We start from the raw sequence: 230,686 nt of genomic DNA, 5'->3' as shown, positions 1-230,686 counted from the left end.
TCGTATTTCCGGCCTTGAACGATTCAGTGTCCAGCTCCAGCACCCGCTGCGCCTGACGCTGTTCCTCGCGCGCCTTGCCGACCCGGAGGTACGCCTGCTGAAGCTCGCTCACCGCGTCCTGAACCTGTGCGGTCACGTCGTCACGTGCGTACCGCTCGCGGGCCAGGAGCTGGGCCAGTTGCGCGCGGGCGGTTGCGCTCAGCCCGCGGGCGTTGCGGAACGGCAGCGGCACCTCGAACGTGGCGCCGACCTCGGCCGCCGTGCGGTCGGTGTCGAACGGCCCGCTCCCGGTGAACGTCTTTTTCGCGATGCCCACATCCTGAGCGACTTGTGCGTAGGCGTTCAGCGCCGGTTGTAACTGGTTGGTCGCCAGTTGCAGTTCGACCGCGCGGCGCTCCTTCTCCAACTGGAACTGGACCAGTTCCGGGCGCTGGGCGAGTGCCGCGGCGATGTCGGCCCCTAGTTGGGCCGGAGCGGGGCTTGCCGGGATTAGTTCCGGGAAATCTTGACGCAGCCATTCCGCTTGGGGGACCACCGGGTCCCCGGCCGGGTCGCGCAGGTACAGAGAGAGGCGGAGCGCCGCCTGCTGCAAGGTGCGCTCGGCGGCGAGGAGCGTTTCCTCGCGGCCGGCGGCCAGCCGGCGGTTGAGCGTCGGCACCGCCTCACCGATGTTTTTGGCTTTGAAACTCTCGTCGAGCAGGGCTTGACGTTTCTGGGCCAGGGCGAGCAGGTCTTTGGCGATCCGATACTGCGCCCCGGCCGTCTGCCAGGCCCAGTACGCCTGCGCCCCGGCCCGGAACGCGTCCAGGCGGGCGCGGCGGATCGTCGGATCGGCCGCGCGCTCGGCGATTTGGGCGGCCCGCAAGCGGGCACGCCGCGCGTCGATGTCACGGTTCTGGAGCAGCGGCACGTTTACCCCGGCGCGGAACTCGCCGCCCTCGGCCGTCTTCCGCTCGCCGTAGTAGATGGGGAAGTTGCCCAAACCCTGGCGCCAGCCGGCGAACGTGGTCACCCCGCCGAACGGGGTGGCTTGCTGAACGCCGGCGTCGAGCCGGGTGCTGGAAAAGGTGCCCGACTGATCGACCGCGCCGGCACGAACGGTCGGGTCGAACTGGCCCTCCGCCGCCAGCCGTTGACCGGCCGCGATCACCCGCTCCTGCTCGATGGCGTACAGCAGCGGGAACGCGGCGTCGATGCTCTTGAGCACCTCGGCCAGTTGGAGCGGCGAGTCGGCGCTCGGGGCGAGCGCCGGGGGGGCGGGAAGGGGCTGCGGTTTGGGCGCCGGCGGGAGCTGGGGGGCCGGGAGGGGATCGCGAACGAACGCACCGTCCGGCAGCGGCGAGCGCGTGGCGCACCCGGCCCCTGAGAATGTGAGCGCCAATGCAAGGGCCGTCCGTGGCCGCATCTCGTTTCCCCCAGACTGCTCGCGACCTATTTCGTTACCGGGCCGAACGGCCGGCGCGCCGGCTTGTCCTGTGTCTTGACCTCGCGCACCGGTGGGAAGCCGTTGAGCAGCCGCCACACCTCGTAGCCGAGACGGACCTCGTTCAGCACGATCCAGCCCTGCGCGCGAACCCCCTGGCGCAGGAACTGCTCGTCCGGCCATGCCGCCCCCGGCGCCGGTTCGACCAGCACGCGGAACCCGCCGCCAACTCCGTCCGCGGTCGGGTCCACGAGGTACACGCGACCCTCGAAGGTCCCCGCCGCTGCCTCCGGGTAGGCCGCGAACTGCACGGCGGCCCAACCCTCGAACTGAAGCAGCACGCGGTCGCCGACACGGACCAGCGGCAGATCATTTCCATCAATCGTGAGTTCGGCGACGATACCGGGGTGATAATCGCCCGTCAAGTCGGGAGTGACCGCTTTCACATCAGGCACCAGCACCGCCAGCCGCTCGCCGGCGCGCACGAGTTGCCCACCGGCTTCGGCGTTCGCCAGGACACGAAAGATCACGCCGTCGACCGCGGCGTGAATTCGCTGATTGGACTGCCGCTCCACCTGCGTGCGGATCATGTTGTACTGCTGGCGGACCGATGCCTGCTCGCTCTTGGCCGCCTTCACCGCTGCTTCCTCGGTCTGAATGAGTCCGGCGGTGCGCTTGTCGGTCGCCTCCCGCTGCGCCTTGGCGCCGTCGAGCGTCCGCTCGGCCAGCTTCAGCCGCGCCTCGACCAGGGGAACCTGTGCCTTGGCGAGGTCGCGCTTGCGCTCGGCCTCTTCGACCGCGTCCCCGGAGACTACCTCGCCCACCGAGCTCTTGCTGAGCTTCCTCAGCCGCTCGTAGGCCAGCTCTTCGCGCCGCAGGTTGAAGGCCGACTGCTGAAGCTCCTGCTTGACGACTAGCACCTGCGCCTCGGTCTGCTCGACGCGGTATCCGGCCTCCGCTACCAGCACCTCACGCTCCCCCTTCACGAACTCCAGCCGGTTCTGCTGATCGAGCACCCGGCCGTCGGCCAGGGCGAGCCGCTGGAGGGCGAGCGTTTCTTGCTCCCGCAGCCGCTCCAGAATCAGCGGGTCGTTGTCCACGAGTTCCACCAGCAACTGCCCGGCCTTGACCCGGTCCCCCTCGACCACGTGCCACTTCTTGACCCGCCCCTCGATGGGTGAAATGACGAACTGCGCCCGCTGCACCGGGTTGAACGCGATCGCCCGGCCGGTGCCGTGGACGGTCTGCGTCCACGGGCTGACGGCCAGCGCGGGGACCGCGAGCAGCAGCGCCGCGAGCAGGGCGAACGCCAGAACCCGCACGATGCGCGGCGTCTGCGCGGCCTCCAGGGAGGGCAGTGCGGGCGCGGGCGCATTAGGAGTTCCCATAAGGCACCTCCGGCGAACGGTCCAACCGAACGACGCGGTCGCACGACCGGGCGACTTCGTCGGAGTGGGTGATGACAAGGAGCGTCCACGCCGCTCCCGGGCCGAGGAGCGCGGGCAGGACGGTCGCCCGGATGTCGGCGTCCATGTGGTCGAGCGCCTCGTCCAGAACGATCAGCCGCGGTCGGCCGACGATGGCCCGGGCCACCATCAGCCGGCTCGCCTGGCCCAGCGAGAGCGGCGCGCCGCCGGACCACATGACGGTGTCGAGCCCCTTGGGCAGCGCCAGCACCGGCTCGAGGAGCCCGACGGTCTGGAGCGCGGCGCGGGCCTCCGCGTGGGTCACGTGGGCCCGGCCGACGCGGACGTTTTCCAGCACCGTGGCCTCGATCACCTCCACGCCCTTGACCAGCGCGACCTGCTCGCGGAGCGACTCCCGGCGGAGCGTTCGGAGGTCGGCGCCGTCGAACTCGATCCACCCGCGGTCGGGCGTGCGCAGCGCGTACAGGAGGTCCGCCAGCGTGCTCTTGCCGGCCCCGTTCGGCCCGACCAGCGCGACCCGCTCGCCGGGCGCCAGCTCGAGCGACAGCCCGGCAAGGGCGGCGCGGGGCTGCTGGTCGTAAGCGAACGATACGTCCCGCACCGCGACCGCGGCCCCGCCGCCGGCCGGCCGCCGTGCCTCCGCCCCGTCGGCCTCCAGGGGCAGGTCGAGCAGGTAGCCGAGCTTGTCCACCGCCGCCAGCAGGTCGTAGTACGCCTCCAACTGCTTGCCCAGCTTGGTGAACGTCGCGACCACCAGCGCCACCACGATCTCGGCCGCGACCAACTCGCCGAGGGTCAGTTCGCCGCGGATCACCAGCGCCCCACCGACTGCGAGCAGGGCGACGTTGGCGACCGCCTGGAGCAGCAGCGCGAACCCGATCTGCCGCATGAGGACCCGGAAGTGTGCGGCTCGCGCGTCCAGGTACTCGCGGGTGAGTTCGTCGGTGCGGGCGGCGGCCAGCGCGGGACCGCCCGCCGTCTTGAACGCGATCGGGTGCCGCGCGACCTCTTCCATCCACCCCGCGACCTGGTACTTCGCCACCGACTCGCGCACCGCCGACCGCACCGCCCCGCGGCCCAGGGCCAGGAACAAGAACGCGAGGGCGCCGATGAGGATCAGGTCGAAGCCGAGCAAGTAGCTGTGATAGAAGCCGAGGAGCAGCAGCCCGATGAACACTTGGAGTGCGAGCGTGATGCCGTCGAGTAGAAGCGTGGCCGACGCCTTCTGCACGGTCAGCACGTCGAAGAAGCGGTTGACCAGTTCCGGCCCGTTCTGGCGGTCAAACGCCCTGAGGTCGACCCGCGGCAGCCGGTATGAGAGGTCGGCCGCGACTCGCACGAACACGCGGCGCTGGATGAACTCCACCACGACCGTTTGGAGGATCAGCAGCCCGGCCGCGAGCGACAGCGCGACGAACAGCGCCACGCAGAGCACGACCAACTGCTGGATCAGTGTGCCGAGCGCCACCGTGTTGACCACCGCCATCGCGACGACCGGGGTGGCGAGCGTCAGCGCCCCGACGCACACGGCGAACAGCAGCACCAGCCACAGCTCGCCGCGCTCAGGCCGGAGCAGGCCCAGCAGCCGGCGGAACGGCGGCATGTGCGCCGCGTGGTGGTGGTCGGCATGTTCGGCATGCGCGGCGTGGTGGGGGGCCGCGTGCGAGAGCGGCAGAGCGGCCGTCGGTTCACTCACAGCCGGCCCTCCCACGCGCCGCCGCTGTAGGCACTGCGGGCGCGAGGCACCCGCTGTTTATGTTCACCATCGTGCCCCCGTCTAAATTCTTCACCTGATCGCACGCGTTATCACTTGGGTCGAAAGACCGCCGCATTGCGATCACCCCTCGGTATCGATTCAACCGCCCACACTGCGTTGCTTAAACTGGTAAATATCGAAACGGCGCCGACCGTTCCACTCCGAACAAAACGCCTCACCAAATGCCGGCGCCGAGCACCAGCCAAACTGCCGACGCGGCGACAATAGCCAGCGGCCGGAAGTGCCAAGCTCCCAACTCGTCGAGCCGTCCGTATTCGTTGTTCGATCGTGCCGCCCAAGTATTTTGAGAAGGCGCGGCGGAACGATCCCCGTCCGGCGCGGCGGGCACCAAACCTCGATCCGGGGCCGAGAAGAGTTTGACCGGCGGGCGGGGTTCGGTCAGGAGCGGCGGGCCAAAGGCACCACGCTCCGGGCGGCCGGTCCCTTGTAGAGCCCGCGCGGGCGGATGAGCCGGTTGTTGTCGAGTTGCTCGACGACGTGCGCCGCCCAACCGGTAATGCGGGCCATTGCGAAGATCGGTGTGTACAGCGAAATTTCGAGCTGCATCGCGTGGTACAGTCGTCCCGCCGGCCAGTCGAGGTTGGGGTACATGTTCTTCTCGGCGGCCATCACCCGCTCGATGATGTCGGCCGCCTCTTCCCACTTCTGGGTGCCGGCCGCGTCGGCCGCCGCGCGGGCGTACTTCTTGAGGATGCCCGCCCGGACGTCGCCGGCCTTATAAACCCGGTGGCCGAACCCCATGATCCGCTCTTTCCGGGCCAGCGCCGCCCGGACCCAGGCTTCCGCGTTCTCGGGGCCGCCAGCGGCGAGCAGGATGTCCATCACCTTTTCGTTGGCCCCGCCGTGCAGCGGGCCTTTCAACGCGCCGATCGCGCCGGTCACGCCGCTGTGCAGGTCGGACAGCGTGGACACGATCACCCGCGCCGCGAACGTGCTCGCGTTGTACTCGTGTTCGGCGTACAGGGTGAGGGACACGTCGAGCGCCTTCACATCCGCGGGCGTGGCCTCCGACCCGCGGAGCATGTAAAGGAAGTTGGCCGCGTGGCCGAGGTCCTGGCGCGCGGGAACGACCGGCAGGCCCTTCACAACTCGGTGGTGGGACGCGATGGCCACCGGAATCTGGGCGAGTAGCCGTTCGGCCTTCCGTAAGTTCGCGTTGTGCGAGGAGTCGGCGGCTTCCGGGTCGAAGTGGCCCATCACGCTGACGGCCGTGCGGAGCGCGTCGAGCGGGAGAGTGCCCTGGGGCAGTGAAGCAAACAGCCCCGTAAGGGGAGCGGGAAGTTGCCGCGCCGCGGCGACCCGCGCGTGAAATTGTTGGAGCTGAGTGTCGGTCGGTAGCTCGCCGTGCAGAAGGAGGTAAGCCACCTCGTCGAACGAGCAATGCTCGGTCAAGTCGCCGACACCGTACCCGCGGTAGCTCAAACCGCTTTCAACGGTCGAAACGGCCGTTTCGCCCGCGATCACACCTTCAAGGCCGGGAGAGTAGGCTGGGGTGGTCATGAGGGAGTTCCGGGGTCCAGTTTCCGAGTCCCAGGTTGTTCAGAACCGGTGACCAGAATGTAGCCAACTTGGAACCGCTCACATCACCTTCGCGGCGGCGGGCGGCCACAGGAGAGCGTAAGCCGAGTTCGCCAGCATCGCGAGCAGGAAATCGATAATGAGGATCGCGACGAACGCGATCACGAACGCTTCGGTGGCGGCCCGGCCGACGCCCGCCGCCCCGGCCTTGCTGTTGAACCCGCGGTGGCACGCGATCAGGGACAGCACCCCGCCGAAAACGAACGCCTTCATGAGCCCCACCGACACGTCCCACAGCTTCACGAACTCGCGCGTGTGGCGCCAATAGTGGTGGCTGTCGATGTGGTACACGTGCAGGCAGATGAGCGAGCTGCCGAACAGGCCCATCACGTCGGCAAGCACCGTGAGCAGGGGTAGTAGTAGGAAGCACGCGAGCAGCCGCGGGCCGACGAGGTACTTCACCGGGTCCACGCCGAGGCACGCGAGCGCGTCGAGTTGCTCGGTCACGCGCATGGTGGCGAGTTCCGCCGCCATCGCCGAGCCGACGCGGCCCGCCAGCATCACCGCGGCTAGCACCGGCCCGAGTTCGCGGACGACCGAGATGTGAATGACCGCGCCGAGCGACGTTTCCATTCCGATGGTGTGGAACTGCCCGTATGCCTGAACGGCCAGCACCATCCCGATAAAGGTCCCGGTGATGGCCACCACCCCAACACTGTTGGTGCCCACCTCGACAGCGACCCGGAGGAACTCGCGCGCCCGGAACGCCCGGCCGAAAATACCCGCAAGAGACCTGAACGCGAACAGCCACCAGTCGCCGAATGCGATCGAGGCTTCGGTGCCCGACTCGACCCAGGTTGCCAATTGCGCGCGTGATGGGAACAGCAACATGAACGCGACTGTAACGCGCCGGGGAGCGAAAGGGCAGGTCAAACGTGTTCACGCCTCAGTCGCACTCCTGAAGCGTGAACACGTTTACCGCGGCAGAGCACGCACGGGCACGCCGTTAACCCACTGAACCCAGACCCCGTAGGTCGTGTTCCATGCCAAACCGGTGAACCGCCGGTCGGCAAGGTCGTCATCGGCGCTCGCTTGTGCTGGCTCGCTGAAGAAGTCGCGCTCTTGGCGCTCGATGCGCCGCCGGCGCCCTTCCGCACGCACGTGCGCCAGTTCCGCCTGCCCGAGCATCCACACCACGACCGCGACTGCGAGTAGGCTCAGCTTCGGGAGCAATAGGCCCGCGACACCGAAGAGAACCGCCATCACCGTGCCCACGCCCACGGCCGTTTCGGTCGCCCGCACCCGCGGCATCTGGGTGCTGAGCAGCGCCCGCAGCACGCGGCCGCCGTCCATCGGGAACGCCGGCAGCAGGTTAAACGCGGTCAGGAACACGTTGGCGATCAGCAACCGGCCCAGGAACGCGCCGATCACGTCGCCGCCAGATACGGAGGACAGCTCGAACGCCGAATCGCCGACCACCAGTGCGATGAACAGCCCCAGCGCGATGATCACGTTCACGGCCGGCCCCGCCAGAGCGACGGCGATTTCGCGGCCCGGGCGTTCCGGCATCCGTTCGAGCGAGGCGACCCCGCCGACCGGGTACAGCGTGATGTCGCGGGTGCGGATGCCGTATGCCGCGGCCGCCAGCGCGTGACCGAGTTCGTGCAGGGCCACGCACCCGAAGACCGCGAACACAAACAGCAACTCGAAGACCAGTTCCCCGACGCTGCTGTCGAGACCGGAGAACAGCACGAGTAGCGGCAAGAGCCAGAACGTTCCGTGAACGTAAAGGTCGATGCCGAATACCTTTCCTAATTTTAAGGAGCTAAACATAGTGGTGATTTTCCTTCCCGAGCGCGGTTGCACACCGGCCCTGTGTACATATTCGATGCCGCGGCGCCGAAATTGGGTTCCGGGAAGTTTCAGCTCCTGACGCCGCGGCGTTCTCCGGCGGCACGACTGTGGTCGGTTGGCAACAGGCTGTTGCGCGGACCACATTACCGCCGCAATGTTCAGAGCAGGATGAGCCAGGCGGCCGAGAAGAAAATGAAAATGCCGCTCACGTCCACGAGGGTCGCCACGAGTGCGCCGGAGGCGACAGCGGGGTCGAGCCCGAACCGCTGCAAGACGAGCGGGATCAGACACCCCATCAGCGTGCCCCACAAGCAGATGCCGAGTACGGCGATGGAGACCGTCAGTCCCAACCGCCACCGGCTCACGGGCTCGGTGCGCACCTCGCACTCGGTCGGGAACCGGTACACCCATTCACCCCCGACCGGTTCGGGCGGCGTGAGTGTTTTAACCCCCTCGGGGAGCCGCACGCGAGCGTTCTTCTCGAGCGTGATGGTTTGCGGGGTGCCTTGTGCAAGCGACACGTCCCAACTCTTTCCGCCCCAAAGGGAGGCCACCTCTTGCGCCGGCAGTTCCGTGCCCGCCGGAACGTGAACGGTGAACTCCTCTTTCACCTTACGCGGCCCGCTCCGCGTGTCGCTCGGGGTGAGCGACCCGCGCACGAACGCAATGACCCCGAGCGTGAGGCCGAGCGCGAGCCCCATCAGCAGCTCGCGCCGCAGCACCCGCTTCCAGTCGCGCGGGCGGGCGAAGCCGAGCGCCATCGCCCGTGTCACCAGTGTGGCGGCCTGGGTGCCCGAGTTGCCGCCGGTTGAGATGCAGAGCGGAACGAACAGCGCGAGCACCACTACGGTCGCGATCAGTTCCTCGAAGAACTCCATCACCGTGAACGTTGCCAGTTCGGCCACGAAGAGCACCGCGAGCCACTGGACGCGGCTCCGCCACACCCGGTAGAAGCTGGCGTTCAGGTAGTCGCTTTCGATCGGCCCGACCGCCGCCTGACGCTGCAAGTCCTCGGTGGCCTCCTCGCGCACCACGTCGAGTACGTCGTCGTGGGTGACGATGCCAAGGAGCCCGAACTGCTCGTCCACCACCGGCGCGGCCAGAAAGTCGTACCGGGCGAACAGTTGCGCGACCTGTTCCTGGTCCTCGTCGTGCCGGAGCGTGACGAGGTCCGTTTCCATTAGCTCGCGGATCAGCGCGTGCCGGGGGGCGAGGATCAGGTCCCGCAGCGACACCACGCCCAGCAGCCGGCGCGGCGCGAGTGAGCCGTCGCCGCGCCGGTTCGGGTCGTCCAGGACGTAGATGTAGTAAATGGTTTCGCGGTCCGGGGCTTCCTGTCGGAGCTGGTCGATGGCCTCGGCGGCGGTGAGCGTGCCCGGCAGCCAGGCGTAGTCGGTCGTCATCAGCGCGCCGACCGTGTTCTCCCCGTACTGGAACAGCGTCGCGATGTCCTTGCGGTCGGCCTCGGCCACCAGCCGCATGACCGATTCCGTCACCCGCCCCGGGAGCCGGCGGAGCAGGTCCACGCGGTCGTCGTGCGACATCTTCGAGAGCAGCTCGCCCATCTGCGGGCGGGCCTTCTCGGCCATCAGGACCTGTTGGGCCGGGGTGAGGTACTCGAACACCGACGCCTGCGTCCGGATGTTCGCGTTGCTGATGACCTCCCAGATCTGCTCCGGGCTGAACTCGTCGTCGAGCGCCTCGGCCACCGTCGCGGGGTGCAGCTCCTCGCAGAACTCCCGCAACCCGGCGGCGTTCTTCTCCGCGAGCATCATCCGGATCTCGGGGCTGAACAGCGGGTGAACCATCGGGCACCAGTGCGGAGTTCGGAGTGCGAGGCTCGGAACGAAGGCCGGGTCGGGTGCGGTTCGTTACTCCGCGTCCCGCGTCCCGCGTTCCGCGAGCGAAAGGTTGTCGATGAGCCGCGTGGTGCCGAGGAACACCGCGACCGCCGCGACCGCGGGGCGGTCCAACCGCGCGAGGGGCTGGACCGTTTCGGCGTCCACGACGCGCGCGTAATCGACGCGCGCGCCCGGTATCGCGGACAGTTCGGCGTGAAGTGCCGATTCGAGCCGGGCGGCGTCGACCTCGCCGGCCCGCGCCCGCTCGCGCGCCGCCCGGAGGGCCTGCTGGATGCGCGGCGCGACGGCGCGCTCGGCGGGGCTCAGGTAGCGGTTGCGGGAACTGAGCGCGAGTCCGTCCGGCTCGCGCACGGTCGGCTCGACGCGGACCCGGACCGGCACGTCGAGGTCCCGGACCATCTGCACGATGATGCGGGCCTGCTGGTAGTCTTTTGAGCCGAAGAACGCCACGTCCGGCGCCACGATGTTGAACAGCTTCAGCACGACCGTGCACACGCCGCGGAAGTGCCCGGGGCGGGCGGCCCCGCACAGGTGGTCGCCGAGCTTGGCCACGTCCACGGACGTGACCGCCCCCGCGGGGTACATCTCCGCGACGCCCGGGGCGAAAATCAGGTCGGCGCCGGAGCCCGCGCACACCCGCTGATCGGCTTCGAGGGTGCGGGGGTATTTGGCGAAGTCTTCGTTCGGTCCGAACTGGGTCGGGTTCACGAAGATCGACACCACCACGAAGTCGGTCGCGGCGCGGGCCGCGCGAACCAGGGCCGCGTGCCCGTCGTGGAGCGCGCCCATCGTGGGGACGAATCCGACGGTCTTGCCGGCGGCGCGCGCCCGGGCGACGGCGTGCCGCACGTCGGCGATGGTCGGTGCGATGGGCGTTAGCATGGTTTGTGCCTCGTGGTCCGGGCCGTCCACCCGTGCGCGAATCGATCAGGCGAGCGGCGAGCCCTGCGCCTGGAGAACCATCGAGAGGTACGAGCGCGGCTCCTGCTCCGTCAGCCCGAGCTCGGCCGCCGCAGCCAGCAGAACGGTCTTGGCCGCGTCGTATTGCGCCTCGTCGGCGAGAATTTCGAGCTCCACAAACGCGCCCACCCCATCGACCGTATCGAAACAGGCTTCCAGGTCGAAGCCGTCGCGGGCGAACTGGTACACCCGGCGCTTCTTCTTCACTGTGGTTACGGGCGCGTAGCCGAGCGCCACCAGGAGGCGCTGCATGTCCGCGGCGGCGGTGTCGCCGTCGCCGAGCGGGACCTCGATCTCGGGCCGGGTTTTCGTCTCGGTGTCGCGCCGCGGCCCTTTGTACGTGAGGCAGTTCTTGGGGCCGATGCGGCGCAGCCGGAACGCCTCGTCGGACGCCTTCAGGTCGCGGTCGGGCGCCTGAAAGTACAGGTCCAGGTCGGTGCGATCCTGGGCGAGCGTGGCCCCCCATTCGAGGAGCGTGGCGACGGCCGCGGTGCGGTCGGCGTTCCGGTACTTCACTTCGACTTCGAGCATGTGACCCTTCAAGCCTCTGGGGGCGCTCCCGCTGGCTAACATATTAGTGGTACAGTAGGGGCGGACATCCGCGAACCGCAGGAGCGTGAGGCGTGCCACACAAGATCAGCGTCGCGAAAGTGGCGGACATCCCGGACGGCTCAAGCATCGTCGTGAACGTCCGCAAGACGGACATCGCGATTTTTAATGTGAAGGGCGCCTTCTTCGCGGTGGACGACCTGTGCCCGCACATGGGCGCGTCGCTGTCGGGCGGGTTCGTCGAGGACGGGTGCGTGACGTGCCCGTGGCACTACTGGCGGTTCAAACTCGCCGACGGTGCGTGGGCCGACAACCCGAAGGTGAGGCTCGGGGCGTACCCGGTTCACGTGGACGGCGACAGCGTGCAACTGGAACTGCCGGATTGACCAGCTTTTGTTCGTGACCGAGGGGGGACACATGGGACGCGCACGCTTCTGGTTCGCGGCGGTAGTGCTCGGACCGGCGTGCACGTTCGTGCCGGTCGCGCAGTCGCAGCCCGCACAGCCCGCACAGCCCGCACAAATCAAAAAGGCAGCACCGAAGCTCGAACCGGTCGCCGACACCAAGTTGCTCATGGAAGGTCTGGCGGACCCCAACGCCCGCGCGCTCGGCAAGCTGTTCGCGGCCAAGCCGAAGGACGCGGAAGCGTGGGCGTTCGCCCGCGGACAGTCGCTGCTGTTGGCGGAACTGGGCAACCTGTTACTGATGCGCCCGCCGCGGACGAAAGAGGGGCAGGAGCCGTGGCTCGCGCACGCCGCGGACCTGCGTGAACGGGCGGGTGCGCTCGCTCGAGCCAGCGCGGCGAAGGAGTACCTCCCGGCGCGGGCCGCTCTGGCGGGCGTCGCGAACGCGTGCAACCGGTGCCACCAGTCGTTCCGGGTGGGGGTGCGGGTGGACCCGTTTCCGGAGGACCGGTAGCGGTGGCTGCTTGACACGCGGTTGCCGGCATCCTAGTTTGATCGCGCTCCGAGGCCAAAATTCGGTCCCGTCGCGGGCGAAGTATCTGCAAGTCGCCGCACGGCCCCGCGCACCCCAGTCCCAAACCGAGAGCCGTCCCAAGATGTCCAGCTCCACGAACCCGGAATCCTCCCCGCCGGTCGGGTCGCTCCCCCGTCCGGTCCCCAAGAAGCGGGAGATCAAGCTCATCAGCCACTCGATGCTGTTCTACTGGTGGCCCATCTGGCTGCTCGGGTTCCTGTTCGCCGTCTGGACGTGGAACGAGGACCACCGGCTGGCGATCGTCCCGCCCGGCTCGAAGGTCACCATCGTCGAGGGCGGCCCGCAATCCGATACGACGGCGTATAAGATCTCGGTGAAGAACCCGACCACGCAGTCGCTGGAGAAGGCCCGCGATGCGACCGAGAAGGCCGGCGCCGAGCCGTCGTTCCGCACCCGCGTGTCGCGGCACGCGTGGATGGGGCCGCTGTTCTGTGTGGTGCTGCTGCTGACGGTGGTCATTACCAACGTGCAGTTGCGCGGCCTGTGGTCGTTCCTCGTGCTGCTCCTGATCCTGGTGGTGGCGCTGCTGATCACCCTGATCCCGGACGGCTGGGAGAAGCTGCTGAGCACGCTGAACGGGCTGCACATTTACATCAACATGGCCGGGTACCTGTTCATCGCCACAGTGGTGTTCATCCTGTGGGCCGTGTCGGTGTTCCTGTTCGACCAGCGCACCTACATCATCGTGACCCCGGGGCAGATCCGGGTGTGCGAGCACGTGGGCGCGTCGATCCGCACCTTCGACACCACCGGGCTGTCGTTCGAGAAGCAGCGGGACGACATGTTCCGCCACTGGCTGCTCGGGTTCTTCTCCGGCGACCTGATCGTGCGGACGTCGGGCGCGGAAAAGGAGACGATCCGGCTCCCTAACGTGCTCTGGATCGGCTGGCGGCTCGAAGAGGTGCAGCAGTTGCTCGCCGAGAAGGCCACGGTGGCGGCTTGAGGCCGGCCAGAAAGTCGAACACGGGCGGCGCGATCGTGGTCGCGCCGCCCGTGTCTGTTCACCGCTACCCGCTTCACTCGCTGCTTTCTACCTACTCCTTGATCTCTTCCTTCACCAAGTTGATGTAGAAGGTACCCTTCTTCTCCTCGACCTTCTTGGCCAGTAGGGCCTCGGCTTCGACCTTCTGGTTGTACGGGAACTTTTCGACCACCTTGCTGCCGTTGTCGAACACCACCCACACGGCCCGCGTGCGGACCTCCTTGGCGACCCGCGTGCGCTTGGTGGGAGCCTTCTTGGTGGCGGCCTTTTTGGCGACCTTCTTTTTCTTCTTCTTCGGCTTTTCGTCGTCATCGTCCCCGGCGTCGTCGTCCCCGCCGGCGTCGCTGTCGAGATCCGCGTCTATGTCAACGTCCGCGTCGGCATCGACTTCCGCTTCGGCGTCGACCTCCGCGTCTTCAGAGTCCTCGTCCTCGTCTTCCTCTTCCTCTTCGACTTCTGTGCCCTCGGTTTCTTCCTCCCGCTGCCGCGCCTCCAGCGCCTCGGCCTCGCGCCGCAGGTCTTTCCGGCTCCGACCCCTCGCCATGTGCGCCCCTCCGAACGAAATTCGTATTGCAACCGTTAAGCTAAGTGACGGTGAGGGAACTGACAAGGTTCGACCCCCTGCCGGGGCGGGTCAGATCCACCGCTTCCAGCGGAAGAACACGACCGACGCCAGCCCGGTGGCCAGCATCGCCGCCAGCGCGAGCGGGTACCCGTACTCCCACTCCAGCTCCGGCATGTGCTTGAAGTTCATGCCGTACACGCTGGAGATCAGTGTGAGGGGCAGTATGGTGGTCGAGATCATGGCCAGCACCTTCATGACCTCGTTGAGCCGGTTCGACACCGCCGCGAGGTGCGTTTCGCCCATGTCGCTCACCATTTCGCGGGCCGCCTCGATCAGCTCCGTGTACCGCACGAGGTGGTCGTACACGTTGCGGTAGTAGACGATCTCGCGGGCCTCCACCAGCTCGAACTCGCCGCGGATCAGCCGGGCCAGCACCTCCCGCTCGATGATGAGCGTTTTCCGCATCCCGGTGACCACTCGTTTGAGCCGCAGAATGCGGTGGATCAGCTTGGGCGACGGGTTGGTGAAGATGCGCGCCTCCAGGTGGTCGAGCTTGGTCGCCACCCACTCGACCACCGGGGCGTACTCGTCCACCATCGCGTCGAGCACGATGTGGAACACGTAGTCCGGGCCGCGCCGGGCGGAGTCGCCGTGCCGCGCCAGGTACCGGTGCGCCGTTTCGATGCAGGCGAGCCGCTCCAGCGAGTGCGTGATGAGGACGTTGCGCGACAGCACCGCGCTGAGCTGCGGGCGGTGCCGGTGCAGCAGCCGGGACGCCGACGGCAGCCGTTCCGCGCCGAGCGGGCGCCCGGCGCCGGCGGCCATCGCGACCAGCCCGGGCGGGAGCGGGTTGACGATCACGAACAGGTAGTCCGGGAACTCTTCGACTTTCGGAAAGTGCGCGCCGCGGTCGGGCTCGCGGCGGATGCGGGTGACGTCCTCGAGCGACAGTGGGTGAACCGGCAGAAACTTCTGGAAGACCGCGGCCTCTTCCTCGGGCGTGGGGGCGCTCAGGTCGACCCAAACGAACTCGTCCGCGGCGATGCCGGCGGCCGATTCGGGCAGCCCCTCGGGGCCGGTTTCCTTGCAGGACGAGCCGTTCCAACGGCGGACGGTGATCATGGGGTTCCGGATGCGAATAACTGAATCGGCACGGCCCGGGTTGCGTCTAGATTCCTATGGAGCGGCGCGGGGAACGGCGCGGGCGCGAGAAACGCCTTGTAAGTCGCCGCTCTGGTCCGGGTAGAATACGCGGCGTCCGGTCCGACCTTGCCCGCACGCGTACCCCCGACATGGCACCCGCCGCGCCCCACGCCCCCGCGATCGCACCGACCGACGACGCGCTGCTGGCGCGGTTCGCGGCCGGCGACCGTTCGGCGCTCGACGACCTGTTCCGTCGGTACCGGGGTGTGGCGCACCGGGTGGCGTATCGGCTGCTGGGGTGTGAGGCCGACGCGCTCGACGCGGTCCAAGACGGGTTCGTGAACGCGCTCACACACCTCGACCGCTTCGTGGGCCGCAGCTCGTTCAAGACGTGGCTGCTGCGGGTGGTGTGCAACGCCGCCCACGACATCGGCCGGCAGCGCAAGCGGAACGAGCGGGTGCCTCAAGCGCCGGCTCAGTTCTCGTTCGATGAGCTCCGGGCGGCCGACCTGCCCCCCGCCGACGGCGGACTGGTTCGGGCCGATTTGCGCCGGATCCTCGATGCGGCGCTCGCCCGGCTACCGGAGGTTCAAAGGCAGACGTTCGTCTTGCACGTCGAGGGCGAGTTGACCTATCGTGAAGTGGCCGACGCGCTGGGGATCTCGATCGGCACCGTGATGAGCCGCCTGTTTTACGCACGCCAGAAGTTGAAGGAACTGCTCGCGGGTTACCAACAGCCATGACCACCGTCCCGAACGACAACCCGAACCGCCCGGACCCGTTCGGCGGGTACCTTGCCGGCGCGCGCGAGGCGGTGGACGCCGTTCGCCCGGACGAACCCAGTGAGGACCAGTGGCGCGCCGTGCTGGGCGGTGTGCGCGTGGGGCTCGCCGCCGCTACCGAGCCGGCTCGTGTCGCGCCCCCGCGCTGGCACCGCACCGCGCTTGCGGCCGGTGCGGCGGCCCTCGCGGCGGTAGCCGCTGCGGTCGTGTGGGTCTCGTTCGCGCCTGTGGTGAACCCGGCCGGCGTCACCAAATCGGGATCCGTGGTTCCGGCCCGTCCGGAACCGCCGGCCGACCCGCTGGCAGGGTTCGACGTACTGCCGTTGGCGAGCGCCGAAGAGGTGGACCTGCACCGTGTGCCCGGTTCCGGTTGGCTCCCCGTCGGACATGACCCCCTCCCGGCGGCGATTGTTCTGGCAACCAACCAGGACATCGAACTGGACTATCCCGATTCGACGTGGTCCCAGGTGACGCCATCGCCCGGAGACGCGCCGGTGATTTTCGCATCAAAGCCCAGGTGACTCATGTCCGCCGTGCTGGCCGCGCTCCTGTTCATCACGTGCCAGGCCGAGCCGCCGGTGCGCGTCACGGTCGTGATCGTTCTGGCGACAAACCAGAACGCGGTCGTCGATGCGAAGCTGAAGGACCTTGCGAAGGAAGTGCAGAAGCGCGACCCGAAGCTGACCGGCTTCAAACTGGTCGCGACCGAATGCAAGTCGATCCCGGTCGGTGCGTCCGAGGTCATCACGCTGACCGACAAGCAGGAACTCAAGATCCAAGTGGACAAGGCGAAGGACGCGAACGGGCGTATCAGTATGACCCTCAACCCGCCCGCGATGGACTCGGTTACCTACGCATGCGCGTGCGACAAGTTCTTTCCGGTTGTAACGCCGCACCGCACCAAAGCGGGCGAACAACTCATCATTGCGGTGATGGCGAAGCCCTGCACGCTGAAGAAGTGAGGCGGCCCGGTCCTGAGTTGGTCTCCTCTCGTGGGGGACAGACGGGGCTGGAGCCCTGGAGGCCGAGTCCACTTCTGGCGGCGGTGGTGGCGTTCGGCTTGGTCGGGGTGCTATTCGGCGTGAGCGAACCGCTCGGGCGGCGGTGGTTCCGGGGCGCGCCCTACGGCTCTCTTGTGTTGGCGCAACTGGCGTCGTGGCTCGTGTTGCGCGTGCTGGCGCGGGTACTGGACCGGGCGCTGGATTTGTTTTTAGATCTGGTGCTCTTGTGCTGGCCGCGTCGGTGACGCCGGCAACCCGGGGAGCGAAGTTCACGCAATTCGCCCCCTCACACGGGCGTGAGCCAACTTCGGAGGACCCGAACTCTGGGCTCAGGTTTGTGGTTGTGGTTCGGTCGTCCACAGGGCAATTACTTCTGTTACTGTGGCGGCCACTCACGCTCCGGCTCCGGTCTATGCATCATCGCCGGCCGGATAATCGCGCTGGCTGGAAGGGGGCGCCGCCCGCAAACGGAAACGGTCTTTGCGTGGGGAATGTCATGTTGTCAGTCCAGTCATTCGATCATATTTTTATGTCATTTAGGTGATGTGAACCACGCTATTCCGGCAATCGATGGTAGCAAAAGTTGGTCACCCAACCACCGCCCTCAGAGGGGCGCTGTACTGCCTTAGCGGTCAATTGCCCAAGATGTCATTAGTGCGCATGTGCATTGAATAGCTGTGTAAACAAAAAAGCCCCGGCGGACCTCCCGCCGGGGCTTCACTCTGGGGAAGAGTGGTGCCTGTGAGCGGAAGTCGGAGCGGTCGCCCGCTCAGAGTCCCGTTCAGTCGATGGAATGCGCGAACAGAGAGAACTTGCGCAGGGTTGTAGGGTTTTTGGCGGAATGCACAGGATCGGCCGCGCTGAAGACACGCTTGTGCCGCCCTTTGATCCGTTCAACCCGCCAAAAATCTTCACCTTTCTGAACTTACGACAGTTTTACGCCGAGTTCTTTGAGCTGCCGGGCGTCAACCGCCGCCGGCGCCCCGGTCATGAGGTCGCGGGCCTTCTGGTTCTTCGGGAACGCGATCACGTCGCGGATGTTTGTCGTGCCGGCGATCACCATTGCCCAGCGGTCGAGGCCGAGCGCGATGCCGCCGTGTGGCGGGGCGCCGCTCTTCAGCGCGTCCAGCAAGAACCCGAAGCGACCTTGAGCGTCTTCGGGCGTCATGCCAAAAATCTCGAACACGCGGCTCTGGACATCCTGCCGGTGGATACGGATCGAGCCGCCGCCCACTTCGTACCCGTTCAGCACCATGTCGTACGCTTTTGCGCGGACCTTCCCAAGGCTCTCGTTCTGCCAGAAGTTCGGCAGGTCTTCGTCCATCGGTGCGGTGAACGGGTGGTGCATCGCGTCCCAGCGGTTCTCTTCCTCGTTCCAGGTGAACATCGGGAAGTCGAGCACCCAGGCGAAGTTAAAATGCTCGGCCCGTGGCTGGAACGGGACCGGGGCGTACACCTCTTTCTTTTTCTTGGCGGCGTCGGCTTTATCCTTCTCGGCCTTGTCGTGCTCGGCCTTCTCGTCCCACCAGTTCTTGTACAGTTTGAGCTTGGTCGCCAAGTGGATGCGGAGCGCGCCGAGGGCGTCGCACACCACCGCTTCCTTGTCCGCGACCAGCAGCAGGAGGTCGCCGTCGGCGGCGCCGAGGCGCTCCTTCAGTTTGGCCTTCAGCTCGTCGGAGAAAAACTTCTCGGTCGCGCCGGTGAACTTGCCGCCTTCGACCTTCATCCACGCGAGACCCTTTGCCTTGTAGGTCTCAACGACCTTCGGCAGCTCGCCGCCAGGCTTCAGCGCGGTGTTACTGAACGCCGCGGCACCGCCTGTAGCGTTGATCGCCCGCACCACCCCACCGGCCGCGACGGCATCTTTGAGGAACTGCGCCTCGCTGGCCCCGGCGATGTCGGTGATGTCCACGATTTCGAGGCCGAACCGCAGGTCGGGCTTGTCGGAGCCGTACTTCGCCATCGCCTCCGCGTAGCCCAGGCGAGGGAAGGGGAGTGGGAGTTTCACGCCCAAACACTTGTCGAAGATGTCAGCGGCGAGCTTCTCCATGACGGAAAGCACGTCCTCGCGCTCGACGAACGACATTTCGACATCGAGTTGCGTGAACTCGGGTTGCCGGTCGGCGCGCAGGTCCTCGTCGCGGAGGCAGCGGGCGATCTGGAAATAGCGGTCGTAGCCCGAAATCATCAGCAACTGCTTATACAACTGTGGCGATTGCGGCAGCGCGAAGAACTCGCCGTTGAACACGCGGCTGGGCACGAGGTAGTCGCGCGCCCCTTCCGGCGTACTCTTCCCGAGCAGCGGGGTTTCGACTTCAAGGAAGTGGTTCGCGTCCATGTAGTCGCGGATCACCTTGCACAGCCGGTGCCGCAGAACGAGCGTTTTCTGGAGCGTGCGGCGCCGCAGGTCGAGGTAGCGGTACTGGAGGCGCAGGTCCTCGTTGGCCAGTTCGGTGCCGAACTCGTCCACCTGGAACGGGAGCGGCGGGCACTCGTTGAGCACGCGGAGCGTTTTGGCTTCCAGTTCGACGGCCCCGGTGGCGATGTCGGCGCGGGCGGCGCCCTCGAGCCGCTTTTGCACGGTGCCGGTTACCGACAGCACCCATTCGGCCCTCAGCCGCTGCGCGGACGCGAACAGCTCGGCGTCGTCGGCCTTCCGGAACACCACCTGCGTCAGGCCGTAGCGGTCGCGCAGGTCGATGAACACCTGGTGCCCGTTGTCGCGCGCGGCCAGCACCCACCCGTTGAGGGTCGCGGTGCTCCCGACGTGTTCTTCGCGGAGCTGGTCGCAGGTGTGTGTCCGCTGCCACTCGGCCATGAGGTTCTCCCGGCAATGGTATCGACGTTGAGCGTCAGTATACGGACGCCGTCCGGACCCGGGGGTTCGGCTTCCACCGGCCGGCCAGATAGCGGTATCATCCGGTCGTTACAAACCTTCCGCGCGTGGGAACGGGGCGTCATGCCGCTGGACGAAAAGGTGCTGGTGATTCCGACCGAGCGGTTCCGGGCGGCCGGGTACTTCCACGGGTTCCGACCCGCGGACGACGCGTACCGGTCCGCGATCCTCGACCCCACTCGGTTCAGCTTCCCGGCTCGCGCCGAGGTGGAAAACGACCCCTCGTTCAAGCAGTTGATCCCGTACATCGTGCTTAGGTGCGGGGAGCACGTGTTCCACTACCGCCGCGGCGCCGCGGGAACCGAAAAGCGACTCGCGGCGTTGCGCTCGATCGGCATCGGCGGCCACATCAGCGAGGCCGACGCCGCTGGCGGGATCGACCCCTACCGAACGGGAATGCTGCGCGAGCTAACGGAAGAAGTCGAGTTGGGGTGCGCGTACCGCGAGCGGTGCGTCGGGTTCATCAACGACGACCGCACGCCCGTCGGGAGCGTTCATCTGGGGGTTGTACACGTTTTCGATTTGGAGGCGCCGGCGGCGCGGGCGCGCGAGGACGCGCTCGCCGAGAGCGGTTTCGCGCCCCTGGCCGACCTGCTCCGCGAGGCCGCGCAGTTCGAGACGTGGTCACAGTTCACACTGGAAGTGCTGTAATAAAGGATACGGTACCGTTGCTCGGAACCTCCCCCACACCGACCGCTCCCAAACGGAGCGGCGTTGTTCCTGTGCCCCGGCGTCGGTTCAGAATCTTAAGCCAAGGCGCTTACAGTGAGTTCATTTCGCGACGAGCAACTTTCGACCGTCGGGCATGATGAGCTGCCAGCCCTGCGGTGTGCGTTCCAGAGTCTTCGGCTTGTACTCGACCGCAACCGGGGCTGCTCGCGCCACCACTTCCGCGGGCCAAAGTTGGCCCGCGAGGGCGTTCGACGGCAGCGCCGGGGCGCCCAACAGTTCCGGGAGTCCGTCGGTTGGCGCGGTGAGCGGCAGCAAGAACCCCTTGGCATCGACGGCGCGCTTGCCTGCGGCCTGTGGCACGCGCAGCACCGGCTTACGGAAGGTCAGGGCGACCGCAACCACGTCGGGCGGTTCGATGGTGACGGAATCGACGCGCATCACCCACGGGTGAGCGGCGAACGCTGCCGTGAGGCGCGCCTTCAGTTGAGGGTCGAGCAGTTGGAACGCTGAGCCGGTGTCGGCGGTGTAACGCACTTCGGTGAGGAACGTTTCCCGGTCTGTGCCCGGCGGCGGGTCGCACCGGATGTCCGCAAACGGCACGGAATAGCGGTCGCGCGGGCCGATGCCGCGTTTCGCCTGATCGCCCAACAGCGACAAACCGAACAGCAGCGCCGCCGCGAAGCCGAGTGTCAGCAGGACGGTCAGGACCGGGCGCCCGCCGTGCGGCGATGGCGGGGCGGGCGGGGCCTTCTTGGCGCGTTTCACCAGACGTGCAGCTCCCGCTCCAGGGCCACGCCGGTGCGCTCCTTCACCTTCGCCTGGACGTGATCGGCGAGCTGGATGATGTCGCGCGCGGTGGTCCCCGGGTGGGCCACCGCGTAGTTCGAGTTCCGCTCGCTCAGCTCTGCGGCCCCCGTGCGCGCCTTGGTGAGCTGCGCGCGGTCGATCAGCGCCGCGGCGGTGTTGCCCGGCGGGTTGCGGAACAGGCGCACGTACTTCTGGAAGCTGAGCGGTTCCGAAGTCTTCCGCTGGATCCACGCCTTCCGCATCTTCTTGAGCACCTGCTCCGACGGTTCGGTCTCAAGTTCGAACTCGACCGACAGAATGACGGCCTCGTCGATGTCGCTGTCGTGCTCGCGGAACGTGAGCTCGTCGCGACCGCGAACCTGCACCTTGCCGGCGTCGGTGAGCACGGTGACGTTGCGGACCGCCTGGCTGATCTCGCCGCTGCGGTCCCCGACGTTGCACCGCACGCTACCGCCCACGGTGCCGCGGATGCCGACGAGGGTTTCCAACCCGCCCAACCCGTGCTTGACGGCGAACGCGATGAGGTCGAATAGCGCGGCACCGCCACCCGCGGTGACCTTCTTGCCGTCCCGTCGGAGGAACGTGAACGGCTCGGCGGTCAGCCGAATTACGGCGCCGGGAACCGGTTCGTCCCGGACGAGCAGGTTGAACCCGCCGCCGAGCATCCGGACGGGGACCTTCTCACGCTGGCAGGCGGCCAGCACGGCGTTCAGTTCGTCCACGGAACGCGGCTGCACGAGGAACTCGGCCGGGCCGCCGATCGTCAGGTGCGTGAACGGGGCGAGCGGTTCGTTCCGCTTCGTGATTTCCGGGAACTCATCGGCAAGGGACATGCACGGCCTCCTTGCCCCTTACTGTATCGCTGTAACAACGTGTTTTGTAGCAATCCGCGCGAAGTTCCCGACCGGTTCGGGGCTACCGACCCGTGTTGATGCGGCACAGGTGCTTCGTCCCGCGGACGGAGGTACCACCGGCGGAGAACGCCCGGGCGAACGAGCCCGAGAATCGCGGGTCCGATGAGCACTTCGGTTCTCCTGCCAGCGGGTCGGGGCGGCGGGAGGTTCGTTCAAGCACACGGGGCGCGTTCGAGGAACGAAAATCCACACGGATGCGTCGAAACGGTACGAGAATTCCGTTGTAGTGTTAGACATAACAGGGCGCCTCCGGTTCCGAGCGCGCCGCGAGTCCGGACCAACCCTTCGCGGAGTTGTGTATGGGAGCCACCAAGCTGGCGCGGGCGATGTGCGCGATCGCCCTGTTCAACGGCGCACTGTTTTTGTGCGTTAAGGATGAGGCTTTTGCGGGCGAGAGGGAGGAGCGGGTCAAGAAGCTGACCGCCGACCTACGCAAGAGCAAGGACGCGAAGGCCCGCATTACCGCGCTCCAGGAACTCGGCGAACTGGCGCAGATCAAGAAGTCGCTGGTGCAGGACTCGCTGCCGGACATTTATAAGGCCGTGGAAGACAAAGACCCTGGCGTGCGCGCTGCCGCCGCGGAGACACTCGGGAAGGCCGACGAACCTTACGATAAAGCCGGCGATATACTGGTGAAGATGCTCAAAGACGACAAAGAGACCGGGGTGAAGATCGGGGCGGCAAAGGGGCTCGCCGCGATGGGAATGACTGCCAAGGCCGCACTTCCCGCGCTCCAAGAAGTAGTGCAAGCCACCAAGGGTGAAAAAAAGGGTCCACTCAACCAACTCAACACCGCTGCGAAAAGTGCCGTTCAGTTGATTAGGGGCACCAAGAAGTAGTCGTGTGTGGCGCGATCGTTCCTGTTTGGAAGCCCGGGACATCCCGGGCTTTGCCTTTTCTGGTTCACGCGCCCGGCGCTGCGGGTACACTCACTCGGTCCCACCGCAGAGGTCCCAATATGCTGCCAGTCGATCGCCGCTCGTTTTTGACCGCGTCCGCCTTCGCCGCGAGCGCCTGGGGTGCCCGCTTGCCCCGCGGCGCAGGCACGGAGTCACCGCGCACGAAACCCCCAAAACGCGCGAAACCGGCGGCGAAGAAGCTGGCGGTGGTGTGTTCTACGTACCACTACCTGTCGCACGCGTATCACATCGCGGGCCGCTACCTCGACGGGTACATGAAGGGCGACGAGCACCACTTCCCCGACTTCGGTATCGCCAGCGTTTACGCCGAGCAGGTGAAGGGTAACGACCTCAGCCGCGAGCTGGCCAAGGAGCACAGCTTCCGGCTCTCGGAAGCCATAGACAACGCGCTCACTCTGGGAACCGGGAAACTCGCCGTCGATGGCGTGCTGCTGATCTGCGAGCATGGCGACTACAAGTACAACGATCGCGGCCAGAAGCTGTATCCGCGGTACGAGTACTTCAAACAGATCGCCGCAACGTTTGAGAAGAGCGGCAGGACCGTTCCGGTGTTCTGCGACAAGCACCTGAGCTACGACCGCACGAAGGCGGCCGAGATGGTCGCCACGGCGAAGAAGATGAGCTTCCCGCTCATGGCGGGTTCGTCGCTGCCGGTCACTTGGCGCCGGCCCGAACTCGAGTTCGCGCTCGGGACCAAGATCACCGAAGCGCTACTCGTGTCCCGCGGCGAACTCGAGATCTACGGCATCCACGCGCTCGAAGCCCTTCAGTGCATGGTCGAGAGGCGGTTCGCCGGGGCGGACCCGAAGCCCGCCAATCAGGGCGTGAAAGCCGTGACCTGCTTGCAAGGCGACGCCGTCTGGAAGGCCGGGGACGACGGGGTGTGGTCGTGGGAGCTGCTCGAACACGCCCTCGGGCGCAGCACCTCGCGCAACGCCGGCGACATTCGCGCGAACTGCCGCCGGTTCCCGCGCCCCGCCACCTGGGGCAACTTCGTGAAAGGGCCGATCGCGTTCGTGGTGGAGTACGCCGACGGGTTGAAGGCGACCGTGCTGCAACTCGACGGGCACGTCGCGGACGAAACGTTCGCGTGCCGGGTGGAGGGCGAGAAGAAGCCGTCGTCGTGCCTGTTCTGGCTCCCGCCGCCCCCGGGCGCGGCGTTCCTCGAGGCGCTGGCCTCGCACACCGAGACCTTCTTCGCAACGGGCAAGGCGCCGTACCCGGTCGAGCGCACGCAGCTCACCGGCGGCGTCCTCGATTACGCGCTCGAGGCGCGCGTGAAAGAGTCCAAGCGGCTCGAAACGCCGGACCTTGACATTCGATACAACCCGCCCGCGGACAGCGGGTTCATGCGCGGCGATTACGCGAAACCCGTGAAGTAGCAGGCACGCCTGCGACCCGCGCTCGGCCAATCGTTGTGAATTTCCCGTGAGCCGTTGACGCTCCAGAGCTTGCGGCATACGATGGATTTTTCGATTCCCTCAAGCCGTTGCTGGAATCTGGGGCCTCCGCGGATGTCCGAGCCGAGCCTGACTGCCGAGTCGTTTGCTGCCGCTGCGGGCCGTTTGGCCGCGTACCGCGACCGCACGGTGGTGGTCAAACTCGGCGGCAGCGCGATGGAGGAGCCGGCCGCCACCGACGCCTGCTTACGCTCGGTCGATGTGCTGGACCGGTTCGGCGTTCGCGTCGCGCTGGTGCACGGGGGCGGCAAGCCGATCGACCGCGCGATGACCGCTGCCGGGCTGACGCCGCGGAAAGTGGCCGGGCGTCGGTACACCGACGCCGACACCCTCGCGGTCGTGGTGCGGGTGCTGGGCGAGATCAACGCCGACCTCGTTCAGCGGGCCGAACGCATCGGTGCCCGGTTTCGTGGGTATTACGACGACGGTGCCGGTTCGGGCGACTTCGCGGGCTGGCCACTCACCGGCGCGCGCCTCTCGCTGACCGACCCGACTGGTGCGCCGGTCGATCTCGGTCACGTCGGGACCGTTACTGGCGTTGCCGTGAACGCACTCCGCGCAGCCTTTGAGCCGAGCGACGGGCGCGACCCGTCCGTGCCGATTCTTCCGTCGCTCGCGCGGGACGCCGCCGGCGGGTGGCTCAACATCAACGCCGACACCGCCGCGTCCGCTGTTGCCGGTGCGCTGAAGGCCGACATGGCCGTATTCCTCACTGACACGCCCGGCGTGCTGCGTGACCGCTCCGACCCGAAATCGCTCATCTCGAAGTTGACCGAAGCCGAGGCCCGCGGTCTGATCGCGTCGGGCGTTATTGACGGCGGAATGGTCCCGAAAGTGGAAGCGTGCTTCGAGGCGCTCGAGGCCGGTGCCAAATCGGCTCTCATACTCGACGGACGTGTTCCCTACTCACTTTTAGACGTGTTTTTAAAAGATACGTTCACCGGCACCGTCATCACGCGGTGACCCCTTTCCCGCGCGCGACTAACCCGTTTCCCTCACCCACGTTCCCTGCCGAAATGACGACATCCGACACGCTTTCGAGCGAGCAGGTCATCAGCCTGGCGAAGCAGCACCTCACGCAGAACTACACGCGGTACCCCGTCGCGCTGGTGCGCGGCAGCAACTCGTGGGTGTGGGACGCCGAAGGGAACCGGTACCTCGACTTCTTCCCGGGTTGGGGCTGCGGCATCCTCGGCCACTGCCCGCCGCGGGTCGTGCAGGCGGTTCAGGAACAGGTCGCGACGCTGATCCACGTTCCGAACACGTGGTACACCGAGCCGCAGGCGCTGCTCGGGCAGGCGCTCGGCGAGCGCACGGACTTCGGCGGCATCAGCTTCTTCTGCAACAGCGGTACGGAGGCCAACGAGGCCGCCATCAAGCTGGCCCGGCTCAACGGGAAGCCGAAGAACAAGTACAAGATCGTGACGCTCACGGGGAGCTTCCACGGCCGCACGATGGGCGCGCTGACCGCCACGGCGCAGCCCAAGTACCACGCCGGCGTCGAGCCGATGCTGCCGGGGTTCAACTACGCGCCGTGGGGCGACCTGGACGCGGTCGCGAAGGCGATCGACGGCGAGACCTGCGCGGTGATGTTCGAGCCGATCCAGGGCGAGGGCGGGGTGAACGTGCCGCCGGCGGGGTTCCTCGAAGGGGTCCGCGCCCTCTGCGACCAGCACGGCCTGCTGCTCATCCTCGACGAGGTGCAGACCGGGATGGGACGCACTGGGAAGTGGTTCGGCTACCAGAACTGGGACGTGAAGCCGGACATCATCACCCTGGCGAAGGCGCTGGCGGGCGGGGTCGCGATGGGCGCCCTCGTGGCCCGGCCCGAGGTGGCCGAGAAGCTGAAGCCCGGCACGCACGCGGCGACCTTCGGGGGCAACCCGCTGGCCGCCCGCGCGGCGCTGGCGACCATCGAGACCATCGAGCAAGAAGGCTTGCTCGAACGCGGCGTGCAACTCGGTGCGCGGTTCCTTCAGCGCTTCACAGAGCTGAAGGAGAAGTGCCCGCTCGTCACCGACGTGCGGGTGAAGGGCACCATGATCGGCGTGGAGCTGAACGTCGAAGGCGCGCCGGTGGTGCAGGCGTGCCTCGAAAAGGGGCTGCTCATCAACTGCACGCACCAGACGGTGCTGCGGCTGCTGCCGGCGCTGACACTGTCCGACGAGCAACTCGAGGACGGGTGCGACATCATCGCCGACGTGCTGCTGGGCCTGAAGCCGTAAATCGAAGTGGTCCCAAGTCTCAGGTCCACAAGTCAGAAGTCAGCCGGTGGGCACCGCGCTGATACTCGACTTGGGACCTGAGACTTGTTGACTTGGGACTCGAAAACATGAAACACCTCCTGAACCTCATCGACCTGACCGGCGACGAGCTGCGGCACCTCCTGAGCGAGGCTGCGCGGCTGAAGGACGCGCACGCGCGGCGCATCCCCGCCCACAGCCTGACCGGTCGCGTGGTGGGGCTCGTGTTCGAGAAGCCGTCGCTGCGGACCCGGGTCAGCTTCGAGAGCGGGGTGGCCCAGCTCGGCGGGACCGCCCTGTACCTGCCCGGGAACGAGGTCGGGCTGGGGTGGCGCGAGAGCCTGGCCGACTTCGCCCGCACCATCTCCAACTACGTCGATGCGCTGGTTCTGCGGGTCTACAAGCACTCGACGCTCGACGGGATCGCGGCGACCGGGAGCGTCCCGGTCATCAACGGGCTGTCGGACTGGTCGCACCCGTGCCAGGGGCTGGCCGACCTGCTGACGGTGCGCGAGCTGTTCGGCAGCGAGGCCGGGCGTACGGTGGCGTTCGTGGGGGATGGGAACAACGTGGCCCGGTCGTTGGCGGTCGGGTGCGGTAAACTGGGCGCCAACTTCGTGCTCGCCTGCCCCCCGGGGTACGGGTTCGACGAACCGTTCAAGGCCGACTATGCCGCGCGGGTGGGGGGCGAGCCGCCGAAGGAGTTCAATGACCCGTTCGCGGCGGTGAAGGGCGCGGACGTGATCTACACGGACGTGTGGACCAGCATGGGGCAGGAGGCGGAGCGCGAGGAGCGGCTGAAAAAGTTCGCCCCGTTCCAGGTGAACGCCCAGCTCCTGTCGAAGGCCGCACCGAACTGCAAGGTGCTGCACTGCTTGCCCGCGCACCGCGGCGAAGAGATCACCGACGAGGTGATGGACGGCCCGGCGTGCGCCGCGTTCCAGCAGGCCGGCAACCGCCTCCACGCGCAGAAGGCCGTGCTGGAATGGTTGTTGAAGTGAAAGTGTTCACCGCCGCGCAGGGTGCTGAGTTTCTCGCGGCCCATTGTGTTGATCTTTGTGTCTTCGTGGTGAACTCCTTCATGCCCCGTCCGAACGACCGCCTCCCGACCGCGCTCCGCGAACTCAGCTTTACGCGCGGGTATACCCGCCCGGCGCCGGGGTCGGTGCTGGTGAAGATGGGCCGCACTACTGTTCTCTGTACGTGTTGTGTGGAGCCGAAGGTGCCCGACTTCCTCGTCGGGAAGGGGAAGGGCTGGCTCACCGCCGAGTACGGCATGCTCCCCGGCTCGACGCACACGCGAAAGCCGCGCGATAAGGCCGGGAAGGTGGACGGGCGCAGCGTCGAGATTCAGCGGCTCATCGGGCGCAGCCTGCGGGCCGTCGTGAACCTCGACAAGCTCGGCGAGCGCACGCTCTGGATCGACTGCGACGTGCTCGAAGCCGACGGCGGTACCCGCACCGCGAGCATCACCGGCGCCTTCGTCGCGGCGGTCGATGCGATCAACTCCATCAAGTCGCTGCTCACGGTCCCCGTTACAGATGTGCTGACGGATAGCGTCGCGGCGGTCAGCGTGGGGCTATTGGACGGCGAGGAGCGTCTCGATCTGGAATACGTCGAAGACCGCGACGCGGACGTTGACATGAACCTGGTGATGACCGGGTCCGGGAAGATCATCGAGGTGCAGGGCAGCGGCGAAGAGGCCACGTTCACGCGCAAGCAACTCGACCGGTTGGTCGATCTGGGCGAGGCCGGTATTCAGGCGATCACACTCGCGCAGAAAGCGGCGCTGGGGAGTGCGTGGCCGTTCTGATCAAGGCAGTAAGGCAGATTGGCCACAAAAAAGCACAAAGGGCACAAAAGGAAACCAGAACGAAGACAGAAGAGTGTGTTTAAAAACTCTGCTCTCGTTTTGCTCTTTGGTTTCCTTTTGTGCCCTTTGTGCTTTTTTGTGGCCAAACTGCGTGTGGCCAAACTGCTTGCCTTACCTTCCCACGGCGTACATCAGTTTTCCTTCGACCACTACCGCATACTCGGGCTCTGGAATCGCGGCGGTCGGGATGAGTTTGATGGCCCGCACGTCGTGCAAGCGCTTCACGCCGTCGTGGAACTCGGCGAGCACCAACTGCGGGAACTTCACGCACACCGCGTGGAACAGCTCCGGGAGCGGGCAGGGGGGCGTGACCCCGGATTCGGCCCGCTTGTCGAGGTACTCGAGCGCGCTCAGCGCCCAGGGCACGAGCTGACCCACCGGCGCGGCGATCACCTGCCCGCTCGCCTCGGCGCGGCGGAGGGCCGCTTCGCACCGCTTCGCGAGCTCGTCGAGCCGTGCCAGCATCGTCGCCGCCTTCTCCTCGAAGTTCGCGGACAGCGCGGCGAGTTCGGCCCGCGCGTCCGCCATGAACTGCGGCACCCCCGTGCGGGTGGTCAGCAGCACGTCCTTCAGCTCGCGCAGGATCGAGCGCGGGGAGTCGTGATCGTGAACGAACCCGACCGCCTTCGGGGTCGCGCAGACCCACTCCGTAATGAGCTTGCCCTTCGCCTCGGTGCGGACCGTTTCGAGCAGCCCGTCGCGGAGCGCGAGCAGGGCCGTTTCGTTGGAGAGGCCCGCGCGCGACGGGAACAGCCCCGGCAGCTTGCCCGACTGGAAGAGCCGGTGTTCGCCGGGGGTGTGAATGGCGGTCTTGAGGGCTTCGAGCAGCAGTTCCGTGCGGCGCGGGTCGCTCGCGGCGGCGGCGGTCGGGTTGGGGCCGTCCATGCGTGGACCCGTGGTTTCGGAACGAACCGCGCGTAATGTAACCGTGTCTGTACCGAGAAGAAAAGCCCAAGGCGGACCAGGGATTCGCACCCCTGCCTGGGTTCCGAACACCGCGGCTTTAACCGCGACCTACGCGGCGACTTCCTGTGTTGGCGGTCGGTCGCTTTGAACCCTCTCAGGGCGATCGTTTCGTAGCCCGGCGTTCGCACCGCTGGCTCTTGTGACACCGGGCGTGAAACGTTGCGCCGATTGGAGTTTTGACGATGACCGTTTCCGTCCGCCCGCGCATCCTCAGTGGCGTCCAGCCGTCGGGCAAGTTGCACCTGGGGAATTATTTCGGCGCGATCAAGCAGCACATCGAGCGGCAGGACACGGGCGAGTGCTTCTACTTCATCGCCGACTACCACGCGCTCACGTCGCTGAAGGAGGCCGAGGAGAAGGAAGCCGGGGCGGCCGCAAAGAACAAGTCCATCAGTCCCCGGCCCGCACGGCAGATCCTGGCCGAAAACGTTCGCGATGTCGCCCTCGACTACCTCGCACTCGGTCTCGATCCCGCCAAAGCGAGCTTCTTCCGCCAGTCCGACGTGCCCGAGGTGTGCGAACTTGCGTGGTTTTTTTCGTCGGTGTTCGGAACGGCTCACCTCGAACGTGCCCACTCCTACAAGGACAAGGTCGCGCGTGGGATCACCCCGAGCGTCGGGCTGTTCACCTACCCGCTGCTGATGGCCGCCGACATCCTCATCTATCGTTCGCACCTTGTGCCGGTGGGCAAGGACCAGGAGCAGCACCTGGAGATGACCCGCGATGTCGCCGGCGCGTTCAACAACGCTTACGGGGAGGTTTTTCCGCTCCCGGACGGCGTGTACAACGAAGCCGCGGTCGTGCCGGGTACCGACGGCCAGAAGATGAGCAAGTCTTACGGCAACACCATCGAGATCTTCGCTGAAGGCAAGCCGCTCAAGAACGCTGTGATGGGCGTGGTGACCGATTCGACGCCCGTTGAGGAGCCGAAGAACCCCGACAAGTGCAACGCGTTCGCGCTGTACAAGCTGTTCTCGACGGCGGCCGAGCAGGCCGAGATGGCCGACCTGTACCGCAACCCGATGAAGGGCGCGGAGGGGCGCGGGGGCCGGCCGTTCGGTTACGGCGATGCCAAGACTTTGCTGCTCGCGAAGATCGATTCTTACTTCGCTGCGGCCCGCGAGCGCCGGAAGCAACTCGCACGCGATCCGGGGTACGTCGAGGAGGTCCTCACCGCCGGCGCCCGGAAGGCCCGTGCGGCGGCGCAGATCACGTTGCAACTGGTGCGGCAGTCCGTCGGGATGGGCACTCGTCCGGTGTAAGGTGACCTTCGTTCACGCCTGAAAACGGCCTGCTCGGCTCTGCATTTTTGCCGCCATTTCAGCCCGCGGCTGAACGCCGCGCGGCCTCCTGAATCGGTGCCACACATCCTACGATCGTGACCTACCGTTCACAGCGGGCTGTTCGCCGCAGGTTCCCGGACCTGCGGCGCCGCACCCGCACGCCCCGCCCGATTCGTCGCGAGGGTGCCCGCTGTGGCCATCGCCTGCCCGCACTGCCAGCACCGAATGACGCTCACCTCTATGAAGCCGGGGCGCTACCGGCCCCAGTGCCCGGGTTGCGCGAAGCCGTTTCTGCTGTGGGTGCCGGACGAACGCGCGGACGGGCCGGAGGTGCGGGACAACGCGACCGGCACGCCGGCGTCGGCGGTCGGGTTCGCGCTCGCGTGCCCGCCGGACGGCGAGCGGGTCGAGGGCGCTTTGCGAGTGCAGGGGGCACACGCGGTCGCGGACATGAGTCGGACACGAGCGCGCGGGGCGGACGATTCCCCCGGTCCGGGAGCGGGCGAACCCGAAGACACCCCTCTGCCGCCGCGGACGGAGGTGTGCGGGTACTCGATCGCGTGCGAACTCGGGCGCGGGGGCATGGGCACCGTGTACCTCGCGACGCAGCTCTCGCTCGACCGGCCCGTCGCGCTGAAGGTCATGAGCCGGCGGTGGGCGAACGACCCGGTGTTCGTGGCGCGGTTCACCCGCGAGGCGTTCGCCGCGGCGCAGTTGTCGCACCCGAACATCGTGCAGATTTACGACATCGGTGAGGTGGACGGCGCGCGCTTCTTCAGCATGGAGTACGTCCGCGGCCGGTCGCTGGCGGAGGTGGTCCGGGCTTCGGGGAAGCTCGACCCCGAGACCGCCGTGGGGTACGTGCTCCAGGCCGCGCGCGGTCTGAAACACGCCCACGACCGCGGGATGATCCACCGGGACGTGAAGCCCGACAACCTGCTGCTCGACGAGCAGGGCGTGATCAAGGTCGCGGACCTGGGGCTGGTGAAGACGCCGGCGCTGCCGCCGGCCGACGACCGGCCCAACGCGTCCAACTCGCAGAGTGGGCTCCACACGCTCCCGCCCGACGTGACCGGCGACCGGATCGCCCTCGGCACGCCGGCGTACATGTCCCCGGAGCAGTGCCGGGACGCGGCCAGCGTGGACCACCGCGCCGACATCTACTCGCTGGGCTGCACCCTGTACGTGCTGGTCACCGGCCAGCCCCCGTTCGACGCGACGACCGCGATCGGGCTGATGTCGAAGCACGCCTACGACCAACTGGTCCCGCCGGAGCAGATCGCCAGCCGGGTGCCGAAGGAGGTGTCGAGCGTCATCCAGCGGATGATGGCGAAAGCGCCGGAGGACCGGTACCAGGACATGAGCGAGGTGATCCGCACGCTCGAAGCGTGGCTCGGGGTCCACCGGGCGGGCACCTTTTCGCCCCAGGAAGAGCAGATCTCGCGTCTGGAATCCTCCGTGTTGCAGTTCAACACGTGCGGCGCGGTGCAGCTCCGGGGGCGGCTCATTTCGGGGTTCTTCGGCGCCGTGGCGCTCGTCGCGGTTCTGCTCGCGTTCTTTGGGAAGATCCCGTGGGCGTTCGGGACGTTCGCGCTGGCGCTGGAGGCGACGCTGGCGTACTTCGTGCTGGACGGGGTCACCCGGAAGGGGCACCTGTTCGCCTGCACGCAACGGTTCCTCACGGGGCTCGGGGTCGCGGACTGGGCCATCGGGCTGGCCGCGTTCGCGCTGTTCTGCGTGCTGCTCGCGCTGCTGAAGGTGCTGTGGATCTGGCTCGGTTTCGGGTTCCTCGGGGTCGGGCTTGCGCTCGTGCTCCGATACGGGGTCGATCGCACGCTGGCGGACGAGCGCAAGGCGGTGCTGGACGGGGTCGAGCGGCAGTTGCGTCGGATGCGGGCGCGCGGGCTGGACGAGGAGGAACTGCGGCAGTTCGTGGCGAAGTTCGCGGGCCGGCAGTGGGAGGAGTTCTTCGAGGCGCTGTTCGGGTACGAGGCGAAGCTGGCGGCGCGGGCGGTGCTCTTGCGTGGCGGTGTGGCGGGGGCGCGCGACAAGCACGCGGCCTGGCGGGAGCCGCTGATCGCGACGATGGAGCGGATCGAGAAGGGCCGCAAGGAGTCCCGCGCGCGGAACCTGCTGCTCGCCGTCGAGCGCGCCAACCTGCTCGCCGCCGGTGCGAGCGCCGAGAGTGCGGAGAACCACGCGAAGGCAGCGGCGGACGCGATGGTGCGTGCCGCGGCCGAGATTCGCAACGCGGAGACGGCGGTCGCGCGCCCGGGGTTCCGCGCTACGCCGTCCGCGCCCGCCCTGGCGGACGTGCGGACGTTGGTCCGGGCCGCCGAGCAACCGGGCGCATTCGCTCGCGGGGCAGGGCGGAGCCGCGACACGCTGGGGGTGCTGATCGGACTGTTCGTCGGGCCACACGTCCGCGCGACCACTGCGGCTGTGCTGTTGGCGGCGTGCGCGCTGTGGGCGAACCAGAACGGCCTGATATTTGGATCGCAAAGCGGTGCGGAGGGTGTGGCCCCTCCGGGAGCAATGCGGGTCACAGCGCCGCTGAGCCTTGCAGGGGTGCCCGGGCCGGCGCTGGCATGGGTCGAGAGCTTCAATGTGGGGCTAGCCGGGCTGCTGCTGGTCGCATCGCTGGGTTTCCGCGGGAACCTCATGAGTGCGTTCGCGCTGATCGGGGCCGCGGTCGCGATCGCGGGGCACCAGTTCGGAATTCGTACCGTCGAGCCGTTCCGCGACTACCACGTGTCGCTCATGCTCGGCGCGGTGCTGGCGCTGGTCGGGTTCCGGCTCGGAACGCGCTGAACCGTCACCCCTCCTCGCAACGAAAACACTGCAAACGGTATCACTGCCAAATCCGCATCATTCGGGTTTGAACGGACACAACTACCCAAACCGGCGAAGATGCAGAGCAGGGAGCATTTATACCGTTTAGCGACGGTGGTGGGATGGACAGTTGGGGTCTTGTCCCGCCCCACGCGGGCCTCGCGTTTACGAAAACACATTTTGACAGGATCGACAGGATTGACTGGATCAAAGACCGACCGGTTTAAAATCCTGTTCATCCTGTCGATCCTGTCAAAATTGTCTGGCCGCATCCATCGAGTGTTGGTGTGACCCCTCTCTCCCCGGGGCGCAGCGTTACTTTAAGCGGGGGGCATTCGGTCACCCGTTCTTCTTCACTCGTTTCCTTGAGGGGATGTGAGGGCGGTTCAGGTGACCGGTGCTAACGCCGAAGCCGCCGCACCGGCGAACGGTCCTGTCACCTGTTGATCGACGTAGTCCGATCGGAACGACCCCGCTCCAGGAGTTCGTGGTCTACTTGAGATCGAAGTTCTGCTCCGAATTCTGGCCTTCCCGGATCTCAACCACCAGCGGACTGACCTCGGTACCAAACGTATCGGGGACTCCTTTCCCCTCAATGCTCACACGACGGGTTCCGGTCGGCACCCGGTCGATCACGTATTTCCCGTCCTTGACTTTGCACCCGACGAACTGCTCGCCGTCCAAGTGGAAGATCACGCGTCCTGCTGCCAGTGGCTTCCCGTTTACCGTCACCGTTCCGGATACTTTGCCGTCCGCCGCCACGGCCGCCGGCGCGAAAAGAAGAAGTACCATCAGCGCTCGAAGCATGTCGCCTGTCCCCATGCGGCGGTTCGGGGTACGGAGGGCCGCTGCCGCATTCTGACCCTCGGGAGAAGTACGTCCCCTGCGACCCGCCGTTTCATTTTTCCACAGCAAGCATCACGGTCACGGCCAGTTACGCTCACGGGCATGAGGAACGGGGCCTTGTGGTCCGCCGCGGCGGCGACTCTCTGCCGCTAAGCTCCGAGCGGAGATCACCGATCCGGAGGCCAACACCCGCCACGATAGACCGTTACACACTCATCGGGTATCATGCCGCCGCATCACTCGTCGGGGAGGTCTCATGCTGCGCTGCGTCTTCACCGTCGCCGGTTTGCTCTTTGCCGGTCCCGTGTGCGCTGCGGACCTGCCCAAGGTCGCGGACCTTGTGCGGCAGTTGGAGTCGGGGGCGCCCGGGGAGCGGGTCATCGCGGCCGAGCAACTCGGCGATCTCGGGCCGGCCGCAGCCGAGGCGATCCCGGCGCTATCGCGCGCCGCACAGACCGCTCGGCGCTTGGCGAGCGAGGGCGACCCAGAAACGAGACGCGCCGGCGGTTGCCTGTACCAAGCCGCACTCGATGCGCTCGTGGGGATCGGGGCGAAGTCGGCGCCCGCGCTCATGGAATTGATGGTGGATCAGAAGGGCGAAATCCACGGAGAGGTGGTCTGGCTCATCGCCGAACTCGGTCAAGATGCGGCCCCGGTCGCTCCCGCTCTGGCAAAGTTACTTGCTCACGACAGCCAAGACATGCGGGTTTTTGCCGCAGGAATTCTGGCAAAACTCGGACCCGGCGCCGAGAAGGCCATTCCTGAACTGGTGGCGCTGTTCTTGAAGCCCACGAACAAGCACGACGAGAATCTGGTGGGGTCGAGTCGGTTCGCCCCGCCGCCGCGCGTGGCGGCCGTTCTGGCACTCGTGCGGATCGGTCCCAAGGCTGTTCCGGCGATCACCGACAAGATCCTCCCGGTCCTGGCCGAGGAATTGAAGACCGGCGAATCCGGTCCCGGCGGCTCGACCACTGACGTCCTGAGCGTTCTCGGGGAGGCGGGGGCGCCGCTCGTTCCGGCGTTGGCCGCGATCGTCCGCAAGGGTGAAGGCGGACTGTATCGGAAGGATGCTGGGCAGGCGCTGCTCGGTCTTGGGCCGACCGGGCGCAAGGCGTTCGCGGAACTGCTCGCGAAGGAGACGGACGCGCAGGGCGGATTGGTCTTGGCGCTGGAAGACTACGATTACCACTCAAAAGGGCGCTTCCCGCACTTCTACCGCCCGGACGCGCCGGCGCTGGACGTCATGCCGTTCGTGCCGGGGCTGGTCGCAACTCTCAAGAACCCGGAGCTGAAAGATCGACTGATCGCAGCTGACTTCTTGTGTGATCACCCGACCAAGGTTCCCGTCGCCGCCCGGGACGCGATAATCGAGTTGCTTCGCGATCCGGCCGTCAAAGAGCTGCTCACAAAGTATGAGGGGTATTGGCTTCTCCCCCGCATCGGGCGGTTCGGCGGGCCGGGCTTCCGCACGCTCACCGCGCTCCTCGACTCGGACTCGGTCTACATGCGCACGTTTGCTGTCGCGCAGCTCCGGGGGGCGAGACGGTGGTCGGCGGGTGCTCTTCCGAAGCTACGGACGTTGGCCGGTACACCGGACATGAAACTGGCGCTCGACGCGGCGTACACGGCCGCCTGGTTGAGCTTTGACCCGAAAGACGCCGCACCCCTCGCGGGGAGGCGGTTCCTCCGCAGCGCCGACCCTGAGATTCGCGCCGACGCCGCAACTCGTCTGGAATGGCTCGGGCCGGTCGGCGTGCCGCACCTCGACGCGCTTGTTCCCCTGCTCGACGATAAGGACGAGGAAATTGTTCGGGCCGCCGCCTGGGCGATTCGGGCGGGAGCGCCGAAAGGGTCCGCCGCGGCACGCGCTTTGGCCGAACGAAAACATGACCGCAACGGGGCGGGCGAGTTCATCCCGGAATTGGAACCGGAACACGAGCCGCGCCCTCCCGGCGTTCCGGAGTTGATCGACGTGCTGCGAGCGGTGGACGACGCGAAGCGGGTCGGGGCTGCGCTCGATCTGGGCGACCGCGGCGCGGCTGCAAAAGATGCCGTACCCGCGCTGAGGAAACTGTTACTCGACCCGGACGCCGACTTGCGGTTCGCGGCGGCTTACGCGCTAGCCCGGATCACCGGCGACACCCCCGCGCTGCGACGGCTGATGGCTGGCGAACTGGAGCGGCTCGCCAGCGGGCGTTCGGCCCCTTGGCTCGTTCTGTGTGGAGAGCCGGAGCCCGACACGGCGACCGGACCGTTTGTCGGCGGACGCCCGGGGGCGTGGATTGCGGCTGCCGCGTTCGGGCGCCTCCCGCCGGACTTCCCGGAACTGGTTCCGGTCGCTGCGCGGTGCCTCGAACGATATGGCGACCTAACGGTACTGATGGCCGGGTTGGAGAAATACGGGCCGAAAGCGAAGGCCGCCGTGCCCGCCCTGCGGAACGTGTTGCGCAGGGCGAAGGAACCGCTCGACGCGTTTCCGGGTTACGAGTTCAAATCGGCCTGCTCGGCGCTCGGGGCGATCGGCCCAGACGCTCGCGACGCGCTGCCCGAACTGCGTCAACTGTTCGACTCGGGCGAGGTCGAACTCGCCTTGGCCGCCCGCGACGCGATCCGAACGATCGCCGGCGAAAAGTAACTTCGAATGGAGACGGTTACGGAAACGACAGTGCTGGAGAAGCCCTAACGGATTCCTTGATGGCGGCTCTCCGTCAAGCCTTGTGGACCTCGGCCTGACCGTGCGGCGGTAGCAAATCACAGGGCACGCTGGCTCTTCCGCTTTTCGTAACTATCTCCTTTATGACGGCTATTCCAGCGGAGATAATCGCACGGGTCGGGTTCGTGCGTTTCCGTCAGTCCTGGGAGGGGTCGCGCCATGCGCAAGTTGCTCGCACTCGCACTGTTCGCGGCGTCCGTCACCGCCCTCGCAGCGTTCAGTCCGGTCATCGCCGACGACAAGAAGGATGACAAGGAGATCAAGCCGGAAATCGAGGTCGTGTACGTTCCGACACATGAGAAGGTCGTATCGGCGATGCTGAAACTGGCCAACGTGAAGGAAAATGACACCGTGTACGACCTCGGCTGCGGCGACGGTCGGATCACGATCGCAGCGGTCAAGGAGTTCAAGGCGAAACGGGGGCTGGGGCTCGACTTCAACCCGGAACGGCTCAAAGATTGCGCGAAGCGAGTGAAGGACGAGAAACTTACCGAGGAACAAGTCAAGAAGCTCGAGTTCAAGCGCGGCGATGTGCTGAAGATGACGCCCGAGGACTTCAAGGACGTGGACGTTGTGACGCTCTACCTGTACCCCCAAGTGAACCTGCGCCTGATGCCCGTCCTCAAGAAGGGGCTGAAAGTTGGGGCGAGAATCGTGTCGCACGATTTCGACATGGACGAGTGGAAGGAAGACAAGCAAGAGAAGGTTGAGGCTGACCGGACCCACACCATTTACCTGTGGACCATCAAGAAGGAAGATAAAGAAGATAAGGAAGAGAAGAAATAAAGCGATTCGAACGGCTGACCAGCCCCGTCACTCGCTCCGCGCGTCGGAGGTGCTGTGCCATCTGTTTAGTGTGTGGGGTGGGTCTGTTTCGTTCGTCATCGGGCCGCGCATTCTCCAGCGATTGAGCCCCGCATCCGGGATGCTGTGCGTAACCAGTACCGCGACGCCTGTTCCGGACTACCGGCGAGCGCTGCGAAGTGCTTCCCGGAGCACTACCCTCTCCCACAAAACGGCGACCGAACTTACTCGAGTAATTCGTCGCGTTTCCCGCGCGGTGTCGCACTGTTCTGGGCTCAGCCGATGGGCCTGTGACTGGACAAGTGCTGCCGTCTGACTGGTCGCGGACTGGCCGTTCGCTGGGTCGCGACTACCCACGAAATCTCACGCCGGAGCACCGAATGCGGCTTGCAGGCGAACAGAGATCGGTTCGGTCCTTGTGTCGCAAATGGTTGTAATGGAATATCTTGTGGCGAGCGAATTCTGGAGATCGCTCCTCGTACTCGAACAACGATCAGGGCCAAAAGCGATGGGCGAAACGGTTGGGACTTCCGGAAGTGCCCTGTGGTGGGAACGCGAAAGCCATCAGCGGGCGTTTTAACTCCACACGTGCTGGCGGTTCTGTGAATGAGCGACCTTGTTCTCTTGTGGTCAACGTTGATCGCTCCAACGCGGTGGGCGGCTCCGGAACCCGGCGCGTGATCGTTGCGGCTCGTTTCCGCGGGGCTCGGGGCTCGGTTCACCTAGAATAACTCCCACCACGAGCACACCTTGAGGCGGCAGAATGGCGAACAACACCCACGACGCGATCATCATCGGGGGGGGGCACAACGGGCTGGTGACGGCCGCGTACCTCGCCAAAGCTGGGTACAAGGTGTTGGTGCTCGAGCGCCGCGAGATTGTCGGCGGGTGCTGCATTACGGAAGAACTGTGGCCCGGGTTCAAGGTGTCCACCGCGGCCTACGTGAACAGCCTGTTGCGCCCTGAAATCATTAAGGACCTGGAACTCAAGAAGTGCGGGTTCGAGATGCTGCCGCGCAGCCCCTCGTCGTTCACCCCGTTCCCGGACGGGCGGTACCTGATGATGGGGCCGGACAAAGAGATGACGCACCGCGAGATCGCGAAGTTCTCGAAGAGGGACGCGGACGCGTATCCCAAGTACGAGGACATGCTTACGCGGGTGGCCGATTTCTTGGAGCCGATGCTGACACAAACCCCGCCCGACCCGTTCGGCGGGGTGGGATCGCTCTGGAAACTCGGGCAACTGGGAATGGGCTTCCGCCGCCTGGGCCGCACCACCGCGACCGAGGCGGTCGAGATCCTCACCGGCGCCGCCCGCCCCATTCTGGATCGGTGGTTCGAGTCGGAGGAACTGAAGGCGACCATCGCGACGGACGCCGTGATCGGGGCCTACGCGCCGCCGTCGCACCCGGGCACGGCTTACGTACTTTTCCACCACGTGATGGGCGAGTGCAACGGCGTGCGCGGTGTGTGGGGGTACGTCCGCGGCGGGATGGGGACCATCTCGAACAGCATCGCGTCGGCCGCGAAGAGTTACGGCGCCGAGATCCGCACGAACGCCGAGGTGGGCAAGATCCTGGTTAACAACGGGGTCGTTCAAGGGGTGGCGCTGAAAGACGGCACCGAGTTCCGCGCGCGCCGGGTGGCCTCCTGTGCGGACGCGAACGTAACGTTCCTGAAGCTGATGGACCCGAAGGACCTGCCCGGCGAGTTCACCGCGCAGGTGAAGAAGATCGACTACTCGTCGGCCACGGTAAAGATCAACGTGGCACTGGACCGGCCGCCGAACTGGAAGGCCCTTCCGTCCGACGGGAAGGTCGGGCCGCAGCACCACGGCACGATGCACATCTGCCCGGACCAGGACTACATCGAGCGCGCCTTCGACGACGCGAAGTACGGCCGCTGGTCCCAGAACCCGATGCTCGAATGCACGATGGCAACCGCCCTCGACAGCACGCTCGCGCCCGAAGGTAAGCACATCCTGAGTATGTTCGTGCAGTACGCGCCGTACCATTTGAAGGGCACGACTTGGGAGGTGGAAAAGGACAAGTTTGCGGACCGGTGCTTTGACATTTTGGAGGAGTATGCGCCGGGGTTCAAATCGAGCGTGCTGCACCGCATCGTCATCCCGCCACCGGACATGGAGCGGATGTGGGGCATCACCGGCGGGAACATCATGCAGGGGGCGATGAGCCTGTCGAGCATGTTCAGCTTCCGCCCGGCGGCCGGTTACGCCAACTACCGCACCCCGGTGAAGGGGCTGTACCTGTGCGGCGCGGCGGCGCACCCGGGCGGCGGGGTGATGGGCGCCTGCGGACTCAATGCCGCCCGCGAAATGTTGAAGGACCGGTGAAATGCTGAATAAGTTGAAAACACGTCGTTGCGCGATCTCACTCCTGCCGCGGGGCGTGAGACCACGCAAAAAGTTGTCCCAGCCTGCCAAGTAACTCTTGAAACCCGATTGCTCGCAGGTACCACATCAGCACCGCCGCTTGTCCCTGAGTTGCAACAGGATTCGGAGCCCGCATGAACGTCGCTGTCGTTGGCACTGGGTACGTCGGACTGGTTACTGGAACGTGCCTTGCCGAGACCGGCAATTCCGTCACCTGTGTGGACAACAACCCCGAAAAGCTCGCGCTGCTTCAGGGCGGCGGTATCCCGATCTACGAACCTGGGCTCGACGTTCTTGTGAAGCGCAACCGGGAGGCCGGGCGGCTCACCTTCACCGGCGATCTCGCCGCGGCCGTGCGCGGCGCGAAGTTCATTTTCGTTGCCGTCGGCACACCGGAACTGCCCAACGGCGACGTGGACCTGAAGTACGTGAACGCGGTCGTTGACGGCGTGTGTGCGGCCCTCAAGGAGTTGCCGAAAGGCGCGCCCGGTGACCGGATCATCGTTCTGAAGAGCACGGTGCCGCCCGGAACGAACCGGGCCGTCACGGAGCGGGTGATTGCCAACGGCTGCTCGCACGTGTCGGTCGCGAGCAACCCCGAGTTCCTCAAGGAAGGTGCCGCGCTCGAGGACTTCATGAACCCCGACCGGGTGGTCGTGGGCGTGCGCCACGAACTGGTCGGCGAGGCGCTCGGCGAGCTGTACGCGCCGTACTGCACCGTGGACCGGCCGTTCCTGGTGATGGCGCCCGAGTCCGCGGAGATGACCAAGTACGCCGCGAACGCGGTGCTCGCCACGAAGATCAGCTTTATCAACGAGGTCGCGAACCTGTGCGACGCCGCCGGCGCCGACATCAACGCGGTCCGGAAGGGCATCGGCCACGACCAGCGGATCGGGTTCCAGTTCTTCGCCCCTGGCCCGGGGTACGGCGGGTCGTGCTTCCCGAAGGACGTGCTGGGGCTCATCGCCGCCGCGCAGCGGATGGGCGTGAAGCTCCGCGTCTGCGAGGCGGTCGACGAGGCGAACGACGCGCAAAAGAAGGTGCTGTTCGGGAAGATTACGAAACACTTCGGCGGTCAACTCGCGGGCAAGACGTTTGCCGTGTGGGGGCTCGCGTTCAAGCCGAAGACCGACGACATCCGCGAGGCCCCGGCGCTGACCCTCATCGACGCGCTGCTGGCCGCCGGGGCGAAGGTAAAGACGTTCGACCCCGAGGCCGCAAAGAACGTGAAGGCCATTTACGGTGACAAGTTGCAGTACGCGGCCGACCCGCTGGGGGCACTCGACGGGGCCACGGCCCTGGTCCTGGTAACCGAGTGGCCGGAGTTCCGCGGCCCCGACTTCGTCGAGGTGAAGAAGCGGCTCGCGGCGCCGGTGATCTTCGACGGACGTAATCTCTACGCCGAGCAGGAGCATCACCTGCTCGAAGCCGGGTTCACGTACTACGGGATCGGTCGCGGGAAGAACTGATTTCTTCTTGATCCACAGCCTGTCCCGCTTCGAGATCACATAACCGAAGCGGGACGTGGACGGTGCGGCACTTAACAAACGGCGCGGCGTGTTACTGATTGAACAGGAACGCTTTCGAGTTCAGCAGCGCCCAGATGACGTTTTCGTAGGCGGTCTTCTTACTCTTCTCGTGCCGAGCGATGTGATCGAGTGCGAGCGCCAGCTTATCCTGACTCGGCTTCGCGCCGGTCGCGAGAAGGAACAGCTCCTCGACCTTCTCGGCGTCGGACCGTTTGTCTTTGGCGAGCCGGTCCGCGCGACCGCCGGGTCGCGCGATCTTGTCCTGTATTTCCTGGCTGTTCAGCAGGTGCAGCGTCATGGCGAGGCTGGCCTCGTTCACCCGCTCGCACTCACACGCGCTGATCCGCTGCGGGCGGCCGGTCACGTCCAGGAAGTACGACTGGAACGACTCGTCCGGCAGCATGATCGCCCGCGTCGGGGCGAACTTGTCGGTCGGCAGCCCGGCGAAACTCGTCGGGCTGTCGGTCAGCTTCATCACCGCATCGAACAGCACCTCGGCTTGGAGGCGCTTCGGGTAGTAGCGGGCGAACGACTGCTTGTCCCCGGTGTTGAACTCGTTCGGTTCGGGCGAGAGCTGGTAGGTTCGGCTCTTACAGATGGTTTTAACCAGGGTCTTCAGCGAGTACTTGTTGTCGATCAGCGTCTGCGCCAGTGCGTCGAGCAGTTCGGGGTTGGACGGCGGGTTGGTCACGCGCATGTCGTCGAGCGGATCGACAATGCCGCGGCCGAAGAAGTGCGCCCAGTATCGGTTCGCGACCGTCTTCGCGAAGAACGGGTTCTTGGGCGACACCATCCAGTCCGCGAACTTCTGCCGCGGGTCCTCGTCGCTCGCGGCGGTTGTGGGGTCGGCGTCGAGCGCCTTCATCGGCGCGGTTTGACCCGTGCGCTTGTTCTGAACGGCGCCGGCGCTGCGCACGAACAGAACCTGCTTCTGGTTCTGCTGGTTCTGGTTCGACGCGCCGGGCGTTTGCACGCTCTTGAACCCGACGCGTCCGAAGAACGCCGCCACGCCCCAATAATCGTCTTGCGACCACTTCTCGTAGGGGTGGTGGTGGCAGTTCGCGCACGCGAGGCGTTGCCCCAGGAACACTTGGCTCACGTCGTCCACGAACTGCTCGGGCGTCTTGACCTCCTTGTACCAGACCGTCGGCGGGGACTTGGTCTCGTCGCCGATCGCACACAGGATGTCGCGCACGAAGTCGTCGTAGGGCTTGTCCGCAGCGACCGCCTCGCGGATCCAGGTGTGGAACGCGAACGTGCCGTATGCGCGGTTCGGCTGGTTGCGGCGCTTGACGCGGAGGATGTCGGCCCACTTGTTTGCGAAGAAGTATGCGTACTCCGGCGTTTCGAGCAACCGGTCAACAAGGGCGTCTCGCTTATTGGCGCCTTTGTCGGCGACGAACGCTCGGACATCTTCCGCTTCCGGCAGGGTGCCGGTCAGGTCGAGATACAGTCGGCGGATGAACACCTCGTCGCTGCACAACCCCGACGGGACGATGTTCAGCTCCTTCCACTTCTGCGCGGTGTGACGGTCTACGACCGTTTGTTCCTTGAAGTCGAACGCCGCAGCCGCTCCCGCGCGTGGAACGGTCGCGCGGAACACGGTTACCTGCCCGTTGAACCGGGCCATTACCGCGGCCTGCCCGGTGATACTCAGTGTGTTCACCAGTCCCGTTTCGGACACGGTTGCGATGTCCGTGTCGTTGCTCTCGTACTGCGCGCGGCGAGTCACATCCTCCGCCGAGCCGTCGGAGTAGTGAGCGTACACCGCGAGTTGTTGCCGCCCTTTGCGGTCAAGCACGCGGCTCTCGGGGGAGACGCTGATCCTCGTGACAGCCGGGTCATTCTTGTCGCCGTAGGGCAGCCCGGACGCGATCCACCGGCGGACGATCTTGTACTCCTCGCTGTCCTTCTCCATCTTTTTGCCGCCGCCGTGCGGGACCGCGCCGATCGCCTTTGTGAGGAGCAGGCTGGCGTCCGGGGCGGCCGGGAACACGCGGCGCCCGCGACCCTCCTTCAACAAGTTCTCGTAGTCGAACGGCGGGTCAAATCCGAGCAGGGAGAGGCGGAACCCGTTTTGCCCAGCGATCTTTCCGTGACATCCGCCGGACGAGCAGTTCAACTTGGTGAAGATCGGCACGACGTGGTTGGCGAAGTTGATCGGCAGCGGCGTCTCCATCTTCCCCGCCACCACCGGCACATTGAGCGCCTTGCCTGCAACCCGAACGGTGATCTCTGTGGCGCCGTTGGAGAGTGGGAACACGCGGCCGTTCGGCTCGACGCGGGCAACTTTCGGGTCGCCGACAGCGTACTGGGCTGTACCGGTGAGGTCGATCGAGCGGCCGTCGGTGCGGATGCCGGTAACCAGGAGCTGGGGGGCGTCGTCCGCGCCCTTCAGGTTGAAGCCCGTCGGGTGTGTAACTATGGCGGTGATCGGGGCGTCGGCGGCTCGGGAGCTTGGAGCGGCGACGCAGAGGGCGAGAAGCGCGAGCGCGCGGCGGGTCATTGGGACGTCTCTGGCGTGGGGGCAGGCGGTGCGCACGCGGGTGCGGCGTCATGTGGGGTGTTCGGCTCACTTCACGCGGGTGAAGGTTTTGGAAGGTGTGCTCCGTCCACCGGCGAGGTTCATCGTGTCGCCGGCAATGCAGATCCTCTCGCGGGTCCGGCGGGCTCCTTTTAACGGCGGATCGAGATCGTTGAGGTACACCGTGTCGCCGGATCCGAGGCTGTATCGGCCCTGGATCGTTGCACCGCCGCTGGCGATGAACCGGCCGTCGGCGGTGAACTCGAACATCGCGCCGTCGGCGGCCTTCCATTGGCCGACGATCTTGCCCGTGTTGTGCGACTCGCACCCCGTCACGAGCAGCGCAAAGGTGATCAGGGTGAACGCGGCGTTACGTGAGAGGATGGGCATAAGGGCACACCTGCAAGAGGCCGTCGGTTGGTGGCCCGCGCGATGCGAACGGAGCAATACGATCCGTCCGTTATACCGTACCGCACCGATCCCTCGCCGTCATCAGCCGACCAACTCTTTCACCGGCTCGCGCTCATCAAGGACGTACATCGGACGGCCGGCGCCGTTGGCGAAGGTCATACCGGGGTCGATCCCGAGAACGCCGTAGATGGTACTGAGCAGACGAGGTACGCTCAGCGGGTTGTCTTTCGGCCGCTCGCCCTTGGCAGTGCTCGCGCCGATTGCTTGCCCCATCTTCAAGCCGCCGCCGGCGATCAGGGCGCTCATCACCGGGGACCAATGGTCGCGGCCGGCACTCGCGTTAACCTTCGGTGTGCGGCCGAACTCGCCCCACATCACGGTCACCACGTCGTCCTGCATCCCGCGGTCGTGCAGGTCCTGGATCAGGTTCGCGATGCCCTTATCGACGACCGGCAGTTGCCGCTTGAGAGTTTGGAAGTTCTGCCCGTGGGTGTCCCAGCCGCCGACCGAGAGCGTGACGCAACCGACACCCGCCTCGATCAGACGCCGGGCGGTCAGGAACGCCTCCACTCCCTTGTAGCGGTCGACGACCTTCGGGTCTTCCTTCCTGAGGTCGAGTGCGTCGCGGACGACCCCGGCCGTCACCATCTCAATGGCTCTCTCATTGTACGCGTCCATTCCGGTCATCGTGCCGGTGGCATCGATTTCACGGCGGGTGTCGTCGAACTTGTCGAGTAAGTTCTTGCGATCGCCGAGCCGGTCGGCGCTGACGCCGTTAGCGAGTCGGAGGTTCGCATTCCCTTGGCCGCCCGGTGTGAACGGTCGGTGCGCGATGCCGAGGTAACCCGGTTCGGTGCCCCGGCTCATCCCACGCAGACTCACGAACGGCGGGACTGCCCCTCCGGTTGAAGATCGCACTTTTGAGATCACCGATCCGAAACTGGGGTGGTCCGCAGTTCGGTTGACCCGTTCAGGGTAGCCGGTCATCACCAGCGAGTCCGAGTGCTCGTCGACGGACACGACCGAGCGGACGCACGCGAGCTTGTCCCACATCTTCGCTTGCAGCGGGAAGTGCTCGCAGATTTCGACCCCGGAGACGTTCGTCTTGATCGGTTTGAACTCGCCGCGGAACTCGGCCGGAGCGTCGGGTTTTAGGTCGTACATGTCCAGGTGGGACGGCCCACCCGGCAGGTAGATCATAATCGCGGATTTCTGCGCCGTACCTGTCTGCCTCTTGGCACCGGCCGCGCTCGCCGTGCGGTGCCGCATCACGTCGGCCACGGTCAGACCTGAACCGAAAGCGCCGATCTGGAGGAAATCGCGGCGGGTGTGCCCGTCGCAAAACCGACGGGCCGAGCCGAGAAATCGGAGCATGAGCGGAACCCTCGCGACCGCGGTCGGGTAAGAGGGGATTCAGATCCCATAGTGAGATGGGCGTGTGCGGTTCGGGTGGCACTCGGGAGGTTGTGCCGAGCATCGCGCCGCTCACTGAGTATTCACCCTCCCGCTGGGCGAAGTCAACTGAAATTGTCGTGCGATAGCGCGGAAGAGTTGAGAGGCGGGGTCAGCGTGGGGCGGGCAACTGGTGCGTTAGCCAGTCACCCGCTCGCAACCTATTGCGCTTCAAGTTCGGTTTGCAGCGCGAGCCATTTTTGCTCGGCCGCGTCGTGTTGCTCGGCGACCTCGGCCAACTCATCGCACATCCGCTGAAGCTCGTCGTCCTCTGCGGGTTCGCCGAGGCGCACCTCAAGGGCGCTCCGCTTCTCGTTGAGCGCTGTGAGCGTCTGTTCCAGCTTAACCATCTCCTGGCGGATGCTCTCTTCGCTCCGGGCGCCGCGGCCCCCCTTCGGGGCGTTACGCACTTGGTCAGGCAGCTTGGGGCGGTTCGCGGCCATCTCGCGCTCGCCGGCCTCGATCTCCTTGTTCACGCGATAGAGGTAGTCCTCGTACTTACCGCTGTACATCAGCACTTTGCCGTCGCGCACCTCGATCACGCCGTTCGCCACGCGCGAGGTGAAGTGCCGGTCGTGGCTCGTGAAGATCACCGTACCCTTGTACTCGTCCAGCGCGTCCATCAGGGCTTCGATGGTATCGACGTCGAGGTGGTTGCCCGGCTCGTCGAGAATGAGCACGTTGTAATCGCTGAGCAGCAGCCCCGCGAGGCAGAGCCGCGCCCGCTCGCCGCCCGACAGCACTTTGACGCTCTTCTGGAGGTGTGAGCCGCGGAACAGCATCGCGCCTGCGACTTCCAATACCTCCTGAATCTTCCGACCCTTACCCTTCTGTTGCAGGTACCCCTCGACCGTTTCGTTATCCGGCAGGGTGGTATAAACGTGCTGAGCGTAGACGCCCAATTTGCACCCGTGTCCCCACTTCACGTCTCCCTTGAGCGGTTTCAGCGAGTCGACGATTGTGCGCAGGAAGGTCGTTTTCCCCTGGCCGTTGTCGCCGACGATTGCGGTGCGCGTGCCGTGGTCGATTTCGATCTGTACATCCGACGCGATCTCGCGGTCGGGGTAGCCGATGGCGACATCGCGGCACCGCAGTGCGACCCCCTTGCGCGGTTCCACAATGGGCGCGCGGATGTGCGCAGTGGGCTCGTCGCCCAGCACCTCTTCGGTTTCGAGCTTTTCCAGCGCCTTGGCCTTCGACTGCGCGAGGCCGGCGGTCGCCGCCCGGGCCTTGTTCCGCGCGATAAAGTCTTCCAGGTGCTTGCGCTTCGCAATGACCGCGGCGTTGGCACGCTCGACCCGCTCGCGGTTCTCCTGCATGAAGTTCAGGTAGGCGTCTACTTTGCCGGGAAAATACGTCAGCTTCCCGCGCGATAATCCGAGTGTGTGCGTGCAGGTGGCGGCCAGGAACGCGCGGTCGTGCGAGACGATCAGGCACGCTGCCCGGAACTCCTTCAGGAAGTGTTCCAACAGGATCTGCGTTCGCAGGTCGAGGAAGTTGGTCGGCTCGTCGAGCACGAGCAGGTTCGGCTCGTGGAGGAGCAGCGCCGCCAGCTTGAGCCGCGTTTGCCACCCGCCCGAGAGCTTTGCAATCGGGCCGTTGAGGTATGCGCCCTTCAGCTCGAACTGCCCGGCCACCTCACCGCACTTCCAGTCCGGCTGCTCGCTGTCGCGCATCAGGAACTCGATCGCCGTCTCGCCCGGCAAGAACGGGTCGTGCTGGCGCAGGTAGCCCAGCCGCAAGTTGGTCCCGCGGGCGATCTCGCCGCTGTCGAGTTCCTCCTCACCCAGCAGGATGCGGAGCAGGGTGCTCTTGCCGGCACCATTTCGCCCGACGAACCCCACCTTCGTGTCGTCGCTGAGGGTGGCGGTGGCGCCGTCGAGCAGCACCTGATCGCCGTAACTCTTGTGCGCGTTGCTGATCTGGAACAGGATGCCCATCGTGCGGCTGCTTTCGGTTCCGGGTTCGAGTGCCGTTCGCGAGAATTCGTTCTGGTTGTGGAGCTTTAGCCTACAACGGGTGCCGGCTTTGCCGGCGCCAGGAGATCCCCAGTGGCTGCGGAAGGAGGAGCAGGCGTGGGCGCCGGTTGGTAGGGAATGACGTAGCGCACGACGAACAGAAAGAACACCATGTTTGCGGCGCTGTCACACAGGTGCAAAATCTCATGGAACCCGAACCCGGGCATCACTTTGGGCCACTCAGTAATTTCGCACACGGCCCCGGCCGTGTAAAGCAGTGCGCCCGCCCACATCCAGTTCATCGCCCGCCACCCGACCGCCCGGTAATACAGCGGCAGCGGCAGGATCCCGATCCATCCGAGGCTGAGGTAGATGACCACCACCCCCCAGTGCGGGACTTTCGGCAGCAGCCACAGACACGAGATGCCGGCCGCCGCAAGCGCCCACACCATTCGCAGAAACCACTTCCGCCACGCGCCGGTGAGCAGAATTGACAGAACCGGTGTGTACGTCCCCGCGATCAGTAGGTATACCGCAGTCTGATCGATTTTTTGGAGCAGGACCCAGGGCCAACTGCCCTTCTCGAAGGGCGGCGCGTGGAACGTGCCGCTCGCGAGGAACAGTGCGACCATCGACGCCCCGTAGACCAGCACGGGGAGCATCCGCCCGGGACGGTTGGTTGTCAGCCGGAACATCACGAGGGTGGCGAACACCGCCCAAATCGCAGTCAGCAAATGGGACGAGGAGCTTACCGGGTCGCGGAGTGCCAGCACGGGCCGTCCTTCCGTTGTGAGTGCGGCGAAAGATATTAAGATAGTGATCGCACTCGCACCCGCAAACACGACCTGCCACCACGTCCACCTGCTTCGCTCGTACCGCTCTCCCTGGCCCGGCGGTTGGAGCCGTTGTGCCGCCCGCTGCGGGCTGATACGATTGGCGTGAGGTGGAGCCGAGTCGATGCCGAACACGCCGAACATCAAGTACTTTAAGCGGCACCGGATGGAACTCGCCCTGCGGCACCCGCTGCCCCCTTGGGTGCTGCCTGCGGGGTTTTCGTGGGTCGCGTGGAGCGACGCGCTGCTCGCCACGCACGCCGAAGTGAAGTATCAGAGCTTCTACAACGAAACGGACGCACTCGTGTTCCCTTCGCTCGGCACCCGTACCGGTTGCCATGATCTGATGGCTGCGATCCGTTACCGTCCCGATTTCTGCCCCCCGGCGACGTGGCTACTGGCTGCTCCCAACGGTTACGCGGGCACCGTACAGGGGCTGTTCGATGAAAAACGGGAGGGCGGGATTCAGAACCTTGGGGTGGTGCCCGCGTACCGCGGGCTGGGGCTCGGCCGGGCACTGCTCCTGCGCGCGATCGAGGGCTTCCGCTCGGTCGGCGTGAGGCGGGCTTTTCTGGAGGTGACCGCGACCAACGCGCCTGCGGTCCACACCTACCGCGCCGTCGGGTTCCGCTCGGTGAAGACTTTGTACCGGGCGGTCGAACTGCCGAACCCGGACACGGTCGGCGTTGGGTTGTGAGGCATGGGTTCGTAGAATGCCGATGTCCTGCACTCGCTGTTCCCAAAGGGGTTTTATCCCGGGAACTTTGTGACGCCCGCATCGCCACCAAGAACAGCCGGCGGGTTCAAGCCCTGGGTTTTTCGCGAAACGGACAGAGGAAGGCTCGTCGTGGGACAACAGGTCTACCAACACACCCTCCCGAACGGCCTGGTGCTGTTAGCGGAGCGCATGGATCACGTGCGCTCGGTTGCGGTCAACTTCCTCATCCCCGCAGGCGCCGCCTTCGACCCCGCCGGACAGCACGGGCTTGCAAACGTGCTCGCCGAAATGCTGACCCGCGGCGCGGGCGCCCGCGACAGCCGCCAACTCTCGCTCGCGCTCGATAACTTGGGCGTCGACCACAGTGAGAGCGCCGGGGTGGTGAACCTGCGGCTCGGCGGTTCCGCGTTGGCACGCAACATCCTCCCGCTGCTCGACATCTACTCCGACGTGCTGCTCCGCCCGCGGCTTCCCGAGGAGGAACTGGAGCCGGTTCAGTCGCTGGCGATTCAGGAACTCGAAAGCCTCGAGGATTCGCCGCAGGGAAAGGTGATGGTGGAACTCCACCGCCGCTATTACCCGGCGCCGCTCAATAAGGACCGCCGCGGCCGTATCGAGGACCTCGAATCGCTGACGATCGAGGCGGTGCGAGAGCAGTACGAGAAGTTCGTCCGTCCGAACCGCGCGATTTTGTCGGTCGCGGGCAACGTCGAGTGGGGACCGCTGAAGGCGCGCGTGGAACATCTGTTCGGGAGTTGGCAACCGGGCAGCAGTCCGGACGTGGTTCCCCAACCGCACCAGCCGACCTCGGAACACTTGCATAAGGACTCGGCGCAGACCCAGATCGCGTTTGCGTACCCGAGTGTACCGATGGGGCACGCGGACTACTTCGCGGCGCGGGCGGCGGAGGGGGTCCTGTCCGGAGGGATGAGCGCGCGACTGTTCACCGAGGTGCGCGAGAAGCGCGGGTTGTGCTATTCGGTCGGCGTGCGGCACGAGACCTTCCGCGACCGGGGCACAATGATCGGCTACGCCGGCACCGGCCCCGAACGCGCCCAGCAGACCCTCGATGTCACTATTGCCGAACTGCGCAAGCTGAAGGACGGTGTGACCCCCGACGAGATCGACCGCGTGAAGGCCGGGTTGAAATCGTCGCTGATCATGGCCGAGGAGTCCACCGGAGCGCGGGCCAGCAGCATTGCTAGCGACTGGTACTTTTTGGGCCGCGTGCGGTCTTTCGACGAGATCCAGGCCGGCATCGACGCCCTGACCCCCGCGGCCGTGATGGCGCACCTGGAGCGTCACCCCGTGCGCGACGTGACGCTGGTCACGCTCGGTCGTAACCCGCTCACGATTCCCGTTTGAGGTCTGTATGTCGGACCGTGCCCGATCCGTTGTTCCCGAGCCGGACGAACTCGCCGCGCCGCTCGTGTTCCTGTACCTATTCGGCGTGCTCGCCTGTCTGGGTGCGGCACTCGCGTGGGTGTACCACTTCCGCGGTTACGCCTGAAACAAGTAAGCAGAAAGGCCTGCTCGAACGCGCACGTGACACACGGACCGGCCATCAGATCAGATGCCCTTCTTTTCCGAGATGTGCCGGTTTCCGTTTGTGGTTCGCCTGCGTCATCAAGCGGGCTACCGATGAGCTCACTCAAGGTGACCCCATGCCTTTCCACTCGCACCGCCTTCCGAACGGGCTCCAGATCATTGGCGAAACGAGTCCCGCGGCCCGGTCCGTTGCGGTCGGGTTCTTCGTGAAGACGGGTGCCCGCGACGAGTCCCCCGCTGAGGCCGGGGTCTCGCACTTTCTCGAACACATGATGTTCAAAGGCACCGCCCGGCGCACCGCCGAGCAGGTGAACCTCGACTTCGACCGCATCGGGGCCAGTAACAACGCGTCCACCAGCGAGGAGAACACCGTCTACTACGCCGCGGTGCTGCCGGAGTATCTGCCGCAGGTCGTGGACGTGTTGGCCGACATGCTCCGCCCGAGCTTGCGTCAGGACGACTTCGACACCGAGAAGAAGGTGATTCTCGAAGAGATCAAGCTGTACGACGACCAGCCCGACTCCGTGATGGCGGATCACGCCCGGCGGCTGTACTACAAGTCGCACCCGCTCGGCAACTCGGTCCTGGGTACGCTCGAAAGCGTCGGCGCATTGACCCGCGACCAGATGTACGCGTACTTCTCCCGCCGCTACGCCGCCAACAACATCGTCGTCTCGGTCGCGGGTAACTTCGACTGGCAGACGTTCGTGGACCTCGTCACGAAAGCGTGTGCCGACTGGAACACGGACGTGGTCGGCCGTGACAACCGCACCGCCTGGGTCGGTGAACCCGGGTTCCATCTACTGACGCGCGAAACGGTCCAGCAGCAGTACGCACTGTTCGTGGGCGGCGGGCCGCCGGCGGACTCTCGTCTGCGTTATGCGGCGGACACACTGGCACTGGCCGTAGGCGATTACACCGGCAGTCGCCTGTATTGGGAACTGGTGGACCCCGGGTACGCGGAGTCCGCCGACTTCGGGTACGCGGAGAACGACGGCAGCGGGGCGATCTTCGTGTCGCTCACCTGCGAGCCCGACAACACCGCTGAGAACATCCAGAAGGTCGAGAAGATCCTGAAAGAAGTTCAGCAGAACGGGATCACGGATGAGGAGTTCCAGCAGGCGAAGAACAAAATCGTCTCGCGGATCGTGCGCCGGAGCGAGCGCCCGATGGGGCGGATGATGGCGCTGGCGTCGATGTGGACCTATACCGGCGAGTACCGCGACGTGGACACCGAAGTGACCCGCTTCGACGCCGTCACCCAGGCGGATATCCGGGCTTACCTGGACGCCTACCCGATTGACCGAAACATGATGGTCGCGTTTGGGCCGCTGAAGGAATTGAACGGCGTAACGGGCGTCCCGGTTCCGAGCCTCGGTTGAGTTCGCGCAACCGGGTGTGACTCCGATCTGCTCTGCGGCCCGTTAGAGACGACCTGCCTCACGCAACACCGGCCGCTATCCAAAGGTGATCGAACTCTCTTGGGGATTCGGGTCAAAAGTCCGATCGTCAAAAGTCGTAAAGTCGCAAATCCAGTGTTAATAACGGCTTGTGACTTTACGACGTGCTGACCTGACGACTTTTGACCCGAAGTCCTTGGACACAATTTGTGTGGGCGAACACGGTTGGGCTGCGGTGAGGCACGTGGCACTCTTTCGCGATCGCGGAACACGCGGTCTCGCACCTCGCAATGCTTGAAGTGATTTCAAACGTCCTGGTCCCGTACGTTCGGGTCCAGGGCGCGGCCCGATCGCGCGTCGATCTCCATTTTCCCTTCTCCGTACACATCAACTGACGGTGCTCCACACGCCCGCGTGCCTGTGCGGTACTTCACGTCAATCGCGGGCCGGCATCAGTTACCGCGGGGGAAGGCCGCTTCAGGAAAAAGCCGCACCGCACACACCATTTCCGCGTCAAGGTCCACTGCGAAACGATGTCAGCGGCCCTTTATGGTCAGTACCCCGTCGCCGTGAGTGTGCGAAGCGCTTCGCAGAGCTCAGTTGGCGTGAACATGGCATCGTCGGCGAAGGTGTCCCCGCTCGCGCGCGGGCGCCAACTTGGGTCCGCTAACAGGGACGCAGTCCCGATCGAGCTTCGTCCCGATACCTGACGCATACTCAGTAGGTGCACCGAAGAAGTAACTGAGAATCCGCACCCGAGGTGAGCCTTCCACGAGACCGTGAACGGCTAACTCGCTAGTGTATACCTTCACTCCTTTCGGTCTGCCTTAAATCAAACGGAGCGAGCGATGCGCCTCGTGCGTGCGACGCTGGTGTTAGCTCTTGGGTTGGCCGTTACGGTTCTGGCGGGGTGCGGGAAGGGCGCCACACCTCTTCCAGAACCGGAGCCGCCGACGGTGGCTGTTCTGAAGCCGACACATGCGTCATACGGGCCGACCAAAGAGTTCACCGGGCGACTCGTCACCAAAGACCCCGTCACCGTCATACCGCAGGTGAGCGGGAAGATCATCAAGCGCGAGTTCACGGACGACGGCCCGCTGGTCCAGAAGGGCCAGAAGCTGTTCACGATCGATTCCACCCTCTTTAGAGCGGATGTCGAGAAGGCCAAATCGGACATCGCGAAGGCCAAGGCCGACATCGCTAACTGGACGGCCCAAATCGACCGCGACCGGGCCGAGCACGATCGCGTCAAGCAGCAGATCGAGAAGGGCGTCGGGTTCCGATCCGACCTCGATAAGGCGGCGGCGAGCGTCAAGGTGTCCGAGGCTCAACTCGACGTATCCAAAGCCACCCTGGACGCGAGCAACTCCTCCCTGACGAAGGCCCAAGAGAACCTCAGCTACTGCACCGTCACCGCTCCGACGACCGGACGGCTCCGCAGGGCGCTCGTGGCCGAGGGCGCGCTCGTGGATGCGTACAAGACCCAACTGGTTATGATCTCGCCGGTCGACCCGATCGACGCGGTGTGGGAGGTGGACGAGCTCACGTCCATCTGGTACCGGGACCAGATCCTGGCCGGTGCGATCAAGGACCCGCGGAACCCGGCGACCCCGCTCACTTGCACCATCCGGCTCAAGGGTGATAAGGGGTTCGACACAAAGGACCCGACCCGCAACAGTACCGTCAACTACGTGGACCCGGAAATCGTCCGCGGCACCGCCACACGCACCATCAGCGCCACCTTCACGAACAAAGCGGTGGGCGGGATCACGTACCTTTCGGGCGGCGACTCGGTGCGCGTCCGCGTGGCCGCCGGCTCGCCGCGCCAGGTGCTCGCGGTTCCGGAAGGGGTGGTCTTCACCCAGCAGCGCAAGCAGTACGTCTACGTCGTCGCCGACGGCAAGGCGGCGCTCCGTGAGGTCGAACTCGGCGACGCGTTCGATGGTCAGTTGGAGGTCCGAGCCGGCCTCACCACCAGCGATACGGTGATTGCCGACAACTTGCTCCGGGTGCGGCCGGGCATCCCGGTGACCGTGAAACCGTGACCGTGGGACGGCGCCGGGCAGGAACCCGCCCGGCCCGACTCGGTGGCGCAGCCTTCATTTTTTACACTCGCACCCACACGGCCATGCAGTTCTTCATCACGCGCCCCGTTTTCGCGATGGTGCTGTCGGTGCTCATCACACTGGCCGGCGTCCTCGCGCTCACGCAGTTGCCGATCGCGCAGTACCCCGAAGTGGTGCCGCCGCAGGTGGTGGTTACGGCGGCGTATCCCGGGGCCGACGCGCGCACCGTGTCCGAAACCGTGGCGGCGCCGATCGAGCAGCAGGTGAACGGCGTCGAGGGGATGCTGTACATGGAGTCGCAGGCCACCAACGACGGGGCCATGCGTCTCACCATCACCTTCCGCCAAGGGACCGACCCGGACACCGCGCAGGTGCTGGTGCAGAACCGGGTCAACGTCGCGCTCCCGCAACTGCCCGAGGAGGTGCGCCGGCTCGGCGTGGTTACCAAAAAACAGTCCACCGCGATCCTGCTCGTGGTGAACCTCGTGTCCACGAAAGAGGCCCGGACCGACGACGAGGTTTTCCAGCAGCAGCTCGCGGTCAGCCGGCACGCCAACAACGCGGTGAAGGACGAACTGGCCCGGCTCAACGGGGTCGGTGACGTGGCCATGTTCGGCAACCGCGATTACGCCATGCGCGTGTGGCTCGACCCGGACAAGATGACCGACGTGAACCTGGTGCCGTCTGAGGTCGTGGACGCGATCCGCAAGCAGAACGTCCAGGTGGCGGCCGGGCAGATCGGCCAGCCGCCGGTGCCGAAGGGGCAGGCCCGTCAGCTCGTGGTTAACACCCTCGGCCGGCTCAAAACGGAGGCGCAGTTCAAGGACATCGTGCTGAAATCCGGCGAGGCGGGCGAGGCGCTCGTCCGACTGGGGGACGTGGCCCGGGTCGAGCTCGGGGCCAAGAGCTACGACTCTTCCAGCGCGCTCGACAACAAGCCGTCGGTCGGGCTGCCGGTGTTCCAGTTGCCCGGCGGCAACGCGTTCAACACGGCTCGCGACGTGAAAGCCAAAATGAAGGCCCTCCGGGCGTCCGCGGACTGGCCGGACGGGATCGATTACCAGATCGTGTACGACCCCACCGAGTTCGTCGAGGAGAGCGTCCGCGAGGTGGTGAAGACGCTCTTCGAGGCCATCGTGCTGGTGTTCGTCGTGGTGCTCCTGTTCCTCCAGAACTGGCGGGCGGCCCTGATCCCGATGATCGCGGTGCCGGTGTCGCTCGTCGGCACCTTGGCGGTCATGTACCTGCTCGGGTACTCGATCAACAACCTGACCCTGTTCGGGATGGTGCTCGCCATCGGCATCGTGGTGGACGACGCGATCGTGGTGGTGGAGGCGGTCGAGTTCCACATCGCCCGCGGGCTCACGCCCCTCGACGCGACCCGCAAGGCGATGTCCGAAGTGTCGATGGCGATTGTCGGGGTGTCGCTGGTGCTGTGCGCCGTGTTCGTCCCGGCGGCGGTAATTCCGGGCCTCACCGGGCAGTTCTTCAAGCAGTTCGCCGTGACCATCGCGGTGAGCACGCTGATCTCGGCGTTCAACTCGCTGACGCTCAGCCCCGCGCTGTGCCCGCTCCTGCTCCGCGACCACCACGCCGGCAAGGACCTGATCGACAAGGCGCTCCACTACCTGTTCGGGTGGTGGCTGTTCCGGGGCTTCAACTGGACGTTCGACCGCGGCACGAAGCTCTACGGCACCGCCGTCGCGTGGCTCATCCGGCTCACGGTCGTTGTGCTGCTGGTGTACGCGGGCCTACTGGCGGTGGCGGGCAAGGGGTTCTCGATGGTCCCAGGCGGGTTCATCCCTCAGCAGGACCAGGGCTACCTCGTGGTGAACCTGGAACTGCCGCCGGCCGCGGCGGTGGAGCGCACCGACGAGGTGATGAAGCAGGTCGCCGCAGCGTGCCTCTCGACGGACGGCGTGGCCCACACGGTGGAGATCAGCGGGTACTCGATTTTCTCCAGCGCGAACATTCCGAACAACGGCGGCATCTACGTGTGCCTCAAGCCGTTCGGTGAGCGCAAGGGCCGCGGCGCGGAAGCGATTACCAACGAGCTGAACGCCAAGTTCGCCAAGATCCGCGGCGGCACCGCGACCGCGTTCGGCGCCCCACCGATCCTTGGATTGGGGAACGCGGGCGGGTTCAAGATGCAGATCCAGGACCGCGGCAACGTCGGGTCGGAGACGCTCGAGGGGATGACGTGGTCGCTGGCGACCGAGGCGAGCCGCGACCCGCGGGCCTGCATCCCGGTGGCGTTCAGCTCGTTCCGCTCGAACAACCCGCAGGTGTTCCTCACGGTGGACCGGGACCGCGTGCAGCAGATGGGGGTGTCCGTCAGTGCGGTCAACGACGCCCTCCAGTCGTACATGGGGCAAGTGTACGTCAACGACATCACCCTCGAAAACCGGAACTGGCAGGTGACGGTTCAGGCGGACGGACCGTTCCGGCGTTCGATCGACGACCTTGCCAAGATTAAGGTGCGCGGTGCGAACGGCGAAATGATCCCCATCGCCGGGCTGCTGAGCACCGCTCCGTACCAGGGGCCGAGCAAGGTGAACCGGTACCAGATGTACCCGTCCGCGGATCTCAACGGGATCACCATTCCGACCCTGATCTCGTCCGGGCAGGCCATCGAGAAGATGGAGGCGCTCGCGGAGCGCGACCTCCCGCCGGGGTTGAAATTCGAGTGGACCGAAATGGCGTTCCAGCAAAAGGAAGCGTCGAACACGCGGGTCGAGATCCCCGGGGTGTACGAGTTCCGCGGGGACACGACCTTGCTCGTGTTCGGGCTGAGCGTGGTGATTGCGTTCCTCGTGCTCGCGGCGCTCTACGAGAGCTGGTTGTTGCCGCTGGCGATCGTGCTGATCGTGCCCATGTGCTTACTCTGTGCGGTGATCGGGCTCATCGTGACCCACCTGGACCTGAACGTGTTCAGCCAGATCGGGCTGGTGGTGCTGGTCGGGTTGGCGACCAAGAACGCGATCCTGATCGTGGAGTACGCAAAGCAGAAGCGCGAGGGCGGGATGCCGCGGTTCGAGGCCGCTGTGGAGGCGGCGACCCAGCGCCTGCGGCCCATCTTGATGACCAGCTTCGCGTTCATCCTCGGCGTCGTTCCGCTGCTGGTCGGGGACGGAGCCGGCGCCGAGATGCGGAAGGCACTGGGCACGGTCGTGTTCAGCGGGATGCTCGGGGTCACCGTGTTCGGCATCTTCTTCACGCCGGTGTTCTACGCGGTCATCGAGCGGCTCCGCGGTGAGCCGCACCCGACGGTACCGGTCGGACCCGAAGATCGTGTCAACCATTAAAGTGGCACGGGGATTGCTAATTTCCATACGATCGATATTCGTGTGGTGCGAAGCTCAACCGGAGTTGCCATGATAACCGAACCGTTTCCGTTGTCCGCGATGCGCGGAACCGCCGACTTTCCGCTGCCGGTACGGTTACGTGTGCTGGTTGTGGACGACAACCGTGACGCGGCCGACTCGACCGCCGAACTACTCACTATCTGCGGTGCGAGTGTTGACGTGCGGTACGACGGCGCGGCCGCGCTCGCCGCTGTTTCTGCGGCCACTCCGGATGCCGTCATTCTGGACCTGACGATGCCCGAGTTGGACGGGTGCGAAGTGGCCCGGCGAATCAGACAGGTTGCCGGCGCCGGGGTGCTGCTGGTCGCACTCACCGCGCTCGGGGACGAGCACAACCGCACCCGGACCGCGGCGGCCGGGTTCAATTTGCACTTCACCAAGCCGGTCGATCCGACGGAACTGCTCGCGGTGCTCGGCGAGCATCGGAAGCGGATCGCGAACGGTCCGGCGCGTTAGAGGGCTTATTTGTTCACGGCCGGCTCAAGTCAATAGCCGGCTGAGAGCAGCCATACCGAGTTCGGTGACTTGTGTCGCCTTGAGGGACCACAGAATAGGGTTCATGAGCTCAAGCGACACCGGACCCGCGTACCCGATTTCGTTCAACCGCTGGATCACCGGTTGCAGTCGAAAGTCGCCGTCTCCGGGCATCACGCGATCCGAATCGGTCATCAACTCGCGGGGCACGCCCGCCACGTCACACACCTGTACATGGAACAGGTTTGCCGGCGTCAGCCTCTCCAGGTCTTCGGTTTTGCTCGATCCTTTATAGAAGTGGAACACATCGAGGCAGATACCGGCGTTCGGTTCGCCGCACTGTTCGACCAAAGTGACGGCTGTGTCGAGCGACGCGCAGAACGCATCCGCGCCACGGAACTCCAAGGCGATTCGCACTCCGAACCCGGCGGCCCACTGGGCCGCCTGGGCGAGCGACACCACCGCACGGGCCAAGTCGGACGCTTCGGGCGCCCGTGCGAAATCCGCAACGAGCAGCAATGTTGGGATCGCGAACCGCTCGCACAGCGCGAGCCGCCGCTTGAAATGCTCGAAGTGGGCCTTGCGCTGCTCACCCTGTGAGAGCAGCAACCCGCCCTGGTACCCGGCCGCGACCAGTTTAAGACCGCGGTCCGTGAGCGCCAGGAGGGTGTCCTCTGCGGACACCGCTTCGAGATGCTGTTCGAGCTTGGTGAGCCACACTTCCAGCGCCCGGCAACCGCCGGCAGGGTAATCCGCTGCGTCGTCCGCGAAGGAACCGGGGAGTGTCGTTACCTGAGAGATGCACGGCGTCATGGTCACGAGCCCTTCGGCCGCGGTTACGTGTGGCTGTTTTCGGCTCAGCGTCCGGCCGGCCGTGCGGGGGGCGCTGTGCTCTGGCTGGAGTTGAAGCACCCGCCCAGCCAAGCGGCGGCCGTCGCCATCGCCGACAGGTGCAGACACAACCCCACGACCAGCCACAACTTCGCCCGCCGCTTTTCCTGATCGGTCATCCCGCGGCGCCGCTTCTGTCGAGGTGCCTCAGGCGGGGCGTCGTGCGCGTCCGCGAAGAGGCTCGGGTCAATGCCCCACGCATCGGGCTCTGGCTGGCCATCGACTGGTATCGCAACAAGAACCGGAGCGGGAGGGGGGGGGGGAACGGCAGCGGCATCCACACCTGACAGCGGGAGCGCCATTGGGACCGGAGCGGGGGCTACCGCCGGCACCACCCCGGGGCGGCAGAACGGGGCCAGTCCTGTGATTATCTCGTCGGTAGTTTGAGGGCGCTCCGCGGGCGACTTTGCGAGCATCCGCGTCACAAGTGCGGAGAGGTCCGCTGGGACATCTGGGCGCACGGCGTGGAGCGGTGCCGGGTCGGCTGTGCGGATTTTGCGAACCAGTTCATCGGGTGTGTCTGCTGCGAACGGTGGCCGCCCCGCGAGCATCAGATAAAGGCAGGCGGCAAGGCCATAGAGGTCGCCGCCGGGGGAGCACTCGGATGAATCGAGACGCTCCGGAGGGAGGTAGGCCAACACCTCTGCCGGGGGCGGGCTAAAAGCGGCCGGTTCACGCACGGGTATCAGCCCGCTCTCGGTCAGTTTGACACTCGCGTTCGGGGCCGGGCGCCGTTTCGTGGTGCCGTCCGGGTTCACTTTCGTGGTCAGTGGGCCGACGAGCAGCAACCCGGGGCGCACCTCGCCGTGACACCCACCTCGCTCATGGATCACTCGCAGGGCCGAGGCCACCGCCCACCCGTACTCCGCCGCGAGGAACCCTGGCATGGCCCCGCCGACTTCCTGCACCAGTGCATCGAGTGGGGCCGCGTCGGTGGGTTGCTCGAGCACCACGTAAGGTTGGTCGTGATGGACGCCGGCGTCGAGCAGCGGCAGCAGGTTCGGGTGTGCGAGGGTGCCGAACGCGCGGGCCCGGTCCACTACCGCCTGAGGGCTGTCCGTCGGAGCGAACCCGTTCGGATCGAATCGGCGCAGGACGAGGGGGGTCCGGAGCGACGGGTGGAGTACCCGGTACGCGGTTCCACCGGGGCACGGGCCGAGGGCGTCCAGTACCGGGTATGCGCCGAAGGTGAGTTCCTGTGCCCGCCCCTCACGTAGCGCGTCCGCCTGAAACTTGCTGAGGACGCCGCGCTCCTGAAGGTAGCCGCACAGCGCCGCCAGGTTGGACAGTGGGATGTCCGGTTGGCGGATGAGGTGTTCCACCTGTTCGGGGAACAGCACCCGGCTGGCTTTCGCGGTGTCCAGGAACCCGGCGATCGAATCGGACGGCATCGGAAGACTCGTGCGGGTGCGGCACAGGTGGTACAGAGATTTTAGCGTCCCGGCCCGCGGGCGGTAGGCGATTGTGGGTGCCGGTGGTTACCAGCGGCTCGACCATTCCGCCCAGGTGACGCGGGTGGCCAAGCCCATCGAGCCGGTCTGTGATCCGTTCGCCGCGTCGCGCGGTTGGCCGTCGTAGCGGGCCGCCGCGCCCAGGTCCAGCAACCCGCGGAGGGCCAGGGTGAGGCTCTCCGATTGGGCGGTCGTGAGCGTTTCGGTCCACCCCGGCGCGGGAACCCCGGCCTCGATCACCCCGCCCACGTTCTCGAACGACAGCACGGCCGGCCTTCCGATCGTCGGGCAAAGCAGCTCCACCTCCGCGCGCTGAACCCCAAACCGAACCGCGCCCACCTGGACCGGGGCGCCGGACCATTCGGGTCGGCACGCGAGCAGCGGGAGCAGTTCGCGCTCGACGAATCGCCGAACCCCTTCGCCCGCGTGTTCGAGTTCGTGATGCAGGTGAGCGACCTTGGCCCGGTTACCGGCCTCCGACGCGCGCCGCGTTTGCCGGTGCAGTTTCGGCACCGTTCCGGAGTGGAAGCCGGGGCGTAGGAGGCCGCGCATCGACTCGCCGTGCGAACCGATCATGACCGGTTTCAGCACTTTCCCGCGGTTGGCCGCGTACAGCCGCCAGTTTTCCTTCAACTCCCACGCCAGGAACCCGAACACCCCGGGCAGCAGGAGCTGTGTAAAGAACCAGATTTGGTACGCCAGCTTGTCACCGACCACACCAGACAGGGCGGGAATCATCGTGATTAGTAGCGGTGCCAGAACCTTGTGTGACACCGTTACGACCGGGAAGTGCTTCACCGGGTTCACCTGTGGTTCGAACAGCAGGTAGAACCCGAACCGCGTGACATAGGCCACGGGGAACCACAGCAGCCCCAGCGCGGCTTTCAGCGCGAGCGAGCCTTGGGCGTCGCCGCCCCGGAACCGCACCCACTCGTCCACCCGGTACAACTGCCGCTCGACCCAGTTGCCCAGCATTCGGAACCAGTCGATCAGCGTTTCGATGAGTCCGGGCAGGAGGTTCACGCGGACCTGCCGCCACCAGTCCGACAGCGTCTCGGCGACGCGCTCCTGAACCAGCCATCCGTAGGGCGTGTTGTGGGCGACCGTAAGCACCGCGAACAGTGTCAGCCCCCACCACCACAGGAACCGCACCGGTGCCCCAATCAGGAACAGAACACCGACCGCGAGGAGCGCGGTTAGCAGTGGGGCGAAGAAGTGGCGCCGGGCAAACCGGATCGTGCCGCTGAGCCGGAGCGCCTTCAGCCCCGGCGAGCGCCAGATTGCGCTCGGGAAGTCCCAAACCGCCCCGCGGATCACCCGCCACAGCAGCGCGGCGACCATGAAGGCCGCTCGGCGGACCGGCGGCACGTGGAGCACCAGGAGGAAAAACAGGCCGAGCCCGAGAAGATTCGGGGCGGTCACGAAATCGTACCCGTGATGCTCTTCTTGGGCCTTGGTGCTGGACGCCGATGACGTCAGCACCCCGGTTACGATGTCCTTCTGCCCGCGGTCGAAGTGGAACACCAGGGCCTCATCGTCGAAGTCCCCGCCGTCGGCCGGGGGCGGACCGGGCGCTTCGGTTCGGGGCAGCACCGGCGTTTCGGGGACCGCCTTGAGCGGTGGGGGCGGTTCGCTTGCTGCGGCCCGCGGCTTTGCGGCCAGAGACTTCGCCACAAACGCGCTGATGTTGTGGCTGAGGTGCTGAACCTCTAACGCGCTCATCAGCACTAGGAACGCGCCGCCGAACGGGAGGAGCAGGTACAGCGTCAGCACCCGGCCCCAGGGCGTGCCGAAGAACAGCGAACTGAACCGGTTGATCCACCGCAGATAAAATTCGCCGCGCCGGTAAATCCCGTCGAGTGCGTAGGCGAGGTTGACATCGGCCCGCAGGAGCGGGTCACCGGTGGCGAACTCGGCTGGCCCCTTCAGGTCGGGCAGCTTCATCTGGTTCCGCGCGACCGCGTCGCGCAGGTTGCCGAACCGCAGGAACCCGCGGTCGCAGACGCGGTCGAGGAGTTCGGCAACGGCTTTGTCGCGCGCCACCTCTTCGACCCGGTTTTTCGGAACCAGACCGGACGCCGTAAAGGCGTCTGCCAGCACCGGGCCGAGCCGGTCCCGGATCTCGTGCTCCTTGTGCTCCCGCTCGCGGTGCAAGAGCAGGTCGAGGCGGAGCTGCTCGTGCTCGCCCAGCCCGGCGCGGAGCAGCTGCTGGTGCGCCTTGTTCAGCGCCATCAGGATCAGCACCGGGCGCGCGTAGGGCAGTTCCCGGCGGACCGGCCGCCGGCCGAACGTGCGGAGGGCCTCCGGGAGGTCCACGGCGTACACCTCGCGGCTCAGGTCCGCGGGGATGCGTTGCAGTTCGTACAGGCAGCGGGCGGCGCGGGGCCAGATGCCGGCGGCGGCCAGCGGGAGCAGCGGCGCGAGAGCTTGCCGCCACTCCCCCCGTGTGTGCTCGTCCCAGCTCAGCACCGCTCCGAGCCGTTCCACCAGTTTGGCCACCGCGCCGGCGGCCCCAGAGGTGGCCAGCGGCCGTGCCCCGGCGGTTGCCGACCGGGCCACCTGGGTGTACAGGATCGCGGCGCGGACGAGATTCCCTTTTTGTTCGGCGTCCCGGGCGGCGCGGAGGCGTGCCGGCAGGTCGCCCGGCTGCACCGGGGCGTCCTCGGTGGCTCGGGCCGCGCCTTCGGCCCAGCGCTCGTCCGGTGGAGCTTCCCGTTCGGGGTCCGCCGCCCCGGCGGGGCGCGTGGCCGCGGCGATCGTCTCGACCGGTATCCCGCCCGACAGCAGGTCGCGAACCTGCGTCCCGTGGGGCAGGGCGGGGAAGAACTCTTCGACCGCGTGGCCGGTAAAATGGTGCAGGTCGAGGTACACCGCCGCGAACATCCGGTACAGGTCCGCCGCGCCCGCACCCTCTGCCACGAGGTGCTCGGTTTCGAGCACGTAACGGATTTCGCGTGCCGCACTCGGTCCGAACGCGTTTATTCGCTCGGCACACAGATCGGGTGTGAGCGACTTGGCGGCGATCTGGTTGTCGATCGTTGCGAGAACCGCGGCCCGGAACAGGACCCGCCAGTAGGTACGCAACTGCTCCGGCTGAGGTCGGTGCTCGATGAGCCGGTCGTCCGGGTCGGTGACGAGCAGGAGCCGCGGTTCGGTGCCCGCCAGCACCTCGCGGCCGAGCACGTCGGCCGCGGCCAGTTCGGCCCGGGAGAACCAGTACGGTAGGTCTGGGTTCGACGGGAGCACGCGGCCGCGGTCGGTGAGGAACTGGAGCACCCGGCGCAGGTGCCGTTCGGAGACCAAACGGAGCGCGGGCTCGACCGCGCGGAGGATCGGTTCCAGGCTCGAGTCGTGGGACAAAGCCGGCTCCCGGGGCAGTGCTGCAAACGGCCTACTCACGATCATCCGGGAACCCGTCCGCGGGTCAAGCCCCGCGGCGCGCGAACGGGACGCTGCGAGAATCCGCCGCGCCCAACAATTGGACCCGGCGTAAGATGCCTGTTACGGGCGTATGCCGCGCCTGTGACTGAGTGGGTCCGCACCGATGCCAGAGACACCTAAGCTGAATCGCCCGTGGTTCGTGGCCGTGTGGCCCGGGATGGGGCACGTCGCGCTGAACGCGGGCGTGTACCTGCTGGCCAAGCTCGGGATGACCGCGGTGGCCGAGTTCGAGGCCGGCGAGCTGTTCGACGTGAGCGCGGTCGAGGTGAAGGGCGGGGTGATCCAGCCGGCGCGGCGCCCGCGGAACCGGTTCTTCGTCTGGGCCGACCCCGAGAAGCGGCGCGACCTGGTTCTGTTCCTCGGCGAGGCCCAGCCGCCGGTCGGGAAGTTCCCCTTCTGCCGACAGGTGATCGAGTACGCCCGCGGGCTGGGCGTCGAGCGGGTGCTCACGTTCGCGGCGATGGCGACCGAGATGCGCCCCGAGCACCTGTCGCGGGTGTTCGGCGCGGCCACCGACGAGCGCGGGGTGGACGAACTCCGGCGGCTGGACGTGACCGTTTTGCAGGAGGGGAACATCGGCGGGCTCAACGGTGTGCTGCTCGGTGCGGCCGCGCTGGCCGGGCTCCGCGGCACCTGCTTTCTGGGCGAGATGCCCCAGGTGTTCACCCAGGTGCCGTTCCCGAAGGCGTCGCTCGCCATCCTCGAGGCGTTCTCGGCGCTCACCCGCATCGAGGTCGATCTGGACGAACTGACGGACCAGGCGCGGGCGGTCGAAGAGCAACTGGGCGAGCTGCTCGCCCGCGTCGAAGAGCAATACGGCCCCCAGACCCAGCGCGCGGAGGACGACGAAGACGAGAGTGACGAAGAGGACGACGAGAACGAGGGGGAGGTCGCCCGGGAAGGCGTTGAATACCGGTACGAGGGGCCGGACGAGGCGGTGGCTCCGTCGGCGGTTCAGCGGATCGAGGAACTGTTCGCCCGCGCGGCGACCGACCGCGGCAAGGCGTTCGAGTTGAAGCGGGAACTCGACCGGCTGGGCCTTTTCAAGCGCTACGAGGACCGGTTCCTCGACTTGTTCAAGCACGCCGACTAAAACTCCCTGACCCCCTCTCCGTAAACGCCCCGCGCTCGAACGGACCAACACCGATGTGTCGCACGCTCGCACGCGCCGCGGCTGCCGCCGCCATTGCCGCGCTCGCCTTAGTCCCCGGTTCCCCGGCCGCCGACGTGCCCCCGGGTGACATGCTCGCGGCGTGGCCTCACCCGAAAGGGTACGTGTGCTACCGGGCGCCGGGGCCGATCACGATCGACGGCGATCTCAAGTCGGCGGAGTGGGACGCCGCTCCGTGGTCCGATGCGTTCGTGGACATTGAGGGTGACAAGCGGCCCAAGCCTCAGTTCCGCACGCGGATGAAGATGCTGTGGGACGACGAGGCACTGTACATTGCGGCGGAACTGGAAGAGCCGCACGTCTGGGCCACCATTAAGGAGCACGACGCGGTCATCTTTCAGGACCCTGATTTCGAGATCTTTCTCGACCCCGACGGGGACAACCACACGTACGGTGAGTTGGAACTGAACGCGCTCAACACCACCTGGGACCTACTTCTCACGAAGCCCTACAAGAACGGCGGACGCGCTCTGAATGGGTGGGAGATCATCGGTCTGAAGACCGCGGTCAAAGTGCAGGGGACGCTCAACGACCCGCGCGACACGGACACCGGCTGGACGATCGAGGTCCGCTGGCCGTGGAAGGGGCTTCGGGAGCTGGCCACGTTCACCGGCGCCCCGCGGGACGGGGATCAGTGGCGCATCAACTTCTCACGTGTCGAGTGGGACATTCAGGTCAACGGGGGGCAGTACACGAAGGTCAAGAACCGGCCGGAACACAACTGGGTGTGGGCGCCGCAGGGCGTGATCGACATGCACCGGCCGGAGCGGTGGGGCTATTTGCAGTTCAGCACCGCGAAACCCGGCACCGCCACTTTCAAACCGGACCCGGACTGGCCTGTTCGTGACGCGCTGCACCGAGCCTATTACGCCCAGCACGCCCACCACAAGAAGAACGGGGCGTTCGCGACGGCGGCCGATCTCGGGCTAAAAGATATTGCGGACCGTCTGGATGTGCGAGCGACGCGCACGGGGTGCGAAATCTCGTGGCTGGAGCGTGAGGCCAAACAGCCGAAGGTGCGTTACTCGATCACCGACGATGCCCGCCTGTGGAAGCACTGATCCGCGTGATATGACCCGGCCTGTGCCGTCACTGCTCTCTTCGGAGCTGGGTCGTTTCTGGTGGTAGGGCTTCGAGACAAGGGCCTGATAGGTTCGGTCGAGTGCCGTAGTTAGGCCGAAGGCGGTTCGACGGTCGCGGCGGTGTGCTCCGCGAGCCGGATCGCCGCAAGGACCTCTTCGCCGCGGGTGCGGGTCCACGGGTCCGGGTCGTCGCACGCCAGCAGCAGACCCGGGATGGCGGAGCGGCCGTACCGGATCAGCGCCCGGGTCGCGGCGGCGCGGGTCTCGGGGGCGCCGAACTTCATTACCAGCAGCAGCGGTCGAACCGCGTCGAGATCTTTCACCTCCCCAAGCAGTTCGGCCGCGGGCACGGCTACCCTGGGGTCCGCGTCTTCGAGTGCCTTGATGAGTGCGGACGTTGCGGCGGTTCCTTGGTGGCGAAACCCGTCGCGAGCCGCCGCACGCACTTCACCGCTCATGTCCTTAAACAAAACAAGTAGTAGCTCGGCCGCCCACGGTTCCGAGACGGCCGCGAGCTGGTCGGCGGCTCGGCGCCGCAATTCGGGATCACTCGCGCGAACCTGTCGCGCGAGCGACTGCGGGTTCACCCCGGACGCAATACCGAGCCCCAACACCCGGGCGAGCCATTTGACCATCGGTTTCCCTTCGCGAACGGCTTAGCGGTGCTGACGCATCGGTCGCGGCAAGAAATGCGTGCGCAGCCTTTTGACGCGGCCGATCGGCGAGAGTTCCGGGAGCTCTCCGCCGACCCGCTTTCGTTCGCCCTCAGAGGCCCTTGGCAGGGGTTACGGTCAGTTTGAGTTCTTTACCGTCGCGCTGGATGACGAGTGGAACGGCCTTGCCGGGCTTAATCAGCGCCGCCGCACGGAACGTATCGCCCACGGTGTCCGTCCAGCGGCCGTCGAGCGTCAGTAGCCGGTCCCCTTTCTTCAGCCCGCCGAGCGCCGCGGGGCTTTTCGCCAGCACCGCGGTCACGGTGACACCGGGCGTGTCGTCATCGGTTTCGCCGCCGACCTCGAAGCCCCACACCGCCGCCGGTGCGAGCACGGCCGGTTCCGGCTTTTTGCCGCCCGACACGCGCATGAGTTTGTCCATCATCCCCGCCATCGTGTCACCTGGGGAGTACCCATTCGGGGTCAGGGTCATTTCCTTCTTTTCGTAGTCAATGGTCATCTTGTACCGGGCAAAGAACGGGAACCCGACGATTCCCTCGACCGGCCCGACCACGTCCGCGATGGCCGCCACCGTGGGGTGGTCCATCACCATCGTCGTCATCCCCTCAAGTTTCAGGTCGCCGATTTCCAACTTCTTGATGGCTTTCGGCGCCGGCGCCGCTCCGAAGAGCGGTAGCCCGCCCTTGTCGCCCTTACCGAGGATGCCGGCTTCTTTCGCGATCTTGTTGTTAACGAGGTTCGTCGGGGCGCCGGTGTCGAAGATGAGCCGGTACGGTCCCTTGTCGTTGATCTTGACCTGAATCGCCATGTGGCGCGACTTCAACAATTCGAACGGCACCACGACCGGTTTCGGCTGCTCTTTCGTGGGCTCGTCGCCACGGGCCGTCGGCGCCAGACTTACGAGACCTGCGAACACGGAAAGTGCGAAGGCGGTTTTCATGGTTACAAGCCCTTTCCGAGTTCGACCACGACTTCGTCGTCTTTGCCGTCGCGGGTGATGTAAAACCGCCACTTCGTGCCCACTCCGGCCTTGGCGAGCGCCTTGGTCAGGTCCTTGGCGGAGTCGATGGAGTCGGTCTTGATGCTGGTGATCCGGTCGCCGGGTTTCAGTCCGGCCTTCTCCGCCGGGCTCCCCGCGAGCACGGCCTTGACGAACACTTTGCCGTCTTTCTCCTCGTACTCGATCCCGGTGAACCCCCGGGGGACGGTGTCGAAGTTGGGCTTGATGCCCAGCATCGCGGTGAGCATTTTCACCATCGGCCCCATCGACTGGATGCCTTCGTTACCCTTTCCGCCGAGCGGGAGCAGGGGCGGCGGGTCGAAGTTCAGCGGCTCGAACACCAACCGGTCGCTGGTCAGGTCGTACTCGATCCGGTATTTGGCGAGCACGTTGTAGCCGATCACGCCGTGCAACTCGACACCCGCCAGGCCCATGCCGTTCATGCCGTCGAGTTGGATGAGGTCCTCGATGCGGCCCTTGGCGTCTTTGACCTTTAGCCCGCCTTCGAGCTCGAACGAGTCGAACGACACCCACCCCTTCTCGCCCTCTTCGGCCTTGGTTTTCTTTGCCACGCCCTTCGTGATGAAGACGGCCGGCGCGCCGGTGTCCACGATCAGGTTGAACGGCCCCTTGCCGTTGATCTTGGTCCGCACCATCAGGTGGTTGGTGTCGGTGAGGCGGTACGGCACCTCGAACGTCTCGGCCTTTGCGGCGGCTTTCGGGTCCGGCCGTTTCGCGGGTGTATCGTCGGCTCGCGACGCGAGCAGGGGCGCGAGCCCCAGGCACGTCACGAGTGCGAGCGCGGTGCGCCAGCGCATGAAGCGTCTCCGTGTGAATGGACCGTGTAGATTGTAGCCGCAGCGTGGTGACTTGTGGCACCGGTGGGGAGAAGAGTTCGCCCGCGCCGATTCGTGCGGGCGAACACCCATTGCAACGGCCGACTGTCGAACGGGATCAATCGCCCTTGTCGTTTAACCCGCACACCCCCGCCGGCCTCGTGTGCGTTCCTACTTCTTCAACTCGGTGCGCGACAGGCGCACGCGCTCTTTGCCCGCCGGCGTCACGCCGAGGAACCCGAACAGCATCTCGCTCGTGGTCTCCTCGCCGAACCAGACGGCTTTCGGCGGGTTGTTCGGGTTGTTCGGGTTCTTGCCCGAGTTGTCGAACACCCCTTCCACGTCGAACCGCGTTCCGGCTTTAACGGATAGCGGCTTCGCGAGCCAGTACCACTCCTGCCAGTTGTAGTCCCAGTCCTTGATTTCCAGCAGCAGCTTCGGCCCCCCGTCCGGCGGGGTCATGGTGATTTTGATACTCTTGCCGATCAGGTGCATGTGCGGCATGATGCTGTGAACGTTCGCGTCCGCAGTGATCCAGGCGGAGCCCTTCTGCACGTGGTTCGCCTCGTTCGCCGGGATCGACTCCAGGAACGACATCCCGCCGACGCCGAGCATGAGCCACGGCTTCTCTACCGGCTTCTTCGCGAAGTAGAACCCGATCTTCGTGCGGTCCTTCTCCACTTTCCCCGTCCGGTGGTAGTGGAGCTGGAGCACGAGTTCCGCCTCCTTCGGCAGCAGGATGCCGCAGCCGTCTGGGAACGTCGTGCCGCCCTGCCCGGGTGCCCAGCCGCCCAGTATCCCGACGGCCGGTACCGAGGGGCGGGGCGCGTCGGCTTGGTTCGGGATGAAGCCGACGCCCATCGCGACCGGGTATCCAGGGCCGTGGTCGGTCTCGTCCGCGCCTTTCTTGCGTGCCTTTTCGGCGGCTTCGAGCTTCCGCGCCTTCCCGGTGGTGTCGAAGTAGTTGAGCGAGTGGTGGAGCACCGCCGCGTTACCCGGTTTCACTTCGTAGGCAACGACGTGCTTGTCTTCCTTGAGACCGGTGGGAAGAACGAAACACCGGAACACGTCCTTACCGGTCGGGCCGACCTGGAACTCTTCACCCATTTCGACGATCAGGTCCGGCTGGCCCAACCGCCAGCCGTCTGAGAGTTTGGGCGGGGCCGGCGCGTCCTTGGGGTCGCCCTCCGGGCAGCCGTTTTTCTCCCACTGAGCCAGCGTGTCCAACTCGCGGATGGTGAGGGTGCGGGCGTTGACGAACTCCAACCCTGCGGTCGGCTTCCAGGGCGGCATGTCGCGGTTCTGGGTGTAGTGGACGATGTCCGCGGACCAGTTCACCGCCTGCTTGTAGCTGAGCAACGCGAACGGCCCGGCGTCGCCCGGCCGGTGGCAGCTCTGACAGTGCTTCTGGAGGATCGGCGCGACGTCGCGGTGGTAGGTGACGGCGTCGGAGGTGACCGTTCGCTCTTTCGGGTCGATGTGGCAGCCGATCGCGCGGGTCGCCGGTGCCGGCACTAACTTCCCGGCAACCACCGCCTCGAGCGCGTCACGCAGGTCGTGCTCGGTGATCTGCGGGTTCTTCTTCATCCGTCCGTAATACTGGTTGTCGATCCGCCCGCGGTACCGCACGACGTGGTTGCGGTCGAGGACGAACGCTTCCGGCGTGACGGTCGCCTTGAACGCCTCCGCGGCGACGAGCTTGCTGTCCGACAGGACGGGGAAGGGGAGCTTGAACTCACCCGCCTTCTTGGTGATTTTCTCGGCGGCGTCGTCGGTGGGCACAAGGGCCACGAACCCGATGCCCTTGGCGCTGTACACTTTGTGCAACTCGGTCAGGGTGGCGGCGTAGCTGTTGGACACAGGACAGTCGAACGACAGGAACACGACGACGGTGCCCTTGTCCTTCGCGAAGTCGCGAAGGACAAGGGCCGTGCCATCGGCCGAAAAGAGCTTCAGGTTGTCGATTTCCTTATTGAGCCGGTCCGTGCTGGCGGGCGGATCAGCCGCCGAGGTGTGCTGTCTCACGGGCGTGCCTACGAGGCCCGCCACCACCGCGATGACCGCCGCCGTGAGGCCGAGAGGGACCAACCGACGCATGCGCACGTCTCCACAGGGCTACGGCGCCCGAACGGACGCGGGCGCGGCGTGTGGTTAGGATACGCGCCGGCCGGGGCAACGGTTTCGCGTTCGCGGAACTCTGCGTCAATCGGTGCCCGGGGCGCACTTCATCCCGTGGTAAGTTCGAGTTATGAGTGTCCAATGACACTTCGCGACTCGTGGCGAAAAGCGCTTGCGACAGGACGCTACCGCGCGCACAATTGCAAACACCTCCTGGCTCATTTTCCCCACCGACACGCCCCTTTCATCAAGCGAGGCCATATGGCACCGCGACGGTCCTCCCGTGCCTTTACGCTCATCGAGTTGTTGGTCGTGATCGCGATCATCGCCATTCTGATCGGGCTCCTCTTACCCGCCGTTCAAAAGGTCCGCGAGGCCGCGGCGCGTCTCAAGTGCCAGAACAACCTGAAGCAGGTCGGCCTCGCGCTGCACAACCACCACGACGCCAACCAGAAGTTCCCGGCCGGGAGTGTCGGCTGCCCGACCGGGGGGTGGTACGGGCACTCGTTCTGGCTCTCATTGCTCCCGTACCTGGAGCAGGACCCGTTGTTTGCGGGGCTCGACAAGACCGGTAACGCGAGCGGAACCCAGTACCAGTCCACCGGGTGGATTCACGAGGGCGACGGGGCGTCCAACGCGTACAACCGCACCCGGCTCAACGGCTTCGTCCTGAACATGGGCAAGTGCCCGTCCAGTCCGTTCCAGCCACTCACTGACCTGTCCGCGGCGACCAAGGTGTTCGTGTCCGATTACGTGGGCATCGCGGGCAGCTCGGACCACTCCTCCACGTTCACCTACGCCGGCCCGTACTACGACACGGGGATGGTGTCTTCGGGCGGCGTGCTGATCCCGAAGCGGCAGATCGGGGTGCTCGAAATTACCGACGGAACCTCGAACACGGTCGTAATCGGTGAGCAGTCGGACTACTGCACCCTGGCGAACGGCACCAAGGCGGACTGCCGCAGTTCGTGCGGAACCGGGTTCGTGATGGGCATCGCGGCGTCGTTTTCGAGCACCAGCGAGCCGCGCATCTTCAACCTGACGACGGTCCGGTATCCGATCAGCAAGGACGCGTCGCTAGCAAACTCGGGAGGGCAGTGCGGCGGTAACAGTCCGCTCCAGTCGGCCCACGCCGGCGGTTCGGTCAACGTCGCCCTGGCGGACGGGTCGGTGCGATCGCTGACCGCGAGCACCCCGGTTCTCACGCTCAAGCGGCTGGCGGACCGGGACGATGGGCAGGTGCTGAACGACTTCTAAGCCACGCGCACACGAGAGGAGTACGAAACATGCGGACGGTTAGATGGTGCGTGGTAGCAGCGTGCGTGGCGTTCGGCGCGGGATGCGATTCCGAGCCCCCGCTCGGGGCGGCGACCGGGAAGGTCACGTTCCGCGGCGTCCCGGTTGCAGAAGGCACGGTCGTGTTCGACGGTCCGGACGGGTCCACATACGTTGCGGACCTGGAGCCGAACGGCACGTTCGCATTCCAGGTGGCTCGTGGGGTCGGGTTGCCGCCCGGTCGCTACGCGGTCGCGGTGCGCCCGCCGCGGCCCAACAAGCCGGGAATGGGGTACGTCGCGCCGAACATGAAGAAGGCGGAGTACCCGAACATCCCGAAAAAGTACCACGACCCCAAGACCAGTGGGCTCGAAGCAACGGTCCAGGCCGGTGCGGCCACCGCGTCATTCGACTTCGAGATGAAGTAGCGAAACCGTGTCTCGAATCGCACCGTTCGGGACACGGTTCATGCGACCGCAACCGCTGCGGCGGGGGGAGTCCGCTTCGGAGCCGGTTGCGGAGCGGTTGTGACATCGTGAACGAACCGAAGCTTCTCGATCACCTTCTCAGAAATGACGAATGGGTATCCGTCCGGCTGACCGAGACCGCGGTTGAGGTTGTTCAGCACGTACGTCAGCGGGTGCCAGCTCGCAATCATCGCGTCGAACGCCGACGGCGTGCGGCTCACGACCTTCGTGTCCGGTTTCAAGCTCGGTTCGTCGGCCCGGCGCGGGCGGATCGAAATGCCACATCCGACCGCCGTTTCGAGGGCGTCCACCATGTGGAGGTAGTGCGCCCACGTTTCCGCCCAGTCCTCCCACGGGTGCGCCGTCGCGTAGGCCGAGATGAAGTTGTTTTGCCAGTCCGAAGGTGCTCCATCGGCGTAATGCCGTTGGAGCGCCGCTCCGTAGTCCGCGCGCTCGTCCCCGAACACGTCGCGGAACGAGTCGAGGCGTCCGCCGTCGCGGATGAGCACGTTCCAATAGTGGTGCCCGACCTCGTGTCGGAAGTGCCCCAGCACCGTTCGATAGGGCTCGTGCATCTGGGTCCGACGCCGCTCGCGCTCGGCGTCGTCGGCCTCGGCCAAATTGACGGTGATGAGCCCGTCCGCATGGCCGGTGAGAACCCGCGGGAGGGACGGGTCTTCGGGGTCGGCAAGGAACTCGAACGCCAGCCCGCCCGCCGGGTCGTCCGCCTTGCTGACAAGGGGCAGCTTTAGTGCAATCAGCGTGTACAGGAGCCGCCGCTTGGCCAGTTCGAGCTTGTACCACGCCGTCTTATTTGCCGGGTTCGCGAGGTTGGGAATGACCCGCGTCAGCCGGCAGGACTGACAGTACGGTTCCGGGTCATCGGCCGGTACGGCCCAGTTACACACGGCGTGTTCGGTGTAGTTCTGGCACAGCCGGTACGTTTTGCCCCGCGCGCGTTCCAGTGGGGAGGTCCAGAGTCCGTCTCGGCTCTGGTCGAGGGAACCGGTGACGCCGAGGTCCGGGAGGTACGCGAGCGTGTGTTCACAGACCACACACATCACGCTCTCGAAGAACACGAGATGGTCGCAGTGGTCGCAGTGGAAAACCTTCATGGGGCTCTCGGCATGTACGCAGCACCCCAAGCGGGCGCGGTGCATAACTCTCGAAGCGAAACGCGTGCCGCGCCGTCAGTGGTAACGCGGTGGGCCACCGGCGCGAACCCAATTATTGGGTTCGCGCCGGTGGCCCACCGCTCGAAAGACCAGTTGGTCAGGCCCCGCCCATTCTGACTGCGAGACCGAGGTTGCGCGACACGGTTACTTGGAATCCAGTTCCAGTTCCACGTCGTTGGTGCCTTCCTTAATCGTGACCCGAAGTGGTGACGTGGTGGCGACCGCGTACTTCTCGGGGAGCACCGATTTCTCGGGGATCTCGCCGTCGTAATACCCGCCCTTCGCGGTCTTCACGACCGTGACCGTGAACTCGCCGGCCGGGGCGCCGTCGCTCTTGGTGTACGTGGACATCCCGAACCGGCCCGCGTCGTCGGAGAGTGTGTCGCAGGAGGGGCTGTACTTCTCCGTGGTCTTGTTGAACGCGTGGAACGTGATGGTTGCGCCCGTGAGCGGCTTGCCGTCGAGCTTCACCTTGCCCGATACCGGGAACGTGGCCACCTTCTTGCGGATGCTCCCCTTCTCGTCGCTGTCCGGGAGCTGGAGGTTGGTGGGGAGGACGCCGGCCAAGTCGACGTTCACCAGAACCGGCGTTTCCTTCTTCATGGTCACCAGCATGACCTGATCGAACTCGCCGTATTGCGGGCCGCGGAGCCGGCTGCCGCCGCCGGTGGTGGCGAGCTGGTAGAACTGGGTGCCGTTACGCTCGAACACTTGATACCGGTGAACGTGACCCACGAACACGTTGTGCTTGCGACCGGCCAGGGCCTTCTCAACGGCGGCCCAGCCGTTTTTCTCCAGATCCTTCGCCACCCACAGCGGCTTGTGCAGGAACACGAACGTCCACTTCACGTCCTTGTTCGCTTCCACCGTCTTGGCGACCCACTCCTGCTGGGCCTTATCGATGGTGCTCATGCCGTCCGAGTCGGGGTTTTCGGAGCAGAGGCAGAGGAACAGGACGCCGCGGTAGGTGAAGTGGTAGTACTTCTTGCCGTAGCGCTCGCCCCACTTCGTCACCTGAATCTTGTTGGTGAGGTCGTGGTTGCCCGGCACGTAGAAGAACGGCATCTGGAACCGCTTCACGTACCCGTCGAACTCGTCCCACTGCTCCTTGATGGCCTCTTCCTTGGTCGTGTAACCTTCGATGAGGTCGCCGACGGACATGACGAACTGGGGCTGGAGCCAGTTGACCTGTTGCACGGCCCGCGAGAACACTTTCTCGCGGTGGCCGCCGGTGCGGTCCGAGACGACGGCGAAGGTGAACTGGTCGGGGTCGTTGTTGAGCTTGAGCGAGGTCCAGGGGTTCTTGTCCCCGGCCTCGATCTTAACGGCGCTGTTGTCGTCGGCGCGGGTGCCGCTGTCGGTGGCGGTTCCGGCTCGCGAGAGCAGGACGACGCCGGCGAGCAGGCCGGCGGTGGCCAGACCCAGGACGAACTGTTTCATGTGCGCAGCGTTCCGCAGTAAGGGCGAGGGTGTGAGGGGATACGTAGCTGAAGTGAGGTGTCGCAGCAATGCCGCGATGGCAGATTCACTAAACCTTCGTGCCGGCTGAACGGAGGTGACACGGGACACGGGACGTTTCGGTTGGCGGCCCAGGTGTTGGCATCAGCTACAACGAAACCCGTTCCCGTCCCCACACCGCGCGAAAGCAGGGTCGCGTATCAGTTCGCGCCTCGTGTTCCAAGTCGAGTGTTGTAGGTTGCCTCCCACTTCCTCGGCGAACCCGGGAGCATCACGCCGGGGACTGACAGGTCGTATTTAGTCGCATACCGCACGAACTCGCGGGGGTACTCGGGCCACTTCCCTTCCAGCTTGTGCAGAGCCGCTTTTTCTTCTGCGGTCAGTCGGCGGAACAGCTCCCTTTCGGCGAAGTGCCGCACCGGTTCCTTAAAGTCCGCGACACGCGCCGGGCCGAGTGTCGGCGCCGAGGCGCCCTTTGGTCCGCTCAACTCGCGGTGCAACTCGATCGGGAACTCCGGCCACTTACCGATGGCCGAACGGAGCCGGAACGCCGCATTCTTTTTCAACAGGCGCGACACCGAATCGGGCAGGTCACTCATCTCAGTCAACATCGACTTCGGATCGGCCGGCTCGGGCAGATAGGGGTGTGCTTTACTCAGTTCGTAGACGGTCCAGCCGTACAGCACCCAGGTCTGCTCGTTGGTGGCCAGCGCGAGTGCCCGGCGGTACTCGGCGGTTTCATCTGGCGTCAACCGCGACCGCTTCGGGTCGTCCCACTTGAACGCCGTGCGGGCGAACTCCGTTACCTCGTCGCGCCCGGTTTTGGTGTCGAATGGCCAGGGCGACCGGTTGGCCGCGACCGCCTCGGCGTGGCCCCGGAGGAACTGCCACCGCTCGCGGCGTTCCTCCTCCTCGTCCCGCAGTTGGGCGAGCAGTTCTGCTTTTTCTTTCGGGTTGGTGAGCGAATCGACCTTCTTCCGCGTTGGGGCCGGGAGCGAATCGACCCACTGTTGTTCTCGCAGGTCGCGGACGATCCCGAGACGTAGGGTCGGAGTTGCCGCGCCGAGCACCCCGCGGCGCTCGGGCTCGGGCAACCGGTCGAGCCACATCGCGTACACCTCCAACGTGCGAAGCAGCCGGTCGCGCTCCTTGGGCTCGCGGGCGTGCAGGTCGCGGTCGAGCTTCGACAGTTCCGCCTGCCGTGCGGGCGGCAACCCGCGGAACGCTTTCGCCAGCGGGCCGTGCGGCCTCCCGCTCTGGCTCTCGGGCAACTCGAGTGCGGGCGTCTTCAGCACGGGATCGTAATCGACGGCTGGGTCGTCTCCGAACAGCTCGGGTTTTGCGAGCTCCTGAACAAAGGCTAAATCATCGGCGACCGCGTAAAGAGGCAACAGGGCGATAACCCGGCTGTCGGCGTCCGACTTCGCCTCCTCGGCCTCTTTGTCTCGCGGTGGTGGCGATAGAAGTGACCGCGCCGCGCCGGTAGTCAGGTACCCGAGCACGCCGAGTACGACCGCCGCAAGGAGCGCCGCGCCGGGCACCCAGCGGCGGGCGCCCCGGTGCGGCCGGTCTGCGTCGTCGAGTGGAATCGGCATCGAGGTCGAAACGAACGGACTCGCTCCGGACCTCGTACCTACGGGGGACGGCTCGACCGGCCGGGGTCGCGTACCCGATGACGCAGGCGGCCGAACCGCGGGGAGCTTTTCGAGCGTGCGGGTGGTGAAGTTCGGCGACGGCCCGGCGGTCGGCAAGTAATCAAGCAGGTCAAACGACTTTTTCAGCTCGGCCGCGCGGGCGCGGGCCGCCGGGTCCTCCGCGAGCCGGTCCTCGACACGCCGCGCTGCGGCGGGGTCGAGCTCGCCGTCCAGGTACGCGACCAAATCGGCCTCAAACGGGTCGGGCGGTGGGCCGTCGTCGGGCTCGGTACGGTCAGCGCTCATAAGGTTCCCTCAAGCGCTCACGGTTCGGTGTTTTCGTCGTCGTCTCCCACCCCGGGGGGAACGGCGCCATCCATATAAATGTAACCTTGCAGGGCCTCACGCAGTTTGCCGCGCGCGCGGCTCAGGAGCGACTTTACCGCCTTGGTGGTCAGCCCCATCACGTCCGCAATGTCTGCGTAATTCATGTCCTCGAACTTGTTCAGCACGATCGCCATGCGCTGACGCTCGTTGAGGCCCTCGAGTGCGTCCCGGATAACGCCGGCGAGCTCCTGCTGCTGAAGGTTGTGGTTGGGCGGTTCGTCGCGGGTCGGCACGAACGCCCCCGCGGGGCGCGTCCCAACCGGGCCGGAGTCCTGCACCTCCAGCGGCATTACCGGCCGCCGCTTCCGGTTCCGGAGGGCGTTGAGTGCCAGATTGTTGGCGATGGTAAACAGCCAAGTCGAGAACTTGGCCCGCGGGGTGTACCGCTTGCGGGTCCGGTACACCCGCAGAAACACCTCCTGCGCGAGGTCCTCGGCCTCCTCCGCGCTCCCGACGAGGTGGTGCATGACGGCGACGAGCCGGTGCTGGAACCGCTCGACGAGTTCCGCGAACGCGGCGCCGTCGTCGCCCCTGACCCGGAGCATGAGCCGGATGTCCGGGTCGCGGAGCGCCATCTGTGCGCTGGTTTGGCCGGTCGCCATTTCGCCAGTGGTTCGGGGTGACGGGGGCGGTGCCGCAACGATCGGGCGCGGGCTATTGCGACCGCTCCCCTCCGAGTGCGGCTTCGGCCTGGCGGCGCAACTGCCCGCACGCGGCATCGATCTCCGACCCCTTCCGCTTCCGCACCTTTACGCTGATCCCGCTGCGGCGGAGCGTGTCGATCAGGTACTGAAGGTCGGCCTCGGCGGGGCGCTTAAACGGCAGCCCTTCGACCGCGTTCCACGGGATCAGGTTCACGTGCGCCCGCCGCCCGTGCAGCAGTCCCGCGAGCTGACGCGCGTGCGGGGCCTGGTCGTTGAGCCCGCCGAGGACAACGTACTCGTAAGTCACTTGGCGTCCGGTTTTCTCATAGAACTCGTCCGCGGCGGCCAGGATCGCGTCCATCCCGACCTTGTCGTTGGTCGGCACGATTCGCGTGCGCAGCTCGTCGTTCGGCGCGTGGAGCGACACCGCCAAGTGGTACTGTTTTCCGCTTTCGGCGAGTTTGCGAATCTTCGCCGGCAGCCCGACAGTTGAAATGGTGACGTGTCGCGCGCCGATGCCGAGCCCGTTCTTGTCGCCCGCCACGGCGAGCGCGTCGAGCAGATTGTCGAGGTTCGCCAGCGGTTCGCCCATCCCCATCACGACGATGTGGGTGAGCCGCTGCGCGCGCCCGGGGTTCGTGGTGTTCGCGTCGGTCAGGTTGCGGAGCAACACGAGCTGCTCCACCATCTCGCCGGCGGTGAGGTTGCGCACCACCCCGTTGAGCCCGCTGGCGCAAAACACGCAACCCATCCCGCACCCGACTTGCGTGCTGATGCACGCGGTCGCGCGGCCGTCGTCCTGAATCAGCACGGCCTCGATCATCCGGCCGTCGGCGAGACGCAGCACGAGTTTGTGCGTGTCGTCGGACGCGGCGAAGTGGCGCTCCACGGACATCGAGAACACGCGATGGGTGCCCGCCAGATCGGCCCGCAACCCCTTCGGGAGGTCGGACATGTCCTCGAACGCCGTTGCCCGGTTCGCCAGGATCTGCTTGCGGATCTGGTTGATCCGCATCGGCGGGTGGTTGCGTTCCGCGAGCCACCCGCGCAACGCCTCGATCGGGACATCAAGGATGCCGGGTGTGGCGTGCGGGGAGCACCGCTCACCCGTGCCGGCGGGAACGGAATCGGTTTCGAGAATCGGCAGCGTCGAAGACATAGCTGCTATTGTACGCCGGTGACGTGTGCCGGGGAAGCGCCCGGTCCGGGGCCGGCCCCGCGATAGGTTCTTAATGGCGGGAGCGTGTTCCGCACTCTCCCCGATCCGTTGCGAAACGGCGGGCGTTGCAATTCGTAACGCCGATCTAACGCCCGCATCACCGCTCGCGGCGCCAGCGGACCGCTCAAGACGCCGGTGCGGCCGTAGGCGTTCGTTCGAGTACGCTGCGTCGCGTCGCTTGCTCAGGCGCCGCTGGTCAGAACGAGGCGGACGAGTTCGGCAATGTTATCGACTTTGAGTTTGCGCATCATGTTTCCGCGATGGAACTCGACGCTTTTCTCACTCACCGCCAGGTCCCGCGCGATGACCTTGTTGGCCTTTCCCGCGACAACGAGGTCGAGCACCTCCCGCTCGCGCGCGGTGAGTGCGGTCAGTCGGGCCTGGATAGCGATCCGTTGTGCGCGCCGGGTCCGCTGCTCCGCGTCCAACCGCAGCGCCTCGTGAACCGTGTCGAGCATTTCTTGGTCGTCGTACGGCTTCTCCAGGACGTGGATCGCACCGGACCGCATCGCGCGGGCCGTGGTGGGCACGCTCCCGAAGCCGGTGGTGAGTACAACCGGCGGGCCGATCTCGCGGTTCGCCAGCTGTTCGAGCACCGCCAACCCGCTCAACCCGGGCATCCGCAGGTCCAGAATCGCGCACCCCGGTTGCTCGGTGCCCACCTCCCGCAAGAACTGCTCTCCGGTGTCGAACGACTGCACCGGAAGGTTCACGGATGTGAACAGCCAGGACAGAGATTTGCGAACGTTGGGATCGTCGTCGACAACGAAAATTGTTGCGGTCGGGAAAGCCGACATCATGCGGGGAGCACCTGACACGGGTGTGCGTGCCTCGGCCGGCGTTGCGCGGGCGTTGCTTGCGGGTGGGCGGGTACACTTTACACAACTCTTGTGTCGGGAGAAACACTGATCCCGCCACTCGGCCGGTGTGTGGAGTCACCAGAAGGTGCGCCCAGACCGCACAACCGCTACCGTGCAGCGCCCGGACTGTTCATTTGGGCGGATGGAGTAACCGAAGGCCCGGCCTGCTCGTGAGTGCGGTCAGGTGGCAAGATTTCGAAGACGGTGCATCTGTTGATGTCGATCAGCTCCGTGCAAGAAAGTGTGAAAGGCGGAGGCACGCGAGAATCTGTTGCAAGGTGTGGCGATCAATCTGGTGTTATTGTGAGCGGGCCTGAACCCCGCATGGTTCCAGGCTCACCAAGTGAGAGCCCGCACGAAACAGGAACGAGTTCGCCCCCGGCGCGAACCGTTTGTATCCGCCGTCAAGGAAGGACCAACACTTCGTAACGCGGCCCTCTCATGCCGCGCGCGTTTTCTCGTACCGCCGGCCGACTGAAAGTCATACTTTTAAGTACAACCTCGGGAGCTGGACCCAGACCTCTTCCTAGTCGCTGCGGTTCAGCATTGCCCTGAGTTTTCACGCTCAAGTCGCCCCTGGTATTACGTTCGTAGAGCGGTTCCGATGCTCTCGGTTGCGCCGGAGCGACCCCACCGCTGCGCTTTGCGGCCCTGCCACGTTATGCCAGACACCACCAACCCCTTGCACCCCTCGGCGGAACTCGTGCTCGATGCGCTGGGCGATGGCGTCCTCGTCGTCGGCCCTGACGGCGTGATCGGCTCCGCCAACCGTCCCGCGGAGGTCCTGTTCGGGTACGGCCCCGGGGGGCTGCGTGACGTTCGCCTTGAAGCCCTTGTGCCCGACGGCGCGCGGCGCGACCACGAGCGGCATCGGCTCGCATGCGCGGCTGATCCGGAGGTTCGGGCCATGTGCCGCCGCCCGGGCATCCGTGGGCGCCGCAAGGACGGCACGGAGTTTCCCGTCGAGGTCGTGTTACGTCCGTTCCACGGCGGGGCGGTGCTGGCGATCGTTCGAGCGGAACCGGTTGCACCCGCTCGTGGCACCGAGCCGGTATTGGGTCGGGCCGTAGTGCGCGCGCTCGACGAATTGGTCGCAGTCGTCGATCGCGCGGGGGTAATCGTCGCAACTAGCGCGGGGTGGGACGAGTACGCTCGCGTGGTCGGGTGCCCGCCCCAGCGCTGTGCGGTCGGGGCGAACTATCTGGACGCCTGTCGCCATGCGACCGGGCCGAACTCGGTAGCGGCGGCCGAGGTGGGCGGCGGGCTGGCCGCGGTGCTGACCGGGACCGCGGACCGGTTCGCGGCCGAGTACCCGTGCCCGAGCGGCGCCGCCGTTCGGTGGTACCGGGCGGTCGTCACACCGCTTCCGAACGAAGAGGGCGGCGCGGTCGTGGTTCACCACGACGTGACCGCCCGACGCGCCGCCGAGCGCGCGCTGGCGGAGAGCGAGTTGCGGTTCCGCGATGTCGTTGAGGCCCAAACGGAGCTGCTCTGTCGGGCGCTCCCCGACGGCACCCTCACTTACGTCAACGGCCCGTACTGCCGGTACTTCGGCCGGACGCCGGAGCAATTGCTCGGGCGCCAGTTCTGGGAGCTGATCCCGGAACCGGAGCGGGAGTACGTCGCCCGGCACCTCGCCGCGCTCACACCTGGGCGGCCCGTGGCCTCGGTCGAGAATCGGGTAATCGGCACCGGTGGCGAACTGCGGTGGCATGAGTGGACGAACCGCGCATTCTTCGACGACGCCGGGCGAGTGACCGGGTTTCAGTCGGTCGGCCGGGATGTGACCGACCGCGTTCTCGCCGCGGACGCGCTGCGCGCGAGCGAGTCCCGCTTCCGTGACCTGTTCCAGAACTCACCGCTGGCGACCGCGTGCTGGCGGGCCGACGGGGCGGACTTCGTGCTTGCCGATTGCAACGAGGCGGCCCGGCGGCTCACCGCGGGGGGAATCACGCGGGTGCTCGGGCGCCGGCTCTCGGAGCTGCATCAGAACCAGCCGGAACACCGGGCGAGCGTGGCGCGGTGCCTTCGGGAGCGGAGCGCGTTCGAGTGCGAGTTCTGGTGGGCCGGGCTGGACTGGATCGGGCCGGCCGGGCCGGACGGTGATGTGCTCGTATCGTATTCGTTCGTGCCCCCCGACTTGGTTATGTCCGCAGTGCAGTTCATCACCGTGCGCAAGCGGCAGGAGCGGGCGCTGCGCGAGAGCGCCGAACGTAACCGGCTGATCCTGTCGGCACTCCACGAGGGGGTGTTGCTGCTGGACACGGCCGGGCGCGTGCTGAAGGCCAACGAGAGTGCCGCGCGGCTGTTCGACGTGACGGCTGACCGCCTGCTCGGGACGAACCCCGGTGGCCTGCTCGGCGCCGTTCGGGGGGCGGACGGCCGGTCGGTCGCGGCGGACCAGCTCCCGTGGGAGCTGGCCCGGCTGGCCGGGGGCGCGTGTGTGGGGGTGGTTCTGGTCGTGGACCGGGACGGGGAACCGGTTCGTCTCGTCGTCAACGCTCACGCACTCCCGGGGGCCGGGGCGCCATACCCGGTGGTGGCGTCGCTCACCGACACCACCGCGCAGTGGCGGGCCGAGGAGCAACTGCACCAGCACCAGGCGGAACTGGCGCACGTGGCCCGGTGCGTGGCGGTCGGCGAGATGGCGGCGGTGCTGGCGCACGAGCTGAACCAACCGCTCACGGCGGTAATCAACTACTGTCGCGGCGGCGCGCTGCGGCTCCGCGGGGGCACGGGCACGACGGCCGAAGTGGCCGACGTACTCGACCTGACGGTGGCCCAGGCGGAGCGCGCCGCGGGCATCATCCGCCGTCTGCGGGAGTTCATGCGCAAGCGCGCGCCACACCGGTCCACGACCGACTTGAACTTCACCGTGCGCGAGGCCCTCGCGCTCGCCGGTCCGGAACTGCGGTACCATCAGGTCGCGGTAACCCTCGATTTGGGGGCCGGGCTGCCGCCGGTTCAGGTCGATCGGATTCAGATCGAGCAGGTGCTGCTGAACCTGCTGCGGAACGCAACCGAGGCACTGGCCGGCACGCCCGCCGGGGCGCGCCGGGTTGAGATTACGACGCGGTGCGTGGCGGAAGGCATTCTGGTGGAAGTAGCGGACACCGGCGCGGGGTTGCGCCCGGACGAACTGGAGCGGGTGTTCGAGCCGTTTTATACGACCAAAGAGCAGGGCACCGGATTGGGGTTGGCGATTAGCCGGAGCATCATCGAGGCGCACGGTGGGCGCCTCAGTGTCCGTTCGGCTGACGGCGGCGGAGCCGTGTTCGTGTTCACGCTACCCGTCGTCGGTGCCGATTAACCGGCCGTCTTTTTCACGATCCGGTTGCGGGTGTCTGTTTTGGGCTGGTACCGTTGTGGCACAGACACGACGACTCGAGTCGCGCTCTCGGGTTTGGTTGCCGATGGCAAGCAGGTCTGCGGTTACCTTTTGTTTTCCGCCGTAACGAGTTGAGGGAGTACCCGCTCGATCAGGAGTGCGGCCGCGCTTTGGATCGCGGTCCTGCCCGCGATCTGTTCGGACAAATCGACCACGACCGCCGTGTGCCGGTCCACCGCGAGCACTTTGCCGGTTCGGCGGTCGATCGCTTTTAGTTCGACCCGCGCCCGCACACTGACCAGCGGCCCGACGCGGCCGGCCGCCTCGCTGAGCCCTTCGCCGGTGACGAACACGTCCGCACGGTTCTCGCCGCCCGCGTCAAGATCGATCACCTCGAACGCCAAATCCCGGGCACGTTTGGTGACCTCCGTCTGTGCGGCCGGCGCCGCTGTCGGTTGCCCGACGTGTCGTTCGATAACACGCACCGCGAGCGTGGGGCGGGCGGCTTTGCCGAGCTTGCGGTTGAGCGCGGCGATCCGGTCTGCGACCGGGACCGGTGCGGGCACGAGGCGGTCGCGCTGCTTGATTGTGACCCCGGTGATCCCGTGAGCGAGTTGCGCGACCAGCCCTTCAAGATCGTCTGACAGCGTGCCCTCGGCGGAAGCCCCGACCACACGGCCGGACTCGGAGCTAATGACCTTGGCGATCAGGTGGACCCGCTTGTCCACCTGAACCACCGACCCCGTGATGAGCAATTTAGCTCCGGTGAGTTGGCCGACCGTCACGGCCGTATCGGCCTTGACCGCGCCGGTCAGACTCAACGACTGTTCGTCGAGCACCTTCTTTAGGTCCGCCCGGTCTACCAGGAAGAACTCGGGTTGGGCCGTCAGCTTCAGAAACAACAGGTCCGCGACCTTGGGGCCGAGCCCCGTTACGCCGGCGCCGCGCTCGTCGAAACCCAGGAGTGCCACTGGAAGGCCGGGTTCGTTCCTCCCACCTTTGGCCTGCTTGTCGTTGGCTTTATCGATGGCCTTGTCCGGTCCGTGACCGAAGGCCGGGGCCGGCAGGACGCCGCACACCAGCGCCACAGACACCGCGAGCACGATGCGCACCCTCGTCATTGTTCGGTCTCCCACACGGGTTGTTCTGGCCCGGTCCAGAAAGGTGCTTCAGGAGGGCACCAAAGAATCACGGTGCCGCTTGGTGGGCGCGGCCTTACGGTTTCGGGACGGGGGTGACGAACTGGGGAAGTAACCGTTCAACGAGTTCGGCCGTGGCACTCTGAACCGCCGCGTGTGCGGCGACCGCATCGGCCAGATCGACCGCGATCGCCGTTTGCCGGTCCTCCGCAAGGATCTTGCCGGTTTTCCGATCAGTCGCCTTCAACTCGACCCGGGCGCGCACGCTCACCAAGCCCTCGGCGCGGCCGATCACCTCGCTGAACGCGTCGCCGGTGATGACGACGGCCGCACGCCCCGGGTCCGTAACCTCAAACCCCGTTTCTTTTGCGAATTTCGTGACCTCGGTTCGGGCCGCCGCCCCTCCGGCCGGCAACCCGAACTCACGTTCGGTCGTCCATACGCCGACGACCGGACGGGCGGCGCCGCCGAGGCGTTTGTTGAGCGCGGCGATCCGGTCCGCGACCGGAACCGGAGCGGGAAGCAACTCGTCGCCGTGCCGGCTCACCGCGTCCTCGACTGCGGTAGCGAGTCGCTCGACCAGCGCGGTCAGGTCGTCGGTGATCGCGCCCGACACGGGTGCCCCAATGACCTGCGTGGTTTCGGTGCCGATGATCTTGGCAACGAGGTGGAGGCGGCGGTCCGCCCGCACCACCGAGCCGGTGACGATCAGCTTGGCTCCGACGAGTTGCCCGACCCGGACGGCTTCGGCAGGGCTGACCGCGCCCGAAAGGCTGAGCCGCTGTTCGTCGAGGGCTTTTTTCAGGTCCGTGCGGTCGACCAGATGGAGCCCGGGTTTGGCGGCCAGTTTCGCGAATAGCAAGTCGCTCACGGCGGCACCGAGCCCGTCGACCGCCCCGCCGCGCTCATCGAACCCCAACAGCGCGATCGGAACGGCTCGAGCGGCCACGCGCTTCGGATCCTGCGGTTTCGGTGGCTCGGTTTGTTGCACCTGGGGTTCGGCGGGAGAGACCGTTGCGGACGCCAGCCACTGGCGCGCGCCGGCAACGAATAACAGCGCGACGACCGCACCGGCCGCGAGCCCCACACGCTTGACGCGCGGGGCTCGAACCGCGGCCGGTAAGGGAAGGGTGGCGGGCGGAAGCGGTTCGAGCCCCGCGCGGCGCAAGAGGCTCGCCGGATCGGCGCCCGCGCAGAACGGCGCGAGCGCGTGGGCAACGGCGTCGGCGCTCGGGAACCGGTGTCCTGGGTTTTTTGCCAGCATCCGCGACAGAACCCGCGCGAGCGGCTCCGGCACGTCCGGGCGGGTGCTTCGGACCTGCGGCACCGGTCCCACGGTGTGGGCGAGAACCTTGCTGCGCGGCGTGAGGTGCGCCGTTCCTTCGTACGGCGCGGCACCGGTGAGCAGGAAGTACAGCGAGCACCCGAGGCCGTACACGTCGGCACGGGCGTCAACCGTACCGACCGGGTTCGCCTGTTCAGGAGGTAAATAGTCGAACGTGCCGAGGATCTGCCCGTCACTTGTCAGGGCGGTGTCCGCCGTGCGGGATTTGGCCGGGGGCAGACCCCGGTCGGTGTGGGCTGCGAGGCCCAGGTCGAGCACCTTGACCGTGCCCCCGCGGTCGAGCATGAGGTTCAACGGCTTCACGTCGCGGTGAACAAGGCCGTGACCGCTCAGGTGGTGCAGGCCGGCCGCGACCTGCCGCGCGAGTTCGCACGCGTCCGCAACCGGCAGCGGGCCGCAGGCGCGGACCAACCCGTCGAGGTCGATCCCGTCCACTAGGTCCGTGACCAGGAACGCGGTCCCGTTGGCCTCTCCGGCGTCCGTTGCTCGGACGACGTTGGGGTGGTCGAGCTTCCCGTGGGCAACCATCTCGCGCTGGAACCGGGCCAGCGCCGTGTCCCGCACCCGCTCCGGTGGAATGACTTTGAGAGCGACCTCGCGGCCGAGCCGGACGTGTACGGCGCGGTACACGTTCCCCATGCCGCCGCGGCCGATCAGCCGCAGCAGCCGGTACTCCCCGAGTTGACTCGGGAGCGCGATCGGTGCCGGCTCGCTCACTTCCCCTGGAACCAGCAACCGGGCACGCTCGACCGCCCGGCGGCACTCCGCCTCGGCCTCGTAAGCGTCCGCGTTACTGGGTGCGCCTTGTAGGTTCGCGAACAGGGCGTCGGCCTGTCCCACCGTCTCGCCGGCCAGGGCGTGGAGTACGCCCTGGCACGTCGGGCAGTGGTCGAGGTGTTCGACGAGCCCGTCGATCGCGCCGGCGGGCACCATGCCCGCGTAAAAGCTGGACCACGTGTCGCGGTCCGGGCAACAGGCGTTGAACGCGACGTGGCGCATGATCGCTGCCGGGGTACAGGTACGGCTCCCGTGACCGCTCAACCTGAATAACGGCTCAACCTTTCACGTGTTCTTGCGGCGGGATAACTCCGGTCGGCAACCGCCGATCACCGCGGGGAACCACCGATTTCGGCGGCGTCGTCGCCGAGTAACTCGCGGAGCCGGTTCAGGATGCGGGACCGGGCGATGTAAACGGCGTTGGCGGTCATCCCCAGCTCGCGTGCGATGTCCGCGGCGGGGTGCCCCTCGACGGCGGCGCGCCAGAAGGCGTCCCAGCTCCGCGGCTCGAACTCGGCCCGCACCAGTTCCATTGCCCGCCGGAGCAACCCTTCCGTTTCGGCCGCGAGCCCGGGCTGGCTGTCGGAGCCGCTCTCTGCGATCAGCAGTAACCGGTCCTGCGCGTCGGTCCCGCCGGCCGCCTGCGGGCGAACGGCCCGCTGCCGCCAGAAGTCGCGGAGCTTGTTGTGGGTGACGGTCCAGAGCCACCCGCGGAAGGTGTCGCCCGGACGGCCGTGCTGGAACCGCGACGCGCGTGCGGCGACCGACCGGAACACCTCTTGCGTGATGTCGGCGGCGTCCTCGTTGTGGAGCCCGACCCGTCGTGCCCATCCGTAAACTAGCGGCCCGTAGACGGCCGTGAGTTGGTGCCAGGCGCTCGGGTCGCCTTGCTGAACGCCGGCGATCAGGCCCGCCTGAGTGGACCCGGGGGCCGCGCCCGTCGTATGAGATGGGTTCATAACTGAATTCGGTCGTTTCCCGTTCCCGGCTCAAAGTCCAAGTGCGTCGGCCGACTTCAGAACCCTGGCACGTTTGCCAGGGTCGTGGCTCATTTACCGGCCGGTGCGGCAACCTCGACCGTGTAGAAGTTGGTTGTGCGATCGGAGCCGTCAGGGTCGCCCAAGGCAACGAGCCCGTAGTGCGCACTGGTCCCGACCCAGCTAATGTGCGGCAACCCCGAAGCGGCGAGCCGGGCGCGGGTTGCTCCCGGTTCCACCACCCACCAGTTGGATGTCCAGCGTGCCAGGGGCGGTGCGCCGGCAGGTGGGGGGATGAACACACGCTCGATCACATGGAACCGCTGGCCGTCGGGATGAATGAACCAAACATTGCGCGGCAACCCGGTGGCGACCACTTCGCTCACCGGCCCGGGAACGGTGAGCCGCATTAGCCGCGGCTCGTCGTACAGATTCGGTTCTTGAAAGAACATCTTTCCGTTGACCATAGGACCTTTACCCCGGTTCCCTGCTCGCGGGTCGAATGCCGGGACTTGCGCGCCGAGAAACACTTCCGTGGTCGCTCGATCGGGATCAATGATAAGCGGTCGCACGTTGAGTTCGGGAGTGTCGTTGGTGCTCCGACCCACCACGATACGGGTGACCGTTTGGCCATCTGCGGACGGGCCCGTGAGGACACGGACGGACCCCGGCATGAACTTCACGTTCGTTTTTTTCCACTGCTCCTTCTCGAGCCGGTCTGGAGCCTCTCTCGCTTCGTGAAGCACCTTTGCGGTCCCGCCGGTAGCGGGGTTGAATTTTAACGTCGCCACCCAGGCGCGGTCCGCGGCGCCGGCCACGCACACGTGCCCCGGTCCCAGCGCCGCGATGGCCAGCGGGCGCTCACTGCGCCACTGAACCTCGGTCAGCGCGGGTGGGGCGGGCAACCCGTCCGTTTTTGTCAGGTTCCAGGTCTTACCCGCAACCGGGTCTGTGGCCGTCAAGAACCAGCCGGTGACCCCGATTTTGGGGTTCACGTCCATGCCCGAGGCCCACACGTACTTTCCGTCGAAAATAACGCTTTCGGGTAAGCTCGGCCACGTTGCGGATGGGGCCAGTCGCTCGAAGTGCCCCTTCTGCTTCGTGACGTAAACGGCCATTCCGTCCCACGCCACATCGAGATTCGGGCCGGCCGCCACGAGTCCGAGGAGCGGCCGGGCCGGCCCGTTCGGGAGAACCGGGAGTTCCGGCTTAACAGCCGTTAGTCGAACGTCGCGCGCGTTTGTCGTGGCTGGAGCAGGGGGCCGGTACTTCTTCAAATCCGCCTCTCGCTTTTCAGCGCGCGCCAGTTCATCTTTCGCCACGGCTGCGAACCGGAATTGCTCGTTCAGGATGCGAGATTTGAACGCCTCGTAAGCCGGTCCCGTTCTGAACACCGGCGGCCGGCCCTGCTCGGGTTGGTCGAACGCATCAAACCCCAGGATCAGGTACCAGCGCGCCTTTTCCACCGAGGCAGGGGTGTCGGGTAGCCCCGCGAGCAGGCGTTCGACAACGGCGTATTGCTCGGCGGCCGATAGGTTGTGAAGGAGGGGGGCAACGAACTGTAGGTGAACATCCTGGGACGCGTTCGCGACCTGAGGAGCTTTTAAAAGCCGGGCGAACAAGGCGCGTTCGAACTGCCGCGCCTCTTCGAGTAGCGCAGGCCCCTCCGGGGCGTGCAGGTGCCTTGTGACAAGTTCGGTTCTTAAATAGTAGGCTTGACCGCGGAAGTACGACAAGAACAACTGCTCGACGCCAGTTCCCCGCATCGTATGGCGAGACGGGTCGCCGCCGGCGTCGATAAACGCCTCCAAATGCTCGAGGCCGCGGCGGTACAGGAGTAGGAACCGGCGAAAGGCCTTCAGGCCGTCCGTCCTGGAACTCAGCTCGTGCAAGTGGATCTTGCGGAGCGGATCGCCGATAGCGATCATCACAAACACGTGGAGGTCGAGCTGCATCGGATCGACGAGTAGCGCCGCTTCGGCCAGGGCAACGGCCTCCTCCCAGTAGCCGAGCCGTAGTGCCGTTTTGGCGCGGGCCGCAAGCTGCGCGGCTTCGGCTGCGGGAGCGGCGGGTTGTCGGCCGGGGCCATCGGTCCCCGCGTCGATCGCTCCTGCCGACCACTTGCGCACGGCCCCCGGCATCGCGTCGGGCTTCAGCGTGAACGTTTCCGGCTTGCCGACCGGTTTACCGGCGCGCTCTGCGCGGAGTTTCAGTGTGATCGTTCGCTCGTTGCCCTGGCCCTGGTGCCGGTACTCGCCCAAGAGGTAGACCGGGGCCGGGCGCTCGAGCTTGGTGCCAGGGGCCGCCAGGGCGAGCTCCTTCGCGAGCGCTTCGGCCTCGGCGAGTTCCACCACCACCACGCCCTTCCGCCCGAGCGCTTCGGCCTCGGCCAGTTTGGCCAGTGCGCCGCGCAGGTGGTCGTGCGTTTGTTCCAGGTCGTTGCTGACGAACGGCGGAACGGCCACCACTTGCGTGATATTCTCCCCGTGCCTCACGACGCCCGCCCGCACCGCCGCGAGCAGCGCCGTAACGTCGGCGTCGGCGTCGCCGGTTACGGGCACGGCGCTGGCCGCCAGCCGCAACCCGCCCACCGTCTCGCTGACGATCACTTCGAGGGCGGTTGGGCCGCTCCCCGCGACCGGTCGAACGGTCACCAGCAAATCGGCTTTGAGCAGCTTGCCAAGCCGGACCCGGTCGCCGACGCCCTGGGGCGCAAGAAGGGTCTGAAGTTTCTGTTCCTTGAGAACCTTGTCGATGGCGGTGCGCTCGACCCAGGTGGCGCCCGGTTGCGAGAGCAATCGGGCTTCCAACAGGGTGGCGCGTGGGTGCTTGTCCGGGTCCAGCAGAGCGCACACCGGGTCCGCCCCACGCACCGGCCCGGTAGACAGAACGGCCGAAATCAGAACGACGAGACTCGGGCGCACGCGGCGATCCTTGAAGGCGAACGGCGACTCACGCCTAATCCTGTCGCATCGAGCCGTTTTCAGGTCACGGATGGCACCGGAAGCGTGAACGCGATGAACAGTAGACGACATTACTCCCGCGCCTTGCGCGGGCACCAATTCGAGGCAGACGTTCGAACCGGATGTGGCGTATTTTACTTCTCGTAGTGGTTCTGTGCGTTGAGTCGGCGGGTTTTCTGAAGCGCTTCCCGCTGTGTGTGCCGTGTCAGGCGTTCTGACAATTCGTATCGCTGCTTGGGTGCAGAAATATCGGCCGGATAACGAGAATGCGTCGGCCGTGCCACCGGTTGGTCACACGCCCGACGCATTTACGTTCGGACCGAGAACGTCACCGTCGGCCCGACAACTCAAAGACATGCCCGACGGCAGCACCAAGAACGAACCAAGCCGGGGACCAACTTGTGGCGACCGGCTTGCGCTGGGATAAGACTCGTTTTAAGTCTTCCGCCACGGTTTACGGAGGGGTGATAACGATCGGCCGGGAGTACCACAGCATCGCCTGGAACATGGCGCAATCATCAAGCCCGGACGAGTCCGTGTACTGGTATTGGTAGTTCCGCACCGAACCGTCACAGTACACCACCGGGGAACCGCCCGAGTGCGGCCCGCCGAAATGGTTCACGTCCACGTTGTTCGTGTCCTGAATGTAACCCTTCTTCGCGTGGCTTCCGCCACCGCCCGCGTCCGCCCACCGCATGTGGTCCGCGAAGCCTCCGCCGCTCCCGTTGTTAGCAGTCAGCCAGGTGTGGGCGTAGCCGGTGTCCTGGTTGTACGTGTTCTGGTTGCCGTAGTCCTGAATATTCATCGACTTGTGGGCGATCATGATGATGTTTGACGACCCAGCTGACATGCTAACAATGGTCTGGCTTTTTCCGGCCTGACCTTGCCCGCCAGCCGAGCCGTCGTCCAGAACCCCGTTGGCCCAAACGCCACTGGTGCTGAACCCGAGTGTGCTCCCGTAATTGGAAAGGCTACCGGTCCGGATGCCGCCGCCGTAAGCGCCCGCGTAGTCGATCTTCGGCCCGGCACCCTTGTCCCGCCGGCTTGGGCACAAGAAAATGCCGACGGTCATGGTGCTGTTCACCTGCTTCGCGGCGGCAGCGTATTGCGCGCCGGCCGCGTTCCACGGTGAGGTGTTGCCGGCCTGCCGGGCCGTGTTCTCGGTGTTAATTGCCGTCTGGAACAGCGGGAACACCAAGTTGTAAACGTTACCCTGCTCGATATACGGCAAGATGCGGATCGGCCAACTTACCCCCTGCGTCGACCCTTCCACCGGGAAACCGTTGTAGACATCGTGGAAGTTGTGCATCGCCAGCCCAATTTGCTTCAAATTGTTCTGGCACTTCGTCCGCGCGGCGGCTTCGCGGACCTTCTGAACGGCCGGCAAGAGCAGGCCGATCAGGATGGCGATGATTGCAATAACTACCAACAGCTCAATGAGCGTAAAGCCGGTACGCCGGGATCGGAGAAAGCCCTTCATACATGCCCTCACGGATAAGAAACATGAGCGAAACAAGCGATATGGAGCAATGGCCGCGCCCGCGAGACGATGCAAAGCCACATAATGAATGGTCGGTGAAAAAAGAACGGGTCACATTTTTTGTGACAGATGTGGCTCTTAAGCGAAATAGTCGTCGCAAGTATCTGCGGGATCTGAACTTAAATTGATGAAAATTCAGGTGGAGAACACGCTGTGAATGCGACTTGTATTCCTCCAGTATTCAGGGTGCCGGGTGTGTTTGGCTGGTGAAATCCTAAATCGATGTTCGAAAAGAATTTGCGACGGATAGGTTCCTGAAAACCATCTCCACTGCATCAAACCAATTCAGAACTTACGTCGAAAGTCGATTGCAATTGTTCATACGGTCTAATGAGAGTTTGGGTTTGCCTCTCAAGCACCAAAATCATGCCCACGAAGAGTTGTTCCGTGAGCCGACAAGCGGCGGGTGTGAGCGTGCCATCAGTTCAGTAGGGGAGCGGTGACGGTTCCAAATAACTCAAATGAGTGAGCGAATTCTGATGACGCGCTGCATACCGGCGACTCATGACATCTTCGTGCTCTCTCGATCGCACTTGGGGCGGTGGGATTCGCCTGATGGGGTGTCAACTGGACAATCGCTGTCAGCCCGATGGCAATTCGCTACCAGTTCGCTGGTCGGTCGCTGCCAAGAAATATCACCAGCCACCCCTTGAGACGCAACTGGAAGGACGACGCGGAATGGTCCCGGAGTGCGCGGGGTGTGTGGCGCAAAGTGTTTTTCAGACGGTATTTGTGGTGATTTGTGTTCATGCGGACCGTTCCGCTCATGGGGCCGAAATCGGATACCAGGATGTGGTTCTTGGTGCAAATTCTGCTTGTCGCGGTTCGCAAGAAGTACGCAAAAGGGAAAATGAGACCAAAAACGGACCCACTGAATGGCCTTGGCCGCTAATGAGAGAGAACGGTCGAGAGAATAAACACCTTTGTCGTACCTGTGTAACAGTGATGCCGGCTTTTCGAGAAATGAAAAACTGCGAGATTTCGCAAAGGTCATCCGAGGGTGTTGTGTCGGAACTGATTTTGATGTCTACTGTGTTGGCGCGCTCAGGAACTTGCACCGGCACCAACCATGTGTTGCGATTCGCGAAGTCGAGCGACCGCCGGAGGTCAACGGAATCAGGATCGAACAGCCCGGTGGTAAGACGGATGAAATCCAGTTCGCTCTTGGCACCGCGTTCCTCATCGCGTATACAATTATTCTCTCTTGAGTTGTTCGCAATTGAACTGGCCGGCCTCTCCGACTTTGCGGGCCGCGTATCGCTTTTACCTGAAACCGTCGCGTAGCAGCGGCGTCTGTCTGGACCCACGAACTCAGGGGAGCTGCGGATGGCGGGCATTCACGGGGGCAGCGATTCGTCGAACGGGGCAGCCGCCCCGGAATCGGTCGTCCGGTTCCTGAACGGCGTTCGCGAACGGATCGGTACCGTCGTCGTCGGCCAGGACGCCGTCGTCGAGCGAATCCTGATCGCCCTGCTCACCAGCGGGCACCTGCTCTTGGAAGGCGTGCCGGGGCTGGCGAAGACGCTTCTCGTTTCGTGCCTCGCGAAGTCGATTCACCTCCAGTTCGCTCGCATCCAGTTCACGATCGACCTGCTCCCGTCGGACATCCTCGGGTCCGAAATCCTGGACCAGCGGACCAACGAGTTCCGCGTGAACAAAGGGCCGGTGTTCACCAACCTGCTGTTGGCCGACGAAATCAACCGCGCCGCGCCGAAAGTGCAGTCGGCCCTCCTCGAGGCGATGCAGGAGCGGAAGGCGACCATCGGCAAAGAGGCGTTCAAGCTGCCGTCGCCGTTCCTGGTGATCGCGACCCAGAACCCGGTCGAGCAGGCGGGCACGTTCGAATTGCCCGAAGCCCAGCTCGACCGGTTCATGCTCCGGCACCGGCTCCGCTACCCGACGCTCGACGAGGAGCGTGAGGTGCTGAAGCGGAACTTGGCGCTGGGGGTGAAGCGTGAGGGCGCCGGCGCGGTCGCGCGGACCGAGTTCGACGTACTCGACGAGCAACCGGTGGGCACGATCGACGACCTGATCGTCGCGATGGAAGTCGCGTCACGGGTTCACGTGAGCGACACGTTCGTGGAGCACGTGCTCGACGCCATTCACCGCACCCGGAGCCACCCGGACATCGAGTTGGGCGCGAGCCCCCGGGCCGGCATCTCGTTGCTGAAGGCGGCAAAAGCCCGGGCGCTGATCCGGGGGCGCGGCTACGTCGTACCGGACGACCTGTACGCGCTCGCGCCGGATGTGATCCTGCACCGCATCCGCCTGAACTACGAGGCCCTGGCGGACGGCAAGACCGGCGAGCAGGTGCTTCAGGAGCTCCTGCACGACCTCACCCGCGGCAAGAAGAAAGTCACCTCGGTGAGCTGACACATGGACGGGCAGCTCGACACCGCCGACCACCTGACCGCGCGCCAGTTCGTGATCGCGGTCAAGAAGCTGGCCGACGCGCTCAACTACGGCACCGACCGGTCGCCCTTCCTGGGCTCCGGGATCGAGTACGCGCAGTCGCGCCAGTACCAGCCGGGTGACCCGGTGCGGTCCATCGACTGGCGCATCACCGCCCGCATGGGGAAGGTGTTCGTTAAGGAGTACGAGGCGCCCAAGCAGCTCCCGTGCTACCTGCTGCTCGACACCTCGGCGTCGATGACCGTGAGTTCGGTGAAGCGGAGCAAGTACGCGGTCGCGGTCCACATCGCCGGCGCGCTGGCGTTCGCGTGCCTGGACCGGGTTAGTCCGGTGGGCGTGCTGGGCGTCGGCGGGCGGGACGTGCGACTCGAGCCGAGCCTGTCGCGGGCCGCGGTGCTGCGGTGGCTGCACGAGTTCCGCCGGTTCCGGTACGACGAGCACACGACGCTGGGCCGACGGGTCGCCGAGTTGGCCCCGACCCTGCCGAACCGGTGCCTCGTGGTCGCGCTCAGCGATCTGCACGACCCGACGGCGGTGCCCGCGCTGAAGCTCATGGCGCAACGGCACGACGTGATCGTGATTCAGCCGCAGGACCCCGCGGAACAGGGGGTTGCGGGTACCGGGTTTCTGCGGGCCGGCGAGGCCGAGACCGGGCGCGTGTTCGTCACCCGCGGCTCGCGCCGGTGGGTGGATGCGGAGCGCACCGCCCGGCAACTGAAGCGGGCCGGGGTCGACCACCTGCTGGTGCGCACGGACCAACCGTTCGTCGCGGACCTGCGCAACTTTTTGATCGGCCGTAACGTGCTGGGACGTGGGCGGCGGTAAGCGAACCACAAGCAGAAGGCGCGAGGCAAACGGGCAATGACACACCGCCGTCCGGCCGAACTCCTCCGTACAGTAGCGTGCGCGCTCGCGCTGCTCGCGTCCGCCGACCGCGCCAGGGCACAGACCGAGACCACCGTCGGCATGACGGGAACACTCGAAGGGCTCGTGTTGCCCGGTTCCGAACTCGAGGCCGCGCCGCTCACCGACCGAAAGGCCAAGGCGGTTGTTCGCGTCTCCCGTGTGTACCCGCACGGCACTGCGTTCCGTTACGACATTGAATACTTCGGCCTTGAGCCCGGCACGCACGACCTGCGTCAGTACCTCAAGCGCAAGGACGGGTCACCGTTAGGCGAGCTGCCGCCGATCGCGGTGCAGGTGAAGCCGGTGCTGCCGCCCGGACAGGTGCAGCCGAACAAGCTCGAAATCGACACCGGTTCGCGGCTCGGTGGGTACCGGTTCCTCGTGACCGGTGCCATTGCGGTGTGGGGCCTGGGGCTGATCGCCGTGGTGGCGTCGTTCTTCTTCCCGCGCCGGAAGAGTGCGGTCGGCGGTGCCGATCGCCGTCCCGTGTCACTCGCAGAGCGGTTGCAACCGCTCGTTGAGGGCGCGACCGCGGGGACGCTCTCGCGGGCCCAACTGGCGGACCTGGAGCGGGCGCTGCTCGCTTACTGGCGGAAACGGCTCAAGCTCGAAGGGGTTGAGCCGGGTGAGGCGATCGAGGCGATGCGCAAGGACTCTCAGGCTGGGCCGCTCCTCTCCCAAATGGAAGCCTGGCTGCACCGGCCCGGGCCGGCGCAGCCGGTCGATGTGGCCGCTCTGCTGGCTCCGTACCGCAACCTGCCGCCGGAAGTGCTCGACCTCGAACTGGGGGGCGCGGCGTGAACTACAAAGAGATTCCGCTCGTCTGGCCGCAGTTCGCCCACGTCCCGGTGCTGGTCGCACTGGTCGTGCCCGCGCTGATGCTCGGGTGGGTGTGGGCCGGCCGCTGGCTGCTCCCGACCCGCCGGGTCGTGCTGCCGCTCGACGGCGCCCGCGCTCGCGGCGGGTGGTTCGCGTGGACGCTCATTACCCTGGCGGAATCGGTGCCGCCACTGCTGCTGGCGGTCGCGGTGTTCATTCTCGCAAATCCACAGCGGAACGGGCCGCCGCAGCAAAAGCGATCGCTCACCAACATCCAGTTCGCCGTGGACGTGTCCGGCAGCATGACGGCACCGTTCGGCGACGGGAACCGGTACGACGCTTCCATGAAGGCGATCGACACGTTCCTCGACTTCCGTAAGGGGGACGCGTTCGGGCTCACCTTCTTTGGGGACGCGTTCGTCCACTGGGTGCCGCTCACCACCGACGTGACCGCGATTCGGTGCTCGCCGCCGTTCATGCGCCCCGAGATCGCGCCGGCGCCGTTCGGCGGCACCGCGATCGCCAAGGCGCTGAACGGCTGCAAGACGGAACTGCGCCGCCGCGACGAGGGCGACAAGATGATCGTCCTCATCACCGACGGGTTCAGTTACGACCTCACGGGCAACGACGAGGAGATCGCTCGTTCGCTGAGCGCCGAAGGGGTGTCGGTGTTTTGTATCATCGTGGGCGGGTTCGAGCCGCAAGCCGAGATCGTCAACATTTGTCGGCTCACCGGCGGCGAGGCGTTCCGCGCCGACGACCCGGACGGGCTGCCCGCGGTGTTCAAGAAAATTGACACCATGAAACAGGCCCAGCTCAAGCCGACGATTGCGGATACGGTGGATTACTACGAGCCGTTCGTGATCGTGGCGATGGTTCTGCTAGTTTTGGGCGTGCTGTGCCTGTTCGGACTGAGGTACACGCCGTGGTGATCCCGATTCCCAAACTGGACCCGACCTCCGCGACCGGGCTGAACGCAGCCGTCACGTTGGGATTCGGTGTCGCTGCTGTCGTGGTCGTTGTCGCAGTCGCGGCGGAGTTGCTGCACTATTTGCGGGTGAGGCGGGTCGCGGCGCTGGCGTTCGGCCCGCGCCGGGACCGGCTGTTTCTGTCAGCCGTCGCGCCGGTGTTCCGGGTGCTTGCGCTGGCCGCGGTCGCGTGGGGGCTCACGGTACTGCTGACGGTCGAACCAAAATCGCACAAGCCGGGTGAGATCAAGGAGTCCGAATACCGGCACCTCGTACTCGTGCTCGACGTGTCGCGCAGCATGGAGGTCGAGGACGCGGGCGGGGGCGGGAAGCAGAAGAGGGCTGAGCGCGCCGCCGATCTGATCCAATCGTTTTTCGAACGGGTGCAGGCCGAGCGGTACAAGACGACGGTGATCGCGGTCGCGTCCGAGGCCAAGCCCGTGGTGCTCGATACCACCGACCGTGAGGTGATCCGTAACATCCTCACCGAACTGCCGATGCGGCACGCGTTCAAGCCGGGCGAGACCAACATGTTCGCTGGCCTTGAAGAGGCCGCCAGGGTGGCGAAGCCGTGGCCCCCCGGCAGCGCGGTGCTGATGGTGGTTACGGACGGTGACACGGTTCCGACGACCGGCATGCCGAAGATGCCGGCGTCGATCGGGGGTAACGTGGTCATGGTGGGTGTCGGTAACCCGACCGTCGGGAAATCACTCGGCGGGCACACGACTCGCCAGGACGCCTCGACTCTGCGTCAGGTGGCGACACGGCTGAACGGCACTTATCACGACGGCAACGAGAAGCAACTGACGACAGCGCTGGTGTCGAGCATTGACGAGCGTGCAAAGCCGAAAACCGGAGACCGGTGGACCGCTCGCGAGTACGCCCTGTTGTGCATCGGGAGCGGCGCTGCGGCACTGGGGTTCATCCCGGTGCTCCTGATGCTGCTCGGGACCGGTTGGGAGCCCGGCCGCCGCCCGACGCCGGAGGGCGGTTCCGGACCGCGGCGGTGAAACTGTGGTGACAGGTTCGTGCGGATTGACCCACAGCGTGCGGTTTGCTTGTTAGCGCGATTCCGATTCCCTTGTCGCGGAGGACGGTTCGATGGCGCTTCGCGTTCTGCTGTTGACCGGATGGCTGCTGCTCGGCGTGGGCGCCGCGGTGGCCCACTGGTTCGGGCCGGGGGTGGACGGGCGCAAGCTCGACCGGGTGGCGCTGCACGTGACGGCCGCCGAGCAGGCGGTCGCGGCCGAGGACTACGCCACGGCCGTCGAGGCGTTCGACCAGGCGCTCAAGGCGCTGCCGGACGGGCGCGCGGCCGAGGCCCGCAAGCTGCGGCTGGAGAAGGCCAAGGCGCAGATGCTCGCGCAACAGCTCACCGAGGCGCACGGGGACCTGCGGGCACTGGTGGACGAGCTGGCGGCGGACCCGGGGGCCGACCCGAAGGTGCTGGCCGACGCCCGGTCCGCGCAGGCCAACAGCCAGTACTACACCACCTGGCTGATGCGGCTCGAGGGGCTGTCCCGGGACGAGTGGGAGCCGGAGATCGAGGCCGCCCGGCAGAGCTACCGGCTGCTGGCCGAGCAGGCCGACCGGCGGGGCGACGGGGCCGCCGCGGCGAAGCACCGCGAGGACCTGGAGTCGGCCGTGCGGCTGGCCCGGATGGAGCAGTCCGAGCTCCAGGGGCTGAACCTGCCGAAGCAGTGCAAGGGGTGCTGTAGCTGCAAGGGGCGCAAGCCGAGCGTCGCCAAGGGGCCGCCCAAGAAGAACGACATCCGCAGCGCCGGCGGCGCGCCGCCCCTCGACGACAGCGGGCACTGACCTGCGGCGGGCTGGGGGCGAGCCCGGCCCGCGTTTCTCATTTTCCGAACTTCGTTTTGTGTCAGTTTGATCCGGCAGGCCGGTTCAACTTTCGGTCCCTCCCGCCCTCGCGCCGAGGCCACACCTGTGAAGAAGACGTTCGCATTCACCCTGCTCGCGCTTGCAGGCGGGATGACCGCCTACGCCCAGTTGCCGGTGGCCCCGCCGCCCCACGAAGCGGACAAAGGCGCCACACCGACCGCGCCCGGCACGCCCAAAAAGGAAGAGCCCAAAGAAACGCCGCGGATGTCGCGGCTCAAGTCGCTGAGCTTCGACCGGCGCTCGTCCAGCATCTTGAAGGCATGGGCGCCTCAACCGGAACCGAAAAAGGACGACACTCCAAAGGAACCGGTCGTCAAGAGCCCCGAGGCAAAGGAGCCAGACCCGAAGGTTGCGGAGCAAGCCGCGGCGCTCGACAAAGAAATTTCCGCGTTCCAAAAGAACGTCACGCTGGGGAAATGGGCGGAGGTGAAGGCATATTTGGCGTCACTGCCGGCGGACGAGGGCGAGGCCGGGTACAAGCAGTTGCTGGCGAGCCTGCAAGGGCGGCCCGGAATGGGGCGCCCTGGTGGGGCGGGTGGCATCGACCCAATGGAAATGCAGATGATGCAGGGGCCGGGCCAGCAGTTCGCCGAGCGAAATCTGTTCTCCGCCGACGATGTGCTCGGACTGGCCGCTGCTGCCCCCGTCGGCAAGGAACCTGTGAAGCCCCGGCAGGAGAAAGAGACGCTCACGGGGCTGGGGGCAATATTCCGCGAGGCGATCAACGGCGGTACGTTGCCAGAGGTTGCTGTTGCGCGCCTCAAGACCGAGGTCGCGAAGCCCGCAGGGCAGGCGGTGCTTACTAAACGTCAGGTGTCGAAGTTGCTCACCGGTGCGGGACTGTCGGAGTTTGCTGGCGATTTCCTGCCGACCCTTGAGCAAGCCCAAAAGGATAAGGACCTCGAAGCGCTGAACCTGCTCACTCGATACTTTTTGGCGCTGCACGCGAAGGAGTCCAAGTCAGGTAATTTAGAGCGCGGGTGGGCGGCCGTACAGGCCGTAATGAGCGTTCCGGACGGTGTCGCAGAGGAGAAAGAGGAAGCGCTGGTGCGCGCCGTTGAGTTGGCCCCGCGACTGAAGGACGAGCTCGGTCAAGAGTGGCTCGGTGCGAGCTTCACCAAGAACCCCGAGCGGGGCCAAGAGATCCTGGCGTCAGTCGGCACGCTGGTGTCACGTGGGTTGTCAACACGCCCGCACGCGATTGAGGAACGGTTGAACGCGCTCAAGCTGTCGCAGACGGCCGTAACGGCGCTGCTGAAGGCTGCTCCAGGGAAAGTCAGGGAGTGGAAGGCGGCACTCACGGTGCTCGCGCTCGGGTGGCAAAAGGAGGCCGACTTTTCGCAGCGGTTCGACCGCTCGTCCGGGGGCTCGCGGCTCCGCCGCGACATGTACGGCAACATCTTCTTTTCGTCGGGGGACGAGGACGACCAGATGTCGCGCATGATGATGATGCAACAGCCGAACATGCCGCGTCCGATCTTGGTCGCGGACATCATCAAGGCCGCTCCCGACGCCGCGTGGCTCGCGGCGATCGACGAGTCACTGCGCCCCAAACTGGCCGAATCGGTGGCCCGGCTGCACTTGAAGGCGAACGAGGAGGATAAGGCGTTTCCGCTCATCGAGCAACTCGCCGGTGCTCAGCCCACCGAAGCGAAAGGGCTGGTGAAGGAGTTTCTACGGGTGTGGACCCGCAACCACGACCCGAACGCGAGCCGTAACGAGAACCGCTACTCGTGGTTCTTCTTTGCCTTCGAGCAGCGGGCCGAGAGCATTCCGCTGACCCGCTCGAAGCAGGAGCGGAACCTGAAGGAACTGGCCGGCTGGGTGGCCCGCATCAAGAAGCTGCCCGGGAGCGCCGGCGACCTCGACGACGAGGCCGTGGTGCGAGCGTTTACCGCGTGCCACAGCTCCGCCGAGGTGTACCGCACCGAGGCGATCGAGGCCGTGTTCGGGCCACTCGGCGGGCTTAAGCCGAAGACGCTTGCTGGCTTGGCCGATCAGATGCGCACCAACCTTGCTGGTTTGTGGAAGTCGCCAGCGAACCAGGAGCAGAACAAGACCAAACGCAAAAAGAAGGACATTGAGGCGGAGGTGCTCCGCGGGTACGAGGTGGCGCAGGCAGTGGTGGCCGACGGCCTGAAGAAGTTCCCGGGCCACTGGGTGCTGCTCGCCGCCCGGGCGGGGCTGATGCACGACGAGATCAACTTCCGCCAGGAGCTGAACAAGTCGTCCGATTTCTCCGCGAAGCGCACCGCTGCACTCAAGACGTACCGCCAAGCCGCGGAGGAGTACGCGAAGGCGGTCCGCACCATGCCCGAGGACGAACACACCACGTCTGTACACGAGCAGTGGTTCGCGGCGGGGCTCGGGGCCGTCGATCTGGGCATGATCTCGGAGGAGAAGCAGCCGGACTGGACCCAGCCGCCGCTCATCCGCGCGGCCATCCTCGCGCTGCCCGGCGATCTTGCCGAGAAGCACATGGGCAAGTTCGCGAACAACCTCTTCATCAAGATGAGCGGCGCCAAGCCGCACGTGAAGTTCAACTACCTCAAGGCCGGGTTCCAGATCGTTGAGGATCACAAGCAGGCGGCCGAGGCGAAGAAGGTGTTCGATTACTACAAGGACCTCGTCACCGAGATCAAGCTGGAGGCGGTGGTCGACGGGTCGAGCGAGGTGGGCCACGGGCGCCCGTTCGGGCTGTTCGTGAACCTCAAGCACACGCGCGACATCGAACGCGAGTCGGGCGGGTTCGGCCGGTACCTCCAGAACCAGAACAGTATGTCCTACTCCTACAACTACGGCCGCCCGACCGCGGACTACCGCGACCGGTTCGAGTCCGCCGCACGAACCGCCCTCAAGGAGCAGTTCGAGGTGGTGTCGGTGACGTTCCAGGACGAAAAGGTAACGTCGCGGGCGGCCGCCGGCGAGTTCGGGTGGCGGTACACCCCATACGCATACGTCCTGCTCAAGCCGCGTGGCCCCCAGGTGGACAAGATTCCGCCGCTGCGGCTGGATCTCGACTTTCTGGAAACGTCGGGCTACGTCGTGATGCCGGTCGAGACGCCGGCCGTTCCGATCAGCGCGCGCACTGCCTTGGGCGAGCCGCGTCCGGTGGAGAAGCTGTCGGTCACGCAGACGCTCGACGAGCGTCAGGCCGATAAGGGCGTGCTGTTGCTTGAGGTGAAAGCGGTTGGCGTCGGGCTCGTGCCGGAGTGGTCGGAACTTGCGGGCGACTATGTCCCGGAGGGCTTTGAAGTAACCAAGACGGAAACGAACGGGTTGGGCGTGAAGAAGTTCGATGAGGACGGCGATCGCAACGCGGTGGTTTCGGAGCAAGCGTGGACGCTCACGCTGAAGGGGCGCGAGGACCGGGCTCAGCTCCCGAAGACGTTCAAGTTCGCTTCGGTTAAGGTGCCGACCAAGGAGACCGTGTACCAACGCTATGTGGACGCGGACCTCGCTTCGGTGAGTGAGGAGGTGCCACTGGAGCAGACCTACGGCAAGAAGAAGAGCATGCTGCTTTGGTATGTGTTGGCCGGATTGATCGCAGCGTTCGTACTGGCTGCCGTGGTGGTTGCGGTGGTCGTGTCACGAACAGCGACGCGCGCAACGGTTGAGAGCCGGTTGCCCAAGAACCTCGACCCGTTTACCGCGGCCGCCCTCCTACGAGAGGTACGTGAGCGCACGGATCTGAGCTCGTCACAGCGCGCCGCGCTGGATCAGGATCTTGCCGAGATCGAACGCCACCACTTTGCGGCCGGGTCGAACGGACAGCCCGCACCAGACCTGCGGCAGATTTTGGAGCGGTGGGTCCAAACAGCCGCGCCGGTGAAATCGGTTGTCACAGTGTGACGTTGCACCCGTTCGGGGTATGGCTCATACGGTGTCCGGGAGAGCTCTTCTCACGGACACCGTATCGGCGGTGCTGACTTGCCGTCCTGGCGCTGAGCGGGCTCATTCAGTGGTCACCGAATCCGGGCTTACGCCGCCCGGGTCTTCGCTGCCGTCCACACTCCGAACATGCTTCTCGATACCCAAACCGAGGGTCTGGAGCTTCGCACGGAGAGTAGTGCGCGAGATGCCTAATCGGTCCGCGGCCTGCTTCTGGTTTCCGTGAACGTGTCCTAATACGGCCGTTAACAGTGCCCGGTCCACGGTTTGGGTTACCTGCCGATAGATGTCGGTGGCACCGACTCGCAGCAGGCTTGTAATCAGCGCGGTCAGTTCCAGCGCGTCGCTTGGCGGTGCTGCCGCGCCACGTAACGATGCCGGCAGGCAGTCCGGAGTGATCACCTCACCCACGGCCTGTACCACCGCGTACCGCATTGCGTTCTGCAACTCACGGACGTTGCCGGGCCAGCGATGCGCTTCTAGAACGGCCCGCGCCGTAGGGTCCACCCCGCGGACATTCTTCTTCAGTTTGCGGTTAGCGGCCGTCACAAAGTGACTCACTAGCGGTTCGATATCGCCCATACGGTCACGCAGGGGCGGCAGTGTGACCGTGAACGAGTTGAGTCGGTAAAGCAGGTCCTCACGGAATTTGTTCTCCCGTACCAGGACCGACAGGTCGCGGTTGGTCGCTGCGAGCACCCGCACGTCGGTCTGCACCGACTCGTTTCCGCCTACCCGCTCGAACCGCTGGTCCTGCAGCAACCGCAACATCTTGGCCTGTGCCGCCGGTGGCATGTCGCCGATTTCGTCAAGAAACACGGTGCCGCCTTGCGCCTGCTCGAACTTGCCCACCCGGCGCCGGTCGGCCCCGGTGAATGCGCCCTTCTCATGTCCGAACAGCTCGCTCTCTAAGAGCGCGTCCGGGATCGCCGCGCAGTTGATTGCTACGAACGGCTGTCCGGACCGCAGAGAATGTTGGTACAGAGCGCGCGCGACCAATTCTTTGCCGGTGCCACTCTCGCCCAGAATGAGAACGGGCACGTCTTGCGGCGCAATGCGCCCAATAACCTTATAAACTTCGAGCATCGCCGGGCACTGCCCGACGATCTGATCTGTATCGGCGCCGTCCTCGGGCGCCGCAATGTCTTCGGACGCCGCCGGTGCGGCCTGCGCCCGGCGCACCTCGAAGGCGCGCCCGAGCACCTCGTCGAGTTGGTGCAGGTCGATCGGTTTGAGCAGATACTCGAACGCACCACGCTTGGTGGCCTCAATGGCGGTCTCGGTGCTGCCGTGCGCAGTGATTACGATTACCGGTAACCGAGGGTCGGCCTCCCGAATGAGTAAGAACGCGTCGAGGCCCGACATGTCCGGCAACCGCACGTCGAGGATTACCGCGTCCGGGCGCTCGCGCGCCACCGCAGCTAACCCCTGTTTGGCGGTCGCGGCAGTCGCCACCGCGGTGTTACCACGATCGAGTGCGGATTTGAGCGAATATAAAATTCCGGGCTCGTCGTCGATGATGAGCACCTTCGGCATCACGTGGCTCCTGCGGGGCTGAGCGGGGCAGGTCGGGCGTTCGTTTGCGCCCGGCACGGAAGGCGGATCACAAACACCGCCCCTCCGGCCGGGCCGTTGGTTGCGCCGATCGATCCGCCGTGCGCCTCCACGATCCGCCGGCAGATGGACAGTCCGAGCCCCAGTCCTGTCTCTTTCGTGCTGATGAACGGGTCGAAGATTTGCTCCTCCAGTCCCACCGGCAACCCGGGGCCGGTGTCCGATACGAGTACGGTAAGCATGCCCCCCGGCGTGCCTGTGCCAGTGTCACCGGGCGTGACAGCGGCTGTTACCCGCACCGTTCCACCGGACGGGAGGACGTCAAGCGCATTGAACAGAAGGTTGTAGAGCACTTGACCGAGTTGTCCGGGGTCTGCGTCGAGCGGCGGTAAGTCCGCCGACGCAACCGCCCTTACAGTCACTCCCTGCAACTCGGCCCGAGCGGTCACTCCCGCAACGCAGTCTCGGATCAACTCAGCCGGGACCACACTCCTCTTATCTGGGCGCGGCGGGCGGGCGAAATCGAGGAACGTGCGGATGATCTGCTCGAGACGCAAGATCTCGCCTTCCAGCACCCGTAAATCCTGTGGCCGAAACCCGTTGGCTCGGCGCGGATCAGTAGCCGCCTGAACCAGTAGTTTGATGACGGTGAGCGGGTTTCGTACCTCGTGCGCGATACCGGCCGCCATCTGGCCGACCCAGGCGAGCTGCTCGGCTCGCAGGGCGTCCCGCTCGGTTTTCTTAAGCCGATTTAGAACCGCAGCCGCTGCTTGCGTCACGCGCTGAACGGTCGTCTCGGATTGCTCCCGTCGGGGGACTTCCCCGTCGGCTGCCGGCACCGCCTCACCCAGCAGTGCCGCAGTGTCGCGCAGCACGCGGTCGGTGTCGAGCAGTGAGCGGCGGAGCGATACCGCGATCGCCCACCCACCCAAAAGCCCGGCGACCGATCCGCACACGCCCAACCCCACGAGCCCGACGGTGAGTCGTTGCGACAGCTCGTGGTTCGCCCTGGCGGTGTGATCCAGCATGTCCCGGTTCACTCGCAGGTACTCGCGCGCTGGTTCCAGGATCTCGCGGGTGAGAACCGTGTCGATCAGCTCCAACACCTTCGCGTACACGCCCTGTTCGGGCGGGGTCTGCTCGAGGCGATCGTACGCGTCGAAGAAGTGTTCGTAGCCCGTGCGGACCTTGCGCATGAGTACCTGCTCGGGCTCGGTCGTCGCCATCCGTTCGGCCGCACGGAGGGCCTCGGTGGCGTGCTCCCGCAGGCGCGGCACTGGGCTGAGGTGTTTGCGCTGGCCGGTGATCAGGTACCGATCGAACTGGACATGGATCTCGCGAAGGCTGATTTCCAGTTCTTGGGCAGCATGGACGCTGGCCACGTGACTGTCTAGCATCACTGAGACGTTACGCTGCGAATTATGTGCGTACCAAGCGGCCCCGGCAGCGACCGCGATGAGGAGAACACTGACCGCAACCACCGGAGCGGTCAGCCGCGCGATCAACCGAGAATGCATGTCCTCTCTGCCTCCGCACAAGCTGCGAATGTGCCATGGACACTCCAACAATGACCAACAACTGGTCAAGTCGGTGCGTTCTGTACACGTGTTGCCTTCACACCTTATCTATCCAAATTCCGCTGGTGCTCCGACACGCCATTCGGGCATTGCGCTAAACCGAGAGGTCGGAAACGTTTGCGCGAATGAACAGTGGTGGTACTCTGCGCTCGCGCACTTTGAATGAACTGAAAAGTGCAGCAATCGTGATGCCCAGGCCCTTATTTTTTGGCCGATGTTGCCGATTCCCATTTCTATGACCGCGTCGGGACGACTAGAAGCGTGCCGGGGCCGAAACCGCGAACGAGATTCCATTAGCCCGGCGATAGATGGGCGATTTGGTACCATGATGTACAGGTCGGTGCCACTACTCAAAGCTCGACTTTTTAGCCGCCTGAGGCTGGCGTGACCGCATGATGCTGGAAGAAGGGGGCGTGGTGGCCATCGCACCGCCCGGCGCGCGAATTGCGTTCCAACCAACCGTAATAAGCCCCGATGTGGTCTAGCTGAACGTCGCCAGCTTTCGGCAGCGCGACCACGCAACGATGCCATCAACGGTTTCGGCGTTTCCCACCCGAAGAAGGACGCGCGATGTTCAGTTTGCCGCTCTGGTCGAAACGGCAGCCGTTCAGCCCACAAACTGCCGATAAGGGCTCGCGTCTTCGGGGCGCGACGGCTACCGATGGTGTGTGCCCCTATTGCGCTGTCGGGTGCGGCCAGTTGATCTACACCAAGGGCGGCACGCTGATCGACATCGAAGGCGACCCGCGCAGCCCGATCAACGAGGGCACGCTCTGTCCCAAGGGCGCGAACGCCTTTCAGCTCGCCACCAACGCGCACCGGGTCACGCGGGTAATGTATCGCGCTCCGCACTCGGACCGCTGGGAGGAGCGGTCGATGGACTGGGCGCTCGACCGGATCGCCGAGCGCGTGAAGGCGGCCCGCGACCTGGACTTCGTGACGCGCAAGGCCGACGGCCGGTTGCTCAACGGTTTCGATACGATCGGCACCCTCGGCGGCGCGACGCTTGACGTTGAAGAGAACTACCTCATCAAGAAACTGTTCACCGCCGGTCTTGGGGTGGTGCCGGTCGAGAACCAGGCAAGAATTTGACACTCCGCCTCGGTGCCCGGTCTGGGCACTTCGTTCGGGCGTGGAGCGGCGACGAACTTTACTCAGGACCTGGCGAACAGTGACTGCATTCTGATCATGGGCTCGAACATGGCGGAGGCCCATCCGGTGGGGTTCCGCTGGCCGATGCGGGCAAAAGGCGCGGGTGCCACGCTGATCCACGTGGACCCACGCTTCTCGCGTACCTCGGCGCTGTGCGACATGTTCGTCGGCATCCGTGCGGGGGCCGATGTCGCGTTTCTGGGTGGCGTGGTGAACTACGTCCTGACCCACGATAAGTGGTTTAAGGAGTACGTCACTGCGTACACCAACGCCGCGACCATTATCGAGCAGGGCTTCGAGGACGCCGAAGACCTGGACGGGTTGTTCAGCGGCTACCGGCCGGAGAGCGGCACGTACGACCCGAAGGGGGGAAACTGGGCTTACGAGGGCGGCAGCGGCAAGGAGCAGAAGAAATCGGAGCCCGGTCAGCACGGCACCCACGGTTATGGCCTGATGGGCGTTGCCGAAGCCGGCGACGCCCCGCGAACGGACCCGACGTTCCAGCACCCGCGGTGCGTGTTCCAGATCCTCAAGCGGCACTTCGCGCGATACACGCCCGACGTGGTGGCGGAGGTGTGCGGTTGTCGTCCGGAGGAAATGGTTCGCGTTGCCGAACTCCTGTGCGCGAACTCGGGGCGCGACCGGACGAGCGCGATCGTGTACGCGGTCGGTTGGACGCAGCACACCACCGGCGTCCAGATTATTCGCACCGCGGGCATCCTGCAACTGCTCCTGGGGAACGTCGGCCGGCCCGGGGGCGGCATTATGGCGATGCGCGGGCACTCCAGCATCCAGGGCAGCACCGACGTTTCCACGCTGTACGACACGCTCCCCGGATACCTGCCGCAGCCGGTGGCGCACGCCGACCATGAGAGCCTCCAGAGGTATCTTGACAAGGAGGGCATAAAGACCGGCTACTGGTCCAACTTCCCGGAATTCGTCGTTTCATTGTTGAAGGCCTATTACGGCCCGGCCGCGACGCCGGACAATGAGTTCGGGTTCGGCTGGCTGCCGCGGGTAGACGGCGACCATTCGCACCTCGTCACGTTCGATCGCATGAGCCGCGGCGGGGTCACCGGCTTCTTCCTGTTCGGGCAGAACCCCGCCGGCGGAGGGATGAACGCCGGGCTCCAGCGCGCCGCCTTGCGGAACCTCGACTGGCTCGTGGTGGCGGACTGGTTCGAGACCGAGAGCGCCGTGTTTTGGAAGGACGACCCGAACGGCCCGCCCGCCAAAGACATCAAGACGGAGGTGTTTTTCATCCCGGCCGCCGGTCACGTGGAGAAGGAAGGTACACTCACCAACACGCAGCGGTTGCTCCAGTGGCACAACAAGGCGCTCGACCCGCCCGGCGAAGCGCGCTCGGACGCGTGGTTCGTGTACCAGCTCGGCAAGCGGCTGCGGGCGCTGTACGCCGGTTCGACCGACCCCAAAGACGCGCCGCTGCTCAACCTCACCTGGGACTACGAGTACGATCATCCTCACACCCTCCCAGATGGCACGGTGAGCCGGATCGCGGGTGAGCCGGATGTCGAAAAGGTGCTCCAGGAAATCAACGGCTACCAGACGGCCGAAACCGACCCGCGCAGCGGCCGGCCGAAGTTGCTCCCCGGGTTCTCGGCCCTGAAGGCCGACGGCTCCACCGCGTGCGGTTGCTGGGTGTACAGCGGCGTGTACCCCGAGCCGGGGCGGAACCGCGCGAACCGGCGCGAGCGCACCCCGGGCAACCCGGTCGAACCGAACTGGGGGTTCGCGTGGCCGCACAACCGCCGGGTGCTCTACAACCGTGCGTCGGCCGATCCGGAGGGGCGCCCGTGGTCGGAGCGCAAGAGGTACATCTGGTGGGACGAAGCACAGTCCCGTTGGGTGGGGCCGGACGAACCCGACTTCGAGCCCGGCAAGGCGCCCTCGTACCGCCCGCCCGAAGGGGCGCGGGGCATGGCCGCGATCGGGGGCGACCAGCCGTTCATCATGAAGACCGACGGCCTCGGCTGGTTGTACGCCCCGAAGGGCGCGAAGGACGGCCCGCTGCCGTGCCATTACGAGCCGCTCGAATCGCCGGTGCGTAACCTGCTGTACCCCCAGCAGGCCAGCAGCCCGACCGTCCGCACCTTTGCCGGGCCGCTGAACAGCGTTGTGCAAGGGCCGACGGCCGCGTTCCCGCTGGTGGCGTTCACGTTCCGGCTGACGGAGCACTACCTGAGCGGCCCGATGAGCCGCTTCAACTCGTGGCTCAACGAGCTGATGCCCGAGATGTTCGCAGAGATCGGCCCCGAACTGGCCGCCGCCCGCGGGGTCGCGAACGGCGACTGGGTGACGGTGCGCTCGGCCCGCGGGGCGATCGAGTGCCGGGCGCTGGTGACGCCGCGGATCAAGGCGCTGACGGTGGACGGTCGTGCGGTGCATCAGGTGGGGCTGCCGTTCCACTGGGGGTTCGCGGGCGAGGTGGTGGGCGGTAACGCCAACGACCTCACCGCAATCGTGGCCGAGGCGAACGTGAGCATGCACGAGGGCAAGGTGTTCGCGTGCCAGTTGGAGGTCGGGCGGCACGGGGGGAACCCGCCGGCGGCGACCAAGATTGCGGTGCCGTGGCCGACCCGCGACCCGGTTCCCGACACACCCCGGTCCGCACAGCCCGAGGGAGGGTTCGCGCATGGCGGTTAGAGAGCTGGAACTGCCGGCGCACCCCGCGGGTGTCGATGCGACTCCGGCGCCCCGCGGCCTCTTCGCCAAGCTGTTGCACCGGCTGACGTACCCGTTCCGCCGCGGCGTCCGGCCCGCGCAGCAGCCGCCCACCGGGTTCTACACCGATACGACGGTGTGCATCGGCTGTAAGGCGTGCGAGGTGGCGTGCAAGCAGTGGAACCAGCTCCCGGCCGACGGGTTCACGTTCACCGGCAACAGCTACGACAACACCGGCGCGCTGACCGGCGACACGTGGCGGCACGTGAAGTTCATCGAGCAGTTCACGACCCCCGAGCCGGTCGCGCCGGCGCCGCAGCGGTTCCCTCTGGAAGTCGTCACCGCCCCCGTTTCGCAACCGCCGGTCGATTTCGGCCGGTGGCTGATGATGTCCGACGTGTGCAAGCACTGCGCGGCGGCCCCGTGCCAGCAGGCGTGCCCGACGGGCTCGATCGTGTACACCGAGTTCGCCAACGTGTACATCCAGCCGGACATCTGCAACGGGTGCGCGTACTGCGTCGCCGCGTGCCCGTTCGGGGTCATCACCCGGAGCCACTTCGACGGCCACTCGCACAAATGCACGCTGTGCTACGACCGGCAGCGCGACGGCCTGGTGCCGGCGTGCGCGAAGGCGTGTCCCACCGCGTCGATCCAGTTCGGGCCGGTGAGCGAGTTGCGCGAGCGGGCACAAAATCGCGTGGAGCAATTGAAGGCGAAGGGCGTGCCGGCGTACCTGTACGGGGCCGAGGCGACGGAGACCTACACCGAACTGCACTCCTTCTACCTGCTCACCGACCGCCCGGAGGTGTACGGCTTGCCGGCCGACCCGGTGAACCCGTGGCTGCACATGCGCGGCGACTACCTGCGCTCGGCGCTCGCGGGGTTGGTCGGGCTGGTGGCGCTGCTCCTCGCGTTCCTTCTGGGCGGGTGAATTCATGACCACGTCCGCCGCACCGGGGTACGCCAGCGAGGAACCGACGCACGCGCCGCCGTGGCACGGGCTGGTCGTCTGGGATGTCTTCTTCAACGCGCTGACCACGGGTCTCTTCCTGACGGTTGCGGTTGGCGAGCTGACGCGGCCGGCTGCGTTCGCGCCGGTCGCGGCCTGGGCGTACCCGTTGGCACTCGTCTTTTTGCTCATCGACCTTCTGCTGCTGGTGCTCGACCTGGGTGACCCGCTCCGCTTCCACCACATGCTCCGGGTGTTCAAGCCGAGTTCGCCGATGTCGCTCGGTACATGGTGTCTGACGCTCTATTCGTTCCCGCTCGCGGCACTCGCCGTCACCGACGTTCTGGGCCTCCTCGGCGCGATCCCGACCGATTCTTCGGTCCTCGCAGTCGGGCGGACGGTGATGACCGTACTCGCACTGCCGTTCGCGTTTGGGTCGATGGCTTACAAGGGCGTGTTGTTCAGCACGAGTTCGCAGCCCGGATGGCGTGACGCCCGCTGGCTCGGTGCGTATCACGTCGCGTCGGCCCTGGCGCTCGGCAGCGCGGCGCTACTGGGTCTGGCGGCCGGCATCGGTCACGACCCTGCGGCGAGCTTGCTTCGCCCGGCGGTGGCGGCGCTGGTCGTCGTGCAGGTTGTGCCGCTGCTGTGTCTCGTGCGTGAACTTCGGCCGGAACTCGTTCGACGCTACCCCCGGGCGCAACTCTGGGGCGGCGGGGTTCTGGTAGCTGTCGTGGGGATTCTGATACCCCTGGCTTTGCTGCCCGTCTGGTCCGTTGGCGTGGTGCTATTCGTGTCGGTCGGGGCATGGGTCACACGCCATTTCGTTGTGATGATACCGGAGGCATAGGAGCCGCTATTCGTCCGATGGCAGAGCCCGCCGGCGGCGTCCCCGTGCCCGCCTGACCCCGGCGCCATCGAGTCAGCACATTGCGCATTTCAGGACCCTCATCCCCGCATTTGGAGCTTCCGGCAGTTTTCCTCCCGCCGCACCAGCCGTTTGCAGCCGAACCGACACCCCGTTTACGCCGGCTTCGTCTTGCTGTTGGATCGATTCGATAGCCGCAAGCGATTGCCATGCAATACATTGCGCTGTGTCCGTCGTGCCGAACTCGTCTGGCTCAGCGGACTCGGCCCCCGTGCAAAAGCCCGGGATTCGGTGGTAGCGGCACCCCAGCGATTGGGTAGTCGATCGGCAGCGGACGACCCAGCGGGAGAGGAGTCGGCGGCAACTGGTACGCTGTCACCCCCGTTACAGCGCCGCGGGTCGGTTCTAGCCGCCGAACCACAGGTCAGGGGTGGTTTTCCCTGGGACCGTGGACGGCCCGTCCGCTGCTACTCGTGCCTGGTTGTGGAGCGGAGCTTCCGCGGAAAACGCAACCCTGTTGCGCCGCATACCAGTCACGCCGGCTCGATAGGGGTTGCACCGTTGGCACCGAGTTACGTGAAGCGGTCATACGTGTCCGGTCGTTTCAAGTTGGCGTGTAGTACCCGCGCACTGGTTCTGAGTGTGGTCCGCTCACTCCGTGAGCGGTTGCGCCGGGTATCGGATTCGCGTTGCGCACAACGACGGGGCCAGCAAGCTCGCGGAGCTAATCTGGTGCGCGGCGCGGCCGCTCACGGAGTGAGCGGACCACACTCAAAGGCCAGAACCCCAGTCCGGCGCGAACTTGAAACTACTAGAATCCGATTGATCCGTATCCACGCCGTATTCTGTAGCCGGCCTCTGTGAGGCCGGCGCTACCTCGGTCATGTCGCACCCGCCTCACAGAGGCCGGCTACAGGAAGCAGTGACTCTTCAATCGGATTCGGTATCACTCGGCTCGACGGCCCCGTCGCCTTCCCGGCTGATGACACCGACGACGCCGACCGCGACTTCCTGAAGCTTTGAACCGCAGCCGGTCGGAAGAACGGCCGTGTCGCGTGTCACTCGGCCCCGGATGGTCATCACCCCGACCGCGGCCCCGTTACTGTAAGAACCGTTAACCCCGTCAGTTACGAACGTGTGCCTGCACCGCGAAAGCGGTGGCGGCGATCGGAAGTGGCGGCCGGAGTTGGTGAAGTCCGTTCGGTCAACTTCCGAAACCTTCCCGCTGCTTTGCTCTGGCTCACGTCGCAAAAAGCCCATACATTAAGGGCTCAGGCCAAGTGGCGGAATGGCAGACGCACTCGACTCAAAATCGAGCGGGGCAACCTGTGTGGGTTCGAGTCCCACCTTGGCCATTGCCTTGTTTTTCAGGGGTTTCGTGACGGTTTCGGACCGGAAAGCACCACCAACGATACCCGAGTGAAAGAGATCCGGCAAGCAGGAATAGTGACCACGGATACTATTCGCGGAACCACCCCCAGCGTGCCGGATCGGCAAAAATTTCAGGTCACGGACTTCCGTTTTCGGATTCCACTGCTTTCTTTCTGCCGAAACGCACTCGACGGCAACCCCACCAGACTTCGCCCGTAGGAAGTTACCGCTGCTCGGAGTGCCTCTCGGGCCGAGTCCCACATCGGGTACTGCAAGAACCAGCCCGTCCACCGGCCGGCGTCACAGCAGAAGAACATCTCCCCGTCCGGTAGTCGAGCGAATAGGAGATCGGACACTTTTCCATCTACGGTCCACCCTCCCGGCCACCAGCCACACTGTTCGGGGTCGGTGGGGTCCGTGGAAGCAGGGAACACGTCACACAATTCGACACTCTTAATCGGGTGCTGACTAAAGAGTTTCTGAAGCCGCTTCCGGTTCCAGATGTATCGCCGAGGTGAAACGATCCAGTCCACGAACCCACGGTCCCAACCGATCTCGAACTCTTCCGGCGGTTGCAGTCCCAGCCACTCGAACCCGGCCGGTAGCAAATCCCAAATTTCCCGTGGGCACTCTATTCCGGCACTCGCAGCCTCGACCTGTCCTCTAATGAACTCGCCTCGTCTGCGGTCCGCGTGTTCGATCAGCCAGTCCGCATAAACCAACCGAGCGGTGTCGTCTTCGGGGTTGTTCAACACGGCTCGAAGCAGAAGGTCGCCATCCGTCACGCCAGTCTCCATAAGGGGAAACTCCCAACCCGAAGGCTGAGGAGGAAGAGTTAGTTGATCGTCAAATAGGGCCAAGTCTTTTCGAGTCTGATGCAGGAGATCATTCCGGTGCTGGCGTGGGGGTAGATCCGTTTCACGTCGGGGCCAGGAACTTGGTGGTGCAGGAGCAGTTTGATTCCCCAAGCCTCGTCCTCGCTCAGCTTCTGCCCCGCTACTTTTCCGTGCCGAGCCGTGTCCTGATTGTTCTCCGTTCGACTCCCCCACTCCAGGTTGCAGGCTCGGTTGTCGTGGGGATCTCCCCCTCTGTGACGCACCACCTGCCCTGGTCGGGGATCTGAACCAAAAACTGATAGAACGAGTTGGTGGACGTAGCGAGTCTGGCCGTTGATGGTGGTCTTGAGATACCCGTCGGAGTGAAGAGTCAGGGAGAGGATTCGGGGCTCGGGCCACCACTTCTTTCGCCAAAAGTAAGTCCGCACTCTACCAAGGTCACTCACCTCGTAACCCTCGGCATTGGGAATCGGTTTCCAAATCTCTTCCATAGGTCTCCATAAATAGAAAAGCCCCAGCCGGAGCCGGGGTGAAGGGGAGGGGATCTAGATACAAGTAGGAATTTGGGAGAAAGGTAGATTTTCACCAAAGAGCCAATGGCCCACAAACGCGAATTCTGGTCTCACCTGGTCTTAGTTGTGGGGCTGATGTCGAAGGTACAGATGGCTCCGTTCTTAAAGTGAGTCGTCCCACCGACCAAAGTGTGCCTCTTCAACTTTCCACGAGGAGTTGAGAGAAACCTCAGTTCGACTTTCTCAAGGCAGGCACGGGCAAGCTTTCGGAAATTCTCAGGGCTACTCTTCGTCCTTGCCTCCTGCATAGCGTGTAGTTGGCACTCCAGGCGAGCAAGAGCTTCATCCGGGTCTTTAATCGGCTTCGGTGCGACTAAAGAACTGAGTGTAGCTAAGGCTTGGACCTTCTCGCTTTCCCACTGCCTGATTTGGTTCTGTGCGTCCGGAACGCGTTCTGGGTCTAAAAGAAGGATGTTGCGAGAAGCCGTGGCCAGTTTGCGATTCAAAGTGGCGATGGTCCGTTTCGCCCGATTACACTGACCTGCATCGGTGTCGATGGCGTTCTGTTGTCGTCCTGCAACCTGCTGCCTTAACAACTCTCGGGCCACTGGAGAAGCGAAGTGATTGTACAACTCCATCTCCACCAGTCCGACGGCATTCCGTTCGGCCACGCGGTAGGGCTTGCAGTGCTTAATGCCATTCCGAGCGTACCCGCCACAGAGGTAGAACTTTCCCGTGCGGTCGCGGTCCCCAACAAAGGTACTCCCGCAGTGAGAGCAGACTAGTACGTTGGACAGAGCGTAATCCCCGCCACCAGCCACAGGGTTGCACCGGTCTCTGTTGGTCTTCAATGCGACCTGAGCCTGTTCCCACTGTTCCTTGGTAACGAGAGCCGGGTGGTGGTCTGGAACGATTACCCAATCCTCCTCTGCATTCTTGGTAGCCGGTGCCTTTTTACCCTTGACCTGCTTCTTCGGGACCGCTACTCCGGATCGATCTTCTCCAGTTCCGGCCCACCCCAACTTGTGAAACCCACCGACGGACACGCGGTTGAAGACGAAATCCCCCGTGTAGACTCGGTTAGTGAGAATGTTGCGGATCTGAGCCCGGTTCCAGAACTTTCCACCCTTTGGAGATGGAGTGCCTTGGTTGTGTAGGTCGTTAGTGATCCCCTTGAGAGTCAGCCCCCCTGTCGTGTAAGCCTCGTAGATCCACCTCACCACCTTCGCCTCTTCCTCTTTCACTTCCAGAGTCGGTTCCCACCCTGACGGTCTCTTAGTCCAGTTCCTCTTACCCCTGTGAACCACCTTGCCCGTCGAGTCCTTCCACACTTGTTCGTATCCGTAGGGAGCTTTACCCGCAACCACATCTCCTTTTAGGGCCTTCCGAGCCAGTTCCGTAACCACGCGTCTACTGAGAGTGGCCACTTCGTTGTTGGAAGCGTGCTGAGCGACCGAGCCGACAATGAACTGCCCCAGATCACTCCAGTTGATGACCCCCTTAGCCACCGTGTCGATCACCACGTTCGCATTCCGCAGCGGACTGACAACCTCAGCAATGAAGTCCACAGGGTCGGTGCGGGTGAGCCTCGACTGTTCGTCTACTACGATCACATCAAACAGTCCCTTCTGAGCGTCAGCCAAGAGCCTCTGGAACTGTGGTCTAGAGTCGTCCGTGCCCCGCATCCCTAAGTCTTCGTAGCGGTGAACTACAGAGTACCCCTTCGACTTGCAGTAGGGCTCGATCTGGTTGCGTTGACGGTCGGGACTGTTCTCTTGATCGGCGGTTGACATCCGAATGTAAGTAGCGGCTCGCATAACAAGTACCAAAAAAGAAAAAGAGACGAGCACTGTGGAGCGATCACGGTGCCCAACTCCGAAGAATTGCGGGTCTACCGTGATTCGGGTTCTTGTGGAGCCTCTGGAGGCGTCTCGCAAGCTAATAGATACTCCGCCATTGCATATATTTCGTCCTTCGTGAGTGGCTGATCTATATTTTGCTGAACGCGGTTCGCTATAGTGAGCCTGCCTTTAGGAGGGAAGGCATACCAGTCGTAACGCTTGGGGTTAGGCAAAGTGGCCTCCATAGGGCGATCGAGTGAGGGTGGGAACTGTCTGCGATTAGTGCCCTGCGTGCGGTTCGGAATAGGATCGCGTCGCATCCCATTCGGCTACCGGTCCGAGACCCGTGCAGTTTGTCACCAATGGCCTCGTCTGGTGCGATCAAGAGTGATACACCTCCAGAAACCCTTGGATGGGCTCTCGGTCGAATATGGTGAAAATATCGTGCCGGGAAATCTGAAGAACCGCGGATCTTGTTGAAATTCTACTGATTGCTGTGTGGTCGAAGTGGGCCGTATGGTATTTGGTTCCGTGGCCAATGCATCTGCTGCTCGGGCGGATCAAGGCATTTCTACCCTGCGATCAGAATCTATATTCAGAGTGGTAGAGGGGAGAACTAAAGCTGGTGCAGTTTGATCGGGGTCGAGGTCGTTGGTCTGTCAACGGTAGTCACTCTGATTGTGAAGGCGACTTGATTCCGTCTACCACCTCCTGAATGAGCCTCCCCCGTTCGATCCGGTTGAGCAGCGGGTTCGCGGTATCGATCAGGTGTTCGACGGCCGGACGGATGCTCTGCCTGATCTCCTCGACCGGGCGTGTCCAGTCCACTCGTCCCACCAAGTTCCTTGCCAGTTCTGCTCGAACGGCCCGCAGAAGTGTGTCGTAATCGGCTGGACCTTTGGGTACCCACGCAGGGGGAGTGCGAACGACCTTCTTGGGCTGCTCGCGAATCGTCCTCAACCCCCGGGCGACCACCCACAGGGCCAGGATCACAACGGCTGCAACGACAGGAGCGAGGGCTTCACGCATCCCGATTCCCTTCAGGCCGAAGTTTCTTAGCGACCAGTGGCCGGAGAGTGGTTCAGTAACTCAACAGCCCAGCATCCCGGAAGGTGGGGGCAGTCACCTCGACAGTGGGCCAGCAAGACCGAATCAGCACACCCAGCATCCTCCAGGGCGTCCGCGAGAATCGGTAGTCGGTCGAAGGCCGCGTCGGCAATGATACCCCGGACCAGGGCGACCACGGTTGGCGTCATCCACGCGGCGTCTGGTGAGGTACGGAAGGGGTGTGCGAACTCCCGCAGGAGGTCTGCCTGAGCGGCCCGTTCGCGAGATCCGTCACCGGTGGGGTCAGCAGCCGCCTGACAGCTCACCGCAACCGAGACCGTTCCTCCGACCCCAACGTATCCTGCGGCCGTAGCGGCTGACACGCGGGCGGCGTCTTCGATGGTTGCAGCCTCACCGAGTGCGTCGAAAGCGTTGGATGCATCCTGTGCGGCGTAGACGGCGGGCATCAGCTCGGGGAACGGGTCGGAATCACGTCCTCTCTCGGCCAGTCGCTGAAGGGCGGCTACCGCATCTCGGCTCCGAGGGTCGGTGAGGTGGTGGGCGATCCGGGAGCAGAACGCAGACTCGGCAAGGAGCAGGGGCCTGTCGTTCCCCTCTCGGGACAGAAAGTCGATCATCGGGCTCGGGTCGGTGCAGGTCAGCCACTCGGATTCGGTCATGGTGCCCTCTGCGGACCGGTAGCACGTGGGCTCTCGCTATCGGCAAGTTCCCAACTTCGGCTCCTTCAGCTTCACGAAATGCTCCATCTCGTGTTTTCCGAGGGGCTTATCGAATCGCAACCCGACGAAGAAGTCCCCAGCCTCTAACTGCCGGACGTGGGCCACTTTCGCCATCAAGCAGAGGCACGTGGTGTGGTTCGATAGCTCGATCGGCAGCGTCTGGCTCTCTTCGGGCGGGAACCCGATGAGCATCCCCAGACCGGTAACCGAAATGTTCCAGACGAGTCCTTCGCCACCACTTCCGGCACGGCAGTAAGTAACGAAAGCGGGCAGGAAACGGGCGGATCGGCGGCGTTCGGTCGTGTGTGCAGCTAACACGATTACGTCTCCGGATAAGGGGCAGGGCTCAAAACTAGAACCGCTGCGAGACCGAAGACTGGCGAAAGTTCCGCCCGCACCAGAAATAGGGGTTTGCCCGACACGGCTCGCTATCACTCTTTTCCGAGCAGGAGGTCCACCACCCAACAGCCTCGAACGTGTGGCCCCGGCCCGCGGCAGTGGTTCAACACGTCTTCGTTGTTACACCCGGCGTCCTGAAGGGCATCTGCGAGAATCGGCATCGCGCTGAAGTCGCGGGACTCGTACATCTCGCGTGCGAGGGCCAAAACAGTCTCGGTACGCCACTCGGGACAGCAAAGGACGCCACGGGCCTCGATGTCATCGAACAGGGTGTCAAACAAGGTCCGGCCATCCGCCACGCCGCCTACCAACTCGGCCAAACCTAAGATGGAGGTTAGCAGGTTAGGCACGTCTCGCGGCTCTCCCTGAACCAAGCGGCCATCGAGCCAAGAGGGGACGAGAAAAGTGGCTGCTCGACAAACGATGTCGGCAAGGGTACGCAGCACCTCGTCGCTCGTCAGCCGTGTGACCGCCGCACGTGCTCGCTCCACTTCGATCTGAATTTGGTCGGCTGTCGATTGGCCGTCACTGTGCAACTCGCCCACTTCGATGGCTACTTGCAGTTCCCGACTGCCGACTAAACGAAGTGCCGGGCCGCACGATGCACAGAGTAGCAAGTGTGCCTTGCGGTGGGACCACTGAAAGGGCAGGCGAACTTTGCTGTCGAGGCTGTCGTCCACGACGGTTACTCCTCGCCAGGTACCAAGTCTACCACCCCGCGACCGCCCTTGTGGTCAATTTCGCCTGTGGTTCTTAGTGGCAGGGAAGGACACCGGTGGTAGTGGGTGGTAGTAGAATTCGTGAAACTCCTCGTCCTCATCCTCCACGCTCAGGCCGGTCTTCTCCAGGAATTCCCGCAAAGCTACGATACTCGTCATGTATTGCCCGCCCTGCTTCTCTGATTTCAAGTAGACCTGCTCCCCATCTAACCCCCGGCGTCCCCGCCTGCACCAGTCGGCTAGTCGGTTAGGGTTGTATGGCTTTCCGTGGTCGCGGGCAGGAAGAAGGGCCTGAAGGGAAGGGTGGGAGAGGGCGTGCAAAGTGTGATCGTCTGTAGTCAATGTAGTCCTTGGGGTAGAGGGTCGAGATGCAAGTAGGGGTTGGGAGAAAGGTAGATTTAGGTCCTGCCTGCTCCCAACGCTGCTACTCTGCTAGTGCCACCCGTCAGTGGTCTGACGCCTGGATATCTTGGCAAAAAGGGTTGCTAGCTCCGGATCGGCACTCAATTGTGTCTTTGCCCTGCTCTTGGTAGAGCGGACGTTCCCGGGAGAGATATTGAGGAGGCTGGCGATCTCGTTATCGGACAGCTCCCCGTCATACTCCTGGTGCAGTCCTAGACTCATCAAAAGAACGTCCTGTTGCTGCTGTGTCAGGTTGTTGAGCGGCGGCAGCAGTAAAGGGAGAGGGTCTAGGAGGATCTGGCCTGGGTTAAGACCGGGCTTAGCTGCAGCTTCGGTTGGTCCTTCACTGTACTCAAGGAGCTGAGGTGATTGTTCACGCTCTGAGTAGATATCTGTTAGAATCTGCTTGTAACATTTCCAACAGTATCCTACGAACCCCCTTGGCACCTCAAGGCAGCAATTGTAACTTGTGCGAAATTTGGGAATTACCATGTCTGGTGTCGAAGGGATAAAACGAAAAACGCATTCGGTGCCCTTGGCAGTCAGGCGGTTCAGAAGGTCATCCTGACTTAGAGGGTCCTCTTTATTTGCTTTCATAAATGTTTCGGCCAAAGCATAAGCACAAATTGCCCTCGCTTCTCGCGGAGTCGGTGGAGTGCCAAGTGCGGGTTTTCCTTGGGTGTCGCGGAGTTTACGTTGACCCTCTTGGATGCCATTTGGGTCGCGACTCTTGAAGCCGTCGTTGGCTTTGTAGAAGCAGTGTGGGCAGCAAGATCGTCCTTCCACCACCTTAAAGCCACACTTCTTGGTTCTGATCACATTCTCGTGATAGGTTTTTTTGCACTTGTTGCATTCGCACTCTATTACATCAGAGGTTCGGTCACACGGTAGGCAGTTGTAGTTTGAACCCGAAATGAGATCGAGCTGCTCCAGCTTCTCGCACCAGCCGCACGTGGTTTCTTTGTTCCCGCACTTCAATTTTTGCCCTCAGTTCTTGGATTAATTTCGACAAGTAGTAACTCGCTTGCTGTGTCGAGTGAGAGAAACTCGTCATCAGGTATTCGCAGCGTGCGGTCTGGCTCCAAAGTTCTCTTCAAGGCGATCGAGGCCGCCTCTGCAAATCGACCATACAGCGTGTTGCTGGAGTCCCGGTGAGTGAAGCAGATATCGATTTTGTCTGCAAAATCGGCCCACCGAAGGAGCTTCGACTTCAAGTCTGACTGCTCGCCTTCGGATAATGATGCCAGCGGTTTGGCCGCATTCACTGAGTCGGCACTCTTTTGAGGGGAACTCGGGACCGACCGAATTACCCAGAATCGCTGCTGGCCCTTGGTGTGCTCAGCCCGGACGCCCCGCTTTTCCAGGTAATCGATGTGTAGATTGATCGCTCGGGTCAGTTGGCTCGAACTCTTCGGCCAATCTCGCCCCTTCCGCTCGACCATGCTGTTGAGCTTGTCTAGAAGCTCCGTAGGACTGCCCTGGAACCCCGATCCAGCCACTTTCAGTAGTGGGTCGAGTAGGGGCCACTCTTCGGCCACCCTCTCAACGACCCTGGCGTGTGCTTCCGTCACCAGCCGGGTGAACTCCCCTTTCGGGTATCCCGCAGCGTGTACGCAGCGATCCGCCCACGTCATGGCCTCCTTGATTCGCAGAGCGTGGTGGGCTGACGCCTCTCCATCCCGAACGCCTCTGAGTGCCCGGGAAACGATTGTGAAAAGGCCACCGAGTATCTCCGGGTGATGTCGCTCGAACGCTCGGATAAGATCTCCGTCCTCAACACTGGCTTCGGGTCGCACCCGACTGAGAGTCACGGGAATCGCACGGTCCCGGATTCGCTCCTCGTGCAGCCACTCCCCTGCCTCTAGCCCGTTGATGATGGCCGGGCGATTGATTACAGCACATACAACTTCCGTATCCTCGTACTTCTTTCGCTTTTCGAGAGCCCCGCCCGTGCAGATGGTCGCTACGATCCGGGATTTTTCCGGCGGGAGACTATCGACCTCATCGAGCGGGAGTACCCAGCGGTTGAAAGCACTGAGTTGCAAATCCTCTGCGTTCTGCTGCATCTGCAGCCCCTTCGCCTCGCGAGGATCGATCGTGCAGTACGCAAACTTGGTGAGGGCACTCTTGCCCGAACCCGGCGGACCCAGGATCGACAAGAACGGGTGGTCGCAGTGCTCCTTCAGGGTGGTGCTCAGCCAGCCCAACACCAAAATCCAACTCGGCTCGTCCAGAATGCTGAACAGTTCCCGCAATCGCTGAATGGAGCCGTCCTGAACCGGGACCGGCAGGGGTAGAGCCTGGAGCGGCCGGTGAAAGAGAGCCGGGCAGTCGGTGGTGACTCGCCACCCGTCAGCCGAAATCTCCACCACCTGCCGTTTTGCGTCGCACAGGTCTACAAAGATTTTTCCGTCCCGCTCGGCGACGCGACGCGACACCATTTCCGGTGGGCTTTTTTTGGTGCTTCGGACGAGTCCCTTGACAGCCTCGGCTACTAATCGCATGTCCGCGGACTTGTTCGCCTCTCGTAGTACCCACTTAATCTCTTCACACGACTCAGCTAGGTCGTAGGGCTGTAGCTCCACGCTCCCCCCGGGCTTACCGGTCGGGCTGGTGGCCAGGAACAGCTCCCCGGACTTCGACCTAACCAGCCGGATGCCTAGCAACCGGAAGACCTCGTACTGGCCCTGAATGTCTGCTTTCGTGACCTTTTTCTTTGCCATATGTCTGTCCTTCTGTGAGTGGGGTGGGGCTAAAATGCGGTGCTGATCTCATCGTCGAAGACTTCTCTGGGGCGGGTGCGTGAGGTCTGCGGGAGCACTCGGCGATCGATTCTGCACAGCTCGTTTCGCGACACGCCGTTGTACTCGCTGATCGAGGCGACACCCTCAACAACGATCGGGTCAGGCGGGCCGAAGCAAAGTTCCTCTGGGTGCCCAATGTCGAGCTTTTCGCAATCGGCGTACAGCACCGGGAGTCCGCCCGGGGTTGTCCACCAGCTCCGCGTTAGCACGTGACCGGCATATGGCCCCTCTGTAACCTGCCAGGAACACTCGTATTGGATTTTCTGCCCGTTAGCGAAATGCCGAGAGCGGACGCAGGAGAGGAGACGGCACTGAACTAGTGTGCCCTTCGGGACGAGGTGGGACGCGGGAATCGAATCAAGGTAACTCATGGAAATGCCTCGGGAAGTGAGAGAGAAGAAGTGAAGGTGCGACCGGTGCGAGACCGGAGAATTGAACACGCCGTTAGAGTGAAGGGGGCAGGTGGAACACACGCGATTAGTTACCCTTTGCAGACTCGGCCTGAATGAGCTTGGCTCGGGCCTCGTCGATTAGTTTCGTCTGCTCCTCCAGACTGAGCTGCTCGAATCCTCGGGCCATTGCGGTGGTAACGATCTTCACGTTGGCCATTAATTGTTTTGCTCGCTCCCGAATCACCCGGTGAGTCAGGTGGGGCAGTTGCACGTTCACGAGGTCGGTCGCGGTCTTGGCCTTGGTCATGGTTTATTTCCTCATCGGTTTGGATACTCGTGGGAAGTCAGTATGGGCTCCCCAATAATATATAGGCAGCGATTCCAGGTAAGACGACAGATTTGGCACAGGGTAGGATTGAAGGTGTTCAAAAACCTATGGTGTCGAAGGGTTTAAGATTTTTGGGCATTTTCAATTTTGCTGCAACATTGCCGGCGACGGTGCCCAGAAAAGGCTGATTTGTGGCGTCCACTGGTCGAAAGCGAGCGTGGTCTGATGGGGAATTCGAGACGGCAGAGACGGCAGAGACGGCGTTTTCCCAAAACTCTTTCCTTGACCATGTTTTGAAGAAAGAAGAGAGAAGAGGAGCTGTTCCCCAAAATCACCGTCTCTGCCGTCTCTGCCGTCTCAAAACACTACCTTTCTCCCAAGACCTACTTGCATCTCGATCCTCGAAGTTGCCTCTCTGAATCGTCATTCTGGGGTCGAGTGTGTTCGTATTGATGCAAGTAGGTCTTGGGAGAAAGGTAGGATTTTGAGAATTCTCAAAATGGTGTGGTTTAGTGCAACAATTCGGTCTGCTTCTGCCTCTATATGTATGGCAGGTTAAGGTTCCCTCCTCTGCACTCGTCAAGGTGTCTCGTATGTGTGCCGCTGTTCTGGTTCGTCAATCCCGATTCTCGGCCCCGAATCCGGTGGAGTATCTCCAGTCCTTCGTTGTCCTGCTTACTCTGCGGCGTGCGGGCCTCAAAGCTCCTGTCGTCCAGCCTGTTCCCGTGTCGTTCTTGGAGCCAGACGCTAGAGAGATCGGAGAAGAGGAGGTGGTGGAGTTGGCGATGGAGTCTTTGCGTTCCGGCTGGCGTACAGAATCTATGGGGCCGCTCCGCCAGTGGCAAACTGTGGATTGGATGCTGGTGGAGTCTGCAAAAGAGTGGGTGGTGGCCTCCGAGCCCGCGAAAGTTAGCCACACTTGCTACGTGCCCGACACATCACGCCGCAAATACACCCCGTCTGAGAATTAAAGCCTTCCTGGAGAACCTGAATGAGTAATGTTACTCCCACGAACCCGGCTCAGATGTTGCGGGCCTACGCGGTTCTGTTCGATATGCAGCTTGTCGGCCAGGATGGCGAGTTGGTGAACGCTCACGTTGTAGATGTTGTCCCGGTTCAGATCCGTGGTCCTGTGGTCGAGAGGGCTGAAGTTGCTCGGTTGGGCCTCCAGTCTCTGGAGGAGTCTTGGGACTCTGAACAGCACGGCGACTTCGAGCGGTATCGAATGCTTCGCGCCAAGGTCGTATCTGTGGCGGAAGAGTGGGTGTTTCGCCCCTCCACGACAACAGACGAGATCCAGTGCCACCCCATAGAGCCGCCCCGCCGCTTCAGCAGGTTCGGCCCTTCGGACAACTGAGTTTCCGGATGTTCCTTCTCCCTTCATCCTCTGCCCCTGCCATCTGCTGCTGCTCTCTGTTGGTGCGACGCTTCCGCGGTAACAATGAGGTCGGTTGGATCGTTCAAGAAGGCGAACTCATACTGCCCGATTTTGATAAGGTCACCGTAGTTCAGCACACGCCTCGTTCGGTGGCACCAGGGCACTTGATCCTCGAACACGGTTGCGTTGCTGTGGGGCAGGCTCTCCAGGTAGTACGCCCCGTTTTCACGCACGATCTTCGCTTCCGCCCGACGAATGTAGATGGCAGGTATGACCACGTCCCGGGCAGGATCGCGACCGATTACCGTAACATCCTCAACGAGCGGAAACCACTTTCGGTCAAGAGGTTTGGAGGACGACGTGGATGCGTACTCCCAAGCGTCACGAACGACGAATAGTCCCGGCATGCTGGTCCGTCCTGTGTCGTGGAGGAATGGTGGTTACGGATCGGCCCCCTCGATCGTTTCGTTCGCCCACGTCCGGGCTTCCGCCTCAGTGTCGAAGGTCTTCACTCCGAGTATCGCCACGTGCCGCTGAGTTCGAAATATCGAGTTGATGGCCTCGCTCGCGTCTGATTTTCGGTCCTTATCCACACGTTCTTCATTCGACGCGGCGTACCCGATCACCCGGTAGCCCCTGATCTCACCATTGTTCGTGGAGCCGTAGCACCGCAACAGCGGTCCATCCAGTTTGGCGAAGAATTCGTCCTTCTCTTCAAATGAGCACATCCCGCCGGAGGCTGTCATCACTCTGGAACCCGTTGGCGTTTGACCCCACATGACGAGATATGGGATCGCTCGGGAACCGCCTTGTGGGACGGACCAGGGCCACGGCCGCCGCCGCCCGGTGAATCGCCCGTTCTCGAACGTCAGGACCGCGATTCCGCAGTGGTCACGTCCTGGGGGCAACTCGTAATCCCCGCCCAGCCAGCGTGCCTTGAGGAATTGCCGTAGGATAGGATCTCCACCCGCAAACGGCCGGGTAGGCACTTGGTCTCTGCTCCGCTCCTTCCACAGGAGGTACAGGCAGCAACCGAGGGAGGCGAAGGTGAGTCCGATGTGGGCTGCTGCCCAGAGACGCTTAAACATCGATCCTCCGGTCGTGTAGTTGCGGCCAACAGTTTGGTGTTAAGTCTCCGGGACGGATTCCAGGGTCAGCAGCGGGTCGCCATGCCCAACGCTCTGGCCAACTATCGCCAGCAAGTCTGTGACCACTCCTTCTTCTGGTGAAGGTAGTTCGAGTGTACTCTTTAACATCTCCAGCTCGACCAGTGGCTGATCGAGGCGGACTCTGCTACCGACCTGGACCAGAAAGCGTCTAACGATACCGGGGTCGTCCGATCGGGTGTAGAGCATCCTCACGATCGAGCACTTGCTCATGGTACCACAACGCATTTCGGCAGGGCCTTTCGGATCTTCACCACTCCCGGTGCTGTCACTTTCGTTTTCTTCACTTCTAGCCAGTACAGTTTGGACAACTTCGTCAGGTGGTCTAGTCCGTTGTCGCTGACCGCGGTCTCATTGAGTTCCAGGCTGATCAGCGTGGTGACTTTGCCGACGTGCTCTAGGCACTTGTCTGTGACCCCCGTGCCGCTCACGAAGATGGAAGTCAACGCACCGAGTTTAGTGACCTGCTCCAGCCCTTTGTCGGTGATCGCCGTGTTCGCCAGACTGAGGAGGTTGATGTCCTTGTCGGCTGTGACTCGGCCCTTCTGCCCTCTCACCTGCGATAGGATGTGTAAGCGTTTCGCTTCGATCAGCCCGTTTACCATGTCGTCGGTGACCTTTTTTCGGCCGGGTTCGATCAGCTTCAGGCTTTCGACTTTGGCGATCTCGATTACCCCCTTATCCGTCGTGTTCGTCCCTTCGATGAGTATTGTCTCCAGTGCGTTCAGCTTCGCCAGGCTGTTCAGGCCCTTATCCGTAATCGCTGTTCGGGTCAGGTCGAGAGCGGTGAGCTTGCCGAGTTTGGCGACGTTGGTCAGCCCTTGGTCCGATATCCGCGTGCCGCTGAGCCCGAGCATGGTCACACCTTCGAGTTTGGCGACTCGGGCCAAGTCCGCATCGGTCAGTGGTACTTGAGCGAAGTAGAGCCCGAACGAGCCTTCCACGGGAGGGAGTGTGCCAGCGGGGGCTTTTCGGAATCGGAACGCGGGAATTGTGTTGGCGGAGGCTGGGCTTTTCGATTTGGCATCCTGGTAACGCAGGAACCCTAAATCAAAAACGTACATGCGGCCGTACTCGGCCCCGAGCTTTTCGTAAGCGGCGATGGTCTTCGGATCGAGTTCGGCCTGCTTGGGCGGGTCCGCCGCGGTGGCACAGACGAGGAGCTGGATTGCTGACAAAGAGGCGATCGTAATCATGACGAGGGCACCACGGGGAATCGTTACAGGTCGCAGCTTACTCGCTCCGTAGTCGGCTCGCAAGTGCTGGCCCTTCCTGGACATTGGCGACGGCGACCGGCTCTCCGAGCACCAACACCCAACCCGTCTGCCTTGCCACCTTCACTCTGATATCTGTCGTCGCTTGCGGGGCACAATAGATAAATACGACTGCGGACCGTTTTCTTCGCACTTCGGGGGATTTTGAATTTTTGTCAACTCGATCGATTTCCTGCAATTTCCAGCATTTCAGGGGTGTAAAATCCTTCTGGAAGGTTTTCTTTCTGCGAAAATTTTGCGGCAGAGTCGTATTTATATATTAGGGTGTTTAAGAAAGAAAGAGGAAAGGTGGACAAGGGCAAGGGCTGGTGGAATAGGACAGAGAGTAGGGAGTGTATAATAGAGCACAGGCCAGTAAACACCACACAGAGAGTCGAGGATAGAGATGCAAGTAGGGGATTGGGAGAAAGGTAGGGGACTCAAACTACACCGGCCCTAGACTTCGACCTTTACCTTTCTCCCAATCCCCTACTTGCAGCACGACACTCTTTCCTGACCCCAGTACTGTTCTCATTTCGTCTGGTTCACATCTGTCCTAACACTTCGCGTTATGCCTTCTCCTTGCCTAGGGTTGAGTAGGGGAGGGCGGTTCTGCACGTCTGGTTCACTTCACTTCACTTCACTTCACTTCACTTCACTTCACTTCACTTCACTTCTGAGGTTTTACATGGATCGTTCGGATCGCAAGTACGCCAAATCGTATAACAAGGCACTCCACTTCGCCAAAAAGCCGTTCACTGGGATCGGGCCGATGGTAGACCCCGCCACAGGCCAATTCACCAAACCAAAGCGAGCCAAAAAGACTCCGGACCAGCAACCGCGGAAGTTGGGGCCAGAAAACAAAGCCTTCCTCAAAGCCCTGGACAAGTCGCCTTTCGACCACAACACCCGGAATGCCTACGCCGACTACCTGCGGGAACAGGATCACCACGATATGGCTGACTTCCACCAGTCGCTCGCCCACTGGCTCCAGCACGAGTACCCGTCCCAGCGATCCGACGACCCCAACCGCCCTTGGTCTATCAAACACGATCCCCTGGCCGAATATCACGGTGAGCAAGAGCCTCCGGTGCTGCCCTGGGGTGTGGACGTGACCGATCTTCCAGGTTACTTAGCCAACTGGGAACACGAGACCCCGGCTCAACACCACTTCATCCCACAGTTCGACGGTGGCACTCTGCACTGGCCCTCTGCCCAAGGAATGATCTCCAGTTTGGGAATGGCTCACAAGATAGCTACCCGCCGCCGAAACAGTCCACCAGAGACCGGCTTGGATCAGTGGCTGTAGGTCTTCAAGGCGGACCTCTTCTCTACCTTTCTCCCAAGACCTACTTGCATCTAGACTCTCGGCTCTCATACCTAATCGCGTCAATTCTTAACTTTTCACTTCTGTTCACTAAGGTGCCAGCCCTGTGCCTCTCTATTACGCCGGAGTGCCCCTCCTTCTGCAAACTGCTGAGGTGGAAGCATACCTTTCGCTTTATCACTCCCTTGACCGGTTGGTTGAGCAAAGTCTGGGTGGAATTCCGGGCTCCGGGCTGGCTGCTCTATCTGCACCTGAGTATCGGATCGCTGACCCCGTTCGGGTGGGAGTTCTGTACTGGCCTAATGGCGGATCCCGGTGTGCGACCTTCCACTGTGTAGTGAACTCGACCCGCTTGGACTCGATCCGAACTAAAGTGAGTGCTGACGGTCCGTACCAAACCCTCAACATTAGTGACAGTGCCCACGGGGCCGTTCAGTGTTCGCTCCGAATGCTGCCTCCCCGCCCGCTTTTTCAGATTGCAGGATCTGAGCAACTCTATCTGCTCTCCCTTGTGGACCTGCGTTACGACCTGATCCACCTCCGATCGGGCAACGTCGAAGAACGGCCGCCCAGTTGGACCGGTCTGTTTTCCACGCTGGCGGGGATTGCGGGTGAGCCCATTTCGGTCGGGTCGGTTGGTGGGGGTTATGGTTCTCCCTCGGACCGGTGGGTTCAGTGCCGCAAATCCGTGGGGGTGCTGATCGACGCGGCTGCTACTACAGTCGGTCAGAGGTTTGTGGCTTCGCTTGACGGCAGTTACAAGACGGTCGGTTGGAGTGCGGCTCAGACGGCTTCAGCGGGTCAGTACGGAAAATATAGAAAGACTGGGGGTGGGCTGCTCTCTGCCGACGACATCAAGTGGCAAGTACCTGAGAGCGTGGCTGTAGTCTTCTCCCACAAGACGGACGGGGTTCTTCAGTCGGACCGTTACGTTGTGGTGAAGACGCTGACCGATTTGGCTTTACCTGAGTACTCAGGCTATACAGGCATCTCAGGCAACCAACACACGGTCTACGCCGACCTGATCTTCGACGACACCAACGGCTCGGCATGTGAGGCTTACGCGGCTCAGGCTGCTGCGGACTATTACGGCTGGCAACTCTGCAACGTCGATGTCACCTTCGGCGGAATCGTGCCGTGGGCACCCACAGGGGCTGAGGATCATGTAGAGTGGACCTCCAGCCTGACCGGCCCGGGGCCTCGGTTCACTACTCGCATTCAGAGGGGACCGTGGACAGGCTTCCCAACCGGTGGAGTGGATCAATTCGCCGCTTCAGGGGCTCGTGGTGAAGACGGGCTGACGATTCCGGGCCGGGATGGTGAGGACGGAGAGCAAGGACCACCCGGACCGAGAGGCCGTCCTGGTGCCAAAGGGGATCGGGGTCGAACCGGACCGTCCATTCCGGGAGAGGATGGTGAGCAGGGGGAACAGGGTATTCCCGGACGGAGAGGGCGAGATGGTGCAGCAGGAGTCAGAGGCAGAACCGGAACCCCAATTCCTGGTGAGGACGGTGAGCAAGGAGAGCAAGGAGTTCCGGGGAGAAGGGGCCGAGATGGGTTGAAAGGGGATCGGGGGCCAACTGGTCCGCCCATTCCGGGAGAAGATGGTGCTGATGGAGAGCAGGGTTTTCCAGGCCCGAGAGGGAGACACGGGGCTCAGGGCCGAAGAGGCTTTCCGATTCCGGGTGAGGACGGTGTAGATGGTGCGTATGGTCCGCCGGGTGTGCGGGGCAGACGTGGAGAGCGGGGGCCAAGAGGGTATCCCATTCCGGGTGAAGACGGTGTGGACGGGAACACCATCTACATCATCCGAGAACGCCGCAATTCGACTGACAATAGCACGACTCCCGGCTCTCCCGCTGGCGGTTGTGGTTGGGTGGTTGGTCTGACGGCGGAAGACTGTTTGGAAGTCTCCATCCTCTCAGAGAACGGTCGGTGTGACTGTGACGACAGCCTCGACCAGTGGGTAAAACTCACCAGCACAGATGGCGTTACGTGGGGGACTTCGGGCGGGGGAACCGATCCAGGTGGCGATTCTTCGTGCGGAACTTGCTCAGGCGGTCAGCCGGCCACGTTCTCAGTTTCAATGACCGCAGGCAGCGGCGGGTTCGCATCTGCACCGACGAGTTGGGCGGCAACGCGATCAAATCCCGAAGATTCTCCTTGTGTATGGACGCAGACCCAAGGGCTATGGCAGTTGCAGGTCGCCGTCAGCCCCGCCTACGTCGAGATTATTTTAACTCGCCCGGATACGGGATACGTTGCGATTTGGCGATCGTCTGCGTCCGTTTCTGATTGCTGCGTTTCGTTCACCTCGTTCACCAACTTCGGCACGTCGGTCGGCGGTGCTCAAGGGACAATCACCAGTGCGGGCGGACCCTGTGAGGAAGGGGAGGCCGGGGAACAGTCGATCGAATTGTTTTCCGTTCCCCCATCAAGTGGCTTGAGTATCTGTGGCGGCACCTTTAGCCCCGTCTTCACGCTCGGCAACTGCTATAGCCCCTGTCTCAGTCTGGTGGGAAGTGGCAACTCTGCTGCTACCTACGTCGGGATTCGCGAGTTCTGTAATGAGAATTCGGCCATTTTCAGCTTCGGAGAGCCTTTCTGTACAGGTGAAAGTGGGTGCGGGGGACCGGCCAACAACACCGTTCGCGTTCAGGTTCGCTGGCTCAACTCCTGTCTCTGGGACGGTGAGGGGATCTACTGCGTCAGGGCGTGTGGAACTACCGGTCGGGGCACTCCTGCCGAGCTTCAGGAAGGGGATCAGTACAGCACGTCCATCACCATTGTCAGCGGGCCTTACGACACTCTTGAAGCAGCTAACGCGGTGTGTGCGGCTCCGGTTCGGGATGTGGTTCCTGCCAACTGCACTTACTCCGAGCCCCTCCCCCGAGTGGTGCGGTTCACTGCCGGTACTGCCACTTCCCCTGGTGACGGGTGCCTCAGTCAGTTCAGTGGACAATCCATTTACCTGACTTGGGATGAGGTTAATCAATACTGGGCGGGTTCCCTCACGCTGGGTGCTTGCTCTTGGTTCGTGCGAATGACCCCTTGTGGCGGTCGCTGTGTCGGGGCTCTTGGCTTCCGGCTGGCTGGGTTCTACACGTTCGGTGCGGGTGGTGGTGACAACATGGGCTGTTCTGACGGTAGTGAAGGGTCGGCCTACGCTGTTGGTTGCGATACCGGAACTTTAACTCTCAACCCGTTCTACTGTGAGTTCACAACCGGTTGCGATTACTTCACTCCTCCTTATACTGTTGATGAGGGTTGATTGTGGATTTCGATTCGATTCTTAGGAGAACAGAAGAGCGGAAAGCGGCCGGGCTCATTCCAATCTACACCCAGCACAGGGGGAAGGCAGGAACGAACTCGGCTGGGACTCAGGGTCGAACTCCTCTCACTGTACTTCCCCGAACCGGCTGTCAGTACGAAGGTGTGGTCCTCTCCCCCTGCCACTCTTGCAACTCCGAACTCCGGCACGTTAGGGACTGTGAACTTCACGGTCAGTGTACTCGGGTGGAAGCTCAGAAGACTGTGGATATGGTCTGTGCTCGGTGCCCGAACTACACAGCCAAGCCAAGGGAAGGAGACCCTACAGTTGGTGTTGCGATCGGCTCTTACAAGTGGCACGAACTTGTAGACTTGCAACTCAGACTGATTCGGCTGACTTGTGGCCCCGTGCCTGTGTTGGTGAGTAACGACCACCCTGACAGTGCTGATCGACTCTCCACCATCTGCAAAGAGCACCTCGACGTTACCCTAGTACACAGCCCAGAGCGACTAGGTCATACCGGCGGGGATCTAGCCGTCTACCACGGGGCGGTTAAGTGGGGAGTGGAGAAGGGGCTGAGTGTGGTTGCGAAACTCTCACAAAGGCTCTTGTTCACAACTCCCTACTGGCTTCAGGACGGGGCTAAAGAGTTGCGTGCGAGTGGTCTAGGAACTGCGATTCGGGCTGCTGTTGGGGCTTCTGGTGGTCCCCGTTACCCACTCCGCACTGAGTTCGCCTTACTGGATGTGCAGCAGTGGTTGGAGTCTGAGGCTCTGTCCTGTATCACTCCGGGTCGGTACTGGCACTTGAGAAAAGGAGGTTGGCCCGCAGAGCAGATTATGGAAGAACTGATTCAGACTCACTTCAATGGATTGTACTGGCCTTACTCAAAACTCCCCACGGATCGACAGCGAAAAAGTGCCGGGGTCGTTTGGCACCACTCAGACGACAGGGCGGCTTACGACGGACTGGCTGCTCAGGTGGGGGTAGCACTTCCGGCTGATTTTCACGTTGGTGGTTGGGAAGGGGAGTACAAGGAGGGCGTTTACCTGTATGGCTGAACCCACTATCACCGTTGTCATCGCCACCATCTCACGCCCAACTCTAGCCCGCACTCTCAACTCTCTGGTAGGCCAAGGGTGGATTACAGGAGACGGGGTTCTAGTTGTTGGTGACGGTCCTCAACCGGTGGCTCAGGAACTCTGCTCGCTCTTCTCACCTCGACTACCCATCCTCTACTCTCAGAACCCGACCCGAACCGGAATGTGGGGACACTACGCTCGGAACTGGGTACTAGATCAGAGGCACTGTACGACGGATTACCTGATGGCCTTGGATGATGACGACGTGTACTTACCCGGTGCTATCGAGACAGCCCGCAGAGCCTTTGCCGAGTGCCTACAGCCTAGACCCCACGTCTTCAGGATGCAAAATCACCCTCACGTTGGGACTGTTTGGAAAGAACCTCAACTGGTAATGGGGAATCTGGGCACTCCGGTGATTGCAGTTCCCAACAACCCTTCTCGACTCGGTCGCTACACCTTCCATTACGGCGGGGACTTCGACTTCTGCAAATCCACCTGTGATTACTACGCTGATGGACCGGTGTGGAGAGAAGAGGTGATTTGCGACGTTAGACCTTACCGAGCGTAGTTCCTCTAGATGCAAGTAGGTCTTGGGAGAAACTAGAGGTGTTCCCGCCTGTCCTCTGTAGACTGTAGTCACCATCTCTACCTTTCCGCCATCTCCTACTTGCATCTAGATCCTAGATGCTCAACGGTACAATACCTCCTCGATTGCGAGCGGCGACTTAAAGTTTGGTTCTCGTGCTCTGCATCTTCATAGTGCCAGTTCGGGTCGGTTCGTCACTTCCACTTGATTTTCACTTCTCTACTCACTTCTGGAGCTATTTCCATGCCTGCCGTTTTCCCCTGTTTGGGGCCGGTCGATACGTACATTAAGAAGCCCGCCGATTCTGCTTGGCGTTATCTGGGTACTTGCGAGCGTAGCCCGGAGTGGGAGGCTACTGATTCATTCTTACCAGTGTATAATGATTTGGGCGGCCGTTCGCTGGCAACAGATTACGTGCGTGACCGCAGACAGGAGATCGTCACCCTCACCCTCAACCGCTTCAACTGGAACACCTACAACGTCCTCCGTCGAGGTTCTCCACAAGTCACCAATTCGCCGATCGACTACACCGATTTCCAGACCGATCACGGCACGCTCACCATCGGCAAAACGGACTTCCAGCTTCTGATGACGTTTGCCTTCGGTGGGACTGCGTTCTCGGGCGACCCTGCGATCCCGCGTGGCAGACTCTACTACTCCGCCATTCCACGCCGCTCCTCGGAAAGCTCTGCTGGCACCCGCACTCACTCGGTCTCCATCCTCTTCGAGTGCAACGGGGTGTTTGATCCGGCGACTCGGGCTTTTCCCCTCTTCACTGAGGATGGTGGCAAGTTCGGCAACTTCACGCCAGAGTGAGGTTGCACCATGCCCGCTCAATTCCTTCCAGTCGGTGCGATCGAACTGTACGTCAGGCCACGCTCTCGCACCTCGTTCGACTTTCTCGGCACTTGCACTACCCCCCCCGAAATCCACGTCCGCCGATTCTACATTGATCTTCACTGTGATAAGGGCGGTGAAGTTCCGTGGCAAAAAACGGGGCAGGGGGAGCAACACGTTGTAACGGCCACGATCAACCGCCTGAATGTTGAGACTTGGAACTCGATCCGCAGCAACTCCAGTTCCCCAAGCGTTCACACGCCCAAAGTCGGCCGGTTCGTGCTCAACGTGTCCGACTTCGAGTTGTTCTTCCGGCACACGCTCTACACCTCTCCTGTCGTGCCTCTGCCTCCCGGGATGTGGACTGGCCGGCTCTACCGATCGGGCACGCTGCTGGATTGGTCCGAGTCTTCTGAAGACCGGCTCAAGTCAATCACCCTCATGGTGGAGTGTAACCCCCTCTACTACAAGCAGGCTAAAGAGTTCGTTCTCTATACCGAAGTCCCGTCCGATTTCCCTCCCGTCACCCTGGAGTAGCCATGCTCTTTACAGACCACGAAAAGCAGATTTACACCGCCCCCACCGGCGACAAGTACGACCCGATCGCCCTCTCCTACAGCCTCGTTGCTCAGAGCGGCGGGATGTGGGACGAGTGGTTGGACCTCTGGTGCGGTGCCGACACTCCCCCTCAAGACCGAGCGACCGTAGCCCTTCAGATCGCGGGAGTGGCTCGCCGGGTGTTCGGGTTCCGGAGGTTCGACGAGGAGGGCGGCCGGCTCGACGCGGAAGTCCTGGAGGCGGTCCATCACTTCGAGGAGTACTTGTCAAAAAAAGCCTAGAGGGTGCGTTCTGGGCAGATCTGTTTCACACGTTCGGGCTCGGCAGTGTCGAGTTGGGGTACGGGGACTGGGTGGCGTTGTGGCTGAACTTGCCCCGGCTCTACGACGTTTCGTGCTTTTACTCGACCCTGAGCCAGATCGTTGCAGCAGAGCGGGACGTGCCGGATCACTGGTTGCGGTCGGCGTTTCGGAACAGTGACGGTGATTACTCGAAGTGGAAGAGTTGGGCAATGAAACTCAGGCACGCTCAGGAACAGGAGTAAGCGATGGCGACAGCGAAAAGAGACGGGGATTACGAGCAGCAGTCGAGGGTCCGGGCAGAGTTGCGATCCCGTGTCCTGGCACCGCCTTCCCCATCCCGCAGTACGCGAGTTCCACCGGTGGTTCCGTTTCGTGGCAGTCGCTTGGGGGACAGTTCAAACCGGCCTTCTTCCCCCTCGACCCGTCCCCTCAGCCCTCCCGAGCGGCAGTTTCCCCGAGTGGCCCCGCCGAAGAAACTGGACCTTCCTGCCCGAACGCCCGTGGTTCCAGTTCCGAGCCTGAAACGGCCAGAAAGAGCCTCTACCACACCGGGCACGAAGCGGTTGGTGATTCCGGACGCACACAAAAACGTTGAGCCAGTCTCCTCTGCTCGCGTTCTTCGGCCTCTTGTCAATGTCGCTCCTTCGACGACTCCGGTTGCTCCACTCGTGATGCGGCAGGGGCTCTCGGTGGCTCAGCCCGCTTTTTCACGCCCCACTACACCGCCCACCCCTCGCACTTCGGCCACGAAACTGGTTCTCGACCAGAGGGGACAGCCTGAATCCCGAGTGTCGAAATTTGAGGGACGGGGCGAGCGAAACCGAGTAGCCGTACCGGACACGCACCCCGCCCGACTTCCGAGGCCGGCAGTTGCTCTCCCCCATCTCGGCTCGGCTTCTCTGGCCTTCCCACTTCACTCCGCACCCTTCACCGTGACCGTCACCAGCCAGTCACACCCCGAAGCTACCGAACCACTGCGTTTCCAGGGCAGGCCGATGGGCAGCATCCTCACCCGCAGTCAACTCTAGGAGGCTCCAGATGGACATCGTGTACAACGGCATTCACCTCTCGATGGGGACGATTAACGAGTATCGGATGGAGGCGGTCTACGACGACACGAAGACGGATTACCTGTACACCCGGCACCGAGTTTCGGGCGTCTGTACCGTGAACGGGCAGTCCGAGGTGAGAGACGTGGCCGGTCCGCCGGTGTCATATCGGAAGACGGACGAGTTGGTGTACTCCGGCGACGACGCGATCAGGACGGCCCCCAGTGGAGTCAGCCGAGCCGGAGCCGCAGTCCCGCCCAACGTGAACGTGCCCCTGACCAAAGTCTTTCACTCTCCGAGCGGTGATGAGGTGTTCGGTGACGCTCCCCCATCAGGGCTCTCGGCCCGGTCTCCGAATGCGGTTCGCCAGTTCAAGTTGGAGCCCGTGGCCAACCCCGTTCCCTTGACCGTCCGGGCCATTCGAGAGCGGCTCCTCACGCCACGCAAGCCCCTCTTCGTGTTCGCCGGCTCGGCCGCGGATTCGGAACTGCTGCTAATGTCGCCGGCTCGGTTCTCCTACCACACGGACGCCCGCAACGGACCCCAGCCGATCTCCTGCGAGATCCTCAGTTCACAGGGCGATGCGGACACGTTTATCATCCAGTTTGACATCGAGACTTGCGTTCGGGAATCGGAGGAGAACCTCGTGTCCACGGACCCCAACGCGGGATCGGTGGCATCGCCCCTGCTCAGCAACCGGTTCTCGATGATCCACTCCATCGACGACCAGCACCTGACCAAGATCATTGTCGAGGGGGAGGCCGTTTTCCGATCCGACCTGCTCTACAGCACGGCCGCTTCGCCCGACGACTTGCGACAGCGGCTCTTGCTGCCGTGCCCGTTTGGATTCGTGCGGGACGGGATCGTGGTCGAGGGGTTCAGGGACGGTACGGGCGTGAGGTACAGGTTCGAGGACCGGCAACTACCTGTTCACCTTCCGGGTGCGGCTGTGTGGGGAGCGGTGCGGATCGAGGCGACTCATTCGCAGGCTATAGTGTCTGACGCTGATCTGGTGAAGGGTACGGCTGCGGTGTTCAACGATCTCAACAGCCAGTTACTCAATTCGAGGTGGTTGAAGCAGGCTAACGAGTCGCAGAAGGAGCCTACCAAGCCGACCGCACCTGAAACTTCTCACTCCCCCGCCCTTCCTCCAGCCAAGCCAGCCCCTATTAAACTCAACCCTACTGCACCAACGAAAGGGGCGACCCCCATGAAGCCGTCTCGGGTCACCGTTCCCCGCTCACCTCGACTTCGATAGGAGTTTCCATGCCCGGTCCAGCAGCCGCCGTCATCGGAGCGTTTAGTGCCGCCGTTTCCGCTGCGAACGTGGGGATGTCAGGTCTGAAGGCGGTCAAGGAGTTGTCTGATCAGTTTGGTTCAATTCAGGACTTTGTTTCCGTAACCTGCTTCGGCTCAGCACGTGCGAACCGCCAGCAACTCTACCACCTCGCGGCGTCCATCGCGTTCGGTATGGTGCATCGTCTCGCGGCGAACCTGAGTGACCTAGCTCCCCCGCCCGGGGCCATTGCGATCAACTACGATGCCACCTCGAACGTGCTCACCTTCACCCTCCGGTACTCAACTAGCTTGGCGTGGGCTTTGGCCTCGACTCAGGCTGCCGGCCGACCGGATGCCGACCAACTGTACAACCTCCTACCGGTGTTGAGCGGCCCCAAGGAGGAGGTGGTCTCCGGGAAGTGGGATTTCACAGGGACTGGAGTCGGGTACGGCTTTTCTCTGCTGCCGGGCCTGCCCGTGCCGGTTCTGGAGGACAGTTACACCGGTCGAGTTCAGATCACAAAAAACGACATCAGCCGAGTGCCAGACCCTTCCGTTCCCGCGGGCTCGGGTGAAGAGGGACCAACGATCAACCCCCGGCCCCCGGCGGACAGTCGCAGCAGAGGCACGTGGTGCCAGCTCGTGTACTCGGCTCTGAGTCTTCCTGGGACCACCTTCGACCAGCTTTACCCCAAACCGCCAATCGGCAACGACAAGTACAGAGGGAACTAATGAAAGACACGAACAAGGCCATCAGTTACGATCAGATCTCCGGCGAGAGCGAGTACACATTCGACCCCGGACGGTTCGCCCTTCCGGTCGCCGAACTGCCCCCGACCGATCCGCAAGAATTGGCTAACTGGAGCCCGGTGGTGATGGTGCAGGCTTACGCCCCGCAGATGAAAAGGACTTCGCGGTTTTACGAGAAGAAGACCGGCACCCCGCCTCAAATTCCCACACCGAAAGACGCGGGGGCGTTCCAGATCCTGTCCGGCACGCTGGTGTTCGACGCTCCGATCGCACACGCCAACGGGACGAAATTTGACTGGGGTGTCGCGGGCGAGTACACTTTCATCCAGGCTGTTCGGGTCGATCCCAAGGACGGATTTCTGTTGAATGGTCTCCCGATCGAACTGGAGACGCAGCGGCAGAACGCGATTCAGTACGGGCAGGGTACGGCACCCTCAGCGGGTCCGGTCGTTCAAGCCGGTCAGGACGCGAAGGTGGGTTACGCTCAGGCTCAGTACATCAGCTTCAGTGATCCCCGGTACGCCTACAACACCCCGACGTACTTCCCGGGCCAGTTTCTCAGTGATACCATGCTGAACGGGGCTTAACCGGTGACCCTATGACTACTGTGAACTGTCCCCATTGCGGCATTTCCCTCGACTGTGAAATCGCACTGCCTGCGGCGGTATCGTGCGGAGGGTGTAACAAAGAGTTCACAGTAGCCCAACCCAGGCATCGCCTTCCGCCAACACAGCACTATCAAGGACCACCGATCCCGTTCACTTTCGTTTGGTCCCGAGAGACGATCCTGTGGGAGAACAGGATTTTAGCCTTAGTTCTGCTAATGGTTATTGCGTTTGTCTTCGTGGTGTTAGGCTTTACAGTGTACAAAAACGGTCCGCTTTACTTCCTAAAATGAATCAGTCAAGTAACACACTCGGTGTATTCAGCCTCACCCCGCCTCTCTGATTGGGGCTGCGTATGAGAAACAAAGTACTCAAGCGGTTGCGGAAGATTCGCAAGGGAGACAGGCGGCAACCTGTTGATTGGAGAGATTCGGAAATTGTCATTCCTCTGCTTTGTTTGTTTCTCGGAGGGTTCGCCTTAGTGATATTCAGCATCCGGATGCTGTTCCTTGTGCTCGGAGAAGACGGAGGCTATTGATACGCTCCCCGGAGTGAACTCGCTCATATAGACACATCACAGGGCTTGGGAGACGGTAGGCTAACCCCTATCTCTCTCAGGCCCTTTTTTGTTTTCCGAACTCTACCTTTCCGCCAACCCCTACTTGCAGCACGACCCTCTATCCTAGATCCTTCCCTCTCACTCAATTTCCTTGATCGCCTTTGTTGCCGCTTGTCGGACTTGATCGTTTCGAGAGAGCTTGAGTTTCTTCAGTAGCGGCAGTGCCTGCTTGGCGTCCCCTTTGTATTTCTGCAACTGAGCAATCAGGAGATGCGTGTCGCTTGTTGTTCGATAAATCTCGTCCGTCCTTCCCTCAGTTTTCTGCAGCCCTTTCACCAATGCCGACACTTTGTCCGAGGTAGAGGCTTCAATAACGCTGAGGTGCTCCAAGCCTGCGTGGAAATCTAGTGCGGCTCGTCCCGACGTGTAGGCTGTACCTGCTTTTCGGATCACTTCCGGGGGAGGGTTCGAGACTAAGGAAAGAACTGAGGCCGCGAACCGTTTGTCTTGGGGTGAGATCTTCGCCAAGATTGGAAATATGAAGCTAGCCCCCTGTGTTTCTTGGCAGTTAAGGATCAGAGGCACGGCAACTTTAGCGTCCGTTCTCAGTTCCCCTAAAGCCAGAAGAGCACCAGGTTTGTTCATCCCCCTCAGCACGGTAAATACGTGTTGGTGGACCTTGGGGTTAACCTTCTCGAACACTTCAGACGCCAAGTCTCGAACTTCGGGGGTCGGGTCCGCCATCGCTTCGATCAATTCCTCACCAACTGTATTCGCTTCGGTTCCATACCCAGCAAGGTGGTTTAAGGCCTTGAGCTTGTCAGCAGGTTTTGACGTGCGGAGTTCTTGGCCCAACTGCTTAATTGTGTCTTCGCGTGGGACGACCGAGGCTGTGGGTGGTGGTGGCGGAAGCTCCTCAGATCTTACGGGACGGCTCACGCTATAAGGGGCTCTGGTTGGCTCTGGGGGAGGAGAAAGGGGTGCGTGCGACGAACTTGCGGCCGGAGATTCGGTGTTGGGCTTTGGAGGTTCGGCTACAGTTCTGACCGGACGCAGAGAGTTGACCGCGTACACTCCAGTTGCAGCCAATAAGGCGAACCCAAGCAGTACGGCAAACGCCAGGGGCCAGTTGCGGCTCTGTTTGGGTATTGGGTGTTCGGGGTGCTTGGTGGGTGAGTTTCGAGAGGACCGCTGAGTTCCACTCGAAGACGCAACCGCACGAGACGAACCACCGCTCCCCTCAGTGCCAAAACTCGAAGGGACCACCAACTCGGCACGGCAACCCGGACAGGACACTTTGCAACCAGCCTTCTTCCGCCCGACCCGTAACCGAGAGCCGCACTTCGGGCAGGGCACCACGACCTGCAACACCTGAGCCTCTCGGTCCGGTGGGGGTACAGTCTGAGCAGGCTTCGATTCGGCTTGAGTGAGAGGAACCTGAACTCCGGATTGGCACCTGGGACAGGGGAACATTTCACCGGCTCTTTCGTTACCCACCGTCAGTTTCGTGCTGCATTTTGGATTCGGGCACTGGGTTGCGATCGGCATTTTCGCACCAGGGGCGGTAAGAAGGTCTGCTGAAGCTGTTAGCGTATTCGACGCCACCCTCTACTTCCACAAAGAACTGAAGGACAAAGTTGCTAGCCCGACCGAGCAACTCCTGACTTCCCCCGAGTTCGACGGTATGAGCACCAGCCCCATGAAGAGAATCATTACGGCCGGAGACTGTGAGACCAAACAATAACTACTGAAGGTAGTGGAGACTGTGATTTGGGGGCGGTAACGAACAGATTTTATGATCTTCTCCCAACTCCTACTTGTTACTAGATCCCAGTTTCCAGACCGCAAAAGCACTGACACTCCTAGACCGCTGCTGAGGGTTAGCCCCCTTGGTGGCGGTCTTTTCGCTTTTGGTACTGCACGGCACCGCGGTAGACTGGCGTGACCTTTCTGGAGCTTGACATGCGATGGACGCCCCTGGTCGTACTCTGCCTCGCCCTGTCTGTGGCCAGTGCCGCACCGGTTCCCAAACATTTGATGCCCAAGGACGAAGGGTTCTGGCCCACCGCGGTCGGAACGAAGTGGGAGTACGAGCAACCGGAGTTCGCGTTCACGGAAGAGATCACTAAGGCCGATCCGATCAAGAGTGGCGTGCGGCTAACCGTTCGGGTCCGTTCCAAGGGGGAGTGGGACGCCACCTACGAAGTCGGGCCGGGAGGGGTGTTCGCTCGCACGGACGGGCCATTCGTGATCGAAAAGCAAATGATCCGGTTGCCGGTCAAGGTGGGAGACTCGTGGGCGTTCGCCTACCCGATCCAAAAGGGCCTGAAGTGCGATGGGGGCACGGTCACGGTCAGTGGTAGCGAGGAGGTCAAAGTCCCGGCCGGCACTTTTATGGCAACTAAGGTGGTAAGCACGGTCACGGAGGTTGGAGGGCAACCGATCCCGAAGCCGACGACGTACACCGACTGGTATGCTAAAGGGGTGGGACTGATCCGACGGGATTGGGACGGAGGTGGCAGAGTGCTCAAATCTTTCACCCCCGGCACGAAGTAGAGGGAACCGAGATGCGGATGCTGATGGGCTGCTTGGTGCTGGTGTTCTGCGGGCCGCTCGTGGCCGACGACAAGAAGGACGAGAAGATCGATCCGGCCAAACTGCTGGGCAAGTGGGCAGCCAAAGAGCGGGAGCTTGTGGTCATCGAGTTCCTGAAGGACGGTAAGCTGGTGTTGCGTTACGGGGAAGCGGAGAAAGAGGCCGCGTTCGACGGCACTTATAAGCTCGACGGCAACAAGCTCACTGTGAACGCCCAGCCCGGCGGAAAAGAGGAGAAGTCCACCGTGACCATCAAGAAGCTCACGGATTCCGAGATGGTGGTTATTTCCGATACGGGCAAGGACGTTGTAATGAATCGGGTGAAGGGTAAGTAGCCTGTGCCGAAAGGGGCACCGGACTCCAAATAACCTCAATTCGCTGACCGCTGCAAAGCCACTGCTGGGAGAGACCCTGGTGGTGGCTTTTCGTTTCCGAGTCCGCTTTTGGGGGTGGGGACGCTTGAGCAGGTAGGCGGGGCAGTAAACCGGGAGGGGGCAATGGCCATTCAGCAAATTCCTTGCCCTTCAGAGAGCAGCGGGTACGCTTGCCCAGTACCTACCGGGGCTGAGATGGCCACTTTCCGCGAAACTCTACGCACGCTCCTCGTTCAAAAAGATATTAAGTTGATCGATATGGCGAAAAGGGCCGGCATTTCTTACGCTGCTGCGAGAGCCTACACCACAAAGAATTCTAAACGAAAGCCTTCCGTGCCGCATTTAATTGCCATCTGCGATGCACTTGAAATCAGTTTGGATACCTTCCGTAAATGCGAAGATTTGCAGACCGAGAAGGCTGACCTTGCTGATGATGAAGGTGATAAGGGCGATTCCGGAAAATCCTAAAAGATAGAGTTGTATCTTCTGAAGTGATTTTGTAGATTGCTCCTGCCGTCCGAATCAGCTCGTTTCTCCGCTCGCAGGAGCCCATCGTGGCCAATCCTCGCCAGTCCTTCACGCCCTCGTCCGACTGTCCCACTCCCGTTATTATGGACCCGATCGAGTCTTCTGATTCGCCGCCCTGTCCGCTCGCCCCTCTCCTCGCTCACCTCGAAGCTCTGGTCAGGCCCGTCTGGAACGGTGGCATGGCCGTGGAGTGGAGTCCGGAGGAGATCGCCGAGGCGGGGGCTAATCTGGATCTGGTGTGGTCGCAGTTGAAGAAGATTCCCTTGCCCGCTAGGTGCTGAGTTCGGGAGCCGGGGACCGGGGATCGAGATGCAAGTAGGGGATTGGGGGAAATGTAGGGGTTTTGGTTGGCCCGATTCCCTGATCAGTCGGTGACTGTGCTCGCTCCCCGGCTCTCTCGTTTGCCTCTTCCGGATCGACGGTGGTTGCCTCACGTTCCTTTACGCTAGTGCCGCCGTTCGCTAGTCTGGCAACTCCCCGGTCCGCTCCCCAAGCCGTGGTTCGCCCCCATGCCCACTGTCCACTGCTCCGCCTGCAAAGTGCGACTGACGTTCGGTGCCGATCGGGCCGGTGCGACGGTTGCCTGTCCGAAGTGCAGTAACGCGGTGACCGTTCCGGGTGCTTCCGCCGCACCTGTGTCTCCACCGCAGCCGCCTGCCCCTCCACCCAAACCCCGAATCGAGTTCCTCTGCCCGTTCTGCTCGGTGCGGTTGAAGATCGCAGGGCGGAAGGCCGGTGCCGAGGTCAAGTGCCCCAAGTGCAGGCGACCTGTAATCGTCCCGACCCCGACCACTACCCCACGGTTGGGTATCCTCGTCGAACTCCCTCCTTCCACGCCGGTGGTGGAACTGCCCCCTCCCGTACCAAAGGTCGAAGAGCTTCCACCCTCACGCCCTTTCGAGGTCGTTCCGGACGACGAGTCGGAGGCTGCTGATCTTCCGTTTCTCCGTAAGCGTCGTGACCGAAATCGCAGAGTCAAACGGTGGAGGGTGGCTGTAGTTACCGCGTTCCTGCTCGTCATCGTTGGGGGTGGCTATGCCATCGTTCGGGCCGTGAACAGCCGAGGGGCAGATGCTCAGGAAGTGGCACCATCGAAACGCCCAGCACGGTCGTTGGACGCCACGGAGCGGAAGATGGTTGGCCAGTGGTTTCAAGCTGACACCGGAGACAAGTTGCAGCGAGTGGAGGCCACAACTACGTACCGCGAGGACGGCACCTATGAATTGTCGGCCAAAGTCTTCAGTCTCAAAGACGGAACGATGACGGTGGCACTTAAAGGGGCTTGGCGGCTCCAGGAGGGGTTGCTGATCGTTACAGTTGAGTCCGAGAGTTGGGGGCAGGCTGAATCACCAGAGTTCCGTTATGAGAAAATCGTGCCTGGGGGCAAACTGGCGGCTGGAAAGAGCATCACAGCACAACTCGTCTCGGTATCAGATACTCACTTGGTGCTCAAGGACAATGAAAGTGGGGCGACATCTGTTGCAGAGCGTGTAAGGTAAGGAGCGTCTGATGGGCAAACTCTGTAAGCCTACCATGCCAGTGGCTTGTTCTCTCACAACGCAATAGGATTCTCCCAACTCCTACTTGTATCTAGACTACCGGCCCCTACGGCTCAAGGATCTGGGGTCTAGATACAAGTAGGAGTTGGGAGAATCCTATTGCTTTTGGTAGCGGTCGGTCTGCACGGTACTCGGGAATGGCAGTTGCCAAGAGCGGTTGGGTCGGGGATGATGCAGCGGTGCAGTTCCACACTGGTTCGGCTGCGGAGGGCGTCCCTCGTGACCATGCTGGAATACGTGATTCAGCAACTCCCGTATCACGCCCCGTTGCTGGTGGTGTACCTGATCGGCGTTATCATCTCGCTGGTCCAACTCGGTCGTCACCCCAGACCCGCCGTGATCGTACTGGTCGCGTGTGGCCTCCTGTTCTTGGCCTCGGTAGCGGCCTTACTGGCTCACGGCTACCTCTTCGGTTCTGTCAAAGATCAGAATCTGGGGTTCGAAGCGTTCCGGCGGTGGCAGGTCGTCGTTGCCGCTGTCGTGTCCCTGCTGCACGTCACGGGGCTCTCGCTCTTGTTGGTTGCGGCCTTTGTTGGTCGGAAGGGGGTGGTGCGTGATGATGCGGCGTCTCTTGGGAGTCGGGGGCCAGCGGACGGACCGGGCGTGTGAGACTCTCGGTCGGCGGCTGGTGCTTATGGCAATCTCCTGGTGCTGAGGGTGTGCTACTTCTTGCCGGGTGTGAACGACTTGAGCGAGCGAATCACCGTCACCGTGCCGCACCGCTTCTGTGTCCGCTTGACCTCTCCGACCCCCGGTGCGTACCACGAGGTGAGCGTCTCGGTTCCGCTTTCCAGCACCACCCGGATGGCCTTGAACGTTCCCGCCGGCACTTTGACCTCTTCCGCCTCGTGCAGGGTTCGTTTTCCCGATGGCGTTTCCCACGACTCTCCGGCCCGCAGCCCGCACTTTAGCACCCACACCGGCTCGGGCTTGTCGTTGAAAGCGTCCTTGGGTTGCCTCAGCCCCTTGGTGGAAACGATCATTTGGGTGTACCGCGTGCTGGTGCCGTCCACCCCCTTGCGAGACACCACCAACTCGTCCCCGTCTTTTTCGACCGCCGACACTTCGACCGCCTCTTCACCGCCCCGCTCGTCCTCGTACACCCACTTCGCACCAACGACGGTCGGGAAGTAGATCAGGTTCTTGCCCGCGTCTTTGGGGACCGGAGCGGCGGTTGTCGGGAGGGCGAGACCGAGGACGATCAGCGGGACGTGTCGCATGAGGGCCTCCAAGAAGGGCACTGACACTTTACCCGAGCGGGGCAGGGGGTGCGACTTGTGAAATGGCGGGTGTCGCCGATCTCAAGCTTCACCACCCTCGTGGGCTCGGACTTCACGCCTCCAATACGTTTCTCCCAACACCTACTTGCATCTAGACCCTCGACTCGGACTGCGACCGTGATGGTGGATGAGGTACAGTGGAGAATCGACACTACGACTTTCGCTCACCATACGGAATTGAGACTCGGTAAGTTCTCGGGGTGGGGTCGATCGTCGGGTGTCCGGTTCGGGATAAAACGCTTCTCCACTTCCACTTCCTTGACCATCTCAGCTTCTGTGTTTAGAGTGTTAGCAGAGGCTACAGCCCCGCAATGGAGATCTGATGGCTAAGGGCAAACGGCAACCCTCACCCCCTCCACCCAAGAAGAAGGTCGAGCGGGACGAGTTCGGGTTCGAGACGGGTCTGTGGGCTGGGCAGACGGAAGATTCAGATCTTGAAAAGCCGGCCAAGCAGCGGTACGAAGAGCCACCACCCGCACAAATCCGCTCGATGGGGAAGAGTTACACCCCCTCTGCTGCCGCCACTCCGAAATCAGAACCCGCACCCGTGCCACCCAGTTTCGGACTACTGAGCGAAGAGCCTGAGACTGAAGATCCCCCTTCTGTAACACCCACACCTGCACCCCAACCGGAGACCAAACCTGTGAGTACGATGTCGAAGATGGATGCCGTCCGAGCCGCCCTGCGAGCCAACCCCGACCTGACCGCCAGCACCGGAGTTCCCCTGCTCGCCAAGGAGTACGGTGTCGAGATCAGCCCCAATAACTTCAGCACGTACAAGCAGGTGGTCAAGAAGGAGTGGAGCGAAGGGAAGTCGCCGGCCCCTCAGACTTCTACCCCGGCCCGAGCCGCTTCACCCGCTCCTCCCAAAGCCGCTCCCCAGACTTCAGAACCCGGAGGCAGTTCGATACTTGCTGTGGTGCGGACCCTGAAGTCGCTGCTGGCCACGCACTCTGCGGACGAACTCAAGGATCTGATCGACGCACTCAGCGAGTGATCGGCCTCTTCCCCTCGATTCGGTTGGGGCAGTTACTTGACTGGTGTTGAAAATTCTAGTAGGTTTATAGCTTGATCCCTTCCGCACCAGGAGACCGACCGTGCCGCGGAACACCGAAATGATCGGCCACCTGGAGTCGCTCAAGAAGAAGCAGGAAGCCGGCAGCAACGCCTCCTCGCAGTACACCACCCGGCTCGACGTGGACACGGCCATCGAGTTCATTGAAGACTGCATGGCCCACTACGAGCTTCCGGCCGATGGCATCCGGCGAATCCTCACCTTCTATTACACGCTGCGGAAGAGGGGAGTTGCGGTCGGGCTCGGTCCGGTTCATCGCCAGATCCTGGACGACCTCTGCACCGCCACCAGCAGCGAAATCCCGGAAGCCATCCGCAACCTCATCATTGAGTTCGGCCCCCAGAAGCTGACACGGATACGGGATGCTTTGCAGGTGCTCAAGCCGGCAGACCGCAAACACACTTGACCTACAGACGGGCGGGCTGTTCAGACTCACCAACACATCTCACGCCCTCGCTACTACCTTTCTCCCAAGACCTACTTGCATCTCGACCTTCTTCTCTCAGCCCTCCACTCCCGTTTACACACTCCACTTCGTCAGTGCGGGGCGGGCTAAACTACGATCGGGTGAGGGTGAGTTGGCTATCGTCGAGGATCGAGATGCAAGTAGGTCTTGGGAGAAAGGTAGTAGCGAGGGGCGGGAAGGGCTGTGCAGGCGATTTCGGTGGAGGTCGAACGACGGCTCGGGTACGCTGTGAAGGTCTTTCAGGAGGTTCCCATGCGGTGGATTCCACTGGCCGGGCTCGTTCTGGCTTTTTCAACTGCCGAGGCCGCACCGGTCCCCAAGCATTTGATGAAGGATAAGCAGATCGACCCTGCGAAGTTGGTGGGCAAGTGGACCCCGAAAGAGAAGCCCGAACTGGGGACGGTGGAGTTCACCCGGGACGGGAAGATCGTGATGGAGTTCAGCGGACTGAACGGTGAGACGGGCCGTTCAGACGGAGTTTACAAGGTTGAGAAGAACGAACTGACCGAAACGTATGACTGCCCGGGAGGATCGGAACCCCTGACTCGGACCATTTCGGAACTGACCGACACGGATCTGGTGCTCACCAACAAAGACGGCGTGAAGTGGCCGATGGTTCGGGTGAAGGGTAAGTGAACACCGCACTGCCAAGACTCACCGGAGGGCACCAGGCGATGAGTGTGGTCGTCTTATCCTGCACTTGAGAGTGGGTGGAATACAGGGTGAGTAAAGATTCTGTAGACTTTCCTGAAAATAATCGCAAGTGCAATTGTCGTAATGATTTGTGTAAGATTCTTATGGCATGGGTCGAGGGTCGATAGCTGACGCCAATGAGCCGATGTGGGGGCGAGAGACGTTCCCTATACCCCCCCCCCCCCTCTTCTGGAAAAGTGCCTGTCGCCGGAAGAACATGGCCCTCTTTTTTGGCCAGATTCCCTGAAGTTGATAGTGCGGTTGTTGGATCGTTTCGGGCGGCCTGTCGAGCGGTGGTTCTGGCGTTCCCTTTTCGCCCTGACTCTGGCCTACGTGTGGTACTTGCTGGCCATCCGAGAAGCACCGCGACCACTGGAACGGATCGACCCTGTACCCGCCGCCGAACCGCCCCGGATTCCGAGAGCCGAAGACTAGATCCACGCGGATTTGGAGTCAGTCGATGGTTACCCACGGCTTCACTTCGAGGATGTCCTTCACGCTTTTCGACTCACTGCTGAAGCCTGCTGGACGCCAATCGAAGTGGAAGCACATCGTTTGACTTTCGTCTGCTCGGTCGTAGCTAGCTGAACCGACGAGACGACAGTAAGCCCGGACCGTGAAGATTCCGGTTTGGTCCTTGTCTGAGTAGTGCGGGAATTTCACTCTCGTCATCTGTGCCGCTAGCAGTGGGGACACAAAGATGTTGGCCACTTTGCCCGGCTGCAACTTACCGAACGTCGTAAATTCGTGACTGCTCTCCTCGTTGATTACGATCGGGGGCGGGTCAAGTTGCTGGACGTTCTTCCCGTAGGCCGCTCCGATCGCGTAGTTCACACTGATTCTGATCGCGTCAATGGGCTCGGTTCCCGTGTTTTTCAACCGCACTCGCGGCCCCCACCTGAGCAAATCTTCGGGTTCGTCCATTCGGAGCACTTTGGTGCCGAAACCATCCTTCTCTTTCATGAAGTCTTTGAAACGTGCGGGATCGGACTTCTCTTCAAGGAACTCGAACTTGGCCGTAACCCGCCCCGCCGCACGGTCGAGATTCGCTTGCGAGAGTTTGTTAGCTTCCTTGGCCTCGTCCGCAGACCGCTGAGCCGATCCAGCAGAAGACCAAGAGAAGTACGCCATCACGAGGTTCAAGGCGAACGCCACCAGCGTGCCCGTCATCGTTAGCGTTATCCGGCTATTTTGCTTCCTGTCCGTCTCGCTGAGTTGGGTGGTGTTCTGGCTCGGCATCGGTAGTGCGGGCTGCTGGGCGTGGGGTTGCTTTCCAGACGCCTTTTTCTTGTTCGCCATCTCGGGCCTCCAACACTGCTTCGCTCGGTGTGTGTTGGGATTTATCGGCAAGCGACGTTGTTGGTCTTCAGATGTTGCGACCTTTCTAATGTCGGGGACGGTGCGGGTTGTGCCGTCTGGTCCGATCCCAAAAGATAGTCTGGGCGAACTCAACCCTGAACGGGTTTTAGACGTGCTGAACACCAGCCCGGGGGAGTGGTCCCGGGACACTTTCAGATTCCGCTGCCTTCGGGTGGCGGTTTTTCGTTCTCTAACAAAGGAACCCAGACCGTCCTGGCCTGGGCTCTTTCACTACGCTGCTTGGTCGTCCGGTTTGGGCTTCTCGCGGAACTTCAGTGCTGCCCTCAGAGCGTCCCCTGCTGCTCCCAAGTGGCTGTAGAACCGATCGATCACTGCCGTTGTGGTGTGTCCGACCAGAGCGGCTACTTGGGAGTTGCTGAGTCCGGATTTGAGGCCATCAGTTACGAACGTGTGTCTGTACCCGTAAGCGATGACCTTCACCCCGGTCTTCTTCCGCAACTTCTTCATCGACTCGGTGATTGCTCTTCCGGTCCAGGGCACTCCCTTGTTCCCCCTCAGCAGCGGTCCGGTGGGGTACTTGACGAGTTTGCTGTGGAGCAGTTCGGCCAGTTCCGGAGTGAGGTACACGGGTCGAGGCTTTCCGGTGTGGTCCGTCTTGTGTTCCGTAATCACCACCACACGATCTTTGTAGTTGAAGGTTTCAGCAGTGATCTGTTGCAACTCCCCCGGTCTGCACCCCGTACCGTGGAGCACCACCAGCACGTCACGGAAGTCTCTGCTCGCCCCTTCCAACAACCGCTTGTGGTCCGCCTCCGAGATCAGGGCCTTGTCCGAGCGGCTGGCTGTCTTCGGTCTGGTCACCTTCTTGACGGGGTTCTTTTCGAGTTTGTCTTCTTTCACGAGCCAACCAAAGAACGCGGACACCGACCTGAGCATAATGGCCTTGGTGGTCTGCCCCACATCGAGGTCGGAGAGCCACTGTCGGATGTGATCTGCTGTCACTTGAGCGGGTTCTAGGGTGGGGTGGTCGTTGACAAAATCGCCAGCGTCGTACTCGTACCGGGCCACCGTGTTCGGTTTTCGGGACAGTTTGCACGCCACGAGGAACTGAGCGAACGCTTGGGGGAGCAGGACGGGGCCGGCGGTAATTGGGGGTGGTTTGGGTGTGGTCCGTAGCTTCTCAAAAGCCGTCTTCGCAGCCTCTTGGTTCCCTTTCCCCTTCACACCAAGACTGGTCAACTTGCCCTCGAACCGAACGTACCAGCAGTCCCGGACCGCACGATACCAAGGGGCGTTCTGACGGGCCATTGTCGGGTCTCCTGCGAGAGGTTGAATAGTCGCCTCCCGATTCCGACTGCTACGAAACCCTTGAAAAACAAGCAATTCCAACGATCTTAATTGCGACTCAAAATCGAGCGGGGCAACCTGTGTGGGTTCGAGTCCCACCTTGGCCACCTGAACGAATAGACACAAGGGGACTGGAGGCGACACGAGCTGCCTCTAGTCCCCTTTGCATTTCTTCTTCTGGCGATTCTGACCGGTCCTATCCCGTAGCATCCATTCCTAGGTGTGCCGGATTTTGCGCCGCCCCCTGGCCCCAGCGAAGTCCGCCGCATCGAGCAGCCGGTGGGCGCGGGTGTCTTTCCGTGGTTCCTTACGGTTATGTGAGTTTGGGGGGCTCTCTTCTGCGCCCGGACCCGCGCCCGTTTTGCTGGAACCATCGGCTCGACTGCCGTTCGACGCTTGGCGGGTTGGGAATGCCTTCAGTTGGTGACCCCGTTTGCGGAGCCGGCACGCCAGGCACGAGAGGGCGTGCCGGCTGAGCCCCAGTACGGCGGCGAGTTCGGCGACTGAGCGAGCGCTGTTCCATTGGGCCGCGAAATCCTTGAGCCTTTGAGCGGCCTTCCGTGCAGATGCGAGCGGCAGCGGCTTGAGGTCGCCGCCCTGTTGCCGCATGCGGCGGAACCGCTCAAGGACTTTTGACACCGGTTCCCCGAGCCGCTCCGCAACTTCTTCGACCGTTGTTGCGGCGCCCCACGCGGCCCGAAACGCGGCCGCGCGTGCTGCGGCGTGGGGGCGGGTCTCGAACTTCTTCAGCATGACCCCTTCGCGCCGGTACGCCGCGGCCACCGTCGCTGCGGAACGCGGGGTGAGTTTGAGTTGCTCGGCCGCTTCTGCGACCGTGGCCGCGGCGTTCCAGACGGCCGCGAACGCTACCGACCGTGGCGCGCGCACAGGCGTTCGTTTCGGCGCCGGTTGCCGTCCCGGCGCTACGGGCGGCTTCGGCTTCGGCCCGGTCGAGAACCTCTTCACTTTGACCCCGCAGCGCCGAAATTTGGCCGCTTGCTGTGAAGCCGCTGTGACCGTCAGGCCGAGCGCGGCGGCGGCTTCCGCGACGCTTGCCGCCGCATTCCATACGGCCGCGAATGCGTCACCGCCGCGGACCGTTACCGGTGGCCCGGCCGGGCGCTCCGGAGCGGACTGAGCGAGCACGCTCGCCGGCTTCGGCTTCGCCGGGACACCGCCCTTGAACATCTTTAACGGTATCCCGGACCTTCGGATGTATGACGCCCGCAGGTGTGCGTTTTGGGGCGTGATTCCAAGTTCGGCCGCAGCAGATGCGACGCTCGAGGCCGCTTCCCATACTCGGACGAACTCGTCGGTCGACGGCGCGGGCTTGGCGGCGGCCCGCGCGGTAAGCTTCTTCGCCATGAAATGCTTCGATCGGTTCGCACCCGCGCGGCGGACCGATAGCACGGGTCCGCAAGCCGCATTTACGCGACCCCAGACCCGACACATGCACCGTGCGGATGTTAGCAAATGTTGTAGCATTTCGGCCGTACCCTCAACGGGTCTTGGGGACGAGTGTGTCGGCGTTTTAGGTGTCAGCTTTTTGCGACGCCCCGCGCGTCCGGATGGTTCTCGCTCTTGGCTCCCGCCCAAGGTCTCACTGACCGGCCACGCGCGTTTCGGGATGGCGGCGCGACAACATCCTCGGGGCCGTCCGCGCGGTGCAGGGTGCCGAGTTTAGTGGGGGAACATCAGCCGGTAAACTCGGGATGCGTGTCGAGCCAGACGCGGGCCTTCTCAGAGTCGATCACGGCCCACACTTCGAGGTGGCGTGCGTGTGCAACCTTGCGTGCGGTCTTGGTCGACCAGACGCGGTGCGTGATGCCGAGGTCGGACGACAGCGAGCGCGCGACGTACCCGACGATGCGCGGGTCGGTGCCGGTCGGGATCGCCACGAGTTCACGCAATCGGTCGGTGGAGTTCGGGCCGTGGTCGAGCAGGTGCCGGATGAACGCGCGCTGCATGCGGCGCACGAGCGCGGCGCGGGACCAGCGGCGCCGCTCGAACGCCTCATCGCGGGCACGCTCGCCCTCGCTACGGTCATCGTTCCCTTCGTAGTAGTAATCGAGTAAAGTCATCGTGTGTGGCTCATTGAGTGACAGCCCGCTGTCACCACGTGCCGAGCCGGCTCTGAGGGCGCGGCACGCAGCGTTTAGCGGGCGGTGGTTTTGGTGGGGTTCAGACGGTGCGGCCGGTCGCCCGCGCTAGCAGCCACGCGGCAAGGGTCGCGCGGTGGTACAGCACGCAGCGGCTGAGTTTGATGCGGCCGACGGTTCGCCCGCGTCGGCCAGCCGATCGAGCGTCTTCGCGCTGAGGTTGGTAAACTTCTCGGCGTCGCGCTGGTCGATGGCGAGCGCATCGGGATCGGCCTGGGGCCGCGGCGGGATCAGCGGACTACGCACGCGACACCTCCCGCCGGTCGGCACGGGCAGGCGGTCAGCGGTGGTTACTGGCAGGTGCAACCGCCCGCCGAGGTCCACAAGGATGCGAAGACGCTCGGCCAGAGTGACCGTTTCCGTCAGCCGTTCGCGGATAGCTTCCGGCGACGGAATTGCGGCGAGCGGGTCGTAAGGTTTTCGTGCCAAGTGATGCTCTCCGTTTGGGTCGGAACGGAGAGCATCTTCGGCGATGTGTCGGGGGCAGTTCGCGGGCAGTCTAGGTGCAAATCTGCCCTATTTCTGCCCCTGGGTCTGTAGCGACTCAATGCGGAGTTCGCTGTTGCGCTGACGCAGTAGCCAGCCTTTTTTCTTCATGGGCTCCTTCGCTCGTTTGAATGCGCTCAGAAAGTCACAGTCGCAAGCCGTTTTCACATCATTGATTGCCGCTTTCCCGCCCTGCTTTGCGATGTATCGCACAACCTTTGCTTCTGTGTTGCTGAGGTCAGCTTGCTCCACTGCGAGTTCAATTTGTGTGCGAAGGCTGGGGGGCGGCGCGCTGACCTGCCCGGTGGTTTCTCCAGCCGGCTTCAGCGGATCGCCCGCGCCGGGTTGCGGCCCGCATTTAACCGGCTCGTCCCGCACGTATGGCCACCACGTGTGGACGAACTCGGAAAGTAAGTGCCGAGCGTATGTGGCGGCGGCGTCCCAGCAACCGCCACCGCCTACGATTGCGAACACGGCCAACCGGAGTTCCGCGACATCCCTTTCGTATTGCGGCAGCATGGACTCACGAACGTGATTGGCAGCTACCCATCGCAAGTCGCTGAACTGATCGTGGAGATACGACACGAGTGATTGTCGGATCGGTGCGACGTGCTCTCGCTCTTCCTGTGGCGACAGCGCTTCCACGTCGCGAACGGCAACGAGTGCCGGCACCGCGTATGCGATGAACTCAACCCGATAATCGAACAGTTCGCACGCCGTTGACGCTGTCGTTGCGGCAGCCACGAATTGAGTGAGTTCGGTATACGCCGTGACGAACGTCGAGAAGTGAGGCGACGCTTCCATGTCGTGTGTCCTTGTGCGGGCAGACCGAGCCGCGGAGGTCGCGCAAGGACTACACCAGCATCGCGACCCGGCTTCAGCGGTTAATTACGCCGCTGTTCCCACCGCACTATGCCGCCGAACTGCACCGTAGCGGAACCCCACTTGCACCCGCGCTGGGTCGTAATCCGAACTTGCACTGCCCGGTTGCGCCAGATGCGCCAGTTGCGCACGCACCATTTCGACGTGATCGGTCTAGCGGAGCAGCCCATTCAGCCGGTTGAGGGCGGCCCGGCGGTCTCGCAACCGTTCGCGCACCTCATCGACAGTGCCGTACCCCGCAAGGTAGGGCAGGTACGCGGCGGCGAGCGTGTGGCCATCGAGAACGTCGGACACGACGTTCGTGTCGATGAGGCGGAAGGCCACGGCTATTCCTTGCCCCGCGATTCGCGCACGAGTTGTTGGAACCGCTCGAATTCTTCTTCCGACGCCCACAGGTGGGCACCGGCCCCGAGCAGCACTTCGAACGTCGCCTTGCCGAGCGTACCCTGTTTCTCAGCCAGGGCACGGAGCTTCTCGGCGGCGCCCGCGATCGGCGGGATCGGTCTCACGCCGCCCGCAGAAGACGGTGAGGGTTGGGTGCCGGTGCACATTTCCGGGTGCCTCGCGTGCAAAGCCGTACTGACAGCATACCCGCGCGAGCGGCGGTCGGGAACGTGCGGTAACGGTGCCGAAGCGCGCGAACCGCGCCGGGCGCACAGGCGCCGGCCGGTGCGGCCACGGATTCACGGTGCGTAACAGGTTGGACCGGTGTGTCGGCCGCGTCCCGGTTCGACCCGCGTTCGACCGCGTTTATCTGTGGCGGCCCTTCTCTCTGGGGCGTTCTCCCGTACCCCATAGGGGACAGTTCGCGCCGAGGGTCCCGCATGGCCACGCCGTCCCTGCCTCGCTCGTCCGGCATCCTGTTGCACCCCACGAGCCTGCCGGGGCCGTTCGGCATCGGCGACCTCGGCCCGGTCGCGTACCGCTGGGTGGAGACGCTGGCCGCGATGCGCCAGTCGTGGTGGCAGATCCTGCCGCTCGGCCCGACCGGGGCCGGCGATTCGCCGTACCAGTCGCTCTCGGCGTTCGCCGGCAGCATCAACCTGCTCAGCCCCGAGCTGCTCCACCAGGAGGGCCTCGTCAGCCCGGACCTGTGGGCGAACGAGCGCTTCGCCGATCACGAGATCCAGTTCGACCGGGTGACCCCGTTCAAAACGAGGCTGCTCCGCGCGGCGTGGGACGCGTTCCGCGGCGGGAAGGCCGCGCACCTGAAGCACGACTTCGAGAACTACTGCGCCACCGAGGCGGGCTGGCTCGACGGGTTCGCGCTGTTCGTCGCGATCCGCGAAGCGCTGGGCGGCACGGGGCTGCTCGCGTGGCCGGCGGACCTGCTGCGGCGCAACCCGGTGGCCCTGGCGGAACTCGAAAAGCAGCTCGCCGGCGAGGTGCTGCTCCACAAGTTCGGGCAGTTCCTGTTCGACAAGCAGTGGGGCGCGCTGAAGAAGTTCGCCAACGACAAGAAGATCAAGATCATCGGCGACTCGCCGATCTTCGTGGCGCTGGACTCGGCGGACGTGTGGGCGCACCCGGACGAGTTCCTGCTCGACCCCGACCGCAAGCCCACGGTCGTCGCCGGGGTGCCGCCCGACTACTTCTCCGCCGACGGGCAGCACTGGGGCAACCCGATCTACGACTGGACCCGGATGGAGGCGACCGGCTACTCGTGGTGGTGCAACCGCGTGCTGCGCCAGTTGAAGCAGGTCGATCTGATCCGGCTCGACCACTTCCGCGGGTTCCGGCAGGCGTGGCACATCCCCGCCGACGAGCCGACGGCGCGCGTGGGGCAGTGGGTGGACGGCCCGGGGCTGAAGCTGTTCGAGCGGCTGCGCACCGCCCTCGGCGGGCTGCCCCTGATCGCGGAAGACCTGGGCGTCATCACCCCGGACGTGGAGGAGCTGCGCGACCAGCTCGCGCTGCCCGGGATGCGGGTGATCCAGTTCGCGCTGGAAGGGCCGCACAACCTGCACTGGCCGCACAACTACGTCCAGAACTGCGTGTGCTACACCGGCACGCACGACAACGACACCGTGCGCGGGTGGTTCGAGGCGCTGAGCGACCGCGACCGGCACTACCTCTCGCTCACCCTCGGGCGGCCGATCGGGGACGCGGCGTGGGACCTGATCCAGTCGGCGTGGGCGTCGGTCGCCACGGTGGCGGTGGCGCCGCTGCAAGACGTGCTGAGCCTCGGCAACGACGCCCGGATGAACAAGCCCGGCGTCGCGTCGGGGAACTGGCGGTGGCGGTTCCGGCTCGACCAGTTCCGCGGCGAGGTGATCCAACGGCTCGCCGACCTGACCACGCTCTACAACCGGGTGCCGGCCGAGCCGAAGCCCGCCGTACAGTGATTTCGCCGCAACCGGCCCGGGAATAACGCACACGCACCGGGATCAGAGGAAGGCCGGGCTTTTGATCGAAGCCCGAAGCCGCAACTCGATCACGAGTGAACACATGCTGGCACGGTGCGCTCTCACCTGGGCTGTCGTCGCCGTCGGCGCCGGTTTGGCCGGCGGCTGCGGTGTCCCTGCCGAAAACTCGCCAGCGAGTGCCCCCAAGCGGCCCGACGGGGCCGGAGCGGCGAAGAACGGCGCCGAGGCGAACCCCGCCACGCGCGCGCCGATGATCGTCTACACCCACACGCTGGCCGTCGTGGTGAGCGACCTGGACGCGGCGGCGGCCGAGGTGGACCGGTTGGTCGCGGAGCACAAGGGGTACGTGGTCCAGTCGGAGGTCCGTGGCGACAGCGGCCGGAACCGCAGCGCGACGTACACGCTCCGGATCCCGGTGGCCAGCGACCGCGCGGTGCGGAACGCCGTGCTTGCCCTCGGCACGCCGGAGCGGAATGCGTCCGAGGCGCAGGACGTGACCGAGGAGTTCATGGACGTGGAGAAGCGGGTCAAAAACCTGAAGGAGCAGGAGGACAAGTTGAACGCGCTGCTCCTGGAGAAGCGGAAAGAGGAGAAGCTCGAAGACATCAAATCACTGATGCGAGAGATCGCGCAGATCCGCGGTGAGGTGGAGCGGGCGCAGGGCCGCCGCGAGTACCTGCTGAACCGAACCACGTTCGCAACGACGAACCTGTCGTTGCGCGAGGTCAAGGACTACGCACCCCCGACGTTCGGCACCCAGGTCGGCGCGACGTTCCGCACCTCGTGGGACGCGGTCCTCGGTTTTGGTCAGGCGGCCGTGCTGCTCGCGGTCGCCCTGGTCCCGTGGGCGCCGCTGTGGGGGCCGGTGCTGGCGTTCGCGCTGTGGCGGGTCCGGCGCTGGCGGGCGGGGCGGGCGTCGCGCCGGCCCCCCCGGGCCGTACCCGCTGCCCAGCCGGGCTGAGGTCAGGAGCCGTACTCGTCCTTCCACTCCTCGTACCACGCCATCTGGATGGCCTCGAGGAGCTTTTCGTTCGACTCGTTCGGCTTACCGGCGAAGCCCTCGAGGTTCAGGACGTGCTTGTGCAGGTCAGTGAACCGCACCGTCAGCGGGTTGATGGTGTCGAACTGGTCGAACAGCGCTTCGCCGATCTCGCGCGCGTCGTGCCACGTCATGGGTCGATCCCGTCGGTAATTCGTTGAGCGGGTGGGTTAGAGCGTGTTCGGGTCGAGGGCGTCCGGGTTCTCGCCGCCGAGGCCCCGCCGGAGCACGTCGTTCATCACCAAGAGCGCGAGCGGGTTCGTGACCGCCCCGAATGCGTCGATCGCGCGTTGCAGAACCGCCAAGTCCGACCCGTTCATCGCGCCTTGAAGTGTGGCGCCCGCGGCGGCGATCGCCCCGCGCTGCTCGGCCGACAGCCGGGCGCCGGCCTGCGCGAGCCCCTTTTCCGTGTGCTTCAGGTCGTTGGCGCCCTTGTTTCGCAGCTCGATCAGCCGCCGGGCGGTGAAATCGTCCTGGGCGTTCACGATGCTCTCGTTCACGAGCCGGTCCACGTCGGCGGACGACAGCCCGTGTGCCGCCTGCACCGTGACGTTTGCTTGCGCGCCGCTCCGCAGCTCCCGGGCCGTTACAGCAAGGATGCCGTCCTGGTTGACGCGGAACGTCACCTCGACCTGCGCGAACTGCGCCGGCATCGGCGGGATGCCGGACAGCTTGAACGTGCCCAGGAACCGGCAGTCCTTCGTCAGCTCGCGCTCGCCCTGGTAAATGTTAATCAGGATGGCGGTCTGGTTGTCGGCGCCGGTGGTGTACCGGGTGGTCCCGGTCGCGGGCACGGTGCTGTTGCGGTGGATCACCTTGTCCACCACGCCGCCGAGCGTTTCGATGCCGAGCGACAGCGGCACCACGTCGAGCAACAGCAGGTCGCGGCGCCCGCTCGTGAGGATGTCCGCTTGCACCGCCGCGCCGAGCGCGACGACCTCGTCGGGGTTCAGCCCGGTGTGCGGGGTCTTCGCGAAGAACTCGCCGACCCGCTTGCGCACGTACGGGATGCGCGTCGAGCCGCCGACCAGCACCACCTCGTCCACCTGGGCCGGCTTCAGTTGGGCGTCGCGGAGGGCGGCCTTACAGCGGTCCAGGGAGCGATCGACGAGCGGGCGGATCAGCTCCTCGAACTCGGCGCGGGTGACCGTTCGCGCGTACGCCAGGGCAGGGCGGGGGCCGTTCGCGGGCACGTTCAGCTTCAGCTCCGCCGATTCCGCCGTGCTGAGGGCGATTTTCGTGCGCTCGGCGGCGTCCCGCAGGTGCTGGAGCAGCTCCGCGTCCCGGGTCGCGAGATCGGTCCCCGACTCGCGGGCCGCGAGCTGCATCAGCAGCCGGTCGAAGTCGTCGCCGCCCAGGTACGTGTCGCCGTTGGTGGACAGCACCTTGAACACGCCGTCGGCGAGCGACAGCACGGAGCAGTCGAAAGTGCCGCCGCCGAGGTCGTAGACCGCGACCACCCCCGAGCCGCGGCGGTCGAGGCCGTAGGCCAGCGCCGCGGCGGTCGGCTCGTTGACGATGCGGAGCACGTCCAGCCCGGCGATCCGGCCGGCGTCGCGGGTCGCCTGCCGCTGGGAGTCGTCGAAGTACGCCGGCACGGTGATGACCGCTTTGGTCGGGTTCCCGGCCCGCTTGCGCACCTCTTTGAGGATCAGCGCGGACAGCTCCTCGGGCGTGTGCTCGCGCCCGCCGATGGCGACCCGGAGCACCTTCCGGCCGTCGGCGGTTTCGCGCTCGACCACCTGGTGCGGGATCAGCTCCAGCTCGCTCTTGAGGTCGGCGAGGGTGCGGCCCATGAGCCGCTTGGTGCTGAAGATGGTGTGCTGCGGGTCGGCGAGGGCGCGGTCCTTCGCGGCGCTCCCGACGAGGACGGTGCCGTCCTCGTGGAACGAGATGCAACTGGGCACCAGCGCGGCGCCGGCGCGGTCGCGCACGACGACGGGGCGGCCGTTCTCGACGAACGCCGCGAGGCTGTACGTGGTGCCCAGATCGATGCCGACAACGGACGGGGTGCTGCTCATGGTGTCGCGGCGCTGGCCGGTTGGATCTCGAAGTACCCGCGGGTGCGGAAGAAGAAGACGTCGAACGCCAGGAAGAAGTTGGCCTGTCCGACGATGACGGGAACCGCGTCGGACTTGACCCACGTGAACACGAGTTTTTGCGGCGGGAAGCTCCCCGCAGTCCCGTCCAAGAGAATCACCTTCCCAGGCCACGGCCGCCGGCGCCGCCGACGGCACAAAACACCTCGAGAGCGTCCCAATCGACGCCGAACCGGGCGCCAACGCTCCAGGGCAGAACCGAGATCGTCGCGCCGGAACCAACAAGTGCGACCACATCGACCGACGTGCCGTTCCGGCTCAACGAAAGCGGGAGCAGCGGAGCGAGATCCGAAACCGGTCCTTGTGCGCCGCGGGACACGTACGGAAAGCGGGCACCGGTACTCATCCCCCGTCTCGCCCTTCTTGGAGGACCCGAGCCGCACCCGCGGCCGCACTGGGGTTGGCTTCCGGAAACCACAGCTCCGCCGTTTGCGGAATCAACGTTCGCAGCGCGTCCGGTATCACGCCGTCGTCGGTTCGTGCCCGCTGGGGGATGGGCGCGGGTGTGTCCGCGACCCCGTCGACAAGTAGGTGCAGTAGTTGCACCTGCTCGGCCCGCGACAGCGCGCGGATCGCGGGCAGCAGTTCGGTCAGTGACATACGGTTCTCCCCGTCCCGTTCGGAGTTACGGCGTCGGCGGGCCGGGGGGCGCGGCGGGCGTTGTTGCTTGGCCCTTCTCCAGCAAGTTCTTGATCTCCCCAAGCCGGTCGTAGAGCGAGAAGCCCAGCAGCACCAGCTCACAGTACACGCGGACCAGGAGCAGGCTGAGCGGCAAGAAGATCACCGCCGAGCAGATCGCCCCGAAGACCATTTCGAGTTTGCCGGCGATCAGCCCGAACGCCACCGAGCCCATCGCGACCAGAACCAACACCCCGATCGCCAGAAAGAAGATCAGCTTCACGAACAGCGGCGCAATGAACTCGCGGAAGAGCAGAAAGTCCTTCAGCGAGCTTTTCTGGTTGCCCTTCGTTTTCGCTTTTCGCGCGGGAAGACGCTCGGCGTCGTCGTCCGACACATCGTCGTCAACGGGGCGCTTTGCGCCCTTCGCTTTCCGCGGGGCGTCATCGGGCTCGTCGTCATCCGGGCGCGATTTCCCGGACCGTCCCGCTTTCTTCGCGCTTTTCGCCGGCGGTCGTTCCTCGTCGCCCGCGTTGAAGTCGAACGCGTTGCCCGATGCCGGTTCGGGCGCCGGGGGCGCGGCCGCGCTTTGGTAGTCGAGTCCGTCCTCCCTCACAACGACCGGGGTGCCGCAGTTCTTACACGTGAACCGGCGGCCGACGGCGGCGGCGGTCACGTTGTACGCGGTGTTACACTTTGGGCAGGTGTTTTTCATTTCGGGCTCGTCGGGGACGGGAAGAGCGTGCGCGACCGAGCGGGGTCGCCCCGCCGGGACGAACTCCTTTCGTTTCCGGCATCTTAGGCGGTCGGTGCGGCAATGCAAGCGCGGCCGTGTGGTCGGCACGGGGAACCGAGTTCGACCGCACGGCTGTGTTACGTCCGAGCGTGATTGGGTGCGGTGGCTGCCCAAGAGAAGCTGTGCAGCGGTGCGGCTCGTTGCGGGGCCGGCGACCGAGTTCGCCGATCCTGCCGGCCCTGATTGAAGTGGTCGCCGTCCCACGGTCTGGCGCACTGCGTCAGTCGAACTTGCTCGTGACGTTCACGAACGCGTGAACGTGCGGCAGCGAGCGGAAGCTCCAGACGAACCCCGGCCCTTCCAACCGCCAGTAGCTCCACGGCTCCTTCGCGTTCCGCTTGTCTTCCTCGTAGAACGCCATCGACAGCTTCTCCATGCCGCCGTTCGCCTTGATGATCTCCAGCACCTCGGCCCCGTCCTCCTTACGGTACGGTGCGATCACCTCGGCCATCACCTTCTGGGTCAGCTCCTGCTGCTCCTTCGACATGTCCGAATAGGCCAGCCCGGGAACCTTCGCGCCCTTCTTCGGCACCTTCACCCCGCCGTGCTCGTCCGCCCAGCGGCCGGGGAGGACGGCGGTCTTCTTCTGGTCCGCGTCCAGCGCGCCGAGTAGCTCCGTCGCGGCCCGGGTCTGTTTGCTGAACACGTTGGTCTTGGCGTAGCCGTTCGGGGTGTGGCCGTAATACAGCGGCCCGCCGAACGCGACCGACTGCTCCGAGTTCCCGTCGCACCGCGTCGTGAGGTGGTGACCGCAGAAGACCAGCGAGAACTTCTGCCCCTCGACCGCCTCGCCGTAGATCAGCGCGCCGATGTTCTCGAAGTCGTTGCTGGCGTCGAACCGCCCGTCACGGCTCAACTGCCGGTACCCCTCGTCGCCGTTCGCGATCGCGCGAAAGATCCGGTCCAGCAGCTCGATCTGCTTCTTGTTGTACTCCTCACCGATCTTCGACTTGCCGTCGGCGGCGTTGTGGGTCAGCAGCCGCGCCGGGGTGCCTGTGCCGCTGGTCACGCCGTGATCCCAGGCCCGCACCAGCTTTTTCCGCTGGTCCGAGCTGAGGCTCTTGTACAGCTCGAACACCAGGGCCTCGGCCTGGGCCTGCTTCTCGGCGCGGGCGGCGCGGGCCTTCTGGAGCGGGGTCAGGCCCGTGACGGCGACCGCGGCGGCGGTGCCCAGAACGCGGATGAAGTCGCGGCGCGCGAGAGCCGGGGTGGGGACGACGGGTGCGGGGGCACAATCCGGGCAGGGCGGGTTCTTGTCGGCGGGCAACATGAGACACGCTGTGGGAAAGGGGAGGGCGGGGGTTCGAACGTGACGCCGGCGCCATTAGACCCGATGTTGTCGCGCTTGTCACGCAAGAACGACGCGGGGCCAGACGCGGGTCCGCGAGCGATTGGCGGACAAGCTTGAGTCATCGCGTGTGCGGGCTCACGCGCCGGTAGTGGCACAGGTTTGCGGGGCGTATCTGGTACCGGCGCACCCCAGAGATGATTGCTTAAAAAATTGAACGGTGTTTTTGTATTGGAATGAAGCAACTGATAAAATTAGAAAAAGCCAAGACAGTAGCGAGTAAACGCCAGCGCCCTGCGTCAGTCGATGATGAACGTGTCACCGCCGGCCGGTTGCGCTTCGGACAGATCGAACGTCTCTTTGACATCGGTCTCGGGGGCGAACGCGGCTTCGCCCGGCTCGGGTGGCACGTCTTCGATGTGCGGCACAGCAAGGTGCTTCGAGGGCTCTCGGAGCGCCGTATCGCTTGAGGGGCCTGCGCGCGAACCGCGGTCGGGCCTCGAACGGCTTTCGCTGCCGAACCGGGTGCCGCCATCGTATTGAGTTGGCTCGGCTTGCGATGGCTCACCGCGGCAGACCCGCGGGGGTCACGTCCTCGCAGCACACGCTCACCCCAGCGATTCGCACGTGCCATTGGGTGGCGCCGGGAGCCGGCGGCAGGAACTTGGTGACACGCCCGCCGGCCCGCACGGTGTGCGGCCGCAGTTCCAACTGGCGCCACTCGTCCTGTGCTCCCGGTGACTTCGCCGGCACGATCTGGGTGACGAACACCACCTCGGATCCCAGTTCGGCGGGAAGTTTCGCCCCCCGGTCGTTGCGGGCGCCGGACACCCATCCGGCGGCGTATGCGAACAGGATCGCGGCGAGCAAGAGGTGCGAGCGGCGCATGGGCGTGGCCTCGGGAGAGATGACGAGAGTCTAACGCTCCGCTCGGGATTGCTGAAGACGAATTCCCGGTGGAAGGCCCCCACCGGGCACGGCACGCGCGTTGGCGACGTGCGCCAGCTATCGCCAAGTGGCTTGTCCCGCTTTACGGCTCAGCTGACGAGCCGATTCGCTCCTCTCGTCGGCGCGACGATGAGTCCCTTCCGCTTCTCCTCGATCCGGCGGGGCGCGTCGACGCCCTAGTTCACCAGCCCCGAGTGCTTCGCAGCCGGACGGCGCTGCCGCGATGCAAGGTCGCAGCGGTCTTTCGGACCCTCTTCGGCCTTACGATGACCTGCAGGGCCAGCACCCAAATCGGCCCGCGCTCCGTAGCCCGTTTGCAATCATAATTCCAATGGTAATGAACGTCACCGGCAGACCGCGTAGTGCAGACGCTCGGACGGGGCTGGTCGGTGCGTCCTGAGCCACGACGGGTTCGCCTTAATAGGGCGGTTCGAGGGGGCGATCCATCAGCACTGCTTGGTCCAAGCGCTCCACCGCGCGGGAGTTGTGCGAGGGTGCTCCGCGCGGGGCCGTCCGATTCCCACGGCAGGTGATCGCGCTGGTCACCTAAACTGGTATGCCTGCCCGCACGGTGTCGGATCACGCGGCCCTGGCGCGGCACCTGCGGAACCACTTCGAGCAGTGGTTCGCGCCCGTGTTCGACCCGCTGATCGAGCCCACCAAATGAAAGGCCGAACAAGCCATCCGCCCGGCAGTCGTGAACCGGACGGCCGCGGGGGCGAGGCCACAGTGTGTATCGGTGTCCATGTTCGAGACGTGTTGTCCCCAGTCGCGTGTGGTGGTGGATCATGTCAACCAGACGTTGCGATCGTTCGGCAGCCGGCTATTGCCCCGCCCGGTGCTCCTGCCGAGTCGCTAAACAAGTACACTTCCCGCGAGTTAAGAATCGGTTCGTTCTGCGGATTACTGTGCATGGTTCGCCACCGTTCGGCTCCGCTGACCGCTGGTTTCGTGCGGTAGCCCACGCGGTTGACACCGAGCGAATCGAGGGCGCGACGTATGCACGACGAGATGGCTCGCGGTGTGGCGCTCTTGCACCTCGTGGCCACGCTGTTCATGGTTGGGGTAATCTGGTTCGTGCAGGTCGTTCACTACCCGCTCTTGGCCCGCGTTGGACGGGCGGATTTTGAAGAGTATGAGCAGGCGCACGTCCGGTTGACAGGCTGGGTCGTGGCGCCGCCGATGCTTACCGAACTGGTCACCGCGGTCCTACTGCTCTGGGTCCGACCCGACCGCGTGCCGCTCTGGGCCATCGGTGCGGGGCTAGCTCTGGTTGTGGTCAACTGGGTCTCGACCTGGGCGTTTCAGATCCCGTGTCACGACCGCCTGACGCGCGGGTTCGAGCCGGCCGTTCACCGCCGGCTCGTGGCGACCAACTGGCTGCGCACTACGGTCTGGAGCCTGCGCGGGCTGCTGGTGCTGGGAACGGCGTTTCGACTCACGTGAGGGCACCGATGCGCGCACCCGATCACGAACGGCACATGCGCCGGGCGATCGAACTGACGGCAAACGCCCCGGAACTGCCGTTCGCGGCGGTGATCGTTCACCGCGGTACCGGGGAAGTGGTCGCCGAGGGCTGGAACAAAACGGCCGACCACCCGCTGCTGCACGGCGAGATCGACGCCATCAACGATCTGATGGGGTCAGCCCCCGCCCTCGACCGGTCCGATCTGATCCTCTATACCACGGCCGAGCCGTGCCCGATGTGTCAGGGGGCAATCCTGTGGAGCGGGATCGGAGCGGTCGCGTTCGGCACCTCGATCCGGTTCCTACTGGACATCGGCTGGCGCCAGATCGACCTCCCCGCGTCCGAAATCGCCCGCCGTGCCCCTGAATGGACGTGCGAGATCGTTGCGGGTGTTCTGGCGAGCGCGTGCGACGAGTTGTTCCTCAATGCCTCGCGAGCCGCTCCGGGGCGATGAGGGACCGGCAGAACCGGGTTTCGCCCGCCGGCACTGCTCCGAGCAGAAGCGGGCCGAGGCCCAATCGTGGACCCAATTCTTCCGCCAGAGGAACGCCCGGCGGTACGTCTCGCATCACTTCTCCGGCAGATCCGTTGTTGGCGTGGTTTTCGGCATCGCTTCACCTGTGCAGCCGGTCCAAAAAGGCCTCGGCCACGCGGTGATGCGCTGTCATCTTCGTGCCGAGCCGGTCCTTCAGTTTCGCGATCATCGCGGTCCGCGGGTTGGCTGCAAAAAAGGCGGCGTTGCGGTCAACAAACCGCCAGTATAACGCGTCCCAGACGCCGCACCACGGCCCCTTCTTAAAGTCGCTCATCTTGAGCACGTAGCTCGACCCGCTCACGTACGGTTTGGTCGTCATCAGCCCGCCGTCGGCGTGCTGGCTCATGCCGTACACGTTCGGCACCATCACCCAGTCATAGGCGTCCACGAACAGCTCCATGAACCACCGGTACACCGCGTCCGGGCTCACGTCGCACAGGAGGAAGAAGTTGCCGAGGACCATCAGCCGCTCGATGTGGTGGCAGTACCCCGTGCGGAGCACCCGGCGGATGACGTGGTCCACCGGGTCGATGCCGGTGGTGCCGGTGTAGAAGGCTGACGGGACGTTGCGGGTGAGCCCCCAGAAGTTCCGGGTCCTCTGCACGCGCCCGCGGGTGAGGTAGACGAGCCGGACGAACTCCCGCCACCCGATCACCTGCCGGACGAACCCCTCGAGCGCGTTCAGCGGAACTTGGCCGGAGCGGGCGACGGCGGCGTCGATCACCTGCCGGGGCGAGAGCAGCCCGGCGTTGAGGGCCGGCGTCAGCACCGAATGAAACAGCACGTCGTGCTCGACGCTAATGGCGTCCTCGTAGTCCCCGAACCGGTCCAGCCGGCGGGCGACGAAGTCGTCGAGCCGCGCGGCGGCGCCGGCGTGGTCGATCGGGTAGCGGAACGGCTCGTCGCCGCCGACGGCGCCCGGGAACCGGTCGCTCACGTACGCACGGGCCTCCCGCACGAACGGGTCCTCGGTCTCGACCGGGGCCGGCGGGACGGCCACGCCCTTCGGGAGCTTCTTTCGATTTTCGGCGTCGAAGCTCCACTTCCCGCCGACCGGCCGGCCGCGGTCCAGAAGGAGGCCGAGGCGCTTCCGCTGTGCCACATAGAAGTCGTGGAAGAACAGCCCCTCCTTGCCCGCGGTGAACCGCTCGATCTCGGCTACAGGCGTCAGAAAGTGCGGGTCGTCGAGCCGGTCAAGGCGTATGCTGCGGGACTGAAGCCCCGCGGTCAGCCGGCGTGTCAGCCAGTCGTCGCACGGGTCCACGACGCGCGCCACCCGGACCCCCCAGCTCGCCAAGCGGTCCGCGACTTCCCCGGAGCCCGACAGCTCGGCGGCCTCGAGGTAGCGGACGCGGGCGCCGGCCGCTTGCAGCCCGGCGGCGTACCGCTTCATGCTCGCACGATGAAGGACCAACTTCTGCCGGTGGAAGCGGTACTGCGCGAAGAAGAGCGGGTCTTCCACAAAGACGACCGTCTCCGCTCCCGCGACCGCCGGATGGTTTGCGAAGAGCTGGTGAGGATAGATGAGGGCGGCTTGCATGAGCGGGTCGAGCGGCCGAGGGAACGCAGTGTGCGGGAGCCGGGTGCCCACACACCATGCCCGGGGTGGGCATTCTCGTATGACCGCAGACGGCCTCCGATATTAACCGGTCCGCCTGTCCGCCGAGCTGTGCTGACACGCGATCCAGTCGCTCTCGCGATGGTCGCGGCCCCCGAGCCGGTCGCCGCGTCACGGCACTCCTGTTTCAATTCTGCGGAGCTGGACTTACCGAGGGTGATGTCCTCGCGTTTGCCATTGGTGCTGATCGTGACGATCGCGTGGATGGACTGCTTGTGATGGAGGTAGGAAGGGAATGCGTCGAGAGAGTAGGGGATGAAATGTACTTTGAAGTTATGTGGAATCTTCCGCATAACTAAGGGGTTTGGTGCCGAAAGCCACAAAGGCTGGCTGTAAACTTAACTACTTCGGATAAAAGGACTTACTTGAGTGGAGTGAAGGAGAGTCGAACTCCCGATCTCTTCGTTGCGAATCAGATGCGCTAAACCCCGAAATGAGCCACGAAACGCTAGGATTTCAAGGGTTTGGTGAATCCAGTTCCGGTTGTATCGACCTCTCGAAACATACGCAAAATTCCCGGGGATTTCACTCATTTCAACGACTAACCACGTCACTGGCGGGCCTGGACGATTGACCACCGGAGTTCCTTGAATTCGCTGAAAAGGTTGGGAGTTGGGCCGTTCGATTTGCGACTTACGACGCCTAACCGACCGGTCTGAATGAGGGTATCCGCCCCCCACGGCCAACGCGCATAGCTGGGGAAGCTGCGGGGACTTGCGCGTCACTGGTCGCCGTTCTACACCTTCGGCAGCAGTTCTCGCCGTGCTCCCGGAGCGTACTTCGGGCGGTGCTGGACGGCCCCATACCCGGTGACACATGCCTGCCAAGCGCGTCACGGTGGAATCGATCGGTTCGTATTTCGAGTCCCTGACCGACCCGCGGCACACGCGCAACCGCCGGCACCAGTTCTTGGACATCGTGGTGATTGCGGTATGTGGCGTGGTGTGCGCGTGCGATCGCCCGACCGCGATCCACCGGTGGGCGGTGGGTCGGGCCGAATGGCTCCGGGGGTTCCTGGAACTACCCAACGGGATCCCGTCCCGGGACTGCATCCGCAACCTGCTCCTGGCGGTCCAACCGGATGCGTTCCAGAGGTGCTTTCAGCAGTAGATCGCCCATGCCCTGGTCGCCGGGGATGGTGCGGCGGCTCGATTGATCGCCATCGACGGCAAGACGGTCCGCCGGTCCCACGACGCGGCACACGGGTTGGGGCCGCTCCACATCGTCAGTGCGTGGGCCACCGAGCGCGGGGTGGCGGTGGGTCAAGTGGCGACCGAGGAGAAGTCCAACGAGATCACCGCCATTCCCGTGCTGCTCCAGCAGTTGGAGTTGAAGAAGGCGGTAGTGACGATCGACGCGATGGGGTGCCAGAAGGACATCGCCCGGGACATCGTGGCCGGTGGCGGGGACTTCGTGATTGCGGTCAAGGACAACCAGCCGAAGCTGGCCGCCGCGATCGCCGCCATCGTCGAGAAGCACCTGGAGGGCGAGTGGCACGCACTCCGGCACCGGAACCACCAGACCGACACCCACGGGCACGGGCGCCGAGACGAGCGGTTCTACTGGGTGGGCCAAGTGCCTCCGGACTTCGCGGCCAAAGGGGAGTGGCCGTGGATTAAGGCCATCGGCACGGCGGTGCGGATCACCACACACGCGGACGGGAGCACCACGGATGAGGTGCGGTACTACATGCTCAGCCGGTTCCTCAGTGGCACCCGGTTCGGTCAAGCGGTTCGCGGGCACTGGGGCATTGAGGCCATGCATTGGGTTCTGGACGTGACGTTCGGAGAGGACCAGACCCGCACACGGCAGCGGATCTTGGCCAACAACTTGAGTTGGCTCCGCCGGTTCGCAATCACCCTGTTGAAGCGCCATCCCGAGAAGGATAGCCTCCGGGGAAAGATGGTCCGATGCTTGATGGATACTGCGTTCCTTGACCAAGTCCTTACTTTACAAGGCAATTAATACGCGCTGGCCGTGGCCGGTGCACCAGCTTCGTGCGTGGATCGCACATGAGCTTTTAGCTTGACAGGACGAATCAGAAACTCGACAGTATTACTTCTCCCGTTTCTTCTCAGCGGTGTTTTCTCCACAAGACATCTGTTTTTATTCGTCTCATTCAGTTCTCGGGGTGCCAATGACAGAAAAGAACTTTCAGAATTATCAGCGTGGTTTCACGCTGATCGAACTGCTTGTTGTGATCGCAATCATTGCGATCCTGATCGGGTTGCTGCTGCCCGCGGTGCAGAAGGTGCGCGAGGCGGCGGCCCGCATGAAGTGCCAGAATAACCTCAAACAGATCGGGCTCGGGCTCCACAACTACCATGATGCGAACGCAGTTCTACCACCGGGCATCAACACGGGCATCCCGGGCGCGCACTTCCCGGATTGGGACCGGCGTGGGTGGGCATTGTTTATTCTTCCGTACATCGAGCAAGACGCGTCCTTTCGGAACCTCGACGCGCGGGCACGGGCTCTCGCGTCGGGCACTGCGAGTGGGCACACGATCGACGGATGGGTCGGGTTCGACATCGCGGTATCGGTCTTTCAGTGCCCGACGGATCCCAACAGCCCGAAGACTCAAACCGTCGCAGGCAACCAGCAGGGGGCCCACGGGAATTATGCCGCGTGTGCCGGTAACACCTACGTCGGTGGCACCGGCGAGAACCTGAACGGGACGTTCTACTCGAAGTCGAAAACCCGCATTGTTGCCGTCACCGATGGAACGAGCAACACGCTGTTCGCAGCGGAGATTTTGGTCGTGAAAGACACCACCCAGCACGATTTGCGGGGCCGGTACAACAACAATATCCACGGTGGAACCATCTTCACTACGTTGAACCCACCGAACACCACTTTAGGTGACCAGATCCAAAGCGGATACTGTGTTCCCGCAACTAAAGCGCCGTGCGCAACGCCCGGCTCAACCACAATTGGCATTTACTCCCGCAGTCTCCACTCAGGGGGTGTTAACGGGCTGCTCGGGGACGGTTCGGTTCGGCTCATTCCGGACGCCGTTGATGCGACTGTGTACCGCGCGCTAGGGTCGGCAGCAGGCGGCGAAACGGCAACTGGCTTCTAACCGTCAGCCACAAACTCACGAAACGCGCGCCGACATGGGCGCGCGTTGCCGTTTTAGGTACTCAAACAATCGGGTGGGCGAATGTTCCGATCGGTGACCGTAATGCTGGCGATTGTGGCTTGTCTAGCCGGATGCGGTGGACCGAGCGTTGTAAAGGTGTCCGGGCGGGTGACACTTGACGGCAAGGGCGTCGAAGACGGCGAAATCGTGCTGGTTCCGACTGATCCCAAGTTGGGGCCGGACGCCGGGAAAATCACGGGCGGGCGATTCGAGCTCATGGCGAAGCCCGGAGCGAAAAAAGTTGAGATACGTGCTAATCGCGAAATCACGGGGAAGAAGGATGGCGCAATGGGAAGTCCATTCAAGACATTCGAGAGCATAATCCCGGATCGGTACAACGACCGTTCGGAACTCACGCTCGACGTCCCGACTACGGACGTGACGGAAAAGCTGTTCGAGCTCAAATCCGAGAAGCGTGGTTCGAAGGCGCCATGAGTGGGCAGAACGTGTTCACCCCGTCTCGCGAGCAATTCGCTTCCGCACAGCGCTCTGCGGGTCCACGTAGATGGTGCGGGCCACCTCCTCGCTGTCGCCAATGACTGCCGCCGCCGCCGAGTTGCTTTCATAGATCCGCATGACCTCGGTAGCACGCGAATGCCGGAGCGGGCGCGGCGTCCACGGCTTCACCCCGGCGCGGCGGCATACGTCCTTGACCCGGTTCCCATAAACAGCACGCTGAATCGGCGTTGGCGGATCGTCACCAACACCCGGGTAGACGAACACGAGCTCGGTGGCCGACTTGCCTTCGAGCAGGGGCACGAGGATCGCTTGCGCCTTCGGGCCGATCCAGTATTCCAGCTCCTGCTCGCGGTGTTCGTTCTTGTGCGTGTCCGGAACGTAGCGCCAAACGTCCTCGGTGCGGTCCAGGTCGCCGGGGCGCATGCTCACGAGGTCTTCCGGTCGGCCACCGAGCCACCAGTGAACCCGCACCAGTGCCTCCAGAATCGCCGGCATTCCTCGTTCTGGTGTAGGTGCGGGAACACGGCTTCGACGTCTTTCCAAGGGGCCGCGGTCTTCTTCGGGTTGTCCTTTGCGACCGTCTTTCCCTTTACGAGCCTGCCGACCGCTTTTAGTTCGTACCAAATGCCTGCGGGTACGAACCTGCGGCTGACGCCCCATCCGAACATCTGCACAATCGAGGTTTGATACCCGTTGATTGTTTTGCGGAGCAGGCCAGCCTCAACCATCGCTTTACGCACTTCACGGAGCTGGTCGGGGCCGAATTCGTCAACCAGAGTGCCACTGTGAGCGTCCATGAGGTATTTCATCGCGCTTCGCTGTGCTGCCAAACCCGACGTGAGTTTCCCGTGTTCCGATACCCGCTTTCGCCGTCGTCACCTGTTTCGCAGTAGTCGAGCCACTGTTCAACTAACTCGCAGACGAGTAACGTTTGCCCGAGCGGAACGGGGGACTTTTTCACGAGCCGGGTGGCCCACTCCAACTGGAACCGCGCGTAGCCTTGTTCTGCCTCTGCGCTGTCGATCTTTCCGAAGTAACGCACGTGACGTTCGCCTCCGCTTTGCCACTCGCAACACGCCCGGTTGGTTGCCTTGTGTTTTTTCAGAACCGGGCAAGGGCGGGTCGGCCCCTTGACGGGCTTTACCTTTGGGCGGAACCGACGGTCGATGGCGACGCCAACGGCGTCTTCAATCGACCACGCGAGCTTTAGTCGGGCGTTGATGGTTTTGACGGGTATGCTGGTTTTCGCGGACAACTGTTTGATGGTGAGCGTTTCACCCCGAGCGGTGTACAGCTTTGGCGGGTTGGGCATGATGCGTCTCGGCTTGTGCTTCCGAGATTACATAGGCATTGCGAGGTCGGGAAGGGGAGTTGCTAACTCCCAACGTTCCGTCAATGACGGGACTTGGTGTTTCTAGGCAGTCGCTATGAAATGACACAACCCCTGGTATTTCCAGGGGTTGAGAGTGGAGTGAAGGAGAGTCGAACTCCCGACCTCTTCGTTGCGAACGAAGCGCTCTACCAACTGAGCTATCACCCCAAGATGTCTGACAGGCACTACCACACGTTTGGTTCGCGCCCGGTTACTCTCGTAATGATAAAGCGCGGATGCACTGCGGCAAGGGGACTTTTGCTACCCCACGTCGGCGGGCTCGTTTCAACTGCTGGTACCCACAGTGTCGCCCGCGCTCACAAACACTGCAACCACCACCACTCCCAGACCAAATGCTTGGAGACAGGAACCGGTGAGACCGATCACGCTCGAGCCACGCGCGTACTCAACTCCCTGCATCCCACCCGCCCGGACTGGCGTCGTCAGGAAGCTGTGGGCCGCAAGACGCAAGCCGTATTACCGCAACCAACAGCACTTCAGCACAGCCGGCTGACGCCAGCATGGCTGGAACGGGGGTGCCGTTGGCCGAAGACGGCCTCAAGAGCCACCCCTGCGCGAAACCGCCCAATCCCGATTACGGGAGAGGGGCTGGAGTCATGTGGGCGAATCGGTCATTGTGGGCGCCCCCGGAGCCGAGTGCCCAGTTCCGGTTGGGTGTGAGCGGCGTCAATCTCCCACACGCACGTTGCGCCCGGCGTGTACCCGGACATGGTCTTCGACCCGCTGCGCCCGACCGCCGTTCGCCGGCACCACCCACACCGCGTACACTCCGGGCGGAACACACATCGCCACCCGGTAATCGGTCGCCGTCTGGACCGAGACGTGGTTCTTCTCACCCGGTCCGGGGTCGAGCGGGGCTGTCAGAACGATCTTCCCCGCCCGAGGGAGGTTGTCCCCGAAGACTTCAACCGTTCCGAACAGGTCCCCGACTTTGAGCTCATGTGTGACACCGGCATTCACTGCCAGAGCGTCGAGCGATTTGACCACCGTGCCGCCCTTGCACCGGACCCACACCTCGAAGGGACCGGTGGAAGGGAGTTGTGTCGGCTTCTCGAAGGCTGTTACTTCGACCTTTTCCCGCTTGCCATTGGTCGTGTGGTAGAGCGTCACCAACTCCACTGCCGGGAACCCACGTTGCGGCACCACCTTCAACAGCCGCTCGGGTTCAGATCCGAAAGCGACGGATACCTGGACCAAAACCAGCAATACAGCCCCGCGCATGATCGGGCCTCGTTGAGACAGCAGACGCCTCTCAGTAACGACGAGAGCGGGTGCAAAAAAGACGTGTCGAGCGGGCACGCAACCCCAACTTCTTCATTGCGGAGTGGCCTTCGCACGGTTAGATTATCCATCAAAGCGAACTGGCTCTTCCCACGGAACGCCCGCATGTCTCCGCCCACCCCTCTTCGTGTCCGCTTTGCGATCGTCGGGATCGGCTCGGCTCTTGCTCTCGCGTTCATGATTTCGCCAGGGAACGCACAGCCTGGGCGTCCCGGAGGCATTACCGGACGGCCGCCGGGCGGTTTCGCCGGGATGCCGGGTGGCGGCATCGCGGGTCGGCCGCCGGGCGGTATCACCGGGATTCATGGGGCGGGTATTAGCGGCATTCACGGGACCGGGATAACTGGTATCAGTGGCATCCACGGGACCGGCATAACCGGTGTCAACGGCCTTCACGGGACTGGGATAACCGGCATCAGTGGTATTGGTGGCTCCGGAATCGGTGGTATTGGTGACCGCTATGCGTGGACGTGCGGGAAGTGCAAAGGGTCACTCGGGACGACCATGACCCCGTTCAACGCAATTGCGGTTTGCCCGCACTGTGGGGTGCGGTTCAACGGCACGACGATCGATCATGGCATCGGCTCAGGCCCGTCCATCGGTGGCGGGTTAGGAATTCCCCCTACCACACCCGCCCCACCGCCGGCGGTACCGCCGGACACATCCGGTCTGAGCCCCCAGGTCGGTGCGGGTGCGCTTCCGACCAACCCGGCGTACAACCCGGCTCCCCTGAGCAGCACGCCGCTCGACCCGCCCTCAACCAGCGCCAGCCCGCCCACGTTCGGCGAAAGCGGAGCATACCCACCTTCAGCAACCGCGGGCGGGCGCGGGAAAACCCTCCGGCTGATCGGTCTCGTGGTCGGCGTGATCCTGCTGGTCGGGTTCCTCGCGGCGCTCGGGGTCGTGGTGTCGAATGCGGCCACCACCAAGCCGATTCGGCGGCGGCCGCGCCGCTTCGACGACGACGATTGACCGGACTCGGGCTCCACGCTGACTGTTCCGTCAGCGTTCCGCGGCGGCGAGGAGCGTGTACTCGACGAGCCAGCCGAGCAGGTTCAGCCCGGTGTCGCGCACGTCGCGCCCGGGATCGAACTCGGACACCGACATCCCGACCACGTTTCCCGACCACACGGCCGCAAATAGTGCCAGGAATGCGGGCGGGAACAAACCGAACGGGAGCGGTTCGGCGACCGCCGGCAGCACCGACGGATCAAACACGTCGCAGTCGAGGTCGATCCAGACCCGTTTCGCTCCCTGGACCTTTTCACGTAAGGCCGAAACCACTCGTGCCACGTCCGCAGCCACCTCCCAGGCCGGATAAACCGTCTCGAAGGTTGCGCTGATTTCGTCCGCCGTCAGGAACAGGTCGCGATGCCCGACGTTCACCAGCCGGGGCCGCGGCGCCTCGAAGTGCGTGAGGAAGTTCCCGTGTGACAGCTCGCTGGTGGTGTCGTGAAACGCGTAAACGTCGAGGTGCGCGTCGAACTGGACGACGAGCGTGTCCGGGCCGAGTTCTTCCAGTGCGGGCAGCGCGGCGAGGTGGTTTCCGCCGAGCCAGAGCGAAAACTCCTTGGCCCGCAGCGCTTGTTTTGCGGCCCGCCGGCCCGTCTTGCGCCAACCCGCGACGGCGTCCACTGTGTCGAAGGCGAACTCTTGGACCCGCACGTTACCGCGGAGCACGTCGGCGCGGCACGGGCGCGTTTCGGCCTCCGTGTCGTCCAGGATCTCGTTCACCGTATCCCCCAGCAGTTTGGCCCCGGCGCCGGTGCCGGCACTGCCGAACAGGTCGAACGGAAACACGGTCACCGCGCTGCGCATCGTGTCACGCGAGAGGAAGTTGCGTTAGAATTAAGGTGCTTGTGCCCAGTCACGCACCCGACGGCTAGCCTATGTCCCTGATCGGCATCGACCTCGGAACTACCTACTGCGCCGTCGCGTCCCTGGACGATCGCGGGCGCCCGTTCGCCGTACCCAATGCCGACGGCGAGGTGCTCACCCCGTCGGCCGTTTATCTCGCGCCGGACGGCTCCGCGGTGGTCGGCGCCGCCGCGCTCGATATGGCCCTGGAGCAGCCCGGGCGAGTGGCGACGCTGGTGAAGCGCCGGATGGGGCGCCCGGACTTCGGAGCGCCCGTGGCGGGGCGCGAGTTCCGGCCCGAAACGCTGTCTGCGGTGATTCTCAAGAAGCTCGCTCAGGACGCGGCGGCACAACTGGGGCCGATCAGCGGGTGTGTCATTACGGTGCCGGCGTACTTCGACGACACCCGGCGCCAGGCGACAATGGACGCCGGGCGCGTCGCCGGGCTGAACGTGATCGACATCATCGACGAGCCGTCGGCCGCGGCCCTCGCGTACTCGGTGGAGGGCGGGGGGCGCAAGGGCCCTCACGCTCCGGCCGAGGCGGAAACGGTGCTGGTGTACGACCTCGGCGGCGGCACGTTCGACGTGACGCTGGTGAAGCTCGCGAAAAAACGGTTCCAGGTGCTGGCGATCGAGGGCGACGTGCGGCTCGGCGGGCGCGACTGGGACGAACGGCTGGTGAACTGGGCGGCCGACAAGTTCGTGCAGCAGTGCCACGAGGATCCGCGCGGCGACCCGCAGACGGTGGCCCACCTGTACGCGACCGCCGAGCGCGCGAAGCGCACGCTGAGCAAGGTCGAACAGACCAGCTTTACCGTCTCTCACGGCGGCTACAAGTTTACGTTCCCGCTGTCGCGGGCCGAGTTCGAGGCCGCGACCCGCGACCTGCTCGTGCGGACCCGGCTCACGACGCAGGCGGTTCTCAAGCAAGCGAACCGGACCTGGGGCGACGTGAGCAAGGTTCTGCTGGTGGGCGGGAGCACTCACATGCCGGCGTGCGGCCGGATGCTGGCGGAACTGACCGGCATGGAGCCCGACCGGGGGCTGGCGGTGAGCGAGGTCGTTGCCCGCGGCGCCGCGGTTCATGCCGGTATCGCGGCCTCGAAGCCCGGGACCGGTCCCGCGCCCGAATACCGAGACCTGGCGGACGTGGTGGAGGTCAGCGTGAACGCGCACAGCCTCGGGGTGGAAGCCCGGGTCGGCGCGGAGCGGGTGAACGACAAGCTGATCCCGAAAAACACGCAACTCCCGGTATCGGTGAGTCGGGTCTACTTCACCGTGGCGCCCAACCAGACGCGGGTCCGGGTGCGCGTCCTGCAAGGCGAAGCGCAGCAAGCGGAAGCGTGCATCCCGGTGGGCGAGTGCTGGATCGACGGCCTCCCGCCCGACCTGCCGAAAGGCTCTCCGGTGCGGGTCACCTGCGGCGTGGCCGCGAACGGGCGGATCGAAGTGACCGCAACCGACGAAACCAGCGGGCGCGCGGTCACTGCGGCGATTCACCGGCCCGGCGGGCTGTCGGACGACGACCTGGCCCGCGCGCGGGAGTGGGTCGGGGCGCTACGGGTTCAGTGAGTATTGAGTCGTCCGGACCGTGCGGCAACCGCTCTCAGCTCCACCATCATCAAAGGTGGTTCAGTCCCATGTCCCCTCTCACGGACCTCGGCCGCAAGCCGGGCCATGTTGTTTCCGACGAACACCACGCCCGGTGGTTCGCGGATGTCGCCGCGCGCCTGTTGAACCAGTGCGACTTCGTGGTTGCGGGCGCGCGGTATCGGTTCGCGGAACTCGAAGTGTACTACTCCGGCGGCGCGCACCCCGACCTGTTCGCCCACCGCGACCCGGTTCAGCTCGAAGACGGGCGGTGGTACTTCCACCGGACCCGCGGCGAGTACCGCGGCGGGTCGTTCAAGGGTCTGGACCTCGCGCTCGGAGACGGCTCGGCGTACTTCGGCATTCTCATCCGCACCGTCGTCAAGCCGGACGGCACCCTGCTCGACGGGCCGTGCGTGATGGTCGATCACCTCCTCGCACAAACGAACGCTGTGAGCGTCGCCGCGCTCGACGGGCTCATCAACGGGCGCGCGATCTGGGACCCGACTTCGCCGGTTCACATCGCCGAAGCGGCCACGACCCGGGCCGCCGCGGTGCTCGCCTGTTCGCGCGTCGGGTTGTCGTTGAAGAAGGCGAAGGGAAGGCCCGATGCGCCGCGGTTCGTGGGCCGAGCGTACCGGTTTCTCACGGAACCGCAGGCGATCTCGAAGGGCCGCCCGCACCTGATCCTCGCGCTGCACCGCGCCGGACACGACACCGACTCGATCCACGCGATTACCGGCGTGGCGAAGAAGACCATCGACCGCTACGTCGTGGACTTCAGGTCGGGTACGCAGGCGGCGGGCTTCGAGGAATACATCGGCAAAGACCTCGGAACGGCCGACCTGTGCAAACTTCTCGGGACGTGGCACGCGAAACATGGGATGGGGCGATAAGCGGCTGTGGTTTACACATGTCACGCAACTGGTCACCAGATTTTTTGTTTACTCCTTGACCGCAGAAGTGCGATACGGATATCCTATCGGGAGAAGTGATTGGTTGGTCTGATTGTATTGTTTTTATGACAATGAAAATTGCGATTGTACGGGTAGTAATAGGCGTATTCTTGCTAGCAACGGCCGGGCTGTAGTTGTACGGGCTCGGGGCGGCGGGCTGCCGCGGGTCGGGTGGTTCGCTCAGCCGTGGGTGCAGTTGCTGGCGGCCGAATGGGAGTTGGTGCTCAGGGAAGTGCCCAAACTGCGTGTGCCACATCTACAAATGGGCTTCTCGATCAACGCCGACAACTGCGAGTGCCAAGTGGTCGTCCCCGCGCCTGCGCCCAGTGCAGATTAATTTGCCATTTGTAAGGCTCTGTCTGAGCCCATGACTGATTCATGCTCGCTACCGGGCAAACGGTGCCTGCCGGTCCGCTGCTTCTGTGGCGGACTCGGCTGGTGTCCGCGTCTCTGTTCACGCCTTCCCTCGAACCCAAGGCTCGTTTCTGTGTGCCGTCGCATTGTGTGGGTTCTCGTTGTGGTCGCCGTTCTGAGTTCGTACCCACTGGGTGCGACGGCTCAACCGCCTGCGCCTTCGCTCCAGGAGGTGGCGGCGGCGGTCACCGAAAAGAGCCGCGAGTATATCGCCGCCGCTTCACGCTATCAGCCCGAGGAGCGCGGCGAAACTTGGATCTCCTCGGCACCCGGCGAGAAATCGCCCTCGCTCGTGCGTGGGCGACACCGGGGCTCCTCTGGGCTCATGGTCGTGACATCTGGGGTGGGTAAGGACGAAGACGGACGAGTGACGGGGATTAACTCTAAATACTCGTTCGAACTCAAGCGGTCCGCCGGACGGCCGTGGGTTCTCGCCGATTACCAACCCGTCGGCGCCGAGCCCAAGGAGGTCTTTCCTCTGCTCGGCACCGCCGATCCGATCACACGGGGGATCGCGCCGTATTGGCTCGAAGAGGGGTACTGGCTGCCGGACGTGTTGAACGGGAACGGCAAGTCGGTGCAAATCGGTCGCATCTCGCGCGAGGTGAGAGACGGGGCGGCTGTCGTGCGGGTGGCATACGAATTCGTTGATCGAAACTCACCGAGCATCACGTTTAAAGGGCGCGTCGACCTGCTCCCGGACCGGTTCTGGGTCGTTGCCGGGTGGGAGAGCGAACGCATACTTAATGGTGTTCCACGGCGCACCGTTCTTGAACGGGAGTTCGTAGACCAGGACGGCGTCCCGTTCGTCCGCCGCGACCGGCGCTTGGTGACGGCGCCCCACCGCCCGGACGCCGCGAGCCGAGAAAGTGTTGCAGTTTATCACTGGTCAAAGGATCAGCCCGACGAGTCCGAGTTTAGCCTCACGGCCTTCGGGTTCCCGGAACCGGAGGGCGTGGCTTGGGAAAAGCGGACCCCCAACTACGTCTGGGCGCTCACCGCTACCGGCGTTTTCGTAGCCCTGGCGGCGGTGTTTCGGGTACTGATGGTTCGTCGCGCTCGCACATCCGGCGCGGCGCGCCATTCCTGATGTCACGGTAGGTGGACCGATGGGCCAGAAAGATGAACGCCGGTTCGCCTTCACTCTCATCGAACTGCTTGTCGTCATTGGGATCATCTCGATCTTGATGGGCTTGCTCTTGTCCGCGGTGCAAAAGGTCCGCGCGGCTGCCGCCCGGACCCAGTGCCAGAACACCGCGAAACAACTCGGGCTCGCGTTGCATCTTTATCACGACACCCGCCACACGCTGCCGCCCGGGCACCGCTCGCCGACGCACCCGGAGCGGATGCCGTATTCGGGCTGGTGCGTGTCGGCGCTGCCTTACCTAGAACAGACTGCCCTCGCCTCCCGTGCCGAAGCGTCGTATCGCACCCGACCCAGCCCCTTTTACCCGCCACACACCGACCTTAATACCGTAGTGCCCGCTTTCTTGTGTCCGGCCGACTCTCGCACGCTGACCGCGCAGACATCGATGGTCACGAAAAATGTGGTGGCGTTCACCGCGTACTTGGGGGTTGCGGGGCGTGACGCGTCCGTCACGCGCGACGGTGTACTGTACCAACAAGACTCTGCAATACGGTTCGGAGACATCACCGACGGGACCAGCAACACACTTCTCCTAGGGGAGCGTCCGCCGAGCGCGGACTTCCAGTACGGATGGTGGTACGCGGGTGTCGGGCAGCAACTAACCGGCTCAGCGGACATGGTGCTCGGCGTGCGCGAACCGAACCTGCAAACGATTACCGAGGGGGCGGCTTGTGGACCGGGTCGGTACTCGTTCCGCGCCGCAGCCGGGTTCAACGACCAGTGCGGCATGTTTCACTACTGGTCGCCGCACCCGGGCGGGGCGAACTTCGTTTTCGCCGACGGGGGCGTGCGGTTCCTGCAATATTCTGCGGACGCCGTACTGCTGGGACTGGCGTCGCGGAGTGGAGCCGAAACTGTGGTGCCGGAGTAGTGGGAGCAGGTCAAGAAGCCGCTTCGTAACCACCGTGTTGCGGCGCGGGCGAGCGGTACGGGCTGAAAACCCCGATGCGTGTCTCGCGAGTCGAGGAAGATATTTAGTTAATTTGGTTGTTTATTCATTTGTTAATGTGAGGCCTGGCGAATCTCTCCCTTCGGCATGTCCGATGTGCTGTGCAGTAGGTGGAGCTAATGGGCCGCACGGAGTTGGAGGGGCGAAGCCCGCTTCGTGCGGCCCGACGACCGCAGAGCATCACACGCCCTTCGTCGCGTCCCGCACCTCACCCTTCGGCAGGTTCGGCGTGCTCTTCAGCTGGCGCAACAGGTGGGCCTTATACACCTCCACGCCGGGCTGGCCGTAGGGGTTGGTCCCGGCGAGACGACCCTCGACCACGGTCGCGAGCATCATCATCTGGAGCAACTGGCCGATGGTGTGTTCGGAAATCATCGGCAGGGTGATGTCGGCCCCGGGGCGCGCGGACTCCAGGTACGCGTCGGCGGTACCTTTTACCGCGGACTCGAGGATGTCGGGCAGCCCTTTGCGACTGAACTGGTTCAGATCGTCCTCGTTCCGGTCGGACATCCCCACCATGACCGCCGGGTGCTTCACCTGCTGCACCACGAGGTTGTTGATCAGTTTGTCGCGGGTGCCGTCCTGGTGCTGCTGCCCGCGGGCGTACAGGTCGCGCGGGCCGACCATCGTCACCGGCGTGGGGCCGCGGCCGTTCTTGCCCAGTGATTCGCTCAGGAGGGCGTCGTACCACCAGCCGACGGCCTCCAGCTTGCGCGACCAGGCGGCGGTCACCCGCGTCGCCTTGCCGCGCTCGGTCATCAGGTGGTTCACCGCGGCGAACTGGAGCACCGGGTTGCGGTCGAAGGGCTCCTCAATGAAGCGCCGGGTCATCGTGGCGGCGCCGAGCAGCATCGCCCGCACGTCGAGCCCCATCACCGCCGCCGGCAGCAGGCCCGCCGGGCCGAACACCCCGAACCGCGGGTTCACATCGTCCGAGGCGGTCAGAATGTCGTCGTCGGTGAAACCGTCCGCCCGGCACAGGTCGCGGAGCCGGCTCTTGGGGCTCGCGATCGGGACAATGGCCCGGCGGAGCGTGTCCGACTTGGGGCCGTAGAACTTCGCCGCCTCGCCCCGGACCGCTCGGTACGTGGCCGCGGTTTCCAGCGCGCCGCCGGAGTCGGAAACGATGACCCCCCAGCGCTCCTCAATGAGTTCGGGGTCGACGCAGGCGTTTTCCAGTAACTCGAACAGCTCTTGCAGCGAGTCGTTGTCGAGGTCGTGGCCTTCGAAGTAGATGCGCGGCTTGCCCATCCGCAACTTGGCCGGCAGCTCGTTGTGGTGGGCGTGAACCAGCGCCTGGAAAATGGCTTTCGGCGCGGAGTGGCTGCCGCCGGCGCCCACCACGACCACGCGGTCCACAGTGTCGCGGAGCCGCTGGGCGTGGCGCAGCACCTTGCCGAGGTCGCTGAGGTCCTGCTTGCGCTTGTAGCCGTCGAGCATCTTCTGCGGGAGGTCGATGAACCCGGGCTGGAGTGGGCGCATCCTGGGCGGCGGGTTCTGCAACTCCCGCTCGGCAACGACCTGGCCCCGCACGGACGTGACCCACTGCTTCACCTCGTCCACCTTTTCGGGCGGGAGGAAGTGCTGCTGTTGCAGTTCGGCGAGTGGGGTCCAGGTCTCGTGCAGCGTGGCGAGGAGCCGGGAGAACTGGTACTCGATGTTCTCGTCGGGCAGTTGCAGGGGCATCGGATGGTCCTGGGTCGTTCGCCGGCTGCGCCCCCCGCGAGCCCACGACGGGCAACCGACGCGAGCGCAACGACTAGCGGCCTTCGCCCTACTGTACTTCATTAATCGCGGGCCGTAAACTCTTCGGCATGAACATACACGAACTCATTCGCGACCTGCGCGAACCGGCCAAGACTAAAATCGTCCTGCTCGTCGCAGACGGGCTCGGGGGCCTGCCGCTCGAACCGGGCGGGCTGACCGAACTCGAGACCGCCCGCACGCCGAACCTGGACGCGTGCGCCAAGGCCGGGGTGACGGGGTTGAGCACCCCCGTGCTGCCGGGCATCACGCCCGGGAGCGGCCCCGGCCACCTCGGGCTGTTCGGCTACGACCCGCTGGAGTACCAGATCGGCCGCGGCATCCTGGAAGCGCTCGGGATTAACTTCCAGGTCACGGCCCGCGATGTCGCCATTCGCGGCAACTTCTGCACCCTCGGCGCGGACGGCAAAATCACCGACCGCCGCGCAGGGCGCCCGACGAACGAGAAGAACAAGGCCGCCGTCGAGAAGCTCCGGACGATCACGATTCCGGGCGTGGAGCTGTTCGTCGAACCGGTGAAGGAGCACCGGTTCGTTCTGGTGATCCGCGGCGACGGCCTGGGCGACAAGGTGAACGACACCGACCCGCAAGCCGTCGGCGTGGCCCCCCTCAAAGCCGAAGGCGCGGACGAGCCGTCGAAGCGCACCGCGGAGGTGGTCAACCAGTTCATCGCCGCGGCGGTGAAGGTGCTCGCCGGCGAAGGCGCGATCAACGGCGCGACCCTGCGCGGGTTCGCGACCTACCCCAAGATCGCGACGTTCCACGATGTTTACGGGCTGAAGGCGGCGGCCATTGCGGTCTACCCGATGTATAAGGGTCTGGCCCGGCTCGTCGGGATGGACATTCTCGACCCCGGCCAGACCCTTCAGGGGCAGGTCGACACCCTTTCTAAGGTATGGAACGACTACGACTTCTTCTTCCTGCACTACAAGTACACGGACAGCACCGGCGAGGACGGGAACTTCGCGGCGAAGGTGCAGATGATCGAACAACTGGATGCGGTGATCCCGGAGATTCAGAAGCTGAAGCCGGACGTGTTCATCGTGACCGGGGACCACAGCACCCCGAGCAAGATGAAATCGCACTCGTGGCACCCGGTGCCGACGCTCCTCTGCGCCGACATGTGCCGCACCGACGAAGTGGCCGAGTTCAGTGAGAAGGCGTGTTTACGCGGCGGGCTGGGGCAGTTCCAGGCAATGCACCTGATGCTTCTGGCAATGGCCCATGCCGGGCGCCTCGGAAAGTATGGGGCGTGATTGAACGACGGGCGTGCGGGCCGGGCCGAAGCATCTTGTGTTTCAGCACGGCCCGCACGCCCGTCGTTGTTTCGTGTTTGGGTTCGTCAGGTGTGAAACCACCTCCCGTCCCCTCTCTCAGCGAGGGGACGGCATTTCCGAAACGCCATAACGAACGGCTCGGCACGCGGCGTCACTCGCCCACAGGCGCGAGTATCTCCAACACTTCCACCGCGGGCCGCGTGCCGGTGTAGATGACACCGATGCGACCGTAGGTCTCCGTTCCCGGGGCGACACGAAACCACTCCGCCATTGCGGGAGCGAGCGTCGCGCGTAGGAACGTCAGCGGCTCGATGCGGCGCAGCATGTTGTGCTGGATCAGCACCCGCCCGAGCGGCGTTTTGCCTTCCACAATCGCCGCGCGAACCGGTTCAGGGCAAACGCCAAGATTGATCCGCACCAGCCCGAACTGCACGACCCGCCGGTCGCTGTCTTTGAGGGCGAGTAAGATTTTGCGGGCGTACTCGTCGCCCCCGCGCCGGCATGCCAGGACTTTCACGTCAACCGCCGAGCCGTAAAACTGCTCGACCGCAACGGTCATGTGGTGCGTGTGAACCAAGAGCGAACGGTACGGTTCCGGAACCTCATCGGCGGGCACCTCGACAGCTTCCGGGCGGTCCGGCGAGTCCGGGAACAGTTGATACAGGTGCTCGAACGTGGGGGCAGTGGTCAGCAACGTGTTGGCCCCTTGCGTGAAAGCGGCGTGGCAGGAGCGGAGAGGCGGGGGAGAATACCGGCACGGGCGCGGGGGCTTTCAGACAGTCCGGCGTCCGCGGGTCATGACCCGTGGACGCCGAGGCGCTTACTTTCCGAGCTGCACGAACTGCGTTACGCCCTGCTGCGGGAGGGTCGGCTTCTCAAGAACGCTGTCCACGAGGTAGTAGAGCAGTTCGCGGAACTCGGTGGGTTCAACCTCGTCGGCCAGCGATTCGGCTTTCGCGCGGAACTTGTCCACCAGCTTGTCGGCTTTCTCGAACACCTTCGCGGCGAAGTACAACCGCCGCACCCGGGCCACGATCTCTTCGGGGTTCGCGGCGGTCGTGCGCGATTGCGCAATCAGGTGCAGCAGCTCCTCACGCTGGGCCGGCGTCGAGCCTTCCAGCGCCAGAGCGAGCAGGAGGGTCGGCCGGGCGGCCAGAACGTCCTGCCCCGAGACGAGTTTGTTGTCCTCGTCGCCGGTCCAGTCCTTGATGTCGTTCAGGATCTGGAACGCGACGCCGACGTTCCGGCTGAAATCGGCGATCAGCTTTTCATAGGCCGTTGCCTCACCGGCGAGGCGAACACCGGTGTAGAGCGCGGCCTCGAACGCGGGTGAGGTTTTGAGCGCGTAGATTTTAAGAGCATCGAGGGTGGTGAGCGCCTTGTCCTTCGCTTCCCGCCACAACAGCTCCGCGCCTTGCCCTTCGGACAGTTTGATGTGCGCGTCGGCGAGCTTGTCGAGGACATCGGCCGCGACTTCGGCCCCGAGCGCCTTGCGGTCGCGGGACACGCACTTGTAACCGAGGCCGATCAGGTAGTCGCCGACATTAATCGCCGTACCGACGCCGTATGTCCGGTGCAGTGTTTCCGCCCCGTACCGGTAGGCGTCGTCGTCCTCGATGTCGTCGTGAACCAGGCTCGCTTTGTGGAAGGCTTCAATGGCGATCGCGGCCCGCTTGACGTGATCCGGCAACTCCCAGCCGCTATCGGCGAGCGTCGCCGGCGCGCCCTTCAGCGCGTCATAAGCGGCGAGCGTAATGAACGGGCGGGAGCGCTTCCCGCCGCGGGCCAGGAAGTCGTAGGCGATGGCCTCGTGCTTGCGGAGCGGGTCCTGTTCCGGTGACCCGGCCCGCGCTTTCGGAACCAGTCGGGGCAACTCGGGCTCCTCGAACAGCCCGTTCGCCGCCCGCATCAGGTGGACGTAAGTTTTGGTCTTCGCGCCTTCGGCCGGCTTGTGGAGGCCGATCGACTCGAACACCCAGTCGTTATCGACCGACGTGTTCTTGCAGTTGCTCGACAGCAGCGGGGTGGCGATGCACGGGATGCCCGCCAGCAGCACCTTGTCGAACGCCTTCTCCAGCACGTTCAGGCACGCGACCCCGACGATGGCATCGACGTGCCCGCTCACGATGATCTTCAGCACGATCGGCGTGCCTTCGCTCACCAGCACCTTGTAGCCGAGTTCTTCGGCCTTGGTGCGGAAGTCGCCGACCTCGCACGCCCCGCACTTCTTGCAGTCCAGCCCGAGTTCGTCGTACTCGGCCGGGCACCCCTCCGCGTTCTTGAGGCAGTGGGGGAGCAGCATCAGCCGGCGGTGGAACGGGATCGCCGCGACCTGGTCGCGCCAGAACTCGTTGGTCAGCATCACCATTGTGAAGCCGAGACACGATTCGCCCAGCCCGAGCGTTTTGAGCACGGACTCGGCCATTTCTTTGGCCGAGTCGCGCGTCAGCGGCTTGGACTTGTCCACCGACTTGCAGAACCGCTCGACCTCGGCGCGGATGCGGTCGCGCACGGCGCGGTCCTGCGGCACTTCTTTGAACGCGGCGGAGTTCAGCTTCGGCGGCTTGGCCGGCGCGCGTTCCGTTGCGGCTTCCGAAAGGGCTTCGGCGACAGTCGTCACGGGTCGGTCCTTGGCAACGGCTGGTGAATGCGAAGCTCGCGCCCCGCGCGGGCTTGGGAGAGGATACGGGACGCCGGGCGGTCAAACCAGTTTGGCCTCAACCCCGAGTGGGTGCAACAGAAAACGCGCTTGCGTTCGGACCGGCGGCGCGGTTTCGTGTATCCCGCCCCATACCCTCCGCCTGATACCCTCCTCGCTAGCGAGCCTTTCACGATGCGCGCCGTTCTCTCCCTCTTGTTGTTCGCACCGATTGTAACGGCCCGGGCCGAAGAACCGAAGGCCGACCCGTTTGACCAGTCGAAGGTGGTACTTGAGAAAGAGCCGCCGGCTGATTTCAAAGGCAAACGCGTTCTTGTGGTGGCCGGGCGCGCCAGCCACGGCCCGGGGGACCACGAGTTCTTTGCGGGGTGCGCGATCCTCTGCGACCTGCTCAAGCAGACGGACGGTGTGTTCCCGATCATGGCCCGGGACGGCTGGCCCAAGAACGAAAAGCTGTTCGACACCGCAATTGGGCCGACGAGAACTTTCGCCGGGTGGTGGTCAACGCGGTGCTGTGGTCCGCAAATGCCGAGGTGCCACTGGCCGGCGCGAAAGTGGACTTCGACCCCGCGTACCTCAACAAGAACCTGGACCGGAAAGGGACGGGCGAATTCAAGCCGATCCTGCCGCCGGCGCCGGCGGCAGGATCTTCACCGCCCGGCCCAGCGCCGCGACGGTGAAGATGATCGGGTACAGCTTCTCAAAATACCACAACTTCGCGAAGTAGAACCCGATCGGACTGGCGTCGCGGAACCGGTCCGATTCAACGGCTTCCGCGAGCCACGCGACGCCCTTCTGAGCGGCGTCGCCGTTCGCGAGGTCGAGCAGCACTTCCACCGCGAGCGCCGTTTCCTCGACGCTCGACGGGCACCCCTTTGCCCCCCCCCAGCCGCCATCGGCATTTTGCACCGAGAGCAGGAACTCGATCCCACGCCGGCACTCCGGCGCGTCCTTTAGATCAAGATCGCGGTACGCGGCGAGAACGCGCGCGGTGCCGTACACTGGGTTGATGTCATCCGGCGCGTGCTGGTTGCCGAACCACAGCGGGAGCCATGAGCCGTCGGGGCGCTGTTCGCGGGCGAGGTAACGCATCCCACTCGCTACTTCGGCCCCGCTCGAACCGAGGTCCTTAGGTGTTCGTCCCCAGGCCCGGAGCGCGTGAGCCGTGAGATCGCAACCGCTCCGATCGAACGGCAGATACCCCCACCCGCGGCAGAATGTCGGGAACCCTTCGTCGCCGTTTTGGAGGTTGCGCGTCCAGAGGAACCCAGCGTTGAGCGCGCCCCCCGCTGGGGTTGTGAGCGGTGACCGGAGGCCAGTCGGTGGGGCGAGGGCTTCGATTGCAAGCATTGCCCCCGGAGTGTCGTCGCAGTCGGGCACGCCGCCCGGTAGGTCCGTCCACGCCCACCCCCCCGGGTCCGCGCCGGTGTACGGGTGCCGCTCCTTGTACTGCTGCTTCAGCAGCCACGCGAGAATGTGTTCCTTCGTGTCGAGCGCGTCGAGGTCGCCCGCGGACGCGAGCGCGTTGACGCTGAGTGTCGTCACCCAGGTCGCGAGGTTCGTGTCGATCGGCCAGCTCCCGTCGGGCCGAGCGGAGTTGACCAGGAACCGCACGCCCTCGTCGATCACCTGTTGTTCCGCAGCGGCGCGCCGGCGCCGGATGCTCGACAGCGCCATGACCACGAAGCTCGTCAGCGGGGTCGCTTCCAGGTACCCGCCGCTGCTGGGCTGGATGCGCCGCAGCACCTTCAGCGACAGCCCCCGCGCTAGGCGCCGGACGGTGTTGCGGATCGGGTTCTGCGACCGCCGGTGGTGGTGGATGCACTGGCCGATCGCGATCAGCGCCGGGAGGGCGTAGCTCACCACCGGCATCTTCGCGAACCGGTACCAGCTCTGCGGCAGGCACGCCAGCTCGAAGGGCAGGCGCGGCACCTCGTCCCACGCCACCAGCTTCGCCACCGCGCAGGTCATCAGGATCGGGACCGAGAACGTGTGGTCCTTGCCGTACCGGGCACGAATGGCCGCGGCCCGAGCCGTCGGCAGCGCGCCGGCGTTTCGGGTCAGGTACTCTTCCACCCGCTGAACGGTCTCCGGGTACTCCTTTTCGCCCGCGAGCTTGAACGCCGCGCGGCACAGCATCGTCGTCGAGATGTTCGAGAAGCTCTTGACCGTGTCGCCCCAGCCGCCGTCGGCGTTCTGGTGTGCGGCGAGCCACTTCCGCCCGGCGTCGATCAGCTCGCGGTGTGTGAACGGGTTGACCAGGTGCAGCGCCATCACCGCCGTCGCCGTGGAGAGCGCGGAGGTCGAAAGCTCGCCCACCCAGTGCCCCTCGGGCACCCGCTCGGCGAGCAGCGCGGCGCGGGCGGTCCGGTACGCGGTGCGGAGCCGCTCTGCGGGGATCATAACACGTTCCGTCGTTGGTTCGGATGTTACGTCTGGGCGGCCGCGGTCAGGGCGTCCGTCATGAGGGCGGGGACGTTCGCGAAGAGCGCGTCCCGGTGCCCGGCCGAGCGGTCCGCGAGTAACAGGGTGAGGGCCGGGTTCGTTGTCGGGTCGTAGCCAGCGGCGGTTGCGTCACGTTCCAGGTGGTTGGCCATTTGGTCGGCCGCGGCGACCAGCACGGTGAGCCGCGCCGCGCCGGCCGGCGCGTGGTGGTGCTTGATGGTGTCGATCAGCGCGCCGGGCAGGTTGCTGAGCTGCGCGAACCACGCTCCCAACGCGCAGTGGTCTGCCCCCATCGCTTCCCGCTCGCGGCTTCTGGGATCAAGGTCGTCGGTGAAGTCGAGCAGCCGCGCGAGCGCAACGCACTCGGGGTCGGCGAGAACGATGAGCACCCGCCCGATGTCGTGGAGCAGACCCGCGGCGTACTCCTCGCCGCCGAACCCGAGCCGGCCGGCGCGGCTGAGCCCCGAACAGAGCGACGCGGTAACGTACCCGTGGTGCCAGAGCGCCCGGAGGGCGTCCGCGGTGCCGTCGGGCTTTCCGCTCAGCACCCGCCGGATGCTGATCGCGGCGACGAGGCCCTTGCACCGCCACAGCCCGAGCCGCACCACGGCCTGATCAACCCGCAGCACCGCCGACCCGCCCGCGAACAGGGCGCTGTTCGCCACCCGGAGGAGTCCGGCCGCGAGGGCGGCGTCGTTCTGAATCAGTTCGGCGAGTGCCCCGAGCGAGACCTCCGGGTCCTCCATCAGCTCCAGCGCCCGGACGGCCGTGGCCGGCAGGGCGGGAAGGGTGTCTACGAGTGCGCGGATGTGACGCTCGAGACGTGCCGACCGCTCGGCGGCGGTCGGCGCGGCCGCCCGGGTCGCCCCGAACACCGCTCGCAGCGCGTCCGAGATTCGATTCAACACTGGCACGGGAGGATTCCCTCGCAATAACGGCTAGAAGTCACAGCCCGAGGCTGTCGAGGTCGTCCACCAACTTGTCGAGGTCGTCTTTCGGCGCGCTCGGCCTGTCGGCCTGCCGCTTGGGAAGGCCGACCGTTGCGCCCACCGCGCTGCGCCCGTCGTTCACCAGCTCGCGGTCGCGCTCCTGAACCGCCATCCCCAAGGCGTCGCCAACGTCACCCCCGAACAACCGGCTGAGGTCGATTTTCAGCCCGCCCACCGCGCCGGTTTCGGCCCCCGCGATGGCCGCCGACTTGTACTCCGGGAAGATGATCGCCTGCTGCGGACACACCCGGCTGCACGCCGGGCACCCCTTCTTGCACTGGTCCTGGTTCTCAACCAGGATGCGCTCCAGCGAGTCGACGCCGTACACCCCGAACAGGCAGAAATCGAGGCACTCTAGACAGTTGGTGCAGCGGCTGTAGTCGATCACCGGGTACCAGCGCCGGCCGGCCGGCGCCAGCAGCGCCTCCGGGGCGAACGCCTGCTGGGCCGGGGGCAGTTCTGGCTCCGGCTTCGCGACCGACAGCCCGAGTTGCAGAACGGGCGGGTTGTTCGTCGCCTTCTCCCGGGCTTTCGTGGCACGCCGGTCCCGGCACTCGGCCGCGATCCGCCGGATCTCGGCCCCGAACGCCTCGTGCTTGTTCGAGTCACGCAGGTCCAGTGTGTAGATGTGCCGGTCCGGGATCGTACCCGACGGCCCGATCGCTTCGGGCTTCTCGACCGGGGTGTCGGTATCGGCGTCGTCCTCCTCGTCCGACGGCGGTTTCAGCTTCGTTTCGCCGAAGTGCCCTTTGATGCCGTCGCGGTCGAGGAGCCAGAAGGCGGCGCGTGGGTACAGCCACGACAGCACGACCATGTCCCCCCGAACGGACTCGAGGAACAGCCGCCCGGTGTGATCCGGGCCGAGGTCGTACAGGTTCGGCACCACAGACACTTCCAGCTCGGGTTCGAGCAGGAGGGACGCGACGATGCTCTCTTCAAGGGCCCGTTTCACCGGATGTTTACCGGGGGCCTGCGACAGAACGACCGTAAGGCGCGAACGACTCATGCGGACCCCGGTGTCGGCGGAGGCAACGGCGGCAGCGACGCCGGCGCGGATTCGGGCGGGTGTGGTGCTATCTTAGCGACCGTCCCCGCCATCGCTCCAAGTCCGTCGCGGCTGGATGGTGCGGCAACGCAACCGGTTCCGTGCATTTCTTCATCTCCCGATAACCAGTGCCCGACTGGGATCGCCAGCGGCCTTTCATCGTCCATCGAGTGAAATACCGGCCTAATGTCCTTATGTATGAGTGCCGACGGCCGTTCGCTCACTGTGCGTATCGTAGCCTCGCTGCTTTTTCTACTACGTTAACCACTTCGTTTGATGTACGTCTAGTAACAGCCTTCTCAGTTACCTCGTCGCCGGTTGACGCCTCCGCCAACTGTGTCGATTAAGACAGATATTCCGATGGGATCGATGCACCTCCACCGCCGTTTCCGGCCGACCCGCACACCACGGCAACCGCAGCGCGGGTGAGCGCTGTGATGTGCTCGAGCGCCCCGCTCGTCACGGCCAGAGGTCGTGCCGCCAGCTTTTCAGCCCAGCCGGTCAAAGGTGCAGGAGCGTGGACGAATGGGGCTGCGGACGACGGAGAGGTTCAGTGTGGCGCAGCAGGGGGGCGCGCTATGATAGAAGCCTTCGAGATCGGTTAGAAGTGCTGCCGACGGCTTCCGTGCGCCCCAAGAATGGTCCGAGTAACGATCGCCGCACTGGTCGCGGGGGCGACAACGGTGCGGTCATTCGGCGCCGGCGTTGATCTGGCCCTTAATCATCCGCTGCGTCGCGTCCCAGCCCGCTTCCAGGTGCGCGTAGTACCCGGCGGCGTCGAGTGTTTCTGCCGCATCGCCAATCAACTCGAACAGCCAGCCGGCGCCGTAGCTGTCCAGGTTGATCGTACCCGGATCGTTCAGCAGGGCGGTGTTGAACCGCACGACCGTGCCTGCAACGGGTGCGTATAGTCCGGAGGTGGCCTTCTGTGTTTCAATGAAGCCGATTTCTTGCCGGAGCGTGACCATCTTGCCGGCGTCCACACGCCATTCGAGAAAGTACACGTCCTGCATGAGCCGCACCGCGTAGGCGGTGAACCCGAACACGAGCGTACCCGGTTGCTTGTCGGACGGGCGGCACCACATGTGGTTCTTGCAGTATCGCAAGTCCCCCGGCACCGGGGCCGGGTGCTTGCCCATCATGAACACGAGCGGCTCGGGCATGGGGGCACTGGTGTGGAGCGGGTGGGTTCCGGAACAGCTGAGCCGCGCGGCCAAGGTACACGGGCGACGACCCCGGGAACGATCTAGTCACGTTGCGGTCGGGGCGTGCCTTCGGTCGTCAAGTGTACCGTGAACTCAGGTACTGCGGATCGAAGAATGCCGGCAGGTGCCGATCAATCTGGATCAACCCTTCGGGGGTGCAATCGACGCCTTCTTCGGTGACCTTGAGCCACCCCTCGCGGTCCAGTTTTGCGAGCGGTTCGCGGAACTCGGTGCGGATGTCAACCCCATACTTGTCAAGGAAGTAGTTAACGTCGAGGTGGCCGGTTTTGAGGAGGAGGACGACCTCGCGGATCAAACGGTCGCGCTCGGTCGTCGGGAACGCGCGGCCGAGGGGCAACTCGCCGGCTTCCAGCCTGCCAACGTAGGCTTCCCAGGTGTCGAGGTTCTGCATGTGAACGCCGTTCACGTGCCCGAACGACGCGACGCCAGTTCCGAACATGTCCGCACCGCGCCAAAGGGCTTCCCGGTACACGAACTTCGTGTTCGCCTTGCTCTTCACCACCGTAGTCGCACTGGAGACCTCGTAGCCATTTTTGACCAACTCATCGAACGCGTACTTGGTCCAGGCGCGTTTCGTGGGCCAGTCCGCGACGTTGCCCGCGGGCGATACTGTTCCCTCGGCGGGCTGGATCAGATCGAGCGACGTGCGTGCGGCCCCGTCCTTCACCCGGAGCGCCTTGGAGAACTCCGTGTTGTACGGCAGCTCCATCTGGTAAACGGTCACGCAATCCGGTTGAAGGTCTAAGAGCTTTGCAACGCAGCGTTTCCAGTTGTCCCAGTCCTCGCCCACCATCCCGGCGATCAGGTCGATGTTGATTTGCGGGAACCCGAGCTCGCGCGCCCAGCCGAACGCGCGGTAGATCTCGTCTTCGGAGTGTGCGCGTCCGTTGTACTGAAGGATCTCCGGCTTGAAGTTCTCGACCCCGAGGCTCAGGCGGGTGATGCCGTGCGCGCGGAGCGTTTCCAACTTGTGCTTTTGGAGCGTGCCGGGCTCGCACTCGAACGTTACCTCGCGCGCCTGGTCCCAAGGCATGATGGCCCGCAGACGCGTCATCAGCCCGTCGAGCTGTGAGGCGCTGAGGTACGACGGTGTCCCGCCGCCGAAGTACACGTAGTCCAGCGGCCGACCGCCGACGCACGCCGTTTTACTGAGCAGCTCGACCTCTTTGGTGATCGCGTTGAGGTAGACCGAGATGTCGCTGGCGTTCTTGTCCGTGTAGACCCGAAAATAGCAGAACTTGCACCGCTTCCGGCAGAACGGGATGTGGAGGTACAGACCGAGCGGGACACTGGGGCGCGGGGGCGAGTTGACCGCCCGCTCGGCATCGGGGAGATACGAACTACTCCAAAACGAGAACTGTGGGTAGTTCGCAATGAAGTAGTTGCCCAGGCCCGTTTTTTCTTGCTCGGCAGCGCTGACAGTCATGATGAGCCTTCACGTTCAGACGGAATCGGGATCGACCCCGAGCGCGCGGAGCCGGGCGGCGAGTTTCTCGGCGCGTTGCTTCTCGGTCTCGGCGCGCCGCTTCTCGGCTTCGGCACGCTGCTTCTCGGCTTCGGCGCGGCGCCGTTGAGCTTCCGCACGCTCTCCCGCCGTCGGGAGCATGTGCCCCTCGCGGTCCCACGCCCGCAGCCAGTTCGTTGTGTACCCCTGGTATTCACCGTGCCAGAGACCCAAGCTGATGTCCATGTCTCTAATGCGGACCCGTCCGTTCGCGTCCGCGTCCAGCCGCCGGTAACTCCCGCGGATCAACTCGTACACCTCCAACACATTTCGCGGGGTGTCCCAGATGACGTAGAAGGTGGCCGCGATCGCGTGCTCGTACACCCAGAACTTGCCGGTGATCGGGGTACGGTCCCGTTCATCGTCCCCGCTTCCCGACACGTACTCCACGACGACGAGCGGGTTACTTCCTTCTTGAAAGTGGACGTAAGAGCGACGCAACTCTCCGTCCAGCAGCCGCGGCACGTTGGGGACGTAGTACCAGTCGGGCGACTTGCACCCGTCGAGCGGGTTCGGCTTCGCGTGATACCAGTAGATGCCGGTGTCCGCACCCACAAAATAGTTGTCGTCGGGGTGCAGCCGGGTCAGTACCGGGAGCAGCACATCCGAGAGCAGCGCGCTTTGTGGGTGCTCGAACGCGTTCTCCACGGGTTTGCCGTCCGTTTCTGGAAGGTCGAGGTGCGTCGGGCCGCTCACAACGACGGGCGCTTCCGCGATCGACATCCATTGCCCCCCAACAATTACCAGCTACTTCTTCCCCAAACAGTATACCACGCCCTTGTCTGTGCCGACGATGAGGCAGTCCGGCCCCACGGCCGGTGACCCACACACCGCGGCATCGAGCGCAAGTTCCTGGAGCTTCTTCCCCGTCTTCAGATCGAGAACGTAGAACTCGCCCTCGTCACTCAGACACCCGCCGTACACCTTGCCGCTCACCACGACCGGCGACGCATCGACCTGTCCCTTTGTTGTGAACTCCCAAACTTTCTTCCCCGTTTTCGGGTCGAGCCCGTACAGCTTCTTATCCCGGCTGCCGGCCACGATCAGTTCTCCGGCCGCGGCGCTCGCGTAGAACGGCTGCTGTCGCACCGGCGCCTCGAACGACCACAGCTTTTCCTTCTTCTTCACATCCACCGCCACCACCGTGTTCGCCATTGTCCCGACGTACGCCACGTTGTCGGCGATCGCGGCGGTCGCGGCGGCCTGTCCGCCGAGTTCCACGGACCCGAGTTCCTTCCCGGTTTTAGCGTCGAGGATGTGGAGGATGCTGTCACAGCCGGCCACGAACGTCACGTCACCGATCACGGCCGGCGAGCCGTTGACCTGGCCCTCCGTCTTCACGTCCCAGACCTTTTTGCCGTCGGCGTTGAGACAGTAAAGGGTCGAGTCGTGAGAGCCCACCAGCACGTTGGAGCCGTGGAAGTTGGCCCCGGACATGATTTCGCCGGCGGTCTCGAACTCCCACACTTTCGAGCCGTCGGTAGCGTTTAGGCAGAAGAACTTGCCGTCCAGGTTGCCCACGAACACTCGTTCGCCTCTGACGGCCGGGGCCGCCTTCATCGCGCCAAGTTTGACCTTCCATTTCTCCTTGCCGGTGGCGAGTTGGACGGCATACAGGTGCTTGTCCAGGGACGCGAGGTACACCGTGTCACCGACGACGGCCGGGGCCGCCTCAACCGCGTCTTTGGCCTTAAACGTCCACCGCTCTTCGAGCGTGTCAGGAAGCTTGGCGGTTCCGGTCCCGGTCATGAGCGGGTCGCCGCGGAACACCGGCCAGTCGGCGGCGCCGGGAGCGGGGCACAGCGCCGCAGCGGCCAGCACGGCCGGGAACAGAACGCGGGTCATGGCGCACACCTCACGAGTTACCACGCGGCCTGATACAGCTTGTGGATGTCGGCCTCGGTCACGGGGCGGGGGTTGAACCGCGCGGTCCACTGTTGGTTCGCCTCTTCGGCGAGCAGAGGGAGGATAGTGTCACTCACCCCGCACTCTTTCAAGGATTGCGGCAGACCCGCCGCGGCGGTCAGTTGCCGGACCCGGGCCGCGAGGGCTTCCGCCGCGGGGCGGCCGTTCGCGCCGGCGGCGGTCGGGGCCAGTTCGGCGTACAGGTGTCCCACGGCGGCGGCGTTGAAGCGGATCACGTGCGGGAGCATCACCCCGATCGCCACCCCGTGGGTGATCCCGTAATGGGCCGTCAGCGGGTTGGCACAACTGTGGCACACCCCGAGCATCGAGCTCTCGATCGCCATCCCCGCCAAGTGCGAACCGATCTGCATGGCGGACCGGGCCGTCAGGTTCTGCGGGTCGGTCAGGACCGTCTCGAAGTTTGGTTCCAGGTAGTCGAACGCGGCCCGCGCGTACATCGAGGAGACGGGGTTCCGCTTCAGACACACGAAGGACTCGATCGCGTGCGCGAGCGCGTCGATCCCGGTGACCGCTGTAACCGAGCGGGGCTGAGAGAGGGTCAACTCGGGGTCCAAGATTGACACCCGGAACGCGGCCTTCTTGTCGCCGCAGGCCATCTTCAGGTGGGTGCGCTCGTCGGTAATGAGCGCGTAGCACTGGGCCTCGCTGCCGGTCCCGGCGGTGGTCGGTACCCCTACGGATGGCAGCATCGGCTTGGCGGCCTTCCCGTGCCCCTTGTAGTCGGCCATCCGGCCGCCGTTGGTAAGAATGAAGTTGATGCCTTTGGCGCAGTCCATCGAGCTGCCGCCGCCCACCGCCACGAGGCAGTCCGCGCCGTGCTCGCGCGCGCGAGACACGCCGTTCTCGACCTCGCGATCGGTCGGGTTCTCGCGGACGCCGTCAAAAACCGCCACGTCGAGCCCGGCTTCGCGCATGAACCCGACCGCGCGGCCCGGGTGCCCGGTGTGCGCGAGGCCGGCGTCGGTCACCAGCAGCACCCGCGTCCCGCCCACCGAGCGGACCGCCGCGCCGAGCTGCGCGAGCGCGCCCGGCGCGAAGATGACGCGCCCGAGCGGCTCGTGGTCAAACGGCGGCAGGCCGCCGGGCGTGCTGGAGGGCGCGCTGCTTGTAGAGGTGGGTGAAGAGGTTCCCTTCATGCGGCTGGTCCCAGGTCAGTCGGTTCGTCGGGAGCGGCCCGATGTTGAGGCGCTCGATGCTCGGGCACGCCATGCACTCCGCAATGAACGCCGGGTCGTCGGTCAGGGCCGTAGCCGCGAGGGTATAACCGATCCGCTTCAGCACGTCGTATTGCGGGTATTCTATGACGCTGGCGTAGGGGAACAGGAACTCCTTGTTCGCCAGCGGGTGGTCGGGCGTCTCGCACCGGATGATGGTGGGCAGCAGCCAAGCGCACCGCCCCTCCTTCACCAACCGCGGCGAGCCGCGCAACTCCTGCGTGACATCCCGCGCGCCGGGCGTCTTCAGCCCCTCCTCGACCATGTTATTAATCGCCTCGGCCACCTCGGGCTTGGCGAACGCGCTGACCTCGCAGGCGGGGTCGTCCCACGGGCGGGCCTTCGCGCCGGCGAGCCTCCGCGCCACCCCCTCTGCGATGGCGTCGGCGTTCTTCGGGGTCCAGATGGCGCTGGCGTTCACGCACGCCCGCCCGCCATTCCCCGCGACCGCCTCGACCATCAGGTCCGTATGTGTCGCCCAGTGGTCGGCCTGGTCCTCGCCGAAGATGATCTTGGAGTAGCCGGTGCCGTGGATCTCGACCCGGTGGTCGTTCTTGTACGGCGCCATGCTGCGGTCGTCGCCGAACGCCATGCTGCGGCCGCAGAGCCGGAGGATGTCGGCGCTGCCGGCGTGGTCGGTCGGCAGGAACCCGAGCACGTTCGCCGGCACCCCGGCCTTGATGAACGCCTGGAGCACCCGGTACGGGGTCCACGGCTCCTCGCGGCCCGGCTTCAGGAGCAGCGGGATTTTGAACGCCAGGGTGGGCACCCACAACGAGTGAACGCCTGGGGAGTTCGAGGGCAGCACCGCGCCGAACACGTCGGTCGTGGGGTAGAACGCCTGCATCTGGCCGGTCGCGGTCGTGTACCCCTTGTCGAGGGCGTCGATCGGCAGCCCGCGGGTCAGCCCGCCGATCACCTCCTCGATGTTGTCCAGTACGTAGTGGACCTTTCGCGCGTTGCGGTCACAAAACACCAACGCGCTGCCGGTGGTGGCCGAAAGCAGGCGGGTGTACTGATCGAAGGTGAGTTCGGTGTCGCCGCAGGGCAGGGTGGCGTTGAGGAAGTAATCGGCGGCCTTCTTGTACATCGCCAGGAGGTCGCGGACGGGTATCGCGGCCAGTTCCCGGTGGGCCCGCTCCATGTTGCCCAGGTCGCGGGCGATCATGGATCCCGTGACTTGGCTCACCTCCGCGACCGGTTCGCCGGTGACGTGGTGAATGAGTTGGGCCTTATCGAGGCTCGTGTAAGCTTTGCCGAAACGGAGCGCGGGGATTTGGATCATGGGTGCCGGTTGGGTGGGTGATCGGCCGCTCGCGGGCGCAGCGCAGGAGTGTACCGGCGGCCCGGAGCGCGTTTACACTGGAACATACCGATTGAAGCCGGCGGTCACAACCGAAGATCGACGGCGGGGTAGTCGCTGCGGTCGGCGTGAGCCGATAAAGTGGACAGAACGGCCCGGCGCCGGCGGGGCGCGCGGTATAACATGAGCGTCGGCTCGAATCGGCCCCTCACGTGCCTCGCGGTACCCCTTAACTCGTTCCGGGACAGCCTCCTTGATGGATGAGCGGCTGCGCCGGTGGGTGCAGGCTCCAGGGCTGAACTGGTGGAGACGCTCCGGATGTCTCGCGGCCCCTCCCCACGCGGTTTTACCCTCATTGAGTTGTTGGTGGTGATTGCGATCGTCGCGGTTCTGATCGGTCTCTTGTTACCGGCGGTGCAAAAGGTCCGTGCCGCCGCCGCCAGGATCAAATGTCAGAACAATCTGAAACAACTGGGGCTGGCGGTTCACACCTACCACGACAATCAGGGGGCGTTTCCGGCTGCGTTCGTCCCCGGCGCCCGGGGTGTGGGGTTCGAAGCGGCTCCCCTGTCGGGCTGGTACGGTTCCTTCAGTAACCGGATGTCACCCTACTTCACTTCCGGCTTCGGTCGCCTCCTTCCGTGGTTGGAACAGGGGGTAGGGCAGGGAACCAAGCGGGAACTGGGCGGAACCCCGGGCACCGACGCGATTGCGGTGTTCACCTGCCCAGCCGACCCGCGGAGTGGGAACTTTGTGTCCCCTGTGGCGGTTGAGGTACTCGGCGTCCCCGCCGGGATGATCAGCTACGCGATGGTGGACGGCGTCGATTACTCCTTTTCCCAGGGGCGGTACGGTGACGGAAAGGGCATGCTCTGCGTCCAGCAGCACGTGCGGGCGACCGACGTGGCGGACGGCGTGAGTAACACCCTCGCGATCGGCGAACACCCCCCCGCCGCGGACCTCGGCTACGGCTGGTGGGCGCTCATTCCGTACGACACCTACGGTTGGTCCGCGAACACCGAGCGGTGGTACGCCACCGGCGGCGGGTCGTTTGGCGCGTGCCCCGGCGGGCAGGCGCGATTCGGCCCGGGAGATTTCCGGAACAACTGTGACCACCATCACTTTTGGAGCCCGCACGCGGGTGGCGGGAACTGGCTGATCGGCGACGGCTCGGTGCGGTTCATCGGCACCTCTGGCTCCGAGGTGATTCTGGCGCTATCGACGCGGGCCGGCGGTGAGGTGGTTCCGGCCCCCTGAACTATCCGTATCAACTTTAGAGCGAGTGGAGGGCGTTGCGCGATGCCAGTTCGGTTTCCGCGGCGCGCGGGCGCGCCGCTGTTGTTGGCTCTGCTTTCGGGGTGCGGTTCGTCAACAGGGGAACTCTTGGGTCGGGTCACTTTTAACGGACAACCGGTGACGTCTGGTACGGTTCAGGCGTTTCTACCGGACGGGGCAACTCACACCGCTGACATTTCGGTTGATGGGAGCTACAAGTTGACGGGGATGAGGACCGGAGCGGTCCGACTTGCGGTCAGCAGTCCGAACCCCAGAAAACGCTACGAAACCCTGCTCGCGGCGGCAAAGACTCCGGACCAGCGAGCCGCGGTCCAACCTCCGCCCCCGGAGGTGGTTCGCACATGGTTGTCGCTGCCCGAGTCGCTCTCACGGCCCGAGGTGTCGGGGCTAACCGCATTCGTTACACCGGGCGTTACGACGCACGACCTGAACCTTGTTGGCGCCGGTTCCCCGCCATCCGAGCCCGGCCAACCGGTGGCCGCTCGCTCGGCCAGTCATGGCAAATGATGGAACTGGACTCTCGGGCCATTTCTGATGATGTTTTCGCGTAAAGCCTGCGTAGAGCGGCGGTAGAGTAATATGATTGCGGTGCCCGCCGAGCCCTCTGCAAGCGCGAGTGGCGCGGCAGAATTCCGCTCGCTTGCACAGCACCATACTCTCGCCCGGTCTGCCTGCTGATTCCCACATCCGCCCGTGGGTTCGCGCCCGTTGAAGCTTTGGTTTGAGTGCCCACCTCTAGCCGGTTTCTTCTCGCCCTTTGTGTCGTTCGCGTCGGACGGCACCTTCACGATTGAGCCGCGCTCCGGCGTTGCGCTCCATACGCTCGTTCGCGCCGCAAAAGCGGCGCCTGTGATCCACTGTGTCACGCTTTCGGGAAAGTCGTCTCATGAACCGGTGTGTCCCCCGAAGGGGTTTTACGCTGATCGAGTTGCTGGTGGTGATCGCGATCATCGCCATTCTGATCGGCCTGTTGCTACCTGCTGTCCAGAAGGTGCGCGAAGCCGCCGCACGGATGTCTTGCTCCAACAACCTGAAACAGATCGCGCTAGCCGCGCACAATTACCAGAGCACGAACGGGTACCTGCCCCCAGGGTTTCTTGGGCCGTACCCGGCCAGCGCGTCCGGCACCGGCTCCACCGGCAACGAGCAAGCGCTGGGGACGCTGCCGTTCCTGCTCACCTACATCGAGCAGGATAACGTTTACAAGTACATGACCAGCGGGTCCGTGCCGGCGAACTTGGTGAACGTGGACGCCGCGAACGGGCCGTTCTGGGGCTACGCGGAGTCGTGGGCGGCGGCTCAGACGAAAATTAAAACGTTCATCTGCCCGAGCGACTCGACTGCCGACAAGGCCACCCTCGCGGTGGCGTACCTGTGGCCGACGTCCACCAGCGCGTGTTGCGTTGCGACGGCGTTTAACGACGCCGCTACCGTCTCTGCGCTCGGGAAAACGAATTACCTGGGGTCGGCCGGGTACCTGAACTCCCCGACCGACAACACCCGCGGTTACTTCACGAACCGGTCGAAGAACAAGATCGAGGGCGCGTCGGACGGGTCGAGTAACACCATCATGTTCGGTGAGGTGACGAGCAACCCGGCCCAGGCCTGGGGGGGCGCGCCGAGCCCGCAACTCGCCTGGACGTGGATGTCGTCGCCCCCGATCGCGAGTGGCTGGGGGGCGGTCTTGTCCGTTCCGCAGACCGACTACTTCTACCGGTTCAGCAGCATGCACAGCGGGGTCGTGATGTACGCGTTCGGCGACGGGTCGATCCGCTCCCTGCGTAAGCCAACCACGTTCAGCCCGTTCGTTTGGACCACTGGCATGAGCGAAGGGCAAATCGTGGATCTGTCGAACCTTTAAAACTGATGCACATTCCACCTAGATTTTCGGGGGGACGAACTATGAGGTTGAAGTTGTCCGTTGCGATCGCGTTAGCTGTCGGTGCATTTGGGTGCGGTAAGAACGAACAGGCCCAAATTCCTACAAACCCGGTTCCGATGCAGAAGCCCGGAGCGAGTGCGCAACCGGGTGGTGGAAAAACGGGGGGTACCACTTCGGAAAAGCCCCAGGCCCTTCCTTGACCGCTGTCGCTGCACCCGACCGGGCCGAACATCGGACCGGAGTTGGATGCGCTTCGGGACCGGTAGCGGACGCCGCTTCAAAAACGAGTCGTTGCGCACACGTCGGGGGGCGCCGGGCATATCTTACCCGGCGCCCCCGGCCCATTTTCTGAACCAATCCCGTGCCCACGATGATCGGCGGAACGTGTCGAGTACCCACACGATTAGATACCAAATTTTGTTAATATTATTGTTTGTAATTCATGTGGTTTCCGGCGTGGGCGTTGTTTACTCCGACGCGCGGTTCGCGGTGCTCCGCCGCACCCGAACGGTGGATTCGGTCTGATTGTCGTGATGATGATGGCTCGGTAGCCATTTTTTCTTTGACATGTGATCCGTTTGGGGTATCCTCATAACTATCTCATCGTGGGGCCATCACTCGCACTCGTTCAACATTCTGGCCTCACGTTTCCGGTCTTTCATGTTCGCGTGCCCGGCCGTTACCGGGTGATGTTCGCGCGCCGTCGTCGGGCCTCTCCGCCGCCCAGAGAAAACCTCTCGTTGGGTGGAAACAATTCGTTGGTGGCCATTCGGGGGTCCCATGCCACGTTCTTACTCGCGGGGCGGGTTCACGTTGATTGAGCTGCTGGTGGTGATCGCGATAATTGCGATCCTCATCGGGCTGTTGCTGCCGGCCGTGCAAAAGGTGCGCGAGGCCGCCGCACGCATGCGGTGCGCCAACAACTTGAAGCAAATCGGTCTGGCGTGTCACAACTTCCATGACCAGTACCAGTACATGCCCGGTGGCGTTCAGAGTTACAGCGCCACAAACGAGAGCACGGGACCGGGCACCTGGACGCGGCGGATTCTTCCGTTCATCGAGCGCCTCAAACAGTCGCAGCCCGGGAACGCGAACCTGCCCACGAGCGTGTGCCCGAGCGACCCGCGTGGGAGCGTGACCTATGGCGGCGCCAGCGGGTTCGGCGGGTGGGGGCTGTCGTGGTACGTCGCTGGGGATTTCCGCTCCTACGGCGACGGACAAGGGCTGATCGCCGCTTCGGACCGCTACGTCTCACTGCCCGCGTCGCCGTATTACCGGTACGATCCGGTGCAGATCACCCTTGTCTCGGCCACCGACGGCACCTCGAACACGGTACTCGTGGCCGAACGCATCCCGAGCATCGCGGGCACCTACGGCGATCTGTTCTGGGGCTGGTGGGACTACCCGACCAGCTACGACACGCGCAGCCCGGCCCGCGCCGCCTCCGGTTTGTACTCCACCAGCGGGACCCAGTCCGGCAACCAGCCCTGCGTGTACCCGGCCCCGATGATGCAGGGCAACCTGACCAACCAGTGCGTGTTCAACGCCCCGAGCGCGTTCCACACCGGCGGGGCCAACTTTGTGATGGGCGACGGCTCGGTCCGCTTCATCACCATCGCCGGTGCGAACACCACGTTCACGTCCAACGGGGTCACCATGACCCTCCTCGAAGCGATGGGGTCGCGAGCGGGTGGCGAAACCTTACCCAACGGTTGAGGCGGGAACAGCATGAACACGCGTCGATCGTTCGTTCTCGTTTTCCTGCTGGGTTTTGCGTTCGTGTCCGGCTGCGGCGACAAACTCGGCGAGGTTTCGGGTACTGTGACCCTCGGGGGCCAACCTCTGGGAGCCGGTGTCGTCACTGTGTTCCCGGAGAGGGGCTCGCCGGTGGCTGGAACCGTTAACGGCGGGACGTACATGGTCCCGGGTGTGCCCTACGGCCCGTGCCGGGTGACCGTCACGCCGCTTCAGGCGGAACCGGAAGTCACCTCCGGCCCTGGCGGCCCTCGAAAGCCCGGGCAGGAAGATCCGGCGCCTCGAGTGAAGGCCGGGCCGGCCCCGAAAAAATCGGCCGGACCGCCGATCCCGGAGAAGTTCAAGTCCGTGGACACATCCGGGCTGGCGACTAAAGTCGATCAGGAGAAGGTGACTTTCGCGATCTCTCTCGACTAATGAGACCGAAGTGCCGCTGCCGATGTGGCTGAACCGAACCGCTTGACGGGATCGTTCGGCAGTCCGGTCGCCCCTCGAAACGTGCGACCGGACTGCCGAACCCCGATTTCAGTACACCCCGACGACGGTGCTGCCGGCGATCTCGGAGAACGGCCGCACCCCACTGACGCCGTCCCACGGATACTTGTCGAACGGCTTCTCGCGCTCGCCCTCGTCACGCTCGGGGAACCGGGGGACGAAGAACTCCTTGGTGAACGTGGACAGCAGCACCCGGCCGGTGCCGCCGTAAGGCACCACCTCGTCGTAGTTCTTCGGGTTCACCACCTCAATCACCGCCCGCGGCTGCGGCGCGTAGTAGCTGATTTTGAACCCGTCGTCCGGCCCGATCGGCTTCGAGCACGCCAGTCCCATCAGCGTGTTGCCGTAGGTCGGGGTCATGTACACGTCGCCGTTGTCGAGCATCTCCTCGTAGGCTTCTCGGGTGAACTGCGGGGTGAACTCGGTCCCGCCGGAGAAGATGCCGGTGATGCCGGCCTGCTTGATGGACCGCACGCCGCCGCGCGGCACCGGTTTGCCGATCGACCGGTACTTCTCTTCGAGCTTCCCGCCGCGCAGCGCCTCGTCCAGGGCCGCGAGCAACTTGGGGGTGGTGAACATGCACTTGATGTCGTGGCCGCCGGCCAGGATCGTCAGCGCCTGGTCGATGCAATGGTCCTTGTACGCCTGCGCCTCGGCGATTTTCCGCTCCTTGATGCACTTCACCACGTACCGCGGGTCCAGGTCGACGCAGAAGCAGATGCCCCCGCGGTACTGCGCCAGGTGCTCGATGGCGAGCCGCAGCCGGCGCGGGCCGCTCGGCCCGAGCATGAGCCAGTTGCCGCCCCGCGGGAAGTGCTGGTCGGGCAGGGTGTCCGACATCATCTCGTAATCGATCTTGAAGTCGTCGATCACGATCCGCGACTTCGGGAGGCCCGTCGTGCCGCCCGTCTCGAACACGTACACCCCGCGGTCGGCGTAGCCCTTCGGGACCCACTTGCGAACCGGGCCGCCGCGCAGCCAGTCGTCCTCGAAGATGGGGAACTTCTTGACATCGTCCCACCCGCCCACGTCGGTGAGGGGGTTGAAGTTGAACGTCTTGGCCTTCTCGAGCCAGAACGGGGTACCCGTTTCGGGCGAGAAGTGCCAGCGGACGACGTCTCGGATGTGGGCGTCGAGCTGCGCGCGGGCGTTCTTGATCCGCTCGTCCAGCGTCGTGCCGGTGACAGGGGACGGCTTGCCAGGCGTGTCTTTCACAGTTGCTCCAGTGCGAGCGAGGTTGGTTCAGGAGTTCAAAAGGCGAGCGGGGGGCAGGAGCCCCCCGGAGAATCGACCGACAAAACGCTCATGAGAAAACCGGCTTCGCGGTCGAACTCGGAAAACTCTCGTCAGGGATCGGCCGTTTACTCGCGGACCGGTCGTGAGATCGTTCCGTCGGTCCGTACGTAGCGGTCTTTTCTGTCTGCGGTCGGCCGAGGGGCATCGGGTGTTGTTGAGTGCCCCCCGCCTGAGTCACTTCGTCTTGAGCGCGAACAACTGGTTCTCGGTCATCACGTACATGACGCCGTTCGCGACAATCGGTGTGGACCGGATCGCCGAGGGGAACTCGAGCTTGGCGATCAGGTATTCTTTCTCGGTCTTGGCCTTTTCGGCCTTCTGAATGGCCCGCGCTTCTTTCATGTTCGGGGCGTTCTGTGCCGCCCCCACCGCATCGAACTTCTTGGGCGTCGGGGTGTGTTTGAAGACGTACAGGTCCCCCGATTCGACCGCCAGGAACACCTTGCCGTCCACGTAGCACGGCGACCCCCAGATCGAGGCCTTCGTGTCGTACTGCCAGTACGACTCGCCGGTCTTGGCGTCGAGGCAGTGGATGTACCCGTTCAGCTCGCTGATGTAGACGATCCCGTCCACGATGCATGCGGTGGACATGGTGCGGCCGAACTTGAAGTCGCGCGGGGACCACTTGCGCTTTTCTTCCCAACCGTACCGCCACACCTCGCACGAGTTCGGGTTCGGCTTCTCGCCGACCTCGTCTTTCCCGTCCGCGCCCTTCTTACGGTCCTCGAGGTGCTTCGAGATGTCGCCGGTCTTGCCCTTCTTCGGCTCCAGGCAGTAGAAGTTCGCGATCCCGCTGGAGTGCTCCGGGTCCTGGCCGACGCCGATGTAAACGCGGCCCTCGTAAACGACCGGGGTGCCGATGAAGTCGTTGCGGTTGCCGGTGCCGCCGAGGTCGTACACGGTGCCCTTCGGGTTGCAATCGAACTTCCAGAGCACCTCGCCCTTGTCCGGGGTGAACCCGTATAGCCAGCCGTCGCCGCCGGGGAACACCACGGTGGGCACCCCGTCGAGGACCGCGTACACCGGGTTCGACCACTGGCCGTGCATGATGTTCTTGCCCGGGACGTTGCTCTTCCAGGCCAGCGTGCCGTCCTTCTTGTTGATGGCGATGAAGCTGGGGGCCAGCGGGCTGGGCAGGTTGATGTGGCTCTCGTCCACGCCGTTGGCGGTGACCGAATAGATCAGGTCGCCCACGATCAGCGGGGACCCGGCGGACATGTTGTGCGGGAACACGTCCTGATTTTTGATCAGGTCGTACTCCCAGACGATGTCCACGTCGGTCGCGTCGGTGTACTTTTCGGTCTTGACCCCGTCGTTCCCGTTGGCGAACCCGTTCACGTCGGCGCAAACGATGGTGCAGCGGTTGCTCACGTAGTACACCCGGTCGCCCTCGACCGTGGGCGTCGAGCACAGCCCCTCCTTCGGCCAGTCGGTCACGTTTCCGTTCGGTAGCTTGTCGTGAACGGACTGCCAGAGGAACTTACCGGTCTTCTCCTCGAAGCACATCAAGATGCCCTTGTCCACGGGCTGAACGATGCCGTCCTTGTCTTTGAGCGTGTCGCGCTTGTTGCGGGGCTGTTCGTTGTTCGTGCCGACGAACACCCGGCCGCCGGCCACGGTCGGGCCGCCGTACGCGCGGGACCCGAGGTCGGCCTTCCACAGCACCCACTCCTCGGACCACTTCTTGACCTCTTCCGCCTCGTCCCACTTGGGCGTTTCCGTCGGGAACTTGGCGATCTTTTCTTTGAGGTTCACCATGTTCCGCGAGAGGGTGCCGCCGAACATGGTGTGATCGGTCGGGCCGCCGTTGGCCGCCAGGGGGGCCGAGTCGCCCTTCGGGGCGTCGGCCGCGATGACGAAGCTGGGCGGGCCGGACAGGTGCCCGTTCTGAACGGCGGTGACCTTCAACTCACCGGTGGCGTCCGCCGCGAGCGTCACGGTCGGGCCGGGCGGGAGGGGCGGCGGGGTGAGCGGCGCCGGAGCGGTCTGGGGCTGCGTGACGGACATGGCGCTGGTCATGCTCACCAGCCCGGCCGCGCTGGCGATCAGGCAGACGGATGTCGTAAGAAGCAGTTTTACTTGGCTGTTTGTGGTCATGATCGGCGTTCCGTGTGTTGGGGGCGACGGACCGGGCGGTGCCTTTGTCCCGCTCCCCCGCTGCGGGGAGCGGGATAAGGCGAGTGATCACTTCCCGCCCTTGTTGTTCGGGGTGATGCTGAGGTTGTCGAAGTACAGCTCCGACCCCGGTTCGGTTTTGCCGCCGCTGTCGAGCACGTTGGGGATGTACCCGTACAGCCCGGCGGCGCCGTCCCGGTTCGGGTGCGGGTCCTCGAACTCGATGGTCCACTTCTCCGGCTCGGGCTCACCCTTCTTCCACACCTTGCCGCGGAGTACGGCGGCCCTGGGCTTCAGCTCGATGGCGAGCTTGAGTGTGTACCAGGTGCCCGGCTGCCAGTCGAACGGCACCCCGATGTTGATCCGCTCGCGGGCCTCCCACGAGGTGAGCCGGATCGTGCGCTTCTGGAGCTTCGCGTCGGGCTTGCCGTCGAGCACCAGCGAGTACCGGCTGTTCACGATGCCGCCGTCCGGGAGCTTGCCGCGCACCTCGCTCCCCATCAGGTCGGCCTGAATGGTGTAGTCGCTCGCGGTCGGGACGGTGATGTAACCGATGGCCTTGGCCAGCGGCGGCGGCGCCTTGTCGTTCACCTTGCTCAGCACCTGGTTGCCGTCGGGCAACTTTTTCACCGCGAACTTGGCGTTGGTGTTGATCCACCCGCCCGGCGAGGAGCCGTCCGGGGCCTTGTCGAAGTCGGTGCGGGCCGGCAGCTTGGGGGCGACCCGCACCCGGGCGCGGGCGGTGACGGCCCCGGCCTTGAAGGACACTACTCCCTGTTGGGCCGGGTTGGGGCCTAATTCGAGGGCGCCCTCGGTGGGGGTGCCGGTGACCTTGCCGATGAGCGCCGGCGGTTGGGCGCCGGTCGGGGTTTTGTCCGGGAGCGGCAGCGTCCACTCGACCGGCGCGCCCGGAGCCGCCTTCAACTCCCGCCCGTTGGCGTCGAAATAGACCACCGAGAACTTGTAGGTCCCGCCGGGCGTGAGGGTGATTTCGGCCGGGTACAGCCGGGCGCCGGCCACTTTGCCGTCCGAGGACGCCTCGGCGGGCGGGGCCGGGTACTTCGCGGCGGCCGGCTTGCTGCCGGTGTCGCCGAGGCAGAACAGGTCCGTGCGCGAGGTGAAGTACACCCGGCCGTTCACGGCGATCGGGGTGCCGTTGGTCTCAGTCTGAACCGGGCGCCCGTTGATGCTCTCTTTGAAGATGTAGACGAACGTTTCGTCCTCGTCGGGCGCCTTCCTGCCGTTGAGCTTGATGATGTTGAGGCGGCCCTTCACGTCGAAGATGTAGATCTTCCCGTCGGCCACCAGCGGCGCACCGCGGACCTCCGTGGCGTACCGGTACTTCCAGAGCAGCTTGCCGGTCTTCGCGTCGAAGGCGAACAGCTCGCCGCTGTCCTCGGGCACGTACAGCACGCCGTCCGCCAGCGCCGGCGACGACAGCCCGAACCGCTGGCCCTTGCTGTACTCCCACACCGACTTCGGCCGCTTGGTCGCGGGGTCGATCTGGCTGGCGTCCACGCAGATCACCTTGCCGATGACCCCGCCGCCCGGGTTCTCCTCGCCGTGGGCGCAGTACACGAGGTTGCCGTCCACGATCGGGCTGGGGTTCACGGCCCCGCCGCTGAACACGTAGCTCCAGACGAGTTCGCCCGTGCGCACTTTGAACGCGTGCAACGCCCCGTCGCCGCCGCCGGTGATGAGCAGCCGCTGCCCGCCGATGACGGCGACCACCGGGTTGGACTGGTAGGTGGACTTGGGGGGGCCGGTGTCGGCGATCCAGACCACGTTACCGTTCTTGGCGTCGAACGCGTAGTAACGGTTGGAGCCGCGGGCGAGGTCGCCCCAGCTCGAGTTGATGATGCCGATGATGACCAGCCCGCTGTCGAAGGTCGGCGCGCTGACCCGGCCGCCGTAGCCGGTGAACCGTCCGAACTCCTCGGTGAGCTGCCGTTCCCAGACCTCTTTGCCGTTCTTGTCGAGGCACACGAGGTTGCCGGCGGTGGTGTTCGCGTACACGTACCCGGTCGCCGGGTCGGCGGTGAGCGGGGTCCACCCGAGCCGGCTCGAGACGACATCCGAGTGGTAGATGCGCTCGACGTGTTCCCAGAGCTTTTTGCCGCTCTTTTCGTCCAAACAGACGATCCGCTCGGACTCGCTCAGGCCCTCACCGAACCCCTGAATGACGTACACGCGGCCGCCCATCACGAGCGGCGCGGAGCGCCCGCCGAACGGCGCCGACCACACGACGTTGCCCTTGTCCTTGAGGGCGGGGTCGAAGTCGGCGGGCAGGCCCTTTTCGAGCGAGTGGCCGTTCTGCGCCGGGCCGCGCCAGTGGACCCAGTCGGCGGCCCGCGCCGTGCCTGAACTCGCCAGCGCCAGGAGCGCCAGGAGCCCGAACAGTCTCGAAAGGGGTGGCAGCATCGTTCACTCCGTTATGCGTGCTCGTCGGGGCGGGGCAGGTACAGCGAACCGGGCGCCGGCGGGCTACTTCTGGTACACGACCCGGCGGGCCTTCATCTCGAACCGGGGCAGCGAGCCGGGCGGTGCGGCGCTCACGTCGATGCGGAAGCACAGCGCGTCGCGGACCGCGCGGCCCACCTCTTCGGCGAGCGCACGCCCGTCCCCGGCGACGGGCTCGATCTCCAACCGCAGGTCCGCCAAAGGATTCCGGCGGTCTACGTGGATGCGGTACTCGGCGACATCCGCGAACCGGCGGATGATGCTCTCCAGCGCCCCCGGGTAGACATTATTCCCGCGGACGTGGATCATATCATCCGCACGGCCTAACACGCCACCTTCCAGCCGCCTCCAGGTGCGGCCCGTGGGGTCGGGGGCGGGCGCCATCCGGATCAGGTCGCCGGTGCGGTACCGGATCAACGGGCTGCCGGTCCGACCCAGGTTCGTGAGGACCAACTCGCCGGTGTCGCCGTCCGGCACCGGGCGGCCGGTTTGAGGGTCCACCACCTCGGCCAAGTAGTCCGATTCGAGCAGGTACAACTCGCCCGGGCGGCCCTCGGCCTCCACCGCTACCGGCCCCACTTCGGTCATCCCGTAGTGGTCGAACACGCGGGCGCCCCAGACCGCTTCGAGGCGCTGCCGTGTGCCTGGAATGTTGCCCCCCGGTTCCCCCGCAACGACTAGCGCGCGAACGGCGCTCGACGCCAGATCGATTCCCTCTTTTGAAGCGATCTCTGCCAAGTGAAGCGCGTAGGTCGGGGTGGCGAACAGGACCGTGCAGCGGTGGTCGAGCAAGAACCGCAGCCGGGCGGTGCTGCTGAGGCCGCCCCCGGGCATCACCAGGAACCCGCACCGGGCCGCGGCCTCGAACGCGGTCCAGAACCCCAGGAACGGCCCGAACGAGAAGGGGAAGAACAGCCGGTCGGTGGGGCGCAGCCCGATGAGGGCAAAGTTGGTCGCCCAGCACCCGGTCAGCCAGTCCCAGGTTTCCGCGGTGTCGAGCCAGTGCAACGGACGCCCGCTAGTGGTACCGGATGTCTGATGGAAGCGGGTGTAGCGGTCGAGCGGGAAACTGAGGTTAGTACCGTAGGGTGGCTGCTCGACTTGGTCGGTGATCAGGTCAGCTTTCGTGGTGAACGGCAGTTGGGCGAAGTCGTCGAGCGTGCGGAGCGAGGCGGGGTCGAGGGCACCGAACTTGCGGCGGTAGAACACGTTACCCGGCAGCACGCGAGTGAGCAGGTGCCGCACCGCGTCCAGTTGGGCGCCCCGGAGCCGTTCGCTAGGAGTGTTGAGGAGGATGCTCGGCATGGTCGGCCCGGAGCGGCGTTCGTGTTGCGTGTGCCTCGCCTGGCTGCTGCCCGGCCGCCGGGGCCGGTGCGTTCGGCAGTATACTCTCCGCGCGCGGGCCGACAAGCGGTTCGGGTCTGCGAGGCATACAGAGATCGGCCCCGCCTCTTACAGCTACCCGAGGGACCGATCGCACGGGCTCCACGGGATACCGGGTCCGGGCCTTTATTCCTGGCGTCAAACCGGCCAGAGGTGAGACACCGACTCCGGGGGGACCACCCGCACGAACCCGGCGGCGTCTTCGAGTTCCAGTCCGTCGAAACTCATGTCGAGGAGGCGCCCGGTGGTCAACGCTCCTCCGACGAGTTCAACCCGCACCGCACGATCAAGCAGCCCGATTCGCCGCTTCCACCCGGCTTCCACACCGGTCCGATTGCCCGCCAGGAGGCGGGCGTACTCCCGGTCCAGTGCGCCAACGACCACTTCGGCCGCGCTGCGTGAATCGTATGACCCTCCCGACACGGCGTGCAGCGAGGTCGCAGTCAGAAGGTTGGCCTGCGCGAACTCGTCCGCCGTCTGGGTGAGGTTCAGTCCGAGCCCGGCGACGGCGATTGTGCCGTCCCCGCTGCTGGTCTGCTCGATCAGGATGCCGCAGATTTTTTTCCCGTCGATGAGTAAGTCGTTCGGCCACTTAATTCGGGCCTGCGCTCCGGTCAGGGCGAAAACTGCGTCCGCGACCGCGACCGCGACCCAGGTGGTTAGAACGACCGGGCGGCGGATCGCGGGCGGGGGGCGTAACACCACCGACATGAGCAGCGAGCTGCCGGGCCGGCTGACCCAGGTGCGCCCGTACTGGCCGCGGCCCGCGAACTGGTGGTCGGCGATCAGGACCAGTCCGCTCGCGTCCGGGTCCGAAGCGCCGAGCGCCGCGCCGAGCGTGTTGGTGCTTTCGACCGCATCGTAAACGAGCACCCGGCGCCCGATGTGGGCGGTATCGAAGCTCCTCGTTTCGCGGGGAAGGGGGGCGCTCACGACAGGTAATCCAGCCCGATGTCGAGCGCCGGGGCGGAGTGCGTCAGCGCGCCGACGCTGATCCGATCGACGCCCGTGCCGGCAATGTCGCGAACGGTCTCAAGGTTCACCCCGCCGGAGGCCTCGAGCAGCGTCGCGGGATTGGACACGTCGCGGCGTGCGACCGCCGCCCGGAGCTGATCGAGGGTCATGTTGTCGAGCAGCACGATGTCGGCTTTCACCGCGAGGGCGTGTTCCAACTGCTCCAATGTGTCCACCTCGACCTCAACCGGGAGGCCGGCGTTTCCGGGGTACTCCCGGGCGGCCACGACCGCCGCTCGCACGTCGCCGCCGAGGCCCGCGAGGTGGTTGTCCTTGATGAGAATGCCGTCATACAGACCGATGCGGTGGTTCGTTCCGCCGCCGGTACGAACGGCGTACTTTTCGAGCAGCCGCCAGCCCGGGGTGGTTTTACGGGTGTCGAGCACCTGCGCCCGATGCCCGGCCACGGCGTCGAGGTATTTGCGCGTGAGACTGGCGACCCCGCTCAGACGCTGGAGGAAGTTGAGGGCGGTCCGCTCGGCCGCGAGCACCGCTCGCAGCGGCCCCGACACGGTTGCGACCCGTGTGCCGCGTGCGGTGACCGTACCGTCGGGAACGAGTGGTGTGAATTGTAACCCGGGGCTGACATCGCGGCACACCAACGCCGCAACGGGGAGTCCGGCGACAATGCCCGGACCCCGCGCGACAAACGCCGCCGTCGCACAGGTGGATTCGGGGACGGTCGCCAGACTGGTGCGGTCGCCCGTGGGGCCGAGGTCCTCGGCGAGCGCCAGGTGTACGAGTGTGGTGGCGGACTCGAGTTCCGCCGGGGACATTTGCGGAGCGGTCATAAAGGCCATGATACGGCGCCGGCGGTCACGGGCTCATCGGCGCCCCCGGACTCGGCAGTGGCATGCCCGGTGGCATGTGTCCCAGCTCTTCGGCCTTCTCGGCGGCGAGTTCGAGCTGGAGAACCGGGTCCGCTTCCAGGAGGTGCGGCCCGACCCCCGTGCCCGTAATCGGGCCGCTGGTGGGCGCGATCAGTCGGGCGATGGTAACGCGCACCGTGCCCCCTTTGGGCGCTTTTCCAGACTTACCCGATCCCGGCTCGACATCGTCAAGCGTCACCAGCCGCAGCGGATACTGTACGCTGCCCTTTCCGAAGCTCGGCACCCCGACGAGCGTCGCACGGTTGTTGTCCTTGAGTGCCGCCGCGAGTACCTCCGCGGCCGAGGCCGTTTCGGCGTCGATGAGCAGCACGATCGGAACGTCGTGTGCGGCCATGCCGGTCGCGGAGGAGAACGCCCGGTTCGCGACCTCGCCCACCTGACCCTGCGTCGTCACGATGAGGCCAGCCGGGAGCAGCCGCCGGGCGGTTTCGACCGCCGGGAGGAACGACCCGCCGTGGTTGCCTCGCAGGTCGATCACGGCCGCCCGCGCGCCAGCGGTCTTGAGGGCGCTGAGCGCCTCATCGAGGTCCCGTGGGGTGGACGCCTGGAAGTGCCCGATCCGCGTGTACCCGACCGGCTTGTCGGGCAGCATTCGGGTGCCGTACACCGATGGGATCGTAACCGGAATTCGGACCTGAATCTTGGCGTCGTCGTCCGCGCCGCGGAGATCGAGGTGGTGAGCCCCCTCGATCGGCGCCCGCAGCGCCCCTGCGACGGCGGGTAACGTCACCGGATCGATCGTGCGGTTGTTCACCCGCACCACCCGGTCGCCGCGCCGCACGTGCGGGTACGTCAGCGCGAACCACGAGTTCGGGGTCACCCCTTCGATCACCACGGCGTCCTGGATCGCCCCGAGGTACAGCCCGGCCGCGGCCAAGTCGGGCACCGCGTTCGCTTCCGTTCCCGTCGAGGGGGTGAGGAACACCGTGTACTCGTCGAGCCCGCTGCACGCCCCGCTAGCGGCCTCGATGGCCAGGGCCGCGGGCGCTTTGAGCGTGAAGTGGTCCTGGGCGACCGCGATCAAACGTCGCATCCCGGAGCGGGCCTCCTTGTGGTCCGCGATCGGCCGGCGGGTCCAGTGCTCGCGGAGCTGCGCGCGGAACTGTTCGACCTTGTCGGACCGCGGGTTGTCGATGAACGCCTGCTTGAACGCCGGACTGCCGAACGCCCGGTCGAGTTCTTGAATCGCGTGCGCCCACAGGTTCTGGGCGGTCGCCTTATCGCGGTCGGCGTACACCCCGGGGAGCTTTTGGAACACCTCGGCGAGCAGGTCCAGCCCGCCGTCAAGCGGCATCCCGGTGACAAACTGCTGAAACGCCGGGTCGCGGTGCCGGCGGAGCTGCTGCGTGTGCCGGAGCGCGGTGTTGAGCTTTTCCCGTACTTCGATGGCCGAGCGGTCGGCGACGAAGAGCAGGCAGTAGTTGTTGAACGCCGCTTCCCAATCACCGGCTTTTTCGGCCTTTTCGGCCAGATCGCGGAGCTGCGTCGGGGTGGGCTTCGACGATCGGACGGGTGTCGGCTCGGGCGCACCGGAGGCCGGGAGCGGGATCGCAAATGCCGCAAACGCGAGCGTGCCGGCGGCAAGCAACCGGCGGATTGAGGCCCACGCGGTCATTGCGTAATCTCCCTTGTCACGCATTCGGCGGAAGCGTCACGGTCGACATTCGAGGAGAGAAGCGAATGGCCACACGTGAAAAGATCTTAGCCACCCCTGCCGGGTGGAGTCAAAGAAAAGTTCCGCCCTGTTACAGCACCGAAACCATTTCGCGGCCCCCATCAAGGCGCAGAAAACCGGCCGCGCGCGTCACTTGTCCGGGGCCGCGATCGGAGTTACCACAACCGCAGTCCTTTTCGGTACGCGGGGAAGAGTCATGATCGATCCGGTGCGCCAGGGTGTCGTTGCGGGGGCCGGAACGGTCGTCATCAAGGTCGGCACAAACGTTCTCGCCGATCCGACCGGGCGTCTGGACCGGCACCGCATCGATTCTCTCGCGGACCAGCTCCACCGGATCCGCGCAGGCGGCCGAAAGGTTGTTCTGGTGACCTCCGGGGCGATCGGCGCCGGGGTCGGGAAGCTCGGCCTCGGGAGGCGCCCGGCCGACTTGGCCCACCTTCAGGCGTGTGCCGCGGTGGGGCAGTCCGCGCTGATGCAGCTCTACCAAGAGAGCCTGTCGCGGTACGGGGTCCACACCGCCCAAATTCTCCTGACCGCCAGCGACTTCGAGAACCGCGCCCGCTACCTGAACGCCCGCAACACCATTGGGACGCTGTTCGAGTACGGCGCGCTGCCGATCATTAACGAAAACGACACCGTGTCGGTGGCCGAAATCAAGTTCGGCGACAACGACCACCTCGCCGCGATGGTCACGAACCTGCTGCTCGCGCCGCTGCTGGTTCTGCTCACGAACGTGGACGGCCTCTACTCCGACGACCCGCGGAGCAACCCGGGTGCGAAACTAGTGGCAACCGTTCCGAACATTGATGCGTCGGTGACCGGCCTCGCCGCCGCGACGAAAAGCGCGCTGGGCACCGGGGGGATGACGAGCAAGCTCAAAGCGGCCCGGCTCGTTACGGTTGCCGGGGAAGCGGTCATCATGGCGAACGGGGCGCTCGACGGCATTCTGGACCGCGTGTTCGCGGGCGAACCGGTCGGGACGCTGTTTCTCCCCCACGGGGAAGGGGTCTCATCGCGGAAGCGGTGGTTCGGGCTGACGGTGCGGCCGAAGGGGGTGTTTCACCTCGACGCCGGAGCCCGACAGGCCGTTCTGGAGGGGCGGAGCTTGCTGCCGGTCGGCGTCACCGCGGTGGAGGGGGATTTCCGAAAGGGCGACGTGGTATCGATTTGCGACGCGGCCGGCGCCGAAATGGCGCGCGGCCTGACCAACTACCCGTCGGTCGCGGTGGAACGCATCCGCGGGCTCCAGACCGAGCGAATCGCGGCCGTCCTGGGAACCGTTCCGTACCCGGAACTCGTTCACCGCGACAACTTGGTTCTGACGGCGCAGTGAGGTCGCCTGGAACTTGGCAGATAGGAAGTTAGAATGCCCGCGCCGGGTCGTCTCTTTGCCGGAGGCGACGGTGCTTCCTGGTGCCGAACCTGATGATGCCGCAAGGCGAAGCGAATCCCCCGGACCCGCGCGGCTCCGACCGGCGGGCGGAGTTTGAGGCGCTTCACCAGCAGCACAGCCGGGAAGTGTGGGCGCTGGCGTACGCGCGGTGGATGGACTCGGACCTCGCCCTGGACATCACGCAAGAGGCCTTCTTGCGGTTGTGGAAGCACTGGGAGGCCGGGGCCGAGGACATCCAAAACCCCCGGGCGTGGCTGCTGCGTGTCGCGCGAAACCTCGCGGAAGATTACGCGAAAAGTGCGTTCCGGCGGAACGGGACGCAGCCGCCCGAGCTACTGAATGGTGTGCGGTCCTCGCAACCGCTGCCGGCCGACGAGATGGAACGCCAGGAGCAGTTCGCACAACTGCGGGCCGTGCTGGACGAACTGGCCCCCGCGGACCGTGAGATTCTCACCCTGCGCTACGCCCTCGACTACGACGCGAACACGATCGCCGAGCGGCTCAACATCGCCGTCACAGCGGTCCACATGCGCCTGAGCCGTGCGCGACAGCGGCTCGCGGAACGACTCACGACCCACGGAGACTTCGCCCCAGGTGAACCCACGGGCGAAACCCAAGCATGAACACGAACTCTCCCGAGTCGGTGGACGCACTCGACGCGCTGCTGTCCGACTTCTTCAAGGCTCAACTCCCGACCCCGTGGCCGAAGGCGCCCGTTGCTTCGGTTCCGGTCGTTCCGTCCGAGGTGGCTCGTGCCGCCGCGGCGCCCGGAAAGGTACAAGGTGTACCGGCGCGTGACAGCACCGCCCGCGCGCGGTTCACGCTTGCGGCGTCCGTGGCGCTCCTGTTGGGTACCGGGTGGTTCCTTGCGGACGGGGTTCAATCCGGACCGCACACCGGGCGCGGCGCGTCGCCCGATGCCGGTGGTCTGAAGTTCCTCCCCGACAGCGGTGCGTCAGGACATGACCATGCCCCACTGAAGAAGATGGGTGAAGACAAGGCCAAGGGGAACGAGGGCATTAAGATTGACATTGGCGGGATCGAGTAAGGCGCTACTTTCAGTGCTGATCGCGCGTGCCCGTCCGACCGCTAACCGGCGCGGTCGGACGGGCACGCGTTTCGTTTTTTCAGTGCGCGCTGTTACCAGTCGGCGAGGATTTCTCCGGCGCTGGGTGTAACGGCTCCCCAGAAGGTGGCGGGTGCGATGCCGGGGGCCAGTGTACGGACGCTTCCGTCCATGAGTGCCGTCAGCATCCCACTGCGGTGCGGTGTTTGTGGAATCATGCCGTGGCAATCTTCGAGTGCAGGCCGGGTCTGGAACGGTGTGGTGATGGGGGGCAGCACGGTGCCCGGTGGGGTGTCGTTGCGCACTGGCCCGATGGGCAGGAATGCGGGTCCGGACACCGGCGGGTTTCCGCGCGTGATCGGGTACACATCCCCCTCGGTCACGTCGTACCCCGGTGGGCTGGTCATGAATAGCGGCCCGTGATCCGCAAACGATGGGCGACGGAATTGGTTCCCAGCCGAATGCTGCCACCAGATGAAATGAGACTCGTTGCCGGTCGTGCGGCCGCAGTAGGAGTAGTGCTCGCCGAAGGCGATGGTGTTGGAAGTGCCGTCCGGGTAAGACGCCGTGAGCGTGTAACCCATGCGGAACGCCCACGCATTAGCCGCGTAGCTGGTCGGGCCGCTTCTTGCGAAGGTCGGGTCGAAGCTCGGGTCGCCGGGGCTGAGGAAGATGCGGACGAACAGGTCGGTCTGGCCTGGCTGGGAATGGTATACCTTTTGGTACAGGGCGCCCTCCTCAACGAACGGAAGGATTGCGCCATGCACGTTCTTGTTCGGGTTCGGCCCGCTCGGGTCGCCGTTGAGAGCCGGGACGCGATCGCTGTTGGTTGAGGCAAAGTTGTGCAAGGCCATCTGCATCTGCCGCAGGTTGTTCGTGCTCCGCATTTTCACGGCAGTATCACGGACCCGCTGAACGGCAGGCAGCAGCAGGGCGATCAGAACGGCGATGATCGCTATGGCGACGAGTAACTCGAGGAGCGTAAAACCGCTTTTTCGAGGCATAGCACATCCTACTTGAATGGTTGCCGGGAAAGACCGGTTTAGCGTCGCTGAACCGGTCTTTCCCGGATGCTCAATCGTGGCCGAGCCGAGATCGCTCGTTGAATGCCCGACACAGCCAGCCACCGTAACTCAAATATCGATATCAGGTTGGAGCAAGCGGGTGATGGTGTGTCATTTGTAATTATAATTTAATATTTTGATTTGCGTGCTTTCTATGTTATCGGTAATTGCTCGTTATTTTTGGTCGCTCTGCTACTCTGGTGCAGTTGCATGTGACGCGATCGGGCATTTGATGGGTGAGGAGAGGTGTCGGACTCGAGCGTAACTTCAGTAGGGTTGTGGAGCAAGGTAAAATAGCAACAAGGCGAACGCCACGATAATGAAATGTAATTTTGTGCGAAATTGTAAGTTCTATTGTGATTGATTTCCTGTCCCAGTCGCGCTGTACTTCGCAATTCGCTCCTGAAGCGGTGTCGCACGGCCGGTGCCCGGACACCCGCATTCCGCGCCTTTGTGCAAGTTAACTAGACAACAGCGCGCCGTGTCCCTTACCATGTCAGTAAGAGAGCGTTGCCTCACGGCGCCGTGCGCCGCACATTTTGTCGCTTACTGATGGAGCTTGTGTTGATTCCCCCTACTGACGGGGACGATTGGACCGTTCCCGATTCCGACACCCCTCCCACCCCAGTTCCGGCCGAAGACTTCGGTGCCGACGAACCGGTTGACGAACTCAACCCCGACGAACTCGCGACCGAGCCAAGGTTGGACGCCGAAGAGGGTGAGGACGAAGAGGTCGGCGATCCCGCGGACGATCCCGACCACGAAGCCGCGCCGCCGCCGGAAGTGGACCCGGCGATGGTGTTCGCCGACCTGAAGCTGATGCGCCCGCTCATGGACGCGATCACCGCCGCGGGTTACAAGAACCCGACGCCGATTCAGGAAAACGTGATCCCACCCGCCCTCCGCGGGAAAGACGTGATCGGGCAGGCCCAGACGGGCACCGGCAAGACCGCCGCGTTCCTCATCCCGTTCCTCAACCGCTGGCGCCCGCACACCCTCAAGGGGCCGATCGGGGTCGTGATGACACCGACGCGGGAACTCGCGCTCCAGATCGCCAACGAGGCCGAAAAGCTGGCGCCCAGCAAGCGGTTTCGCTGCGTGCCGGTCTACGGTGGCACCGGGATGCAGCGACAGCTCGACGGGCTCGCCCGCGGCTGCGATCTGGTCGTGGGCACCCCGGGCCGGATGCTCGACCACCTCCAGCGCGGGTCGATGTCGCTGTCGCAGGTCCGCTACGCCGTACTCGACGAAGCCGACCGGATGCTCGACATCGGGTTCCGTGACGACATCGAGCGGATTCTGAAGCGGTGCCCGACGGAGCGGCAAACGCTCCTCATGTCCGCGACGGTCCCGGACTCGATCAAGCGGCTCGTGAACCGCTACATGCGCGACCCGGTTCACCTGCACATGATGCCCGAGAAGCCGACGGTGGACAAGATCCGCCAGAGCTACTTCACGGTGGACCAGGACCGGAAGTTCGAGCTGCTGAAGCGGGTCATCGAGCGCGAGAAGCCGCGCCAGTGCCTGATCTTCGTGGAGCGCAAGCGCTGGGCGGACAACCTGTACCGCGACCTGAAGCGGGCGGTGCCGAAGGCCGCGGTGATCCACGGCGACCTGCCGCAGTCGCAGCGCGAGAAGATCATGGCCGCGTTCCGCACGGCCGACATCAAGTACCTGATCGCGACGGACGTGATGAGCCGCGGGATCGACGTGAGCGGGCTGTCCCACGTCATCAACTACGACCTGCCGATGGACATCGAGAACTACGTCCACCGGATCGGCCGCACCGGGCGCATCGGGAAGGACGGCATCGCCATCTCATTCGTGCTGCCGGAGCAGGGCGAGCACCTCACCAACATCGAGATGATGATTAACCGGCTCATCGAAGAGGACCGGGTCGAAGGGTTCGAGTCGGCGGCGCCGCGTGCCAGCCGGCCGGCAGCCGAGGTGAAGGTGGTGTTTTCGGGTTGGGAGGCCGCGAAGGAAGAGAAGCCCGCGACCGACGACGACGGCTGGGGTTCTGATGACGCGCCGCCGCAATCCGGCGGCGGGAACGATCCGAAGAAGCCGCCGTTCGGCCGCCGAGGCAAGAAGTACAGCCAGCGGCTGTGATGCCGCGCATTCCTCCTGCCTTGCTGCTCGTGTCGCTTGTAATCAGGCGATACGAGCGATCAGCAATTGCAACCAACTTGGAGCGAGTCGGAGGACAGGCGTGCGGATTCCGCTTTGGGTCGTCGCGCTGATCGCCGTTACGTTGGCCGTTGCGGCGGTGATTCTTCGGTCGATTCCCTACGGGTTGATTCTTCCGCTCATCGTCGGCTGGCTTGCGGGGCGGTTCGTGTCCACCACATCTCACTCCGCTCGATCGAAACAAGTCGTTGTCATGGCAACTGTTTGGGCGACCGCACTTGGACCCATTAGCGGATTCATTGCGGTGCCCGCACAGCTCATGCTCGTTGGCATCGGGGTATACGTCATTCTTGCTGACGTTTAAGTCCCCCGCGATTAAACGTGCAGTTCGGCCGTTTTCCCCAAGACGCTTGCGTAACGCGCGCGGATCGGCGCCACGTGTTCGCCAACGAACTCTTCGACCTGTTCGGGTGAGCGGCCGACGAACAGCTTCGGATCGGTTACCGCGCCGAAGTCCACTTTCTTGAACGCTTCGCTCTTATCAGCCTTCAACAGCGCGAATAGCTCCGCGGGCGAGCCCTCGCCCGATTTCACACGAGCTGTGACCGCGTGACTGTGTTGGCGCACGATCTCGTGAACCACCTGGCGGTCTTCGCCGGCCTGGACCGCCGCCATCATCAGGTTTTCGGTCGCCATGTATGGCAGGTACTCGCGCACGTTCTTGGCGACGATCGGCTTGTTCACGACCAGCCCGCGCCCGGCTTCGCTCTTCTGGGTGAGTACGTTCAAAGCGATTCGGAGCACCGCGTCGGTGGCAAGGAACGCTTGCGGGATGTACAGCCGGCGGCACGCACTGTCGTCCAGCGTCCGCTCGAACCACTGCGTTGAGGCGGTGTCGGCGGCCATCGCGGGCAGGCCCGAAATGAACCGCGCGAGGCTGCACATCCGCTCGGCCCGCATCGGGTTCCGCTTGTACGCCATCGCGCTCGAGCCGATCTGCTCGGCCTCGAACGGTTCGTCCACTTCCTGGCGGTGCGCCAGCAGTCGCAGATCGGTGCCCCACTTGTGGGCGCTCTGAGCCAACCCGTTCAGCGCGTCGAGGATTTGCGTGTCGATTTTGCGCGAGTAGGTCTGCCCCGTGACCGGGAAGACCCGGTCGAAACCCATCTTTTTCGCGACAAGTGCGTCCAGCCGGCGGACCTTCTCGTGGTCGCCGTTGAAGAGCGCGAGGAAGCTGGCCTGGGTGCCGGTGGTGCCCTTCGCGCCGCGGAACGGCAACTCGTCGCGGCGGCGCTCGAGTTCCTGAAGATCCAGTACGAAGTCGAACAGCCACAGCGTCGCACGCTTGCCCACGGTGGTGAGCTGAGCGGGCTGGAAGTGCGTGAACCCGAGCGTCGGCTCGTCTTTCCAGGTGGTCGCGAAGGTCGCGAGCGCGTCGATCGCGCAGGCGAGGGATTCGCACAACTGGTTCAGCCCCTCACGCATCAGAATGAGATCGGCGTTGTCGGTGACGTAGCAGGACGTGGCGCCGAGGTGGACGATATCCCCGCAACCCGGGGCCACGTCTTTCAGCGCGTGGACCTGTGCCATCACATCGTGGCGCAGGCGCTTCTCGTGGGCCGCGGCACGCTTCAGATCGATGTCGTCAAGGTGCGCGCGAAGCTCGTCGAGTTTGGCGGGCGTGATGCGCGGCTGCCCGTCGTCGCCGAGCAGCCCCAACTCGGCTTCGGCTTCCGCCAGCGCGAGCCACAGCCGCCGCCACGTGCGGAACTTCCGCAGCGGTCCCCACCGCTCGGCCATCTCGCTGGAGGCGTACCGGCCGATCAGCGGGTTGTCGTACACGTCGTTCGTTTCGTTCATGACTTGAGAAATTCTGCCCGTCCGGGGCGCGCTCGTTGGCGTGGGTGTGGCACGCGCGGTGCGAGCGCCCGAGGCGTGCCAACGCATCAGATCCGCAACATATTGTAGGATTTTGGGCCGTTCCGTCCGAGCCGCGGCGGCGCCCGCCGCGGCGGTGGGGTAAGCTCCAGCAGACAGGACGTTCGGAGCGTGGACCGCGCACCGACTGTCGCACGACGAGTTCACGGAGGATCGACTCATGCGCACACCGCACACACGGTTGGGCGTCGCGGCGCTGGCCGTCGCGCTGTTCGCCGGCGCCGCGCAAACGGCTGCGGCCCAGCAGCCGCCCCCGCCGGCGTTCTACACCATGCCGACCCCGCAGCCGCGGCTCGACTTCCCGCAAGGGCCGGAGCCGCAGCTCCCGCGGATGTTCTACTACCCGTACTACTACTTCCCGCACAGCTACTGGCCGCAGAACAGCCCGCAGTGGCCCGAGCCGAAGGGGCACCCGTACGTCCGCCCGCCGGCGTATCAGGCGTACCCGGCGTTCAAGGAGCCGGGCTGGCGCTACGAGCTGTGGACCCCGATGAAGTACCACCGCGGGAACCACTTCTGGCTGGACCAGTTCTAAGAAATGCGGAGCGCGGAATTTGGAACGCGGAGTGAAGACTAAAGGCACAGGATGAGACCACTGCCTTTGGTCTTCACTCCGCGCTCCGCATTTGGGTCAGTGTGAATGCACCTTTTTGAAGTGCTCGGCGACCTTTTCCATCATCACGTGCCAGCCGCAGTCGTCGCACGGGGGCACCGCCGGGTAGCATTTTGTGCAATACAGCGGGCCGCCGTTGAGGAACTGCTCGATCCGCGCCTTGTCAGCAGGCACCACGCCGTTGGGTGACAGCGGGAAGGCGACCGACGTTTTGCACTTCTCGCACGGCCGCGCCGAGTTGTGCTCGATCACGTGCTCGAAGTGGTTGTGGAGCCCCGCCGGCACGACGCCCGACCCGGTGCAGAGCGGGCACGTCATGTTGAACTGGGCCAGGATCGCGCGGCGGATGAACTCGCTTTTGTTCGGCAGATTGTCGAGGAACTTGGCGAGGTCGTCGTCGACCTTGAAGGCGACGATCTGCGATTTCTCCGTCTTCTCTTTCTTGTCCTTCGCCATCTCGTCCCCTCGCGTGCCGTATTACGGCATCTTACGCGAGCGGAAGGGAACGCCCAAGCGGTAATGCGGCGCGTGCGGCCCCCATTACCTCCTGCGGCCCGGCATTTTCGCTTCGGTAATCGCGCCGTCCTTGGTGCCGACGATCTCGAACTTCATCCGGCCCGCGGCTTTGACGCTGGTCAGCCCTTTCAGAACCACTTCGTACTTAATTTCCTTTGGTTTGCCGTCTTCGTCGTTGGTCGTGAACTTGGTCTTCTCGGAGATCTGATACGTTTTGGTCGCGTCTCCCTCCTTGACGGTCACTTCTTTTTTGTCTTTGTCGAATTTGACGAGTGTGACTTCCCCCGCGACACCGAGGCCGGCGACGAGGGCGAGGAAGGCGAGGGCGAGCAGGAGCTTTTGCATGGGTCGGTCCCCGTGGGCGGGCGGTGCCGCCGGTGACAGTCTCGAAGGTATTGAACGCGCGCCGCTCCCGCAGGTCAAGCGGGGGAGGCGCCCGCACGCGATCCGCGCGCATTCCCGACCGCCCGGTTCCGTCAGCCGGACGCGGCGTGGTATTATCAACTTGTACCTCACGTATCCGGTTCCGTAGCCAGGAAGGTGAACTCATGTCCGTGTCCGCGCGGGTTGGTCGTTCGTGGCACCGCGCGCTTGCGGCGCTCGCGGGGCTGTTCGCCGCGTTCGCGGTCGGGGTCGCACAACCCCCTGTCGAGGTCGAGGACCCCAAGGGCGGGCTGAAAAAGCGCGTCGTGGTGGAAGACGACCCGGTCGCAAAAGCGAAGGACGAACCCGCCGCCCCGACCACCCCGCCCGATGTGCGGCTCGACGAACTGGTCGCCGGGGCGGACGGAGCCAAGCACCCGGCCATCAAGGCGCTGTTCCAGCGCAATCGCATCCCGTTCGACCGGCTGACCACCAAATCGGCCACGATGCAGATCCGGCCCATCCCGCTGGCCCGCGGGGAGCGGTTACCGCTCACGTTCGGGGTGCAGGAGTACGATCGCGAGGGGCGCCCGACCGACCCACAGGGCATCAACTCGACGGACGTGCGCAAGGTCGAGTATTTCGAAGAGATCGTGGTTGCGGAGGCGAACCAAGTACTCGCCGCCAAGCCACTCGGTACGGCCAATGGTCCGGATGGCTGGACGGCGACCGAGCAACTGGACGCCGCGGAACGGCTCCTGGCCGCGACCCTTCGGTTCCACGACTACGCCCGCACCCGCAACATCCGCCGCGGTCGCGGCTGGGACGACTTCCGCAAACCCCTGTTCGAGCGGCTCCGTGAGGTGCGGCTGCTGCTGCTTAAGAACGCCGTTGCGGGCAATAATTGGGACCGGGTCCGCGAACTTGGCACGCTGGTGATGGCCGCGTACCCGGGCGACACTGCCGTGGCCGCCGAGGTGGCCGTCGCCCGGGTGTCGGAGACGAAACGGCTGCTCGCGTCCGAGGCGCACTTCGACCACGTCAAGGCGAAGGAGCTGCTCGACGAGTTCGAGGCCAGTTACCCGGGCGCCGGCGGCGCCGCCGTCAAGGCGATCCGCAGCGAACTGACCCAGCGTGCCCAGGCCGCGTTCGCCCGGGCGCGCGACAAGAAGGCCGCCAACGACCTCACCGCCGCGCGGGACGCGCTCACCCGCGCGGCCGCGCTGGACCCCACGGTCCCCGGCGTGCGGGAGATGCAACGGGAACTGAAGACCGGCTACCAGACGCTCTCGGTCGGGGTGCGGCAGTTCCCGGAACAGATGTCGCCTGCGACGGCGCGGCTGGACAGCGAAAAGCAGGTCGTCGAACTGGTGTTCGAGGGGGTGCTGGCGGAGGTGCCGGACGACAACGGCGCGACGCGGTACCAGCCCGGCGCCGCCGTGCTGTCGCCGCACGTGGTTCCTGGCGGCCGTGAGTTCCTGCTCCGGGGCTTCGACGCCTCGGCCACCGGGCGCTACGGGTTCGAGTCCCATGACCTCGTCAGCACCCTTAAGCTGATGGGCAAGCGGCCCGAAACGTGGAACTCTTACGCGCTCCCCTGGTTCGACGGGCTGCCGACCCCGAAGGACAACGTTGCGGCGCGGGTGGCGTTCAAGCAGGGGCACCCGGACCCGCGGTCGCTGCTCACGTTCAAGCTGCTCCCCGGTCGGTGGATGGAGGGGAAGGGGATGGCCGTGGACGACGCCGGGTTCGCCGAGGCCCCGCTCGGCACCGGGCCGTTCAAACTTCAGCCCGGCGCCCGGGGCGACGGCACCGCGCCGCGCGAACTGGTGTTCGTCGATAACCCGCTTTACGGGCGCTGGCGCGACCGCGCGAACCAGCCGTTCATTAAAGAAGTCCGGCTCATCGAGGTGGCCAAGATCCCCAACCTCGTTGAGGCGTTCCAGCAGGGCCGCCTGCACGTGCTCACGGACGTGCCCACCGCGGACCTGGAGAAGTACCGCGCGCAGCTCTCCGGGCGCGCGCAGGACTACACGGCGGTGAACGGCCGCCGCGTCCACATCCTGGCGCTGAACCACCGCCGCCCGGCGCTCCAGAGCAAGATTCTGCGCCAGGGGCTGATGACGGCCATCGATCGCGAGCGAATCCTCACCGAGGTGTTCCGCGCCGGGCGGCCCGAGTTCCACCGCGCGCAAACCGGCCCTTTCCCCCCCCAGAGCTGGGCCACCACCAAAGGTCCCACCGGGCAGACCGTGCCGCTCGTGAACCGTGACCTCGCGCTGACCCGCATCCGCAACTACCTTTTCGACATGGGCGCGAAGGCCGAACTCACGCTCCTGTACCCGGACGGCGACCCGCAGGCGGCGCTGGCGTGTCAGAAGATCAAGGAGCAGGTCGAAGGGCTTTTCAAGGACGCGCCGGGGCGCAAGCTGACGATCGCGCTCGAACCGCTCTCGCTACGCGAGCTGCTGGTGCGGGTGGAGGACGAGCACCGCTACGACCTCGCGTACGTCCCGTTCGACTACCCGGACGACTGGTACCCGTTCGCCCTGGGCGGGATGCTCGACCCGCTGGCGGCGGAGCGCGGCGGGCGCAACTGGACCGGGTTCCAGGCCAAGGGGACCGGCGCCGACGACAGCGACTCCCGGCTCGGGCAACTGCTGAACGAGCTCCGCGCGTACCGCGCGTTCGGTCCGCTCGCCGAGAAGACCGTGGAGGTGCAGAAGCTGTTCAACGAGTGCGTCCCGTTCGTCCCGCTGTGGCAGCTCGACCGGCACATGGTGGTCCACAACAGCGTGAAAATTTACACCGACGATTCCGACACGCCGATCAGCCCGCGGGCCTTGAACCAGACGACGCTGTTCCAGGGCGTCGCGCGGTGGCGCCTGGAGTGAGCCCGCGTTCGGACGGGAGCAATCCGTCGCCGCGATCCGGACCGCGCGAAGGCCGCGTGCGTCAGCAGCCAGCGACGCATGACCTTGGGAGCGACGGCGCTGGTTTTGAGGAGCGATTTTTACGCCCCGGCGTTCCGCCGCGTGTCGGGCGCGGTAAGATGTGGAGATCACACGCACACGCTCGCGCCTGACATCCGAGGGGTCGTCCGATTAACAACCTCACCGACCTCGCTGCGCTGGTGCAGCGCGAGCGCGAGGAGCTTCTTACGAAGTGGCGCGAGCGGGTCCGCAAGCTCCCATCAGCCAAGCACCTCGACACCCCAACACTGAACGACCACATTCCGGCGTTTCTCGACGAGCTCGCCGCCGTGCTCCGCACTCGGTCCGACGAGTCGGTTCACGAGGCCGGTTGCGAGGGCACGGCCCCGATCCACGGCGCGCAGCGTGCGGACAACGGGTTCGACATCGTCGAGGTGGTGGCCGAGTACAACATCCTCCGCGAGTGCGTTTACGAACTGGCCGAGGCGGGCGGGAAGCCGCTGGTCGGGCGCTCGGCTCACATTGTGAACCGGGTGATCGACGGCGCGATCGGGTCGGCGGTCAAGACCTACGCCACCCAGAAGGCGCTCGAGGTCCAGCGGCGGCGCGAGGAGTACCTCGCGTTCGTCGCTCACGACCTGCGCACCCCGCTCGGCGCCATCTCGCTTGCCGCGGGGGTGCTAGAACTCAAGTTCGCGACCAACGAAGCGGGCACGCAAGTCGGTCGGATGGTGAAGACCCTCCGCCGCAACGTCCTACAGCTTGGCGCTCTCGTGGACAAAGTTCTCGACGAGAACACCAACCTCCGGACCGAAGTCGGGCTCAAACTCGAGCGGCGCGAGCTCGATCTGTGGCCCCTGGTGGAGGCGCTGGTTCACGACCTGCACCCGGTCGCCGGGACCGACAGCACCAAGCTCTTCAACGAGGTGCCCGAGGACCTAGTCGTCTACGCCGACGCCGACCTGCTGCGGCGGGTCTTCCAGAATCTGATCGCGAACGCCATCAAGTACACGCCGTTCGGGGACGTGTCCATCTCGGCGCGGGCGGTCGAGGGCGGCTTCGAGTGCGCGGTGCGGGACACCGGCGAGGGGATCCCCGCCGACCGGCTGGACAAGGTGTTCGAGCCGTTCGAGACGGACCCGAACAAGCAGGGCGGGGTCGGGCTGGGCCTCGCGATCGTCAAGACGTTCATCGAGGCCCACGAGGGAACGGTCAGCGTCGAGAGCGTTGTCGGGGCCGGTTCGACGTTCCGGTTCACCCTCCCTGCGAAGCCGAAGTGACCGACGCGCTCGGTTCCGACCGCAAAACCGCGGTCGCTACTTCGTGGTTTCGAACGAGTCGAGGAACTTGGTCGCCGCGTCGGTTGTTCCGAAGCCCTTAGGCCCGCCGGCGAAGACGATGAAGACGCGCGAGTCGGCGAGGATGATGCGGGCCTTGATCTTGGCGCCGTCCTTATCGACTAGCACCTCGCGACCGGGGTACTTGGCGGCCCCGTAAGTGATCTCCTTCGAACTCTCCACCTTGCCGCCGCTGGTTTTCACCATTCCGGCCTCGATGCCGTCGAATACCGCCTTCGGCGGAGCTTTCGCGCCTGCGGGCAGGTCCACGTACATCACGGTGAAGGAGTTCTCCTTGTCGTCCTTCGCGCTCGTCACCTGCATGTCGAGCGCGCCGGCCTTCTTGGCTTCGGTCTTCACCGTGAGGCCGCTCGGGAACCGGGCCGTGAACTTGCCCTCGTTCGAGGCGTACTTCTCGTCCGCCCCGCTCGCCGCGAGGCCCGCGGCGCCCACTACCACCAGAGCTGCCAGAGCGTTTCGCATGTCGTTGTCCCGTTCGCGCACAGGGTAAGAGGTCCGGTCAGTCCGCGGAGCCGTCGAACAGCGGGCGAATCACCTGGCCGCGGTTCAGTTGCACCGGCCGGTTCAGCCGGTCGCGCACGTCGGCGTGCGGGTCGACACCGAGCGCGGAGTACACGGTCGCGCCGATGTCGTCCGGCGAGTACGGGGCGGTCACCGGGTACGCGCCGTTCTTGTCACTCTTACCGATCACGGCACCGGGCACCACCCCGGCGCCGGCGAAGAGCCCGCTGAAGCACGGCGCCCAGTGCTCGCGGCCCACCTCTTTGTTGATCTTCGGCTCGCGCCCGAACTCCCCGAGCATCATCACCAGCGTGTCGTCGAGCAGCCCGCGCGCGGTCAGGTCGTCGAGCAGGGCGGAAACGGCCGTGTCGAGCGGCGGGAGCAGATCTTTTTTGAGCCGGTTGAAGATGTTGCCGTGGCTGTCCCAGTTCTGAACGCGGCCCATGTTGGCCTGCACCACCGGAACCCCGGCCTCGACCAGCCGCCGCGCGAGCAGGCACGACTGCCCGAACGCGTGTCGCCCATACCGGTCGCGGACGGCCGCGGGTTCCTGGTCCAGGTCGAACGCCCGGGCCACCTTCCCCGATGTCAGCACGCTGAGGGCTTGGTGCTGTTGGTCGGTGAGCTTTTTCGTTTCCCCGGCCTCCGCGAGCCATTTGCGCTGGTCGTTGACGGCCGACAGCAGGGCCATCCGGTCGCGCAGGTCGTTGACCTCCAGGCCCGCGGACGGCCGGAGGTTGTCCACCCGGAAGTCCCGGCGGTTCGGGTCCTGGGTGATCTGCATCACGTCGTGCTTCGGCCCGAGGAACCCGGCGTACTGGCCGGGCCAGAGGAGCGGGCCTTCCATCAGGTACGTCGGGAGGTTCACCCCGCACGGGGTGCCCTCCGGCGCGCCGCGGAAGTAGCTCCGCCCGGCCGCGTAGTTCGGGAAGTCGTCCCGAGAGGCGATCTTGTCGAAGAACGCGCCGGGCTGCACGTTCCCGGTGAGCACGTGGTGCGTGGCGACGAGGTGGTTGTTCTCGCGGTGCGCCAGCGACCGCACAACGGAGTACAGGTTCGACCGGGCCGCGAGCTTGGGCAGGTGCTCGCTGGCGAGCAGGCCGGGCGTCCTGGTCCGGATGGTCTGGTACTCGCCGCGGATCTCGGGCGGGGCGTCGGGCTTCGGGTCGAAGGTTTCGTGGTGGCTGGCGGCCCCGGTGAGGAACACGATCAGCAGCGACTTCGGCCTCTTCGCGGGCGTCGTTCCGTTCGACCCGGCGCGGGCGAATGACGACAGACCGACACCCAACAGGCCCGAATAGCCGACCTGCAAGAGTTCGCGCCGCGTAACGCCGATGGGGTGGGGGGTGGGCATGAGCGGACCTTGAAGAGCAGGGCGGTGGGGCGGAGGGAGGCGGGAGACCCAATTAGAGCATCTGGCACGCCGGGGGCAAGTGCGATCGTCTCAAGTGCCGGCAGTTCAGGCACTTTTTCGCCGTTGTTCGCGTTCCTTCAATCCCTTTCGGATATCGGCTTCGAGCACCTCACGGTTCGGCAAAGCCGAGTCGAGCTGGCTCAGCCACGGGTGCATCTGGCTGTAAGGTTTGTCAGCAGTTGCGTCCGATTGGCCGACAATTAAGATATGTCGGAATACCTCAATGGGTTTGCTGGACTGTGTCCGGAAATCATTGAACACAGACCATGCGACTATAATCACATCGGCAATGAACGATTCTACGTTCAGAACGCGAGCGCATTCGACTTCGGCCAGATGGTGTTCGGGGCGGAAGTGAACGAAGAGGGCGCCGCGCGTTTTCTGTTGCTGAACCAGTTTGCCCGCGCCATGGACATGCGCAAGACCGTTCCGCGTCGCCCACAACCATTCCGCCTCGTACTTCGGGTTCAATTTCGTGAGGTAGTTCTCGACGGTCAGTTTAAAATCGGCGGGATCGCCGTTACCGGTACGCAGGTAACCGAGGTGGTCGAGGGCACACAGCCCGAGGGTCGTGGCGCCGATTAGAGCACCGCCATCCAGGGCACGCAGCATGTCCCCGACAGCGGTATCGAAGAAACGCTTCTTGAGGATTTCGAGTTCGCGCGAGGCGTGACGAATACTGGCCCAATCGACTCGCGCGACGAGTCCCCTTTCGCTTGATTCAACGATGCCTTCCGTCAGCAGCGGGTCGGCGTTGCCCTCGTCGTCCGCGTCGTCGGTGTAGAGGCGAACCACCGCACCGGCACGAAGTTCGGTTTCAGTGGCGGCCAGGTCGCGCCGCGAGCCCGCGGTGTCGAGCCGGATACGACCCTCGTCGTCGAGGTTCTGAAAGTCCGCGTAGATCCGGCCGGCGTACATCGCTCGCCTCATTTCTTCCGGTTCGGGTTCCGTTGGGTGGGCCGAAACAGCAGGCTCGCTTGCTCGGGCGTGATGCCCCGCAAGGTTGCGTGCGTCGGGTTTCCTTTACGTGGGGTCGGTAGCACATCGCCACCCGCAGCGCGGATCGCGCCGACGGTTGTCACCCCGATGTGGTTGTGCGGAATACCCGGATATCCGGTCACTGTGTTCGCAGCCGTTAGTTCGTTGACGCTCAGTCCGGCGGCAGCATTCACTGACACACCGTCCAGCACCTCGCCTTCATCGATTGTAACACCGGAACCGTTCGCAAAGCTATCGGGGAGGTTCTGTCCTCCCCGAATCACAAGTGCGTCGTCGGGCAGTGGGGCGATGTTCATTGAGGCACTCCGGCTGTTACAGCGTCGGGCCGATCGACCACGGGGCGAACTCCTCCTCGCCCACGCCGTTCAGCTCGCTCTTGGTGCGCTCGCCG

The 230,686-nt window shown here is 64.5% G+C and carries 193 protein-coding genes, 2 tRNA genes and 1 pseudogene (2 of these 196 only partly in view); 88 read left to right on the top strand and 108 right to left on the bottom strand.

From position 1 onward, the window contains the following. From R5W23_RS01175 to cyaB, 9 genes are all read right to left on the bottom strand, one after another. Positions 1 to 1,381, bottom strand: the 5' portion of a protein-coding gene (locus R5W23_RS01175) for a TolC family protein (RefSeq protein WP_320684744.1). It extends 185 nt beyond the left edge of the window; only the first 1,381 of its 1,566 coding nucleotides appear in the window; the start codon lies at positions 1,379 to 1,381; its stop codon lies beyond the left edge, outside the window. 50 nt (positions 1,382 to 1,431) lie between these two features. Then, positions 1,432 to 2,811, bottom strand: coding sequence for an HlyD family secretion protein (locus R5W23_RS01170; protein ID WP_320684743.1), 1,380 nt, complete (start codon positions 2,809 to 2,811; stop codon positions 1,432 to 1,434). Then, positions 2,798 to 4,546 carry a peptidase domain-containing ABC transporter gene (locus tag R5W23_RS01165; protein ID WP_320684742.1) on the bottom strand — a complete coding sequence of 583 codons (1,749 nt, stop codon included), beginning with the start codon at positions 4,544 to 4,546 and terminating at the stop codon, positions 2,798 to 2,800. Before R5W23_RS01165 ends, R5W23_RS01170 begins: the two co-directional genes overlap by 14 nt. Before the next feature lie 459 nt (positions 4,547 to 5,005). Next, positions 5,006 to 6,127: a citrate/2-methylcitrate synthase gene (locus R5W23_RS01160; RefSeq protein WP_320684741.1), complete on the bottom strand. Its 1,122-nt coding sequence runs from the start codon at positions 6,125 to 6,127 to the stop codon at positions 5,006 to 5,008. Positions 6,128 to 6,205: 78 nt separating this feature from the next. Continuing rightward, positions 6,206 to 7,009: an MlaE family ABC transporter permease gene (locus R5W23_RS01155; protein WP_320684740.1), complete on the bottom strand. Its 804-nt coding sequence runs from the start codon at positions 7,007 to 7,009 to the stop codon at positions 6,206 to 6,208. Between the two features lie 111 nt (positions 7,010 to 7,120). Beyond that, positions 7,121 to 7,978 carry a M50 family metallopeptidase gene (locus R5W23_RS01150; RefSeq protein WP_320684739.1) on the bottom strand — a complete coding sequence of 286 codons (858 nt, stop codon included), beginning with the start codon at positions 7,976 to 7,978 and terminating at the stop codon, positions 7,121 to 7,123. Between the two features lie 179 nt (positions 7,979 to 8,157). After that, the gene (gene mgtE / locus R5W23_RS01145) at positions 8,158 to 9,807 is read right to left on the bottom strand and encodes a magnesium transporter (RefSeq protein ID WP_320684738.1); all 1,650 of its coding nucleotides are present in this window, start codon (positions 9,805 to 9,807) and stop codon (positions 8,158 to 8,160) included. Between the two features lie 63 nt (positions 9,808 to 9,870). Next, positions 9,871 to 10,743, bottom strand: coding sequence for a pantoate--beta-alanine ligase (gene panC, locus R5W23_RS01140; RefSeq protein WP_261185919.1), 873 nt, complete (start codon positions 10,741 to 10,743; stop codon positions 9,871 to 9,873). A 45-nt stretch (positions 10,744 to 10,788) separates the two neighbouring features. Further along, positions 10,789 to 11,352 (bottom strand): class IV adenylate cyclase, encoded by a 564-nt coding sequence (gene cyaB, locus R5W23_RS01135; protein WP_261185918.1) that lies wholly within the window; start codon positions 11,350 to 11,352, stop codon positions 10,789 to 10,791. Between the two features lie 92 nt (positions 11,353 to 11,444). Here cyaB and nirD point away from each other — a divergent pair, with 92 nt between their 5' ends. The 3 genes from nirD to R5W23_RS01120 all read left to right on the top strand — a co-directional run bounded on the left by nirD (position 11,445) and on the right by R5W23_RS01120 (position 13,312). After that, positions 11,445 to 11,756: a nitrite reductase small subunit NirD gene (nirD, locus tag R5W23_RS01130; protein ID WP_261185917.1), complete on the top strand. Its 312-nt coding sequence runs from the start codon at positions 11,445 to 11,447 to the stop codon at positions 11,754 to 11,756. A gap of 31 nt (positions 11,757 to 11,787) precedes the next feature. Next, a complete protein-coding gene (locus R5W23_RS01125) occupies positions 11,788 to 12,288 on the top strand; it encodes a hypothetical protein (protein ID WP_320684737.1) in 501 nt (166 codons plus the stop codon). Positions 12,289 to 12,430: 142 nt separating this feature from the next. Continuing rightward, on the top strand, positions 12,431 to 13,312 hold the full coding sequence (locus R5W23_RS01120) for a hypothetical protein (RefSeq protein ID WP_010037969.1): 882 nt from the start codon (positions 12,431 to 12,433) through the stop codon (positions 13,310 to 13,312). Positions 13,313 to 13,403: 91 nt separating this feature from the next. Here R5W23_RS01120 and R5W23_RS01115 read toward each other — a convergent pair whose 3' ends face one another. Continuing rightward, a complete protein-coding gene (locus R5W23_RS01115; RefSeq protein WP_010046661.1) occupies positions 13,404 to 13,895 on the bottom strand; it encodes a hypothetical protein in 492 nt (163 codons plus the stop codon). Between the two features lie 90 nt (positions 13,896 to 13,985). Beyond that, positions 13,986 to 15,038: a magnesium/cobalt transporter CorA gene (gene corA, locus R5W23_RS01110; RefSeq protein WP_320684736.1), complete on the bottom strand. Its 1,053-nt coding sequence runs from the start codon at positions 15,036 to 15,038 to the stop codon at positions 13,986 to 13,988. Positions 15,039 to 15,208: 170 nt separating this feature from the next. Between corA and R5W23_RS01105 the strand changes: the two genes are divergently transcribed. From R5W23_RS01105 to R5W23_RS01090, 4 genes are all read left to right on the top strand, one after another. Further along, entirely contained in the window at positions 15,209 to 15,802 is a 594-nt protein-coding gene (locus R5W23_RS01105; protein ID WP_320684735.1) for an RNA polymerase sigma factor, read from the top strand. After that, positions 15,799 to 16,362 (top strand): hypothetical protein, encoded by a 564-nt coding sequence (locus tag R5W23_RS01100; RefSeq protein ID WP_320684734.1) that lies wholly within the window; start codon positions 15,799 to 15,801, stop codon positions 16,360 to 16,362. Before R5W23_RS01105 ends, R5W23_RS01100 begins: the two co-directional genes overlap by 4 nt. Before the next feature lie 3 nt (positions 16,363 to 16,365). After that, positions 16,366 to 16,803, top strand: coding sequence for a hypothetical protein (locus R5W23_RS01095; protein WP_320684733.1), 438 nt, complete (start codon positions 16,366 to 16,368; stop codon positions 16,801 to 16,803). A 119-nt stretch (positions 16,804 to 16,922) separates the two neighbouring features. After that, on the top strand, positions 16,923 to 17,087 hold the full coding sequence (locus tag R5W23_RS01090; protein WP_320684732.1) for a hypothetical protein: 165 nt from the start codon (positions 16,923 to 16,925) through the stop codon (positions 17,085 to 17,087). A gap of 680 nt (positions 17,088 to 17,767) precedes the next feature. Here the strand turns inward: R5W23_RS01090 and aspS are convergent. Further along, positions 17,768 to 19,660, bottom strand: a complete 1,893-nt coding sequence (aspS, locus tag R5W23_RS01085) for an aspartate--tRNA ligase (protein WP_320684731.1) — start codon at positions 19,658 to 19,660, stop codon at positions 17,768 to 17,770. A 141-nt stretch (positions 19,661 to 19,801) separates the two neighbouring features. Between aspS and R5W23_RS01080 the strand changes: the two genes are divergently transcribed. Beyond that, positions 19,802 to 20,389, top strand: a complete 588-nt coding sequence (locus R5W23_RS01080; RefSeq protein WP_320684730.1) for a phosphoesterase — start codon at positions 19,802 to 19,804, stop codon at positions 20,387 to 20,389. Between the two features lie 120 nt (positions 20,390 to 20,509). Here the strand turns inward: R5W23_RS01080 and R5W23_RS01075 are convergent, their stop codons facing one another. Both R5W23_RS01075 and murB read right to left on the bottom strand, forming a co-directional pair. After that, positions 20,510 to 21,175, bottom strand: a complete 666-nt coding sequence (locus R5W23_RS01075; protein ID WP_320684729.1) for a cell division protein FtsQ/DivIB — start codon at positions 21,173 to 21,175, stop codon at positions 20,510 to 20,512. After that, positions 21,172 to 22,050, bottom strand: a complete 879-nt coding sequence (gene murB, locus R5W23_RS01070) for a UDP-N-acetylmuramate dehydrogenase (protein WP_320684728.1) — start codon at positions 22,048 to 22,050, stop codon at positions 21,172 to 21,174. The genes R5W23_RS01075 and murB overlap by 4 nt, the downstream gene beginning before the upstream one ends. Before the next feature lie 380 nt (positions 22,051 to 22,430). On the opposite strand from murB, the gene R5W23_RS01065 reads away from it, so the two are divergent. The 6 genes from R5W23_RS01065 to rph all read left to right on the top strand — a co-directional run bounded on the left by R5W23_RS01065 (position 22,431) and on the right by rph (position 28,567). Beyond that, positions 22,431 to 22,970 (top strand): HEAT repeat domain-containing protein, encoded by a 540-nt coding sequence (locus R5W23_RS01065; RefSeq protein ID WP_320684727.1) that lies wholly within the window; start codon positions 22,431 to 22,433, stop codon positions 22,968 to 22,970. A gap of 269 nt (positions 22,971 to 23,239) precedes the next feature. Next, positions 23,240 to 24,433: a hypothetical protein gene (locus R5W23_RS01060; protein ID WP_320684726.1), complete on the top strand. Its 1,194-nt coding sequence runs from the start codon at positions 23,240 to 23,242 to the stop codon at positions 24,431 to 24,433. 132 nt (positions 24,434 to 24,565) lie between these two features. Next, positions 24,566 to 25,474, top strand: coding sequence for an acetylglutamate kinase (gene argB, locus R5W23_RS01055; RefSeq protein ID WP_320684725.1), 909 nt, complete (start codon positions 24,566 to 24,568; stop codon positions 25,472 to 25,474). A 53-nt stretch (positions 25,475 to 25,527) separates the two neighbouring features. Then, entirely contained in the window at positions 25,528 to 26,736 is a 1,209-nt protein-coding gene (locus R5W23_RS01050; protein ID WP_320684724.1) for an aspartate aminotransferase family protein, read from the top strand. Positions 26,737 to 26,843: 107 nt separating this feature from the next. Then, positions 26,844 to 27,755 (top strand): ornithine carbamoyltransferase, encoded by a 912-nt coding sequence (argF, locus tag R5W23_RS01045; protein WP_320684723.1) that lies wholly within the window; start codon positions 26,844 to 26,846, stop codon positions 27,753 to 27,755. An 80-nt stretch (positions 27,756 to 27,835) separates the two neighbouring features. After that, complete coding sequence (gene rph, locus R5W23_RS01040; RefSeq protein ID WP_320684722.1) at positions 27,836 to 28,567, top strand: ribonuclease PH; 732 nt, start codon at positions 27,836 to 27,838, stop codon at positions 28,565 to 28,567. Positions 28,568 to 28,738: 171 nt separating this feature from the next. Here the strand turns inward: rph and R5W23_RS01035 are convergent, their stop codons facing one another. Continuing rightward, positions 28,739 to 29,512, bottom strand: a complete 774-nt coding sequence (locus tag R5W23_RS01035; protein WP_320684721.1) for a hypothetical protein — start codon at positions 29,510 to 29,512, stop codon at positions 28,739 to 28,741. A gap of 263 nt (positions 29,513 to 29,775) precedes the next feature. Here R5W23_RS01035 and trpS point away from each other — a divergent pair, with 263 nt between their 5' ends. Beyond that, entirely contained in the window at positions 29,776 to 30,855 is a 1,080-nt protein-coding gene (gene trpS / locus R5W23_RS01030) for a tryptophan--tRNA ligase (RefSeq protein ID WP_320684720.1), read from the top strand. Between the two features lie 246 nt (positions 30,856 to 31,101). Then, on the top strand, positions 31,102 to 33,687 hold the full coding sequence (locus tag R5W23_RS01025) for a serine/threonine-protein kinase (RefSeq protein ID WP_320684719.1): 2,586 nt from the start codon (positions 31,102 to 31,104) through the stop codon (positions 33,685 to 33,687). 513 nt (positions 33,688 to 34,200) lie between these two features. Here R5W23_RS01025 and R5W23_RS01020 read toward each other — a convergent pair. Further along, the gene (locus R5W23_RS01020; RefSeq protein WP_261185896.1) at positions 34,201 to 34,515 is read right to left on the bottom strand and encodes a carboxypeptidase-like regulatory domain-containing protein; all 315 of its coding nucleotides are present in this window, start codon (positions 34,513 to 34,515) and stop codon (positions 34,201 to 34,203) included. 295 nt (positions 34,516 to 34,810) lie between these two features. Here R5W23_RS01020 and R5W23_RS01015 point away from each other — a divergent pair, with 295 nt between their 5' ends. The 4 genes from R5W23_RS01015 (at position 34,811) to R5W23_RS01000 (ending at position 41,932) form a co-directional block, all read left to right on the top strand. Continuing rightward, positions 34,811 to 37,189: a HEAT repeat domain-containing protein gene (locus tag R5W23_RS01015; protein WP_320684718.1), complete on the top strand. Its 2,379-nt coding sequence runs from the start codon at positions 34,811 to 34,813 to the stop codon at positions 37,187 to 37,189. 237 nt (positions 37,190 to 37,426) lie between these two features. Continuing rightward, positions 37,427 to 38,053 carry a class I SAM-dependent methyltransferase gene (locus R5W23_RS01010; RefSeq protein ID WP_261185894.1) on the top strand — a complete coding sequence of 209 codons (627 nt, stop codon included), beginning with the start codon at positions 37,427 to 37,429 and terminating at the stop codon, positions 38,051 to 38,053. Positions 38,054 to 38,834: 781 nt separating this feature from the next. Further along, positions 38,835 to 40,424 (top strand): phytoene desaturase family protein, encoded by a 1,590-nt coding sequence (locus R5W23_RS01005; protein ID WP_320684717.1) that lies wholly within the window; start codon positions 38,835 to 38,837, stop codon positions 40,422 to 40,424. 173 nt (positions 40,425 to 40,597) lie between these two features. Beyond that, positions 40,598 to 41,932 carry a UDP-glucose dehydrogenase family protein gene (locus R5W23_RS01000; protein WP_261185892.1) on the top strand — a complete coding sequence of 445 codons (1,335 nt, stop codon included), beginning with the start codon at positions 40,598 to 40,600 and terminating at the stop codon, positions 41,930 to 41,932. Between the two features lie 91 nt (positions 41,933 to 42,023). Here R5W23_RS01000 and R5W23_RS00995 read toward each other — a convergent pair whose 3' ends face one another. From R5W23_RS00995 to trhA, 5 genes are all read right to left on the bottom strand, one after another. Further along, complete coding sequence (locus R5W23_RS00995; protein ID WP_320684716.1) at positions 42,024 to 44,498, bottom strand: DUF1549 domain-containing protein; 2,475 nt, start codon at positions 44,496 to 44,498, stop codon at positions 42,024 to 42,026. A gap of 66 nt (positions 44,499 to 44,564) precedes the next feature. Then, positions 44,565 to 44,906, bottom strand: a complete 342-nt coding sequence (locus R5W23_RS00990; RefSeq protein WP_320684715.1) for a hypothetical protein — start codon at positions 44,904 to 44,906, stop codon at positions 44,565 to 44,567. A 102-nt stretch (positions 44,907 to 45,008) separates the two neighbouring features. Then, a complete protein-coding gene (locus R5W23_RS00985; protein WP_320684714.1) occupies positions 45,009 to 46,301 on the bottom strand; it encodes a DUF1501 domain-containing protein in 1,293 nt (430 codons plus the stop codon). A gap of 239 nt (positions 46,302 to 46,540) precedes the next feature. Beyond that, entirely contained in the window at positions 46,541 to 48,319 is a 1,779-nt protein-coding gene (locus R5W23_RS00980; protein ID WP_320684713.1) for an ABC-F family ATP-binding cassette domain-containing protein, read from the bottom strand. Between the two features lie 65 nt (positions 48,320 to 48,384). Continuing rightward, a complete protein-coding gene (trhA, locus tag R5W23_RS00975; RefSeq protein WP_320684712.1) occupies positions 48,385 to 49,110 on the bottom strand; it encodes a PAQR family membrane homeostasis protein TrhA in 726 nt (241 codons plus the stop codon). A gap of 184 nt (positions 49,111 to 49,294) precedes the next feature. Here trhA and R5W23_RS00970 point away from each other — a divergent pair, with 184 nt between their 5' ends. The 7 genes from R5W23_RS00970 to R5W23_RS00940 all read left to right on the top strand — a co-directional run bounded on the left by R5W23_RS00970 (position 49,295) and on the right by R5W23_RS00940 (position 58,723). Continuing rightward, positions 49,295 to 49,867: a GNAT family N-acetyltransferase gene (locus R5W23_RS00970; RefSeq protein WP_320684711.1), complete on the top strand. Its 573-nt coding sequence runs from the start codon at positions 49,295 to 49,297 to the stop codon at positions 49,865 to 49,867. 150 nt (positions 49,868 to 50,017) lie between these two features. Continuing rightward, a complete protein-coding gene (locus tag R5W23_RS00965) occupies positions 50,018 to 51,253 on the top strand; it encodes a M16 family metallopeptidase (RefSeq protein ID WP_320684710.1) in 1,236 nt (411 codons plus the stop codon). Between the two features lie 7 nt (positions 51,254 to 51,260). After that, positions 51,261 to 51,398 (top strand): hypothetical protein, encoded by a 138-nt coding sequence (locus R5W23_RS00960; RefSeq protein WP_261185884.1) that lies wholly within the window; start codon positions 51,261 to 51,263, stop codon positions 51,396 to 51,398. 154 nt (positions 51,399 to 51,552) lie between these two features. Beyond that, entirely contained in the window at positions 51,553 to 52,818 is a 1,266-nt protein-coding gene (locus tag R5W23_RS00955; protein ID WP_320684709.1) for a M16 family metallopeptidase, read from the top strand. 866 nt (positions 52,819 to 53,684) lie between these two features. Further along, the gene (locus R5W23_RS00950) at positions 53,685 to 54,881 is read left to right on the top strand and encodes an efflux RND transporter periplasmic adaptor subunit (RefSeq protein ID WP_261186985.1); all 1,197 of its coding nucleotides are present in this window, start codon (positions 53,685 to 53,687) and stop codon (positions 54,879 to 54,881) included. Between the two features lie 83 nt (positions 54,882 to 54,964). Next, the gene (locus R5W23_RS00945) at positions 54,965 to 58,207 is read left to right on the top strand and encodes an efflux RND transporter permease subunit (RefSeq protein ID WP_320684708.1); all 3,243 of its coding nucleotides are present in this window, start codon (positions 54,965 to 54,967) and stop codon (positions 58,205 to 58,207) included. 69 nt (positions 58,208 to 58,276) lie between these two features. Next, positions 58,277 to 58,723, top strand: a complete 447-nt coding sequence (locus tag R5W23_RS00940; RefSeq protein WP_320684707.1) for a response regulator — start codon at positions 58,277 to 58,279, stop codon at positions 58,721 to 58,723. A 24-nt stretch (positions 58,724 to 58,747) separates the two neighbouring features. Here the strand turns inward: R5W23_RS00940 and R5W23_RS00935 are convergent, their stop codons facing one another. The 3 genes from R5W23_RS00935 to R5W23_RS00925 all read right to left on the bottom strand — a co-directional run bounded on the left by R5W23_RS00935 (position 58,748) and on the right by R5W23_RS00925 (position 64,443). After that, positions 58,748 to 59,554 carry a sugar phosphate isomerase/epimerase family protein gene (locus R5W23_RS00935; protein ID WP_320684706.1) on the bottom strand — a complete coding sequence of 269 codons (807 nt, stop codon included), beginning with the start codon at positions 59,552 to 59,554 and terminating at the stop codon, positions 58,748 to 58,750. Between the two features lie 44 nt (positions 59,555 to 59,598). Continuing rightward, on the bottom strand, positions 59,599 to 61,023 hold the full coding sequence (locus R5W23_RS00930; protein WP_320684705.1) for a serine/threonine-protein kinase: 1,425 nt from the start codon (positions 61,021 to 61,023) through the stop codon (positions 59,599 to 59,601). 87 nt (positions 61,024 to 61,110) lie between these two features. Continuing rightward, complete coding sequence (locus tag R5W23_RS00925; RefSeq protein WP_320684704.1) at positions 61,111 to 64,443, bottom strand: hypothetical protein; 3,333 nt, start codon at positions 64,441 to 64,443, stop codon at positions 61,111 to 61,113. A 184-nt stretch (positions 64,444 to 64,627) separates the two neighbouring features. Between R5W23_RS00925 and R5W23_RS00920 the strand changes: the two genes are divergently transcribed. Both R5W23_RS00920 and R5W23_RS00915 read left to right on the top strand, forming a co-directional pair. Next, positions 64,628 to 65,617: a PAC2 family protein gene (locus R5W23_RS00920; RefSeq protein WP_320684703.1), complete on the top strand. Its 990-nt coding sequence runs from the start codon at positions 64,628 to 64,630 to the stop codon at positions 65,615 to 65,617. 53 nt (positions 65,618 to 65,670) lie between these two features. Then, the gene (locus R5W23_RS00915) at positions 65,671 to 66,756 is read left to right on the top strand and encodes a carbohydrate-binding family 9-like protein (protein ID WP_320684702.1); all 1,086 of its coding nucleotides are present in this window, start codon (positions 65,671 to 65,673) and stop codon (positions 66,754 to 66,756) included. Positions 66,757 to 66,866: 110 nt separating this feature from the next. Here R5W23_RS00915 and R5W23_RS00910 read toward each other — a convergent pair whose 3' ends face one another. The 4 genes from R5W23_RS00910 to R5W23_RS00895 form a co-directional block, all read right to left on the bottom strand. Then, on the bottom strand, positions 66,867 to 67,412 hold the full coding sequence (locus tag R5W23_RS00910) for a HEAT repeat domain-containing protein (protein ID WP_320684701.1): 546 nt from the start codon (positions 67,410 to 67,412) through the stop codon (positions 66,867 to 66,869). 130 nt (positions 67,413 to 67,542) lie between these two features. After that, complete coding sequence (locus R5W23_RS00905; protein ID WP_320684700.1) at positions 67,543 to 68,391, bottom strand: PDZ domain-containing protein; 849 nt, start codon at positions 68,389 to 68,391, stop codon at positions 67,543 to 67,545. A gap of 2 nt (positions 68,392 to 68,393) precedes the next feature. Next, positions 68,394 to 69,269 (bottom strand): PDZ domain-containing protein, encoded by an 876-nt coding sequence (locus R5W23_RS00900; RefSeq protein WP_320684699.1) that lies wholly within the window; start codon positions 69,267 to 69,269, stop codon positions 68,394 to 68,396. 189 nt (positions 69,270 to 69,458) lie between these two features. Continuing rightward, complete coding sequence (locus R5W23_RS00895; protein WP_320684698.1) at positions 69,459 to 71,384, bottom strand: redoxin family protein; 1,926 nt, start codon at positions 71,382 to 71,384, stop codon at positions 69,459 to 69,461. 282 nt (positions 71,385 to 71,666) lie between these two features. On the opposite strand from R5W23_RS00895, the gene R5W23_RS00890 reads away from it, so the two are divergent. Continuing rightward, a complete protein-coding gene (locus R5W23_RS00890) occupies positions 71,667 to 72,662 on the top strand; it encodes a DUF1559 domain-containing protein (protein ID WP_320684697.1) in 996 nt (331 codons plus the stop codon). A 29-nt stretch (positions 72,663 to 72,691) separates the two neighbouring features. After that, the gene (locus R5W23_RS00885; RefSeq protein ID WP_320684696.1) at positions 72,692 to 73,108 is read left to right on the top strand and encodes a carboxypeptidase regulatory-like domain-containing protein; all 417 of its coding nucleotides are present in this window, start codon (positions 72,692 to 72,694) and stop codon (positions 73,106 to 73,108) included. Positions 73,109 to 73,146: 38 nt separating this feature from the next. Here the strand turns inward: R5W23_RS00885 and R5W23_RS00880 are convergent, their stop codons facing one another. The 6 genes from R5W23_RS00880 to R5W23_RS00855 form a co-directional block, all read right to left on the bottom strand. After that, positions 73,147 to 74,262 (bottom strand): zinc-binding metallopeptidase family protein, encoded by a 1,116-nt coding sequence (locus R5W23_RS00880; protein ID WP_320684695.1) that lies wholly within the window; start codon positions 74,260 to 74,262, stop codon positions 73,147 to 73,149. A 204-nt stretch (positions 74,263 to 74,466) separates the two neighbouring features. Beyond that, positions 74,467 to 75,762: a metallophosphoesterase gene (locus R5W23_RS00875; RefSeq protein ID WP_320684694.1), complete on the bottom strand. Its 1,296-nt coding sequence runs from the start codon at positions 75,760 to 75,762 to the stop codon at positions 74,467 to 74,469. Positions 75,763 to 75,980: 218 nt separating this feature from the next. After that, entirely contained in the window at positions 75,981 to 77,720 is a 1,740-nt protein-coding gene (locus R5W23_RS00870) for an anti-sigma factor (RefSeq protein ID WP_320684693.1), read from the bottom strand. 17 nt (positions 77,721 to 77,737) lie between these two features. Then, complete coding sequence (locus tag R5W23_RS00865) at positions 77,738 to 78,403, bottom strand: RNA polymerase sigma factor (protein ID WP_261187002.1); 666 nt, start codon at positions 78,401 to 78,403, stop codon at positions 77,738 to 77,740. A 52-nt stretch (positions 78,404 to 78,455) separates the two neighbouring features. Beyond that, positions 78,456 to 79,604, bottom strand: coding sequence for a 23S rRNA (adenine(2503)-C(2))-methyltransferase RlmN (gene rlmN, locus R5W23_RS00860; protein WP_320684692.1), 1,149 nt, complete (start codon positions 79,602 to 79,604; stop codon positions 78,456 to 78,458). Between the two features lie 242 nt (positions 79,605 to 79,846). Next, positions 79,847 to 80,464 carry a response regulator transcription factor gene (locus R5W23_RS00855; protein WP_261187004.1) on the bottom strand — a complete coding sequence of 206 codons (618 nt, stop codon included), beginning with the start codon at positions 80,462 to 80,464 and terminating at the stop codon, positions 79,847 to 79,849. Between the two features lie 721 nt (positions 80,465 to 81,185). On the opposite strand from R5W23_RS00855, the gene R5W23_RS00850 reads away from it, so the two are divergent. Beyond that, positions 81,186 to 83,834, top strand: coding sequence for a PAS domain S-box protein (locus R5W23_RS00850; protein WP_320684691.1), 2,649 nt, complete (start codon positions 81,186 to 81,188; stop codon positions 83,832 to 83,834). Between the two features lie 122 nt (positions 83,835 to 83,956). On the opposite strand, the gene R5W23_RS00845 is transcribed toward R5W23_RS00850, so the two are convergent. The 5 genes from R5W23_RS00845 to R5W23_RS00825 form a co-directional block, all read right to left on the bottom strand. Then, the gene (locus R5W23_RS00845) at positions 83,957 to 84,973 is read right to left on the bottom strand and encodes a CsgG/HfaB family protein (RefSeq protein ID WP_320684690.1); all 1,017 of its coding nucleotides are present in this window, start codon (positions 84,971 to 84,973) and stop codon (positions 83,957 to 83,959) included. A gap of 94 nt (positions 84,974 to 85,067) precedes the next feature. Further along, entirely contained in the window at positions 85,068 to 87,335 is a 2,268-nt protein-coding gene (locus tag R5W23_RS00840; RefSeq protein WP_320684689.1) for a serine/threonine-protein kinase, read from the bottom strand. A 107-nt stretch (positions 87,336 to 87,442) separates the two neighbouring features. Beyond that, positions 87,443 to 88,072, bottom strand: coding sequence for an RNA polymerase sigma factor (locus R5W23_RS00835; RefSeq protein ID WP_320684688.1), 630 nt, complete (start codon positions 88,070 to 88,072; stop codon positions 87,443 to 87,445). A gap of 89 nt (positions 88,073 to 88,161) precedes the next feature. Next, complete coding sequence (locus tag R5W23_RS00830) at positions 88,162 to 91,014, bottom strand: hypothetical protein (protein WP_320684687.1); 2,853 nt, start codon at positions 91,012 to 91,014, stop codon at positions 88,162 to 88,164. A 493-nt stretch (positions 91,015 to 91,507) separates the two neighbouring features. Continuing rightward, positions 91,508 to 92,533, bottom strand: coding sequence for a DUF1559 domain-containing protein (locus tag R5W23_RS00825; protein WP_261187010.1), 1,026 nt, complete (start codon positions 92,531 to 92,533; stop codon positions 91,508 to 91,510). A gap of 23 nt (positions 92,534 to 92,556) precedes the next feature. On the opposite strand from R5W23_RS00825, the gene R5W23_RS00820 reads away from it, so the two are divergent. From R5W23_RS00820 to R5W23_RS00785, 8 genes are all read left to right on the top strand, one after another. Beyond that, positions 92,557 to 92,721 (top strand): hypothetical protein, encoded by a 165-nt coding sequence (locus R5W23_RS00820; protein ID WP_320684686.1) that lies wholly within the window; start codon positions 92,557 to 92,559, stop codon positions 92,719 to 92,721. A 1,198-nt stretch (positions 92,722 to 93,919) separates the two neighbouring features. After that, complete coding sequence (locus R5W23_RS00815; protein WP_261187012.1) at positions 93,920 to 94,966, top strand: AAA family ATPase; 1,047 nt, start codon at positions 93,920 to 93,922, stop codon at positions 94,964 to 94,966. Between the two features lie 3 nt (positions 94,967 to 94,969). After that, complete coding sequence (locus R5W23_RS00810; RefSeq protein WP_320684685.1) at positions 94,970 to 95,830, top strand: DUF58 domain-containing protein; 861 nt, start codon at positions 94,970 to 94,972, stop codon at positions 95,828 to 95,830. Positions 95,831 to 95,866: 36 nt separating this feature from the next. After that, positions 95,867 to 96,712, top strand: a complete 846-nt coding sequence (locus R5W23_RS00805) for a hypothetical protein (protein ID WP_320684684.1) — start codon at positions 95,867 to 95,869, stop codon at positions 96,710 to 96,712. Then, positions 96,709 to 97,662: a vWA domain-containing protein gene (locus R5W23_RS00800; protein WP_261187015.1), complete on the top strand. Its 954-nt coding sequence runs from the start codon at positions 96,709 to 96,711 to the stop codon at positions 97,660 to 97,662. Before R5W23_RS00805 ends, R5W23_RS00800 begins: the two co-directional genes overlap by 4 nt. Further along, positions 97,656 to 98,708, top strand: coding sequence for a vWA domain-containing protein (locus R5W23_RS00795; RefSeq protein ID WP_320684683.1), 1,053 nt, complete (start codon positions 97,656 to 97,658; stop codon positions 98,706 to 98,708). Before R5W23_RS00800 ends, R5W23_RS00795 begins: the two co-directional genes overlap by 7 nt. A 91-nt stretch (positions 98,709 to 98,799) precedes the next feature. Continuing rightward, positions 98,800 to 99,516, top strand: a complete 717-nt coding sequence (locus tag R5W23_RS00790; RefSeq protein WP_320684682.1) for a DNA repair protein RecN — start codon at positions 98,800 to 98,802, stop codon at positions 99,514 to 99,516. A gap of 126 nt (positions 99,517 to 99,642) precedes the next feature. Further along, on the top strand, positions 99,643 to 103,449 hold the full coding sequence (locus R5W23_RS00785) for a hypothetical protein (RefSeq protein WP_320684681.1): 3,807 nt from the start codon (positions 99,643 to 99,645) through the stop codon (positions 103,447 to 103,449). A gap of 102 nt (positions 103,450 to 103,551) precedes the next feature. Here R5W23_RS00785 and R5W23_RS00780 read toward each other — a convergent pair whose 3' ends face one another. Then, positions 103,552 to 105,024, bottom strand: coding sequence for a sigma-54-dependent transcriptional regulator (locus tag R5W23_RS00780; RefSeq protein WP_320684680.1), 1,473 nt, complete (start codon positions 105,022 to 105,024; stop codon positions 103,552 to 103,554). Continuing rightward, positions 105,024 to 106,547: a sensor histidine kinase gene (locus tag R5W23_RS00775; RefSeq protein WP_320684679.1), complete on the bottom strand. Its 1,524-nt coding sequence runs from the start codon at positions 106,545 to 106,547 to the stop codon at positions 105,024 to 105,026. Before R5W23_RS00775 ends, R5W23_RS00780 begins: the two co-directional genes overlap by 1 nt. A 642-nt stretch (positions 106,548 to 107,189) precedes the next feature. Here R5W23_RS00775 and fdh point away from each other — a divergent pair. The 4 genes from fdh (at position 107,190) to R5W23_RS00755 (ending at position 113,625) form a co-directional block, all read left to right on the top strand. Further along, a complete protein-coding gene (gene fdh / locus R5W23_RS00770; protein ID WP_320684678.1) occupies positions 107,190 to 110,435 on the top strand; it encodes a formate dehydrogenase in 3,246 nt (1,081 codons plus the stop codon). After that, the gene (locus R5W23_RS00765; protein ID WP_320684677.1) at positions 110,425 to 111,384 is read left to right on the top strand and encodes a 4Fe-4S dicluster domain-containing protein; all 960 of its coding nucleotides are present in this window, start codon (positions 110,425 to 110,427) and stop codon (positions 111,382 to 111,384) included. Before fdh ends, R5W23_RS00765 begins: the two co-directional genes overlap by 11 nt. 4 nt (positions 111,385 to 111,388) lie before the next feature. Beyond that, positions 111,389 to 112,252, top strand: coding sequence for an NrfD/PsrC family molybdoenzyme membrane anchor subunit (gene nrfD, locus R5W23_RS00760; RefSeq protein ID WP_320684676.1), 864 nt, complete (start codon positions 111,389 to 111,391; stop codon positions 112,250 to 112,252). 1,292 nt (positions 112,253 to 113,544) lie between these two features. Then, positions 113,545 to 113,625, top strand: a tRNA-Leu gene (locus R5W23_RS00755). A gap of 147 nt (positions 113,626 to 113,772) precedes the next feature. On the opposite strand, the gene R5W23_RS32550 is transcribed toward R5W23_RS00755, so the two are convergent. From R5W23_RS32550 to R5W23_RS00720, 9 genes are all read right to left on the bottom strand, one after another. Further along, positions 113,773 to 114,438: a TIGR02996 domain-containing protein gene (locus tag R5W23_RS32550; RefSeq protein WP_407936094.1), complete on the bottom strand. Its 666-nt coding sequence runs from the start codon at positions 114,436 to 114,438 to the stop codon at positions 113,773 to 113,775. Between the two features lie 38 nt (positions 114,439 to 114,476). After that, on the bottom strand, positions 114,477 to 114,968 hold the full coding sequence (locus tag R5W23_RS32545) for an NUMOD4 domain-containing protein (RefSeq protein WP_407936093.1): 492 nt from the start codon (positions 114,966 to 114,968) through the stop codon (positions 114,477 to 114,479). Positions 114,969 to 115,099: 131 nt separating this feature from the next. Then, the gene (locus tag R5W23_RS00750; protein WP_320684754.1) at positions 115,100 to 116,806 is read right to left on the bottom strand and encodes a recombinase family protein; all 1,707 of its coding nucleotides are present in this window, start codon (positions 116,804 to 116,806) and stop codon (positions 115,100 to 115,102) included. A gap of 693 nt (positions 116,807 to 117,499) precedes the next feature. Further along, a complete protein-coding gene (locus tag R5W23_RS00745) occupies positions 117,500 to 117,859 on the bottom strand; it encodes a hypothetical protein (protein WP_320684675.1) in 360 nt (119 codons plus the stop codon). 26 nt (positions 117,860 to 117,885) lie between these two features. Further along, positions 117,886 to 118,557, bottom strand: a complete 672-nt coding sequence (locus R5W23_RS00740; protein ID WP_320684674.1) for a hypothetical protein — start codon at positions 118,555 to 118,557, stop codon at positions 117,886 to 117,888. Between the two features lie 36 nt (positions 118,558 to 118,593). Next, on the bottom strand, positions 118,594 to 118,809 hold the full coding sequence (locus R5W23_RS32485; RefSeq protein ID WP_326522211.1) for a hypothetical protein: 216 nt from the start codon (positions 118,807 to 118,809) through the stop codon (positions 118,594 to 118,596). A gap of 239 nt (positions 118,810 to 119,048) precedes the next feature. After that, positions 119,049 to 119,696, bottom strand: a complete 648-nt coding sequence (locus R5W23_RS00730) for a hypothetical protein (protein ID WP_320684672.1) — start codon at positions 119,694 to 119,696, stop codon at positions 119,049 to 119,051. Between the two features lie 1,415 nt (positions 119,697 to 121,111). Next, entirely contained in the window at positions 121,112 to 122,860 is a 1,749-nt protein-coding gene (locus R5W23_RS00725) for a hypothetical protein (protein ID WP_320684671.1), read from the bottom strand. Positions 122,861 to 123,418: 558 nt separating this feature from the next. Further along, the gene (locus R5W23_RS00720; RefSeq protein ID WP_320684670.1) at positions 123,419 to 123,640 is read right to left on the bottom strand and encodes a hypothetical protein; all 222 of its coding nucleotides are present in this window, start codon (positions 123,638 to 123,640) and stop codon (positions 123,419 to 123,421) included. Between the two features lie 1,012 nt (positions 123,641 to 124,652). Between R5W23_RS00720 and R5W23_RS00715 the strand changes: the two genes are divergently transcribed. Continuing rightward, positions 124,653 to 125,018 carry a hypothetical protein gene (locus R5W23_RS00715; protein WP_320684669.1) on the top strand — a complete coding sequence of 122 codons (366 nt, stop codon included), beginning with the start codon at positions 124,653 to 124,655 and terminating at the stop codon, positions 125,016 to 125,018. 23 nt (positions 125,019 to 125,041) lie between these two features. Here R5W23_RS00715 and R5W23_RS00710 read toward each other — a convergent pair whose 3' ends face one another. The 4 genes from R5W23_RS00710 to R5W23_RS00700 form a co-directional block, all read right to left on the bottom strand. Beyond that, positions 125,042 to 125,446, bottom strand: coding sequence for an FHA domain-containing protein (locus R5W23_RS00710; RefSeq protein ID WP_320684668.1), 405 nt, complete (start codon positions 125,444 to 125,446; stop codon positions 125,042 to 125,044). A gap of 33 nt (positions 125,447 to 125,479) precedes the next feature. Then, the gene (locus R5W23_RS00705) at positions 125,480 to 125,785 is read right to left on the bottom strand and encodes a hypothetical protein (RefSeq protein ID WP_320684667.1); all 306 of its coding nucleotides are present in this window, start codon (positions 125,783 to 125,785) and stop codon (positions 125,480 to 125,482) included. A 381-nt stretch (positions 125,786 to 126,166) separates the two neighbouring features. Beyond that, positions 126,167 to 126,394 (bottom strand): biotin/lipoyl-containing protein, encoded by a 228-nt coding sequence (locus R5W23_RS32540; protein WP_407936096.1) that lies wholly within the window; start codon positions 126,392 to 126,394, stop codon positions 126,167 to 126,169. A 20-nt stretch (positions 126,395 to 126,414) separates the two neighbouring features. After that, a complete protein-coding gene (locus R5W23_RS00700; RefSeq protein ID WP_320684666.1) occupies positions 126,415 to 127,401 on the bottom strand; it encodes a leucine-rich repeat domain-containing protein in 987 nt (328 codons plus the stop codon). 745 nt (positions 127,402 to 128,146) lie between these two features. On the opposite strand from R5W23_RS00700, the gene R5W23_RS00695 reads away from it, so the two are divergent. The 9 genes from R5W23_RS00695 (at position 128,147) to R5W23_RS00660 (ending at position 139,088) form a co-directional block, all read left to right on the top strand. Then, on the top strand, positions 128,147 to 128,767 hold the full coding sequence (locus R5W23_RS00695) for a TIGR02996 domain-containing protein (protein ID WP_320684665.1): 621 nt from the start codon (positions 128,147 to 128,149) through the stop codon (positions 128,765 to 128,767). A 1,334-nt stretch (positions 128,768 to 130,101) separates the two neighbouring features. Then, complete coding sequence (locus R5W23_RS00690) at positions 130,102 to 130,347, top strand: hypothetical protein (protein WP_320684664.1); 246 nt, start codon at positions 130,102 to 130,104, stop codon at positions 130,345 to 130,347. Positions 130,348 to 133,109: 2,762 nt separating this feature from the next. Continuing rightward, positions 133,110 to 133,709, top strand: coding sequence for a glycosyltransferase (locus tag R5W23_RS32535; protein WP_407936092.1), 600 nt, complete (start codon positions 133,110 to 133,112; stop codon positions 133,707 to 133,709). Between the two features lie 261 nt (positions 133,710 to 133,970). Next, positions 133,971 to 134,543 (top strand): hypothetical protein, encoded by a 573-nt coding sequence (locus tag R5W23_RS00685; protein ID WP_320684663.1) that lies wholly within the window; start codon positions 133,971 to 133,973, stop codon positions 134,541 to 134,543. A gap of 9 nt (positions 134,544 to 134,552) precedes the next feature. Beyond that, positions 134,553 to 135,101, top strand: coding sequence for a hypothetical protein (locus R5W23_RS00680; protein ID WP_320684662.1), 549 nt, complete (start codon positions 134,553 to 134,555; stop codon positions 135,099 to 135,101). A gap of 2 nt (positions 135,102 to 135,103) precedes the next feature. Continuing rightward, complete coding sequence (locus R5W23_RS00675; protein ID WP_320684661.1) at positions 135,104 to 135,403, top strand: hypothetical protein; 300 nt, start codon at positions 135,104 to 135,106, stop codon at positions 135,401 to 135,403. A 1,059-nt stretch (positions 135,404 to 136,462) separates the two neighbouring features. Further along, entirely contained in the window at positions 136,463 to 137,731 is a 1,269-nt protein-coding gene (locus tag R5W23_RS00670; protein WP_320684660.1) for a hypothetical protein, read from the top strand. Positions 137,732 to 137,739: 8 nt separating this feature from the next. Then, positions 137,740 to 138,483: a hypothetical protein gene (locus tag R5W23_RS00665; protein ID WP_320684659.1), complete on the top strand. Its 744-nt coding sequence runs from the start codon at positions 137,740 to 137,742 to the stop codon at positions 138,481 to 138,483. Next, the gene (locus tag R5W23_RS00660; protein ID WP_320684658.1) at positions 138,483 to 139,088 is read left to right on the top strand and encodes a hypothetical protein; all 606 of its coding nucleotides are present in this window, start codon (positions 138,483 to 138,485) and stop codon (positions 139,086 to 139,088) included. Before R5W23_RS00665 ends, R5W23_RS00660 begins: the two co-directional genes overlap by 1 nt. 715 nt (positions 139,089 to 139,803) lie before the next feature. Here R5W23_RS00660 and R5W23_RS00655 read toward each other — a convergent pair. Next, a complete protein-coding gene (locus tag R5W23_RS00655) occupies positions 139,804 to 140,604 on the bottom strand; it encodes a hypothetical protein (RefSeq protein ID WP_320684657.1) in 801 nt (266 codons plus the stop codon). 1,023 nt (positions 140,605 to 141,627) lie between these two features. Between R5W23_RS00655 and R5W23_RS00650 the strand changes: the two genes are divergently transcribed. The 5 genes from R5W23_RS00650 to R5W23_RS00630 all read left to right on the top strand — a co-directional run bounded on the left by R5W23_RS00650 (position 141,628) and on the right by R5W23_RS00630 (position 145,330). Further along, positions 141,628 to 142,221: a TapB family protein gene (locus R5W23_RS00650; protein WP_320684656.1), complete on the top strand. Its 594-nt coding sequence runs from the start codon at positions 141,628 to 141,630 to the stop codon at positions 142,219 to 142,221. Positions 142,222 to 142,232: 11 nt separating this feature from the next. Then, positions 142,233 to 142,595, top strand: a complete 363-nt coding sequence (locus tag R5W23_RS00645; protein ID WP_320684655.1) for a TIGR03066 family protein — start codon at positions 142,233 to 142,235, stop codon at positions 142,593 to 142,595. A gap of 162 nt (positions 142,596 to 142,757) precedes the next feature. Next, positions 142,758 to 143,102, top strand: a complete 345-nt coding sequence (locus R5W23_RS00640; protein WP_320684654.1) for a helix-turn-helix domain-containing protein — start codon at positions 142,758 to 142,760, stop codon at positions 143,100 to 143,102. 1,193 nt (positions 143,103 to 144,295) lie between these two features. Further along, positions 144,296 to 144,661, top strand: coding sequence for a hypothetical protein (locus R5W23_RS00635; RefSeq protein WP_320684653.1), 366 nt, complete (start codon positions 144,296 to 144,298; stop codon positions 144,659 to 144,661). A 279-nt stretch (positions 144,662 to 144,940) separates the two neighbouring features. After that, a complete protein-coding gene (locus tag R5W23_RS00630; RefSeq protein ID WP_320684652.1) occupies positions 144,941 to 145,330 on the top strand; it encodes a hypothetical protein in 390 nt (129 codons plus the stop codon). A gap of 53 nt (positions 145,331 to 145,383) precedes the next feature. On the opposite strand, the gene R5W23_RS00625 is transcribed toward R5W23_RS00630, so the two are convergent. Then, positions 145,384 to 145,941 (bottom strand): hypothetical protein, encoded by a 558-nt coding sequence (locus R5W23_RS00625; protein ID WP_320684651.1) that lies wholly within the window; start codon positions 145,939 to 145,941, stop codon positions 145,384 to 145,386. A 703-nt stretch (positions 145,942 to 146,644) separates the two neighbouring features. Between R5W23_RS00625 and R5W23_RS00620 the strand changes: the two genes are divergently transcribed. The 3 genes from R5W23_RS00620 (at position 146,645) to R5W23_RS00610 (ending at position 148,178) form a co-directional block, all read left to right on the top strand. Beyond that, positions 146,645 to 146,998 carry a hypothetical protein gene (locus R5W23_RS00620; RefSeq protein ID WP_320684650.1) on the top strand — a complete coding sequence of 118 codons (354 nt, stop codon included), beginning with the start codon at positions 146,645 to 146,647 and terminating at the stop codon, positions 146,996 to 146,998. 100 nt (positions 146,999 to 147,098) lie between these two features. Continuing rightward, a complete protein-coding gene (locus R5W23_RS00615) occupies positions 147,099 to 147,482 on the top strand; it encodes a hypothetical protein (RefSeq protein WP_320684649.1) in 384 nt (127 codons plus the stop codon). Positions 147,483 to 147,794: 312 nt separating this feature from the next. Further along, the gene (locus R5W23_RS00610; protein ID WP_320684648.1) at positions 147,795 to 148,178 is read left to right on the top strand and encodes a hypothetical protein; all 384 of its coding nucleotides are present in this window, start codon (positions 147,795 to 147,797) and stop codon (positions 148,176 to 148,178) included. A 510-nt stretch (positions 148,179 to 148,688) separates the two neighbouring features. Here R5W23_RS00610 and R5W23_RS00605 read toward each other — a convergent pair. From R5W23_RS00605 to R5W23_RS00570, 8 genes are all read right to left on the bottom strand, one after another. Next, positions 148,689 to 149,534: a hypothetical protein gene (locus R5W23_RS00605; protein ID WP_320684647.1), complete on the bottom strand. Its 846-nt coding sequence runs from the start codon at positions 149,532 to 149,534 to the stop codon at positions 148,689 to 148,691. Between the two features lie 291 nt (positions 149,535 to 149,825). Next, positions 149,826 to 150,863 carry a tyrosine-type recombinase/integrase gene (locus tag R5W23_RS00600; protein WP_320684646.1) on the bottom strand — a complete coding sequence of 346 codons (1,038 nt, stop codon included), beginning with the start codon at positions 150,861 to 150,863 and terminating at the stop codon, positions 149,826 to 149,828. 255 nt (positions 150,864 to 151,118) lie between these two features. Continuing rightward, positions 151,119 to 152,267, bottom strand: coding sequence for a hypothetical protein (locus R5W23_RS00595; protein WP_320684645.1), 1,149 nt, complete (start codon positions 152,265 to 152,267; stop codon positions 151,119 to 151,121). Positions 152,268 to 152,596: 329 nt separating this feature from the next. Then, a complete protein-coding gene (locus R5W23_RS00590; protein ID WP_320684644.1) occupies positions 152,597 to 152,983 on the bottom strand; it encodes a hypothetical protein in 387 nt (128 codons plus the stop codon). A 126-nt stretch (positions 152,984 to 153,109) separates the two neighbouring features. Continuing rightward, entirely contained in the window at positions 153,110 to 153,490 is a 381-nt protein-coding gene (locus R5W23_RS00585; protein ID WP_320684643.1) for a hypothetical protein, read from the bottom strand. Positions 153,491 to 153,577: 87 nt separating this feature from the next. Further along, positions 153,578 to 154,351: a hypothetical protein gene (locus R5W23_RS00580; protein ID WP_320684642.1), complete on the bottom strand. Its 774-nt coding sequence runs from the start codon at positions 154,349 to 154,351 to the stop codon at positions 153,578 to 153,580. 231 nt (positions 154,352 to 154,582) lie between these two features. Next, a complete protein-coding gene (locus R5W23_RS00575; protein WP_320684641.1) occupies positions 154,583 to 154,753 on the bottom strand; it encodes a PIN domain-containing protein in 171 nt (56 codons plus the stop codon). Positions 154,754 to 154,755: 2 nt separating this feature from the next. Next, positions 154,756 to 154,938: a hypothetical protein gene (locus tag R5W23_RS00570; RefSeq protein WP_320684640.1), complete on the bottom strand. Its 183-nt coding sequence runs from the start codon at positions 154,936 to 154,938 to the stop codon at positions 154,756 to 154,758. Between the two features lie 315 nt (positions 154,939 to 155,253). Here R5W23_RS00570 and malQ point away from each other — a divergent pair, with 315 nt between their 5' ends. Then, positions 155,254 to 156,774 carry a 4-alpha-glucanotransferase gene (malQ, locus tag R5W23_RS00565; RefSeq protein ID WP_320684639.1) on the top strand — a complete coding sequence of 507 codons (1,521 nt, stop codon included), beginning with the start codon at positions 155,254 to 155,256 and terminating at the stop codon, positions 156,772 to 156,774. Between the two features lie 103 nt (positions 156,775 to 156,877). Then, complete coding sequence (locus R5W23_RS00560) at positions 156,878 to 157,756, top strand: DUF4349 domain-containing protein (RefSeq protein ID WP_320684638.1); 879 nt, start codon at positions 156,878 to 156,880, stop codon at positions 157,754 to 157,756. A gap of 2 nt (positions 157,757 to 157,758) precedes the next feature. Here R5W23_RS00560 and iscX read toward each other — a convergent pair whose 3' ends face one another. From iscX to R5W23_RS00520, 8 genes are all read right to left on the bottom strand, one after another. Beyond that, positions 157,759 to 157,968 (bottom strand): Fe-S cluster assembly protein IscX, encoded by a 210-nt coding sequence (iscX, locus tag R5W23_RS00555; RefSeq protein WP_261187032.1) that lies wholly within the window; start codon positions 157,966 to 157,968, stop codon positions 157,759 to 157,761. A 36-nt stretch (positions 157,969 to 158,004) separates the two neighbouring features. Beyond that, complete coding sequence (gene dnaK / locus R5W23_RS00550; RefSeq protein ID WP_320684637.1) at positions 158,005 to 159,855, bottom strand: molecular chaperone DnaK; 1,851 nt, start codon at positions 159,853 to 159,855, stop codon at positions 158,005 to 158,007. After that, positions 159,852 to 160,025, bottom strand: coding sequence for a hypothetical protein (locus tag R5W23_RS00545; RefSeq protein ID WP_320684636.1), 174 nt, complete (start codon positions 160,023 to 160,025; stop codon positions 159,852 to 159,854). The genes dnaK and R5W23_RS00545 overlap by 4 nt, the downstream gene beginning before the upstream one ends. 250 nt (positions 160,026 to 160,275) lie before the next feature. Next, positions 160,276 to 160,533: a hypothetical protein gene (locus R5W23_RS00540; RefSeq protein WP_261187035.1), complete on the bottom strand. Its 258-nt coding sequence runs from the start codon at positions 160,531 to 160,533 to the stop codon at positions 160,276 to 160,278. Positions 160,534 to 160,558: 25 nt separating this feature from the next. Next, positions 160,559 to 161,266: a DUF4282 domain-containing protein gene (locus R5W23_RS00535; RefSeq protein ID WP_261187036.1), complete on the bottom strand. Its 708-nt coding sequence runs from the start codon at positions 161,264 to 161,266 to the stop codon at positions 160,559 to 160,561. Positions 161,267 to 161,567: 301 nt separating this feature from the next. After that, positions 161,568 to 162,617, bottom strand: a complete 1,050-nt coding sequence (locus R5W23_RS00530; RefSeq protein ID WP_320684635.1) for a DUF3500 domain-containing protein — start codon at positions 162,615 to 162,617, stop codon at positions 161,568 to 161,570. A 317-nt stretch (positions 162,618 to 162,934) separates the two neighbouring features. After that, a complete protein-coding gene (locus R5W23_RS00525) occupies positions 162,935 to 163,063 on the bottom strand; it encodes a hypothetical protein (protein ID WP_320684634.1) in 129 nt (42 codons plus the stop codon). 136 nt (positions 163,064 to 163,199) lie between these two features. After that, positions 163,200 to 163,523: a hypothetical protein gene (locus R5W23_RS00520; protein WP_261187038.1), complete on the bottom strand. Its 324-nt coding sequence runs from the start codon at positions 163,521 to 163,523 to the stop codon at positions 163,200 to 163,202. 1,059 nt (positions 163,524 to 164,582) lie between these two features. On the opposite strand from R5W23_RS00520, the gene R5W23_RS00515 reads away from it, so the two are divergent. Both R5W23_RS00515 and R5W23_RS00510 read left to right on the top strand, forming a co-directional pair. Beyond that, on the top strand, positions 164,583 to 165,029 hold the full coding sequence (locus tag R5W23_RS00515) for a hypothetical protein (RefSeq protein WP_320684633.1): 447 nt from the start codon (positions 164,583 to 164,585) through the stop codon (positions 165,027 to 165,029). An 8-nt stretch (positions 165,030 to 165,037) separates the two neighbouring features. Then, a complete protein-coding gene (locus R5W23_RS00510) occupies positions 165,038 to 165,505 on the top strand; it encodes a nucleoside deaminase (protein WP_320684632.1) in 468 nt (155 codons plus the stop codon). A 33-nt stretch (positions 165,506 to 165,538) separates the two neighbouring features. Here R5W23_RS00510 and R5W23_RS32530 read toward each other — a convergent pair. Continuing rightward, a pseudogene (locus R5W23_RS32530) lies at positions 165,539 to 165,607 on the bottom strand (DUF2256 domain-containing protein); the annotation flags it as partial. Positions 165,608 to 165,665: 58 nt separating this feature from the next. Further along, the gene (locus R5W23_RS00505) at positions 165,666 to 167,126 is read right to left on the bottom strand and encodes a cryptochrome/photolyase family protein (protein WP_320684631.1); all 1,461 of its coding nucleotides are present in this window, start codon (positions 167,124 to 167,126) and stop codon (positions 165,666 to 165,668) included. An 894-nt stretch (positions 167,127 to 168,020) separates the two neighbouring features. Here R5W23_RS00505 and R5W23_RS00500 point away from each other — a divergent pair. The 4 genes from R5W23_RS00500 (at position 168,021) to R5W23_RS00485 (ending at position 170,781) form a co-directional block, all read left to right on the top strand. Next, positions 168,021 to 168,314, top strand: coding sequence for a transposase family protein (locus tag R5W23_RS00500; protein ID WP_320684630.1), 294 nt, complete (start codon positions 168,021 to 168,023; stop codon positions 168,312 to 168,314). A 42-nt stretch (positions 168,315 to 168,356) separates the two neighbouring features. Further along, positions 168,357 to 169,169, top strand: a complete 813-nt coding sequence (locus R5W23_RS00495; protein WP_320684629.1) for an ISAs1 family transposase — start codon at positions 168,357 to 168,359, stop codon at positions 169,167 to 169,169. A 172-nt stretch (positions 169,170 to 169,341) separates the two neighbouring features. Continuing rightward, positions 169,342 to 170,286 (top strand): DUF1559 domain-containing protein, encoded by a 945-nt coding sequence (locus R5W23_RS00490; RefSeq protein WP_320684628.1) that lies wholly within the window; start codon positions 169,342 to 169,344, stop codon positions 170,284 to 170,286. Positions 170,287 to 170,388: 102 nt separating this feature from the next. Beyond that, positions 170,389 to 170,781 carry a hypothetical protein gene (locus R5W23_RS00485; RefSeq protein WP_320684627.1) on the top strand — a complete coding sequence of 131 codons (393 nt, stop codon included), beginning with the start codon at positions 170,389 to 170,391 and terminating at the stop codon, positions 170,779 to 170,781. Between the two features lie 15 nt (positions 170,782 to 170,796). Here R5W23_RS00485 and R5W23_RS00480 read toward each other — a convergent pair whose 3' ends face one another. From R5W23_RS00480 to R5W23_RS00460, 5 genes are all read right to left on the bottom strand, one after another. After that, positions 170,797 to 171,300 carry a hypothetical protein gene (locus R5W23_RS00480; RefSeq protein WP_320684626.1) on the bottom strand — a complete coding sequence of 168 codons (504 nt, stop codon included), beginning with the start codon at positions 171,298 to 171,300 and terminating at the stop codon, positions 170,797 to 170,799. Further along, positions 171,231 to 171,614 (bottom strand): hypothetical protein, encoded by a 384-nt coding sequence (locus tag R5W23_RS00475; protein WP_320684625.1) that lies wholly within the window; start codon positions 171,612 to 171,614, stop codon positions 171,231 to 171,233. Before R5W23_RS00475 ends, R5W23_RS00480 begins: the two co-directional genes overlap by 70 nt. Next, positions 171,611 to 172,117 (bottom strand): hypothetical protein, encoded by a 507-nt coding sequence (locus R5W23_RS00470; RefSeq protein ID WP_320684624.1) that lies wholly within the window; start codon positions 172,115 to 172,117, stop codon positions 171,611 to 171,613. Before R5W23_RS00470 ends, R5W23_RS00475 begins: the two co-directional genes overlap by 4 nt. A 155-nt stretch (positions 172,118 to 172,272) precedes the next feature. After that, positions 172,273 to 172,345, bottom strand: a tRNA-Ala gene (locus R5W23_RS00465). A gap of 519 nt (positions 172,346 to 172,864) precedes the next feature. Beyond that, positions 172,865 to 173,419 carry a hypothetical protein gene (locus R5W23_RS00460; protein WP_320684623.1) on the bottom strand — a complete coding sequence of 185 codons (555 nt, stop codon included), beginning with the start codon at positions 173,417 to 173,419 and terminating at the stop codon, positions 172,865 to 172,867. Positions 173,420 to 173,983: 564 nt separating this feature from the next. On the opposite strand from R5W23_RS00460, the gene R5W23_RS00455 reads away from it, so the two are divergent. After that, positions 173,984 to 174,451 carry a hypothetical protein gene (locus tag R5W23_RS00455; RefSeq protein ID WP_320684622.1) on the top strand — a complete coding sequence of 156 codons (468 nt, stop codon included), beginning with the start codon at positions 173,984 to 173,986 and terminating at the stop codon, positions 174,449 to 174,451. Positions 174,452 to 174,481: 30 nt separating this feature from the next. Here R5W23_RS00455 and R5W23_RS00450 read toward each other — a convergent pair whose 3' ends face one another. Beyond that, positions 174,482 to 175,285, bottom strand: a complete 804-nt coding sequence (locus R5W23_RS00450) for an arginase family protein (protein ID WP_320684621.1) — start codon at positions 175,283 to 175,285, stop codon at positions 174,482 to 174,484. Positions 175,286 to 175,368: 83 nt separating this feature from the next. On the opposite strand from R5W23_RS00450, the gene R5W23_RS00445 reads away from it, so the two are divergent. The 4 genes from R5W23_RS00445 (at position 175,369) to R5W23_RS00430 (ending at position 180,316) form a co-directional block, all read left to right on the top strand. After that, positions 175,369 to 176,910, top strand: coding sequence for an Hsp70 family protein (locus R5W23_RS00445; protein WP_320684620.1), 1,542 nt, complete (start codon positions 175,369 to 175,371; stop codon positions 176,908 to 176,910). 68 nt (positions 176,911 to 176,978) lie between these two features. Continuing rightward, a complete protein-coding gene (locus R5W23_RS00440; protein ID WP_320684619.1) occupies positions 176,979 to 177,824 on the top strand; it encodes a hypothetical protein in 846 nt (281 codons plus the stop codon). Between the two features lie 646 nt (positions 177,825 to 178,470). Then, a complete protein-coding gene (locus R5W23_RS00435) occupies positions 178,471 to 179,388 on the top strand; it encodes a hypothetical protein (RefSeq protein WP_320684618.1) in 918 nt (305 codons plus the stop codon). A 19-nt stretch (positions 179,389 to 179,407) separates the two neighbouring features. Beyond that, complete coding sequence (locus tag R5W23_RS00430) at positions 179,408 to 180,316, top strand: DUF1559 domain-containing protein (RefSeq protein ID WP_320684617.1); 909 nt, start codon at positions 179,408 to 179,410, stop codon at positions 180,314 to 180,316. Between the two features lie 258 nt (positions 180,317 to 180,574). Here R5W23_RS00430 and R5W23_RS00425 read toward each other — a convergent pair whose 3' ends face one another. Further along, entirely contained in the window at positions 180,575 to 182,080 is a 1,506-nt protein-coding gene (locus R5W23_RS00425) for a glucose-6-phosphate isomerase (RefSeq protein WP_320684616.1), read from the bottom strand. Between the two features lie 128 nt (positions 182,081 to 182,208). On the opposite strand from R5W23_RS00425, the gene R5W23_RS00420 reads away from it, so the two are divergent. Next, positions 182,209 to 183,414, top strand: a complete 1,206-nt coding sequence (locus R5W23_RS00420) for a 2,3-bisphosphoglycerate-independent phosphoglycerate mutase (protein WP_320684615.1) — start codon at positions 182,209 to 182,211, stop codon at positions 183,412 to 183,414. A 172-nt stretch (positions 183,415 to 183,586) separates the two neighbouring features. Here the strand turns inward: R5W23_RS00420 and R5W23_RS00415 are convergent, their stop codons facing one another. The 11 genes from R5W23_RS00415 to R5W23_RS00365 form a co-directional block, all read right to left on the bottom strand. Further along, on the bottom strand, positions 183,587 to 184,129 hold the full coding sequence (locus R5W23_RS00415) for a hypothetical protein (protein ID WP_320684614.1): 543 nt from the start codon (positions 184,127 to 184,129) through the stop codon (positions 183,587 to 183,589). A 126-nt stretch (positions 184,130 to 184,255) separates the two neighbouring features. Next, complete coding sequence (locus tag R5W23_RS00410) at positions 184,256 to 186,055, bottom strand: polyprenyl synthetase family protein (RefSeq protein ID WP_320684613.1); 1,800 nt, start codon at positions 186,053 to 186,055, stop codon at positions 184,256 to 184,258. A gap of 651 nt (positions 186,056 to 186,706) precedes the next feature. Then, a complete protein-coding gene (locus R5W23_RS00405; RefSeq protein ID WP_320684612.1) occupies positions 186,707 to 188,497 on the bottom strand; it encodes a prenyltransferase/squalene oxidase repeat-containing protein in 1,791 nt (596 codons plus the stop codon). Between the two features lie 26 nt (positions 188,498 to 188,523). After that, positions 188,524 to 189,453, bottom strand: a complete 930-nt coding sequence (locus tag R5W23_RS00400; protein ID WP_320684611.1) for an HDOD domain-containing protein — start codon at positions 189,451 to 189,453, stop codon at positions 188,524 to 188,526. Between the two features lie 31 nt (positions 189,454 to 189,484). Further along, positions 189,485 to 190,534, bottom strand: a complete 1,050-nt coding sequence (locus R5W23_RS00395) for an ATP-binding protein (protein WP_320684610.1) — start codon at positions 190,532 to 190,534, stop codon at positions 189,485 to 189,487. A gap of 728 nt (positions 190,535 to 191,262) precedes the next feature. Beyond that, complete coding sequence (locus R5W23_RS00390; RefSeq protein WP_320684609.1) at positions 191,263 to 191,736, bottom strand: glycine cleavage system protein H; 474 nt, start codon at positions 191,734 to 191,736, stop codon at positions 191,263 to 191,265. A 118-nt stretch (positions 191,737 to 191,854) separates the two neighbouring features. Next, positions 191,855 to 193,225, bottom strand: coding sequence for a coproporphyrinogen-III oxidase family protein (locus R5W23_RS00385; RefSeq protein WP_320684608.1), 1,371 nt, complete (start codon positions 193,223 to 193,225; stop codon positions 191,855 to 191,857). A gap of 15 nt (positions 193,226 to 193,240) precedes the next feature. Next, a complete protein-coding gene (locus R5W23_RS00380) occupies positions 193,241 to 194,026 on the bottom strand; it encodes a Uma2 family endonuclease (protein ID WP_320684607.1) in 786 nt (261 codons plus the stop codon). 24 nt (positions 194,027 to 194,050) lie between these two features. Beyond that, a complete protein-coding gene (locus R5W23_RS00375; protein ID WP_320684606.1) occupies positions 194,051 to 195,148 on the bottom strand; it encodes an outer membrane protein assembly factor BamB family protein in 1,098 nt (365 codons plus the stop codon). 17 nt (positions 195,149 to 195,165) lie between these two features. Further along, on the bottom strand, positions 195,166 to 196,365 hold the full coding sequence (locus R5W23_RS00370) for an iron-containing alcohol dehydrogenase (RefSeq protein ID WP_320684605.1): 1,200 nt from the start codon (positions 196,363 to 196,365) through the stop codon (positions 195,166 to 195,168). Then, the gene (locus R5W23_RS00365; RefSeq protein WP_261188961.1) at positions 196,292 to 197,728 is read right to left on the bottom strand and encodes an aldehyde dehydrogenase family protein; all 1,437 of its coding nucleotides are present in this window, start codon (positions 197,726 to 197,728) and stop codon (positions 196,292 to 196,294) included. The genes R5W23_RS00370 and R5W23_RS00365 overlap by 74 nt, the downstream gene beginning before the upstream one ends. A 336-nt stretch (positions 197,729 to 198,064) precedes the next feature. Here R5W23_RS00365 and R5W23_RS00360 point away from each other — a divergent pair, with 336 nt between their 5' ends. From R5W23_RS00360 to R5W23_RS00345, 4 genes are all read left to right on the top strand, one after another. Further along, positions 198,065 to 199,003: a DUF1559 family PulG-like putative transporter gene (locus R5W23_RS00360; RefSeq protein ID WP_261188960.1), complete on the top strand. Its 939-nt coding sequence runs from the start codon at positions 198,065 to 198,067 to the stop codon at positions 199,001 to 199,003. Positions 199,004 to 199,928: 925 nt separating this feature from the next. After that, positions 199,929 to 200,903, top strand: coding sequence for a DUF1559 family PulG-like putative transporter (locus R5W23_RS00355; protein WP_320684604.1), 975 nt, complete (start codon positions 199,929 to 199,931; stop codon positions 200,901 to 200,903). An 801-nt stretch (positions 200,904 to 201,704) separates the two neighbouring features. After that, entirely contained in the window at positions 201,705 to 202,640 is a 936-nt protein-coding gene (locus R5W23_RS00350; protein WP_320684603.1) for a DUF1559 domain-containing protein, read from the top strand. Between the two features lie 171 nt (positions 202,641 to 202,811). After that, complete coding sequence (locus tag R5W23_RS00345) at positions 202,812 to 203,096, top strand: hypothetical protein (protein WP_320684602.1); 285 nt, start codon at positions 202,812 to 202,814, stop codon at positions 203,094 to 203,096. Between the two features lie 108 nt (positions 203,097 to 203,204). On the opposite strand, the gene R5W23_RS00340 is transcribed toward R5W23_RS00345, so the two are convergent. From R5W23_RS00340 to R5W23_RS00310, 7 genes are all read right to left on the bottom strand, one after another. Next, positions 203,205 to 204,389, bottom strand: a complete 1,185-nt coding sequence (locus R5W23_RS00340) for a hypothetical protein (RefSeq protein WP_320684601.1) — start codon at positions 204,387 to 204,389, stop codon at positions 203,205 to 203,207. Positions 204,390 to 204,644: 255 nt separating this feature from the next. Continuing rightward, positions 204,645 to 206,567: an outer membrane protein assembly factor BamB family protein gene (locus R5W23_RS00335; RefSeq protein WP_261188955.1), complete on the bottom strand. Its 1,923-nt coding sequence runs from the start codon at positions 206,565 to 206,567 to the stop codon at positions 204,645 to 204,647. A gap of 87 nt (positions 206,568 to 206,654) precedes the next feature. Next, complete coding sequence (locus R5W23_RS00330; protein ID WP_320684600.1) at positions 206,655 to 209,006, bottom strand: outer membrane protein assembly factor BamB family protein; 2,352 nt, start codon at positions 209,004 to 209,006, stop codon at positions 206,655 to 206,657. Positions 209,007 to 209,069: 63 nt separating this feature from the next. Then, positions 209,070 to 210,350, bottom strand: coding sequence for a phenylacetate--CoA ligase family protein (locus R5W23_RS00325; protein WP_320684599.1), 1,281 nt, complete (start codon positions 210,348 to 210,350; stop codon positions 209,070 to 209,072). A gap of 216 nt (positions 210,351 to 210,566) precedes the next feature. Then, positions 210,567 to 211,361 (bottom strand): biotin--[acetyl-CoA-carboxylase] ligase, encoded by a 795-nt coding sequence (locus tag R5W23_RS00320; RefSeq protein ID WP_320684598.1) that lies wholly within the window; start codon positions 211,359 to 211,361, stop codon positions 210,567 to 210,569. After that, positions 211,358 to 212,233, bottom strand: a complete 876-nt coding sequence (gene nadC / locus R5W23_RS00315; protein ID WP_407936095.1) for a carboxylating nicotinate-nucleotide diphosphorylase — start codon at positions 212,231 to 212,233, stop codon at positions 211,358 to 211,360. Before nadC ends, R5W23_RS00320 begins: the two co-directional genes overlap by 4 nt. A gap of 25 nt (positions 212,234 to 212,258) precedes the next feature. Then, the gene (locus R5W23_RS00310; RefSeq protein WP_320684596.1) at positions 212,259 to 213,947 is read right to left on the bottom strand and encodes a S41 family peptidase; all 1,689 of its coding nucleotides are present in this window, start codon (positions 213,945 to 213,947) and stop codon (positions 212,259 to 212,261) included. Positions 213,948 to 214,203: 256 nt separating this feature from the next. Between R5W23_RS00310 and proB the strand changes: the two genes are divergently transcribed. The 3 genes from proB (at position 214,204) to R5W23_RS00295 (ending at position 216,448) form a co-directional block, all read left to right on the top strand. Continuing rightward, a complete protein-coding gene (proB, locus tag R5W23_RS00305) occupies positions 214,204 to 215,340 on the top strand; it encodes a glutamate 5-kinase (protein ID WP_320684595.1) in 1,137 nt (378 codons plus the stop codon). A gap of 80 nt (positions 215,341 to 215,420) precedes the next feature. Continuing rightward, positions 215,421 to 216,023: an RNA polymerase sigma factor gene (locus R5W23_RS00300; RefSeq protein ID WP_320684594.1), complete on the top strand. Its 603-nt coding sequence runs from the start codon at positions 215,421 to 215,423 to the stop codon at positions 216,021 to 216,023. Continuing rightward, on the top strand, positions 216,020 to 216,448 hold the full coding sequence (locus R5W23_RS00295; RefSeq protein WP_320684593.1) for a hypothetical protein: 429 nt from the start codon (positions 216,020 to 216,022) through the stop codon (positions 216,446 to 216,448). The genes R5W23_RS00300 and R5W23_RS00295 overlap by 4 nt, the downstream gene beginning before the upstream one ends. Positions 216,449 to 216,540: 92 nt before the next feature. On the opposite strand, the gene R5W23_RS00290 is transcribed toward R5W23_RS00295, so the two are convergent. After that, positions 216,541 to 217,470, bottom strand: coding sequence for a DUF1559 family PulG-like putative transporter (locus R5W23_RS00290; protein ID WP_320684592.1), 930 nt, complete (start codon positions 217,468 to 217,470; stop codon positions 216,541 to 216,543). A gap of 621 nt (positions 217,471 to 218,091) precedes the next feature. On the opposite strand from R5W23_RS00290, the gene R5W23_RS00285 reads away from it, so the two are divergent. After that, positions 218,092 to 219,642: a DEAD/DEAH box helicase gene (locus tag R5W23_RS00285; RefSeq protein ID WP_320684591.1), complete on the top strand. Its 1,551-nt coding sequence runs from the start codon at positions 218,092 to 218,094 to the stop codon at positions 219,640 to 219,642. Positions 219,643 to 219,742: 100 nt separating this feature from the next. Further along, positions 219,743 to 220,024 (top strand): hypothetical protein, encoded by a 282-nt coding sequence (locus R5W23_RS00280; protein ID WP_320684590.1) that lies wholly within the window; start codon positions 219,743 to 219,745, stop codon positions 220,022 to 220,024. Positions 220,025 to 220,035: 11 nt separating this feature from the next. On the opposite strand, the gene purB is transcribed toward R5W23_RS00280, so the two are convergent. Continuing rightward, positions 220,036 to 221,520 (bottom strand): adenylosuccinate lyase, encoded by a 1,485-nt coding sequence (gene purB, locus R5W23_RS00275; protein ID WP_320684589.1) that lies wholly within the window; start codon positions 221,518 to 221,520, stop codon positions 220,036 to 220,038. A 238-nt stretch (positions 221,521 to 221,758) separates the two neighbouring features. Between purB and R5W23_RS00270 the strand changes: the two genes are divergently transcribed. Then, entirely contained in the window at positions 221,759 to 222,133 is a 375-nt protein-coding gene (locus R5W23_RS00270) for a hypothetical protein (RefSeq protein WP_320684588.1), read from the top strand. Positions 222,134 to 222,229: 96 nt separating this feature from the next. Here R5W23_RS00270 and R5W23_RS00265 read toward each other — a convergent pair whose 3' ends face one another. Further along, a complete protein-coding gene (locus tag R5W23_RS00265) occupies positions 222,230 to 222,667 on the bottom strand; it encodes a ribbon-helix-helix domain-containing protein (RefSeq protein ID WP_261186083.1) in 438 nt (145 codons plus the stop codon). 84 nt (positions 222,668 to 222,751) lie between these two features. Then, on the bottom strand, positions 222,752 to 223,072 hold the full coding sequence (locus R5W23_RS00260; protein WP_320684587.1) for a hypothetical protein: 321 nt from the start codon (positions 223,070 to 223,072) through the stop codon (positions 222,752 to 222,754). A 203-nt stretch (positions 223,073 to 223,275) separates the two neighbouring features. Here R5W23_RS00260 and R5W23_RS00255 point away from each other — a divergent pair, with 203 nt between their 5' ends. Both R5W23_RS00255 and R5W23_RS00250 read left to right on the top strand, forming a co-directional pair. Next, positions 223,276 to 225,984, top strand: coding sequence for an ABC transporter substrate-binding protein (locus R5W23_RS00255; protein WP_320684586.1), 2,709 nt, complete (start codon positions 223,276 to 223,278; stop codon positions 225,982 to 225,984). A 239-nt stretch (positions 225,985 to 226,223) separates the two neighbouring features. Next, on the top strand, positions 226,224 to 227,303 hold the full coding sequence (locus R5W23_RS00250) for a sensor histidine kinase (RefSeq protein ID WP_320684585.1): 1,080 nt from the start codon (positions 226,224 to 226,226) through the stop codon (positions 227,301 to 227,303). A 36-nt stretch (positions 227,304 to 227,339) separates the two neighbouring features. Here the strand turns inward: R5W23_RS00250 and R5W23_RS00245 are convergent, their stop codons facing one another. The 5 genes from R5W23_RS00245 to R5W23_RS00225 form a co-directional block, all read right to left on the bottom strand. Further along, a complete protein-coding gene (locus tag R5W23_RS00245; RefSeq protein WP_320684584.1) occupies positions 227,340 to 227,843 on the bottom strand; it encodes a hypothetical protein in 504 nt (167 codons plus the stop codon). Between the two features lie 37 nt (positions 227,844 to 227,880). Continuing rightward, positions 227,881 to 229,236 carry a DUF1501 domain-containing protein gene (locus tag R5W23_RS00240; protein ID WP_320684583.1) on the bottom strand — a complete coding sequence of 452 codons (1,356 nt, stop codon included), beginning with the start codon at positions 229,234 to 229,236 and terminating at the stop codon, positions 227,881 to 227,883. A 105-nt stretch (positions 229,237 to 229,341) separates the two neighbouring features. Next, positions 229,342 to 230,214, bottom strand: a complete 873-nt coding sequence (locus R5W23_RS00235) for a hypothetical protein (RefSeq protein ID WP_320684582.1) — start codon at positions 230,212 to 230,214, stop codon at positions 229,342 to 229,344. A gap of 8 nt (positions 230,215 to 230,222) precedes the next feature. Beyond that, positions 230,223 to 230,591 carry a hypothetical protein gene (locus R5W23_RS00230; protein ID WP_320684581.1) on the bottom strand — a complete coding sequence of 123 codons (369 nt, stop codon included), beginning with the start codon at positions 230,589 to 230,591 and terminating at the stop codon, positions 230,223 to 230,225. Between the two features lie 16 nt (positions 230,592 to 230,607). Next, positions 230,608 to 230,686, bottom strand: the end of a protein-coding gene (locus tag R5W23_RS00225; RefSeq protein WP_320684580.1) for a UxaA family hydrolase. The gene runs 1,490 nt beyond the window's last position; only the last 79 of its 1,569 coding nucleotides appear in the window; the start codon falls outside the window, past its right edge; the stop codon is at positions 230,608 to 230,610.

It is taken from the genome of Gemmata algarum (genome assembly GCF_034097035.1).
In the GTDB taxonomy this organism is placed as follows: Bacteria; Planctomycetota; Planctomycetia; order Gemmatales; family Gemmataceae; genus Gemmata; species Gemmata algarum.
Note: the sequence above shows the minus strand (reverse complement) of the source record. Positions and strands in the feature narration are given on the sequence as shown.

Excerpts from the sequence above, each read along its gene's own strand:
- R5W23_RS01170 (WP_320684743.1), bottom strand. The coding sequence starts at position 2,811 with ATGGGAACTCCTAATGCGCCCGCGCCCGCACTGCCCTCCCTGGAGGCC.
- R5W23_RS01160 (WP_320684741.1), bottom strand. The coding sequence starts at position 6,127 with ATGACCACCCCAGCCTACTCTCCCGGCCTTGAAGGTGTGATCGCGGGC.
- R5W23_RS01150 (WP_320684739.1), bottom strand. The coding sequence starts at position 7,978 with ATGTTTAGCTCCTTAAAATTAGGAAAGGTATTCGGCATCGACCTTTAC.
- mgtE (WP_320684738.1), bottom strand. The coding sequence starts at position 9,807 with ATGGTTCACCCGCTGTTCAGCCCCGAGATCCGGATGATGCTCGCGGAG.
- panC (WP_261185919.1), bottom strand. The coding sequence starts at position 10,743 with ATGCTAACGCCCATCGCACCGACCATCGCCGACGTGCGGCACGCCGTC.
- cyaB (WP_261185918.1), bottom strand. The coding sequence starts at position 11,352 with ATGCTCGAAGTCGAAGTGAAGTACCGGAACGCCGACCGCACCGCGGCC.
- R5W23_RS01125 (WP_320684737.1), top strand. The coding sequence starts at position 11,788 with ATGGGACGCGCACGCTTCTGGTTCGCGGCGGTAGTGCTCGGACCGGCG.
- R5W23_RS01120 (WP_010037969.1), top strand. The coding sequence starts at position 12,431 with ATGTCCAGCTCCACGAACCCGGAATCCTCCCCGCCGGTCGGGTCGCTC.
- R5W23_RS01115 (WP_010046661.1), bottom strand. The coding sequence starts at position 13,895 with ATGGCGAGGGGTCGGAGCCGGAAAGACCTGCGGCGCGAGGCCGAGGCG.
- corA (WP_320684736.1), bottom strand. The coding sequence starts at position 15,038 with ATGATCACCGTCCGCCGTTGGAACGGCTCGTCCTGCAAGGAAACCGGC.
- R5W23_RS01105 (WP_320684735.1), top strand. The coding sequence starts at position 15,209 with ATGGCACCCGCCGCGCCCCACGCCCCCGCGATCGCACCGACCGACGAC.
- R5W23_RS01100 (WP_320684734.1), top strand. The coding sequence starts at position 15,799 with ATGACCACCGTCCCGAACGACAACCCGAACCGCCCGGACCCGTTCGGC.
- R5W23_RS01095 (WP_320684733.1), top strand. The coding sequence starts at position 16,366 with ATGTCCGCCGTGCTGGCCGCGCTCCTGTTCATCACGTGCCAGGCCGAG.
- aspS (WP_320684731.1), bottom strand. The coding sequence starts at position 19,660 with ATGGCCGAGTGGCAGCGGACACACACCTGCGACCAGCTCCGCGAAGAA.
- R5W23_RS01080 (WP_320684730.1), top strand. The coding sequence starts at position 19,802 with ATGCCGCTGGACGAAAAGGTGCTGGTGATTCCGACCGAGCGGTTCCGG.
- murB (WP_320684728.1), bottom strand. The coding sequence starts at position 22,050 with ATGTCCCTTGCCGATGAGTTCCCGGAAATCACGAAGCGGAACGAACCG.
- R5W23_RS01065 (WP_320684727.1), top strand. The coding sequence starts at position 22,431 with ATGGGAGCCACCAAGCTGGCGCGGGCGATGTGCGCGATCGCCCTGTTC.
- argB (WP_320684725.1), top strand. The coding sequence starts at position 24,566 with ATGTCCGAGCCGAGCCTGACTGCCGAGTCGTTTGCTGCCGCTGCGGGC.
- R5W23_RS01050 (WP_320684724.1), top strand. The coding sequence starts at position 25,528 with ATGACGACATCCGACACGCTTTCGAGCGAGCAGGTCATCAGCCTGGCG.
- argF (WP_320684723.1), top strand. The coding sequence starts at position 26,844 with ATGAAACACCTCCTGAACCTCATCGACCTGACCGGCGACGAGCTGCGG.
- rph (WP_320684722.1), top strand. The coding sequence starts at position 27,836 with ATGCCCCGTCCGAACGACCGCCTCCCGACCGCGCTCCGCGAACTCAGC.
- R5W23_RS01035 (WP_320684721.1), bottom strand. The coding sequence starts at position 29,512 with ATGGACGGCCCCAACCCGACCGCCGCCGCCGCGAGCGACCCGCGCCGC.
- trpS (WP_320684720.1), top strand. The coding sequence starts at position 29,776 with ATGACCGTTTCCGTCCGCCCGCGCATCCTCAGTGGCGTCCAGCCGTCG.
- R5W23_RS01025 (WP_320684719.1), top strand. The coding sequence starts at position 31,102 with ATGACGCTCACCTCTATGAAGCCGGGGCGCTACCGGCCCCAGTGCCCG.
- R5W23_RS01020 (WP_261185896.1), bottom strand. The coding sequence starts at position 34,515 with ATGCTTCGAGCGCTGATGGTACTTCTTCTTTTCGCGCCGGCGGCCGTG.
- R5W23_RS01015 (WP_320684718.1), top strand. The coding sequence starts at position 34,811 with ATGCTGCGCTGCGTCTTCACCGTCGCCGGTTTGCTCTTTGCCGGTCCC.
- R5W23_RS01010 (WP_261185894.1), top strand. The coding sequence starts at position 37,427 with ATGCGCAAGTTGCTCGCACTCGCACTGTTCGCGGCGTCCGTCACCGCC.
- R5W23_RS01005 (WP_320684717.1), top strand. The coding sequence starts at position 38,835 with ATGGCGAACAACACCCACGACGCGATCATCATCGGGGGGGGGCACAAC.
- R5W23_RS01000 (WP_261185892.1), top strand. The coding sequence starts at position 40,598 with ATGAACGTCGCTGTCGTTGGCACTGGGTACGTCGGACTGGTTACTGGA.
- R5W23_RS00995 (WP_320684716.1), bottom strand. The coding sequence starts at position 44,498 with ATGACCCGCCGCGCGCTCGCGCTTCTCGCCCTCTGCGTCGCCGCTCCA.
- R5W23_RS00990 (WP_320684715.1), bottom strand. The coding sequence starts at position 44,906 with ATGCCCATCCTCTCACGTAACGCCGCGTTCACCCTGATCACCTTTGCG.
- R5W23_RS00985 (WP_320684714.1), bottom strand. The coding sequence starts at position 46,301 with ATGCTCCGATTTCTCGGCTCGGCCCGTCGGTTTTGCGACGGGCACACC.
- R5W23_RS00980 (WP_320684713.1), bottom strand. The coding sequence starts at position 48,319 with ATGGGCATCCTGTTCCAGATCAGCAACGCGCACAAGAGTTACGGCGAT.
- R5W23_RS00970 (WP_320684711.1), top strand. The coding sequence starts at position 49,295 with ATGCCGAACACGCCGAACATCAAGTACTTTAAGCGGCACCGGATGGAA.
- R5W23_RS00960 (WP_261185884.1), top strand. The coding sequence starts at position 51,261 with ATGTCGGACCGTGCCCGATCCGTTGTTCCCGAGCCGGACGAACTCGCC.
- R5W23_RS00955 (WP_320684709.1), top strand. The coding sequence starts at position 51,553 with ATGCCTTTCCACTCGCACCGCCTTCCGAACGGGCTCCAGATCATTGGC.
- R5W23_RS00950 (WP_261186985.1), top strand. The coding sequence starts at position 53,685 with ATGCGCCTCGTGCGTGCGACGCTGGTGTTAGCTCTTGGGTTGGCCGTT.
- R5W23_RS00945 (WP_320684708.1), top strand. The coding sequence starts at position 54,965 with ATGCAGTTCTTCATCACGCGCCCCGTTTTCGCGATGGTGCTGTCGGTG.
- R5W23_RS00940 (WP_320684707.1), top strand. The coding sequence starts at position 58,277 with ATGATAACCGAACCGTTTCCGTTGTCCGCGATGCGCGGAACCGCCGAC.
- R5W23_RS00935 (WP_320684706.1), bottom strand. The coding sequence starts at position 59,554 with ATGACGCCGTGCATCTCTCAGGTAACGACACTCCCCGGTTCCTTCGCG.
- R5W23_RS00930 (WP_320684705.1), bottom strand. The coding sequence starts at position 61,023 with ATGCCGTCCGATTCGATCGCCGGGTTCCTGGACACCGCGAAAGCCAGC.
- R5W23_RS00920 (WP_320684703.1), top strand. The coding sequence starts at position 64,628 with ATGCCAGAGACACCTAAGCTGAATCGCCCGTGGTTCGTGGCCGTGTGG.
- R5W23_RS00915 (WP_320684702.1), top strand. The coding sequence starts at position 65,671 with ATGTGTCGCACGCTCGCACGCGCCGCGGCTGCCGCCGCCATTGCCGCG.
- R5W23_RS00910 (WP_320684701.1), bottom strand. The coding sequence starts at position 67,412 with ATGGTCAAATGGCTCGCCCGGGTGTTGGGGCTCGGTATTGCGTCCGGG.
- R5W23_RS00905 (WP_320684700.1), bottom strand. The coding sequence starts at position 68,391 with ATGAAAACCGCCTTCGCACTTTCCGTGTTCGCAGGTCTCGTAAGTCTG.
- R5W23_RS00900 (WP_320684699.1), bottom strand. The coding sequence starts at position 69,269 with ATGCGCTGGCGCACCGCGCTCGCACTCGTGACGTGCCTGGGGCTCGCG.
- R5W23_RS00895 (WP_320684698.1), bottom strand. The coding sequence starts at position 71,384 with ATGCGTCGGTTGGTCCCTCTCGGCCTCACGGCGGCGGTCATCGCGGTG.
- R5W23_RS00890 (WP_320684697.1), top strand. The coding sequence starts at position 71,667 with ATGGCACCGCGACGGTCCTCCCGTGCCTTTACGCTCATCGAGTTGTTG.
- R5W23_RS00885 (WP_320684696.1), top strand. The coding sequence starts at position 72,692 with ATGCGGACGGTTAGATGGTGCGTGGTAGCAGCGTGCGTGGCGTTCGGC.
- R5W23_RS00880 (WP_320684695.1), bottom strand. The coding sequence starts at position 74,262 with ATGAAGGTTTTCCACTGCGACCACTGCGACCATCTCGTGTTCTTCGAG.
- R5W23_RS00875 (WP_320684694.1), bottom strand. The coding sequence starts at position 75,762 with ATGAAACAGTTCGTCCTGGGTCTGGCCACCGCCGGCCTGCTCGCCGGC.
- R5W23_RS00870 (WP_320684693.1), bottom strand. The coding sequence starts at position 77,720 with ATGAGCGCTGACCGTACCGAGCCCGACGACGGCCCACCGCCCGACCCG.
- R5W23_RS00865 (WP_261187002.1), bottom strand. The coding sequence starts at position 78,403 with ATGGCGACCGGCCAAACCAGCGCACAGATGGCGCTCCGCGACCCGGAC.
- rlmN (WP_320684692.1), bottom strand. The coding sequence starts at position 79,604 with ATGTCTTCGACGCTGCCGATTCTCGAAACCGATTCCGTTCCCGCCGGC.
- R5W23_RS00855 (WP_261187004.1), bottom strand. The coding sequence starts at position 80,464 with ATGATGTCGGCTTTCCCGACCGCAACAATTTTCGTTGTCGACGACGAT.
- R5W23_RS00850 (WP_320684691.1), top strand. The coding sequence starts at position 81,186 with ATGCCAGACACCACCAACCCCTTGCACCCCTCGGCGGAACTCGTGCTC.
- R5W23_RS00845 (WP_320684690.1), bottom strand. The coding sequence starts at position 84,973 with ATGACGAGGGTGCGCATCGTGCTCGCGGTGTCTGTGGCGCTGGTGTGC.
- R5W23_RS00840 (WP_320684689.1), bottom strand. The coding sequence starts at position 87,335 with ATGCGCCACGTCGCGTTCAACGCCTGTTGCCCGGACCGCGACACGTGG.
- R5W23_RS00835 (WP_320684688.1), bottom strand. The coding sequence starts at position 88,072 with ATGAACCCATCTCATACGACGGGCGCGGCCCCCGGGTCCACTCAGGCG.
- R5W23_RS00825 (WP_261187010.1), bottom strand. The coding sequence starts at position 92,533 with ATGAAGGGCTTTCTCCGATCCCGGCGTACCGGCTTTACGCTCATTGAG.
- R5W23_RS00820 (WP_320684686.1), top strand. The coding sequence starts at position 92,557 with ATGAGCGAAACAAGCGATATGGAGCAATGGCCGCGCCCGCGAGACGAT.
- R5W23_RS00815 (WP_261187012.1), top strand. The coding sequence starts at position 93,920 with ATGGCGGGCATTCACGGGGGCAGCGATTCGTCGAACGGGGCAGCCGCC.
- R5W23_RS00810 (WP_320684685.1), top strand. The coding sequence starts at position 94,970 with ATGGACGGGCAGCTCGACACCGCCGACCACCTGACCGCGCGCCAGTTC.
- R5W23_RS00805 (WP_320684684.1), top strand. The coding sequence starts at position 95,867 with ATGACACACCGCCGTCCGGCCGAACTCCTCCGTACAGTAGCGTGCGCG.
- R5W23_RS00790 (WP_320684682.1), top strand. The coding sequence starts at position 98,800 with ATGGCGCTTCGCGTTCTGCTGTTGACCGGATGGCTGCTGCTCGGCGTG.
- R5W23_RS00780 (WP_320684680.1), bottom strand. The coding sequence starts at position 105,024 with ATGCCGAAGGTGCTCATCATCGACGACGAGCCCGGAATTTTATATTCG.
- R5W23_RS00765 (WP_320684677.1), top strand. The coding sequence starts at position 110,425 with ATGGCGGTTAGAGAGCTGGAACTGCCGGCGCACCCCGCGGGTGTCGAT.
- nrfD (WP_320684676.1), top strand. The coding sequence starts at position 111,389 with ATGACCACGTCCGCCGCACCGGGGTACGCCAGCGAGGAACCGACGCAC.
- R5W23_RS32550 (WP_407936094.1), bottom strand. The coding sequence starts at position 114,438 with ATGGAGACTGGCGTGACGGATGGCGACCTTCTGCTTCGAGCCGTGTTG.
- R5W23_RS32545 (WP_407936093.1), bottom strand. The coding sequence starts at position 114,968 with ATGGAAGAGATTTGGAAACCGATTCCCAATGCCGAGGGTTACGAGGTG.
- R5W23_RS00750 (WP_320684754.1), bottom strand. The coding sequence starts at position 116,806 with ATGCGAGCCGCTACTTACATTCGGATGTCAACCGCCGATCAAGAGAAC.
- R5W23_RS00745 (WP_320684675.1), bottom strand. The coding sequence starts at position 117,859 with ATGCGTGAAGCCCTCGCTCCTGTCGTTGCAGCCGTTGTGATCCTGGCC.
- R5W23_RS00740 (WP_320684674.1), bottom strand. The coding sequence starts at position 118,557 with ATGACCGAATCCGAGTGGCTGACCTGCACCGACCCGAGCCCGATGATC.
- R5W23_RS32485 (WP_326522211.1), bottom strand. The coding sequence starts at position 118,809 with ATGCTCATCGGGTTCCCGCCCGAAGAGAGCCAGACGCTGCCGATCGAG.
- R5W23_RS00725 (WP_320684671.1), bottom strand. The coding sequence starts at position 122,860 with ATGGCAAAGAAAAAGGTCACGAAAGCAGACATTCAGGGCCAGTACGAG.
- R5W23_RS00720 (WP_320684670.1), bottom strand. The coding sequence starts at position 123,640 with ATGACCAAGGCCAAGACCGCGACCGACCTCGTGAACGTGCAACTGCCC.
- R5W23_RS00715 (WP_320684669.1), top strand. The coding sequence starts at position 124,653 with ATGAGTAATGTTACTCCCACGAACCCGGCTCAGATGTTGCGGGCCTAC.
- R5W23_RS00710 (WP_320684668.1), bottom strand. The coding sequence starts at position 125,446 with ATGCCGGGACTATTCGTCGTTCGTGACGCTTGGGAGTACGCATCCACG.
- R5W23_RS00705 (WP_320684667.1), bottom strand. The coding sequence starts at position 125,785 with ATGACAGCCTCCGGCGGGATGTGCTCATTTGAAGAGAAGGACGAATTC.
- R5W23_RS32540 (WP_407936096.1), bottom strand. The coding sequence starts at position 126,394 with ATGCTCTACACCCGATCGGACGACCCCGGTATCGTTAGACGCTTTCTG.
- R5W23_RS00700 (WP_320684666.1), bottom strand. The coding sequence starts at position 127,401 with ATGATTACGATCGCCTCTTTGTCAGCAATCCAGCTCCTCGTCTGTGCC.
- R5W23_RS00695 (WP_320684665.1), top strand. The coding sequence starts at position 128,147 with ATGGATCGTTCGGATCGCAAGTACGCCAAATCGTATAACAAGGCACTC.
- R5W23_RS00690 (WP_320684664.1), top strand. The coding sequence starts at position 130,102 with ATGGTGAGGACGGAGAGCAAGGACCACCCGGACCGAGAGGCCGTCCTG.
- R5W23_RS32535 (WP_407936092.1), top strand. The coding sequence starts at position 133,110 with ATGGCTGAACCCACTATCACCGTTGTCATCGCCACCATCTCACGCCCA.
- R5W23_RS00685 (WP_320684663.1), top strand. The coding sequence starts at position 133,971 with ATGCCTGCCGTTTTCCCCTGTTTGGGGCCGGTCGATACGTACATTAAG.
- R5W23_RS00680 (WP_320684662.1), top strand. The coding sequence starts at position 134,553 with ATGCCCGCTCAATTCCTTCCAGTCGGTGCGATCGAACTGTACGTCAGG.
- R5W23_RS00675 (WP_320684661.1), top strand. The coding sequence starts at position 135,104 with ATGCTCTTTACAGACCACGAAAAGCAGATTTACACCGCCCCCACCGGC.
- R5W23_RS00670 (WP_320684660.1), top strand. The coding sequence starts at position 136,463 with ATGGACATCGTGTACAACGGCATTCACCTCTCGATGGGGACGATTAAC.
- R5W23_RS00665 (WP_320684659.1), top strand. The coding sequence starts at position 137,740 with ATGCCCGGTCCAGCAGCCGCCGTCATCGGAGCGTTTAGTGCCGCCGTT.
- R5W23_RS00660 (WP_320684658.1), top strand. The coding sequence starts at position 138,483 with ATGAAAGACACGAACAAGGCCATCAGTTACGATCAGATCTCCGGCGAG.
- R5W23_RS00650 (WP_320684656.1), top strand. The coding sequence starts at position 141,628 with ATGCGATGGACGCCCCTGGTCGTACTCTGCCTCGCCCTGTCTGTGGCC.
- R5W23_RS00645 (WP_320684655.1), top strand. The coding sequence starts at position 142,233 with ATGCGGATGCTGATGGGCTGCTTGGTGCTGGTGTTCTGCGGGCCGCTC.
- R5W23_RS00640 (WP_320684654.1), top strand. The coding sequence starts at position 142,758 with ATGGCCATTCAGCAAATTCCTTGCCCTTCAGAGAGCAGCGGGTACGCT.
- R5W23_RS00635 (WP_320684653.1), top strand. The coding sequence starts at position 144,296 with ATGGTTGGCCAGTGGTTTCAAGCTGACACCGGAGACAAGTTGCAGCGA.
- R5W23_RS00625 (WP_320684651.1), bottom strand. The coding sequence starts at position 145,941 with ATGCGACACGTCCCGCTGATCGTCCTCGGTCTCGCCCTCCCGACAACC.
- R5W23_RS00610 (WP_320684648.1), top strand. The coding sequence starts at position 147,795 with ATGCGGTGGATTCCACTGGCCGGGCTCGTTCTGGCTTTTTCAACTGCC.
- R5W23_RS00605 (WP_320684647.1), bottom strand. The coding sequence starts at position 149,534 with ATGGCGAACAAGAAAAAGGCGTCTGGAAAGCAACCCCACGCCCAGCAG.
- R5W23_RS00600 (WP_320684646.1), bottom strand. The coding sequence starts at position 150,863 with ATGGCCCGTCAGAACGCCCCTTGGTATCGTGCGGTCCGGGACTGCTGG.
- R5W23_RS00595 (WP_320684645.1), bottom strand. The coding sequence starts at position 152,267 with ATGGCGAAGAAGCTTACCGCGCGGGCCGCCGCCAAGCCCGCGCCGTCG.
- R5W23_RS00590 (WP_320684644.1), bottom strand. The coding sequence starts at position 152,983 with ATGACTTTACTCGATTACTACTACGAAGGGAACGATGACCGTAGCGAG.
- R5W23_RS00580 (WP_320684642.1), bottom strand. The coding sequence starts at position 154,351 with ATGGAAGCGTCGCCTCACTTCTCGACGTTCGTCACGGCGTATACCGAA.
- malQ (WP_320684639.1), top strand. The coding sequence starts at position 155,254 with ATGGCCACGCCGTCCCTGCCTCGCTCGTCCGGCATCCTGTTGCACCCC.
- R5W23_RS00560 (WP_320684638.1), top strand. The coding sequence starts at position 156,878 with ATGCTGGCACGGTGCGCTCTCACCTGGGCTGTCGTCGCCGTCGGCGCC.
- iscX (WP_261187032.1), bottom strand. The coding sequence starts at position 157,968 with ATGACGTGGCACGACGCGCGCGAGATCGGCGAAGCGCTGTTCGACCAG.
- dnaK (WP_320684637.1), bottom strand. The coding sequence starts at position 159,855 with ATGAGCAGCACCCCGTCCGTTGTCGGCATCGATCTGGGCACCACGTAC.
- R5W23_RS00540 (WP_261187035.1), bottom strand. The coding sequence starts at position 160,533 with ATGTCACTGACCGAACTGCTGCCCGCGATCCGCGCGCTGTCGCGGGCC.
- R5W23_RS00535 (WP_261187036.1), bottom strand. The coding sequence starts at position 161,266 with ATGAAAAACACCTGCCCAAAGTGTAACACCGCGTACAACGTGACCGCC.
- R5W23_RS00530 (WP_320684635.1), bottom strand. The coding sequence starts at position 162,617 with ATGTTGCCCGCCGACAAGAACCCGCCCTGCCCGGATTGTGCCCCCGCA.
- R5W23_RS00520 (WP_261187038.1), bottom strand. The coding sequence starts at position 163,523 with ATGCGCCGCTCGCACCTCTTGCTCGCCGCGATCCTGTTCGCATACGCC.
- R5W23_RS00515 (WP_320684633.1), top strand. The coding sequence starts at position 164,583 with ATGCACGACGAGATGGCTCGCGGTGTGGCGCTCTTGCACCTCGTGGCC.
- R5W23_RS00510 (WP_320684632.1), top strand. The coding sequence starts at position 165,038 with ATGCGCGCACCCGATCACGAACGGCACATGCGCCGGGCGATCGAACTG.
- R5W23_RS00505 (WP_320684631.1), bottom strand. The coding sequence starts at position 167,126 with ATGCAAGCCGCCCTCATCTATCCTCACCAGCTCTTCGCAAACCATCCG.
- R5W23_RS00500 (WP_320684630.1), top strand. The coding sequence starts at position 168,021 with ATGCCTGCCAAGCGCGTCACGGTGGAATCGATCGGTTCGTATTTCGAG.
- R5W23_RS00490 (WP_320684628.1), top strand. The coding sequence starts at position 169,342 with ATGACAGAAAAGAACTTTCAGAATTATCAGCGTGGTTTCACGCTGATC.
- R5W23_RS00485 (WP_320684627.1), top strand. The coding sequence starts at position 170,389 with ATGCTGGCGATTGTGGCTTGTCTAGCCGGATGCGGTGGACCGAGCGTT.
- R5W23_RS00480 (WP_320684626.1), bottom strand. The coding sequence starts at position 171,300 with ATGCCGGCGATTCTGGAGGCACTGGTGCGGGTTCACTGGTGGCTCGGT.
- R5W23_RS00475 (WP_320684625.1), bottom strand. The coding sequence starts at position 171,614 with ATGAAATACCTCATGGACGCTCACAGTGGCACTCTGGTTGACGAATTC.
- R5W23_RS00470 (WP_320684624.1), bottom strand. The coding sequence starts at position 172,117 with ATGCCCAACCCGCCAAAGCTGTACACCGCTCGGGGTGAAACGCTCACC.
- R5W23_RS00460 (WP_320684623.1), bottom strand. The coding sequence starts at position 173,419 with ATGCGCGGGGCTGTATTGCTGGTTTTGGTCCAGGTATCCGTCGCTTTC.
- R5W23_RS00455 (WP_320684622.1), top strand. The coding sequence starts at position 173,984 with ATGACCCCGTTCAACGCAATTGCGGTTTGCCCGCACTGTGGGGTGCGG.
- R5W23_RS00445 (WP_320684620.1), top strand. The coding sequence starts at position 175,369 with ATGTCCCTGATCGGCATCGACCTCGGAACTACCTACTGCGCCGTCGCG.
- R5W23_RS00440 (WP_320684619.1), top strand. The coding sequence starts at position 176,979 with ATGTCCCCTCTCACGGACCTCGGCCGCAAGCCGGGCCATGTTGTTTCC.
- R5W23_RS00430 (WP_320684617.1), top strand. The coding sequence starts at position 179,408 with ATGGGCCAGAAAGATGAACGCCGGTTCGCCTTCACTCTCATCGAACTG.
- R5W23_RS00425 (WP_320684616.1), bottom strand. The coding sequence starts at position 182,080 with ATGCCCCTGCAACTGCCCGACGAGAACATCGAGTACCAGTTCTCCCGG.
- R5W23_RS00420 (WP_320684615.1), top strand. The coding sequence starts at position 182,209 with ATGAACATACACGAACTCATTCGCGACCTGCGCGAACCGGCCAAGACT.
- R5W23_RS00405 (WP_320684612.1), bottom strand. The coding sequence starts at position 188,497 with ATGATCCCCGCAGAGCGGCTCCGCACCGCGTACCGGACCGCCCGCGCC.
- R5W23_RS00395 (WP_320684610.1), bottom strand. The coding sequence starts at position 190,534 with ATGAGTCGTTCGCGCCTTACGGTCGTTCTGTCGCAGGCCCCCGGTAAA.
- R5W23_RS00390 (WP_320684609.1), bottom strand. The coding sequence starts at position 191,736 with ATGCCCGAGCCGCTCGTGTTCATGATGGGCAAGCACCCGGCCCCGGTG.
- R5W23_RS00385 (WP_320684608.1), bottom strand. The coding sequence starts at position 193,225 with ATGACTGTCAGCGCTGCCGAGCAAGAAAAAACGGGCCTGGGCAACTAC.
- R5W23_RS00380 (WP_320684607.1), bottom strand. The coding sequence starts at position 194,026 with ATGTCGATCGCGGAAGCGCCCGTCGTTGTGAGCGGCCCGACGCACCTC.
- R5W23_RS00375 (WP_320684606.1), bottom strand. The coding sequence starts at position 195,148 with ATGACCCGCGTTCTGTTCCCGGCCGTGCTGGCCGCTGCGGCGCTGTGC.
- R5W23_RS00370 (WP_320684605.1), bottom strand. The coding sequence starts at position 196,365 with ATGAAGGGAACCTCTTCACCCACCTCTACAAGCAGCGCGCCCTCCAGC.
- R5W23_RS00365 (WP_261188961.1), bottom strand. The coding sequence starts at position 197,728 with ATGATCCAAATCCCCGCGCTCCGTTTCGGCAAAGCTTACACGAGCCTC.
- R5W23_RS00360 (WP_261188960.1), top strand. The coding sequence starts at position 198,065 with ATGTCTCGCGGCCCCTCCCCACGCGGTTTTACCCTCATTGAGTTGTTG.
- R5W23_RS00355 (WP_320684604.1), top strand. The coding sequence starts at position 199,929 with ATGAACCGGTGTGTCCCCCGAAGGGGTTTTACGCTGATCGAGTTGCTG.
- R5W23_RS00350 (WP_320684603.1), top strand. The coding sequence starts at position 201,705 with ATGCCACGTTCTTACTCGCGGGGCGGGTTCACGTTGATTGAGCTGCTG.
- R5W23_RS00335 (WP_261188955.1), bottom strand. The coding sequence starts at position 206,567 with ATGACCACAAACAGCCAAGTAAAACTGCTTCTTACGACATCCGTCTGC.
- R5W23_RS00330 (WP_320684600.1), bottom strand. The coding sequence starts at position 209,006 with ATGCTGCCACCCCTTTCGAGACTGTTCGGGCTCCTGGCGCTCCTGGCG.
- R5W23_RS00325 (WP_320684599.1), bottom strand. The coding sequence starts at position 210,350 with ATGCCGAGCATCCTCCTCAACACTCCTAGCGAACGGCTCCGGGGCGCC.
- nadC (WP_407936095.1), bottom strand. The coding sequence starts at position 212,233 with ATGACCGCTCCGCAAATGTCCCCGGCGGAACTCGAGTCCGCCACCACA.
- R5W23_RS00310 (WP_320684596.1), bottom strand. The coding sequence starts at position 213,947 with ATGACCGCGTGGGCCTCAATCCGCCGGTTGCTTGCCGCCGGCACGCTC.
- proB (WP_320684595.1), top strand. The coding sequence starts at position 214,204 with ATGATCGATCCGGTGCGCCAGGGTGTCGTTGCGGGGGCCGGAACGGTC.
- R5W23_RS00295 (WP_320684593.1), top strand. The coding sequence starts at position 216,020 with ATGAACACGAACTCTCCCGAGTCGGTGGACGCACTCGACGCGCTGCTG.
- R5W23_RS00290 (WP_320684592.1), bottom strand. The coding sequence starts at position 217,470 with ATGCCTCGAAAAAGCGGTTTTACGCTCCTCGAGTTACTCGTCGCCATA.
- purB (WP_320684589.1), bottom strand. The coding sequence starts at position 221,520 with ATGAACGAAACGAACGACGTGTACGACAACCCGCTGATCGGCCGGTAC.
- R5W23_RS00270 (WP_320684588.1), top strand. The coding sequence starts at position 221,759 with ATGCGCACACCGCACACACGGTTGGGCGTCGCGGCGCTGGCCGTCGCG.
- R5W23_RS00265 (WP_261186083.1), bottom strand. The coding sequence starts at position 222,667 with ATGGCGAAGGACAAGAAAGAGAAGACGGAGAAATCGCAGATCGTCGCC.
- R5W23_RS00260 (WP_320684587.1), bottom strand. The coding sequence starts at position 223,072 with ATGCAAAAGCTCCTGCTCGCCCTCGCCTTCCTCGCCCTCGTCGCCGGC.
- R5W23_RS00255 (WP_320684586.1), top strand. The coding sequence starts at position 223,276 with ATGTCCGTGTCCGCGCGGGTTGGTCGTTCGTGGCACCGCGCGCTTGCG.
- R5W23_RS00245 (WP_320684584.1), bottom strand. The coding sequence starts at position 227,843 with ATGCGAAACGCTCTGGCAGCTCTGGTGGTAGTGGGCGCCGCGGGCCTC.
- R5W23_RS00240 (WP_320684583.1), bottom strand. The coding sequence starts at position 229,236 with ATGCCCACCCCCCACCCCATCGGCGTTACGCGGCGCGAACTCTTGCAG.
- R5W23_RS00235 (WP_320684582.1), bottom strand. The coding sequence starts at position 230,214 with ATGTACGCCGGCCGGATCTACGCGGACTTTCAGAACCTCGACGACGAG.
- R5W23_RS00230 (WP_320684581.1), bottom strand. The coding sequence starts at position 230,591 with ATGAACATCGCCCCACTGCCCGACGACGCACTTGTGATTCGGGGAGGA.